The organism is Pseudomonas sp. NPDC077186, assembly GCF_044543505.1.
Classification (GTDB): Bacteria; Pseudomonadota; Gammaproteobacteria; order Pseudomonadales; family Pseudomonadaceae; genus Aquipseudomonas.
Genome location: NZ_JBITWE010000001.1, coordinates 1,402,601 through 1,622,757, shown reverse-complemented (window position 1 = coordinate 1,622,757; position 220,157 = coordinate 1,402,601). Strand labels below are relative to the sequence as shown.

Annotated in this window: 204 protein-coding genes, 3 tRNA genes, 1 other RNA gene and 1 pseudogene (1 of these 209 cut by a window edge); 97 read left to right on the top strand and 112 right to left on the bottom strand. The window is 66.9% G+C overall.

Going from position 1 to position 220,157, the window contains the following annotated elements:
- Window positions 1-79: 79 nt before the first annotated feature.
- The 5 genes from ACIGKL_RS07645 to ACIGKL_RS07625 form a co-directional block, all read right to left on the bottom strand.
- The gene (locus tag ACIGKL_RS07645) at window positions 80-1,651 is read right to left on the bottom strand and encodes a sulfite reductase subunit alpha (protein ID WP_397486065.1); all 1,572 of its coding nucleotides are present in this window, start codon (window positions 1,649-1,651) and stop codon (window positions 80-82) included.
- An 89-nt stretch (window positions 1,652-1,740) separates the two neighbouring features.
- Entirely contained in the window at window positions 1,741-2,613 is an 873-nt protein-coding gene (locus ACIGKL_RS07640) for a DUF4198 domain-containing protein (protein ID WP_397486064.1), read from the bottom strand.
- Between the two features lie 10 nt (window positions 2,614-2,623).
- Window positions 2,624-3,136: a DUF2271 domain-containing protein gene (locus tag ACIGKL_RS07635; protein ID WP_397486063.1), complete on the bottom strand. Its 513-nt coding sequence runs from the start codon at window positions 3,134-3,136 to the stop codon at window positions 2,624-2,626.
- 10 nt (window positions 3,137-3,146) lie between these two features.
- Window positions 3,147-3,746, bottom strand: a complete 600-nt coding sequence (locus tag ACIGKL_RS07630) for a PepSY-associated TM helix domain-containing protein (RefSeq protein WP_397486062.1) — start codon at window positions 3,744-3,746, stop codon at window positions 3,147-3,149.
- A gap of 127 nt (window positions 3,747-3,873) precedes the next feature.
- Entirely contained in the window at window positions 3,874-6,102 is a 2,229-nt protein-coding gene (locus ACIGKL_RS07625; protein WP_397486061.1) for a TonB-dependent receptor domain-containing protein, read from the bottom strand.
- A 228-nt stretch (window positions 6,103-6,330) separates the two neighbouring features.
- Here ACIGKL_RS07625 and ACIGKL_RS07620 point away from each other — a divergent pair, with 228 nt between their 5' ends.
- A complete protein-coding gene (locus ACIGKL_RS07620) occupies window positions 6,331-7,074 on the top strand; it encodes a 5-oxoprolinase subunit PxpA (RefSeq protein WP_397486060.1) in 744 nt (247 codons plus the stop codon).
- Window positions 7,075-7,096: 22 nt separating this feature from the next.
- On the opposite strand, the gene ACIGKL_RS07615 is transcribed toward ACIGKL_RS07620, so the two are convergent.
- Window positions 7,097-7,387 carry a DUF2218 domain-containing protein gene (locus tag ACIGKL_RS07615; protein ID WP_397486059.1) on the bottom strand — a complete coding sequence of 97 codons (291 nt, stop codon included), beginning with the start codon at window positions 7,385-7,387 and terminating at the stop codon, window positions 7,097-7,099.
- A gap of 52 nt (window positions 7,388-7,439) precedes the next feature.
- Window positions 7,440-8,081 carry an NAD(P)-dependent oxidoreductase gene (locus tag ACIGKL_RS07610; RefSeq protein WP_397486058.1) on the bottom strand — a complete coding sequence of 214 codons (642 nt, stop codon included), beginning with the start codon at window positions 8,079-8,081 and terminating at the stop codon, window positions 7,440-7,442.
- Window positions 8,082-8,180: 99 nt separating this feature from the next.
- Between ACIGKL_RS07610 and ACIGKL_RS07605 the strand changes: the two genes are divergently transcribed.
- Together ACIGKL_RS07605 and ACIGKL_RS07600 are read left to right on the top strand one after the other, a co-directional pair.
- Entirely contained in the window at window positions 8,181-9,068 is an 888-nt protein-coding gene (locus ACIGKL_RS07605) for a LysR family transcriptional regulator (RefSeq protein WP_397486057.1), read from the top strand.
- Window positions 9,069-9,157: 89 nt separating this feature from the next.
- Window positions 9,158-10,045 (top strand): PA4780 family RIO1-like protein kinase, encoded by an 888-nt coding sequence (locus tag ACIGKL_RS07600; protein WP_397486056.1) that lies wholly within the window; start codon window positions 9,158-9,160, stop codon window positions 10,043-10,045.
- 138 nt (window positions 10,046-10,183) lie between these two features.
- Here ACIGKL_RS07600 and cueR read toward each other — a convergent pair whose 3' ends face one another.
- From cueR to ACIGKL_RS07565, 7 genes are all read right to left on the bottom strand, one after another.
- Window positions 10,184-10,615: a Cu(I)-responsive transcriptional regulator gene (gene cueR / locus ACIGKL_RS07595; RefSeq protein ID WP_397486055.1), complete on the bottom strand. Its 432-nt coding sequence runs from the start codon at window positions 10,613-10,615 to the stop codon at window positions 10,184-10,186.
- Between the two features lie 61 nt (window positions 10,616-10,676).
- Entirely contained in the window at window positions 10,677-11,597 is a 921-nt protein-coding gene (locus tag ACIGKL_RS07590) for a DUF6708 domain-containing protein (protein ID WP_397486054.1), read from the bottom strand.
- Window positions 11,594-14,857 carry a toxin VasX gene (locus ACIGKL_RS07585; RefSeq protein ID WP_397486053.1) on the bottom strand — a complete coding sequence of 1,088 codons (3,264 nt, stop codon included), beginning with the start codon at window positions 14,855-14,857 and terminating at the stop codon, window positions 11,594-11,596. Before ACIGKL_RS07585 ends, ACIGKL_RS07590 begins: the two co-directional genes overlap by 4 nt.
- A complete protein-coding gene (locus ACIGKL_RS07580) occupies window positions 14,854-15,714 on the bottom strand; it encodes a DUF4123 domain-containing protein (RefSeq protein WP_397486052.1) in 861 nt (286 codons plus the stop codon). The genes ACIGKL_RS07585 and ACIGKL_RS07580 overlap by 4 nt, the downstream gene beginning before the upstream one ends.
- On the bottom strand, window positions 15,711-17,747 hold the full coding sequence (locus ACIGKL_RS07575; protein WP_397486051.1) for a type VI secretion system tip protein VgrG: 2,037 nt from the start codon (window positions 17,745-17,747) through the stop codon (window positions 15,711-15,713). The genes ACIGKL_RS07580 and ACIGKL_RS07575 overlap by 4 nt, the downstream gene beginning before the upstream one ends.
- Window positions 17,748-17,895: 148 nt before the next feature.
- Window positions 17,896-20,280: a heavy metal translocating P-type ATPase gene (locus ACIGKL_RS07570; RefSeq protein WP_397486050.1), complete on the bottom strand. Its 2,385-nt coding sequence runs from the start codon at window positions 20,278-20,280 to the stop codon at window positions 17,896-17,898.
- 63 nt (window positions 20,281-20,343) lie between these two features.
- Window positions 20,344-20,736, bottom strand: a complete 393-nt coding sequence (locus tag ACIGKL_RS07565) for a hypothetical protein (protein ID WP_397486049.1) — start codon at window positions 20,734-20,736, stop codon at window positions 20,344-20,346.
- Window positions 20,737-20,875: 139 nt separating this feature from the next.
- Between ACIGKL_RS07565 and ACIGKL_RS07560 the strand changes: the two genes are divergently transcribed.
- The gene (locus ACIGKL_RS07560; RefSeq protein WP_397486048.1) at window positions 20,876-21,073 is read left to right on the top strand and encodes a heavy-metal-associated domain-containing protein; all 198 of its coding nucleotides are present in this window, start codon (window positions 20,876-20,878) and stop codon (window positions 21,071-21,073) included.
- 75 nt (window positions 21,074-21,148) lie between these two features.
- Here the strand turns inward: ACIGKL_RS07560 and ACIGKL_RS07555 are convergent, their stop codons facing one another.
- The gene (locus ACIGKL_RS07555; protein WP_397486047.1) at window positions 21,149-21,769 is read right to left on the bottom strand and encodes a TetR family transcriptional regulator; all 621 of its coding nucleotides are present in this window, start codon (window positions 21,767-21,769) and stop codon (window positions 21,149-21,151) included.
- Between the two features lie 134 nt (window positions 21,770-21,903).
- Between ACIGKL_RS07555 and ACIGKL_RS07550 the strand changes: the two genes are divergently transcribed.
- The 3 genes from ACIGKL_RS07550 to ACIGKL_RS07540 all read left to right on the top strand — a co-directional run bounded on the left by ACIGKL_RS07550 (window position 21,904) and on the right by ACIGKL_RS07540 (window position 27,456).
- Window positions 21,904-23,055 carry an efflux RND transporter periplasmic adaptor subunit gene (locus tag ACIGKL_RS07550; RefSeq protein ID WP_397486046.1) on the top strand — a complete coding sequence of 384 codons (1,152 nt, stop codon included), beginning with the start codon at window positions 21,904-21,906 and terminating at the stop codon, window positions 23,053-23,055.
- A gap of 4 nt (window positions 23,056-23,059) precedes the next feature.
- A complete protein-coding gene (locus ACIGKL_RS07545) occupies window positions 23,060-26,203 on the top strand; it encodes an efflux RND transporter permease subunit (protein ID WP_397486045.1) in 3,144 nt (1,047 codons plus the stop codon).
- A gap of 80 nt (window positions 26,204-26,283) precedes the next feature.
- Window positions 26,284-27,456 (top strand): multidrug effflux MFS transporter, encoded by a 1,173-nt coding sequence (locus ACIGKL_RS07540; RefSeq protein ID WP_397486044.1) that lies wholly within the window; start codon window positions 26,284-26,286, stop codon window positions 27,454-27,456.
- A gap of 215 nt (window positions 27,457-27,671) precedes the next feature.
- Here the strand turns inward: ACIGKL_RS07540 and adeC are convergent, their stop codons facing one another.
- Genes adeC through ACIGKL_RS07525 form a run of 3 tightly spaced genes read right to left on the bottom strand, consistent with a single transcriptional unit; the run spans window position 27,672 to window position 33,408 of the window.
- Complete coding sequence (gene adeC / locus ACIGKL_RS07535) at window positions 27,672-29,105, bottom strand: AdeC/AdeK/OprM family multidrug efflux complex outer membrane factor (RefSeq protein ID WP_397486043.1); 1,434 nt, start codon at window positions 29,103-29,105, stop codon at window positions 27,672-27,674.
- Window positions 29,102-32,245 (bottom strand): efflux RND transporter permease subunit, encoded by a 3,144-nt coding sequence (locus ACIGKL_RS07530; protein WP_397486042.1) that lies wholly within the window; start codon window positions 32,243-32,245, stop codon window positions 29,102-29,104. Before ACIGKL_RS07530 ends, adeC begins: the two co-directional genes overlap by 4 nt.
- Before the next feature lie 14 nt (window positions 32,246-32,259).
- The gene (locus tag ACIGKL_RS07525; RefSeq protein ID WP_397486041.1) at window positions 32,260-33,408 is read right to left on the bottom strand and encodes an efflux RND transporter periplasmic adaptor subunit; all 1,149 of its coding nucleotides are present in this window, start codon (window positions 33,406-33,408) and stop codon (window positions 32,260-32,262) included.
- Window positions 33,409-33,588: 180 nt separating this feature from the next.
- Between ACIGKL_RS07525 and ACIGKL_RS07520 the strand changes: the two genes are divergently transcribed.
- Complete coding sequence (locus ACIGKL_RS07520; protein ID WP_397486040.1) at window positions 33,589-34,224, top strand: TetR family transcriptional regulator; 636 nt, start codon at window positions 33,589-33,591, stop codon at window positions 34,222-34,224.
- Here the strand turns inward: ACIGKL_RS07520 and ACIGKL_RS07515 are convergent.
- The 3 genes from ACIGKL_RS07515 to ACIGKL_RS07505 form a co-directional block, all read right to left on the bottom strand.
- Window positions 34,221-34,400, bottom strand: a complete 180-nt coding sequence (locus ACIGKL_RS07515; RefSeq protein WP_397486039.1) for a hypothetical protein — start codon at window positions 34,398-34,400, stop codon at window positions 34,221-34,223. The two genes, ACIGKL_RS07520 and ACIGKL_RS07515, sit on opposite strands and share 4 nt — an antisense overlap.
- Window positions 34,401-34,431: 31 nt before the next feature.
- On the bottom strand, window positions 34,432-35,799 hold the full coding sequence (locus tag ACIGKL_RS07510) for a PAS domain S-box protein (RefSeq protein WP_397486038.1): 1,368 nt from the start codon (window positions 35,797-35,799) through the stop codon (window positions 34,432-34,434).
- A gap of 77 nt (window positions 35,800-35,876) precedes the next feature.
- Window positions 35,877-36,893 (bottom strand): zinc-binding alcohol dehydrogenase family protein, encoded by a 1,017-nt coding sequence (locus ACIGKL_RS07505; RefSeq protein WP_397486037.1) that lies wholly within the window; start codon window positions 36,891-36,893, stop codon window positions 35,877-35,879.
- A 102-nt stretch (window positions 36,894-36,995) separates the two neighbouring features.
- Here ACIGKL_RS07505 and ACIGKL_RS07500 point away from each other — a divergent pair, with 102 nt between their 5' ends.
- From ACIGKL_RS07500 to ACIGKL_RS07485, 4 genes are all read left to right on the top strand, one after another.
- The gene (locus ACIGKL_RS07500) at window positions 36,996-37,913 is read left to right on the top strand and encodes a LysR family transcriptional regulator (RefSeq protein WP_397486036.1); all 918 of its coding nucleotides are present in this window, start codon (window positions 36,996-36,998) and stop codon (window positions 37,911-37,913) included.
- A gap of 72 nt (window positions 37,914-37,985) precedes the next feature.
- On the top strand, window positions 37,986-38,372 hold the full coding sequence (locus ACIGKL_RS07495) for a DUF2946 domain-containing protein (RefSeq protein ID WP_397486035.1): 387 nt from the start codon (window positions 37,986-37,988) through the stop codon (window positions 38,370-38,372).
- A gap of 79 nt (window positions 38,373-38,451) precedes the next feature.
- Window positions 38,452-39,855 carry a PepSY-associated TM helix domain-containing protein gene (locus ACIGKL_RS07490; protein ID WP_397486034.1) on the top strand — a complete coding sequence of 468 codons (1,404 nt, stop codon included), beginning with the start codon at window positions 38,452-38,454 and terminating at the stop codon, window positions 39,853-39,855.
- 89 nt (window positions 39,856-39,944) lie between these two features.
- On the top strand, window positions 39,945-40,430 hold the full coding sequence (locus ACIGKL_RS07485) for a copper chaperone PCu(A)C (RefSeq protein WP_397486033.1): 486 nt from the start codon (window positions 39,945-39,947) through the stop codon (window positions 40,428-40,430).
- A 9-nt stretch (window positions 40,431-40,439) separates the two neighbouring features.
- On the opposite strand, the gene ACIGKL_RS07480 is transcribed toward ACIGKL_RS07485, so the two are convergent.
- Window positions 40,440-41,483, bottom strand: a complete 1,044-nt coding sequence (locus tag ACIGKL_RS07480) for a methyl-accepting chemotaxis protein (protein WP_397486265.1) — start codon at window positions 41,481-41,483, stop codon at window positions 40,440-40,442.
- 1,026 nt (window positions 41,484-42,509) lie between these two features.
- Window positions 42,510-44,123 carry a diguanylate cyclase gene (locus ACIGKL_RS07475; protein WP_397486032.1) on the bottom strand — a complete coding sequence of 538 codons (1,614 nt, stop codon included), beginning with the start codon at window positions 44,121-44,123 and terminating at the stop codon, window positions 42,510-42,512.
- A 342-nt stretch (window positions 44,124-44,465) separates the two neighbouring features.
- Between ACIGKL_RS07475 and ACIGKL_RS07470 the strand changes: the two genes are divergently transcribed.
- From ACIGKL_RS07470 to speA, 4 genes are all read left to right on the top strand, one after another.
- Window positions 44,466-45,518, top strand: coding sequence for a DUF2333 family protein (locus ACIGKL_RS07470; protein ID WP_397486031.1), 1,053 nt, complete (start codon window positions 44,466-44,468; stop codon window positions 45,516-45,518).
- The gene (locus ACIGKL_RS07465) at window positions 45,518-46,057 is read left to right on the top strand and encodes an NUDIX hydrolase (protein WP_397486030.1); all 540 of its coding nucleotides are present in this window, start codon (window positions 45,518-45,520) and stop codon (window positions 46,055-46,057) included. Before ACIGKL_RS07470 ends, ACIGKL_RS07465 begins: the two co-directional genes overlap by 1 nt.
- A gap of 332 nt (window positions 46,058-46,389) precedes the next feature.
- Window positions 46,390-46,761 (top strand): translation initiation factor Sui1, encoded by a 372-nt coding sequence (locus ACIGKL_RS07460; protein ID WP_397486029.1) that lies wholly within the window; start codon window positions 46,390-46,392, stop codon window positions 46,759-46,761.
- Between the two features lie 122 nt (window positions 46,762-46,883).
- Window positions 46,884-48,794, top strand: a complete 1,911-nt coding sequence (gene speA, locus ACIGKL_RS07455) for an arginine decarboxylase (protein ID WP_397486028.1) — start codon at window positions 46,884-46,886, stop codon at window positions 48,792-48,794.
- A gap of 48 nt (window positions 48,795-48,842) precedes the next feature.
- On the opposite strand, the gene ACIGKL_RS07450 is transcribed toward speA, so the two are convergent.
- From ACIGKL_RS07450 to algW, 3 genes are all read right to left on the bottom strand, one after another.
- Complete coding sequence (locus ACIGKL_RS07450) at window positions 48,843-49,562, bottom strand: DUF4198 domain-containing protein (protein ID WP_397486027.1); 720 nt, start codon at window positions 49,560-49,562, stop codon at window positions 48,843-48,845.
- Between the two features lie 13 nt (window positions 49,563-49,575).
- A complete protein-coding gene (locus ACIGKL_RS07445) occupies window positions 49,576-51,570 on the bottom strand; it encodes a TonB-dependent siderophore receptor (RefSeq protein ID WP_397486264.1) in 1,995 nt (664 codons plus the stop codon).
- Window positions 51,571-51,739: 169 nt separating this feature from the next.
- The gene (gene algW / locus ACIGKL_RS07440; RefSeq protein WP_397486026.1) at window positions 51,740-52,882 is read right to left on the bottom strand and encodes a Do family serine endopeptidase AlgW; all 1,143 of its coding nucleotides are present in this window, start codon (window positions 52,880-52,882) and stop codon (window positions 51,740-51,742) included.
- Window positions 52,883-52,993: 111 nt separating this feature from the next.
- Between algW and ACIGKL_RS07435 the strand changes: the two genes are divergently transcribed.
- The 3 genes from ACIGKL_RS07435 (at window position 52,994) to cysN (ending at window position 56,711) form a co-directional block, all read left to right on the top strand.
- Window positions 52,994-53,752 carry a Nif3-like dinuclear metal center hexameric protein gene (locus ACIGKL_RS07435; RefSeq protein ID WP_397486025.1) on the top strand — a complete coding sequence of 253 codons (759 nt, stop codon included), beginning with the start codon at window positions 52,994-52,996 and terminating at the stop codon, window positions 53,750-53,752.
- A 133-nt stretch (window positions 53,753-53,885) separates the two neighbouring features.
- Entirely contained in the window at window positions 53,886-54,803 is a 918-nt protein-coding gene (cysD, locus tag ACIGKL_RS07430) for a sulfate adenylyltransferase subunit CysD (protein WP_397486024.1), read from the top strand.
- Window positions 54,804-54,815: 12 nt separating this feature from the next.
- Window positions 54,816-56,711, top strand: coding sequence for a sulfate adenylyltransferase subunit CysN (gene cysN / locus ACIGKL_RS07425; RefSeq protein WP_397486023.1), 1,896 nt, complete (start codon window positions 54,816-54,818; stop codon window positions 56,709-56,711).
- 274 nt (window positions 56,712-56,985) lie between these two features.
- Here cysN and ACIGKL_RS07420 read toward each other — a convergent pair whose 3' ends face one another.
- Window positions 56,986-57,420: a YhcB family protein gene (locus ACIGKL_RS07420; protein WP_397486022.1), complete on the bottom strand. Its 435-nt coding sequence runs from the start codon at window positions 57,418-57,420 to the stop codon at window positions 56,986-56,988.
- Window positions 57,421-57,548: 128 nt separating this feature from the next.
- On the opposite strand from ACIGKL_RS07420, the gene ACIGKL_RS07415 reads away from it, so the two are divergent.
- The 3 genes from ACIGKL_RS07415 to zapE all read left to right on the top strand — a co-directional run bounded on the left by ACIGKL_RS07415 (window position 57,549) and on the right by zapE (window position 60,866).
- Window positions 57,549-58,184, top strand: coding sequence for an alpha/beta hydrolase (locus ACIGKL_RS07415; RefSeq protein ID WP_397486021.1), 636 nt, complete (start codon window positions 57,549-57,551; stop codon window positions 58,182-58,184).
- A 14-nt stretch (window positions 58,185-58,198) separates the two neighbouring features.
- Window positions 58,199-59,545 (top strand): tryptophan--tRNA ligase, encoded by a 1,347-nt coding sequence (locus tag ACIGKL_RS07410; protein WP_397486020.1) that lies wholly within the window; start codon window positions 58,199-58,201, stop codon window positions 59,543-59,545.
- 226 nt (window positions 59,546-59,771) lie between these two features.
- Entirely contained in the window at window positions 59,772-60,866 is a 1,095-nt protein-coding gene (gene zapE, locus ACIGKL_RS07405; RefSeq protein WP_397486019.1) for a cell division protein ZapE, read from the top strand.
- Between the two features lie 191 nt (window positions 60,867-61,057).
- Here zapE and ACIGKL_RS07400 read toward each other — a convergent pair whose 3' ends face one another.
- Window positions 61,058-62,020 carry a hypothetical protein gene (locus ACIGKL_RS07400; protein ID WP_397486018.1) on the bottom strand — a complete coding sequence of 321 codons (963 nt, stop codon included), beginning with the start codon at window positions 62,018-62,020 and terminating at the stop codon, window positions 61,058-61,060.
- Window positions 62,021-62,104: 84 nt separating this feature from the next.
- On the bottom strand, window positions 62,105-63,007 hold the full coding sequence (locus ACIGKL_RS07395; protein ID WP_397486263.1) for a GlxA family transcriptional regulator: 903 nt from the start codon (window positions 63,005-63,007) through the stop codon (window positions 62,105-62,107).
- 239 nt (window positions 63,008-63,246) lie between these two features.
- Between ACIGKL_RS07395 and ACIGKL_RS07390 the strand changes: the two genes are divergently transcribed.
- Window positions 63,247-64,386, top strand: coding sequence for an acyl-CoA dehydrogenase family protein (locus tag ACIGKL_RS07390; protein WP_397486017.1), 1,140 nt, complete (start codon window positions 63,247-63,249; stop codon window positions 64,384-64,386).
- 72 nt (window positions 64,387-64,458) lie between these two features.
- On the opposite strand, the gene ACIGKL_RS07385 is transcribed toward ACIGKL_RS07390, so the two are convergent.
- Complete coding sequence (locus ACIGKL_RS07385; RefSeq protein WP_397486016.1) at window positions 64,459-65,496, bottom strand: NADP(H)-dependent aldo-keto reductase; 1,038 nt, start codon at window positions 65,494-65,496, stop codon at window positions 64,459-64,461.
- 280 nt (window positions 65,497-65,776) lie between these two features.
- On the opposite strand from ACIGKL_RS07385, the gene rplM reads away from it, so the two are divergent.
- The 7 genes from rplM (at window position 65,777) to ACIGKL_RS07350 (ending at window position 70,665) form a co-directional block, all read left to right on the top strand.
- Window positions 65,777-66,205 carry a 50S ribosomal protein L13 gene (gene rplM, locus ACIGKL_RS07380; protein ID WP_021442294.1) on the top strand — a complete coding sequence of 143 codons (429 nt, stop codon included), beginning with the start codon at window positions 65,777-65,779 and terminating at the stop codon, window positions 66,203-66,205.
- A 14-nt stretch (window positions 66,206-66,219) separates the two neighbouring features.
- Window positions 66,220-66,612, top strand: coding sequence for a 30S ribosomal protein S9 (gene rpsI, locus ACIGKL_RS07375; protein WP_003242948.1), 393 nt, complete (start codon window positions 66,220-66,222; stop codon window positions 66,610-66,612).
- Between the two features lie 254 nt (window positions 66,613-66,866).
- Window positions 66,867-67,460 carry a ubiquinol-cytochrome c reductase iron-sulfur subunit gene (petA, locus tag ACIGKL_RS07370; RefSeq protein ID WP_397486015.1) on the top strand — a complete coding sequence of 198 codons (594 nt, stop codon included), beginning with the start codon at window positions 66,867-66,869 and terminating at the stop codon, window positions 67,458-67,460.
- A complete protein-coding gene (locus ACIGKL_RS07365; protein WP_021442292.1) occupies window positions 67,460-68,671 on the top strand; it encodes a cytochrome bc complex cytochrome b subunit in 1,212 nt (403 codons plus the stop codon). The genes petA and ACIGKL_RS07365 overlap by 1 nt, the downstream gene beginning before the upstream one ends.
- Window positions 68,671-69,450, top strand: coding sequence for a cytochrome c1 (locus tag ACIGKL_RS07360; RefSeq protein ID WP_397486014.1), 780 nt, complete (start codon window positions 68,671-68,673; stop codon window positions 69,448-69,450). Before ACIGKL_RS07365 ends, ACIGKL_RS07360 begins: the two co-directional genes overlap by 1 nt.
- Window positions 69,451-69,620: 170 nt before the next feature.
- Complete coding sequence (locus tag ACIGKL_RS07355; RefSeq protein WP_021442290.1) at window positions 69,621-70,238, top strand: glutathione S-transferase N-terminal domain-containing protein; 618 nt, start codon at window positions 69,621-69,623, stop codon at window positions 70,236-70,238.
- 13 nt (window positions 70,239-70,251) lie between these two features.
- Window positions 70,252-70,665: a ClpXP protease specificity-enhancing factor gene (locus tag ACIGKL_RS07350; RefSeq protein ID WP_397486013.1), complete on the top strand. Its 414-nt coding sequence runs from the start codon at window positions 70,252-70,254 to the stop codon at window positions 70,663-70,665.
- Between the two features lie 129 nt (window positions 70,666-70,794).
- On the opposite strand, the gene ACIGKL_RS07345 is transcribed toward ACIGKL_RS07350, so the two are convergent.
- The 4 genes from ACIGKL_RS07345 to ACIGKL_RS07330 are packed head-to-tail and all read right to left on the bottom strand — an operon-like array spanning window position 70,795 to window position 74,099.
- A complete protein-coding gene (locus ACIGKL_RS07345; protein ID WP_397486012.1) occupies window positions 70,795-71,328 on the bottom strand; it encodes a BON domain-containing protein in 534 nt (177 codons plus the stop codon).
- Window positions 71,325-71,918 (bottom strand): phosphoheptose isomerase, encoded by a 594-nt coding sequence (locus ACIGKL_RS07340; RefSeq protein ID WP_021442287.1) that lies wholly within the window; start codon window positions 71,916-71,918, stop codon window positions 71,325-71,327. The genes ACIGKL_RS07345 and ACIGKL_RS07340 overlap by 4 nt, the downstream gene beginning before the upstream one ends.
- A gap of 25 nt (window positions 71,919-71,943) precedes the next feature.
- Complete coding sequence (locus ACIGKL_RS07335) at window positions 71,944-72,294, bottom strand: YraN family protein (RefSeq protein WP_021442286.1); 351 nt, start codon at window positions 72,292-72,294, stop codon at window positions 71,944-71,946.
- Window positions 72,291-74,099 carry a penicillin-binding protein activator gene (locus ACIGKL_RS07330; protein ID WP_397486011.1) on the bottom strand — a complete coding sequence of 603 codons (1,809 nt, stop codon included), beginning with the start codon at window positions 74,097-74,099 and terminating at the stop codon, window positions 72,291-72,293. The genes ACIGKL_RS07335 and ACIGKL_RS07330 overlap by 4 nt, the downstream gene beginning before the upstream one ends.
- An 89-nt stretch (window positions 74,100-74,188) precedes the next feature.
- On the opposite strand from ACIGKL_RS07330, the gene rsmI reads away from it, so the two are divergent.
- The 18 genes from rsmI (at window position 74,189) to lpxC (ending at window position 93,551) form a co-directional block, all read left to right on the top strand.
- Entirely contained in the window at window positions 74,189-75,088 is a 900-nt protein-coding gene (gene rsmI / locus ACIGKL_RS07325; protein WP_397486010.1) for a 16S rRNA (cytidine(1402)-2'-O)-methyltransferase, read from the top strand.
- Window positions 75,089-75,168: 80 nt separating this feature from the next.
- Window positions 75,169-75,516: RNase P RNA component class A (rnpB, locus tag ACIGKL_RS07320), an RNA gene on the top strand.
- Window positions 75,517-75,828: 312 nt separating this feature from the next.
- Window positions 75,829-76,284, top strand: a complete 456-nt coding sequence (gene mraZ / locus ACIGKL_RS07315) for a division/cell wall cluster transcriptional repressor MraZ (protein WP_031303041.1) — start codon at window positions 75,829-75,831, stop codon at window positions 76,282-76,284.
- 2 nt (window positions 76,285-76,286) lie between these two features.
- Entirely contained in the window at window positions 76,287-77,231 is a 945-nt protein-coding gene (gene rsmH / locus ACIGKL_RS07310; protein ID WP_397486009.1) for a 16S rRNA (cytosine(1402)-N(4))-methyltransferase RsmH, read from the top strand.
- Between the two features lie 20 nt (window positions 77,232-77,251).
- The gene (gene ftsL, locus ACIGKL_RS07305; RefSeq protein WP_031303043.1) at window positions 77,252-77,521 is read left to right on the top strand and encodes a cell division protein FtsL; all 270 of its coding nucleotides are present in this window, start codon (window positions 77,252-77,254) and stop codon (window positions 77,519-77,521) included.
- Window positions 77,518-79,245 carry a peptidoglycan D,D-transpeptidase FtsI family protein gene (locus ACIGKL_RS07300; protein WP_397486008.1) on the top strand — a complete coding sequence of 576 codons (1,728 nt, stop codon included), beginning with the start codon at window positions 77,518-77,520 and terminating at the stop codon, window positions 79,243-79,245. Before ftsL ends, ACIGKL_RS07300 begins: the two co-directional genes overlap by 4 nt.
- On the top strand, window positions 79,245-80,708 hold the full coding sequence (locus tag ACIGKL_RS07295; protein ID WP_397486007.1) for a UDP-N-acetylmuramoyl-L-alanyl-D-glutamate--2,6-diaminopimelate ligase: 1,464 nt from the start codon (window positions 79,245-79,247) through the stop codon (window positions 80,706-80,708). Before ACIGKL_RS07300 ends, ACIGKL_RS07295 begins: the two co-directional genes overlap by 1 nt.
- On the top strand, window positions 80,701-82,071 hold the full coding sequence (gene murF / locus ACIGKL_RS07290; RefSeq protein ID WP_397486006.1) for a UDP-N-acetylmuramoyl-tripeptide--D-alanyl-D-alanine ligase: 1,371 nt from the start codon (window positions 80,701-80,703) through the stop codon (window positions 82,069-82,071). Before ACIGKL_RS07295 ends, murF begins: the two co-directional genes overlap by 8 nt.
- A complete protein-coding gene (gene mraY / locus ACIGKL_RS07285; RefSeq protein WP_397486005.1) occupies window positions 82,072-83,154 on the top strand; it encodes a phospho-N-acetylmuramoyl-pentapeptide-transferase in 1,083 nt (360 codons plus the stop codon).
- A 5-nt stretch (window positions 83,155-83,159) separates the two neighbouring features.
- Window positions 83,160-84,506 carry a UDP-N-acetylmuramoyl-L-alanine--D-glutamate ligase gene (gene murD / locus ACIGKL_RS07280; protein WP_397486004.1) on the top strand — a complete coding sequence of 449 codons (1,347 nt, stop codon included), beginning with the start codon at window positions 83,160-83,162 and terminating at the stop codon, window positions 84,504-84,506.
- Window positions 84,506-85,726 carry a putative lipid II flippase FtsW gene (ftsW, locus tag ACIGKL_RS07275; RefSeq protein WP_397486003.1) on the top strand — a complete coding sequence of 407 codons (1,221 nt, stop codon included), beginning with the start codon at window positions 84,506-84,508 and terminating at the stop codon, window positions 85,724-85,726. The genes murD and ftsW overlap by 1 nt, the downstream gene beginning before the upstream one ends.
- Entirely contained in the window at window positions 85,716-86,786 is a 1,071-nt protein-coding gene (gene murG / locus ACIGKL_RS07270; RefSeq protein ID WP_397486002.1) for an undecaprenyldiphospho-muramoylpentapeptide beta-N-acetylglucosaminyltransferase, read from the top strand. The genes ftsW and murG overlap by 11 nt, the downstream gene beginning before the upstream one ends.
- The gene (murC, locus tag ACIGKL_RS07265) at window positions 86,779-88,221 is read left to right on the top strand and encodes a UDP-N-acetylmuramate--L-alanine ligase (protein ID WP_397486001.1); all 1,443 of its coding nucleotides are present in this window, start codon (window positions 86,779-86,781) and stop codon (window positions 88,219-88,221) included. Before murG ends, murC begins: the two co-directional genes overlap by 8 nt.
- Window positions 88,218-89,159: a D-alanine--D-alanine ligase gene (locus ACIGKL_RS07260; RefSeq protein WP_397486000.1), complete on the top strand. Its 942-nt coding sequence runs from the start codon at window positions 88,218-88,220 to the stop codon at window positions 89,157-89,159. The genes murC and ACIGKL_RS07260 overlap by 4 nt, the downstream gene beginning before the upstream one ends.
- A 3-nt stretch (window positions 89,160-89,162) precedes the next feature.
- Complete coding sequence (locus ACIGKL_RS07255; RefSeq protein WP_397485999.1) at window positions 89,163-90,029, top strand: cell division protein FtsQ/DivIB; 867 nt, start codon at window positions 89,163-89,165, stop codon at window positions 90,027-90,029.
- Between the two features lie 14 nt (window positions 90,030-90,043).
- Entirely contained in the window at window positions 90,044-91,291 is a 1,248-nt protein-coding gene (gene ftsA / locus ACIGKL_RS07250; protein WP_021442019.1) for a cell division protein FtsA, read from the top strand.
- A 42-nt stretch (window positions 91,292-91,333) separates the two neighbouring features.
- Window positions 91,334-92,527, top strand: coding sequence for a cell division protein FtsZ (gene ftsZ / locus ACIGKL_RS07245; RefSeq protein WP_397485998.1), 1,194 nt, complete (start codon window positions 91,334-91,336; stop codon window positions 92,525-92,527).
- Window positions 92,528-92,639: 112 nt separating this feature from the next.
- Window positions 92,640-93,551, top strand: coding sequence for a UDP-3-O-acyl-N-acetylglucosamine deacetylase (gene lpxC / locus ACIGKL_RS07240; RefSeq protein WP_021442017.1), 912 nt, complete (start codon window positions 92,640-92,642; stop codon window positions 93,549-93,551).
- Between the two features lie 89 nt (window positions 93,552-93,640).
- Here lpxC and ACIGKL_RS07235 read toward each other — a convergent pair whose 3' ends face one another.
- Window positions 93,641-94,096 carry a DUF721 domain-containing protein gene (locus ACIGKL_RS07235; RefSeq protein WP_397485997.1) on the bottom strand — a complete coding sequence of 152 codons (456 nt, stop codon included), beginning with the start codon at window positions 94,094-94,096 and terminating at the stop codon, window positions 93,641-93,643.
- A 79-nt stretch (window positions 94,097-94,175) separates the two neighbouring features.
- Between ACIGKL_RS07235 and ACIGKL_RS07230 the strand changes: the two genes are divergently transcribed.
- The 5 genes from ACIGKL_RS07230 to ACIGKL_RS07210 all read left to right on the top strand — a co-directional run bounded on the left by ACIGKL_RS07230 (window position 94,176) and on the right by ACIGKL_RS07210 (window position 101,253).
- A complete protein-coding gene (locus ACIGKL_RS07230) occupies window positions 94,176-95,096 on the top strand; it encodes a M23 family metallopeptidase (protein WP_397485996.1) in 921 nt (306 codons plus the stop codon).
- 254 nt (window positions 95,097-95,350) lie between these two features.
- Complete coding sequence (secA, locus tag ACIGKL_RS07225) at window positions 95,351-98,086, top strand: preprotein translocase subunit SecA (protein WP_397485995.1); 2,736 nt, start codon at window positions 95,351-95,353, stop codon at window positions 98,084-98,086.
- 152 nt (window positions 98,087-98,238) lie between these two features.
- Window positions 98,239-99,456: a bifunctional glutamate N-acetyltransferase/amino-acid acetyltransferase ArgJ gene (argJ, locus tag ACIGKL_RS07220; protein ID WP_397485994.1), complete on the top strand. Its 1,218-nt coding sequence runs from the start codon at window positions 98,239-98,241 to the stop codon at window positions 99,454-99,456.
- A 226-nt stretch (window positions 99,457-99,682) separates the two neighbouring features.
- Window positions 99,683-100,315, top strand: coding sequence for a glutathione S-transferase family protein (locus tag ACIGKL_RS07215; RefSeq protein ID WP_397485993.1), 633 nt, complete (start codon window positions 99,683-99,685; stop codon window positions 100,313-100,315).
- Window positions 100,312-101,253, top strand: coding sequence for a Nudix family hydrolase (locus tag ACIGKL_RS07210; RefSeq protein WP_397485992.1), 942 nt, complete (start codon window positions 100,312-100,314; stop codon window positions 101,251-101,253). The genes ACIGKL_RS07215 and ACIGKL_RS07210 overlap by 4 nt, the downstream gene beginning before the upstream one ends.
- Window positions 101,254-101,389: 136 nt before the next feature.
- Here ACIGKL_RS07210 and ACIGKL_RS07205 read toward each other — a convergent pair whose 3' ends face one another.
- From ACIGKL_RS07205 to ACIGKL_RS07190, 4 genes and pseudogenes are all read right to left on the bottom strand, one after another.
- Entirely contained in the window at window positions 101,390-101,965 is a 576-nt protein-coding gene (locus tag ACIGKL_RS07205; RefSeq protein WP_397485991.1) for a cob(I)yrinic acid a,c-diamide adenosyltransferase, read from the bottom strand.
- 2 nt (window positions 101,966-101,967) lie between these two features.
- Window positions 101,968-103,986, bottom strand: coding sequence for an ATP-binding protein (locus tag ACIGKL_RS07200; RefSeq protein ID WP_397485990.1), 2,019 nt, complete (start codon window positions 103,984-103,986; stop codon window positions 101,968-101,970).
- Between the two features lie 173 nt (window positions 103,987-104,159).
- Window positions 104,160-105,071, bottom strand: coding sequence for a putative 2-dehydropantoate 2-reductase (locus ACIGKL_RS07195; protein WP_397485989.1), 912 nt, complete (start codon window positions 105,069-105,071; stop codon window positions 104,160-104,162).
- Window positions 105,068-106,069, bottom strand: a pseudogene (locus ACIGKL_RS07190) (response regulator); the annotation flags it as partial. The gene ACIGKL_RS07195 and the pseudogene ACIGKL_RS07190, both read right to left, overlap by 4 nt.
- A gap of 97 nt (window positions 106,070-106,166) precedes the next feature.
- Between ACIGKL_RS07190 and ACIGKL_RS07185 the strand changes: the two are divergent.
- Window positions 106,167-106,646 carry a YajQ family cyclic di-GMP-binding protein gene (locus ACIGKL_RS07185; RefSeq protein WP_021444165.1) on the top strand — a complete coding sequence of 160 codons (480 nt, stop codon included), beginning with the start codon at window positions 106,167-106,169 and terminating at the stop codon, window positions 106,644-106,646.
- 103 nt (window positions 106,647-106,749) lie between these two features.
- Window positions 106,750-107,577, top strand: a complete 828-nt coding sequence (locus tag ACIGKL_RS07180) for a mechanosensitive ion channel family protein (protein WP_397486262.1) — start codon at window positions 106,750-106,752, stop codon at window positions 107,575-107,577.
- 55 nt (window positions 107,578-107,632) lie between these two features.
- Here ACIGKL_RS07180 and ACIGKL_RS07175 read toward each other — a convergent pair whose 3' ends face one another.
- Both ACIGKL_RS07175 and ACIGKL_RS07170 read right to left on the bottom strand, forming a co-directional pair.
- On the bottom strand, window positions 107,633-109,177 hold the full coding sequence (locus ACIGKL_RS07175; protein ID WP_397485988.1) for an AmpG family muropeptide MFS transporter: 1,545 nt from the start codon (window positions 109,175-109,177) through the stop codon (window positions 107,633-107,635).
- A 37-nt stretch (window positions 109,178-109,214) separates the two neighbouring features.
- On the bottom strand, window positions 109,215-109,571 hold the full coding sequence (locus tag ACIGKL_RS07170) for an MGMT family protein (RefSeq protein WP_397485987.1): 357 nt from the start codon (window positions 109,569-109,571) through the stop codon (window positions 109,215-109,217).
- A 34-nt stretch (window positions 109,572-109,605) separates the two neighbouring features.
- Between ACIGKL_RS07170 and ACIGKL_RS07165 the strand changes: the two genes are divergently transcribed.
- Window positions 109,606-110,604: a DUF481 domain-containing protein gene (locus ACIGKL_RS07165; protein ID WP_397485986.1), complete on the top strand. Its 999-nt coding sequence runs from the start codon at window positions 109,606-109,608 to the stop codon at window positions 110,602-110,604.
- Between the two features lie 133 nt (window positions 110,605-110,737).
- Window positions 110,738-111,751 carry a DUF481 domain-containing protein gene (locus ACIGKL_RS07160; RefSeq protein WP_397485985.1) on the top strand — a complete coding sequence of 338 codons (1,014 nt, stop codon included), beginning with the start codon at window positions 110,738-110,740 and terminating at the stop codon, window positions 111,749-111,751.
- A 66-nt stretch (window positions 111,752-111,817) separates the two neighbouring features.
- Here ACIGKL_RS07160 and ACIGKL_RS07155 read toward each other — a convergent pair whose 3' ends face one another.
- Entirely contained in the window at window positions 111,818-113,083 is a 1,266-nt protein-coding gene (locus ACIGKL_RS07155; RefSeq protein WP_397485984.1) for a uracil-xanthine permease family protein, read from the bottom strand.
- Between the two features lie 2 nt (window positions 113,084-113,085).
- Window positions 113,086-113,724: a uracil phosphoribosyltransferase gene (upp, locus tag ACIGKL_RS07150; protein WP_397485983.1), complete on the bottom strand. Its 639-nt coding sequence runs from the start codon at window positions 113,722-113,724 to the stop codon at window positions 113,086-113,088.
- Window positions 113,725-113,965: 241 nt separating this feature from the next.
- On the opposite strand from upp, the gene ACIGKL_RS07145 reads away from it, so the two are divergent.
- Window positions 113,966-114,523, top strand: a complete 558-nt coding sequence (locus ACIGKL_RS07145; RefSeq protein ID WP_397485982.1) for a hypoxanthine-guanine phosphoribosyltransferase — start codon at window positions 113,966-113,968, stop codon at window positions 114,521-114,523.
- Between the two features lie 144 nt (window positions 114,524-114,667).
- Here the strand turns inward: ACIGKL_RS07145 and dauA are convergent, their stop codons facing one another.
- Entirely contained in the window at window positions 114,668-116,389 is a 1,722-nt protein-coding gene (dauA, locus tag ACIGKL_RS07140) for a C4-dicarboxylic acid transporter DauA (RefSeq protein ID WP_397485981.1), read from the bottom strand.
- A 172-nt stretch (window positions 116,390-116,561) separates the two neighbouring features.
- On the opposite strand from dauA, the gene ACIGKL_RS07135 reads away from it, so the two are divergent.
- Window positions 116,562-116,852 (top strand): PA4642 family protein, encoded by a 291-nt coding sequence (locus ACIGKL_RS07135; protein ID WP_397485980.1) that lies wholly within the window; start codon window positions 116,562-116,564, stop codon window positions 116,850-116,852.
- 144 nt (window positions 116,853-116,996) lie between these two features.
- On the opposite strand, the gene rpsT is transcribed toward ACIGKL_RS07135, so the two are convergent.
- Window positions 116,997-117,275, bottom strand: a complete 279-nt coding sequence (gene rpsT, locus ACIGKL_RS07130; protein WP_021441753.1) for a 30S ribosomal protein S20 — start codon at window positions 117,273-117,275, stop codon at window positions 116,997-116,999.
- Window positions 117,276-117,467: 192 nt separating this feature from the next.
- On the opposite strand from rpsT, the gene murJ reads away from it, so the two are divergent.
- The 8 genes from murJ (at window position 117,468) to ispH (ending at window position 125,372) form a co-directional block, all read left to right on the top strand.
- A complete protein-coding gene (murJ, locus tag ACIGKL_RS07125; RefSeq protein WP_397485979.1) occupies window positions 117,468-119,003 on the top strand; it encodes a murein biosynthesis integral membrane protein MurJ in 1,536 nt (511 codons plus the stop codon).
- Window positions 119,004-119,147: 144 nt separating this feature from the next.
- Window positions 119,148-120,098 carry a bifunctional riboflavin kinase/FAD synthetase gene (gene ribF, locus ACIGKL_RS07120; RefSeq protein ID WP_397485978.1) on the top strand — a complete coding sequence of 317 codons (951 nt, stop codon included), beginning with the start codon at window positions 119,148-119,150 and terminating at the stop codon, window positions 120,096-120,098.
- The gene (ileS, locus tag ACIGKL_RS07115) at window positions 120,095-122,926 is read left to right on the top strand and encodes an isoleucine--tRNA ligase (RefSeq protein WP_397485977.1); all 2,832 of its coding nucleotides are present in this window, start codon (window positions 120,095-120,097) and stop codon (window positions 122,924-122,926) included. Before ribF ends, ileS begins: the two co-directional genes overlap by 4 nt.
- The gene (lspA, locus tag ACIGKL_RS07110) at window positions 122,919-123,428 is read left to right on the top strand and encodes a signal peptidase II (RefSeq protein ID WP_397485976.1); all 510 of its coding nucleotides are present in this window, start codon (window positions 122,919-122,921) and stop codon (window positions 123,426-123,428) included. The genes ileS and lspA overlap by 8 nt, the downstream gene beginning before the upstream one ends.
- Window positions 123,421-123,867, top strand: coding sequence for a peptidylprolyl isomerase (locus tag ACIGKL_RS07105; protein ID WP_397485975.1), 447 nt, complete (start codon window positions 123,421-123,423; stop codon window positions 123,865-123,867). Before lspA ends, ACIGKL_RS07105 begins: the two co-directional genes overlap by 8 nt.
- A gap of 30 nt (window positions 123,868-123,897) precedes the next feature.
- The gene (locus ACIGKL_RS07100; RefSeq protein ID WP_397485974.1) at window positions 123,898-124,092 is read left to right on the top strand and encodes a stability determinant; all 195 of its coding nucleotides are present in this window, start codon (window positions 123,898-123,900) and stop codon (window positions 124,090-124,092) included.
- On the top strand, window positions 124,092-124,367 hold the full coding sequence (locus ACIGKL_RS07095; RefSeq protein ID WP_397485973.1) for a type II toxin-antitoxin system RelE/ParE family toxin: 276 nt from the start codon (window positions 124,092-124,094) through the stop codon (window positions 124,365-124,367). Before ACIGKL_RS07100 ends, ACIGKL_RS07095 begins: the two co-directional genes overlap by 1 nt.
- A 60-nt stretch (window positions 124,368-124,427) precedes the next feature.
- Complete coding sequence (gene ispH, locus ACIGKL_RS07090) at window positions 124,428-125,372, top strand: 4-hydroxy-3-methylbut-2-enyl diphosphate reductase (RefSeq protein ID WP_397485972.1); 945 nt, start codon at window positions 124,428-124,430, stop codon at window positions 125,370-125,372.
- A 49-nt stretch (window positions 125,373-125,421) separates the two neighbouring features.
- On the opposite strand, the gene ACIGKL_RS07085 is transcribed toward ispH, so the two are convergent.
- From ACIGKL_RS07085 to ACIGKL_RS07050, 8 genes are all read right to left on the bottom strand, one after another.
- The gene (locus ACIGKL_RS07085) at window positions 125,422-125,862 is read right to left on the bottom strand and encodes a type IV pilin protein (protein WP_397485971.1); all 441 of its coding nucleotides are present in this window, start codon (window positions 125,860-125,862) and stop codon (window positions 125,422-125,424) included.
- Complete coding sequence (locus tag ACIGKL_RS07080) at window positions 125,862-130,280, bottom strand: PilC/PilY family type IV pilus protein (RefSeq protein ID WP_397485970.1); 4,419 nt, start codon at window positions 130,278-130,280, stop codon at window positions 125,862-125,864. The genes ACIGKL_RS07085 and ACIGKL_RS07080 overlap by 1 nt, the downstream gene beginning before the upstream one ends.
- 15 nt (window positions 130,281-130,295) lie before the next feature.
- Window positions 130,296-130,619, bottom strand: coding sequence for a hypothetical protein (locus ACIGKL_RS07075; RefSeq protein ID WP_397485969.1), 324 nt, complete (start codon window positions 130,617-130,619; stop codon window positions 130,296-130,298).
- A 9-nt stretch (window positions 130,620-130,628) separates the two neighbouring features.
- Entirely contained in the window at window positions 130,629-131,180 is a 552-nt protein-coding gene (locus ACIGKL_RS07070) for a PilX N-terminal domain-containing pilus assembly protein (RefSeq protein WP_397485968.1), read from the bottom strand.
- Window positions 131,181-131,191: 11 nt separating this feature from the next.
- Window positions 131,192-132,052, bottom strand: coding sequence for a PilW family protein (locus tag ACIGKL_RS07065; protein WP_397485967.1), 861 nt, complete (start codon window positions 132,050-132,052; stop codon window positions 131,192-131,194).
- Window positions 132,049-132,609, bottom strand: coding sequence for a type IV pilus modification protein PilV (gene pilV / locus ACIGKL_RS07060; RefSeq protein ID WP_397485966.1), 561 nt, complete (start codon window positions 132,607-132,609; stop codon window positions 132,049-132,051). The genes ACIGKL_RS07065 and pilV overlap by 4 nt, the downstream gene beginning before the upstream one ends.
- A gap of 16 nt (window positions 132,610-132,625) precedes the next feature.
- On the bottom strand, window positions 132,626-133,138 hold the full coding sequence (locus ACIGKL_RS07055) for a GspH/FimT family pseudopilin (RefSeq protein ID WP_397485965.1): 513 nt from the start codon (window positions 133,136-133,138) through the stop codon (window positions 132,626-132,628).
- A 111-nt stretch (window positions 133,139-133,249) separates the two neighbouring features.
- Window positions 133,250-133,822 carry a GspH/FimT family pseudopilin gene (locus ACIGKL_RS07050; RefSeq protein WP_397485964.1) on the bottom strand — a complete coding sequence of 191 codons (573 nt, stop codon included), beginning with the start codon at window positions 133,820-133,822 and terminating at the stop codon, window positions 133,250-133,252.
- A gap of 37 nt (window positions 133,823-133,859) precedes the next feature.
- Here ACIGKL_RS07050 and thiO point away from each other — a divergent pair, with 37 nt between their 5' ends.
- Complete coding sequence (gene thiO, locus ACIGKL_RS07045; RefSeq protein WP_397485963.1) at window positions 133,860-134,957, top strand: glycine oxidase ThiO; 1,098 nt, start codon at window positions 133,860-133,862, stop codon at window positions 134,955-134,957.
- A 137-nt stretch (window positions 134,958-135,094) separates the two neighbouring features.
- Here the strand turns inward: thiO and ACIGKL_RS07040 are convergent, their stop codons facing one another.
- The 4 genes from ACIGKL_RS07040 to ACIGKL_RS07025 all read right to left on the bottom strand — a co-directional run bounded on the left by ACIGKL_RS07040 (window position 135,095) and on the right by ACIGKL_RS07025 (window position 139,388).
- Window positions 135,095-136,435, bottom strand: a complete 1,341-nt coding sequence (locus ACIGKL_RS07040; RefSeq protein WP_397485962.1) for a sigma-54-dependent transcriptional regulator — start codon at window positions 136,433-136,435, stop codon at window positions 135,095-135,097.
- Between the two features lie 2 nt (window positions 136,436-136,437).
- Window positions 136,438-138,030: a sensor histidine kinase gene (locus tag ACIGKL_RS07035; protein ID WP_397485961.1), complete on the bottom strand. Its 1,593-nt coding sequence runs from the start codon at window positions 138,028-138,030 to the stop codon at window positions 136,438-136,440.
- Window positions 138,020-138,256: a PP0621 family protein gene (locus tag ACIGKL_RS07030; protein ID WP_021441730.1), complete on the bottom strand. Its 237-nt coding sequence runs from the start codon at window positions 138,254-138,256 to the stop codon at window positions 138,020-138,022. The genes ACIGKL_RS07035 and ACIGKL_RS07030 overlap by 11 nt, the downstream gene beginning before the upstream one ends.
- Before the next feature lie 139 nt (window positions 138,257-138,395).
- Window positions 138,396-139,388, bottom strand: coding sequence for an outer membrane protein assembly factor BamD (locus ACIGKL_RS07025; RefSeq protein WP_021441729.1), 993 nt, complete (start codon window positions 139,386-139,388; stop codon window positions 138,396-138,398).
- A 139-nt stretch (window positions 139,389-139,527) separates the two neighbouring features.
- Between ACIGKL_RS07025 and rluD the strand changes: the two genes are divergently transcribed.
- From rluD to ACIGKL_RS07005, 4 genes are all read left to right on the top strand, one after another.
- Complete coding sequence (rluD, locus tag ACIGKL_RS07020; protein ID WP_397485960.1) at window positions 139,528-140,502, top strand: 23S rRNA pseudouridine(1911/1915/1917) synthase RluD; 975 nt, start codon at window positions 139,528-139,530, stop codon at window positions 140,500-140,502.
- The gene (pgeF, locus tag ACIGKL_RS07015; RefSeq protein ID WP_397485959.1) at window positions 140,499-141,236 is read left to right on the top strand and encodes a peptidoglycan editing factor PgeF; all 738 of its coding nucleotides are present in this window, start codon (window positions 140,499-140,501) and stop codon (window positions 141,234-141,236) included. The genes rluD and pgeF overlap by 4 nt, the downstream gene beginning before the upstream one ends.
- A gap of 185 nt (window positions 141,237-141,421) precedes the next feature.
- Window positions 141,422-142,012, top strand: a complete 591-nt coding sequence (locus ACIGKL_RS07010) for a TetR/AcrR family transcriptional regulator (protein ID WP_397485958.1) — start codon at window positions 141,422-141,424, stop codon at window positions 142,010-142,012.
- 57 nt (window positions 142,013-142,069) lie between these two features.
- Window positions 142,070-143,179: an NADH:flavin oxidoreductase gene (locus ACIGKL_RS07005; protein ID WP_397485957.1), complete on the top strand. Its 1,110-nt coding sequence runs from the start codon at window positions 142,070-142,072 to the stop codon at window positions 143,177-143,179.
- Between the two features lie 236 nt (window positions 143,180-143,415).
- Here ACIGKL_RS07005 and ACIGKL_RS07000 read toward each other — a convergent pair whose 3' ends face one another.
- Window positions 143,416-144,642, bottom strand: a complete 1,227-nt coding sequence (locus ACIGKL_RS07000; RefSeq protein WP_397485956.1) for a glycosyltransferase family 4 protein — start codon at window positions 144,640-144,642, stop codon at window positions 143,416-143,418.
- 15 nt (window positions 144,643-144,657) lie between these two features.
- Window positions 144,658-145,416 (bottom strand): sulfate transporter CysZ, encoded by a 759-nt coding sequence (gene cysZ, locus ACIGKL_RS06995; RefSeq protein WP_397485955.1) that lies wholly within the window; start codon window positions 145,414-145,416, stop codon window positions 144,658-144,660.
- A 266-nt stretch (window positions 145,417-145,682) separates the two neighbouring features.
- On the opposite strand from cysZ, the gene trxB reads away from it, so the two are divergent.
- Window positions 145,683-146,630 carry a thioredoxin-disulfide reductase gene (gene trxB / locus ACIGKL_RS06990; protein ID WP_397485954.1) on the top strand — a complete coding sequence of 316 codons (948 nt, stop codon included), beginning with the start codon at window positions 145,683-145,685 and terminating at the stop codon, window positions 146,628-146,630.
- Between the two features lie 92 nt (window positions 146,631-146,722).
- Here the strand turns inward: trxB and ACIGKL_RS06985 are convergent, their stop codons facing one another.
- From ACIGKL_RS06985 to yaaA, 17 genes are all read right to left on the bottom strand, one after another.
- Window positions 146,723-147,883 carry an AAA family ATPase gene (locus ACIGKL_RS06985; protein ID WP_397485953.1) on the bottom strand — a complete coding sequence of 387 codons (1,161 nt, stop codon included), beginning with the start codon at window positions 147,881-147,883 and terminating at the stop codon, window positions 146,723-146,725.
- 23 nt (window positions 147,884-147,906) lie between these two features.
- The gene (locus ACIGKL_RS06980) at window positions 147,907-148,275 is read right to left on the bottom strand and encodes a hypothetical protein (RefSeq protein WP_397485952.1); all 369 of its coding nucleotides are present in this window, start codon (window positions 148,273-148,275) and stop codon (window positions 147,907-147,909) included.
- A complete protein-coding gene (locus tag ACIGKL_RS06975; protein ID WP_397485951.1) occupies window positions 148,272-149,102 on the bottom strand; it encodes an SDR family oxidoreductase in 831 nt (276 codons plus the stop codon). The genes ACIGKL_RS06980 and ACIGKL_RS06975 overlap by 4 nt, the downstream gene beginning before the upstream one ends.
- A 119-nt stretch (window positions 149,103-149,221) precedes the next feature.
- Window positions 149,222-149,686, bottom strand: coding sequence for a hypothetical protein (locus tag ACIGKL_RS06970; protein ID WP_059390552.1), 465 nt, complete (start codon window positions 149,684-149,686; stop codon window positions 149,222-149,224).
- A gap of 273 nt (window positions 149,687-149,959) precedes the next feature.
- Entirely contained in the window at window positions 149,960-151,396 is a 1,437-nt protein-coding gene (locus tag ACIGKL_RS06965) for a mannose-1-phosphate guanylyltransferase/mannose-6-phosphate isomerase (protein ID WP_397485950.1), read from the bottom strand.
- 97 nt (window positions 151,397-151,493) lie between these two features.
- On the bottom strand, window positions 151,494-152,150 hold the full coding sequence (locus ACIGKL_RS06960) for an alginate O-acetyltransferase AlgF (protein ID WP_397485949.1): 657 nt from the start codon (window positions 152,148-152,150) through the stop codon (window positions 151,494-151,496).
- Window positions 152,151-152,175: 25 nt separating this feature from the next.
- Window positions 152,176-153,309, bottom strand: a complete 1,134-nt coding sequence (locus ACIGKL_RS06955; protein WP_397485948.1) for an alginate O-acetyltransferase — start codon at window positions 153,307-153,309, stop codon at window positions 152,176-152,178.
- 13 nt (window positions 153,310-153,322) lie between these two features.
- Complete coding sequence (locus ACIGKL_RS06950; protein WP_397485947.1) at window positions 153,323-154,774, bottom strand: MBOAT family O-acyltransferase; 1,452 nt, start codon at window positions 154,772-154,774, stop codon at window positions 153,323-153,325.
- A 272-nt stretch (window positions 154,775-155,046) separates the two neighbouring features.
- The gene (locus ACIGKL_RS06945) at window positions 155,047-156,123 is read right to left on the bottom strand and encodes a mannuronate-specific alginate lyase (protein ID WP_397485946.1); all 1,077 of its coding nucleotides are present in this window, start codon (window positions 156,121-156,123) and stop codon (window positions 155,047-155,049) included.
- Window positions 156,124-156,133: 10 nt separating this feature from the next.
- A complete protein-coding gene (locus ACIGKL_RS06940; RefSeq protein WP_397485945.1) occupies window positions 156,134-157,564 on the bottom strand; it encodes an alginate O-acetyltransferase in 1,431 nt (476 codons plus the stop codon).
- Window positions 157,565-157,576: 12 nt separating this feature from the next.
- The gene (gene algG, locus ACIGKL_RS06935) at window positions 157,577-159,112 is read right to left on the bottom strand and encodes a mannuronan 5-epimerase AlgG (RefSeq protein ID WP_397485944.1); all 1,536 of its coding nucleotides are present in this window, start codon (window positions 159,110-159,112) and stop codon (window positions 157,577-157,579) included.
- A gap of 11 nt (window positions 159,113-159,123) precedes the next feature.
- Complete coding sequence (locus tag ACIGKL_RS06930; RefSeq protein ID WP_397485943.1) at window positions 159,124-160,560, bottom strand: alginate export family protein; 1,437 nt, start codon at window positions 160,558-160,560, stop codon at window positions 159,124-159,126.
- A gap of 140 nt (window positions 160,561-160,700) precedes the next feature.
- Window positions 160,701-162,071 carry an alginate biosynthesis TPR repeat lipoprotein AlgK gene (gene algK, locus ACIGKL_RS06925; RefSeq protein ID WP_397485942.1) on the bottom strand — a complete coding sequence of 457 codons (1,371 nt, stop codon included), beginning with the start codon at window positions 162,069-162,071 and terminating at the stop codon, window positions 160,701-160,703.
- 12 nt (window positions 162,072-162,083) lie between these two features.
- Entirely contained in the window at window positions 162,084-163,247 is a 1,164-nt protein-coding gene (locus ACIGKL_RS06920; protein WP_397485941.1) for a PilZ domain-containing protein, read from the bottom strand.
- Between the two features lie 26 nt (window positions 163,248-163,273).
- Window positions 163,274-164,755 carry a mannuronan synthase gene (alg8, locus tag ACIGKL_RS06915; RefSeq protein ID WP_397485940.1) on the bottom strand — a complete coding sequence of 494 codons (1,482 nt, stop codon included), beginning with the start codon at window positions 164,753-164,755 and terminating at the stop codon, window positions 163,274-163,276.
- 51 nt (window positions 164,756-164,806) lie between these two features.
- The gene (gene algD / locus ACIGKL_RS06910) at window positions 164,807-166,117 is read right to left on the bottom strand and encodes a GDP-mannose 6-dehydrogenase (RefSeq protein WP_273258919.1); all 1,311 of its coding nucleotides are present in this window, start codon (window positions 166,115-166,117) and stop codon (window positions 164,807-164,809) included.
- 701 nt (window positions 166,118-166,818) lie between these two features.
- The gene (gene yaaA, locus ACIGKL_RS06905; protein WP_397485939.1) at window positions 166,819-167,598 is read right to left on the bottom strand and encodes a peroxide stress protein YaaA; all 780 of its coding nucleotides are present in this window, start codon (window positions 167,596-167,598) and stop codon (window positions 166,819-166,821) included.
- 201 nt (window positions 167,599-167,799) lie between these two features.
- Between yaaA and dmeF the strand changes: the two genes are divergently transcribed.
- The 5 genes from dmeF to moaE all read left to right on the top strand — a co-directional run bounded on the left by dmeF (window position 167,800) and on the right by moaE (window position 171,936).
- A complete protein-coding gene (gene dmeF, locus ACIGKL_RS06900; RefSeq protein WP_397485938.1) occupies window positions 167,800-168,771 on the top strand; it encodes a CDF family Co(II)/Ni(II) efflux transporter DmeF in 972 nt (323 codons plus the stop codon).
- Between the two features lie 293 nt (window positions 168,772-169,064).
- Window positions 169,065-170,456, top strand: coding sequence for a PhoH family protein (locus ACIGKL_RS06895; protein WP_397485937.1), 1,392 nt, complete (start codon window positions 169,065-169,067; stop codon window positions 170,454-170,456).
- Between the two features lie 211 nt (window positions 170,457-170,667).
- Complete coding sequence (moaC, locus tag ACIGKL_RS06890) at window positions 170,668-171,144, top strand: cyclic pyranopterin monophosphate synthase MoaC (RefSeq protein WP_122108283.1); 477 nt, start codon at window positions 170,668-170,670, stop codon at window positions 171,142-171,144.
- Window positions 171,141-171,383: a MoaD/ThiS family protein gene (locus ACIGKL_RS06885; protein ID WP_122108284.1), complete on the top strand. Its 243-nt coding sequence runs from the start codon at window positions 171,141-171,143 to the stop codon at window positions 171,381-171,383. Before moaC ends, ACIGKL_RS06885 begins: the two co-directional genes overlap by 4 nt.
- Before the next feature lie 100 nt (window positions 171,384-171,483).
- Entirely contained in the window at window positions 171,484-171,936 is a 453-nt protein-coding gene (gene moaE / locus ACIGKL_RS06880) for a molybdopterin synthase catalytic subunit MoaE (protein ID WP_397485936.1), read from the top strand.
- 226 nt (window positions 171,937-172,162) lie between these two features.
- On the opposite strand, the gene ACIGKL_RS06875 is transcribed toward moaE, so the two are convergent.
- Window positions 172,163-172,327: a hypothetical protein gene (locus ACIGKL_RS06875; protein ID WP_397485935.1), complete on the bottom strand. Its 165-nt coding sequence runs from the start codon at window positions 172,325-172,327 to the stop codon at window positions 172,163-172,165.
- A 174-nt stretch (window positions 172,328-172,501) separates the two neighbouring features.
- Here ACIGKL_RS06875 and ACIGKL_RS06870 point away from each other — a divergent pair, with 174 nt between their 5' ends.
- From ACIGKL_RS06870 to ACIGKL_RS06855, 4 genes are all read left to right on the top strand, one after another.
- Window positions 172,502-174,436 (top strand): bifunctional metallophosphatase/5'-nucleotidase, encoded by a 1,935-nt coding sequence (locus ACIGKL_RS06870; RefSeq protein WP_397485934.1) that lies wholly within the window; start codon window positions 172,502-172,504, stop codon window positions 174,434-174,436.
- A gap of 277 nt (window positions 174,437-174,713) precedes the next feature.
- Window positions 174,714-175,625, top strand: a complete 912-nt coding sequence (locus tag ACIGKL_RS06865) for a DMT family transporter (RefSeq protein WP_397485933.1) — start codon at window positions 174,714-174,716, stop codon at window positions 175,623-175,625.
- A 133-nt stretch (window positions 175,626-175,758) separates the two neighbouring features.
- The gene (locus ACIGKL_RS06860; protein WP_397485932.1) at window positions 175,759-175,917 is read left to right on the top strand and encodes a hypothetical protein; all 159 of its coding nucleotides are present in this window, start codon (window positions 175,759-175,761) and stop codon (window positions 175,915-175,917) included.
- Window positions 175,918-176,093: 176 nt separating this feature from the next.
- Window positions 176,094-176,170, top strand: a tRNA-Met gene (locus ACIGKL_RS06855).
- Window positions 176,171-176,250: 80 nt separating this feature from the next.
- Here the strand turns inward: ACIGKL_RS06855 and ACIGKL_RS06850 are convergent.
- From ACIGKL_RS06850 to ACIGKL_RS06805, 10 genes are all read right to left on the bottom strand, one after another.
- Window positions 176,251-176,895, bottom strand: a complete 645-nt coding sequence (locus ACIGKL_RS06850) for an MBL fold metallo-hydrolase (RefSeq protein ID WP_397485931.1) — start codon at window positions 176,893-176,895, stop codon at window positions 176,251-176,253.
- Between the two features lie 416 nt (window positions 176,896-177,311).
- Complete coding sequence (gene ychF / locus ACIGKL_RS06845) at window positions 177,312-178,412, bottom strand: redox-regulated ATPase YchF (RefSeq protein WP_397485930.1); 1,101 nt, start codon at window positions 178,410-178,412, stop codon at window positions 177,312-177,314.
- A 25-nt stretch (window positions 178,413-178,437) separates the two neighbouring features.
- The gene (gene pth / locus ACIGKL_RS06840) at window positions 178,438-179,028 is read right to left on the bottom strand and encodes an aminoacyl-tRNA hydrolase (RefSeq protein WP_397485929.1); all 591 of its coding nucleotides are present in this window, start codon (window positions 179,026-179,028) and stop codon (window positions 178,438-178,440) included.
- Between the two features lie 63 nt (window positions 179,029-179,091).
- Window positions 179,092-179,691, bottom strand: a complete 600-nt coding sequence (locus tag ACIGKL_RS06835; protein ID WP_397485928.1) for a 50S ribosomal protein L25/general stress protein Ctc — start codon at window positions 179,689-179,691, stop codon at window positions 179,092-179,094.
- Between the two features lie 108 nt (window positions 179,692-179,799).
- Window positions 179,800-180,741: a ribose-phosphate pyrophosphokinase gene (locus ACIGKL_RS06830; protein WP_397485927.1), complete on the bottom strand. Its 942-nt coding sequence runs from the start codon at window positions 180,739-180,741 to the stop codon at window positions 179,800-179,802.
- A 46-nt stretch (window positions 180,742-180,787) separates the two neighbouring features.
- Window positions 180,788-180,862: transfer RNA gene (locus ACIGKL_RS06825), tRNA-Gln, on the bottom strand.
- A 55-nt stretch (window positions 180,863-180,917) separates the two neighbouring features.
- A tRNA-Gln gene (locus ACIGKL_RS06820) sits at window positions 180,918-180,992 on the bottom strand.
- Between the two features lie 26 nt (window positions 180,993-181,018).
- A complete protein-coding gene (ispE, locus tag ACIGKL_RS06815) occupies window positions 181,019-181,894 on the bottom strand; it encodes a 4-(cytidine 5'-diphospho)-2-C-methyl-D-erythritol kinase (protein WP_397485926.1) in 876 nt (291 codons plus the stop codon).
- A 169-nt stretch (window positions 181,895-182,063) separates the two neighbouring features.
- Entirely contained in the window at window positions 182,064-182,681 is a 618-nt protein-coding gene (lolB, locus tag ACIGKL_RS06810; RefSeq protein ID WP_021446123.1) for a lipoprotein insertase outer membrane protein LolB, read from the bottom strand.
- A complete protein-coding gene (locus tag ACIGKL_RS06805) occupies window positions 182,681-184,408 on the bottom strand; it encodes a tetratricopeptide repeat protein (RefSeq protein ID WP_031304061.1) in 1,728 nt (575 codons plus the stop codon). The genes lolB and ACIGKL_RS06805 overlap by 1 nt, the downstream gene beginning before the upstream one ends.
- 198 nt (window positions 184,409-184,606) lie before the next feature.
- Here ACIGKL_RS06805 and hemA point away from each other — a divergent pair, with 198 nt between their 5' ends.
- The 6 genes from hemA (at window position 184,607) to ACIGKL_RS06775 (ending at window position 190,173) form a co-directional block, all read left to right on the top strand.
- A complete protein-coding gene (hemA, locus tag ACIGKL_RS06800) occupies window positions 184,607-185,887 on the top strand; it encodes a glutamyl-tRNA reductase (RefSeq protein WP_021446121.1) in 1,281 nt (426 codons plus the stop codon).
- Window positions 185,884-186,966 (top strand): peptide chain release factor 1, encoded by a 1,083-nt coding sequence (prfA, locus tag ACIGKL_RS06795; RefSeq protein WP_397485925.1) that lies wholly within the window; start codon window positions 185,884-185,886, stop codon window positions 186,964-186,966. Before hemA ends, prfA begins: the two co-directional genes overlap by 4 nt.
- Before the next feature lie 111 nt (window positions 186,967-187,077).
- A complete protein-coding gene (gene prmC, locus ACIGKL_RS06790) occupies window positions 187,078-187,908 on the top strand; it encodes a peptide chain release factor N(5)-glutamine methyltransferase (protein WP_397485924.1) in 831 nt (276 codons plus the stop codon).
- A gap of 11 nt (window positions 187,909-187,919) precedes the next feature.
- Complete coding sequence (locus tag ACIGKL_RS06785; protein ID WP_397486261.1) at window positions 187,920-188,669, top strand: molybdopterin-synthase adenylyltransferase MoeB; 750 nt, start codon at window positions 187,920-187,922, stop codon at window positions 188,667-188,669.
- 96 nt (window positions 188,670-188,765) lie between these two features.
- Window positions 188,766-189,557 (top strand): glutamate racemase, encoded by a 792-nt coding sequence (murI, locus tag ACIGKL_RS06780; protein ID WP_397485923.1) that lies wholly within the window; start codon window positions 188,766-188,768, stop codon window positions 189,555-189,557.
- A gap of 100 nt (window positions 189,558-189,657) precedes the next feature.
- On the top strand, window positions 189,658-190,173 hold the full coding sequence (locus ACIGKL_RS06775) for an acyloxyacyl hydrolase (RefSeq protein WP_397485922.1): 516 nt from the start codon (window positions 189,658-189,660) through the stop codon (window positions 190,171-190,173).
- A gap of 77 nt (window positions 190,174-190,250) precedes the next feature.
- Here the strand turns inward: ACIGKL_RS06775 and ACIGKL_RS06770 are convergent, their stop codons facing one another.
- From ACIGKL_RS06770 to ACIGKL_RS06715, 12 genes are all read right to left on the bottom strand, one after another.
- Window positions 190,251-190,562 (bottom strand): YkgJ family cysteine cluster protein, encoded by a 312-nt coding sequence (locus tag ACIGKL_RS06770; protein ID WP_397485921.1) that lies wholly within the window; start codon window positions 190,560-190,562, stop codon window positions 190,251-190,253.
- 136 nt (window positions 190,563-190,698) lie between these two features.
- Window positions 190,699-191,226 (bottom strand): DUF2878 domain-containing protein, encoded by a 528-nt coding sequence (locus ACIGKL_RS06765; RefSeq protein ID WP_397485920.1) that lies wholly within the window; start codon window positions 191,224-191,226, stop codon window positions 190,699-190,701.
- Entirely contained in the window at window positions 191,219-192,493 is a 1,275-nt protein-coding gene (locus ACIGKL_RS06760) for a class I SAM-dependent methyltransferase (protein WP_397485919.1), read from the bottom strand. The genes ACIGKL_RS06765 and ACIGKL_RS06760 overlap by 8 nt, the downstream gene beginning before the upstream one ends.
- The gene (locus ACIGKL_RS06755; RefSeq protein ID WP_397485918.1) at window positions 192,480-193,280 is read right to left on the bottom strand and encodes a DUF1365 domain-containing protein; all 801 of its coding nucleotides are present in this window, start codon (window positions 193,278-193,280) and stop codon (window positions 192,480-192,482) included. The genes ACIGKL_RS06760 and ACIGKL_RS06755 overlap by 14 nt, the downstream gene beginning before the upstream one ends.
- Window positions 193,280-194,527 carry an NAD(P)/FAD-dependent oxidoreductase gene (locus tag ACIGKL_RS06750; RefSeq protein ID WP_397485917.1) on the bottom strand — a complete coding sequence of 416 codons (1,248 nt, stop codon included), beginning with the start codon at window positions 194,525-194,527 and terminating at the stop codon, window positions 193,280-193,282. The genes ACIGKL_RS06755 and ACIGKL_RS06750 overlap by 1 nt, the downstream gene beginning before the upstream one ends.
- Window positions 194,524-195,291 carry an SDR family NAD(P)-dependent oxidoreductase gene (locus tag ACIGKL_RS06745; RefSeq protein ID WP_397485916.1) on the bottom strand — a complete coding sequence of 256 codons (768 nt, stop codon included), beginning with the start codon at window positions 195,289-195,291 and terminating at the stop codon, window positions 194,524-194,526. Before ACIGKL_RS06745 ends, ACIGKL_RS06750 begins: the two co-directional genes overlap by 4 nt.
- Window positions 195,288-195,710, bottom strand: a complete 423-nt coding sequence (locus ACIGKL_RS06740; protein ID WP_397485915.1) for a nuclear transport factor 2 family protein — start codon at window positions 195,708-195,710, stop codon at window positions 195,288-195,290. The genes ACIGKL_RS06745 and ACIGKL_RS06740 overlap by 4 nt, the downstream gene beginning before the upstream one ends.
- The gene (phrB, locus tag ACIGKL_RS06735) at window positions 195,707-197,143 is read right to left on the bottom strand and encodes a deoxyribodipyrimidine photo-lyase (RefSeq protein ID WP_397485914.1); all 1,437 of its coding nucleotides are present in this window, start codon (window positions 197,141-197,143) and stop codon (window positions 195,707-195,709) included. The genes ACIGKL_RS06740 and phrB overlap by 4 nt, the downstream gene beginning before the upstream one ends.
- Window positions 197,131-198,096, bottom strand: a complete 966-nt coding sequence (locus ACIGKL_RS06730) for a MerR family transcriptional regulator (RefSeq protein ID WP_397485913.1) — start codon at window positions 198,094-198,096, stop codon at window positions 197,131-197,133. The genes phrB and ACIGKL_RS06730 overlap by 13 nt, the downstream gene beginning before the upstream one ends.
- Complete coding sequence (locus tag ACIGKL_RS06725) at window positions 198,086-199,036, bottom strand: YbgA family protein (RefSeq protein WP_397485912.1); 951 nt, start codon at window positions 199,034-199,036, stop codon at window positions 198,086-198,088. Before ACIGKL_RS06725 ends, ACIGKL_RS06730 begins: the two co-directional genes overlap by 11 nt.
- Before the next feature lie 174 nt (window positions 199,037-199,210).
- Window positions 199,211-199,435 (bottom strand): TIGR02450 family Trp-rich protein, encoded by a 225-nt coding sequence (locus tag ACIGKL_RS06720; RefSeq protein WP_397485911.1) that lies wholly within the window; start codon window positions 199,433-199,435, stop codon window positions 199,211-199,213.
- The gene (locus tag ACIGKL_RS06715) at window positions 199,432-200,418 is read right to left on the bottom strand and encodes an NAD(P)/FAD-dependent oxidoreductase (protein ID WP_397485910.1); all 987 of its coding nucleotides are present in this window, start codon (window positions 200,416-200,418) and stop codon (window positions 199,432-199,434) included. Before ACIGKL_RS06715 ends, ACIGKL_RS06720 begins: the two co-directional genes overlap by 4 nt.
- 203 nt (window positions 200,419-200,621) lie before the next feature.
- Between ACIGKL_RS06715 and ACIGKL_RS06710 the strand changes: the two genes are divergently transcribed.
- The 3 genes from ACIGKL_RS06710 to ACIGKL_RS06700 all read left to right on the top strand — a co-directional run bounded on the left by ACIGKL_RS06710 (window position 200,622) and on the right by ACIGKL_RS06700 (window position 204,058).
- Window positions 200,622-201,524 (top strand): TIGR01777 family oxidoreductase, encoded by a 903-nt coding sequence (locus ACIGKL_RS06710; protein ID WP_397485909.1) that lies wholly within the window; start codon window positions 200,622-200,624, stop codon window positions 201,522-201,524.
- 12 nt (window positions 201,525-201,536) lie between these two features.
- Window positions 201,537-202,559: a ferrochelatase gene (hemH, locus tag ACIGKL_RS06705; RefSeq protein WP_397485908.1), complete on the top strand. Its 1,023-nt coding sequence runs from the start codon at window positions 201,537-201,539 to the stop codon at window positions 202,557-202,559.
- A 167-nt stretch (window positions 202,560-202,726) separates the two neighbouring features.
- A complete protein-coding gene (locus tag ACIGKL_RS06700) occupies window positions 202,727-204,058 on the top strand; it encodes a spinster family MFS transporter (RefSeq protein ID WP_397485907.1) in 1,332 nt (443 codons plus the stop codon).
- A gap of 97 nt (window positions 204,059-204,155) precedes the next feature.
- Here ACIGKL_RS06700 and ACIGKL_RS06695 read toward each other — a convergent pair whose 3' ends face one another.
- From ACIGKL_RS06695 to ACIGKL_RS06680, 4 genes are all read right to left on the bottom strand, one after another.
- Window positions 204,156-204,512, bottom strand: coding sequence for a hypothetical protein (locus tag ACIGKL_RS06695; RefSeq protein WP_397485906.1), 357 nt, complete (start codon window positions 204,510-204,512; stop codon window positions 204,156-204,158).
- Window positions 204,513-204,629: 117 nt separating this feature from the next.
- Window positions 204,630-205,370, bottom strand: a complete 741-nt coding sequence (locus ACIGKL_RS06690; protein ID WP_397485905.1) for a hypothetical protein — start codon at window positions 205,368-205,370, stop codon at window positions 204,630-204,632.
- Between the two features lie 167 nt (window positions 205,371-205,537).
- Window positions 205,538-206,260 (bottom strand): substrate-binding periplasmic protein, encoded by a 723-nt coding sequence (locus ACIGKL_RS06685; protein ID WP_397485904.1) that lies wholly within the window; start codon window positions 206,258-206,260, stop codon window positions 205,538-205,540.
- A 64-nt stretch (window positions 206,261-206,324) separates the two neighbouring features.
- Entirely contained in the window at window positions 206,325-206,666 is a 342-nt protein-coding gene (locus ACIGKL_RS06680; protein ID WP_397485903.1) for a zinc ribbon domain-containing protein YjdM, read from the bottom strand.
- Window positions 206,667-207,122: 456 nt separating this feature from the next.
- On the opposite strand from ACIGKL_RS06680, the gene ACIGKL_RS06675 reads away from it, so the two are divergent.
- Together ACIGKL_RS06675 and ACIGKL_RS06670 are read left to right on the top strand one after the other, a co-directional pair.
- A complete protein-coding gene (locus tag ACIGKL_RS06675) occupies window positions 207,123-207,902 on the top strand; it encodes a gamma-glutamyl-gamma-aminobutyrate hydrolase family protein (protein ID WP_397485902.1) in 780 nt (259 codons plus the stop codon).
- A gap of 127 nt (window positions 207,903-208,029) precedes the next feature.
- Window positions 208,030-208,446, top strand: coding sequence for a CBS domain-containing protein (locus ACIGKL_RS06670; RefSeq protein WP_397485901.1), 417 nt, complete (start codon window positions 208,030-208,032; stop codon window positions 208,444-208,446).
- A 108-nt stretch (window positions 208,447-208,554) separates the two neighbouring features.
- On the opposite strand, the gene ACIGKL_RS06665 is transcribed toward ACIGKL_RS06670, so the two are convergent.
- Complete coding sequence (locus tag ACIGKL_RS06665) at window positions 208,555-208,986, bottom strand: carboxymuconolactone decarboxylase family protein (RefSeq protein WP_397485900.1); 432 nt, start codon at window positions 208,984-208,986, stop codon at window positions 208,555-208,557.
- 142 nt (window positions 208,987-209,128) lie between these two features.
- On the opposite strand from ACIGKL_RS06665, the gene ACIGKL_RS06660 reads away from it, so the two are divergent.
- Window positions 209,129-210,553, top strand: a complete 1,425-nt coding sequence (locus ACIGKL_RS06660) for a PLP-dependent aminotransferase family protein (protein WP_397485899.1) — start codon at window positions 209,129-209,131, stop codon at window positions 210,551-210,553.
- On the opposite strand, the gene ACIGKL_RS06655 is transcribed toward ACIGKL_RS06660, so the two are convergent.
- The 4 genes from ACIGKL_RS06655 to ACIGKL_RS06640 form a co-directional block, all read right to left on the bottom strand.
- Window positions 210,547-211,020: an LEA type 2 family protein gene (locus ACIGKL_RS06655; RefSeq protein ID WP_397485898.1), complete on the bottom strand. Its 474-nt coding sequence runs from the start codon at window positions 211,018-211,020 to the stop codon at window positions 210,547-210,549. The genes ACIGKL_RS06660 and ACIGKL_RS06655 overlap by 7 nt on opposite strands.
- A gap of 54 nt (window positions 211,021-211,074) precedes the next feature.
- Complete coding sequence (locus ACIGKL_RS06650) at window positions 211,075-211,923, bottom strand: EamA family transporter (RefSeq protein WP_397485897.1); 849 nt, start codon at window positions 211,921-211,923, stop codon at window positions 211,075-211,077.
- Window positions 211,924-212,152: 229 nt separating this feature from the next.
- Window positions 212,153-212,917, bottom strand: a complete 765-nt coding sequence (locus ACIGKL_RS06645) for a phytanoyl-CoA dioxygenase family protein (RefSeq protein WP_397485896.1) — start codon at window positions 212,915-212,917, stop codon at window positions 212,153-212,155.
- A gap of 70 nt (window positions 212,918-212,987) precedes the next feature.
- The gene (locus ACIGKL_RS06640) at window positions 212,988-213,794 is read right to left on the bottom strand and encodes an outer membrane protein OmpK (protein WP_397485895.1); all 807 of its coding nucleotides are present in this window, start codon (window positions 213,792-213,794) and stop codon (window positions 212,988-212,990) included.
- A gap of 340 nt (window positions 213,795-214,134) precedes the next feature.
- On the opposite strand from ACIGKL_RS06640, the gene ACIGKL_RS06635 reads away from it, so the two are divergent.
- Window positions 214,135-214,929, top strand: a complete 795-nt coding sequence (locus ACIGKL_RS06635) for an SDR family NAD(P)-dependent oxidoreductase (RefSeq protein WP_397485894.1) — start codon at window positions 214,135-214,137, stop codon at window positions 214,927-214,929.
- Window positions 214,930-215,078: 149 nt separating this feature from the next.
- Here the strand turns inward: ACIGKL_RS06635 and ACIGKL_RS06630 are convergent, their stop codons facing one another.
- Window positions 215,079-215,645, bottom strand: coding sequence for a TetR/AcrR family transcriptional regulator (locus tag ACIGKL_RS06630; RefSeq protein ID WP_397485893.1), 567 nt, complete (start codon window positions 215,643-215,645; stop codon window positions 215,079-215,081).
- A 76-nt stretch (window positions 215,646-215,721) separates the two neighbouring features.
- A complete protein-coding gene (locus ACIGKL_RS06625) occupies window positions 215,722-216,270 on the bottom strand; it encodes a PaaI family thioesterase (protein ID WP_397485892.1) in 549 nt (182 codons plus the stop codon).
- A gap of 85 nt (window positions 216,271-216,355) precedes the next feature.
- Between ACIGKL_RS06625 and ACIGKL_RS06620 the strand changes: the two genes are divergently transcribed.
- On the top strand, window positions 216,356-217,561 hold the full coding sequence (locus tag ACIGKL_RS06620; RefSeq protein WP_397485891.1) for an MFS transporter: 1,206 nt from the start codon (window positions 216,356-216,358) through the stop codon (window positions 217,559-217,561).
- Window positions 217,558-218,958, top strand: a complete 1,401-nt coding sequence (gene lpdA / locus ACIGKL_RS06615) for a dihydrolipoyl dehydrogenase (RefSeq protein ID WP_397485890.1) — start codon at window positions 217,558-217,560, stop codon at window positions 218,956-218,958. The genes ACIGKL_RS06620 and lpdA overlap by 4 nt, the downstream gene beginning before the upstream one ends.
- A gap of 153 nt (window positions 218,959-219,111) precedes the next feature.
- Here the strand turns inward: lpdA and ACIGKL_RS06610 are convergent, their stop codons facing one another.
- Window positions 219,112-219,477 carry a DUF5064 family protein gene (locus ACIGKL_RS06610; RefSeq protein ID WP_397485889.1) on the bottom strand — a complete coding sequence of 122 codons (366 nt, stop codon included), beginning with the start codon at window positions 219,475-219,477 and terminating at the stop codon, window positions 219,112-219,114.
- 50 nt (window positions 219,478-219,527) lie between these two features.
- Window positions 219,528-220,157, bottom strand: the 3' portion of a protein-coding gene (arcC, locus tag ACIGKL_RS06605; RefSeq protein WP_397485888.1) for a carbamate kinase. The gene runs 297 nt beyond the window's last position; the window shows 630 of its 927 coding nt (coding positions 298-927); the start codon falls outside the window, past its right edge; it ends in the stop codon at window positions 219,528-219,530.

The window sequence follows — 220,157 nt, the reverse complement described above, 5'->3', positions numbered from 1 at the left end:
GTCGCGGAAAAATGGCGGGAAATGCCGTGAACCCGGGGTTTGCACCAAGGCTGTGCGTGATTTGCCCGGATCGGGCCTCTCAATACAGATCGCGCCGATAGCGCCCTGCCTCGCGCAGGGCCTGCACCTGCTGCGCACCGAGCAGGCCGTGCAGCAGGGCGTCGATCTCCTCGCCCATGCCCTCGAGGCTGCCGCAGACCAGCAGGCTGGCGCCACGCTCGATCCAGGCGCGCAGCTGGTCGCCGGCGTCGCGCAGCAGGTGCTGGACGTAGACCGGCTGCGCCTGGTCGCGGGAGAAGGCCAGGTCGAGGCGGGCCAGATGGCCGCTGCGCTGCCAGGCGCGCAGTTCGTCGGCGAAGAACAGGTCGCAGGCCGCGTTGCGCTCGCCGAACAGCAGCCAGTGGCCGTGCTGGCCCAGTTGCTGGCGTTCGCGCAGGTGGGCGCGCAGGCCGGCCAGGCCGGTGCCGTTGCCAATCAGGATCAGCGGGCCGCTGTCGATCGGCAGGCGGAACGCCGGGTTGCTACGGATACGCAGCTCGACGCTGGCGCCCAGCGGCGCATGCCGGCACAGCCAGCCAGAGCCCAGGCCGAGGTTGCCGGCGGCGTCCTGTTGCTGGCGCACCAGCAGCTCCAGGGTGCCGTCGCTCGGCAGCGAGGCGATCGAGTAGTCGCGCCGCGGCAGACGCGGCAGCTTTTGCAGCAGGGCTTCGGCGTCCAGCCCGCGCAGCGCGCTGCAAGCCTCCGGCAATTGCCGGCGCGCCAGCTGCCAGGCCAGCGTCTGGCCGTCCTGCACTGTCTGTTGGCCGTCCAGTTCGATCCTCTGCAGCAGCGCCTCGATCCGTTCGGCCGGCTGGCAGGGGCCAATTTCGGCGATATCGCCGGCCTGCCAGACGGGGGCATCGCCAGGAGGCAACAGGCGCAGGCGGAAGGCCGGACGACCCCGGCTGCCGGGGTTGAGGCAGTGCCGTGCGAGCAGCGGCCAGGCCTGGTAGGCCGGCGCCTGCCAGTCGGCGAAGTCGTGCTTGCCGGCCAGCAGGCCGAGCTGCTGCTGCCACTGGCGCAGCACCGCCGGGTCGCCGCGGTCGGCCTCCAGGCGATCGAACAACGGGCGGCCGCCGAGCTGCTGCAGGCGGCTGTCCAGGCGGCGGGCGAAGCCGCAGAAGTGGCGGTAGTCGCTGTCGCCCAGGGCCAGCAGGGCGTAGTCCAGCCGGCTCAGGTCGAGGGCGGTGCGCGCCAGCTGGCGCTGGAAACGGGCGGCGTTGTCCGGCGCCTCGCCTTCGCCGTAGCTGCTGGCCACCAGCAACAGGCGCTCGAGCCCGGCCAACCCCTGTGGCGTCAGCGCATCGAGCGCCGCGGCCCGGGCCGGCAGGCCGGCCTCGCGCAACTGCGCGGCGCTACGCTCGGCAAGCGCCTGCGCCTGGCCGCTCTGGCTGGCGTAGGCGACCAGCCATTGCGCGCCGTTGCCATCAATAGGAGGCACGCTGGGGGAGAGGGCTCGCCAGTTCAGCGCACAGATGCCCAGCCAGGCGAGCAGGGCCAGGCCGGCGCTGATCTGCCGTGGCGGCTGCAGCCACAGCAGCAGGGCGGCCAGGCCCAGGCAGGCGAGGGCGGGCCAGTAGCGCTGGTAGAGGAGGGCGGATGGCGGCGTCATGGTCTTGGCAAATCACCCCTGGCCCAGATGCAATCCGGGCCGGTCGTGGCGTTCATGCCCGGATGGCATCCGGGCTACAGGTGCAGCGCTCAGGGCGCCAGCACTTCCAGGGTGGCGCTGTAGCTGGCGCGGCGGCGGCTGGCCGGGGCCTCGGCCCGGTCGCTTTCCAGCTCGGCCTCCAGCCAGTACATGCCGGCCTCGGGCCAGGTGATGCGGACGCGGCCCTGGGCGTCGCTCTTCAGCTGAATCTCGCCGAGCTGGTCGCGGTAGCGGTTGCCACCGGGGATCAGGCTGACCGCCACATCGGCTGCCGGCTGGCCGTCGAGCAGCAGGACGAACTCGGCCGCTTCGCCGGCGAACAGGTCGTTGGGGTGGGTCACCGGCTGCAGTTCCAGGCCCTGGCCGGTGGTGGCGAGCACGGTCTGGCTGGGCTGGCCGGAGGTGATAAAGACCTCCATACGGCTGGAGCTCTGGGTGATCTTCAGTTCTTCGGCGTTTGCCGGCACTTCCTTGGCCAGGGCCTCGGCGCTGCCCATCCAGCGGCGCGGCTGGCCGTTCTCCTTATAGGAGGCGAACAGGCCCTGGCTGGCGATGCTCAGCTTGTAGGTGCCCTTCTGCGCCAGCGGCAGGTCGAAGCTGCTGCGGTAGCGGCCGATATGACCGTTGTGCGGTTGCAGCAGGCTGCCGTCCGGCGCCTGGATCTGCAGCTGCGCCGGCGGCCGCGGACGCATGCCAGGCGGGCCGCCGGCGGGGGCCTGCTCCAGCGCGCCGACCCCGGCGATGCGCAGCGGGAAGTGCTCGAAATAGAACAGGTCGTTGGACACCGCGGCGTCCACGGTGATCCAGGGCGCCTCGCCGGACAGCACGGTGGCCGAGGGCAGCATCCAGGCGCGGTGGGCCTGGGCACAGAAGGGCAGGCACAGGGCCAGGGCCAGCGCGGCCCACTTGCAGGTGGTGTTCATGGCGATTTCCTTAGGGCGTGAGTTCGAGATTGACGGCGCCCAGCTCGTGCTGGCCCTGGACGCTGGCGGTGCTGCCCTGCTGCGGCGGCCAGCTGAAGGGCAGGCGCAGCAGTTCGCGGCCGCCCACCTCGCGGGCCGCTTCCACCACCAGTTGGTAGTCGCCGGCGGCCAGGTGCTGCAGCTGCGTGCTGTCGCCGGCGAAGCTCAGGCGATGCTTGCCCACGGCGCGGGTGGCGCCGCTGATGCCGTCCACCGGCAGGTCCAGGTTGCGCCCGCTGCGTCGCCACCACTGGCGCAGGTCCTTGAGCCACTTTTCGCCTTCGGCGTCCGCCAGCTTGAGGTCGTACCACACCGCCAGGTCGGCGACGTGGCGGTTGCCGGCGCCTTCCAGCCAGAGGGCGACGTAGGGCCGGTGGTACTCGGCGACCTGCAGGCGCGGAATCTCCAGCTCGACGGTCATTTCTGCCGCCAGCAGCGGCGCGCTGCACAGGCCGGCGAGGGCGAACAACAAGGGTTTGGACATGGCCACCTCGTCAATGGATGAAAAGAAGGGCGAGCAATAGCGGCAGCAGCAGGCCCAGGCCGGTCAGCGGCCAGGTCGATGGCCGGCTACCGGCGTGGCGCTGCAGCAGGAGCAGGCCGCTGAGGCTGAACGCCACGCAGGCCACCGCGAACAGGTCGATGAACCAGCTCCAGGCCGTGCCGGTGTGGCGGCCCTTGTGCAGGTCGTTGAAGTAGGCGATCCAGCCGCGCTCGCTGGACTCGTATTCCAGCGCGCCGGTACTCAGATCGAGGCTCAGCCAAGCGTCGCCGCCGGGGCGCGGCAGGCCGAGGTACAGCTCGTCGTCCGCCCATTCGGCGGCGCGGCCGTCCAGGCGCAGCTGCAGCTCGCCCTCCAGCCAGCGGCGCAGCGATGGCGGCAGGCCCTGGCTGGGCCGCTGCTGGTGCAACTCGGCCAGCAGCGTCGGCGGCAGTTGCAAGTGGCGAGTGCTGACCTGGGCGCGGCTCTCGATCTGCCCGGCATGATTGAGGGTGATGCCGGTGACGGCGAACAGCAGCAGGCCGGCCAGGCACAGGGCCGAACTGATCCAGTGCCATTGGCGCAGGGTGCCGAGCCAGGGGAGTCGGGGCATACGTGGCGTGCTCGGAAGGATTCGCGGCGGGATTCTAGGGGAGGTTTTTTTACTTTCGCGTCGCATTTACCAACGCTATGCATTTTCGATAACCCCGGCCGTGCGGCCGGGGTTTTTACGTGCCGGGTCAGAACTCGACCACCGCCGACAGCCACAGGCGACGGCCTTCTTCGACGGTGCCAGTGGTGGATTGGGCGATCTGCGTGTAGTAGGAGGCCCAGCCGCTGGCACCGGTGTTGGTGGTGTAGCTCTCGCCGTCGAGGAAGTCCTTGTCGAACAGGTTGTAGAGGGTGGCGTTGAGGGTGAGGTTCTGCGAGGCCTTGAACGAGCCGCCGAGGTGGAATACCTCGTAGGCCTTGAGGTCGCCGACCTGGTCCTGCAGCGCCTGGTTGGCGGCCGTCAGGTTGGCGTAGCGCTGGTTGAAGCGCGCCCGCTCGCCGCGGTACTCGCCCTTGAACCACAGGCTCAGGCGTTCGCTGGCGTTCCAGTTGAGGCTGGCGTTGAGCATGTGTTGCGGCGTGTTGGTCAGCGGCGCGCCCTTGTCGGCGCCGCTGCTCTGCTCGCTGTCGGTGTAGGTGTAGTTGCCGGCCAGGGTCCAGCCCGGGGCGAACTGCCAGCGGCTGGCCAGCTCCACGCCCTGGGTCTTGGCTTCGCCGATATTGACGCTCTGCGCGAAGCTTTCCTGCAGGAAACTGCTGCCCAGGCTGATGCAGCCCGGCTGGTTCGGTGCGCCGGGGAAGTTGCAGTTGGCGATCGGTGCGCCGTCGTCGATCTTGTCCTTGAACTTGGTATGGAACAGCGTGGCATTGGCGCTGAAGCCGGCCAGGTTGTCGTAGTAGGCGCCGAACTCGGTGTTGGTGGTGGTTTCCGGGTCGAGGTCCGGGCTGCCGATGGTGATGGTGCGGCCTTGGGCGGTGACGCCGTTGATGCCGTCGTGCAGCTGGTTGAGGCTCGGCGTCTTGTAGCCCTGGCTCACGCCGCCCTTGAGGGTCCAGTTGTCGTTGGTGTTCCACACCAGGTAGGCGCGCGGGCTGAAGTGGCCGCCGAAGGCCTCGTGATCCTCGTAGCGACCGCCCAGGGTCAGGGCCAGGTCGTGGCGCAGGCGCCACTCGTCCTCGACGAACAGCGCCCAGGAGGTCTGTTGGAAGTCTTCGTCGGCGATGCCGTCCTCGACCTTGGCGTCCCAGTACTGGCCGCCGAGGGTGAAGATATGCGACTCGCCCACTGGCGCCACCAGCTTGCTGTCGAACACCAGGTCGGTGGACTTCAACAGGCGGTCGTCGCCGCCGACTATGGACGGGTAGCCGCTGTAGGGCACGCCGACGCTGCCGGGAATGGTACGCCCCAGGGTCTCGGTGGTGTTGTGGGTCAGGCTGCTGTCGAGGGTGCCGATAGCGAGGCGAGCGGTGTGCGACAGGGCGAACTGGTCGCGCTGGAAACGCAGCTCGTCCCGGTAGCCGTTGGCGACGGTCGGCGCGTCGACTGCGCAGCCGCCGATGGCGTTGCCGCCGCTCTTGCCGTCCAGGGTGCCGAGCTGGCAATCGTCATTGTCGTAGGCCTGGCGGCCACGCTCGAAGTCCAGGGCGAAATCGTGGTTGTCCTGCGGGGTGAAGGTCAGGCGCCCGCCGAGGTTGTAGTTGCGGCCTTCCACCGGCGCGGCGCCACGCTTGCTGACGGTGCTGTCGTCGTCGAACTCGAGGTCGGATTCGCCGCGGTCGTAGAGGCTGCCGCGCAGCTGCAGGCCGAGCAGGTTTTCCAGCAGCGGGCCGCTGGCATAGAAGCTGGTGTTGCTGGTGTCGCCGAAGTCGCGGTTCTCCTGGAAGGTGTGATCCAGGGTCAGGCTGCCGCCCCACTCCTTGCCCACCTTGCGGGTGATGATGTTGATCACCCCGCCCATGGCGTCGGAGCCGTACAGGGTCGACATCGGCCCGCGGATCACCTCGATGCGCTCGATGGCCGACAGCGGCGGCATAAAGCTGGTGGCGGTCTCGTTGAAGCCGTTGGGGGTGACGTTGCCGGCGGCGTTCTGCCGGCGGCCGTCGATGAGGATCAGGGTGTAGTCGCTGGGCAGGCCGCGGATGCTGATGTTCAGCCCGCCGGTCTTGCCGGTGCCCTGGCCGATATCGACGCCTTCGACGTCCTCCAGGGCCTCGGCCAGGTTGCTGTAGCGCTTCTGCTGCAGCTGCTCGCGGCCGATCACGCTGATGCTGGCCGGCGCGTCGGTGATCTTCTGCTCGAAGCCGGCGGCGGTGACCACCACGTCGCCGAGGGCGACCGGCTCGCTGGCCTGGGCGCCGAGGCTGGTGACGAGGGCAATGGCGCTGGCCAAGGCGCTGCGGGAACTGAGGGCGGACATCGATCTACTCCTGGCACTAGGCGGATAAGGTCGGAACGGGAGAAAACGGCCGGGATGATAGTGATTTGCATATGAGGTTCAATTGTGAATGCTGCCCGCTGTCAGGCTGGCCGGCTGGAAGTGCCGTAGCGACTGGGCTGCAGCCAGGTGTAAATTTTGTAAATGCGACTGTTTCTCGATTGAGCCGCCGCCCTTTGCGAATCGCCCGGCGCGCCTTAAGCTGCCGGCATGAACCGCATCCTTCTCAATTGCGACATGGGCGGGGGCTTCGGCGCCTGGCGCATGGGCGACGACGCGCTGGCCATGCCGCTGATCGACCAGGCTAACCTGGCCTGCGGCTTCCACGCCGGCGACCCGTTGATCATGGCGCGCAGCGTGGCCCTGGCGGTCGAGCACGGCGTGCGCATCGGCGCCCATCCGTCCTACCCCGACCTGCAGGGCTTCGGCCGGCGGCATATCCACTGCTCGCCGGAGGAGGTCCGCGCCCTGGTGCTGTACCAGGTCGGCGCGCTGGACGCCTTCTGCCGTGCCGCCGGCGGCCAGCTGGCCTACGTCAAGCCGCACGGCGCGCTGTACAACGACCTGGTGCGCGACGATGCCCTGCTCGAAGCGGTGCTCGACGCCTGCCACTGCTACCGCAAGGGCCTGCCGCTGATGGTGCTGGCCCTGGCCGACAACCAGCGCGAGCTGTGCCTGGCCGACGAGGCCGACGTGCCGCTGATGTTCGAGGCCTTCGCCGACCGCGCCTACCTGGCCGACGGCCAGCTGGCGCCGCGCCGGCTCAGCGGCGCGGTGCACCGAGACCCCGAACGCATCCTCGCCCAGGCCCTGGCCATCGCCCGCGGCCAGGCCTTCCCCGATATCGACGGCAAGCCGCTGCAACTGCGCGCCGACAGCCTCTGCGTGCACGGCGACAACCCCGAGTCGCTGGCCGTGCTGCGCCGCTTGCGGGCGCAGCTGGACGCGCTGTGATCCACCCTGGCCGATAGCCGCGTCAGTTCGGCTGCCAGTCCAGGGTCAGCTCTTCCTTCCAGGCGAAGCGCTCGAAATGGCTGGCCACCACCTCCTGCAGACGCTGCAGGTCTTCGCCGTTGGCGGCTTCCACCTGCAGGCGCAGGCCCTGCGCCTCGGCCTGCAGCAGGGCCAGGCCGAAGGCAAATTCGATGCGCCCCTGCTGCTCGTCGAAACTGACCGGGATCTTGTGCGCGAAGTGCTTGCACAACCGGGCGATATAGCGGGCCGGGCTGTCGGTGGCGACGAAGGCGTTGCTGCTCGATGTACTCATGGATGCTCCTTGTAGGGCGCCGCTCTGCGACAGAGCGGCGCGAGTCGGCGATTCAATAGGCCAGGGTGAAACGCTGGCGCACATGCTGCGGCTGCTCCACTTCGTCGAGCAGCGCCACGGCCAGGTCGGCCACCGAGATGCGGCCCGGCTGATCGCCCTCCATCAGCAGCTGGTCGCCGCCCAGGCGGAACTTGCCGGTGCGCGGGCCCGGCTCGAGATGCGCGGCGGGGGAGAGGAAGGTCCACTCCAGCTGTTGCTCGTCGCGCAGCAGGTCCAGCGCCTGGCGCGCGCCCTCGGCGCCTTCCTTGTACTCGGCGGGGAACTCCGGCGTGTCGATCAGTTGCAGGCCGGGCGCGACGTACAGGCTGCCGGCACCGCCGACCAGCAGCAGGCGCCTGACCCCGGCCAGCTTGCTTGCCGCGACTATGGCGCGACTGCCGGCGATGAACTGCTCGCGGATATCCGCCGCGCCCCAGCCGGGGTTGAAGGCGCTGAGCACCGCATCGTGGCCGCGCAGCTGTTCGGCCAGCGCCGCGCTGTCGTGCACGTCGGCGCGCACGGCGGTCAGGTTGGCATGGGTGGGCAGTTTTTCCGGATGGCGCAGCAGGGCGGTGACCTGGTGGCCGCGATTCAGGGCTTCTTCCAGCAGGGGCGCGCCGACGTAACCGCTGGCGCCGATCAGGGCGAGTTTCATGGGGAGTGCCTCGGTGTGTGAAGGTGAACACATCATCCCTATGGATAAAGCCGGGAAAAACTGGCCTGATGCACTTGGATAATTAAGCAGGGCTTCACAATGGAGCAGCTCAAACGCATGGCGCTGTTCGCCACCGTGGTGCAGAAGGGCTCGATGGTCGCCGCCGGCGAGGCGCTGGGCATGAGCGCCTCGGCGGTCAGCCAGCAGATCCGCCGGCTGGAAGAGGCCACCGGCGTCAGCCTGCTGCACCGCACCACGCGCAAGCTGACCCTGAGCGAGGCGGGCGCGCAGTTCTACGCCAGCTGCCGGCAGATCGTCGAACTGGCCGAGCAGGCCGAGCAGCGCCTGGCCGAGTTGCGCGATGCACCGGTGGGCGAGCTGCGCATCGCCGCACCCGTGGGCTTCTCCGGCCCGCTGCTGTGCGAGGCGTTGGCGCCGCTGCTCGGCGCTCATCCGGCGCTGAGCCTGCGCCTGTTCTTCCAGGATGAGCAGATCGATCTGATCGAGCAGCGCATCGACCTGGCCATTCGCGTCGGCCGCCAGGAGGACTCCAGCCTGGTGGCGCGGCACGTCGCCGACTGGCGCATGCTGCTGTGCGCCGCGCCGGCCTATCTAGCGCGGCGCGGCTGGCCGGCGCAGCCGCAGCAGCTGTTCGAACTGGACTGGATCGGCCTCAATGCCGAGCGCAGCCAGCATCTGCTGTTGCACGGAGCGGGTGGCGTTACCCAGCGTCTGCGCCTGGAAAGCCGTATCGCCTGCAACAACATCCTCGCGGCGCGCCAGTTCACCCTGGCCGGCATGGGTGTGTCGCTGCAGCCGGAGCCGGAAATCCGCGAACTGCTGGCGCGCGGCGAGCTACTGGCGTTGCTGCCGGACTGGCAGCTGGAATCGATCGGCCTGCATATCGTCACCCCGCGCCGCGACGCGCAACCGGCCAAGGTGCGCTACGCCATCGAGGCGCTCAGGCGGCATCTGGTCAGTGCTTGAGTGGCGGGAGTCGGCATCTGCCGCAGGCTGTGAGAGGATGGGCCCCGCAAGCCCCGCTCCAGGCCAAAAAGGACCCGTGATCCACACCGATGAAGACGCCCAAACGTATTGAACCCCTGGTCGAAGACGGCCTGGTGGACGAGGTGCTGCGCCCGCTGATGAGCGGCAAGGAAGCAGCGGTCTATGTGGTGCGCTGTGGCGACGAGCTGCGCTGCGCCAAGGTCTACAAGGAAGCCAACAAGCGCAGCTTCCGCCAGGCTTCCGAGTATCAGGAAGGCCGCAAAGTACGCGGCAGCCGTCAGGCGCGGGCCATGGCCAAGGGCAGCAAGTACGGGCGCAAGGAGCAGGAGCAGGCCTGGCAGAATGCCGAAGTGGCGGCGCTGTTCCGCCTGGCTAGCGCCGGCGTACGGGTGCCCAAGCCCTACGACTTCCTCGACGGCGTGCTGCTCATGGAGCTGGTCACCGACGGCGAGGGCGACGTGGCGCCGCGGCTCAACGACGTCGACCTGCACCCGGACGATGCCCGCGAGTTCCACGCGTTCATGATCCAGGAGATCGTCAAGATGCTCTGCGCCGGCCTGGTGCATGGCGACCTGTCGGAGTTCAACGTGCTGCTCGGCCCCGACGGCCCGGTGATCATCGATCTGCCGCAGGCGGTGGACGCTGCCGCCAACAACCATGCCTTCAGCATGCTCGAGCGCGACGTGCGCAACATGGCCGAATACTTCGGCCAGTTCGCCCCCGAGCTGAAATACACCAAATACGCCAAGGAAATGTGGGCGCTCTACGAGGCCGGCAAGTTGCAGCCGCACAGCCAGCTGACCGGCGAGTTCGCCGAAGCGCAGGACGCCGCCGATATCGACGCGGTGATGCGCGAGATTAAGGCCGCTCTGGCCGAAGAGGCGCGGCGCCAGGCCCTGCTCAACGCCGAAGACGCGCCCAAGGACGCCGAACCGACGCCGCCCTGGATGCGCTGAGTCGTAGCGGCTTTGTAGGGTGGATGTCGCTTTTTACATCCACCCACACGGTGGGTCGCTGTGACCCCTGTAGCCCGGATGCAATCCGGGAGCGGCTGGCGGAGAGGCCCCGGATTACATCCGGGCTACGCCTCGTCGTTAGCGCTGACGGTGCGACGAACATCCTGGCGCGGCGCAACCCACGCCTTCTTCCAGCCCCCGCAGAATCGGGCAGTCCGGCCGATCGTTGCCTTGGCAACTGGCCGCCAGCTCCACCAGGGTGTCGCGCAGCGCGCTCATCTCGGCGATCTTGCGTTCCAACTCGGCGATATGCCCCTCGGCCAGCGCCTTCACATCGGCGCTGGCGCGGCTCTTGTCCTGCCACAGCGCCAGCAGCCGGCCCACTTCCTCCAGGGAAAACCCCAGATCCCGCGCCCGCCTGATAAAGGCCAGGCGGTGCAGATCGTTGGCGCTGTACTGGCGATAGCCACTCTCCGACCGCCCGGCAGGCGGCAGCAGGTCGATGGACTCGTAGTAGCGGATCATCTTGGCGCTGAGGCCGGTGTGCTTGGCGGCTTGGCCTATGTTCATGGGCTCGTACCCTGAGGGGATGACAGCGGCATCATAAGAGATCGAGAGAGCATGCCGCCGTTCAATTGGCTTGGAGCCGCGAGAGTTCCGCTTCGCGCTCGGCAATCGCACGTTCCAGTTCCGGGGAGCGTTTGGCCCATTGTTCGGGCGGCAGGGGCTTTGACCATTCGACGATGGCGGGATCGGTCAGGTCGGGTGGAGGCGCCAGTTTCAGGTTCTGGAGTTTCTCGGCGAAGTAGGTGCCAAGGAGTATCACGAAGAACAGACCATGCAGAACGTCCTTGATATCGCCCTTGCGCAGGCTGGTTACGATGGAGCCTATCTGGGTTTCTCCATATAGCCGCTTGCCCAGGCGTGTATCGGGTACGGCCTCTGGGCCGATCTCCATATAGCTGCGCATGCATTCCCATAGGCACATGGCCGTGGTGCCGCCACCACAACTGAAGCCCAGGGAGAAATGCCTGTCCGCCTCCCTGGCGTTCGGATCAGGGTTGGTGAAACCGACCACCAGCATGCCCTGGGTGGTCTTGCCATGCTGGCCAACCGAGGAGACGGCAGTGGAGGCGGCGGTCACTTGCTCCCAGGGCACGATCCAGTAGCCGCCATCCTTCTGCGGCACGCAGACCTCACGCCGCTGGCGGTTGAAGCGTACGGGGGGGGGCACGGGTTGGGTCAGGCTATGAAGCAAAATCAGGATGGGAATACCCACCATGAAGAAAGCCAGCAAGAGCATCCACCAGAAATACTCACCTGCATTCCTCTCGTTGTAGATGGCAAAAACAAAAATCAAGAGGACTGGCCATATCACCATCATGGCCGAGCCAATGCTGTAGTCGCCAATATCGAGAAATACCTCGTTCTTGCGCCAGATGGTATTGAGCACATCCTTGGGCGGCTGGCCGGTGGGGATATGCGGTGGGGCCAGGTAGTCGTCGCGGGAGAAGAGGCCGTTGCGGCTGGTGCCGGCTTCGGGTTGGCTCATGCGGAGTCCTTGGGTTGCAGGTATTCGGTGCCGTCCAGGCGGTGGGGCGTGGCGCGATCCAGTTCCGGGGTCGGGTCGTCGGTACGTAGCTCGATCACTTCGCCGTCGGTCAGCAGCCCGCTGGGGCCAAGGGTGTAGGCGAGCCCGCGTGGGCCGCCGATCACGTTCTCCAGGCCGGCCAGCAAGGCGACCGGGCTGTGGTAGCTCAGGCGCAACGAGGCGCGGGTCAACGGGCGGGCAAAGGAACCGCTCAGGCGCAGGCCCTGACCTTCTCCCGCCGGTATCCAGGTGCAGCGGCTGTCGCCGAGCCAGGTGGCGCCCAGGTCGGTTGGCGTACCCCGGGTACCTTCGCCGAATATCCTGACACTGGTCGGGGTCGGGTTGCCGCTCAGGGCCAGCTCCAGTTGCACGCTGTCGGGATCGGCTCCAGGCAGGTCGAGGGTCAGGGCGGCGATGCCGTCCTGGGTGACGGTATCGCCCAGCGTGCCGGCGATCCGCACGCTCTCCGTCCGCAGGCCCAGCCGCGGTTTATATAGCAGGGCGAGTAACTGTTCGAATTCGGCTACCTGCTGTTGCGCAGCCAGGCTCTCGCCTTTGTAGGCGCGGCCACGCGACCAGCAGCAGCCGGCCAGGTAGTTCTGCAAGGGTGTGGCCTGACGCGACCAGGCGTAGAGATAGAGCCCGCCCAGCCCCAGCAACAGCAAATTGAGCGGCCCCATACCCAGTCGAAAGCGACGGATGGCGGTGGGGGTGTCGATCCTGTTGGCTAGGCGCATGGTCGTCAGACTCAGGCCGAGAAGCCCTTGAGCTCCGTATACAGCCACCTGACCAGTAACAGCTAGTCGTCTAGTTTCCAACCAAGGATCGATACGGTTTTGCGCGTTCTCGATTTGGAGTTTTAAGGATTTGAGTTCTTGAAACGCCGCAATTGCTGATATGCCTCCCACTACACCTCCAAACAGCGTCAGAGTTGGAGCTACAGTCGCGTTACGCCCAATCTCCTCAATCCCCTTCCCAATAATTATCCAGTTCTGCACCACCGCCGTCAGGGCAGCGGCGGCGAACAGGGTGGCGGACAGGTGTTCGGCACGGCGCTGGGCACCTTCCCCTTCGAGCAATTCGGCCTGGCTGGCGTAGTTGCTGGCGTTCAGGGCGTTTAGCAGCAGCGCGGCCAGCGGCAGTAGTCCGCCGCTGTTCTGTACCGCCGGGGATTGCAGCACGCCGGCGGCGTTGCCGCTGCGGATGGCTTGCGCGGTGTTGCGTGTCCACTGCTGCAGGGCGTCGGCCTTTTCGCCCAGCAGGCGCCAGACTTCCACGCCGTTCTCCAGGCCGCGTACCAGGCGCGAGTCCTGGCCGAATCGTGCCACCAGCAGCAGGCCCATCCACTGGCCGGCGAGGCCGGCCTGGGTCTTGCCGGCGAGTAGCGCCGCGCCGAGGCGCGAGATGGCGCCAGCCCAGTAGCCCTCGACGTCGTCGGCGAGCCGCTCCAGGGCACGCAGGGCGGCTTCGTCCAGGGTCTTGCCCAGTGCCGTGCGGGTATCGGCCAGGTTGTCGAGGCTGAGCGCAGCGGCCAGTTCGTTCAGGCGGTTGGTGCTGTTGACCGCCGCCTCCAGCGACGGGCTCCAGGCATGGAAGACCAGGCGCAGGCTGCCGGGGTCGTCGGAGCGCACATAGCCGGCGAACTGTTCGGCGCCCTGCTGGCGGCTGCATTGGGCGCTGAGGCAGGCGTCGGCCAGCTCGTCGAGCCAGCGCTGGTGCGCGGGATCGTCGTAGTCGACGAACCAGGTGCCCGAGGCATGGCGGGGCAGGAACCGGTCCCGGTCGGCATAGAGCGCCTGATGGCGTTGTTCCACCTGGCCATAGTGTGCCGGAGCCTCCTGGTCGAGCCAAGCGTCCATACGCTCCAGGTCGATATGCTCGGCGACCTGCGCATTGGCGCGGCCACCGGCCAGGTTGGCGACCTTTTCCTTGCGGTATTCGCGCACGACGTACTCAACTTCTCCATGCAACTCAATTGGTATGAAGCCGCGCACCGGCGCCGTGGTGGCGGCTACTTCGGCATGTACCCTGCCCAGTTCTGCATCGGCTTGGGCGTGGCTGTAGCGGCGGCCGCGTTCCTGGTTAATGCGGCTTTCTTCCTTGAACAGTTCTTCCAGCCGACGCTGGCTAGCCAGAATGGTTTCGCCTTGATCAGGGGTGAGCTGGATATCACGGTCGCGGTAGCGGTAGTTGAGCAGGTTGGCCACTTCACCGCCGTCCTCGCGGATCAGGCTGCGGATGAAGCCGCCTACACTCTGGCGTAGGTTGTTGTCGGCTATCCAGTTCTCATGGCCAGCCTCCAGCCGCTCTTGCTCATGGTTGAGGTCGCGCAGCACGCCCAGGTCATCATCGAGGGCGACGAATACTGCATGTAGCTCGGCGCCCTCTCTGCGGGCACGGTTGAGCCAGGCTTCGGTGGCGGGTATATCCCAGGCGACCGCACTCCATTCTCCCGGCCCGTGCTGCGCCGCTTCGGGGTGGCGTGCTGAGGCCCGCTCGCGCTCGGTCAGCCAGATCCGGGCATTCACATAGGCTTGCACGTTCTCGGCGCAGGGGTTCTCCATCATCCGTTGGCCGAGGGCGTCCACACCTTCTCGGTGGGCTGCACCGTTGCGCGTCTGGTCGTGGGCTAGGGCTTTTTCGCGCACTTCGGGCAACAGTTCCGCCAGCACCTGGTCGGCGTTGTCGAAGGGGGGGCAGTGGGTCGCCTTCAGGCTTTGGGCCACTTGCGTTAGGGCGATGCGGCGCATGCGTGTGCGGCGCTCGTCGGGGACTTCCGTCAGGCGTTTGCGGGCCTCGGCAGGTAGGGGGATTTCGCTGTAAAGCAGCCAGGCATCGTGTTGTTTGTTCATGGCAATGCCGGCTGCCTGGCCCAGCATGGGCTGGGAGTTTTCGTCGTCCAGGGCTTGTTCCGTCAGCAGGCCGTCGGCCGCCACGGCGTAGCGACGTAGGGGACCTTCGTGGTGCCAGAGGTAAAGATAGCCTGTGCGCAGGCGGCGCAGCGCCATTGGGTGGCTCTGCGGCGTAGTGCCTGGCTGTAGGCAGGTATGTTCCGCGGGCTGTTCGGCGAGAGCATAGCGGGTCGGCACGACAAAAATCTCCGCCTGTCTGGCTGGGCAGGCCCCTACCGAGCAGTCCAGGTCTTCAGCGGGGAAATTCTGCTGAGCGGCCTGGTTGGCCGCTGCCAGGTTGAGTGCCTGATTCTGGTTCGAGGTGGTCATGCGGTGACTTCCTTGTCGGTCAGCAGTTGCCGTTGCAGTTCGAGGGCCAGGCGTTCCAGACGCTGCTCGGGGCGCAACTGCGGGGTATCGAGTATCTGGCGATAGGGTTGATGGGCCGGGGCCTGTGGGAAGTCCGTTCCCAACACGGCGCAGAGGTTGGCCCATTGCACCACTTGGTCGCCTGCGCTGAAGCCATGGGCATTGGCACTTTGTCGACAGCTCACCGCCCAAGCCTGACGCGCGGAAACATTCTGGTCAGCCAGGCAGTCGGGGAAATAGTGATCGATATGAGCGAGCACCTGCTCGTCGAAGGTTTCCAGTTGAGCGCGGTTGAGGCGTGCGACCTGTTCGTCGCTCAGGTGCAGCCAGGGTGTATCGTCATAGCGGGCAGCGGGGGACGCTGCCTGGCGCCCAAGCTCGATCGGCTCGCTCTCTCCGCCACGAGCGGCAATACGCAAGCGCTTGACTGGTCCCATCAGATAGTCGCGCTCTTCGTCTGGCAACTCGGCCAGCCAGTGCCGCATGACCCTGGGGTCGTAGTAGCGCAGTAGCACTGTCATACCTTGTACGTTGGCGTGCACCAGACTGCGTAGATGTTCAGTCAGGTCTTGCTCACTGGCATCGGTTTCCAGCCACACGCCGGCTGTTGCCTGCCAATGCTCGGCGAAATGCTCCTCCAGCCTGTTTGCGCAGGAGAGCTGAACCAGTACCGGGCCGGTATCGGCCAGGTCTTGGTAGAGGGTGCCCTGGTAGAGTCGGTGAAGATGCGGCGCGTCGTCCAGTTGGTAGAGCTGAGCCAACAGGTGGTCGATCTGCGCACCGTCTAGCAGCAGGTATTGCCGGGATTGTTCGCTCATCGTTTCGGCTCCATCTGCTGGCAAATGGCGCAGAAGGGTTGAGCCTGGCTGGCGGCACGTTGCAGTGCCTGCTTTTGTGCCTGAATCAATAGATTGCCGGCCTTATCGGCATCGGCCGGCTTGACCTGCCCCGGCAGAATCGGTTTGGCGCCTGCGCCAGCGCCAGGCCCACCCCCCGAATTCATCTTGATCGTCGCCCCGCTCAGGGTCACGCCGCTCGGGTCGAGCTTGAGGAAGCTGCCGCCGCCTGCGGCGGTGAGTTCCATGCCGGCGTCGATCACCACCTTGCTGCCGGCGTTGTAGTGAATCTCGTTGCCGGCTTCGATGAACTGGCCGGTGCCGATCTTGTTGTGCTGCGTGACGGCGACGGTGAGGTGGTCGTTGGCGCGTACCTCCACCTTGCGGTCGAGATCGGTGGTGCGGTGTTCTTCGGCCTTGAACTCGGTGTAGGCGTTGGCCTCGACGGTGTCGTGGCGTTCATTGCCGACGCGGATCTTCTGGTCGTGCTCGATGTTCTCGTCCCAGTCGCGCTGGGCGTGGATGTAGATCTGCTCGGCGCCCTTGCGGTCTTCGATGCGGAACTCGTTGTAGCCGCCACCGCCCGGGCTGCTGAGGGTCTTGAACGTGCTGCGGGTCTTGTTTGCCGGCAGGTCGTAGGGCACCACGTGCTCGGCGTGGTACAGGCAGCCGGTGATCAGCGGCTGGTCGGGGTCGCCTTCGAGGAAGGTGACCAGCACTTCCATACCCACTCGTGGAATAGCCACACCGCCATAGGCGTCGCCGGCCCAGTTGGAGGCCACGCGCAGCCAGCAGCTGGTGGTGTCGTTACCCAGGCCTTCGCGGTCCCAGTGGAACTGTACCTTCACCCGGCCGTACTGGTCGCAATGGATTTCCTCGCCGGCGGGACCGGTGACTTTGGCGGTCTGGCTGCCGAGTACCTTGGGTTTGCGATGTTCGAGCGCGGGGCGGTAGGGGATGTCCCAGGGCGTGGCGCTGAAGCGGTTGCGGTAGCCCTGCTGGAAGCCATCGCCCGGTTGGGTGTTGCTGGTGACCGACTCTTCCAGCACCTGCGGTTGCTTGCCCTCGTGGATTACTTCATTGAGTAGCCAGAGGTCGTTCCACTGTGCACGCGGATGATCCGCCAGGGCGAGGAAGTGGCCGCTGATCAGGTAGGCGTCGCTCTGGCCTTCAGCCAGTTCGTAGTCGCTGCGCAGACGCTCCAGGCTACGTTTGGCCAGGTGCTTGCCGCGTGTGCGGTCGGTGAAGCGACCAGGGTAGTCGTAGACCTCCAGTGCCGGGCTGAACTCGCTGCGGTAGTCCGCCTCCATCTGCAGCTTGGGTTGCTCGAAGTCGTAGTCGCGCCAACTGGCCTGGGTGCTGCGGGTTTCCAGGCGCACGCCGAAGGCGCGCACCACCTCGTGGTCGGCGGCCAGGCCGGTGCCTTGCTGGTAACTCAGCGGCTCGAGCTTGGGGAAGACGCTGGCGTCGTCGCCGAATACCAGGCGGTGGCCGGTTTCGCCGTGTTGGAAGTGGAAGCCGATGCCTTCCTCCTCGCACAGGCGCTGGATGAAGTGCAGGTCGGATTCGTCGTACTGCACGCAGTAGTCGCGTTCGGGGTAGAGGTAGCCGAGCTGGAACTGATAGGCATCGCTGTGGATGCCGTGTTCTTCGAGGAGCTGGCCGATGATCTGCGGCACCGTGAGGTGCTGGAAGATGCGCTGGTTGTGACGGTGCGCCAGGTAGGCCAGTTGCGGGCGCAGGCCGATGCGGTAGCGGGTCAGGCGTTTGCCCGAGTCGCCCTGTTCGATGCTGTAGATCACCCCGTGCACGCCCTTGCCGGAGGGGCCGAAGGCCAGGTAGGCGGTCTGGTTGATCAGCGCATCGAGGTCGAGGTCGGCGCGTTGGCTGACCAGCTCGATGTCGAAACGGTAGGGCTTGTTGAGCGCCTCGCGACCCTCGAAGCTCAGCACCTGCAGGTCGTTGTCGACCGCGGGAATGGCGAGGGTGATATGCGCCTGGTTGGCATCCAGCATGCCGTGGCCTCCATCCTTGAGTTGGGCGAGGGCTGAAGGGTGCCGGACGCCGGGCAGCGGTTCAATGATGGCATTCCCATACTATGCGCCGGGTCATGAAAAAAACCGCCGCGGCGCCTGGGCTGGCGCCGCGCGGGTAAGCCTTCTCCTACAAGTCTTGCGGCTTCCAGCGGGTCAGCAGCAGCGCATTGCCGACCACGCTGACGCTGGACAGGGCCATGGCGGCGCCGGCGAACATCGGGTTGAGCAGGCCGGCGGCGGCCAGCGGAATGCCGATCAGGTTGTAGATGAAGGCCCAGAACAGGTTCTGGCGGATCTTCGCGTAGGTGCGTCGGCTGATCTCCAGCGCCGCAGGCACCAAGCGCGGGTCGCCGCGCATCAGGGTGATGCCGGCGGCGTGCATGGCCGCATCGGTGCCGCCGCCCATGGCGATCCCGACGTCGGCGGCGGCCAGCGCCGGGGCGTCGTTGATGCCGTCGCCGACCATGGCCACCGTTCCCTGCTGGCGCAGCTCGCCGATCAGCCGCGCCTTGTCCGCCGGCAGCACCTCGGCGTGGGCCTGGTCGATGCCCAGCACGCCGGCCACGGCGGCGACGCTGCCGCGGTTGTCGCCGCTGATCAGGTGGCTGGCGATGCCCTGGCCGCGCAACTGCTCGACCGCCTCGGCCGCGCCCGGCTTGAGCGCGTCGCCGAAGGCCAGCAGGCCGAGCAGGCGCGGCGATTCGCCGGTCTCGAGCAGCCAGGACAGGGTGCGGCCCTCGGCTTCCCAGGCGCGGGCGGATTCACCCAGCGCGCCTGCGTCCAGCTGCTGCTCGTCCAGCAAACGATGGCTGCCCAGTTGCAGCGCCCGGCCCTCGACCGTGCCGGCGATGCCGCGGCCGGCCAGCGCGCGGCTGTCGCTCAGTGCGGGCAAGGCCAGGCCTTGCTCGACGCAGCGTTGCAGCACGGCCTTGGCCAAGGGGTGCTCGCTGCCCTGTTGTAGGGCGCCGGCCAGGCGCAGCAGTTCGCTTTCGTCGGCCGCGGCGAGGCCGAGGTGGACGATACGCGGGCGCCCCTCGGTGAGGGTGCCGGTCTTGTCGAAGGCGAGGGTGTCGACCGCATGGGCCACCTCCAGCGCCTGGGCGTCCTTGATCAGGATGCCGTGGCGTGCGGCCACGCCGGTGCCGGCCATGATCGCGGTCGGCGTGGCCAGGCCGAGGGCGCAGGGGCAGGCGATCACCAGCACCGCCACGGCGTTGAGCAGGGCGCTCTGCAGCGGCGCGCCGAACGCCAGCCAGCCGAGCAGGGTGGCCAGGGCGACCAGCAGCACGGCCGGCACGAACACCTGGCTGACCTTATCCACCAGCTTCTGGATCGGCGCCTTGGCCGCCTGGGCGTCCTCCACCAGACGGATGATCCGCGCCAGCACGGTCTCCGCGCCGAGCGCGGTGGTTTCCACCAGCAGGCGGCCTTCGCCGTTGATCGCCCCGGCGGTGACCTTGTCGCCCGGCTGCTTGGCCACCGGCAGGCTCTCGCCGCTGATCAGCGCCTCGTCGGCATGGCTGTGGCCTTCGACGACCCGGCCGTCCACCGGGAAGCGCTCGCCCGGCTTGACCACGACCCGGTCACCGAGCGCCAGGGCGTCGATGGCCACGCTCTGCTCGCGGCCGTCGACCAGGCGCACGGCGCGATCGGGGCGCAGCGCCTGCAGGGCACGGATGGCGCCGGCGGTCTGGCGCTTGGCGCGGCTTTCCAGGTACTTGCCGAGCAGGATCAGGCTGATGATCACCGCCGAGGCCTCGAAATACAGGTGCGGCATGCCGCCGGCCGGGGTCACCGCCCACTGGTACAGGCTCAGACCGTAGCCGGCGCTGGTGCCGATGGCCACCAGCTGATCCATATTGCCGGCGCGGGACCTGAGCGCTTGCCAGGCGGCGCGGTAGAAGCGCGCGCCGAACACGAACTGCACCGGCGTGGCCAGCAGGAACTGCACCCAGGCCGGCAGCATCCAGTGCAGGCCGAAGGGCTCGACCAGCATCGGCAGCACCAGCGGCAGGGTCAGGGCGATGGCGGTAAGCAGCAGCAGGCGTTCGCGGCGCAGGCGCTTTTGCGCCATGTGTGTCTCGGACGGGCCTTGCTCGAGCAGGCGGCCATGGTAGCCGGCGGCGGCGACGGCGCGTAGGGCGAGCTGCACGTCGAAGCCGGCGAGCACCTGCAGATGGGCTTTCTCGTCGGCCAGGTTGACCGCGACGCGGGTCACCCCGGGCAACTGGTGCAGGGCGCGCTCGATACGGCCGACGCAACTGGCGCAGGTCATGCCGTCGATGGCCAGCTCCAGCGGCTGGCTCGGCACCCGGTAGCCGGCGCGCTCGACCGCGGCGATCAGGCCGTCCAGGCTGTCGCCCGGCGCCTCGATGCGCGCCTGTTCGCTGGCCAGGTTGACGCTGGCGCTGGTCACGTCGGGCAGCTGGCGCAAGGCGCGTTCGACGCGGCCGGCGCAACTGGCGCAGGTCATGCCTTGGATCGGCAGGTCGTAGGTGGTGAGGTTGGACATGCTGGGTCTCCCTGTAGCGAGGGCTACAGGATCAACCTTGACGCTATGGTAAGGTCAAGCGCTTCAGTGCATCGGCGGTGCGGCATGCAGGCGCAGGCCTGATCCGTCCATGGCGACGCGGTAGCGGCGCACCTCGCCGGCCTGCAGTTGCAGCGCCTGGCCGCTGAGCTGGGCGATACCCAGGCCGCAGGCGCCCGGGCCCTGCAGGCCGAGACGCAGCGAAACGCTGCCCGGCGGCAGGTTGAAGGCCACCGATTGGCCCTGGTATAGGCGCGCCGCCAGCTGATCCTGCAGGTACAGCGCCACCTCGCAGGGGCTGGCCACCTCCAGGCGCTCGCGCGAGACGATCAGCACCGCATAGCCCTCGCCCTGGGCGGTGTCGGGCAACGGCGCCAGCGGCTGGGCGGCGAGTGGCGGGTTCAGCAGGGCGGCGAGCAGCAGCGGGATGAGGCGCATGGCGGCGATCCTTTCGAAGACCTATTGAGCTTGGCCCATCGAGCCGGATCGGCAAGCGCGCTGCGCCCGGGGGCTTGACCTTGCCACAGTGGCAAGCTCGAGACTGAACGCCGTCAAGCAAACCAACGAGGAGTGACAGATGCAGATTTTCAAGGTGAGCGGCATGTCCTGCGGTCATTGCGTGCGGGCCGTCGGCGAGGCGATCCGGGCGCTGGACGCTGCGGCCGAGGTGCAGGTCGACCTGGCTGGCGGCGAAGTGCGGGTGGCCAGCCGGCTGAGCCAGGAGCAGTTGCTGGCGGCGATTCGTCAGGAGGGCTACCAGGCGCAGCCGGCTTGATCGCCCGCCGACCCTAGGGGCGCGCGGGGGCGCGTAGGGTGCGCCGCGCGCACCATCGATTCGCGATGAGACGAGTTACCGCCAACTGCGCAGCAGGCCGCGGAAGCAGGCGTCGACCATGGCCGGGGTGTCGCGTTGCGGGTCGAACAGTTGTGGGTCGCGCAGCCAGTCGCTGAACAGGCCGACGATCAGCGCGTGCAGGGTGCGCGCCGCCAGGCGCGGGCTCATCCCCGGCTGCAGCAGCGGCTGCACCGCCGCCTGGGCGAACTGCTGTTCGCACAGGGCGATGAACTGGTTGATAAAGGCCTCGTGGCGCTCCTCGGCTTCGCGCAGCTCCTCGGTGAATTCGCAGCGGCGCAGCAGGATGGTGAAGATGCGCCGGCGCTGCGCGTCCTGCGCCAGGTGGGCCATGGCCTCGACGCACAGGTCGCGCAGCATCTGCAGCGAGGTCAGGCCGTCGGCGGCCGCCAGCTGTTCGGCCAGCGGCTCCAGGGGCAGGCGCACCTGGTTGAGCATTTCGTGGAACAGATGGGCCTTGTTCTGGAAGTGCCAGTAGATCGCCCCGCGCGTCACCCCGGCACGGCGCGCCACCTGCTCCAGGCTGGTATGGGCCACGCCCTGTTCGAGAAACAGCAGCTCGGCGGCGGCGAGGATGGCGCAGCGGGTTTTCTCCGCGTCTTCTTTGGTTCGGCGCATGGCGATCCGGTCAATTCTGGCTAGGCTCTGGTGGTGCCGAGTTTACCGATTTTGCCGTGCCAGCAGGTGGCGCCGCGTGACTGGCGAGTCCGCGCGCCCTGCGCCATGCGCGTCGCCAAGGAAAGGAGTGCCCCATGTCGTTCGTTCGCCTGTTCCGTCCGCTGTTGCCCCTGAGTCTAGCCGTGCTGCCGCTGGCCACCCTGGGTGCCGACGCGCCACCCCCGGCGGTGACCGTGGAACGGGTCAAGGCCGGCGCCTTGCCGGTGGTGCTGGAGTACCCGGCGCGCACCGCCGGCTATCGCGAGGTACAGGTGCGGGCCCAGGTCAGCGGCATCCTCCAGGAGCGCACCTACCAGGAAGGCAGCGGCGTGCAGAAGGATCAGCTGCTGTTTCGCATCGACCCGCGTCCCTACCAGGCCGCGCTGGCCCGCGCCAAGGGCGCGCTGGCCCAGGAACAGGCGCGTTACCGGCAGACCGAGCGCGACCTCAAGCGCATTCGCGAGCTGCAGAAGAAGGGCTTCGCCAGCGAGAGCGAGCTGGACAATGCGGTGTCCAACTTCGAGCAGAGCAAGGCCAATATCGAGGCCGCCCAGGCCGAGGTGCAGTCGCGCCAGATCGACCTCGACTACACCACGGTGAAGGCGCCGATCACCGGCATCACCAGCAAGGAAAGCGTCTCCGAGGGCAGCCTGATCGTCGCCGGCGATCCCAGCGCCAGCCTGCTCACCCAGATCACTCAGCTCGACCCGATCTTCGTCAACTTCGCCTACCCGGACGCCGAGGCCGAACGCCTGCGTCGCGAGTTGTCCGAAGGCAGCCTGGTGCCGCCGGCCAGCGGCAAGCTCAACGTCGAGGTGCAGTTCGGCGACGGCTCGGCCTATCCGGTGGAGGGCGAGGTGGATTTCACCGACAGCCTGATCGACCGCGGCACCGGCACCGTCAGCGCCCGCGGCGTGGTGCCCAACCCCGAGCAGAAGCTGCTGCCGGGACAGTTCGTGCGGGTGCTGGTCAAGGGCCTGACCCGGCCCGACGCCATCACCGTGCCGGAGCGGGCGGTGGCCCAGGGGCCGCGCGGCACCTTCGTCTACGTGGTGGACGAGCAGGGCATCGCGCGCATGCGCCAGGTCGGCACCGGCGATACGGCCGGCGGCCGCTGGCTGATCAGCTCCGGCGTCAGCGAGGGCGACCGGGTGGTGGTCGACGGCCTGGCCAAGGTGCGCCCGGACAGTCCGGTGCAGGTCGAGGAGGCCAAGGCAGCCCCGGCGCAAGCCACGGCGCAGGAGTGACGCCATGATCTCGCGCTTCTTCATCGACCGCCCGGTGTTCGCCACCGTCATTTCCATCGTCATAGTGCTGGCCGGCCTGGCCGCCATGCGCGCCCTGCCGATTGCCCAGTACCCGGAGATCCTGCCGCCGCAGGTATCGGTCAGTGCCAGCTACCCCGGTGCCAGCGCCCAGGTCATCGCCGAGACCGTGGCGGCGCCGCTGGAGCAGGAGATCAACGGCGTCGAGGGCATGATCTACCAGCTGTCCAACTCCTCCAGCAGCGGCGCCATGAGCCTGACCGTGTACTTCGAGGTGGGCACCGACCCCGACCAGGCCACCATCGACGTCAACAACCGGGTGCAGGCCGCCCAGGCCAAGCTGCCCGAGGAGGTGCGCCGGCAGGGGGTCAACGTGGAGAAGAAGTCCTCCGACATCCTCCAGGTGATCACCCTCTATTCGCCGGACGACTCGCGCGACCCGATCTTCATCAGCAACTACGCGCTGATCAACGTGATCGACGAGCTCAAGCGCCTGCCCGGGGTGGGCGACGCCAGCCAGTTCGGCTCCAAGGACTACTCCATGCGCATCTGGCTGCGCCCGGACAAGCTGGCGCAGTACGACCTGACGCCCACCGACGTGGTCAATGCCATCCGCGAGCAGAACTCGCAGTTCGCCGCCGGCAGCTTCGGCCAGCAGCCGCTCAAGGAGGCGCAGGACTTCACCTACACCGTGACCACCCAGGGTCGCTTCACCGATCCCAGGGAGTTCGAGAGCGTGATCCTGCGCAGCGACGCCACCGGCGCCAGCCTGCTGCTCAAGGACGTGGCGCGGGTCGAGCTGGGCGCCCAGGACTATTCGCTGGTGACTACCCTCAACGGCCAGCAGAACGCCGCCTTCGGCATCTACCTGCAGCCCGGCGCCAACGCCCTGGACACCGCCGAGGCGGTGGAACGCACCATGCAGCGCCTGGCGCAGCGCTTTCCCGAGGGCATCGCCTACAAGATCCCCTACGACACCACCCAGTTCGTTCGGGTGTCCATCGAGGAGGTGATCCACACCTTCTTCGAAGCCCTGGTGCTGGTGGTGCTGGTGGTCTTCGTGTTCCTGCAGAACTGGCGCGCCACGCTGATCCCGGTGCTGGCCATCCCGGTGTCGCTGGTGGGCACCTTCGCCGGTATGTACCTGTTGGGCTTTTCCATCAACCTGCTGACCCTGTTCGGCATGGTGTTGGCCATCGGCATCGTGGTGGACGACGCCATCGTGGTGATCGAGAACGTCGAGCGGGTGATGCGCACCAAGCACCTGGGGGCGCGCGAGGCGGCCATCGAGGCGATGGAGGAGGTCACCGGGCCGATCATCGCCATCGTCCTGGTGCTCTGCGCGGTGTTCATTCCGGTGGGCTTCCTCGGCGGCCTGGCCGGGCAGATGTACAAACAGTTCGCCATCACCATCGCGGTGTCGGTGGTGATCTCCGGCATAGTCGCGCTGACTCTCTCGCCAGCGCTCTGCGCGTTGCTGCTCAAGCCCGGCCATCACGAGCCGGCGGCGCCGTTTCGCGCCTTCAACCGCTTCTTCGACAAGGCCACCGAGGGCTACGGCGCCGGCGTGCGCTTCTTCCTCAAGCGTTCGGCCATGGGCCTGCTGCTGTTCGGCGGGATGATCGGCCTGATCGTGCTGCTGTTCTCCCGCGTTCCCGGCTCGCTGGTGCCGGACGAGGACCAGGGCTACGTGATCAATGCCTACTACCTGCCGCCGGCGGCCTCGCTCAACCGCACCGACGCGCTCAGCGGCGCGGTAACCCAGCAGCTGATGGAGCACCCGGCGGTGCAGGACGTGGTCACCTTCGCCGGCTTCGACGTGCTCACCTTCGGCGTGCGCAGCAACGCCGGGGTGTCCTTCGTGCCGCTCAAGGACTGGAGCGAGCGCACCACGGCCGAGCTCGACGCGCGCAACCTGACCCGCGAGTTCATGGGCATGGGCGCGGCGCAGAAGGACGGCATCGTGCTGTCGTTCAACCCGCCGCCGATCACCGGCATGAGCACCACCGGCGGCTTCGAGGCCTATATCCAGGACCGCTCCGGCGGCAGCGTCGAGGCGCTCGGCGCCAAGGTCCAGGCCTTCGTCCAGGCCGCCGGCCAGCGCCCGGAACTGGCCGGGGTGCAGAGCACCTTCAGCGCCAACGTGCCGCAGTACTACATCGACCTCGACCGCACCAAGACCCGCGCCTTGGGGGTGAGCGTCAGCGACGTGTTCACCGCCATGCAGGCCACCTTCGGCAGCTACTACGTCAACGACTTCACCCTCTACGGGCGTACCTGGCAGGTCAGCCTGCAGTCGGAGGCGGAGTTTCGCCGCAAGCCCGAGGACCTCGGCCAGGTCTACGTGCGCTCCAGCGCCGGCGAGCTGATTCCGCTGTCCAGCCTGCTGCGCGTGCGGCGCATCCTCGGCCCGGACTCCTACGACCGCTTCAACGTCTACCCCTCGGCCAAGGTGCTCGGCGGCCCTGCGCCCGGCTACAGCTCCGGGCAGGCGCTGGCGGCGATGCAGGAGGTGGCCGACCAGGTGCTCGGCGAGGACTACAGCCTGGGCTGGATCGGCTCGGCCTTCCAGGAGTTGGCGACCCAGGGCTCGGGCACCCAGGCCTTCGTCTTCGGCCTGATCCTGGTGTTCCTCATCCTCGCCGCCCAGTACGAACGCTGGACCCTGCCGCTGGCGGTGGTCACCGCGGTGCCCTTCGCGGTGTTCGGCGCGATCCTTGCGGTGTGGCTGCGCGGCATCCAGAACGACGTGTACTTCCAGGTCGGCCTGGTCACCCTGATCGGCCTGGCGGCGAAGAACGCCATCCTCATCGTCGAGTTCGCCGTGCTGCTGCGCGCCGAGGGCAAGGGCATCTTCGACTCGGCGCTGGAGGCGGCCAAGCTGCGTTTTCGCCCCATCGTCATGACCTCGCTGGCCTTTATCCTCGGCTGCGTGCCGCTGGCCATCAGCAGCGGCGCCGGCTCGGCCAGCCGCCACTCGATCGGCACCGGGGTGATCGGCGGCATGCTCGCCGCCACCTTGCTGGCGACCTTCCTGATCCCCATGTTCTACCTGCTGGTGGAGTCGGCGGCGGCGCGCCTCGGCGGGCGCAAGCGCGTCGAGGGGGCCGAGGGCGAGACCTCCGAGTGAGGCAAGACGGCCCGCCCGGGCTTTGCCGGGCGGGCGGGTCGGTGAGATGATTAGCCGGCTAATAAATACCCGGACTGTTCATGAACCTGCGTCTCTTGCTGATCCTCGGCGCGCTGAGCGCCTTCGGCCCGCTGGCCATCGATTTCTACCTGCCGAGCTTTCCGACCCTGGCCCAGCAGTTCGCCACCGACGTCGAGCACGTGCAGCTGTCGCTGGCCGCCTACTTCGTCGGCATCGCCCTCGGTCAGCTGTTCTACGGCCCGCTGGCCGACCGCTACGGTCGGCGTGGCCCGCTGCTGCTGGGGGTGACGCTGTTCACCGCGGCGTCGCTGGCCTGCGCCCTGGCGCCGAGCCTGGAGTGGCTGATCGGCGCGCGCTTCGTCCAGGCCCTGGGCGGCTGCGCCGGCATGGTGGTGACCCGCGCGGTGGTGCGCGACCTGTGCGACCCGCTGACCTCGGCCAAGGTGTTCTCGCAACTGATGCTGGTGATGGGCCTGGCGCCTATCCTCGCGCCGCTGGGCGGCGGCCTGTTGCTCGGCACCCTGGGCTGGCCGTGGATCTTCCATAGCCTGGCGCTGTTCGCCGGCCTGTGCCTGCTGGCGGTGCTGCTGTGGCTGCCGGAGACGCGGCCGCAGGGTTTCAAGCCGGCGCCGCTGCGCGGGGCGCTGGGGCAGTACCGGGCGCTGCTGGGCAATGGCGCCTTCGTCACCTATTCCCTGCTCGGTGGCGTGGCGATCGCCGGGATGTTCGCCTATATCGCCGGCTCGCCCTTCGTCTTCATCGAGCTGTATGGCGTGCCGGCCGAGCACTACGGCTGGCTGTTCGGCAGCAACGCCGCCGGTTTCGTGCTGATGGCGCAGGTCAACGCGCGCCTGGTGCGCCGTGGCGGGCCGGGCCGCTGGCTGCGGCGCATGGTGCTGCTGTACCTGGCCAGCGGCCTGGCATTGTTGGGGCTGGCGGCCTGGCAGCCGGCCAGCCTGTGGCCGTTGCTGGTGCCGCTGTTCGTCTGTGTCGCCAGCCTCGGCAGCATCCTGCCCAACGCCACCGCCTGCGCCATGGCCGGCCAGGGCGAGCACGCCGGCAGTGCCTCGGCGCTGCTCGGCAGCCTGCAGTTCAGCGTGGCGGCCAGCGCCTCGGCCCTGGTCGGCGCGCTGCACGACGGCACGGCGGCGCCCATGGCGTTGGTGATCGCGCTGTGCGGCGCCGGGACTTGCGCGCTGGCCTGGAAAAGTCGGGATTACGCCAGCGTGTAGGGTGTCGTGGGGCCGCCTCGCACCAATAGCGTTTATCCATGCCCACTCGTGCCGGTCAAGATCGCTGGTGCGCATGGCGCACCCTACGAAAAGCCTGGCAAAGCCCTTGCCCGGATAGCGTAGGGTGCGCTGTGCGCACCATGGCGTTCGCGAAACTCACCCAGGCCACCCGTGCCGGCCAAAGATCACTGGTGCGCGCGGCGCACCCTACGGGCCTAGCCTTGCGGGACCTCGCCGATCTCGGCGCTCCAGCCGCCACCCAGGGCCTTGTACAGTTCCACTTCGCTGGCGAGCTGGGCCAGGCGGTCGCCGATCAGCTGCTGGCGCACGCTGAACAGCTGGCGCTGGGCATCGAGCAGGGTCAGGTAGCTGTCGACCCCGGTGCGGTAGCGGCGCTCGGCCAGTTGGTAGTAGGTCTCGGTGGTGTCCAGCAGGGCGCGCTGCGCCGCCAGCTGCTCGCGGTAGGTGGTGCGGGCGGCGAGGCGGTCGGCGACTTCCTGGAAGGCCACCTGGATGGCCTTCTCGTACTGCGCCACCTGGATGTCGTTCTGCAGCTCGGCGTAGTCGAGGTTGGCGCGCAGGCGCCCGGCGTTGAAGATCGGCAGGCTGATGCTGGGCTGGAACAGCCAGGTGCCGGAGCCGCCGTCGAACAGCCCGGACAGTTGGCTGCTGGCGGTGCCGGCATTGGCGGTGAGGCTGACGCTGGGGAAGAAGGCCGCGCGCGCCGCGCCGATATTGGCGTTGGCCGCCTTGAGCTGGTGCTCGGCCTGCAGCAGGTCGGGACGTCGTTGCAGCAGGTCCGACGGCAGCCCGGCCGGCACGCTCTCGAGCAGCTCGGCGTCGAGCGCCAGGCCCTGCGGCAGGTCGTCCGGCAGGCCGCTGCCGAGCAGCTGGGTCAGGGCATTGCGGTCCTGCGCCACCAGGCGCCGGTACTGCGCCAGGCTTACCCGCGCGCTGTCCACCGCGCTGCGCGCCTGGCTCAGGGCCAGGGCATCGGCGACGCCGACGTCGAAGCTGCGCTGGGTCAGGCGGTAGCTGTCCTCGTAGGTTTGCAGGGTGTCTTCGGTCAGCTGCAGCAGGGCCAGATCGGCCTGCCACTGCAGGTAGGCAGTGGCGACGCTGGCCACCAGGCTGATCTGGGTGCTGCGCGCCGCCTGTTCGGTGGCCAGGTACTGCTGCAGCGCCTGTTCGTTGAGGCTGCGCAGGCGGCCGAAGAAATCCAGCTCCCAGGCGTTGACGCCCAGGGTGGCGCTGTACTGGCCGCCGGTGCTGGCCGCGCCGTTCTGGCTGAGGTCGGCCGGCAGGCGCTGGCGGGTACCGCTGCCGTCGGCGGATAGCGACGGCAGCAGCTCGCTGCGCTGGATGCGGTACAGCGCGCGGTAGGCCTCGACGTTGAGTGCGGCCACGCGCAGGTCGCGGTTGTTTTCCAGCGCCAGCTGCACCAGCTGCTGCAGCGCCGGGTCGCGGAAGAACTCGCGCCACTGCAGTTCGGCGGCGGTGCGGCTGCCTTCGTTGGCGGCGCTGCCATAGGCCGCGCCCTGCGGCCAGTCGGCGGCCAGCGGGGCGTGCGGGCGCTGGTAATCGGGAATCAGGCTGCAGCCGCCGAGCAGGGCGGCGGTCACGGCCAGGGTCAACAGGGACTGCCTCACTGCAGCGCCTCCTTTTCGGTTTCGCCGGCCGGCTCGCTTTTCTTCTTCTCGAACAGCGAGCAGACCAGCACGTAGAACAGCGGAATCCAGAAGATCGCCAGCACCAGGGCGCTGAGCATGCCGCCGATCACCCCGGTGCCGATGGCGTGCTTGCTGCCGGCGCCGGCGCCGCTGGCGATGGCCAGCGGCAGCACGCCGAGGATGAACGCCAGCGAGGTCATGACGATCGGGCGCAGACGCATGCGGCAGGCTTCGATGGCCGCATCCACCAGGCTCATGCCTTGTTCGTACTGGGCCTTGGCGAACTCGACGATCAGGATCGCGTTGCGCGCCGACAGGCCGATGGTGGTGAGCAGGCCGACCTGGAAGAACACGTCGTTGGACAGCCCGCGGCCGTAGGTGGCCAGCAGCGCGCCGATGATCCCCAGCGGCACCACCAGCATCACCGAGAACGGAATCGACCAGCTCTCGTACAGCGCCGCCAGGCAGAGGAACACCACCAGCAGCGACAGCGCGTACAGCGCCGGGGCCTGCGAGCCGGACAGGCGCTCCTCGTAGGACAGCCCGGTCCAGGCGTAGCCGACGCCTTCGGGCAGCTGCTTGGCGATTTCCTCCACCGCGGCCATGGCGTCGCCCGAGCTGAAGCCGGGCGCCGGCGCGCCGAGGATTTCCACCGCCGACACGCCGTTGTAGCGGCTCAGCTTGGGCGGCCCATAGGTCCACTCGCCGCTGGCGAAGGCGCTGAACGGCACCATCTGCCCGGCGGCGTTGCGCACGTACCACTTGTTCAGGTCTTCCGGGCTCATGCGCGCCGATGACTGGCCCTGCAGGTAGACCTTCTTCACCCGGCCGCGGTCGATGAAGTCGTTGACGTAGCTGGCGCCCCAGGCGATCGACAGGGTGCTGTTGATATCCGCCAGCGACAGGCCGAGGGCGCTGGCCTTCTCGTCGTCGATCAGCAGCTGGTACTGCGGCTCGTCGCGCAGGCCGTTGGCGCGCACGCTGTCGAGCAGCGGGTGCTGGTTGGCCAGCTGGAGGAACTGGTCGCGCGCCTGGTTGAGCACCTCGTGGCCGACGCCGGCCTGATCCTGGAGGAACAGGTTGAAGCCGGTGGCGTTGCCCAGCTCCATCACCGCCGGCGGGGCGAAGGCGAACACCATGGCGTCGCGGAAGCTGAAGAAGTGCTGCTGCGCGCGCTGCGCCAGGGCGGCCACGCCGTTCTCCGCGCCGGGCCGTTCGCCCCAGGGCTTGAGCATGATGAAGGCCATGCCCGAGCTCTGCCCGCGGCCGGCGAAGTTGAAGCCGGTGACGGTGAACACCGATTTCACCGTGCTGCTTTCCTCGTCCAGCAGGTACTGGCGCATCTCGTCGACCACCGCCTGGGTGCGCTCGGCGCTGGAGCCGGCCGGGGTCTGCACCTGGGCGAACAGCACGCCCTGGTCTTCCTCGGGGAGGAAGGCGGTGGGAATGCGGGTAAACATAAAGGCCATCACAGCGACGATAGCGAGGTACAGCACGAGGTACGGCGCCTTGCGCTTGAGCATCGCGCCTACGCCGCGCTGGTAGGCGTCGGTGCTGCGTTCGAAGGTGCGGTTGAACCAGCCGAAGAAGCCGCGTGCTTCATGGTGCTCGCCCTTGGCGATGGGCTTGAGCAGGGTGGCGCACAGCGCCGGGGTGAAGATCAGTGCCACCAGCACCGACAGGGCCATGGCCGAGACGATGGTGATGGAGAACTGCCGGTAGATCACCCCGGTGGAGCCGCCGAAGAAGGCCATCGGCAGGAACACCGCCGACAGCACCAGGGCGATGCCGACCAGCGCGCCCTGGATCTGGCCCATGGATTTGCGTGTGGCCTCCAGCGGCGACAGGCCCTCCTCGCGCATCACCCGCTCGACGTTCTCCACCACCACGATGGCGTCGTCCACCAGCAGGCCGATGGCCAGGACCATGGCGAACATGGTCAGGGTGTTGATGGAGAAGCCGAACGCCGCCAGCACGCCGAAGGTGCCGAGCAGCACCACCGGCACCGCCAGGGTGGGGATGATGGTGGCGCGCAGGTTCTGCAGGAACAGGAACATCACCAGGAACACCAGGGCGATGGCCTCGAACAGGGTGTGCACCACCCCCTCGATGGAGGCCGAGATCACCGGCGTGGTGTCGTAGGGGAAGACCACCTCCATGCCCGCCGGGAAGAACGGCTCCAGCGTGGCGATGGTCTCGCGCACCGCCTTGGCGGTGTCCAGGGCGTTGGCGCCGGTGGCCAGCTTGATCGCCAGGCCGGACGCCGGCATGCCGTTGAACTGCGCGCTGATGGCGTAGTTCTCGCCGCCCAGCTCGACCTTGGCGACGTCGCCCAGGCGCACCTGGGAACCGTCGGCCTCGACCTTGAGGAGGATGTTGCGGAACTCCTCGGGGGTCTGCAGGCGGGTCTTGCCGATGATGGTGGCGTTGAGCTGGTTGCCCGGCGAGGCGGGCAGGCCGCCGAACTGGCCGGAGGAAATCTGCACGTTCTGCGCCTGGATGGCGCTGCGCACGTCCACCGGGGTCAGCTGGAAGCTATTGAGCCTGGCCGGGTCGAGCCAGATGCGCATGGCGTACTGCGCGCCGAACACCTGGAAGTCGCCGACGCCCTTGGTGCGCGAGATCGGGTCCTGCAGGTTGGAGACGATGTAGTTGGCCAGGTCGTCCTTGCTCATGCTGCCGTCTTTCGACACCACGCCGATCACCAGCAGGAAGTTCTTCACCGCCTTGGTCACGCGGATGCCCTGCTGCTGCACTTCCTGCGGCAGCAGCGGGGTGGCCAGCTGCAGCTTGTTCTGCACCTGCACCTGGGCGATGTCCGGGTTGACCCCCTGCTCGAAGGTCACGGTGATTTCCATGCTGCCGTCGGAGTTGCTCGACGAGTTGATGTAGCGCAGGCCGTCGATGCCGTTGAGCTGCTGCTCGATCACCTGCACCACGGTGTCCTGCACCGTCTGCGCCGAGGCGCCGGGGTAGCTGACGCTGATACCTACCGCGGGCGCGGCGATGCTCGGGTACTGGTTGATCGGCAGCTTGAGGATGGACAGGCCGCCGGCCAGCATGATCACCAGGGCGATGACCCAGGCGAAGATCGGCCGGTCGATAAAGAATCTGGACATTCAGTGGCGCTCCGTTAGCCCTTGCCGTTGCTCGGGGCGGCGTCCTGCGCCACCTCGTCGGCCTTGATATTGCGTGCCGGCACGGCCTTGACCGCGATGCCGGGCTGGATGAACTGCAGGCCCTCGGTGATCAGGCGGTCACCCTCGGCCAGGCCTTCCTCGACCAGCCAGGCGTTGCCGGCGGTGCGCTCGGCCTTGAGCAGGCGCTGCTCGACCTTGCCGTCGGCGCCTACCACCAGCGCCACCGGCTCGCCCTTGAGGTTGCGCGTCACGCCCTGCTGCGGGGCGAGGATGGCGTCCTGCCTGACCCCGGAGAGCAGCTCGGCATGCACGAACATGCCCGGCAGCAGCAGGTGGTCGGGGTTGGGGAACACCGCGCGCAGGGTCACCGAGCCGGTGCCTTCGTCCACCGCCACTTCGGAGAACTCCAGGCTGCCCTCGTGGCCATAGCGGCTGCCGTCCTCCAGCTTCAGCGCGACCTTGGCACCGCCGTCGCCGGCCTGCTGCAACTGGCCGCTGGCCAGGTCGCGGCGCAGGCGCAGCAGCTCCTTGCTCGACTGGGTGACGTCGACGTAGATCGGATCGAGCTGCTGGATGGTGGCCAGGGCGCCGGCCTGGCCATTGCTCACCAGAGCGCCTTCGCTGGCCGCGGATCGGCCGATGCGGCCGCCGATCGGTGCCAGCACCTTGGTGTAGCGCAGGTCGATGCGCGCCTGCTCCAGCGCCGCCTCGGCCTGCAGGCTGGCGGCGCGCGCCTCGTCGTAGGCCTGCTGGCTGACGGCCCGGTCGGCCACCAGCAGCTTGTAGCGCTCGGCCAGGGCGCTGGCCGACAGCTGGTTGGCCTGGGCGCTCTTGAAGCTGGCCTGATAGCTGGCCGCATCGATCTGGTACAGCTGCTGACCGGCCTTGACCTCGCTGCCCTCGGTGAACAGGCGCTGCTGGATGATGCCCGCCACCTGCGGGCGCACCTCGGCGATACGGTAGGCGCTGGTGCGGCCCGGCAGCTCGCTGGTCAGGGCGTAGGGTTGCGCGTGCAGCGTCACCACCCCGACTTCGGGGGCCTGTTGGGCCTGCGGGGCGCTGGCTTCCTGGCAGCCGGAAAGGCTGAGTATGGCCGCGGCGATGGCGGAAACCATGACGGCGAAGGCGGGCTTCGTGTGCATCTGAGGTGACCTCGTTTGTCGAATCTGGTGCCCGAAGGGCAGAGGAGGGCGGTAACTGAGAACCAATGACGCGGAATATACTTACATGCGTGAATGTTTGTAAATGCCTAAAACTGCCTGCATACTCCAGCCCGGCCGCTCTAGCGAGCGGCACTTGGGCGATACAGGTAAGCGCGGAAAATGGTCAGACGAACCAAAGAAGAAGCCGAAGCGACGCGGGTGCAGATACTCGACGCCGCCGAGCGGGTGTTCCACGCCCAGGGCGTTTCGCGCGCCTCCCTGGCGGAAGTGGCCAAGGCCGCCGGGGTCAGCCGCGGCGCCATCTACTGGCATTTCGACAACAAGCTGGACTTGTTCCAGGCCATGCTCGAACGCCTGCGTTTGCCGCTGGAAGAACTGGCCCGGGCCAGCGAGAGCGAGGATGAGCCGGACCCGCTGGGGCGCATGCGCGAGCTGCTGGTCAAGGCGTTGACGCGCCTGGCGCAGGACGCGCAGAGCCGGCGCATCCACGACATCCTGCGTTACAAATGCGAGTACACCGGCGAGCTGGTCGGCCTGCGCGAACGCCTGCAGGCGCTCAGCGCCGAGTGCGACCGGCGCATTGCCAAGGCCCTGGGCAACGCGGTGAGCCGCGGCCAGCTGCCGGCGCAGCTGGACTGCCGGCGCGCGGCGGTGTGCCTGCACGCCTATATGGAAGGGGTGGAAGCCAACTGGCTGCTGGTGCCCGACTTCGACCTGGCCGCGCAGGCGCCGATGCTGGTGGACGCGCTGCTGGACATGCTGCGCAGCAGCCCGGCGCTGCGCGGCCCGGCCTAGCTCGCCTGGCTGTGCTGCCGCCAGGGCAGGGCATGCGGCGCGCGCAGGCGCGCCTCGAGGGTGGCGACGAACTGGCGGGCCTCGCCTTCGCTGCGAAAGCTCACGCTGTGTTGATCCAGGCGAACCTGCCAGAGGGTCTGGTCGGCCCGATTCAGCGGCTGAATGAGGATGTTCATGCTGCGCCACCTCTTGGGGGGAGCAGCAATCTTAGTCCGCCGGCGTGGCAGTTTCCTGACCTGGATCAAACAGCCGACCATCGGCGCGCAGGCTGCCGTGCAGGCCGTGGCGCGGCTCGCTGCCGGTGGCCAGGCGCAGGCTCACCGGTAGCGGCCCGGCGCCGGCGCGCAGCAGCAGGGCCGAGCCCTGCCACTGGCCGCCGTGGCCTGCGAGCAGGGCGGCGATGGTCGCCTGCAGCGGCTCGCCCGCGGGATCCTGCAGGTAGTCGCCCAGTGGCAGGCCCAGGCAGCTGTGGCCGGGGTGGCCGCTCAAGCGATCCCAGGCCGGGTTGAGGAACGTCAGGCGGCCCTGGCTGTCGGTCAGGCACACGGCATCGTCGATCTCCTGCACCAGCTCGCGGTAGCGCAGCTCGGACACCTGCAGTTCGTCGCGGGCGCGGCGCTGCTCGGTGAGGTCGATATCGATGCAATACATCTCCGCCTGGCCGCGGCTGTTGCGCAGCATCACGTGGCTGGAGAACACCCAGACCAGGCTGCCGTCCTGGCGCTGCAGCTGGATCTCGGCGGCGGGAATCACCGGCCCGCCCAGGTGCCAGGCCTGGATCGCCGCCGCCACCTGGCGGCGCTCGGCCTCCGGCACTATCAGTTCCTCCAGGCGCCGGCCGAGGGCGTCCTGCAGGCGGTAGCCGTACAGCTGCTCGCTGGCCGGGTTCCAGAAGATCACTCGGCGTTCGCGGTCGTAGCCCTGCACGGCGATGCGCGGGGTCTGCTCGAACAGCTGGCGAAAGCGCTGCTCGCTCTCGCGCAGGGCCTGCTCGTCGCGCTTCTGCGCGCTGATGTTCTGCAGGGTGCCGAGGGCATGGCCGGGGCGATCCGCCTCGCCGTGCAACAGCAGCCAGTATTCGCCGTTGTCGCGCGACTGGCGCAGGCGCAGGCTCAGGTGCAGCGCCTGGCCTTCCTGCAGCAGCGCCAGCAGGGCGCGGCGCGCCGCCGGGCGGTCGCCGGGATGGATCAGGGCGAGCAACTGGTCGAGATGGCGCGGCGCATCGGCTTCGCTCTGGCCGAGCAGCTCCAGGGCCTCCTCGCCCCAGCTGAACTGGCCGTCGTAGTCCCAGCTGCCAAGGGCGGCGTTGCGCTGCGCCTGCTGCAGCATGCGCGTGCGCAGTTGCAGGGCATCGTAAAGCCGCGCTTGCCGGGCCAGGGCGTAGCGGGTCAGGGCGTACACCAGCAGGCTGCTGAGCGTCACGAACAGCAGGCCCTTGGCGGTCTGCCAGGCGGTCTGCAGGCCGGGATCGGCGACCAGGGCCTGCAGGGCGCCGTCGCTGAAGACGATCCACAGCACGCCGAAGGCGAAGTAGATGGCGGTCAGATACAGGGGGTGAGCCAGTTTGCGACGCATAAGGAAACTCGCACTGAGGCGCCAACGGGCGCCCCGGCAAGTCTAGTCGGCCTATCGCGAGCGGTGGCCAGAGGCTATCAAAAGCCTTCGAGGACGATCTTGCCCCGCGCCTGGCCGCTTTCCAGCAGGGCGTGGGCGCGGCGCAGGTTGGCCGCGTCGATGCGGCCGAAGTGCTCGCCCAGGGTGGTCTTCAGCACGCCGCTGTCCACCAGCGCGGAGACCCGCTGCAGCAGGCGGTGCTGCTCGATCATGTCTTCGGTGTGGAACAGCGAGCGGGTGAACATCAGCTCCCAGTGCAGCGACAGGCTCTTGCGCTTGAGCTGCATCACGTCCAGCGGCTGAGCCGGGTCGTCGATCAGCGCCAGGCGGCCCTGCGGCGCCAGGGCCTCGACCAGCTGGGCGTAGTGCTGGTCGGTCTGGGTCAGGCTGGCGACGTGGCTGACCTGGCCGAGACCGAGGCGCGCCAGTTCCGCGGCCAGCGGCTGGCTGTGGTCGAGCACCTGATGGGCGCCCAGTTCGCGCACCCAGGCCTGGGTCTGCGGGCGCGAGGCGGTGGCGATCACCTGCAGTTCGGTGAGCTGGCGCGCCAGCTGCACCAGGATCGAACCGACCCCGCCGGCGGCGCCGACGATCAGTAGGCTCTGGCCCTGGCTGGCCCGGCCTTCGCCGACCTGCAGGCGCTCGAACAGCAGTTCCCAGGCGGTGATCGCGGTCAGCGGCAGGGCGGCCGCCTCGGCGAACGACAGGCTGGCGGGCATGCGGCCGACGATGCGTTCGTCGACCAGGTGCAGCTCGCTGTTGGCCCCGGCGCGGTCGATGGCACCGGCGTAGAACACCCGGTCGCCGGGCCGGAACAGGCTCACCTCGCTGCCCACCGCCTGCACCACGCCGGCGGCGTCCCAGCCCAGTACCTTGGCCGCGCCCTGTTCCGGGGCGACGTTGCGGCGGATCTTGGTGTCCACCGGGTTGACCGAGATGGCCTGCACTGCCACCAGCAGGTCGCGCGGGCCGGGGGTGGGCGCGGGCAGTTCGACATCCTGCAGGGCGTCGGGATGCTCGGCGGGCAGGGACTGGTAATAGGCGACGGCTTTCATCGGGGCTGGCTCCGTAAGAGAAGGTGGCGTCATGCTCGGCTATTTCACAAAGGCGAAAAAGCGGGTAGGAATAGAGTCTCTTTCATTGTTTTTTTGAAAATCATGCTGCGTTTCGACGACCTGCAACTCTTCGTCCGCACTGCCGAGACCGGCAGCCTGTCCGCCGCGGCGCGCCTGCTGGAGGTGTCGCCGGCGGTGGCCAGCGCCGCGCTCAAGCGCCTGGAACAGCAGCTGCAGGTGCGTCTGCTGGCCCGCTCCACCCGCAGCCTGCGCCTGACCCCGGAGGGCGAGCTGTTTCTCGGCCATGCGCGCCTGGCCCTGCACAGCCTGGAGGACGGCCGCCGGCAACTGGCCGGCAGCAAGGCCGGGATCGGCGGCGTGCTGCAGCTGTCGGCGCCCTCGGATTTCGGCCGCAACACCCTGCTGCCCTGGCTCGACGAGTTCCAGCGTGAGCATCCGCAGCTGCACCTGCGCCTGCTGCTGGGCGACCGCGTCGCCGATCTATTCCGCGAGCCGGTGGACATTGCCCTGCGCTACGGTGCGCCGGAAGATTCCAGCCTGGTGGCGCTGCCGCTGGCAGCGGACAACCGCCGCGTGCTGTGCGCCGCGCCGGCCTACCTGGCGCGGCATGGCGCGCCGCAGACGCCGGAGGCGCTGGCCGAGCACAACTGCCTGCTCTATATGCTCGGCGGGCGGGTGCACGAGCGCTGGCGCTTGCACAGCGGCAAGCGCGAAATCGCCCTGACGGTCGCCGGCGACCGGGTCAGCGACGATGCCGACGTGGTGCGCCGCTGGGCGGTGGCGGGGCAGGGGCTGGTGTACAAGTCCTGGCTGGATGTGGCCGGCGACGTGCGCGCCGGGCGGCTGCAGGTGCTGTTGCCGCAGTGGCGCGGCGAGCCGACCCCGCTCAACCTGGTCTGCGCCCACCGCGCGCATCTGAGCCGGCCGGTGCACCTGCTGCGCGAGTTCGTCCAGGCGCGCTGTGCCGAGCTGCTGGCGCAGGCCCCCTGGCGCGACTAGGCTTGCGCTAAGCGCGTATGCGGCAATCCGCCACAGTGTCGCGCCGCCATCGCCTGTTTAGAGTCGCGCCCCATGAACCTGGCCCGCAAACACCGCTCGCTGACCGCCTGGCTGCTGTACTTCAGCATCCTGTTCAGTGCGTTCGTCTGCGCCATCAGCCACGGCCAGATGGCCGGCCTGCAGCTCAGCGGGCTGGATGGCCAGTACTGCTCCTTCGAGGGCAATTTCGGCGCCGGCGCCGATCTCGACGGCGCAGGCATCGTCGCGCCCAGTCCGGCCACCGGCTCCGGTTGCGCCCTGAGCAGCAGCTTCAGCGCCATCATTCTCGCCGCCTTCTTCGGCCTGCTCGGCCTGTTGCTGGCCAGCCGTACGCTACCCAGCGTCACCTTCGACGTCCATCGCCCCGTCCGCTACCTCTGGCCATCGGCCAATCCCCGCGCTTCTCCGTTGTTCGCCTGATCGGCCTGCCCCTGGCGGGGCATTCCCCACCATGCGAATAGTGCGTCGCGCGGCATGTGCGCGACGCTGGAGAACTCCCATGTCGTCACTCCCCGATGCCGTTGCAGGGGCTCGCATGCGCGTGCAGCCCGCTTTCTACAACCTGGCCTGGCGCTGGCATTTCTGTGCCGGGCTGTTCGTCATTCCTTTCATGGTCATGCTGTCGATCACCGGCATGATCTACCTGTTCAAGCCGCAGCTGGACCAGTGGCTGTACGCCGATCTGCTGCAGGTGCCAGCGGGCGAACGGCAGCTGGATGCCGACCGCCAGCTGGCCCTGGTGCGCCAGGCCTATCCGCAGGCAACGGTGAGCAAGTACCTGCCGCCGCTGGCGGAGGATCGCAGCGCGCAGTTCGTGATCGGCCAGGACGGGCAGGAACTCAATCTGTTCCTCGACCCCTACCGCGGCACTCTGCTCGGCGTGCAGGACGCCACCTGGAACCTGCAGGCGGTGGTGCGCAAGGTGCACGGCGATCTGCTGCTCGGCACAGTCGGCGACCGTTTGATCGAGCTGGCCGCCGGCTGGGGCGTGGTGCTGGTGGTCTCCGGGCTGTACCTCTGGTGGCCGCGCGGCAGTGGCGGCGCCGGCGTGCTGTGGCCGCGCCTGGGCGCCCGCGGGCGCCTGCTGTGGCGCGACTTGCATGCGGTCACCGGCTTCTGGGGCAGCCTGTTGCTGCTGTTGATGCTGCTCACCGGGATGACCTGGACCGGTTTCTGGGGCGCACAGTTCGCCGGCGCCTGGAACCACTTTCCCGCGGCGATGTGGGACAAGGTGCCGACGTCCGGGCAACTGACCGGCAGTCTCAACGACAGTCGCCAGCAGACCGTGGCCTGGGCGGTGGAAGTGACGCCGCTGCCGGCCTCCGACCCGCATGCCGGGCACCATGGCCAGCGCCACGCCGGCGCGGCCGCGGCGGCGCAAATCGGCCTGCAGCAGGTGGTCGACACCGCCGCGGCGCAGGGCGTGCAACCGGGCTACAGCATCAGCTTCCCGCGCGGCGCCGAAGGGGTCTACACCGTCGCCCTGTTCGCCGACGACCCGCGCAACGACGCCACCCTGCACCTGGATCAGTACAGCGGCGCGCTGCTCGCCGACCTGCGCTGGCGCGACTACGGCCTGGTGGCCAGAACGGTGGAGAGCGGGGTGAAGCTGCACGAGGGCAAGATGTTCGGCCTGGCCAACCAGTTGCTGATGGCGCTGGTCTGTTTGCTGATCCTGTTCGGCGCGGTCAGCGGCCTGGTGCTCTGGTGGCAGCGCCGCCCGGCCGGCCGCCTCGGCGTGCCGCCGCTGCGTCACGACCTGCCGCGCTGGAAGGTCGGGGTGGCGATCATGCTGACGCTCGGCCTGGTCTTCCCGCTGGTCGGCGCCTCGCTGTTGCTGATCTGGCTGCTGGATCGCCTGCTGGCGCGGCTGCCGGCCTGGCGCCGGCTGGCCAGCGACTGACGCGCAACCTTTATCGCGGCGACGCGGCCCTGGCCGGCGTCGCCGGATTCATTCAGGCTACGGCCGACTATCGCAACTGGAGGATCACCATGCTGCCGAACAAATTCCTGCTGCTGGGCGCGCTGCTCGGCGCCAGCCTGCTGGCCCAGGCCCACGACTACCAGGCCGGCGACCTGCATATCGACCACCCCTGGTCACGCGCCATGCCGCCGGTGGCGCCGACCGCCGCGGCCTACTTCGTGGTGCACAACCGGGGCAGCGAGGCCGACCGCCTGCTCGCCGTGAGCACCCCGGTGGCCGGCAAGGCCGAGCTGCACGAGCATGTGCACCAAGGCGAGGTGATGAAGATGCAGCAGGTGCAGGACGTGACCATCCCCGCCGGCGGCGAGGTGCAGTTCGCGCCCATGGGCTACCACGTGATGCTGTTCGAGCTGAAGCAGCAGGCCAAGGACGGCGAACGCTTCCCGCTGACCCTGACCTTCGAGAAGGCCGGCCAGGTCGAGGTCGAGGTGGCGGTGCAGCAAGAGGCGCCGACCGCCGAGGCCAATCACGAGCACCAGCATCACCAGCACTGAGGCGCGCGGCTAGACGCGAAACACCTGCACCGCGCTATGCAGCTGCCCGCCCAGGTGCAGCAGCTGCTCGCCCTGGTCGCGGCTGCGGCCGATGCGCTGCAGGTTGTCGCCGCCGAGCTGGTGGATGCGTTCGCCGTGCTCGCGGATCTCGCCGACCGCCTCGCTCTGCTGCGCGGTGGCGTCGGCAATGCGCTCGGCCATGCTGGCGATGGTGCGGATCGCCGCGACGATTTCGTCGAGCGCGCCGTCGGCCGCCTCGGCCTTGCCGGCGGTGGCCTCGGCGTGTTCGACCTGGGCGCGCATGGCGCTGACCGACTGGCGCGCGGCCTGCTGCAGGCGGCCGATCAGCTCCTGGATCTCGGCGGTGGCGCTGCCGGTGCGCTGCGACAGCGAGCGCACCTCGTCGGCGACCACGGCGAAGCCGCGCCCGGCCTCGCCGGCGCGTGCGGCCTCGATGGCGGCGTTGAGCGCGAGCAGGTTGGTCTGCTCGGCGATGCCGCGGATCACCGTCAGCACGCTGCCGATGGTGGCGGTCTCCTCGGCCAGGCGCTCGATCGCTTGGGCGTTGTCCTGCACCTCGCCGACCAGCGCGTGCAGCCCTTCCAGGCTCTGGCCGATGACCCGCTGACCCTGTTCCAGGGCGCGGTCGGCGTCGCGGCTGGCGTCGGCGGTCTGACTGGCGTCCTGCGCCACCTGGCCGATGGTGGCCTCCAGTTCGCTTAGCGCGTCGCGGATCAGCGCGGTGTCGCCGGCCTGGCGCTCGGCGCCGGCGTGCAGGCCGCCGCTGAGTTCGGCCAGGGTACGGCTGGAGCCGGCGACCTGCTCGGCGTGGCCGCGGATGCTGGCGACCAGCTCGACCAGGTAGCGGCGCAGGTGATTGAGCGAGTCCTCGATATCGCGCAGCTCGCGGGTGCGCGCGCCGATGGCGATGGGCGTGGCGAAGTCGCCGCGGGCCCAGGCCGACAGCGCCGGCACCAGCTGGCCGAGCACCCGGGTCAGGCGCCGCTGGATGCGGTCGATGGTCAGCGCGATCAGCAGGATCAGGCCGATCATCAGGCCCTGGATCAGCCGCACGTCGCCCTGGATGCGCGCGTACTCGGCCTTGACCTGCGGCTCCAGGGCGGCCAGCGCCTGCTGCAGCTGGTCGATGCGCGCGCGGGTGGCGGCGGCCAGTTGCTGACGCTGCTCGACCAGCTCGCGGGTGCGCTGCAGCTCGGCCGGGTAGCGGCGGACCAGGGCGGCGAAGTCGCGCTTGAGGGCGACGCCGCGATCCTCCGCCTGGCTGGCGCTGCTGTCGTCGGCCAGGCCGAGCAGGGCGGCGAAGCCGGCGCTGGCCGAGTTCGAGGCCGCCGCCACGCCGAGCAGCGGCAGGCCGTCGAAGCGCCCGGCCTGCGCGCCGAGGGCCTTGAGTTCGCGCTCGATATCGGCCAGCAGCTCGCTGCGGCCCTGGGCGACGAAGCGCCCGCGGGCATGGCCCAGGCGCGCCAGGTGCTGGCTGGCGTCGAACAGCGGGCGGCGGTAATCCTGCGCTGACGCCCCCGCGGCCGAGTCGGCGTACTGCGCCAGCTGCTCCAGCGCGCCGCCCATCTCCCGTTCGGCCTGCAGCAGCAGGCCCTGCGGGTCGCCGGCCAGCTTGCCGGCGGCGAGCAGCTCGCCCGCGCTGAAGGTGCGCAATTGCTCCAGGCTCGGCCGCAGCTCCTCGGCCAGCGGCGCCGGCAGCTCGTCGAGCGCCAGCGCCAGGCCGTCGATGGCCTGGCCCGCGGCGCTGTGGCGCAGGGCGTCGCCGCTGGCCAGGTAGGCCTGGATATTGCCGGCGACGTCCTGCTGGAACTGTTGGGACAGCGCCAGGTAGCGCTCCATCAGCTGGAAGGGCTGTTGCAGCGCCCGCTGCGACCACCACAGGGTCGCCGCCAGGGCGACGCAGACGGTGACCAGCAGCAGGGTGTTGAGGTTGGTGAGCAGCTTGAGGCGCATGGCGGGCTCGATCGACGGCTGAACGATGCCCGCGAGGTTATTGCGGTTTGGTTACAGGCTGATGACGTTGTGCGTTGCGTCACGCTTCGTGTGGCCGGCGAGCCTTCACTCGCCGCGGTACAGCTCCACCCGGTTGCGTCCGCCGTGCTTGGCCCGGTACAGCGCCTCGTCGGCCTGCTTGGACAGGGCGTTGCCGTCGAGGCCCGGCTGCAGCATGGCGATGCCGCAGCTGAAGGTGCAGGAGAGGTCCTGTGGCTGCGCCGGGTAGTGGATCTCGGCGAAGCGCTGGCGGATTTCCTCGAGCACCCTGAGCGCCGATTGCTCGTCGGTGTCCGGCAGCACCACGGCGAATTCCTCGCCGCCGTAGCGGCCGATATGGTCGGTCTTGCGCAGGCGCTGCTTGAGAAACAGCGCCAGGCTCTTGATCACCCGGTCGCCCATGGGGTGGCCGTAGCTGTCGTTGACCTTCTTGAAGTGGTCGATGTCGAGCATGGCGAAGGCCAGCGGCTGCTCGTCGCGGCGCGCGCGGAAGCAGGCGTCTTCCAGCAGTTGCAGGGTGTGGGTGTGGTTGTACAGGCCGGTGAGGCTGTCGCGCACCATGCGCGCCTTGAGGCTGCGCGCGCGGGCGGCGCGGTTGCGCACGGTGGCGATCAGATGGCGCGGCTTGATCGGCTTGGTGAGGAAGTCGTCGCCGCCTTCGCTCATGGCGTCGAGCTGCTTGTCCAGGTCGTCCTCGGCCGACAGGTAGATGATCGGCACGCTGACGTAGCGGTCGTTGTGGCGGATCACCTTGGCCAGTTCGGCGCCGTTGCACTCGGGCATGTACATGTCGAGGATGATCAGGTCGGGCTGGAACTCGGCCAGCGCGTCCATCGCCTGGATCGGCTCGGTCAGGGTGTGGGTGAGGATGCCGGCGCTGTTGAGCACGCGCTCGGTGTGGGTGGCCTGGGCCTTGGAGTCGTCGACGATCAGCACCTTGTAGGGATCGTACTGGGCGACGTGGGTCAGCACCTCGATGCGTTCGAGCAGGCTGGAGGCGTCCAGCGAGCCGGTGAAGAACTCCTGGCCGCCGGCGCGCACCGCGGCCAGGCGGGTCGGTGTGTCGGTGTCGCAGTGGCTGAAGAACAACAGCGGAATCTTCTGCTCCAGGCCCTGCTGCAGCGAGTCGGCCAGCTCCAGGCCGGCGCCTGCGAAGTCGACGTCCATGACGATGGCGGCCGGGTGGCGCTCGGCGATGGCGGCGCGGAACGCCGCGGCGTCGGCCAGCGCCTGCGCGGCCAGGCCGAAGAACTCCAGCTGCTGGGCCAGGCGCTCGGCGCGGGCGATGTCCTGCAGGGCCAGGTAGACCGGCTTGCGCAGCGGCGGCAGGAAGGTCTGCTCGAACGCGTCGCCGTGGCGCAGGCCGGTGCGCGACAGGCGCTGCATGGCCAGGTTGAGCTGGCCGATCAGGCTGCTGTTGAGGCGTCCGCGGTTGTCCGCCACCGCCGCCAGGCTGGCGGCGATGGCCTGCGCCAGCTGGGCGTGCTCGGCCTGCTCGAAACGCTCGGCGTAGCGCAGCAGGCGCAGGTTGGCCTCGCCCAGTTCGGCCATGCCGGCGTCGTTCCATTCGCTGCGCTGCAGACGCTGCCAGACCTCCAGCACCTGGCGCGCCTGGTGGATCACGCGCTGGGCGAAGTGATGCTTGAGGCGATCTCGACTGGGATCCGGGTGTTCGGTCATGGGCCGACTTCTTTAAATGACTGGGTCAGTGGTGGCTCGATGCTATCACCTGCTGGCGACGCTGACAGTGCCGCCGATCAATTGGCGTCGTGTTTTCTGTCGAATAGGCGACAAAAAATTGCATGGAGCTATTTTTAATCGCTTGCGACGGCCCATCAGGGTGACCGCCAGGGATGGCAGGCCACCTAAACCTAGCTTTTTCCCACTGACTTGCCACCGGCGGTAAGTTTGCCCGTGCGCCCTGCGCTTTGCGGCGTGCTTGCCTTATAGTGCGGGACAGGCCGCAACCCGTTGCCCGGGGCGCGGTCGAACATTCGAATTTGCTGAAGGAAGGACACTGTCATGCTGGATTGGAAGAATCGCGCGGCGAGCTCGCCCGACGCCGCCGCCACGCACGCAGGCGAGCGCAGCGGCGCCAGCCTGATCGGCCGCGCGGTCGGCGGACTGCTCGGCGTCTACCTGCTGCTGGCCCTGGTGGTCGGCTGGTACTGGAGCCAGGAGCCGTCGGCCTTCCCGGTGCAGCAGCGGGCCCAGGCCGCGGCGGAGCAGGCCAAGCGCCAGCTGGTCGGCGGCTACACCACGGTGGAGACCCTCAAACAGGTGGCCGGCACCCTGCTGGACAAGCCCGGCGGCTACCTGTCCAACGACCTGGCGCCGCCCGGCCTGTGGCTGGACAACATGCCCAGCTGGGAATACGGCGTGCTGGTGCAGGTGCGCGACTTCTCCCGCGCCCTGCGCAAGGACTTCGCCCGCTCGCAGTCGCAATCCACCGAGGACCCGGACCTGGCCCAGGCCGAGCCGCGCTTCCACTTCGACAACAAGAGCTGGGCGCTGCCGGCCTCGGAGTCCGAGTACCGCGAAGGGATCAAGGCGCTGGATCGCTACCTGGCCCGCCTGGCCGATCCGAGCAAGCAGAACGCGCAGTTCTATACCCGCGCCGACAACCTCAACAACTGGTTGGGCGACGCCGGCACCCGTCTCGGTTCGCTGTCGCAGCGGTTGTCGGCCAGCGTCGGCCAGGTGCGCCTGAACACCGAGGTGCTGCCGAGCGAGCCGGACGCCACGGCGGTGGGCGAGGGCGGCATCTACGAGACGCCCTGGCTGCAGATCGACAACGTGTTCTACGAGGCGCGCGGCCAGGCCTGGGCCTTGGCCCACCTGCTGCGCGCGGTGGAGGTGGATTTCGCCGACGTGCTGGCGAAGAAGAACGCCACGGTCAGCGTGCGGCAGATCATCCGCGAGCTAGAGGCGGCGCAGGAAACCCTGTGGAGCCCGATGATCCTCAACGGCAGCGGCTACGGCCTGCTGGCCAACCACTCGCTGGTGATGGCCAACTACATCTCGCGGGCCAACGCGGCGATCATCGACCTGCGCCAGCTGCTGAGCCAGGGCTGATGGCGGCGATCTCCGAGGCGGAAGCGGCGCATCGCGCCGCCTCCGACGCCGAGCGGGTGGCCTGGGTCGACGAACAGGACCGGCCGCTTGGCGGGGTGACGCGCGCCGAATTGCGCGAGCGCCGGCTGATCGGCCGCGGCACCTATATCCTGCTGTTCAACTCGGCCGGCCTGCTCTGCGTGCACCGGCGCACCCTGAGCAAGGCGCTGTATCCCGGCTACTGGGACGTGGCCGCCGGCGGCATGGTGCTGGAGGGCGAGGCCTACGCCGAGTCGGCCGCGCGCGAGCTGGCCGAGGAGTTGGGCATAGTCGATGCCGAGCTGGTCGAGCATGCGCATTTTCTCTACGACGCCGCGGAAAGCCGGCTGTGGTGCATGGCTTACTCGGCGGTGTCCGACGCGCCGCTGGTGCTGCAGCCGGAAGAAGTGCTGGAGGCGCGCTTTATCAGCGTCGAGCAGGCGCTGGAGGAGACCCGCCGGCTGCCCTATTGCCCGGATTCGCTGGCGGCGCTCGAGCGCTACTTGAAGCGGCCTGCGTAGCAGGCCCTCTGATGACCCTCTCCCATTTATGGGAGAGGGTGCCCGAAGGGCGGGAGAGGGTGTTTGTATTGGCACCGTTGTTCGCGCTATTGCTGCGCACAGCGCACCCTACGGCGTAAGGCATTCCGAGCACGCCGTGCGCGATGGCGAACGGCGTCGCCTAAGTGCCGCACAATGACGCAAATCTGGTCTTAGCAAGCGCCGCCTTTGCCGTTACACTGCGCGACCTTTTCGGCGGACGTCTGTCCGCTTGCGCTGCCCCTGCCAGAGTGGGGCTTCGCGGTCGACGCCCGTCGACCAGTCGCTATCCTGACCCCTACGAGGACAAGCCGGTGGTCAAGAAAGCTTCGTCATTTTCCGCCCTGAGCGGTCTCGTCTATTCCACCGACAGTGGTCGGCATTGCCCCGACTGCGGCCAGCCGGTGGACGCCTGCATCTGCAAACAGACGCGCATTCCCGAAGGCGACGGCATCGCCCGCGTACGCCGCGAAACCAAGGGGCGTGGCGGCAAGACGGTGACCACGGTGAGCGGCGTGCCGCTGGCCGATGAGCCGCTCAAGGAGCTGGCCAGCGCGCTGAAGAAGCGCTGCGGCACCGGCGGCGCACTGAAGGACGGGGTGATCGAGATCCAGGGCGATCATGTCGAGTTGCTCCTCGCGGAACTGAGCAAACGCGGTTTCACCGCGAAGAAGTCCGGCGGCTGATAAGTCCTTTTCTAAACTTCGATGACGCTCATGCGGTCAACCGCCGAGCAAACGTCATCTTGCACCCTTAATTTCCAGGCTGGCCGCCTAGAAGGCCAGACTCATTCTCATGGGAGAACCCAATGTCCGCACGACGCACCCGCAAAGACGACGGCAGCCAGTGGACCGTAGCCGACAGCCGCAGTGTCTACGGCATTCGCCATTGGGGCGCCGGCTATTTTTCGATCAATGACGCCGGCCGCATCGAGGTGCGTCCCAACGGCCCGGACAGCGCGCCCATCGACCTCTACGACCAGGTCGACGAACTGCGCCAGAGCGGCCTGTCGCTGCCCTTGCTGGTGCGCTTTCCGGACATCCTGCAGGACCGCGTGCGGCGCCTGACCGGCGCCTTCGACGCCAGCATCGCGCGCCTCGACTACCAGAGCCGCTACACCGCGCTGTACCCGATCAAGGTCAACCAGCAGGAGGCGGTGATCGAGAACATCATCGCCACGCAGAACGTCTCCATCGGCCTCGAAGCCGGCTCCAAGCCCGAACTGCTGGCGGTGCTGGCGCTGGCGCCGAAGGGCGGCACCATCGTCTGCAACGGCTACAAGGACCGCGAGTTCATCCGCCTGGCGCTGATGGGGCAGAAGCTCGGCCACAACGTGTTCATCGTCATCGAGAAGGAATCCGAGGTGCGCCTGGTGATCGAGGAGGCGGCCGAGCTCAAGGTCGCGCCGCAGATCGGCCTGCGCGTGCGCCTGTCCTCGCTGGCATCGTCCAAGTGGGCCGACACCGGCGGCGAGAAGTCCAAGTTCGGCCTGTCCGCCGCGCAGATCCTGCAGGTGGTCGAGCGCTTCAAGGCCGCCGGGCTGGATCAGGGCATCCGCCTGCTGCATTTCCACATGGGCTCGCAGATCGCCAATATCGCCGACTACCGCAAGGGCTTCCGCGAGGCCATCCGCTACTACGGCGAGCTGCGCGCCATGGGCCTGCCGGTCGACCACATCGACGTCGGCGGCGGCCTGGGCGTGGACTACGACGGCACCCACTCGCGCAACGCCAGCTCGATCAACTACGACATGCAGGACTACGCCGACGCGGTGGTCGACATGCTCAAGGAATTCTGCGACCGCCAGGAAATCCCCCATCCGCACATCTTCTCCGAGAGCGGCCGGGCCATGACCGCGCACCATGCCGTGCTGCTGGTGCAGGTCACCGACGTCGAGCGGCACAACGACAAGGTGCCGGAGATCGATGCCAGCGTCGAGCAGCCGGAAGTGCTGCAGGTGCTGATCGAGCTGCTCGACGACAGCGACCCGGAGATGGTCGCCGAGACCTACTGGCGCGCCACCCATTACATCGAGGAAGTGGCCGCGCAATACTCGGCCGGCAAGCTGAGTCTGGCGCAGAAGGCCCTGGCCGAGCAGTGCTACTTCGCCATCTGCCGGCGCCTGCACAACCAGCTCAAGGCGCGCCAGCGCTCGCACCGTGCGGTGCTCGACGAACTCAACGACAAGCTCGCCGACAAGTACATCTGCAACTTCTCGGTGTTCCAGAGCCTGCCGGACACCTGGGCCATCGGCCAGATCCTGCCGATCCTGCCGCTGTCGCGGCTCGACGAGGAGCCGCTGCGCCGCGCCGTGCTGCAGGACCTGACCTGCGACTCCGACGGCAAGATCCGCCAGTACGTCGACGAGCAGTCGATCGAGACCAGCCTGCCGGTGCACGAGATTCGCGAGGGCGAGGATTACGTGCTGGGCATCTTCCTGGTCGGCGCCTATCAGGAGATCCTCGGTGACATGCACAACCTGTTCGGCGATACCGATTCGGTGAACATCTACCAGGCGGCCGACGGCAGCGTGGTGCACGCCGGCATCGAGACCCACGACACCATCGAGGACATGCTGCGCTACGTGCACCTGTCGCCCGAGGAGCTGATGACCCACTACCGCGACAAGGTGGCCAGCGCCAAGATCAGCGCCCGCGAACGCACCCAGTTTCTCGACGCCCTGCGCCTGGGCCTGACCCGCTCGTCCTACCTGGCCTGAGCCTGCTGACCGCGCGCCCTGGTGGGCGCGCGGTCGGGCCGGCGACGCTTATTCGTGGTGCGCCTGGCCGAGGAAGGTCAACGAGGCGAACAGGCCGCGGGTCTCGATATCCGCGTCGTTCGCCACCGGCAGGCTGACCTCGGCGCTGATGATGTTCAGCCCCTGGTTGCGCACCGGCACCTGGGCGCGACCCTCGGCATCGGTCACCGCGCTGACCTGGTGCGGCGCGCCGCGGTAGTCGCCGACCAGCTCGACGCCCGCCAGCGGCTTGCCGTCCACCAGCACCCGCACCGGCAGCGACTTGCCCGGGCCAACCTTGAGCGGGTCGGTTTCCGGCAGGATCACCAGCTTCAGCTGTTCCAGCGCAGGCAACTTGGCGCCTTCGGCATAGATCGCCAGGCTGTACTTGTAGGTGTGCAGCGACTGGGTCGAGTTCGCCACCTGGCTGCGACCCTGGTTGATCCACTGGCCGTCCGGGGTCTTCGACCAGGCGCCATTGTCCAGCGCCACGCCGAGCACGGCGGGGGTCTTCAAGGGTTGCAGGCGGGCGTGGTCGCTCAGGCGCTCGACGGTCACCGGGATCATCTTGCCGGCGGCGTCATAGGCCCAGGCGCCGCTGATCTTCTCGGCCTTGAAGGCATTGTCCTCGGCGCCGTGGCCGTAGACGGTCTCGATGTTGCCGCGACGCTGTTCGGTCCACAGACCGTGGGCAAGAACGTCGCCGCTGGCGAACAGGCCGGCGAGCAGCAGGTAGGCAGGGATACGCATGTGAAACTCCGATTCAGAGGTTGAGGGTCAGGTTGAGGCTGAGGTTGCGGGGCTCGCCGGGCAGTACCCAGACACTGTTGAACGAGCGTTCGTAGTACTTGCGGTCGAACAGGTTGTTGAGGTTCAGGCCCAGGCTGAGGTCGCGGGTGGCCTGCCAGCGGGCGAGCAGGTCGACCGTGGTGTAGGCCGGCAGCTGGAAATCGCTGCCGGTCTGCCCGGAGCGGTCGCCGACATGGGTGATCGCGGCGCCGAGCTCCGAGCCCTGCAGGGCACCGCCCTGAAACTGGTAGACGCTCATCAGGCTGGCGCTGTTGCGGGCGATGCCGAGCAGGTCGCTGCCCTCGGGAATGCTGTTGTCCTCGGTCACTTCGGCGTCGATATAGGCGTAGGCGCCGATAACCCGCACGGCCTCGCTGAGCTGGCCAGTGATCTGCAGGTCGAGGCCCTGGCTGCGCGCCTTGCCGGCGGCGATGCTGTCGCCTGGGCTGTTCGGGTCGGCGGTCAGCACGTTTTCCTTGTCGATATGAAACAGCGCCACGGTGGCGCCCAGGCGGCTGTCGAGCAGGTCGAGCTTGAGGCCGGTCTCGTAGCCCAGGCCCTTTTCCGGTTTGAACACCTGACCCTGAGCGCCGATGGCATTGGGCTTGAACGACATCGAGGCGTTGGCGAACACGCCGACCTCCGGGGTCAGCTGGTAGAGCACGCCCGCGCGCGGGGTGGCGACCTCCTTGCTCTGCTCGTTGCTGACCCGCGTGCTGCGGTTCAGCGCGGTCTGCTCGAAACGCTCCAGGCGCACGCCGAGCAGGCCGCTCCAGCGCTCGTTGAAGCTGATCTGATCCTGCAGGTTGAGGGCGTAGCTTTCCGTGTGCTCGTGGAAGTCGTTGGGATTGACCAGCGGCGGCTTGGGCTGGCCATAGATCGGGTTGTAGATGTGCTGGCCGTAGCCCAAACCGGTGACGCTCTGCGGGTACTTCTGGCTGTTGCGGTAGTTCTCGTACTCCAGGCCCAGCAGCGTCTGGTGCTGCCAGCCGGCCAGCTCGAACTGGCCGTGCAGCTCGGCCTGGGTGATGCTGTCGTTCCACTCGAAGCTGCGCTCGCGGTAGAAGCGCGTGACCTGGTCGCCGATCAGCCGCGACGGCTCGGAGCTGTTGCCGTCCAGCGCGCCCTGACTGTAGTGGCTGGCCAGGCGCAGCTTCCAGGCATCGCTGAGATAATGCTCGAGGCTGACCTGCAGCAGCTGGTTGTCATTGCGGATCTTGCCGTCGTTGGGTTCGCCGAGGAAGGTCGAGCGCTTGACCGCGCCCAGCTTGCCGTCGACCGCCGGAATGCCGCGGTCGAACACCGAGTCGGTGCGCGAGAACTCGCTGTCGATCATCAGCAGGGTATCGGGCGACAGTTGCCAGCTGAAGGTCGGGTTGATGATCTGTCGCCGGTTGCCGACGTGATCGCGGAAGCTGCCGTTGTCCTCCACCGCCAGGTTGACCCGCGACAGCAGGCTGCCGTCCTCGTTTAGCGGGGTATTGACGTCGAGACTGCTGCGGTAGCGATCCCAGCGTCCGGCGCTGGCCTTGAACTGGCTGAAGGGCTCCAGTTGCGGGCGTTTGCTGACGATATTGACCAGCCCGCCCGGGTCGCCGCGGCCGTAGAGGGCCGCGGCCGGGCCCTTGAGCACTTCCAGGCGCTCGATGGCCGAGGCGTCCGGCGCGCTGTAGCTGCCGCGGTTGATGGCGAAGCCGTTGCGATACAGCTCGCCGGTGGTGAAGCCGCGCACGCTGTAGTTGAGGAAGGTCAGGCCGCCGAAGTTGTTCTGCCGCGACACACCGCCGGCGAAGTCCAGGGCGCGGTCGATGCGCGTGCTGCCCAGGTCGTCGAGCACCTGGGCGGGCACCACGGCGATGCTCTGGGGAATCTCCTCGATGCGCGTGTCGGTACGGGTGGCGCTGGCCGAGCGCGTGGCGCGGTAGCCCTGCACCGGACCGTCGGCCAGCTCGGCGTCGGCGCTGACGATGGCGTCCTCGAGCTGGGCGGGAGACGGCGTGGCGAGGGCGCTGGGAGCCAGCAGGCTGGCAAGCAGAGCAAGGGTGGTGCGCAAGGGAGGGCTCCTGTCGATTGGATTTAATGTAATAACATAACATTAAATCCAATCGAGAAGAGTTCCCAGGTGAAAATTCAGCCGGTCAGTTGCCGTTGACGGGAGGACGCAGGCCGATTTCCGCGGTCAGTTCCAGCGGCTTGCCGTTGCGCAGCACCTCGATGCGGATCTGGTCGCCCGGCTTGGTGCGCGCCACCTGGTTCATCGAGCGGCGGCCGTCGCCGGCCGGTTCGCCGTCGATGCTGAGGATCAGGTCGCCCGGTTGCAGGCCGGCCTTCTGCGCCGGGCCGTCGCGATAGAGGCCGGCGACGACGATGCCGGGGCGGCCTTCGAGGCCGAAGGACTCGGCCAGCTCCGGGGTCAGCGGCTGCACCTCGATGCCCAGCCAGCCACGAATCACCTGGCCGTGCTCGATGATCGCCTGCATCACCTCCAGCGCCAGCTTGACCGGGATGGCGAAGCCGATGCCCTGCGAGCCGCCGGATTTGGAGAAGATCGCGGTGTTGATGCCCACCAGGTTGCCGTGGGCGTCGACCAGCGCGCCGCCGGAGTTGCCCGGGTTGATCGCCGCGTCGGTCTGGATGAAGTCCTCGTAGGTATTGAGGCCCAGCTGGTTGCGCCCGGTGGCGCTGATGATGCCCATGGTCACGGTCTGGCCGACGCCGAAGGGGTTGCCGATGGCCAGGGTGACGTCGCCGATCTTGATGGTGTCGGAGCGGCCCAGGGTGATGGCCGGCAGGTCGGGCAGGTCGATCTTGAGCACCGCTAGGTCGGTTTCCGGGTCGGTGCCGATCACCCGCGCCAGGGTGTCGCGACCATCCTTGAGCGCCACGACGATCTGGTCGGCGCCGCTGACCACGTGGTTGTTGGTCAGCAGGTAGCCCTCGCGGCTCATCAGCACCGCCGAGCCCAGGCTCGACTCCATGCGCTGCTGGCGCGGCAGGTTGTCGCCGAAGAAGCGGCGGAAGGTGGGATCCTCGAACAGCGGGTGCGCCGGCTTGCTCACCAGCTTGGTGGTGTAGAGGTTGGCCACCGCCGGCGAGGCGGTGTCCACCGCCTCGGCATAGGACACCGGGCCTTCCTGCAGGCGGCTGTAGAGCGGTGCCTGCACCAGCTGCACTTCCTGGCGAGGCAGGCCGACCCACTCCGGGTAGCGCTGGATAATCAACAGCGCGAGCAGCACGCCGACCAGCAAGGGCCAGCCGAGGAAACGCAGGGCCTGGGGCATCGAGACGATCTCTGAGAGTTGCGAGGGGCCAAGGTGCCCCTTAAGGTGGCGCATTATAGAGAGGTGCCGGCCAATAAGGCAGCGGCCCGCAACACCTTGTGAGGAAACCCCATGGCCATTGCCCTGTCCACCCTGGTCGGCGAAGCCGACGCCTATCTGGGCGCCGCGCGCATCGGCGATTACTGCCCCAATGGCCTGCAGGTCGAGGGCCGGCCGCAGGTGCGCCGCATCGTCAGCGGCGTCACCGCCAGCCAGGCGCTGATCGAAGCGGCCATCGAGGCCGAGGCCGACGTGCTGCTGGTGCACCACGGCTACTTCTGGAAGGGCGAGAACCCCTGCGTCACCGGCATGAAGCAGCGCCGCCTGAAGGCGCTGCTGGCCGCCGACATCAGCCTGCTGGCCTATCACCTGCCGCTGGATCTGCACCCCGAGGTGGGCAACAACGTGCAGTTGGCGCGCCAGCTCGGCATCGTCGTCGAGGGCCCGCTGGAGCCGGACAACCCGCGCACGGTAGGCCTGGTGGGCTCGCTGGAAGAACCGATGAGCGCCGCCGATTTCGCTCGTCAGGTGCAGCAGGCGCTCGGGCGCGAGCCGCTGCTGGTGGAGGGCGAGGGACTGATCCGCCGGGTCGGCTGGTGCACCGGCGGCGGCCAGGGCTATATCGATCAGGCCATCGCCGCCGGCGTCGACCTGTACCTGACCGGCGAGGCCTCCGAGCAGACCTTCCACAGCGCGCGGGAGAACGGCATCGCCTTCATCGCCGCCGGCCACCACGCCACCGAACGCTACGGCGTGCAGGCGCTGGGCGACTACCTGGCGCGACGCTTCGCCCTCGAGCACCTGTTCATCGACTGCCCCAATCCGATCTGAGGGCGATTGCCCGCGGGTATAAAACTAGGCCTTTTCGATCTAAGCAGCGTCCTGATTAGAAGCGGGCGCTGTGCTAGAGTGCGCCCTCGTCCACGGCCCGCCGGCCCAATTACACAGCAAACCGTGAGTAGCCATGCTCGATAAACTGACCCACCTGAAGCAGCTGGAGGCGGAGAGTATCCACATCATTCGTGAAGTGGCCGCCGAATTCGACAACCCGGTAATGCTCTATTCCATCGGTAAAGACTCTGCCGTGATGCTGCACCTGGCGCGCAAGGCGTTCTTTCCCGGCAAGCTGCCGTTTCCGGTGCTGCACGTCGACACCCGCTGGAAGTTCCAGGAGATGTACCGCTTCCGCGAGAAGATGGTCAGCGAATACGGCCTGGATCTGCTCACCCACATAAACCCCGATGGTGTGGCGCAGGACATGAACCCCTTCACCTACGGCAGTGCCAAGCACACCGACGTGATGAAGACCGAGGGGCTCAAGCAGGCGCTGGACAAGTACGGCTTCGATGCCGCCTTCGGCGGCGCGCGCCGCGACGAGGAGAAGTCCCGCGCCAAGGAGCGCGTCTACTCCTTCCGCGACAGCAAGCACCGCTGGGATCCGAAGAACCAGCGCCCCGAGCTGTGGAACGTGTACAACGGCAAGGTCAAGAAGGGCGAGTCGATCCGCGTGTTCCCGCTGTCGAACTGGACCGAGCTGGACATCTGGCAGTACATCTACCTGGAGCAGATTCCGATCGTGCCGCTGTACTTCGCCGCCGAGCGCGAAGTGATCGAGAAGAACGGCACGCTGATCATGATCGACGACGAGCGCATCCTCGAGCACCTGTCGGACGAGGAGAAGGCGCGCATCACCAAGAAGATGGTGCGTTTCCGTACCCTGGGCTGCTATCCGCTGACCGGTGCGGTGGAGTCCACCGCGGCGACCCTGCCGGACATCATCCAGGAAATGCTCCTGACCAAGACCAGCGAACGCCAGGGCCGTGTGATCGACCACGACCAGGCCGGTTCGATGGAAGAAAAGAAACGCCAGGGCTACTTCTAAGGATTCCTCATCATGAGTCACCAGTCTGATCTGATCAGCGAGGATATCCTCGCCTACCTGGCCCAGCACGAACGCAAGGAGCTGCTGCGCTTTCTCACCTGCGGCAACGTCGACGACGGCAAGAGCACCCTGATCGGGCGCCTGCTGCACGACTCCAAGATGATCTACGAGGATCACCTGGAAGCCATCACCAAGGATTCCAAGAAGGTCGGTACCACCGGCGAGGAAGTCGACCTGGCGCTGCTGGTCGACGGCCTGCAGGCCGAGCGCGAGCAGGGCATCACCATCGATGTGGCCTACCGCTACTTCAGCACCGCCAAGCGCAAGTTCATCATCGCCGACACCCCCGGCCACGAGCAGTACACCCGCAACATGGCCACCGGCGCCTCGACCTGCGACCTGGCGATCATCCTGATCGACGCGCGCTACGGCGTGCAGACCCAGACCAAGCGGCACAGCTTCATCGCCAGCCTGCTGGGCATCAAGCACATCGTCGTCGCGGTCAACAAGATGGACCTCAAGGACTTCGACCAGGGCGTGTTCGAATCGATCAAGGCCGACTACCTGGCCTTCGCCGACAAGATCGGCCTCAAGCCGACCACCCTGCACTTCGTGCCGATGTCGGCGCTCAAGGGCGACAACGTGGTCAACAAGTCCGAGCGCTCGCCCTGGTACGACGGCCAGTCGCTGATGGAGATCCTCGAAACCGTCGAGGTGGCGGGTGATCGCAACTTCGACGACCTGCGCTTCCCGGTGCAGTACGTCAACCGTCCCAACCTGAACTTCCGCGGCTTCGCCGGCACCCTGGCCAGCGGCATCGTGCGCAAGGGCGACGAAGTGATGGCGCTGCCCTCGGGCAAGACCAGCAAGGTCAAATCCATCGTCACCTTCGAGGGCGAGTTGGAACACGCAGGCCCCGGCCAGGCCATCACCCTGACCCTCGAGGACGAGATCGACGTGTCGCGCGGCGACATGCTGGTGCATGCCGACAATCGTCCGCAGGTCACCGACGGCTTCGAGGCCATGCTGGTGTGGATGGGCGAAGAGCCGATGCTGCCGGGCAAGAAGTACGACATCAAGCGCGCCACCAGCTACGTGCCGGGCTCGATCCCGAGCATCGTCCATCGCGTGGATGTGAACACTCTGGAGCAGGGCGCAGCCAGCGAACTCAAGCTCAACGAGATCGGCCGGGTCAAGGTGGCCCTGGACGCGCCCATCGCCCTGGACGGCTACGAGCACAACCGCACCACCGGCGCCTTTATCGTCATCGACCGCCTGACCAACGGCACCGTCGGCGCCGGCATGATCATCGCCGCACCGGTCGGCCAGGGCGGTGGCCAGCACGGCCGTCTGGCCCATGTGTCGACCGAGGAACGCGCCGCACGCTTCGGCCAGCAGCCGGCCACCGTGCTGTTCAGCGGCCTGTCCGGCGCCGGCAAGAGCACCCTGGCCTACGCCGTGGAGCGCAAGCTGTTCGACATGGGCCGCGCGGTGTACGTGCTCGACGGCCAGAACCTGCGCCACGACCTGAACAAGGGCCTGCCACAGGATCGCGCCGGGCGCACCGAGAACTGGCGCCGCGCCGCCCAGGTGGCGCGCCAGTTCAACGAGGCCGGCCTGCTGACCCTGGCTGCCTTCGTCGCCCCGGATGCCGAGGGGCGTGAGCAGGCCAAGGCGCTGATCGGTGCCGAGCGCGTGCTCACCGTCTACGTGCAGGCCTCGCCGCAGGTCTGCCGCGAACGCGACCCGCAGGGCCTGTACGCCGCCGGCGGCGACAACATCCCCGGCGAATCCTTCGCCTACGATGTGCCGCTGGACGCCGATCTGGTGATCGACACCCAGACCGTCTCGGTGGAAGAGGGCGTCAAGCAGGTGCTGCAGCTGCTGCGTAACCGCGGCGCCATCTAACGGCCTGCGCGTAAACATAAAGCCCCGCTAGCCAGCGGGGCTTTTTGTTGGCTGCGGTTGCGTAGGGCGTAACGGGCGAGATCCAGCTGGCCTGTCGATGCGCCGATCCGGCCTTTGTAGGGGCGAATCCATTCGCGATTGCGAGGCGAATATCGGGGAGGAGCCTGCGGCTTGGCTGCCATCCGCGGTGCCCGCGTCGAGCCTTCCCGGATTGCATCCGGGCTACAGCCAACAAAAAAGCCCCGCAATTGCGGGGCTTCGGTCTGTGTGCGGCCTAGGGCTTCTTCAGGCCGTAGCTCTCGTCGAGCATGCCGGGGCCGTCGCTTTTCGGCGCGTAGTCCTTGGGCATTTCGTAGTTCTTCGGCGGGGTCAGGCGCTCGCGCTTCTCGCCGCCTTCGCTGTTGCTGAGGGCGGCCAGCAGACGCTGGCGGGTCAGTTCGTCCAGGGCCAGGCGGTTGGCGCCGTCGGACAGGTGTTCCTGCACGTCCTGGTAGCTCTGGGTGAGTTTCTTCACCAGGCTGGCAGTGGTGTTGAAGTGGGTCACCACCTCGTTCTGGTAGGCCTCGAAGCGCGCCTGCATCTCTTCCATCTGCCGCTGCGTGCGGCTCGGTGCGGCGCTAGGCGCTAGGCGAGCGAGCAGAAAACCGACGGCAATGCCGACCACCAGGGTCAGGGCGGGTATCAACCAGGCTGTAAGGGTCTGTTCCACGAGTCCTTCCTCTCAAAACGGCTTTGCTTTACGTTAGCGGCTCGAACCTGCGCTGTATACGGCCATGCCGTGCCGCGCAGACAGTTTGCTAGACGAGTCGACCCGATCCGGGGTCACGGAGTTCTCTGTTGCTCATCCGCGAAACCGCCGTTTTTATCCCTGGCCCCGTCGGCCAGCTGGAAGCCCTCCTGCTCGAGGTGCCCGACGCCCGTGGCGTGGCGCTGATCTGCCATCCCAACCCGGTACAGGGCGGCACCATGCTCAACAAGGTGGTTTCCACCCTGCAGCGCAGTGCCCGCGACTGCGGCTATCACACGTTGCGTTTCAACTATCGCGGCGTCGGCGCCAGTGCCGGTAGCCATGACATGGGCAGCGGCGAGGTGGACGACGCCGAAGCCGTCGCCGCCTGGCTGCGCGACAGGTATCCACAGCCGCCACTGACCCTGCTCGGCTTTTCCTTCGGCGGCTTCGTCGCCGCCGCACTGGGCGCGCGCCTGGAGGGGCAGGGCGTCGCCCTTGGCAAGCTGTTTATGGTGGCGCCGGCGGTGCATCGACTCACCGCCGATAATCCCCCTGCGGCCCATTGCCCGCTGGTGTTGATCCAGCCGGAGACCGACGAAGTGATCGAAGCGCAGGCGGTCTACGAATGGTCGGCGAGGCTCGGGCGTGCCCACGAGCTGCTGAAAGTGGCAGAATGCGGCCACTTTTTTCACGGCAAGCTGACCGATCTCAAAGATCTGCTGCTTCCGCGTCTTTCGAACTGATCTAAGCGAACGCCATGACCACCCGTATCCTCACCGGCATCACCACCACCGGCACCCCGCACCTGGGCAACTATGCCGGCGCCATTCGTCCGGCCATCCTCGCCAGCCGCGCCGCGGATGCCGACTCCTTCTACTTCCTCGCCGATTACCATGCGCTGATCAAGTGCGACGACCCGGCGCGCATTCAGCGCTCGCGTCTGGAGATCGCCGCCACCTGGCTGGCCCTGGGCCTGGATACCGACAAGGCGACCTTCTATCGCCAGTCCGACATCCCCGAGATTCCCGAGCTGTGCTGGCTGCTGACCTGCGTCGCCGGCAAGGGCTTGCTCAATCGCGCCCATGCCTACAAGGCCTCGGTGGACAAGAACGTCGAGGCCGGCGAAGACCCGGATGCCGGCGTGACCATGGGCCTGTTCAGCTACCCGGTGCTGATGGCGGCGGACATCCTGATGTTCAACGCGCAGAAGGTGCCGGTGGGCCGCGACCAGATCCAGCACGTGGAGATGGCCCGCGACATCGGCCAGCGCTTCAACCACCTGTTCGGCAAGGGCAAGGATCTGTTCACCCTGCCCGAGGCGGTGATCGAGGAAGACGTGGCCACGCTGCCCGGCCTCGACGGGCGCAAGATGAGCAAGAGCTACGACAACACCATCCCGCTGTTCGGCAGCGCCAAGCAGCTCAAGGACGCCGTGGCGCGCATCGTCACCGATTCCAGGCTGCCGGGCGAGCCCAAGGACGCCGACGGCTCGCACCTGTTCACCCTGTACCAGGCCTTCGCCACCCCGGCGCAGCAGGCCGAGTTCCGCGCCGAGCTGGAAGGCGGCCTGGCCTGGGGCGAGGCGAAGAATCGCCTGTACCAGCTGTTGGAAAACGAGCTGGGCGAGGCGCGCGAGCGCTACAACGCGCTGATCGCCAAGCCCGCCGACCTGGAGGACATCCTCCTGGCCGGCGCCGCCAAGGCGCGCCGCATCGCCACGCCCTTCCTCGGCGAACTGCGCGAGGCGGTCGGCCTGCGCTCGTTCCGCGAGCAGGTGCAGGTCGCGGCCGGGGAGAAGAAGAAGGCGGCCAAGAGCGCGCGCTTCGTCAGCTTCCGCGACGACGACGGCAGCTTCCGCTTCCGCCTGCTGGACGCCGCCGGCGAACAGCTGTTGCTGTCGAAAGCCTTCGCCGACGGCAAGTCGGCCGGCATGGTCAATAAGCGCCTGCAGTCCGGCGAACCACTGGATGCGCGCGCCGAAGGCCTGGCCTTCGGCGTCTGGCTGGATGACGAATGCGTGGCGACCAGCCCTGCATTCGCCGATGCTGCGGCGCTGGACGCCGCCATTAGCCGTCTGCGCGAGGCCCTGGCGCCGCAGGAGTAAGGCTGCCGGCCAAGGCATGATTGCCAATCCCCGGGGGCGTCGCTAAAGTGACGCCCCCGTTTTTACTTGCCCGGCTGAGAGCCTGTTTAAAGGCTCGCGAGCTAGGGGCATGCAAGGCAGAGACAGGCGAGGAAGCGGAGTGTACTGGTGTACATGAGCATTCCGAGTCTGTTTCTAACGCGGCAGGCCCGACGCGCAGCAGACTTTGAACAGGCTCTAACGAATCATGACTCCTCTCGAGCGTTATCAGGCCGACCTCAAACGGCCCGACTTCTTCCATGATGCGGCCCAGGAAAACGCCGTGCGCCACCTGCAGCGGCTGTACGACGAGCTGGTCGCCGCCGACCAGGGCAAGGGTGGTCTGCTCGGCAAGCTGTTCGGCAAGAAGCCGCAGGGGCCGGTCAAGGGCATCTATTTCTGGGGTGGGGTCGGGCGCGGCAAGACCTACCTGGTCGATACCTTCTTCGACGCGCTGCCGTTCGAGCAGAAGATGCGCACCCACTTCCACCGCTTCATGAAGCGCGTGCACGAGGAAATGCGCACCCTCAAGGGCGAGAAGAACCCGCTGACCGTCATCGGCCGGCGCTTCGCCGACGAGGCGCGGGTGATCTGCTTCGACGAATTCTTCGTCAGCGACATCACCGACGCGATGATTCTCGCCACCCTGCTCGAGGAGCTGTTCAAGAACGGCGTGTCGCTGGTGGCCACCTCCAACATAGTGCCGGACGGCCTGTACAAGGACGGCCTGCAGCGCGCGCGCTTCCTGCCGGCCATCGCCCTGCTCAAGCAGCACACCGAGATCGTCAACGTCGACAGCGGCGTCGACTACCGCCTGCGCGCGCTGGAGCAGGCCGAGCTGTTCCACTTCCCGCTGGACGCCGAGGCCGAGGTCAGCCTGGACAAGAGCTTCAGGAGCCTGCTGCCGGAGCACTGCACGGTGCAGGAGCACGAGGCGCTGATGATCGAGAACCGCCCCATAATCGCGCGCAAGGTCGGCGACGACGTGGCCTGGTTCGAGTTCCGCGAGCTGTGCGACGGCCCACGCAGCCAGAACGACTACATCGAACTGGGCAAGATCTTCCACGCGGTGATCCTGGCCAACGTCGAGCAGATGAGCACGCCCAAGGACGACATGGCGCGGCGCTTCATCAACCTGGTGGACGAGTTCTACGACCGCAACGTCAAGCTGATCATCTCCGCCGAGGTGGAGCTCAAGGATCTGTACACCGGCGGCCGCCTGACCTTCGAGTTCCAGCGCACCCTCAGCCGCCTGCTGGAGATGCAGTCGCACGAGTTCCTGTCGCGGCCGCACAAGCCCTGATGGCTAGCGCAGCATGAAAAAAGGCGACCGCAAGGTCGCCTTTTTCGTATTGGCGCGGTGATTCGCGTAGGGTGCGCCACGCGCACCAAAAGCCTGTGTCCCCGTTATCAAGGCTCTACGCCGGCACTTCCTGAGGCTTTACTGTTTGTCGGTGCGCACAGCGCACCCTACGCTAGTCGCATGTTTTCAGTTCAATTCTTCGCCAGCTTCTGCTGGTACTGGGCGAGCATCTTCTGCGCATGGGCTACTTCCAGGGCCTCCATGGCGTTGATCGGCTTGATCGCCACGGCGCGCTCGAGGTGCTCGACGACCTTGTCGTGCTGGTCGTCGCCGTACACGTAGGTCAGTGCATTGGCGTATTCGTAATGGCCGATCGGCAGGTCGTCGCGGGCCTGGAAGCTGCGGCTGAAGTATTTCTCCATATTGTCCGCGCTGACCCCGTAGGTCATCTTGCCCACCAGCTTGCCCACCTTGCGGATCACCCCGGCCTCGTAGCCGCCGTACAGCGCCAGGGCGAAGGGTTGCTGCGGCTGCTTGGCCAGCAGCGCCTCGAGCTCATCGGGGATCTGCGAGGTGTAGCCGCGCTTGAGCACCACCGGCACCGACAGCTCCTCGCCCAGACGCGCCTTGGCGTAGACCCGGCCGAACTGGGCGACGGTGTCGGCCTGCACCAGCGCGCCGGCCTCGTCGGTATAGGCGATCACTTCCTCCAGCAGGCGATGCTTCTCGGCCTGCTCCGGCACCAGGAACATGGCGTAGATCACCTGGGCGAACAGCGCCGGGACCTGCCCGCCGACGCCGAGTGCCAGGCCCTGCTCCTTGGCCTGGGCGAAGTCGCCGCGGAACATCAGGCGCCAGACCTCCTGCAGGTTCTGCGCGTAGACCTCGGCCTCTTCCGGCTTGCCGGTGAAGCCGGTATCGGCGCCGACGGTCTTCTCCAGCGCCTGCGGATGGCGGCTGGCCATGCTCAGCACCCAGTCGGCGTCGGGGAAGGGGTAGTCGCCGAAGCCGCGGGTCAGCTGCGGCCAGGCCTGGCGCAGTTTGTCGCCGCCGTAGTCGTAGGCGCTCTGGTCGAGGGGGAAGGGCTTCCAGTTGTCGTCCGCTGCGGCGGTGAGGCTGCAGGCGGCAAGCAGGGCGATAAGGATGCGGCGCATGGCGATGGACCTGTTGTTGTTATTCGTGCCCCGATCATAGGTCGGCGCCACCTGCGGCCAACCTAACCAAGGGTGGGTGGCTGTTCAGTGGCTGTCCTTGTGCTGGAACTGGCGGCGGTACTGATTCGGCGACAGCTCGGTGTGCTGGCGGAACAGTCGGGCGAAGAAGCTGGCGTCGTCGTAGCCGACCTCGTAGCTGATGGTCTTGATGCTCTTGCGGGTCGAGGACAGCAGGCTCTTGGCGGTCTCGATGCGCAGGCGCTGCAGGTAATGCAGCGGTTTGTCGCCCGTTGCGCTCTGGAACCGACGCATGAAGTTGCGGATGCTCATGCCGTGCTCGCGGGCCACGTCCTCGAAGCGGAACTTGTCGGCGTAGTGTTCCTCCAGCCAGTGCTGGATCTGCAGCACGGTGACGTCCTGGTGCAGCTTCTGTCCGCCGAAACCGATGCGCCCCGGGGTGTAGCTGCGCTGCACCTCGTAGAGGATGTCGCGGGCCACGCCCTGGGCCACGCCGGCGCCGCAGTAGCGCTCGATCAAGTAGATATAGAGGTCGCAGGCCGAGGTGACGCCGCCGGCGCAGTACAGGTTGTCGGCATCGGACAGGTGCTTGTCCTGGTTCAGCAGCACCCTGGGGAAGCGCTCGGCGAACTCGCGGAAGAAGCGCCAGTAGGTGGTCGCCTCCTTGCCGTCGAGCAGACCGGCTTCGGCCATCCAGAATACCCCGCTGGCTTCGCCGCAGATCGCCGTGCCGGCCGCGTGCTGGCGTCTTAGCCAGTCCAGCACCTGCGGATAGCGGGCGCTGAGGGCGTCGAAGTCGTCCCAGAAGGCCGGCAGGATGATCACGTCGCAGGCCTCCAGGCCGCCGTCCACCGGCACCTGCACCTTGCTGAAACTGTTTACCGGCAGGCCGTCCGGGCTGACCAGGTGGATCTCGAACGGCGGCTCATGGCCCAGGCCCTGCTGCTTGGCATAACGGATGCCGGCCATATGGAAGAAGTCCTTGGCCTGCAGCAAGGTGGAGGCGAATACGCCGTCGGTGGCGAGGATGCTGACGCGGCGCAGCGAGGCATTGGATTGGGTAGGCATAGATGTTGTTCTTTTTAGGGCTAAGCGGTCATGCGACGGCTGGATCGTCTTATTTTTTGGCGCTTGTGTCCAGTGTGACCAAGCGTTTGCTTGGCTAAAGTCGAGGCCACTTTCCCGAGGTCTCAGACACAGGTGGCGCCATGATCCCCAGAACGCTTTTCAGCTCCGACCATGAACTGTTCCGCGACAGCGTGCGCAAGTTCCTCGAGCAGGAAGCGGTGCCTTATCACCATCAGTGGGAGAAGGACGGCCATATCGACCGCGCGCTGTGGAACAAGGCCGGCGAGGCGGGAATGTTGTGTTCGCATATCCCCGAAGAGTACGGCGGCATGGCGGCCGACTTTCTCTACAGCGCCGTGGTGATCGAGGAGATCGGCCGGCTGGGCCTGACCGGCATCGGCTTCTCGCTGCATTCGGACATCGTCGCGCCCTACATCCTGCATTACGGCAGCGAGGCGCAGAAGCAGCACTACCTGCCCAAGCTGGTCAGCGGTGAAATGGTCACGGCCATCGCCATGACCGAACCGGGCGCCGGCTCCGACCTGCAGGGCGTGAAGACCACCGCCGTGCTCGATGGCGACGAGTACGTGATCAACGGCTCGAAGACCTTTATCACCAATGGCTGGCTGGCCGATCTGGTGATCGTGGTGGCCAAGACCGACCCCAAGGCCGGGGCCAAGGGCACCAGCCTGTTCCTGGTAGAAGCCAGCACGCCGGGCTTCTCCAAGGGCAAGCGCCTGGAGAAAGTGGGCATGAAGGCGCAGGACACCTCCGAGCTGTTCTTCCAGGACGTGCGCGTGCCCAAGGAGAATCTGCTGGGGCAGCCGGGCATGGGCTTCGCCTACCTCATGCAGGAGCTGCCGCAGGAGCGCCTGACCGTCGGCATCGGTGCCCTGGCTTCGGCCGAGGCGGCGCTGCAGTGGACGCTGGATTACACCCGTGAGCGCAAGGCATTCGGCAAGGCCGTGGCGGACTTCCAGAACACCCGCTTCAAGCTGGCCGAGATGGCCACCGAGATCCAGGTCGGCCGGGTGTTCGTCGACCGCTGCCTGGAGCTGCATCTGGCCGGCAAACTGGATGTGCCCACTGCGGCCATGCTCAAGTACTGGACCACCGATTTGCAGTGCAAGGTGCTCGACGAGTGCGTGCAGCTGCACGGCGGCTACGGCTACATGTGGGAATACCCGGTGGCGCGCGCCTGGGCCGACGCGCGGGTGCAGCGCATCTACGCCGGCACCAACGAGATCATGAAGGAAATCATCGCCCGCTCGCTGGTGTAGAACTGTAGGGTGCGCCGTGCGCACCTGATGGCGCCGGCTTGCCGGTGCGCGCGGCGCACCCTACGCGAGGTATCACGGCGCCGGGTTGGGCTGCGCCTTGTGGATCGCCTCGATGCCGGTCAGCACGTCCTCGGAGAGTCGCAGCTCGGCGCTGGCCAGGTTGCTGTCCAGTTGCGCCAGGCTGGTGGCGCCGATGATGTTGCTGGTGACGAAGGGCTGTGCGGTTACGAAGGCCAGGGCCATCTGCGCCGGATCCAGGCCGTGCTCGCGGGCCAGGGCGACGTAGCGCGAGCAGGCCGCCTCCGATTGCGGGTTGGTGTAGCGGGTGAAGCGGCTGAACAGGCTGATGCGCGCGCCGGCCGGCCGCGCGCCGCCCTCGTACTTGCCGCTGAGCATGCCGAAGGCCAGTGGCGAGTAGGCCAGCAGGCCGCACTGCTCGCGCAGCGCCACCTCCGCCAGGCCCACCTCGAAGCTGCGGTTGAGCAGGTTGTAGGGGTTCTGGATCGACACCGCACGCGGCCAGCCGCGGCTGTCGGCCAGTTGCAGGAACTTCATGGTGCCCCAGGGCGTTTCGTTGGACAGGCCGATATGGCGGATCTTGCCGGCCTTGACCTGCTCGTCGAGCACTTGCAGGGTTTCTTCCAGCGGGGTGAAGTCCGCGTCCTGATGCTTGTAGCCGAGCTGGCCGAAGAAGTTGGTCGGACGCTCCGGCCAGTGCAGTTGATAGAGGTCGATCCAGTCGGTCTGCAGGCGTTTCAGGCTTGCGTCCAGCGCCGCGACTATGTGGGCGCGGTTGAACTTCAGCTGGCCGTCGCGGATATGGCCGATGCCGTTGCCGGGGCCGGCGATCTTGCTCGCCAGGATCCAGTCGGCGCGGTCGCCGCGCTGCCTGAAGTAGCTGCCGATGATCTGTTCGGTACGGCTGTAGGTCTCGGCGCGCGGCGGCACCGGGTACATCTCGGCGGTATCCATGAAGTTGACGCCGCAGGCCTTGGCGCGCTCGATCTGGGCATGGCCCTCGGCCTCGCTGTTCTGTTCGCCCCAGGTCATGGTGCCCAGGCAGAGGGCGCTGACTCTGAGGTCGGTGCGGCCCAGCTGACGGTATTCCATTGTTGACTCCTAGTTTTCGACTGCAGGTGAGAGGGTGCATCAAAGCAGGTTGCTATTTTCGCTGCAATCGGCATAATTCCGCGGCTCTCGACGCGGGAACGCCTAGCTCGCCGATAGAGAAGGTGGGGATGCCTAGCCCGCCGAACACCCCGCCGTAGCGGACGCGCTGACCCGAGCCCCCGATAGCGTCTGTTTCCGGCCGTCTTTGACTTGTCAAAGCAAGCACTATTCAGTAAGATCCGCCGTCTTATTTTCAGGGCGGCCCCTGAGGCTATAGCGAATGAAGACTTTTACTGCAAAACCGGAAACTGTTAAGCGCGACTGGTACGTCGTCGACGCTGCAGGTCAGACCCTGGGTCGTCTGGCCACCGAAATCGCCAGCCGTCTGCGCGGCAAGCACAAGCCCGAGTACACCCCGCACGTCGACACCGGCGATTACATCGTCGTGATCAACGCCGAGCAGGTGCGTGTCACCGGTGCCAAGACCAGCGACAAGATGTACTACTCCCACTCCGGTTTCCCGGGCGGCATCAAGTCGATCAACTTCGAGAAGCTGATCGCTCGTGCTCCTGAGCGCGTGATCGAGACCGCGGTCAAAGGCATGCTGCCGAAGAACCCGCTGGGTCGCGACATGTACCGTAAGCTGAAGGTGTACAAGGGTGCCGTTCACCCGCACACCGCTCAGCAGCCCCAAGAACTGAAGATTTAACGGAATAGTTCATTATGTCGGCGACTCAAAACTACGGCACTGGCCGTCGCAAGACCGCAACCGCGCGCGTATTCCTGCGTCCGGGCACCGGTAACATCTCCATCAACAACCGCAGCCTGGATACCTTCTTCGGCCGCGAGACCGCTCGCATGGTCGTGCGTCAGCCGCTGGAGCTGACCGAGACCACCGAGAAGTTCGACATCTACGTTACCGTTATCGGTGGCGGTGTCAGCGGTCAGGCCGGTGCCATCCGTCACGGCATCACCCGCGCCCTGATCGAGTACGACGAGACCCTGCGCAGCCCGCTGCGTAAGGCCGGCTACGTCACTCGCGACGCCCGTGAAGTCGAGCGTAAGAAAGTCGGTCTGCGCAAGGCGCGTAAGCGTCCGCAGTACTCCAAGCGTTAATTCGCTGGCGCTTTCGAAGACGCCCAGTTTCCTTTCGGAACTGGGCGTTTTTTATGGGCGCGACAAAGCGCTGCGACAACGTGCCGCAGCCTTGCAAGCCGCGTGCGACAAGGCTTTCGCCGGCCTCTTCGGGGGTAATTACCTTGTCAGAAAAGGGGCTTTTCTTTACCATTTGGCGAATTTTTTTGCGCGGCCCGATTTTTACTTAGTAGAGGCCTGAACAACAGGCCACAAAGCTGATGGGAGACGACTGAATGAGCAATGACGGCGTGAATGCAGGCCGACGTCGCTTCCTGGTGGCAGCCACTTCCGTGGTGGGCGCTGCCGGAGCGGTAGGTGCTGCGACTCCGTTCGTGGGGTCATGGTTCCCCAGTGCCAAGGCCAAGGCGGCCGGGGCACCGGTGAAGGTGAACGTCAGCAAGATCGAGGCGGGTCAGCAGATGGTTGCTGAGTGGCGCGGTCAGCCGGTGTTCATCGTGCGCCGTACCGAGGAGATCCTGGCCAACCTGAGCAAGATCGAAGGCGGCATGGCCGACCCCGAATCCGCTGCCTCGGTGCAGCCGGAGTACGTCGACAAGAAGACCCGTTCGATCAAGCCTGAGCTGCTGGTGCTGGTCGGTCTGTGCACCCACCTGGGCTGCGCACCGTCCTTCCGCCCGGAAGTGGCCCCGGCCGATCTCGGTCCGGATTGGGTCGGCGGTTATTTCTGCCCCTGCCACGGTTCGCGCTACGACCTCGCCGGCCGCGTCTACAAGGCTCAGCCCGCGCCGTTGAACCTGCCAGTGCCGCCGCACACCTACGAGACGGATGATGTGATCATCATCGGTGTGGACCAGGAGAACGCCTGATGAGCAAATTCATGGAATGGGTGGATGCGCGCTTCCCCGCCACCAAGATGTGGGAAGACCATCTGTCCAAGTACTACGCACCGAAGAACTTCAACTTCTTCTACTTCTTCGGCTCCCTGGCGCTGCTGGTGCTGGTCAACCAGATCGTCACCGGCATCTGGCTGACCATGAGCTTCGAGCCTTCGGCAGAGGGCGCCTTCGCCTCCGTCGAATACATCATGCGCGACGTCGAGTACGGCTGGATCCTGCGCTACCTGCACTCCACCGGCGCTTCGGCGTTCTTCGTGGTGGTCTACCTGCACATGTTCCGCGGTCTGCTCTACGGCTCCTACCAGAAGCCGCGCGAGCTGGTATGGATCTTCGGCATGCTGATCTACCTGATGCTGATGGCCGAGGCCTTCATGGGCTACCTGCTGCCCTGGGGCCAGATGTCCTACTGGGGCGCCCAGGTGATCATCTCGCTGTTCGGCGCCATCCCGGTGATCGGCGACGACCTGACCCAGTGGATTCGCGGTGACTACCTGATTTCCGGGATCACCCTCAACCGCTTCTTCGCCCTGCACGTGATCGCCCTGCCGATCGTGATTCTCGGCCTGGTGGTGCTGCACATCCTGGCGCTGCACGAAGTCGGCTCGAACAACCCGGACGGCGTCGACATCAAGAAGAACAAGGACGAGAACGGTGTGCCGCTGGACGGCATCGCCTTCCACCCTTACTACACCGTGAAAGATATCGTCGGCGTGGTGGTGTTCCTCTTCGTGTTCTGCTTCGTGGTGTTCTTCTTCCCGGAAATGGGCGGTTACTTCCTCGAGAAGCCCAACTTCGAAGCGGCCAACCCGTTCAAGACCCCTGAGCACATCGCCCCGGTGTGGTACTTCACCCCTTACTACGCGATCCTCCGCGCGGTGCCGGACAAGCTGCTCGGCGTCATCGCCATGGGCGCGGCCATCGCGGTGCTGTTCGTCCTGCCCTGGCTCGACCGTAGCCCGGTCAAGTCCATGCGCTACAAGGGTTGGCTGAGCAAGATCTGGCTGGTGATCTTCTGCATTTCCTTCGTCATCCTCGGCGTACTGGGCGTGCTGTCGCCGACTCCGGGTCGTACCCTGCTGTCGCAGGTGTGCACCTTCCTGTACTTCGCGTACTTCATCCTGATGCCGTTCTACACCAGGATGGAGAAGACCAAACCGGTTCCGGAAAGGGTGACTGGCTGATGAAAAAGCTCTTCGCTGCATTTGTGATCGCTGCGCTGCCGGCCCTGGCCCTGGGCGCAGCCAGCAACTATCCGCTGGACAAAGTGGATATCGACCTGCGCGACAAGGCCGCCATGCAGGACGGCGCGCGCACCTTCGCCAACTACTGCATGGGCTGTCACTCGGCCCAGTACCAGCGTTACGAGCGCGTCGCCGACGACCTCGGCATCCCGCACGAGATCATGCTGGAGAACCTGGTGTTCACCGATGCCAAGATCGGCGACCACATGAAGATCGGCATGAAGCCGGACGACGCCAAGGCCTGGTTCGGTGCGGCGCCGCCCGACCTGACGCTGGTCGCCCGGGTACGCGGCAACGACTGGCTGTACACCTACCTGCGCACCTTCTACGCCGACCCGGCGCGTCCGCTGGGCGCTAACAACAAGGTATTCCCCAACGTCGGCATGCCCAACGTGCTGGTTGGGCTGCAGGGCAACCAGGTGATCGGCTGCAAGCAGGTGCAGGTGGTGGAGAACGGCAAGAAGCAGTTCGACCCGCTGACCGGCACCCCGATCACTCACGAAGCCTGCGACCAGCTGGCCGTCGAGCCGAACAGCGGCAGCCTGAGCGAGGCCGAGTTCGACGAGAAGATCAAGAACCTGGTGACCTTCCTGGCCTACTCGGCCAACCCGGTCAAGCTGGAGTCTCAGCGCATCGGCACCTACGTGCTGCTGTACCTGGCCTTCTTCTTCGTCTTCGCCTACCTGCTCAAGCGCGAATACTGGAAGGACGTTCACTAAGTCGTTCCAGCTTTGCGTACGAACCTGCGCGCCCTGATGGGCGCGCAGGTGTTTGTACCCTGCCATATTCGGCGGCTACCCCCGCAGGGCGTCGCCAGCGACATCGAAAATTGCTCCCGGCAATTTTTTCCTGCATCTGAGAAAGTCAAGAAAACGCGAGGAGGATCGCCATGGCGGTGACCAATAGGTTGACCTGCTACTCCGACCCCGCCGACCACTATTCCCATCGCGTGCGTCTGGTGCTCGCCGAGAAAGGTGTCAGCGTCGAGATCGTCGATGTCGAGCTGGGCCGTTGCCCGCCCAAGCTGGCTGAACTCAATCCCTACGGCAGCGTGCCGACCCTGGTCGACCGCGACCTGGCGCTGTACGAATCGTCCGTGGTGATGGAATATCTGGATGAGCGTTACCCGCATCCGCCGCTGTTGCCGGTGTATCCGGTGGCGCGCGCCAACAGCCGCCTGCTGATGCACCGTATCCAGCGCGACTGGTGTGCCCTGGTCGACCGCATTCTCGACAAGCGCAGCAAGGAGGCCGAGCGCCAGCTGGCGCGCAAGGAGTTGCGCGAGAGCCTGACCGGCGTGTCGCCGCTGTTCGCCGACAAGCCGTTCTTTCTCAGCGACGAGTTGAGCCTGGTGGATTGCTGCCTGCTGCCGATTCTCTGGCGTTTGCCGCGGCTGGGGATCGAGTTGCCGCGACCGGCCAAGCCGCTGCTCGACTACATGGAACGGCAGTTCGCCCGCGAGGCCTTCCAGGCCAGTCTGTCCGCCGCCGAGCGCGAAATGCGCTGAGAAGGAGAAAACCATGAATTCCAGCCGTCCCTACCTGGTGCGCGCCCTGTACGAGTGGATAGTCGACAACGACTGCACCCCGCATCTGCTGGTCAATGCCGAATACCCCGGGGTGCAGGTGCCGCCGGGTTTCGCCAGCGACGGGCAGATCGTGCTCAACGCTTCGCCCAACGCGGTGCGTCATCTGCATATGGACAACCAGGCGGTGAGCTTCGAGGGTCGCTTCGGCGGCGTGGCCCATAGCCTGTACATCCCGGCCGCGGCGATCCTGGCGATCTATGCGCGGGAGAACGGCCAGGGCATGGTCTTCGATATGGAGCCGCCGCAGGCGGACGACGAAGACGAGCAGGGCCCGGACGATGACGGCCCGTCCGGCGGCGAGCCGCCGCGGCCCAGCGGTCGGCCGAGCCTCAAGGTGGTCAAATAAGCAGCTGCAAGCCGGTAGCTTCAAGCTGCAAGTAAAAACGGGCGCCATCGGCGCCCGTTCTTCTTGTTGCTCCCGCCGCCTTGGCTCTTGCTTGCGGCTTGAGGCTTGAAGCTTGAAGCTTGAAGCTGCCTAGTTGGTGTACTCGAACAGGCGCACCACCTTCTGCACCCCGGCCACGCCCTGCACCACGCGGGTGGCGGCGTTGGCTTCCTCGCGGGTCACCAGGCCGAGCAGGTAGACGATGCCGTTTTCGGTGACCACCTTGATCCGCGTGCTCGGCACCGTGGCGTCGGCGAGCATCTGGGTCTTGATCTTGGTGGTCAGCAGCGAGTCGTTGCTGCGAGCCAGCAGCGAGGCCGGTTGCTGCACTTGCAGCTCGTTATAGACCTTCTTCACCCCCTGCACGCGGCGCGCGGCCTGGGCGGCGGCGTCCTTCAGCTCGCTGCGCGGGGTCTGCCCGGCGAGCAGGATCACGCCGTTGTAGCTGGTGACGATGATCCGCGAGGTGGGGCTGGCCAGGTCGGCGTGGGCCTTGCTGACCTGGGTGGCGACATCCGGGGCGAGGAACTGGTCGTCGATCTTGTTGCCGATGCTGCGGCTGCCGCAGCCGGCCAGGCTCAGGGTCACGGCCAGGGCGGCCAGGATCAGCGCGGAACGCTTCATTCTTCACTCCCGAAAAGTTGACTGTCGATCAGGTCGCACAGGCAGTGGATGGCCAGCAGGTGGACTTCCTGGATGCGTGCGGTGACTTTGGCCGGCACGCGGATCTCCACGTCCTCGGGCAGCAGCAGCGAGGCCATGCCGCCGCCGTCGCGGCCGGTGAGGGCGACCACGGTCATCTCGCGGTCGTGGGCGGCCTGGATGGCCTGGATCACGTTGGCCGAGTTGCCGCTGGTGGAAATGGCCAGCAGCACGTCGCCGGGCTGGCCGAGTGCGCGGATCTGCTTGGAGAACACCTCGTTGTAGCTGTAGTCGTTGGCGATCGAGGTGATGGTCGAGCTGTCGGTGGTCAGGGCGATGGCCGGCAGGCTGGGGCGCTCGCGCTCGAAGCGGTTGAGCAGCTCGGAGGAGAAGTGCTGGGCGTCGCCGGCCGAGCCGCCGTTGCCGCAGGAGAGAATCTTGCCCTCGTTGAGCAGGGCCTGAACCATCACCAGGCTGGCGTGCTCGATGTAGGGAACCAGGACTTCCATGGCCTGTTGCTTGGTGTCGATGCTGGCTTGGAACAGCTGGCGGATTCGGGATTGCATGTCCATCGGTTAAACCTTGAGTGTGCGGCCGTCAGGCGTCGAAGGCGTTCTTGATCCAGTCGAGGCCGGGGCCGCCGATGGCGACCACGTCGAAGCGGCAGGGGTGGCGGGCCCAGCGAGACTGCTGCTGGAGGAAGAGCTCGGCGGCCATGATCAACTTGCCGCGCTTGCGCGCATCGATACTCTCCAGGGCGCCGCCCCAGGCGCTGTGACGGCGGGCGCGGACTTCGACGAATACTACTGTATCGCCGTCGAGCATGACCAGATCGAGCTCGCCGCGGCGACAGCTCCAGTTCCGTTCGATCAGGCGCAGGCCGTTACGTTCCAGATGCTCGCGGGCGGCCTGTTCGGCGGCCCGGCCGAGCTCGTTGTGGGCACTCAATTGAGCGCGTCGGGAAGGCGCTGGACCTGGCCGCCGCGGAACTCGGCCCAGGGCAACTGGCGTTCGATGCGCTGCGCCGGGTTGAGGCTGAGGCTGCCGGACAGGCCGTCGATGCGCGACTCCGGCAGGGCCTTGAGCTGGCCCAGGCGCGGCGCCAGGCGGTAGGCGTCGACGCCCATGGCGTACAGCCGGCCGAGGCTGCCGGCGGCCTGCGGCCACTGACCGCTGACCTGCTGGCGCAGCGGGTCCTGCGCGTCCAGCAGCCAGGGCGTCTCGCAGAAGCGGATGCCTTCCAGGTCCTGGTACTGCGCCTGGCTGTGGGCGCCGGTGAACAGGTGCGAGGTGGCGTACACCGGCACGTCGCCGGCGTACTGGAAGGCCAGGGTCGGCTTGATCTGCTGCGCCTGTTGCGGGGTGGCGGCGAGGAAGATGAAGTCGATGTCCTGGCGCCGCGCCGGCTGGGCGTCGAGGTTGGTGCCCAGGGTGTTCTGCAGACGGCGGGCGCGGGCCTCGCTTTCGCGCAGCTGGAACAGGTCGGCGATCTGCCGGGCCAGTTCCACCGGCTGGTCGACGTGTTCGGCGGCGATCAGGCTGCCGCCCTGGGCCTGCCAGCTCTGGCGGAAGGCTTCCAGCACGCGGTCGCCCCAGTCGCCGCGCGGCACCAGGGCCACGGCGCGGCGCATGCCGTCGTCCCAGGCGCGACGGGCCACTTCGCGGGCCTCGTCCTCGGCGGCCAGGCCGAACTGGAACAGCTGGGCCGGTCCTTCCTGCCCGGCGTCGCTGTAGTTCAGCGCCAGGGTGGTGATCGGCAGCTGCTCGCGCTCGCTGAGCTGCTTGACCAGCGGCTTCTCCAGCGGGCCGACCACCAGTTGCACGCCGTCGGCCTGGGCCTGCTGGTAGAAGGCGTCCAGCGAGCCGATGCGGGCGCTGTCGTAGAGTTGGATCTGCGGCGGGTTCTGGCCGGCCTGCTGGGCTTCGTAGTGGGCGGCGAGGAAGCCGTCGCGCAGGGCGCGGGCGACGCTGGCCAGTTGGCCTTCCTGGGGCAGCAGCAGGGCGATGCGGGTCAGCGGCTGGCTGGCCAGCTCGCGCAGCTTGCCCAGCGCCTCGGGCAGCTGTTCGGCGGCCGGGTGTTGCGGGTTCTGCGCGACCCATTGATCGATGGCGGCTTGCTGCTGCTCCAGGGTGGCGCCGGCCTTGGTCACGCGCGCCAGTTCCAGCCAGCCGGCCAGGTCGCTGTCGGCGCCGGCCGAGGTCTGCGGCGGCAGGGCGGAAACCAGGGCCCAGATGCTTTCATGGTTGTCGTGGGCGGCCTGGCCGCTCAGCAGCGGGGCGATGAACACCCGCTCGCGGGCGGCGGCCAGGGCCTGGCCGTCGGCTTCCAGGGCGCGGGCGCGGACCAGTTGGGTACGGATCTGCTGCTCCACCGGCAGCTCGGCCAGGCGCTCCAGGCTGGGGTGTTGCAGGGCCTGCAGGGCGCTCTTGGGCTGCTGGCGGGCCAGCGCCAGTTCGGCGTCCAGGGTGCTGGCGAAGATCTGCTGGGCTGGCGCCAGGGCGGCCAGGTCGATCTGTTCGCGGATGCGCGCGGCGCGGGCGATGTCCTTCTGCTGATAGGCCTGGTCGGCGGCGGACAGGCGCAGCAGGGCGGCCTGCTCCGGCTTGCTTTCGGCGGCCTGCTGGAGCATCTGCTCGATGCTGGCCTGTGGGGTGCGCGGCAGCTGACCCAGGGTGTTGGAGGGCGAGCTGGCGCAGGCGGCGAGCAGGCCGGCCAGGCACAGGGCGGAAAGGGGGCGCAGGCTAGCGATCATCGGGGCATCCTGGTGCTTGAGCGAATCAGGCGGCGATTGTACCCAAGCCCTGCAGTCGGTGCGATGTTGCCGGGGTGGAAGCGGCTAGAATGAGCGCTCTTTCAATTAACGAGGTGTTTCCAGTGAGTCATTCCGCCGTTGCCAGTGCTCAGCCCGGCACCCTCTACGTGGTCGCCACGCCGATCGGCAACCTGGACGACATCAGTGCCCGCGCCCTGCGGATTCTGCGCGACGTGGCCTTGATCGCCGCCGAAGACACCCGTCACTCGATGCGCCTGCTGCAGCATTTCGGCATCGAAACGCCGCTGGCGGCCTGCCACGAGCACAACGAGCGCGACCAGGGCGGGCGTTTTCTCGCCAAGCTGGAGGCCGGCGAGGATGTGGCGCTGATCTCCGATGCGGGCACGCCGCTGATCTCCGATCCCGGCTACCACCTGGTGCGCCAGGCGCGCGCCGCCGGCTTCGCCGTGGTGCCGGTGCCGGGCGCCTGTGCGCTGATCGCCGCGCTATCGGCTGCCGGCCTGCCGTCGGATCGCTTCATCTTCGAGGGGTTCCTGCCGGCCAAGGCTGTGGGGCGGCGCGCGCGCCTGGAGCAGGTGCGCGAGGAGCCGCGTACGCTGATCTTCTACGAGGCGCCGCACCGTATCCTCGAGTGCCTGGAGGACATGCGCGCGGTATTCGGCGACGAGCGTCCGGCGCTGCTGGCCCGCGAGCTGACCAAGACCTTCGAGACCCTCAAGGGCCTGCCGCTGGCCGAGCTGTGCGCCTGGGTGGCCGGCGACAGCAATCAGCAGCGCGGCGAGTGCGTGGTGCTGGTGGCCGGCTGGCAGGCGCCGGAAGGCGAGGAGGCGGTCAGCGCCGAGGCGCTGCGGGTGCTCGACCTGCTGCTGGCGGAAATGCCGCTCAAGCGCGCGGCGGCGTTGGCCGCCGAGATCACCGGGGTGCGCAAGAACCTGCTCTACCAGGTGGCGCTGACGCGCCAGGGATGAGCTCGCTCCTGCAGGGGGCAGGCTGCTTTTTCTTGCAGCTTGTAGCTTGCCGCTTGCCGCTTTGTTACCCTTGCCGGCGGAGAGTCGATCGGACAGTCGCTGCCTTCGCAAGAAGGGGGAGGAAAGTCCGGGCTCCATAGGGCGGAGTGCCAGGTAACCCCTGGGAGGCGCGAGCCTACGGAAAGTGCCACAGAAAATAACCGCCTAAGCGCTTCGGCGCCGGTAAGGGTGAAAAGGTGCGGTAAGAGCGCACCGCACGGCTGGCAACAGTCCGTGGCTAGGTAAACCCCACTCGGAGCAAGACCAAATAGGGTTCCATTGGCGTGGCCCGCGCTGGAACCGGGTAGGTTGCTAAAGGCGTGCAGTGATGTACGTCGTAGAGGAATGACTGTCCTCGACAGAACCCGGCTTACAGATCGACTCTCCACCTCCCTTCTCCCCTCGATTTGCGCTTTTACTTCCCGCTTTTCTAATGCCGAAAAAATCTTACTCTTAACAAATTACTTTAAGTTCGAATTTCAGCTCTCTGGAATAGCTGGTTTTTGCCTCTCGAATAGCCCTTCCGGCATCGCTTTTTTCCTCGCATTCGTTCGCTAAATCTCCGTTCTGTAAGGATTTTTCCCTTCTGGCGCGCCTTGACGGTGGGGCGTACGCATTCCTATAGTGTGCGCAAGTGGTGAGAAGTGGCATGAAGTGGGTTTTTTTGGGCATGGAAAGCTAATTACAGGGGAAGCGCAGCCGTGTTTCGCGGAGCTAACGCCATCAGTCTCGACGCCAAAGGGCGCCTCGCGATGCCGAGTCGGTATCGCGACGAGCTCGTTTCGCGTTGTGCCGGCCAGCTCATCGTCACCATCGATGCCGTCGACCCCTGCCTCTGTGTCTACCCGCTGGCCGAGTGGGAACTGATCGAGAACAAGCTGCGCGAGCTGGCCTCCTTCCGTGAAGAGAACCGCCGCCTGCAGCGCCTGCTGATCGGCAACGCCGTCGACCTCGAACTGGATGCCAGCGGGCGTTTCCTGGTGCCGCCGCGCCTGCGCGAGTACGCCAAGCTGGACAAGCGGGCGATGCTCGTCGGCCAGCTGAACAAATTCCAACTCTGGGACGAAGATACCTGGAATGCCGTAGCCGAAGCCGACCTCGCCGCCATCAAGCAGCCCGGCGCCCTTTCCGACGACTTGCGTGACCTGATCCTGTGACCATGACCGACAACAGCTTCCGCCATATCACCGTGCTGCTCGACGAGGCCGTCGAGGGGCTCGCCGTGCGCGCCGGCGGCTGCTACTTGGACGGCACCTTCGGTCGCGGCGGGCACAGTCGGCTGATCTTGCAGAGGCTCGGCCCAGACGGGCGGCTCCTGGGGTTCGACAAGGACCCCCTGGCGATAGCCACCGGGGAAGCATTGGCGGCCGAAGACGGCCGCTTTGTCGTTGTGCAGCGCAGTTTTGCGGAACTCGGCGAGGAAATCGCTGTCCGCGGCCTAGTCGGCAAGGTCGCCGGCATCCTGCTGGACCTCGGCGTGTCGTCGCCGCAGTTGGACGATCCCGAGCGCGGCTTCAGCTTCCTCAACGACGGCCCGCTGGATATGCGCATGAACCCGGATGTCGGGGTGAGCGCGGCGCAGTGGATCGCCAGCGCCGCCGAGGACGAGATCGCCCGCGTGCTCAAGGACTACGGCGAAGAGCGTTTCGCCAAGCGCATGGCGCGTGCCGTGGTGCAGCGCCGCGAGCAGCAGCCCTTTACCCGCACCGCCGACCTGGCCAAGGTGCTGACCGAGGCCAACCCGGCCTGGGAGAAGGGCAAGAACCCGGCGACGCGTGCCTTCCAGGGCATTCGCATTCACGTCAACAACGAATTGGGCGACCTCGAGCGCGGCCTCGACGCGGCGCTGGAAGCGCTGGAAGTCGGCGGTCGCCTGGTGGTGATCAGCTTCCACTCGCTGGAAGACCGCATCGTCAAGCAGTTCATGAAGCGCCAGGCCAAGGGCGAGGCGGACAAGCTGCCGCGCGACCTGCCGATCATCCCCAAGGCCTTCGAGCCGCGCCTGAAGCTGATCGGCAAGCCGGTCTTCGCCGGCGAGGCGGAGCTCAAGGCCAACCCGCGCTCGCGCAGTGCGGTGCTGCGCATCGCGGAGAAACTGCGGTGAGCCTGCGTCTCGGCAAGAGCATGCCCAGCGGCAGCCTGCTGATGCTGGTGCTGTTTATCGCGGTGCTGCTGTCCGCCCTGGCGGTGTCCTACAGCGCGCACTGGAACCGTCAGCTGCTCAACGAGCTGTACGGCGAGCTCAGCGTGCGCGACAAGGCGCAGGCCGAGTGGGGCCGACTGATTCTCGAACAGAGCACCTGGACCGCGCACAACCGCATCGAGGCGCTGGCCAGCGAGCGGCTGCAGATGCGCATTCCCGATCCCGCCGAAGTGCGCATGGTGCAGCCATGATCGGCCTCGAAGGCGCGCTCTACCCCTGGCGCTTCCGCCTGGTGCTGGCCCTGCTGGCGCTGATGGTCGGCGCCATCGCCTGGCGCATGCTCGACCTGCAGGTGCTCGACCACGATTTCCTCAAGGCCCATGGCGATGCGCGCAGCGTGCGGCATATCCCGATTCCGGCGCACCGCGGCCTGATCACCGACCGCAACGGCGAGCCGCTGGCGGTGAGCACGCCGGTCACCACCCTGTGGGCCAACGGCAAGGAGCTGCAGCACGGTCGCGAGCGCTGGCCGGCGCTGGCCGCCGCCCTGGGCCAGGAGCCCAAGGCCTTCGCCGAGCGCCTGCAGCAGAACAAGGAACGCGAGTTCATGTACCTGGTGCGCGGCCTGACCCCGGAGAAGGGCCAGAGCGTGCTCGACCTCAAGGTGCCGGGCGTCTACGCCATCGAGGAATTCCGCCGCTTTTATCCGGCCGGCGAAGTGGCGGCCCATGTGGTCGGCTTCACCGATATCGACGATCGCGGCCGCGAAGGCATGGAACTGGCCTACGAAGAGTGGCTGGCCGGCGTGCCGGGCAAGCGCCAGGTGCTCAAGGATCGCCGCGGCAAGCTGATCAAGGACGTCCAGGTCGCGCAGAACGCCAAGGCCGGCAAGGCCTTGGCGTTGTCCATCGACCTGCGCCTGCAGTACCTGGCCCATCGCGAGCTACGCAACGCGCTGCTGGAACACGACGCCAAGGCCGGCAGCCTGGTGATGGTCGACGTCAAGACCGGCGAAGTGCTGGCCATGGTCAACCACCCCACCTACAACCCCAACAACCGGCGCAACCTGACCCCGGCGGCGATGCGCAATCGGGCGATGATCGACGTGTTCGAGCCCGGTTCGACCATCAAGCCGCTGTCGATGGCTGCCGCGCTGGAAACCGGGCGCTGGAAGCCCAGCGATATCGTCCAGGTGGGCAACGGCACGCTGCAGATCGGTCGTTACAACATCCGCGACGTATCCCGCACCCAGGGCCCGGCGCTGGATCTGCCCGGCATCCTGATCAACTCCAGCAACGTCGGCATGAGCAAGATCGCCTTCGACGTCGGCGGCGAGCAGCTCTACCAAGTGTTCAGCAAGCTGGGCTTCGGCCGTGATACCGGCCTGGGTTTCCCCGGCGAGCGCGTCGGCAATCTGCCCAACCACCGCCAGTGGCGCCAGGCGGAGACCGCCACGCTGTCTTACGGCTACGGTCTGTCGGTGACCGCGGTGCAGCTGGCCCACGCCTACGCCGCACTGGGCAACGGCGGCGGCATGGTGCCGCTGTCGATGATCCGCGTGGACGACACGCCTGGCTCGATGCAGGTGGTGCCGCCCGAAGTGGCCAAGACCCTGCAGGGCATGTTGCAACAGGTCATCGAGTCCCCGCGCGGGGCCGTGCGTGCGCAGGTGCCGGGCTACCACGTGGCCGGCAAGAGCGGCACGGCGCGCAAGACCAGTGTCGGCACCAAGGGCTACCAGGCCAATTCCTACCGTTCGCTGTTCGCCGGCTTCGCCCCGGCACAGAACCCGCGCATCGCCATGGTGGTGGTGGTCGACGAGCCCAGCAAGGGCGCCTATTACGGTGGCCTGATCTCCGCACCGGTATTCAGCCGGGTGATGGCCGGTTCGCTGCGCCTGATGAACATCGCGCCGGACAACCTGCCGCCGCCGGAGCAGAAGGTGGCCGCCATGACCCAGGGAGAGCGCAACTGATGCCCATGCCGCTCAATCAATTGCTGCCGGCCGCCGAGAGCGCCGTGCTGATCCGCGAACTGACCCTGGACAGCCGCAAGGTGCGCCCGGGCGACCTGTTCCTCGCCGTGCCCGGCACCCAGCAGGATGGCCGTGTGCATATCGCCGACGCCGTCGCCCGCGGCGCCGCCGCGGTTGCCTTCGAGGCTGAAGGGGCTGCCGCGATGCACGCCGACAGTGCCGTGCTGGTGCCGGTCAAGGGCTTGGCCGACCAGCTCTCGGCCATCGCCGGACGCTTCTATGGCGAGCCGAGCCGCGCCCTGCACCTGATCGGCGTCACCGGCACCAACGGCAAGACCAGCGTCAGCCAGTTGCTGGCCCAGGCGCTGGATCTGCTCGGCCAGCGTTGCGGCATAGTCGGCACCCTGGGCAACGGTTTTCATGGCGCGCTGGAGCAGGGCAAGCACACCACGCCCGACCCGGTCGGGGTGCAGGCGACCCTGGCTTCGCTCAAGCAGACCGGTGCCCGTGCGGTGGCCATGGAGGTGTCGTCCCACGGCCTGGATCAGGGCCGGGTGGCGGCGCTGGAGTTCGACGTGGCCGTGTTCACCAACCTGTCGCGCGACCACCTCGATTACCACGGCGACATGCGGGCCTACGGTGCGGCCAAGGCCAAGCTGTTCGCCTGGCCGGAGCTGCAGTGCCGGGTGATCAACCTGGACGACGCTTTCGGCCGCGAGCTGGCCGGCGAGCCCCACCCATCGCGCCTGATCGGCTACAGCCTGAGCGACGCCGGCGCCTACCTGCATTGCCGCGAGACCCTGTTCGGCGATCACGGCGTGCGCGCCCACCTGGTCACTCCGCGTGGCGAAGGCATGCTGCGCAGCAGCCTGCTCGGCCGTTTCAACCTGAGCAACCTGTTGGCGGTGGTCGGTGCGCTGCTGGGCATGGACTACGGCCTCGACGAGATTCTCAGGGTGCTGCCGCAACTGCAGGGCCCGGCCGGGCGCATGCAGCGCCTCGGTGGCGGCGACCAGCCGCTGGTGGTCGTCGACTACGCGCACACCCCCGATGCCCTGGAAAAGGTCCTCGAGGCCATGCGTCCGCACGTTCAGGGTCGGCTGATCTGCCTGTTCGGCTGCGGCGGCGACCGCGACCGCGGCAAGCGCCCGTTGATGGCCGCAGCGGCCGAGCGCCTGGCCGATGCGGTGTGGGTCACCGACGACAACCCGCGCAGCGAGGACCCGGCGCAGATTCTCGAAGATATCCGCGCCGGCTTTGCCGCGCCGGAGGCGGTGCAGTTCGTTCCGGGGCGCGGCGAGGCCATCGCCCGCCTGGTGGCGCAGGCCGAGGCCGCCGACGTGCTGGTGCTGGCCGGCAAGGGGCATGAGGACTACCAGGAGATCATGGGCGTGCGTCAACCCTTCTCCGATCTGATCGAGGCGAGCAAGGCCCTGGCGGCCTGGGAGGCGGCGCATGCTTAAACCCTGGCTGCTCGGCGAAGTCGCCGGCCCTCTCAACGCCCGCCTGATCGGCGCCGATGCCGCCTTCTCCGCCGTCGGCAGCGACAGCCGCAGCATCGCTCCCGGCCAGCTGTTCGTGGCGCTGACCGGGCCGCGTTTCGATGGCCATGACTACCTGGCGGAGGTCGCCGCCAAGGGCGCGGTTGCCGCGCTGGTCGAGCGTGAAGTGGTGAACGCGCCGCTGCCGCAGTTGCTGGTAGCCAATACCCGCGTGGCCCTTGGCCGGCTCGGCGCGCTCAATCGTCAGGCCTTCACTGGCCCGCTGGCGGCTGTGACCGGTTCCAGCGGCAAGACCAGCGTCAAGGAAATGCTCGCGGCCATCCTGCGCGCCGGCCTGGGCGGTGCGGTGCTGGCCACCCGCGGCAACCTCAACAACGACCTCGGCGCGCCGCTGACCCTGCTCGAACTGGCGCCGGAGCACCGCGCCGGGGTGATCGAGTTGGGCGCCAACCATGTCGGCGAGATCGCCTACACCGTCGGCCTGACCCGGCCGCAGGTGGCGATCATCACCAACGCCGGCAACGCCCACGTCGGTGAGTTCGGCGGCCCGGAGAAGATAGTCGAGGCCAAGGGCGAGATTCTCGAAGGCCTGGCCAGCGACGGCGTGGCCGTGCTCAACCTGGACGACAAGGCCTTCGCCATCTGGCAGCAACGGGCTGCCGGGCGCCGCGTGCTGAGCTTCTCGCTGGTCGATCAGGCCGCCGATTTCCATGCCGCCGAGCTGAGCCGCGACGAGCGCGGCTGCCAGGGCTTCACTCTGCAGGGGGTGGCTGGCAGCGCGCGCATCCAGCTCAACCTGCTCGGCGTGCACAACGTCGCCAACGCCCTGGCCGCCTGCGCCGCCGCCCACGCCCTGGGCCTGCCGTTGGTCGCCATGATTCAGGGCCTGGAAAGCCTGCAACCGGTCAAGGGCCGCGCCGTAGCGCAGTTGACGGCCAATGGCGTGCGGGTGATCGACGACAGCTACAACGCCAACCCGGTGTCGATGTGCGCGGCGGTGGATATACTCGCCGCCTTCTCCGGCCGCACCGTCCTGGTGCTCGGGGATATGGGCGAGTTGGGCGAGTGGGCCGAGCAGGGCCACCGCGATGTCGGCCGCCATGCCGCCGGCAAGGTCGATGCGCTCTATGCCGTGGGGCCGCTGATGCGCTTTGCGGTCGAGGAGTTCGGCTCACAAGGCCGTCATTTCGCCGATCAAGCCAGCCTGATCGCAGCGCTTCGCGCCGAGCAGGCCGGCAGCACACTACTAATCAAGGGTTCACGCAGCGCTGCCATGGACAAGGTCGTGGCGGCGCTCTGTGGCGTATCTGGGGAGAATCACTAAATGCTGCTGCTGCTGGCGGAGTACCTGCAACAGTTCCACAAGGGCTTCGCGGTCTTTCAGTACCTGACCCTGCGCGGCATCCTCGGCGTGCTCACCGCCCTGGCCCTGTCGCTGTGGCTCGGCCCGTGGATGATCCGCACCCTGCAGGTGCGCCAGATCGGTCAGGCCGTGCGCCACGACGGTCCGCAGTCGCACCTGTCGAAGAAGGGCACGCCGACCATGGGCGGTGCGCTGATCCTCACCGCCATCGCCGTCAGCACGCTGCTCTGGGCCGACCTGGCCAACCGCTATGTGTGGGTGGTGCTGGCCGTGACCCTGCTGTTCGGCGCCATCGGCTGGGTCGATGACTACCGCAAGGTGATCGAGAAGAACTCGCGCGGCCTGCCGAGCCGCTGGAAGTACTTCTGGCAGTCGGTGTTCGGCCTGGCCGCGGCGATCTTCCTTTATATGACCGCGCAGAGCCCGGTGGAGACCACCCTGATCCTGCCGCTGCTCAAGGACGTCGCCATTCCCCTGGGCGTCGGCTTCGTGGTGCTGACCTACTTCGTCATCGTCGGCACCAGCAACGCGGTCAACCTGACCGACGGCCTCGACGGCCTGGCCATCCTGCCCACCGTGATGGTGGCCGGCGCGCTGGCGATCTTCTGCTACCTGTCGGGCAACGTGAACTTCGCCGAGTACCTGCTGATCCCCTATGTGCCGGGCGCGGGCGAGCTGATCGTGTTCTGCGCCGCGCTGGTCGGCGCCGGCCTGGGCTTTCTCTGGTTCAACACCTACCCGGCGCAGGTCTTTATGGGCGACGTCGGCGCGCTGGCGCTGGGTGCCGCGCTGGGCACCATCGCCGTGATCGTGCGCCAGGAAGTGGTGCTGTTCATCATGGGCGGGGTGTTCGTCATGGAAACCCTGTCGGTGATCATCCAGGTCGCCAGCTTCAAGCTGACCGGCAAGCGCGTGTTCCGCATGGCGCCGATCCACCACCATTTCGAACTCAAGGGCTGGCCCGAGCCGCGCGTGATCGTCCGCTTCTGGATCATCACCGTGATTCTCGTGCTGGTCGGCCTGGCCACCCTGAAACTGAGGTAACAAGAGTGTCGTTGATCGCTTCCGACCAGTTCCGCATCGTTGTCGGCCTCGGCAAGAGCGGCATGTCCCTGGTGCGCTTCCTGGCGCGCCGGGGTGTGCGCTTTGCCGTGGCCGACACGCGCGCGAACCCGCCGGAGCTGGAGACGCTCAAGCGCGACTACCCGCAGGTTGAAGTGCGTTGCGGCGAGCTGGACGTGGAGTTCCTCTGCCGCGCCTCGGAGCTGTACGTCAGCCCGGGCCTGGCCATCGCCACGCCGGCGCTGGCCGCAGCGGCGGCGCGCGGGGTGAAGCTGTCCGGCGACATCGATCTGTTCGCTCGTCATGCCAAGGCGCCGATCGTTGCCATCACCGGCTCCAACGCCAAGAGCACCGTCACCACCCTGGTCGGCGAGATGGCGGCGGCGGCCGGCAAGCGCGTCGCGGTGGGCGGCAATATCGGCACGCCGGCGCTGGATCTGCTGGCCGACGACGTCGAGTTGTACGTGCTGGAGCTGTCCAGCTTCCAGCTGGAGACTACCGAGCGTCTGGGCGCCGAAGTGGCCACCTGCCTGAACCTCAGCGAAGACCATATGGATCGCTACGACGGTATGGCCCAGTACCACCTGGCCAAGCACCGCATCTTCCGCGGCGCCCGCCAGGTGGTGGTGAACCGTGACGACGCCCTGTCGCGGCCGCTGATCGCCGACCAGGTGCCGTGCTGGAGCTTCGGCCTGGGCAAGCCGGACTTCAAACGCTTCGGCCTGGTCGAGGAGGGTGGGCAGAAACATCTAGCCTTCCAGTTCGAGACCCTGATGGCCACCGCCGAGCTGAAGATTCGTGGCGCGCACAATCAGTCCAACGCCCTGGCCGCCCTGGCCTTGGGCCATGCGGTGGGCCTGCCGTTCGCCGCCATGCTCGATACCCTGCGCCACTTCGCCGGGCTGCCGCATCGCTGCCAGTGGGTGCGCGAGCATCAAGGAGTGAGCTACTACGACGACTCCAAGGCCACCAACGTCGGCGCCGCGTTGGCCGCTATCGAAGGCCTGGGTGCGGATATCGCCGGCAAGCTGGTGCTGATCGCCGGCGGCGACGGCAAGGGCGCCGACTTCTCCGCGCTCAAGGCGCCGGTGGCGCGTTTCTGCCGCGCCGTGGTGCTGCTCGGCCGCGATGCCGAGCGGATCGCCGAGGCCCTGGGCGACGCCGCGCCGCTGGTTCGGGTGAAAACCCTGGACGAAGCCGTGCTGCGCTGCCGCGAGCTGGCCGAGGCCGGCGATGCCGTGCTGCTGTCGCCGGCCTGCGCCAGCCTGGACATGTTCAAGAACTTCGAAGAACGCGGGCGGCTGTTCGCCCAGGCCGTGGAGGGGCTCGTCTGATGCTGGCCTTCCTGCGTCCCTACCCGTCGCCGCTGCTCGGTCGTCGCGGCCTCGACCTGGACTTCCCGCTGCTGGCCGGCTGCCTGGGTCTGCTCGGCCTGGGCCTGGTGATGATCACCTCGGCCTCCTCGGAAGTGGCGGCGGCGCTGTCCGGCAACCCGCTGTACCACATGATTCGCCACCTGATTTACCTGATCATCGGCCTCGGCGCCGCCGGCGTAGTGCTGCTGATCCCCATGAGCTTCTGGCAACGCTATGGCTGGATGCTGCTGCTGGCCGCCTTCGCCCTGCTGGTGCTGGTGCTGGTGCCGGGCATCGGCCGCGAGGTCAACGGCGCGCGGCGCTGGATCGGCTTCGGCGCGTTCAACGTGCAGCCCTCGGAAATCGCCAAGGTGTTCGTGGTGGTCTACCTGGCCGGCTACCTGGTGCGCCGCCAGGAAGAAGTGCGCGAGAGCTGGGCCGGTTTCTTCAAGCCCTTCGTCGTGCTGCTGCCGATGGCCGGCCTGCTGCTGCTGGAGCCGGACTTCGGCGCCACCGTGGTGATGATGGGCGCGGCCATGGCCATGCTGTTCTTGGGCGGCGTCGGCCTGCTGCGCTTCGGTCTGATGGTGGCCCTGGCGGTCGGTGCGGTGTTCGTCCTGGTGCAGACCCAGGAATACCGCCTGCAGCGCCTGATCACCTTCACCGACCCCTGGGCCGACCAGTACGGCGCCGGCTACCAGCTGACCCAGGCGCTGATCGCCTTCGGCCGCGGCGAATGGTTCGGCGTCGGCCTGGGCAACAGCATCCAGAAGCAGTTCTACCTGCCGGAAGCCCATACCGACTTCGTCTTCTCGGTGCTGGCCGAGGAGCTCGGCCTGGTTGGCGCCCTGGCTACCCTGGCGCTGTTCGTCTTCGTCTGCGTGCGCGGCCTGTACATCGGCCTGTGGGCGGAGAAGGCCAAGCAGTTCTTCGCCGCCTACGTGGCCTATGGCCTGTCGTTCCTGTGGATCGGCCAGTTCCTGATCAATATCGGGGTGAACACCGGGCTGCTGCCGACCAAGGGCCTGACCCTGCCGTTCCTCAGCTATGGCGGCAGCTCGCTGGTGATCTGCTGCGTCAGCCTGGCGCTGCTGCTGCGTATCGAGTGGGAGCGGCGCACCGTGCTGGGCAGCGAGGACGTCGAGTTCGACGAGGCGGATTTCGCCGAGCCGAACCAGGAGGTCGTCCATGCGCGGTAACGTGCTGATCATGGCCGGCGGCACCGGCGGCCACGTGTTCCCGGCGCTGGCCTGCGCCCGCGAGTTCCAGGCACGCGGCTATGCCGTGCACTGGCTGGGCACGCCGCGCGGCATCGAGAACGAGCTGGTGCCGCAGGCCGGCCTGCCGCTGCACCTGATCGACGTCAGCGGCCTGCGCGGCAAGGGCAAGCTGTCCCTGCTCAAGGCGCCGTTCCAGCTGCTGCGCTCGCTGTGGCAGGCGCGCCGTATCCTGCGCCAGCTGCAGCCGGTGTGCGTGCTCGGCATGGGCGGCTACGTCACCGGCCCCGGCGGCCTGGCCGCGCGCCTGGCCGGCGTGCCGCTGGTGATCCACGAGCAGAACGCCGTGGCCGGCACCGCCAACCGCCTGCTGTCGCGCATCGCCAACCGCATCTGCGAGGCCTTCCCGAATACCTTCGCCGCGTCCGACAAGCGCCGTACCACCGGCAACCCGGTGCGCGAGGAACTGTTCCTCGAGACCCCGCGCGAACCGCTGGCCGGGCGCAAGCCGCACCTGCTGGTGCTGGGCGGCAGCCTGGGCGCCGAACCGCTGAACAAATTGCTGCCTGCCGCGCTGGAGAAAATCCCTGCCGACGTCCGTCCGCAGGTATTCCACCAGGCCGGCAAGCAACACGCCGAGGTCACCGCGGAGCGTTATCGCAATGCCGCGGTCGAAGCCGAGGTCGCGCCCTTTATCAAGGATATGGCCCGTGCCTACGGCTGGGCCGATCTGGTGATCTGCCGCGCCGGTGCGCTGACCGTCAGCGAACTGGCCGCCGCCGGTCTGCCGTCGTTTCTCGTGCCCTTGCCGCACGCCATCGACGACCACCAGAGCCGCAACGCCGAATACCTGGCGAAGGAGGGCGCGGCCGTCCTTCTTCCGCAACACGCCACTGACGCGGCCACGCTCGCCGCGCAGCTCACCGAGGTTCTGATGCAGCTGGAAAAACTCACCGCCATGGGCGCCACCGCGCGTCGCCTGGCCAAGCCCGATGCCACCCGCGCGGTGGTCGATATCTGCCAGGAGGTGGCCCATGGCTAAGTCGCCCGCAGCCGTGAAGGCCGAAGTGCGGCGCATGCGCCGTATCCGCCGCATCCATTTCGTCGGTATCGGCGGCGCCGGCATGTGCGGCATCGCCGAGGTGCTGCTCAACCTGGGCTACGAAGTGTCCGGCTCCGACCTCAAGGCCTCGGCGGTGACCGAGCGCCTGGAAAATTTCGGCGCCAAGATCTTTATCGGTCATGCCGCGGAGAACGCCGAGCAGGCCGACGTGCTGGTGGTGTCCAGCGCCGTCAACACCCGTAACCCGGAAGTCGCCACCGCCCTGGAGCGGCGCATTCCGGTGGTGCCGCGCGCCGAGATGCTCGCCGAGCTGATGCGCTACCGCCACGGCATCGCGGTGGCCGGCACCCACGGCAAGACCACCACCACCAGCCTGCTGGCCTCGGTATTCGCCGCCGGCGGCCTGGACCCGACCTTTGTCATCGGCGGCCGCCTCAACGCCGCCGGCACCAACGCCCAGCTCGGCTCCAGCCGTTTCCTGATCGCCGAGGCCGACGAGAGCGACGCCAGCTTCCTGCACCTGCAGCCGATGGTCTCGGTGGTCACCAATATCGACGCCGACCATATGAGCACCTATGGCGGCGACTTCAATGTGCTGAAGAAGACCTTCATCGAGTTCCTCCACAACCTGCCGTTCTACGGCCTGGCCGTGCTCTGCGTGGACGATCCGGTGGTGCGCGAGCTGCTGCCGCAGGTCGGCCGGCCGACCGTGACCTACGGTTTCGCCGAGGACGCCGATGTGCGCGCGATCAACGTGCGTCAGCAAGGCATGCGCACCCACTTCACCGTGCTGCGCCCGGACTGCGCGCCGCTCGACGTGTCGGTCAACATGCCCGGCAATCACAACGTGCTCAATGCCCTGGCGACCATCGCCATCGCCACCGACGAGGGCATCGACGATGCCGCCATAGTCGCCGGCCTGTCGGGTTTCCAGGGCGTCGGTCGACGCTTCCAGGTCTACGGCGAGCTGCCGGTGGACGGCGGCAGCGTAATGCTGGTCGACGACTACGGCCACCACCCGCGCGAAGTGGCCGCGGTGATCAAGGCCGTGCGCGGCGGCTGGCCGGAGCGGCGCCTGGTGATGGTCTATCAGCCGCACCGCTACAGCCGTACCCGCGACCTGTACGACGACTTCGTCCAGGTGCTCGGCGAGGCCAACGTGTTGCTGCTGGTGGAGGTCTACCCGGCCGGCGAGGAGCCGATCCCCGGCGCCGACAGCCGCCAGCTGTGCCACAGCATCCGCCAGCGCGGCCAGCTCGACCCGATCTACGTCGAGCGCGGCACCGACCTGGCGCCGCTGCTCAAACCGCTGTTGCGTGCCGGCGACATCCTGCTGTGCCAGGGCGCCGGCGATATCGGCGCGGTGGCGCCGCAACTGATCAAGCACCCGCTGTTCGTGGGGGAGGCGCAATGAGTTTGCACACTAGCCTCGATCCCAAGGCTTTCGGCCGCGTCGCCGTGCTGTTCGGCGGCAAGAGCGCCGAGCGCGAGGTGTCGCTGAAATCCGGCAACGCCGTGCTCGGTGCCCTGCAGGCTGGCGGGGTGGACGCCTTCGGCATCGACGTGGGCGACGACTTCCTGGCTCGCCTGAGTGCCGAGAAGATCGACCGCGCCTTTATCGTGCTGCACGGTCGCGGCGGCGAGGACGGCTCCATGCAGGGCCTGCTCGAGTGCGCCGGCATCCCCTACACCGGCAGCGGCATCCTTGCCTCCGCCCTGGCGATGGACAAGCTGCGCACCAAGCAGGTCTGGCACAGCCTCGGCCTGCCGACGCCGCGCCATGCCGTGCTGAGCTCGCAGGCCGACTGCGAGGCGGCCGCCGCCGAGCTGGGCTTCCCGTTGATCGTCAAGCCGGCCCATGAAGGGTCCAGTATCGGCATGGCCAAGGTCGACAGCGTCGAGGCGCTGATCGCGGCCTGGCAGGACGCCGCCCGTTACGACAGCCAGGTGCTGGTCGAGCAGTGGATCGCCGGTCCGGAATTCACCATCGCCGTGCTGCGCGGCCAGGTGCTGCCGCCGATCGGCCTGGGCACCCCGCACAGCTTCTACGACTACGACGCCAAGTACCTGGCCGATGACACCCAGTACCGCATTCCCTGCGGCCTCTCGGCCGAGAAAGAGGCGGAACTGAAAGAGCTGACCGCGCGTGCCTGCGAGGCCGTGGGCACCCAGGGCTGGGCGCGCGCCGACGTGATGCAGGATGCCAGCGGCCAGTTCTGGCTGCTGGAAGTGAACACCGTACCGGGCATGACCGATCACAGCCTGGTGCCGATGGCCGCGCGCGCCGCCGGCCTGGATTTCCAGCAGTTGGTGCTGGCGATCCTGGCCGACAGCGTCGAGGCGAGGGGCTAAGCCATGGTCACGGCCGTGCGTCACCAGGACTCGCTGAGGGCGCCGCTGCGCGGCAAGCCCGCGCCGCGTGGCGCCAGCCGTCTGGTGGCCAAGGAGCCGGTGCGCCTGCGCCTGCCCAAGGCGGATTTTTCCTGGGTGGGGCGCCTGGCCTGGCCGCTGCTGCTGGTGGGCCTGGGCTTCGGCGCCTACGAGGGCGCGTTGCGTCTGCTGCCCTATGCCGACCGGCCCATCGCCAAGGTCAGCGTGCAGGGCGATCTGGCTTATGTCAGCCAGCAGGCGGTGCAGCGGCGCATCGCGCCCTATATCGAGGCCAGCTTCTTCAGCGTCGATTTGCGCGGCATGCGCGAAGAGCTGGAGCAGATGCCCTGGATCGCCCACGCCGAGGTGCGCCGGGTGTGGCCGGACCAGGTCGACGTGCGCCTGGAGGAACAACTGCCGATCGCCCGCTGGGGCGACGAGGCGCTGCTCAACAACCAGGGCCAGGCGTTCGCCCCGCAGGAGCTGAACCACTATCAGCACCTGCCGCAGCTGTCCGGCCCCAAGCGCGCGCAGCCCAGGGTGATGCAGCAGTACCAGATGCTCAGCCAGCTGCTACGGCCGCTGGGTTTTACCGTGGTCGGCCTGCAATTGCGCGAGCGCGGCAGCTGGTTCCTCTCGGCCACCGAGAACGCCAGCGGCCAGCGCATCGAGCTGCTGCTGGGGCGCGATCACGTGGTGGAAAAAATGCGTCGGTTCGCCGCCATCTATCAGCGGGAACTGATCGATCAGAGCGCGAACATCGCGCGCATCGACTTGCGTTACGCCAACGGCCTGGCCGTGGCCTGGCGCGAGCCGGTGGAGCCGGCCGCGGCCGAGCAGAAAGTGAATTGAGGAGAGGCAGCACAATGAATAGCGCGCAGAGCGGCAAGATGATCGTCGGCCTGGACATCGGCACCTCCAAGGTGGTGGCGCTGGTGGGCGAGGTGACGGCCGACGGCCAGCTGGAAATCGTCGGCATCGGCACGCATCCGTCGCGCGGCCTGAAGAAAGGCGTGGTGGTCAATATCGAGTCCACCGTGGCCTCGATCCAGCGCGCGGTGGAAGAGGCGCAGCTGATGGCCGGCTGCCGCATCCACTCGGCCTTCGTCGGCGTGGCCGGCAACCATATCCGCAGCCTGAACAGCCACGGCATCGTCGCCATCCGCGACCGCGAAGTGAGCCCGGCCGATATCGAGCGGGTGCTCGACGCCGCCCAGGCGGTGGCCATTCCGGCGGACCAGCGGGTGCTGCACACCCTGGCGCAGGATTACGTGATCGACAACCAGGAAGGCGTGCGCGAGCCGTTGGGCATGTCCGGCGTGCGCCTGGAGGCCAAGGTGCACGTGGTCACCTGTGCGGTCAACGCCTCGCAGAATATCGAGAAATGCGTGCGCCGCTGCGGCCTGGAAGTCGACGACATCATCCTCGAACAGCTGGCCTCGGCTTATTCGGTACTGACCGAGGACGAGAAGGAGCTGGGCGTGTGCCTGGTCGACATCGGCGGCGGCACCACCGATATCGCCATCTTCACCGAGGGGGCGATTCGCCACACCGCGGTGATCCCGATTGCCGGCGACCAGGTCACCAACGACATCGCCATGGCCCTGCGCACCCCGACCCAGTACGCCGAGGAAATCAAGATCCGCTACGCCTGCGCTCTGGCCAAGCTGGCCGGCGCCGGCGAGACCATCAAGGTGCCCAGCGTCGGCGACCGGCCGCCGCGCGACCTGTCGCGCCAGTCCCTGGCCGAGGTGGTCGAGCCGCGCTACGACGAGCTGTTCACCCTGATCCAGGCCGAGCTGCGCCGCAGCGGCTACGAAGACCTGATTCCCGCCGGCATCGTCATGACCGGCGGCACGGCGAAGATGGAAGGCGCGGTCGAGTTGGCCGAGGAAATCTTCCACATGCCCGTGCGTCTCGGTGTGCCGCACAGCGTCAAGGGCATGGCCGACGTGGTGCGCAACCCGATTTATTCCACCGGCGTGGGGCTGCTGATGTACGGGCTGCAGAAGCAGAACGACGGCGTTTCCATGTCGGTGGGCAGTCCTTATCAGGACGAAAACAAGACCCCGGTACTCGAGCGCCTCAAGCGCTGGGTGCAAGGCAATTTCTGAATTTGCAGTAGGCGTTACAACTAGAAAGGAAGGAGAGGGATCATGTTCGAACTAGTAGATAACATTCCGCAAAGCGCGGTCATCAAGGTCATCGGCGTCGGTGGCGGCGGCGGCAACGCGGTCAATCACATGGCCGTGAGCAACATCGAGGGCGTCGAGTTCATCTGCGCCAACACCGATGCGCAGGCGCTGAAGAACATCGGTGCGCGCACCGTGCTGCAGCTCGGCCCGGGCGTGACCAAGGGGCTGGGCGCCGGCGCCAATCCGGAAGTCGGTCGTCAGGCCGCGCTGGAAGATCGCGAGCGCATCGCCGAAGTGCTGCAAGGCACTGACATGGTGTTCATCACCACCGGCATGGGCGGTGGCACCGGTACCGGCGCCGCGCCGGTGATCGCCGAGGTGGCCAAGGAGCTGGGCATCCTCACCGTCGCCGTGGTCACCCGTCCGTTCCCCTTCGAGGGCAAGAAGCGCATGCTGATCGCCGACGAAGGCATCCGTGCGCTGGCCGAGAGCGTCGACTCGCTGATCACCATCCCCAACGAGAAGCTGCTGACCATCCTCGGCAAGGACGCCAGCCTCTTGTCCGCCTTCGCCAAGGCCGACGACGTGCTGGCCGGCGCCGTGCGCGGCATCTCCGACATCATCAAGCGTCCGGGCATGATCAACGTCGACTTCGCCGACGTGAAGACGGTGATGAGCGAAATGGGCATGGCGATGATGGGCACCGGCTGCGCCAGCGGTCCGAACCGCGCCCGCGAGGCCACCGAGGCGGCGATCCGCAACCCGCTGCTGGAAGACGTCAACCTGCAGGGCGCGCGCGGCATCCTGGTAAACATCACCGCCGGCCCGGACCTGTCGCTGGGCGAGTACTCCGACGTGGGTAACATCATCGAGCAGTTCGCTTCCGACCAGGCCACCGTCAAGGTCGGCACCGTGATCGACGCCGACATGCGCGACGAGCTGCACGTCACCGTGGTCGCCACCGGCCTCGGCGCGCGCATGGAAAAGCCGGTCAAGGTGGTCGACAACACAGTGCAGGTCGCCGTCAGCCAGCCGGTTGCCCAGCAGCCCGCCGCGCAGCCGCGCAGCGAGCAGTCGGTCAACTACAAGGACTACGAGCGTCCCACCGTGCAGCGCCAGAGCCACGGCGGCGCGGCCACCGCGGCCAAGCTCAATACCCAGGACGATCTCGATTACCTGGATATTCCGGCGTTCCTGCGTCGTCAGGCTGATTGATGGAATGTATCAGGAGTATAAGGGTGATTGGTGTTCAGCAAAGGCCGGTTCTGCTATCATCCCCGGCCATTGTTGAAAACAGTTCGCAACTAGCGATATAGCGGCCAAAGCCATGATCAGACAACGCACCCTGAAGAACATCATCCGTGCTACCGGCGTCGGCCTGCACTCGGGGGAAAAGGTTTACCTGACCCTGAAGCCGGCTCCGGTGGACAGCGGCATCGTGTTCCGTCGTACCGACCTCGACCCCGTGGTGGAAATCCGCGCGCTGGCCGGGAACGTCGGTGAAACCACCATGTCGACCACGCTGGTCAATGGTGATGTCAAGGTGGATACGGTAGAGCACCTGCTTTCGGCCATGGCAGGCCTGGGCATCGATAACGCCTACGTCGAGCTCTCCGCGTCCGAAGTGCCGATCATGGATGGCAGCGCCGGTCCCTTTGTATTCCTGATTCAATCCGCCGGCCTGCAGGAGCAGGACGCGCCGAAGAAGTTCATCCGCATCCTGCGCGAAGTCACGGTGGAGGAGGGCGACAAGCGCGCCACCTTCGTGCCCTTCGACGGTTTCAAGGTGAGCTTCGAGATCGATTTCGATCACCCCGTGTTCCGCAATCGCACGCAGAGCGCCAGTGTGGATTTCTCCAGCACCTCCTTCGTCAAGGAAGTCAGCCGGGCCCGCACCTTCGGTTTCATGCGTGACATCGAGTTCCTCCGTTCGCAGAACCTGGCACTCGGCGGCAGCGTGGAGAACGCCATCGTGGTCGACGAGTACCGCGTGCTCAACGAAGACGGCCTGCGTTACGAGGACGAGTTCGTCAAGCACAAGATTCTCGACGCCATCGGCGACCTGTACCTGCTGGGCAACAGCCTGATCGGCGAGTTCAGGGGCTTCAAGTCGGGGCACGCGCTGAACAATCGCCTGCTGCGCACCCTGATCGAGCAGACCGATGCCTGGGAAATGGTGACCTTCGAGGACGCCAAGCTCGCGCCGATCTCCTACATGCGCCCGGTTGCAGCGGTGTAGTTCGACCTCTCTTTCTCGCGTCAAAATTAGTGGCCACCCCAGGGTGGCCTCTTTTTTGCCTGGCTCTTTCGACGAGCGGTCTTGGGCGCTTATTCGGCGTCCTTGGTATGGCTGGCCAGGCGCTCGAGAGCCGCGCGCAGCCTGGGATCGCGGATACCTTCGGCGCCGGCCTGGATGCTCTGTGCGGCGCTGGCGGAGAGGTGAATTGTGCGACCGGACGCACGACTCGCGCCGCTTTGCGGTTGCACCTTGAACAGGATTTTCGTTAAGGTCGCGAACTCTTCCAACGCTTGCAGCTGCCTGTGCAGCCTGCGCTGCTGATAGCGCAAGCGTGTTGCCCAGTGGCCATCGGTCACGATCAACAACAAACAGCCGTCGCGCCAGGAGGCCACATGACAGTGCTCCCGGGCGGCTGGTTGCAGCTGGCTTTCGACCAGACGCTGCAGATGGGCCAGGCGTTGCGCCTGGCCGAACAGCGCTTTCAGGGGCTTGGCTTCGCGTAACAGCGCAGCGGGTGCCTGGGCCGGCAAGGGACGGAACGTCATGGCAGGAGGCCTTAGTATTGCAGAGCCGTCATGGTAGCAGAGCCTGCTGCCAGCCTGGGTTCTGCCAGAAGGGGATGCCATGCATATTATCCTGCTCAATGGCCGGCACGGTTCGGCGCGAACGATCAATCTCGACCTGCGCTGGCTGCTGCTGGCCTTGTTCCTCCTGCTCAGCCTGAGCCTCGGCGCCGGCGCCGCCCTCGGCGCCAAGTGGCTGATCGCCGAACCCATCGCCGACAGCCAGCTGGCCGAAGCCCTCGACCAGCAGCGCGAGCAGGTCGGCGCGGTACGCCTGGACGCCCAGCGCCAGCTGGATGCCTTCGCCGCTCACGTCGCCGAACTGCAGGCGCGCCTGACCCGTCTCGATGCCCTCGGCGAGCGCCTGACCGAACTGGCCGAGCTGGACGCCAGCGAATTCGATTTCTCCCTCGACGTCGGCCAGGGCGGTGCCGAGGATGCCTTCGGCGCCTCGGCCTATGCGCCGCCGCCGTTCATGACCGCGCTGGACGAGCTGGCGCTGCGCGTCGACAGCCGCGAGCAGCAGCTGGAAGTGCTCGAGCAACTGCTCGGCGAGCGCCGTCTCAGCGAGGCCGAGTTCCTCTCCGGGCGGCCGGTGCTGCAGGGCTATATGTCCTCGCCGTTCGGCCGTCGGGTGCACCCGCTGACCGGGCGTTCGAGCATGCACAAGGGCGTCGACTTCGCTGCCAAGCCCGGCAGCGACGTGGTGGCGGTGGCCGCCGGGGTGGTGACCTTCTCCGGCAAGAAGAGCGGCTACGGCAATGTGGTGGAAATCAGCCACGCCGATGGCTACGTCACCCTCTATGCGCACAACCAGAGCAACAGCGTGCAGATCGGCGACCTGGTGCAGCGTGGCCAGACCATCGCCAAGGTCGGCCGCACCGGCCGCTCCACCGGCTACCACGTGCATTTTGAAGTCAGTAAGGATGGCCGCCAGGTCAATCCCGCGCTGTATATCGCCCGCGCCAGCGGCGTCGAGTGAGTTGCGTCTGAAAGGGGCGGCAACCGCCGTCGCTTGAATTCCTCGCATTCGCCCCAACCTATTGGCCCATGCCGCGCCGCCGCGCTTGTCCGGGGCGTGCGCGGCCTGCGCCATCACGCGGTAGCAATGGGCAGACAACGTCACTTTCCTCCCCGGCTTTTCCGGGTAGAATGCCCCCTTCGCCCGCAGCCACACTGGCTGCCAGGTCGCGATTTGCGCCGACCTCCATCCATTCGCCGGAAGATCCTGTCGATATGTTTGCGCCTCTGTTGAAAAAACTTTTCGGAAGCAAGAATGAGCGTGAAGTCAAACGCATGCTCAAGGCGGTGCAATCCGTCAACGCCCTCGAAGAGCAGATGATCGCCCTCTCGGACGAGCAGCTGCGCGGCAAGACCGAAGAGTTCAAGGCCCGCCTGGGTCAGGGCGAAACCCTCGATCAGTTGCTTCCCGAAGCCTTCGCCGTGGCCCGCGAGGCCGGCAAGCGGGTGATGGGCATGCGTCACTTCGATGTGCAGCTGATCGGCGGCATGACCCTGCACGAAGGCAAGATCGCCGAGATGCGCACCGGCGAGGGCAAGACCCTGGTGGGCACCCTGGCGGTGTACCTCAACGCGCTGTCCGGCAAGGGCACCCACGTGGTCACGGTCAACGAATACCTGGCCCGCCGCGACGCCAACTGGATGCGGCCGCTGTACGAGTTCCTCGGCCTGTCGGTGGGCATCGTCACCCCCTTCCAGCCGCCGGAAGAGAAGCGCGCCGCCTACGCCGCCGACATCACCTACGGCACCAACAACGAATTCGGTTTCGACTACCTGCGCGACAACATGGCCTTCAGCCTGGAGGACAAGTTCCAGCGCGAGCTGAACTTCGCCGTGATCGACGAAGTCGACTCCATCCTCATCGACGAGGCGCGTACCCCGCTGATCATCTCCGGTCAGGCCGAGGACAGCTCCAAGCTGTACATCGAGATCAACAAGCTGATCCCGCGCCTCAAGCAGCACATCGAGGAAGAGGAAGGCGTGGTCACCCAGGAAGGCCACTACAAGGTCGACGAGAAGTCGCGCCAGGTCGAACTCAACGAGCAGGGCCACCAGTACGTCGAGGAAATGCTCACCGACGCCGGCCTGCTGGCCGAGGGCGAGAGCCTCTATTCGGCGCACAACCTGGGCCTGTTGACCCACGTCTACGCCGGCCTGCGTGCACATACCCTGTTCCACCGCAACATCGAATACATAGTGCAGAACGGCCAGGTGATCCTGATCGACGAGCACACCGGCCGCACCATGCCCGGCCGCCGCCTGTCCGAAGGTCTGCACCAGGCCATCGAGGCCAAGGAGGGGGTGAACATCCAGGCCGAGAGCCAGACCCTGGCCTCGACCACCTTCCAGAACTACTTCCGCCTGTACAACAAGCTGTCCGGCATGACCGGTACCGCCGACACCGAGGCCTTCGAGTTCCGTCAGATCTACGGTCTCGACGTGGTGGTGATCCCCACCAACAAGGCCGTCGCCCGTAAGGACTTCAACGACCTGGTCTACCTGACCCAGGAGGAGAAGTACCAGGCGATCATCGCCGACATCAAGGAATGCCAGGCCCTGGGCCGGCCGATCCTGGTCGGCACCGCGTCGATCGAGGCGTCCGAGTACGTCAGCCAGCTGCTGAACAAGGAAAAGATCGAGCACAAGGTGCTCAACGCCAAGTACCACGACAAGGAAGCCGAGATCATCGCCCAGGCCGGGCGTCCCGGTGCGGTGACCATCGCCACCAACATGGCCGGTCGCGGTACCGACATCCTCCTCGGCGGTAACTGGGAGGTAGAAGTCGCCGCCCTGGAGAGCCCCTCCGACGAACAGATCGCGCAGATCAAGGCCGAGTGGCAGAAGCGCCACCAGCAGGTGATCGAGGCCGGCGGCCTGCATGTGATCGCCTCCGAGCGTCACGAGTCGCGGCGTATCGACAACCAGCTGCGCGGCCGTGCCGGTCGCCAGGGCGACCCGGGTTCCAGCCGCTTCTACCTGTCGCTGGAAGACAACCTGATGCGCATCTTCGCCTCGGACCGGGTGAAGAACTTCATGAAGGCCCTCGGCATGCAGTCCGGCGAGGCCATCGAGCACCGCATGGTCACCAACGCCATCGAGAAGGCCCAGCGCAAAGTGGAAGGGCGCAACTTCGACATGCGCAAGCAGCTGCTCGAGTTCGACGACGTGGCCAACGAGCAGCGCAAGGTGATCTACCACATGCGCAACAGCCTGCTGGCCGCGGAAAGCGTCGGCGAGACCATCGCCGAGTTCCGCGAGGAAGTGCTGAGCGCCGCGATCAACGGCCACATCCCGCCGCAGTCGATGCCCGAGCAGTGGGATGTCGCCGGCCTGGAGGCCACCCTGCAGAGCGACTTCGGCCTCAAGCTGCCGATTCAGCAGTGGCTCGACGAGGACGACAAGCTGTACGAGGAGACCCTGCGCGAGCGCATCCTCGCCGAGCTGCTGGCCGCCTACAACGAGAAGGAAACCCAGGCCAGCGCCGAGGCCCTGCGCACTTTCGAGAAGCAGATCCTGCTGCGCGTGCTGGACGACCTGTGGAAGGACCACCTGTCGACCATGGATCACCTGCGCCACGGCATCCACCTGCGCGGCTACGCGCAGAAGAACCCCAAGCAGGAATACAAGCGCGAGTCGTTCGCCCTGTTCCAGGACCTGCTGGAGTCGATCAAGCGCGACACCATCCGCGTGCTCTGCCATGTGCAGGTGCGCCGCGAAGACCCGGCCGAGGAAGAGGCGCGCCTGCGTCGCGAGGCCGAGGCCCTGGCCGAGCGCATGCAGTTCCAGCACGCCGAAGCCTCCGCCCTGGCCCAGCCGGAGGCGCTCGGCGAGGACGGCGACGTCGCCGTGGCCGCCGCGCCGGTGCGCGCCGAGCCCAAGGTCGGCCGCAACGAGCCCTGCCCCTGCGGCTCGGGCAAGAAGTACAAGCACTGCCACGGTCAGATCGGCTGACCGCTGGCCCGCAAGGGCCGCTTGCAGTAGAGGGCGCTTCGGCTATGCTGTCGCCGCCCTGACAACGCCGCGAACGGCCCAGCCGCTCGCGGCGTTTTACCATCTTCCCGACCGCCTACGCGGTCACCGAACACCTCAAAGGAGCGCACTCTATGGCTGTTGGTCTTGGCCCGCTGTCCACCCTGCACCCGGTTCCCGGCTTCGAGCTGGGCATCGCCTCGGCCGGCATCAAGCGCCCGGGGCGCAAGGATGTGGTGGTGATGCGCTGCGCCGAAGGTTCGCGCATCGCCGGGGTGACCACCACCAACGCCTTCTGCGCGGCGCCGGTGCTGGTGACCCGCGAGCGCCTGGGCGGCGAGGTGCGCTACTTGCTGACCAACACCGGCAACGCCAACGCCGGCACCGGCGCCGATGGCCTGGCGCGCGCCCGCCGTGCCTGCGCCCGGCTGGCCGAACTGACCGGGGTGGCCGAGGCGGCGGTGCTGCCGTTTTCCACCGGGGTGATCGGCGAGCCGCTGCCGGTGGAGAAGATCGAGTCCGCCTTGCAGGCGGCGCTGGACGATCTCAAGGAAGACAACTGGGTCAATGCCGCCACCGGCATCATGACCACCGACACCCTGCCCAAGGGCGCCAGCCGCCAGTTCCAACACGACGGCGTCACCGTCACCGTGACCGGCATATCCAAGGGCGCCGGGATGATCCGGCCGAACATGGCGACCATGCTCGGCTATATCGCCACCGACGCCAAAGTGGCCCGCGGCGTGCTGCAGGATCTGGTGCGCGACGCGGCGAACAAGTCGTTCAACCGCATCACCATCGACGGCGACACCTCGACCAACGACTGCTGCATGCTGATCGCCACCGGCCAGGCCGCCCTGCCGGAGATCGCCGAGGCCGCCGGCGAGCTGTTCGCCAAGCTCAAGCAGGCGGTGTTCGAGGTGTTCATGGAAGTGGCCCAGGCCATCGTCCGCGACGGCGAAGGGGCGACCAAGTTCGTCACCGTGCAGGTCAACGGCGGCGGCACCCACCAGGAATGCCTCGACGTAGCCTACGCCGTGGCCCACTCGCCACTGATCAAGACCGCGCTGTTCGCCTCCGACCCGAACTGGGGGCGCATCCTCGCCGCCGTCGGTTACGCCGGCGTGGCGCAACTGGACGTGAGCAAGATCGATGTGTTCCTTGGCGAGGTGTGCATCGCCAGCAAGGGCTGCCGCGCCGCCAGCTACACCGAGGAGCAGGGCGCGGCGGTGATGGCCCGCGAGGAGATCGGCATCCGCATCGAGCTGGGTCGCGGCAGCTGCAGCGAGACCATCTGGACCACCGACCTGTCCCACGAATACGTCAAGATCAACGCCGAATACCGCACCTAAGCAGCGGCAAGCTGCAAGCCATAAGCTGCAAGATAAGAGCCTGTGTACTTGACGCCGAGTCGGAGTCGATCCTCGCTTTAGCTTGTAGCTTGTAGCTTGTAGCTTGTAGCTGCTCCTCAGCCATTCCCGCGCCTCATGCCCCCATGACGCGCGGGAATTTGCCTTTCGGGGAGCGAACTTTTACCGTCTCTCGATCCCTTCCTCAAGCAATCCAAGGAGCATCGGCATGGCCCTGCAACTGGTGATCGGCGACAAGAACTATTCCTCCTGGTCGCTGCGCGCGGCCCTGGCCCTGGAACTGGCCGGCGAGCCCTACGACGAGGTGCAGGTGCGGCTCTACCAGCCGGACAGCCGCGCGCGCCTGCTCGAGCATTCGCCGACCGGCAAGGTGCCGGTGCTGCTGACCGAGGAAGGCCCGGTGTGGGACTCGCTGGCCATCGCCGAGTACCTCGCCGAGCGCTTTCCCGAGGCCCATCTGTGGCCGCGCGGCGAGTACGCCCGCGCGCTGGCGCGCAGCATCTGCGCGGAAATGCACAGCGGCTTCGCCGCGTTGCGCAGCCACCTGCCGATGGACCTGGCGCGCGACCAGGCGTTGACCGAGTTGCCCGACGCGGCCCAGGCCGACATCGACCGCATCTGCGCGATCTGGGCCGATTGCCGCGAGGGCTTCGGCCAGGACGGTCATTACCTGTTCGGCCACGCCAGCATCGCCGATGCCTTCTACGCGCCGGTGGCGGCGCGCCTGCGCAGCTACCGGGTGGTGCTGCCGACGACCGCGGCGGCCTATGTCGAGACGCTCTACCAGTGGCCGGCGTTCCAGCGCTGGTACCGGGCCGCCCTGCAGGAGCTGCAGGGGTGAAGCGCATCCATGTCGCGGCGGCGGTGATTCGCGGCGCGGACGGCCGCATCCTGATCGCCAAACGCCCGCCGGACAAGCACCAGGGCGGCCTGTGGGAGTTTCCCGGCGGCAAGGTGGAAGACGGCGAGGCGGTCGAGCGTGCCCTGGCCCGCGAGTTGGAGGAGGAGTTGGGCATCCGCCCGACGGCGCTGCGGCCGCTGATCCAGGTGCGCCACGACTACCCGGACAAGCAGGTGCTGCTGGATGTCTGGGAGGTCTCGGCATTCGCCGGCGAGCCCCATGGCGCCGAGGGCCAGCCGCTGGCCTGGGTCGGCGAGCGGCAATTGCTGGAGTACGAGTTTCCTGCCGCCAACGCGCCGATAGTCGCCGCGGCGCGCCTGCCCGAGCAGTACCTGATCACCCCCGACGGGCTGACGCCCGAGCAACTGCTCGCCGGCGTGCAGCGCGCCATCGCCGGCGGCACGCGGCTGCTGCAGCTGCGTGCGCCGAATCTGTTCGACGCCCAGTACCGCGACCTGGCGTTGGATATCCAGGGCCTGTGCGCCGGCAAGGCGCAGCTGATGCTCAAGGGCCCGGCGGAGTGGCTGGGAGATTTCCCCGCGGCTGGCTGGCACCTGAGCGCGGCGCAGCTGCGCAAGCATGCCGCCGGCGGCCGCCCTTTCCCTGATGGTCGCTGGCTGGCGGCCTCCTGCCACAGCGCCGAGGAACTGGCCCTGGCAACGCAGATGGGGGTGGATTTTGTCACCCTGTCGCCAGTGCAGGTGACAGCGACTCATCCCGAGGCACAGCCGCTGGGCTGGGAAGCCGCGAGCGAGATGCTCTCGGGCTTCAACCTGCCGGCTTATCTGCTGGGCGGTGTCGGCCCGACCGACATCGAACGCGCCTGGCAGGTGGGGGCTCAGGGCGTTGCCGGTATCCGCGCATTCTGGCCGCAGTAGGGTGTCGCGGGGCCGCCCAGGCCGTGCGCACCAAGCAGCTATCGCGGTATTCCTGGTGCGCGCGGCGCACCCTACAAGCTTCTGACCGCCTGCGACGTGGGGGCCTGGAGGTGACACCAGGCCGCACGCTGACACCCTACGGCTTGTCTGCCGCCTTCCACAGCACCTCGGCGACGCCCTGGCGCTTGCCGATTAGGCGTGCGGCGACGAACAGCAGGTCGGAGAGGCGGTTGACGTAGGCCAGACCCTCGGCGCGCAGCGGCTCCACCGCGTTGAGGTGCTGGCAGCGGCGTTCGGCGCCGCGGGCAATGCTGCGGCACAGATGGGCCTGGGCCACCAGGCGCGAGCCGCCGGGCAGGATGAAGTTCTCCAGCGGGCCGACCTCCTCGTTCCAGCGGTCGATGGCCGCCTCCAGGCGCTGCACTTCGCCGGCCTGCAGGGCCTGGTAGTCGGGCATCGCCAGTTCGCCGCCGAGGTCGAACAGGCGGTGCTGACAGGGCGCCAGCGTCTCGACCACCTCCATCAGGCCCGGCCATGTCGTGCTGGCTTCGGCCAACTCGGCCAGCAGCAGGCCGAGCTGGCTGTTGAGCGTGTCCAGCTCGCCCATGGCTTCGATGCGCGGGTGGTCCTTGGTCACCCGGCGGCCGTCGGCCAGGCCGGTCTCGCCCTTGTCGCCGGTGCGGGTGTAGATCTTGGAAAGGCGGTAGCCCATGTTCAGAGTCCTGTGCTGTCGGGGGCGGGGGCCAGCGGCAGGCGCAGGGTGAAGCAGGTGCCCTGGCCGGGCTTGGATTGCACTTCCATCTGCCCTTTGTGGTTGTTGGTGACGATGAAATAGGACACCGCCAGGCCCAGGCCGGTGCCCTGGCCGACTTCCTTGGTGGTGAAGAAGGGTTCGAAGATGCGCTTGCGCACCGCCTCGCTCATGCCGGTGCCGTTGTCCTCGACCTGCAGTTCGGCCCAGCTGCCGACCAGGCGCGTGCGCAGGACGATGCGCCCGGGTTCGCCGGGCGCGCTGCGCTGGTGGATGGCCTGGGCGGCGTTCTTCAGCAGGTTGAGCAGCACCTGCTCCAGCTCGTTGGCGGTGCCGGCCACCGCGCCCAGCTGCGGGTCGAAGTCGCGGACGATGTGCAGCGCCTTGAAGTCGAAGCTGTCGGTCAGATCGAAGTCGTTGCCGGCGATCTCCAGCGCCTGGTCGATCAGCGCCGGCAGCTGGCAGGGCGCCAGCTGGCGGTCGCTGCGCCGGCTGAAGCTGAGCATATGGCTGACGATCTTCGCCGCGCGCTGGCCGGCCTGCTGGATGCCGTCGAGCAGGCGCGGCACCTCGCGGGCCTCGAGGTAGCGGTCGATGCTTTCCAGGCACAGGCCGACCTGTTCGGCCTGTTCGCGGTTCTTTTCCAGTTCCGGCGACAGGCGCCGGCGGATGTTCTGCACGTTGTGCAGGATGGCGCCGAGCGGGTTGTTGATCTCGTGCGCCATGCCGGCGGCCAGGCCACCGACCGAGAGCATCTTCTCCGACTGCACCATCATTTCCTCCAGCGCCAGGCGCTGGGTGATGTCGTCGATACGAATCACCGCGCCGCGCCCGGCGCCGCCCATCAGCGGGTAGAAGGTCAGGGCGTAATGACGCGGCTCCTCGTCCTTGTGCCAGGTGACCCGCTCGATCTTCTCCACCCGGTGCTGCTCGGCGGTGCGCTTGAGCTGCGCCAGGAACGGCTTGAGCGGCGGGAAGGCGAGGAACACCGGCTGGTTCAACGCCTCGTCCAGGCGCGTACCGGAGAGCGCGCTGGCCTCCTGGTTCCACTGGGTGACGTAGAGCTGCTCGTCGAGGGCGATCAGCGCCGAAGGCATGGAGTCGATGATGCTGTTGAGGTAGTTCTGGAAACCGGTGAGCTTCTTCTCGATCTTGCTGCGCACCTGCACCTCCAGCTCCAGCTTGCGGTTGGAATGGCGGGTTTCCTCGGCCAGGCTCTGCGCCTGGTCGAAGGCGGCCTGGGCGTCGTCGCGGGCGCGGCTGAGCTGCTGCTCGCGCGCCTCCATGCGCATCAGCATGGTGTTGAAGGCGTCGGCCAGGCTGCCGATCTCGTCCTGGTTGCCGCGGGCGGCGCGCAGGGCGTAGTTCTCCTCGCGGGTGACCTGGCGCGACAGCTCCTCCAGCTTGCGGATCGGCCTGGTCACCAGGCGCCGGATCTGCCGCGCCACCAACAGCCAGAGCAGCACGCTGAGCGCCAGGATCGCCAGGCTGGCGGTCAGGGTGCCGGTGTAGAAGGCGCCGGGCAGTTCGCTGGAGGCCACCAGCAGCAGGGCGCCGGGGCGGCCGCTGGGGTGCGGCAGCTCGACCAGGTGGTTGGCGCGAAAGGCGGTCTCGCGCCAGTGCGGCAGCTGGCTGAGTTGCAACGGCACGTGCAGTTTCTCGCCGCGCTGCAGCTGCGCCAGGCTGACCCCGTTGCTGTCGTAGATCACCGCCGCGCGCAGCGGCGCGTAGTCGTCCAGGCGCTTGAGCAGGGCTTCGGCGGAGGCCGGCGAGTGCAGCGCCTGCTTGCTCAGCGCCGGGCTGGCGATCAGCCGGCCGAGGGTGTGCAGGGCCTGCGGCGCCATGCTCTCCTGGGTGATCCAGTAGGCGGCGCTGATAAAGGCCAGGTTGGCGATCAGCAGCACCGCGGCGAGCAGCACCAGCAGCGCGGCGAGCAGCTTGCGGCCGACCGGCAGGTTGTCGAGGTGCTGACGCAGTCGCATGGGGCTATCGCTGTGACGGGCGGGAAGGGCAGGTTAGCGCGGCCGGGCGGCCATTGCCACGCCGGGATCGGGCGCTTGCGCAAGGCCGTAGGGTGGACATGCCGCAGCGCGGCTTGTCCACAGGGACGGGCGATGGTGGACAAGGCTTCGCCATGTCCACCCTACGTGAGTCGTCAGTCCAGGGGCAGGCCGCGCGCGCCGAGGTGCGCCAGCAGGCGCTGCTGCAGGTGCTGCAGGTGCGGCAGCTGCAGGTCGTGGCGGCGGGCGGCGGCGCAGGCATGGCCGAGCAGGTAGGCGATCTCGGTGCGGCGGCCCTGGGCCACGTCCTGGTGCATGGAGGAGTAGTTGGCCGCGGTGGCCTCGATCACCCGCTGCACTTCCCCGTGCAGCTGCTCGGCCGCCGCCGGCTGGCCGCAGCGCTGCAGCAGCTCGCTCAGCTCGGCGCAGAGCGTGGCGACCTCGGCCGGGTGGTCGCGCAGGCCGCCGTTGCGGCAGTCATGCAGCACGCTCAGCGGGTTGATCGCGCAGTTCAGCGCCAGCTTGCGCCACAGCCGGGCGAGGATGTCCGGGCTCCACTGATGGGGAATGCCGGCGCGTTCGAGTTCGTCGAGCCAGGGCGGCGGCAGCGGGTCGGCCGGATCGCCCAGCCAGGTGTGGCCGTTGCCGGCGAACACCACCTGGAAGTCGGCCTGGCGAAACGCGCCCTCGGTGCTGGAGGCGAACAGGCAGCGCTGCTGCGGCAGGCGCTGGGCCACCGCGTCCTGGCTGCCCAGGCCGTTCTGCAGCAGCAGCAACTCGCCATCGGCGGCCAGGCGCGGCGCCAGTTCGGCGGCCGCGGCCTCGGCATCGTAGGCCTTGCAGGCCAGCAGCAGGCGGTGGATCGGCGCATCGGCCTGCGGCAGTTCGGCGGGAATGGCGTAGCGGCGGGCCTCGCCGCGCTCGACCAGGGTCAGGCCGCCGGCCTGCTGGTAGGCCGCCAGGCGTTCGCGATTACGCAGGATCAGCCGTACCGGCAGGCCGGCGCGGGCCAGGCGGGCGGCCCACAGGCTGCCCAGGCTGCCGGCGCCGAGAACGTGCCAGGTCACGGCAGCGGCAGGCGCATGGCGGCGACCCGGCCGCTGGCGTAGGACTCGGCCAGCAGGCTTTCGGCGTGGCGGATCAGCTGTTCCGGATCGGTGGGCAGGGCCTTGGCGTCCAGGCCCACCAGGCTGATGCCGGCCTTGAGCGTGACAAAGCCTTCGCTGGTCTTGAACGCCTTGAGGTTGAGGCCCTCGTGCAGGCGCTTGAAGCTGCTCGGCGAGCATTCGTGGAGGTCTTCGAGCAGGGTGATCAGGCCGAAGTGGTTGTCGTCCAGGCGGGTCAGCACGTCCAGCGGCCGCACCAGTTGCTGCAGGCGCCGGGCCACGCCGTGCAGCAGCTCGTTGTAGAAGCGGTCGCCGAACTTGCGGTGCAGCTGGCCGGCCTCCGGCAGGCCGATCAGCAGGTAGCACACCGCGCCGCCGCGCGACTCCACCTGGCGCAGGCTGTCGGCCAGCTTCTGCCGCAGGTAGCGCGGGTTGCCCAGGCCGGTGAGCGGGTCGACCAGGTTGCGCCGCTCCAGGCTGGCGATGTTCTGCGTCAGCAGGCGGTTTTCCTGCAGCAGGCGCTGCAGGGTGTTGCACAGGCGGTCGGCGGCGTAGACCCGCGGCACCAGTTGCTCGTTCATCGCCGCCTTGCTGATGAAGTCGTCGACGCCGCGATCGAAGGCCTCGCCCAGCACGTTCTCGCCCTCCTTGCCGGTGAGCAGGATGACGTAGGTGTAGTGATCGGCCGTCTCGTCCAGCTGGCGCACCCGCGCGGTCAGCTCCAGGCCGTCTATCTCGGGCATCAGCCAGTCGGCCAGGAGGACGCTGGCGGGACGCTGTTCGAGCAGCTGCAGGGCCTCGGCGGCGCTGCTGGCGAAGCGCACGTCCTGGTAGCCGGCCTGGCTCAGGGCGCGGCCGATCATGGCGCTGGAGAACTTGGCGTCGTCCACCACCAGGATGCTGAGATGGGGGTTGGGCATGGGCAGGCTCGCGACAGGGAGGAAGGACGCCAAACGGCGTGGATCAGTCCGGTTATAATGGGCCCGCCATAGTTATCGTCAAGTCAGGCGCGTTCACTCCGTGAAGGGGATCGCGCCGTCCATCAGGAGCAAGCCCATGCCTTCGTTCGACGTGGTGTCGGAACTGGACAAACACGAACTGACCAACGCGGTCGACAATGCCGTCAAGGAACTCGATCGCCGTTTCGATCTGCGCGGCAAGTGCAGCATCGAAAGCAAGGACAAGACCCTCACCCTGACCGCCGAGGCCGAGTTCATGCTCGAGCAGGTGCTCGACATCGTGCGCAGCAGCCTGATCAAGCGCAAGATCGACTGTCAGTGCATGGAAGCCAAGGAGGCCTACGCCTCCGGCAAGGTGATGAAACAGGAGGTGACCTTCCGCGAGGGCATCGACAAGGAGCTGGCGAAGAAGATCGTCGCCCATATCAAGGACGCCAAGCTCAAGGTGCAGGCCGCCATCCAGGGCGAGCAGGTGCGCATCACCGGCAAGAAGCGCGATGACCTGCAGGAGGCCATCGCCCTGCTGCGTGGTCACGATTTCGGCATGCCGCTGCAGTACAACAACTTCCGCGATTGAACCTTTGCCGCCTAGCGGCGTCGCAACGCAGGATTGATAGCATTCTGACCGCCATGGCATGCCATGGCGGTGTCGTTTCATGCACAGGAAACAGGAGTACCCCATGGAGATGAACGTCGACGAACTGGTGAAGATGTCGGAGGCCTGGCTGCCGGTGGTGCTGGAGTACAGCGGCAAGCTGACCCTGGCGCTGATCACCCTGCTGATCGGCTGGTGGCTGATCGGCCGACTGACCGCCAGCATCGGGCGTCTGCTCGAGGCGCGGCGCGTGGATCGGGCGCTGAGCAGCTTTATCGGCAGCCTGGTCAGCATCGTGCTGCGCATTCTGCTGTTGATCAGCGTGGCCTCGATGATCGGCGTGGAGACCACCTCCTTTATCGCCATGATCGGTGCCGCCGGCCTGGCCATCGGCCTGGCCCTGCAGGGCAGCCTGGCCAACTTCGCCGGCGGCGTGCTGATCATGCTGTTCCGCCCGTTCCGCGCCGGCGACTGGATCGAGGCGCAGGGCGTGTCCGGCAGCGTCGACAGCATCCAGATCTTCCACACCACGCTGAAGACCGCCGACAACAAGGTGGTGATCGTGCCCAACGGCAGCCTGTCCAACGGCCACATCACCAACTATTCGCGCGAGCCGCGCCGGCGTGCCGACATCAACATCGGCATCGACTACTCCAGCGACATCAAGCGCGCCCGCGAAGTGCTGCTGGAGATCGCCAAGGACCCGCGCGTGCACCTCGATCCGGCGCCGGTGGTGTTCGTCACCGGTCTGGGCGACAGCGCGGTCAACCTGTCGCTGCGGGTGTGGGTGGCCACCGCCGATTTCTGGCCGGTGACCTTCGAGTTCACCGAGCTGGCCAAGGAGCGCCTGACCGCCGCCGGCATCGGCATCCCCTTCCCGCAGCGGGTGGTGCACCTGGCCAAGGCCGACTGAGGCGTAGCGGATGGAAAAAGCCCCGGCAGGTCCGGGGCTTTTTTCTGTCTGGCGATCAGGCTTTTTCCGCCGGCGCTACCGGCGTGTCGCCGTTGGGCTGGCGGCGGTCGCGGCCCCACTGCAGGGCGATCAGGATCAGCGTGGGGATGCCGAGCAGCGCCGTGGCGAGGAAGAAGTGGGCGTAGCCGAGCTTCTCCACCATCACTCCGGAGTAGCCGCCGATCAGACGCGGCAGCAGCAGCATGATGGAGCTGAGCAGGGCGTATTGGGTGGCGGAGAACTTCAGGTTGGTCAGGCTCGACAGGTAGGCGACGAAGGCCGCGGTGGCCAGGCCGGCGCTGAAGTTGTCGCAGCTGATGGTGACGATCAGCATGTTCAGGTGCGGGCCCATGCCCACCAGCAGCATGAACAGCAGGTTGGTCGCCGCCGAGGCGAAGGCGCCGATCAGCAGGATCGGCATGATGCCGAAGCGCACGATCAGCAGGCCGCCCATGCCGGCGCCGAGCAGGGTCATGACCAGGCCGAACAGCTTGCTGACGCTAGCGATCTGATCCTTGGAAAAGCCCTGGTCGATATAGAAGACGTTGGCCATCACCCCCATCACCGTGTCGGACAGCCGGTAGGTGGCGATCAGGCCGAGCAGCAGCAGGGCCTGCCAGCGGTAACGCAGGATGAAGTCGTTGACCGGGGTTAGCACCGGCGCCAGGCTGCGCCGGCCCATGGCCGACAGGCACAGCGCGGTGAGGATGGTGTAGAGCAGGGCGCGCAGGAAGGCGCGGTCTTCCAGCAGCAGGTCGAGCAGGCTGGCCTCGCCGCGCAGCACGCTGGCGAAGTCGGTGTGGAAGAACTGGGTGAACATCGCCGGCACCGACACCAGCAGCACGATCAGCACCAGCACCGAGAGAATCTGCCGCACGAAGCCGTACTTGGCTGCTGCCAGCTGGGTCTTCAGCGGCACCGGCGGCTCGCGCATCCACAGGCTGGTGAGCAGGCCGGGCAGCATCAGCAGGGCGAACACCAGGTAGGTGCCGGCCCAGGCGCTGTGCTTGTACAGCTGCGCGGTGGAACCGAAGCCCTCGGCGAAATACAGCGCGCCGGCGGTGGCGAGCAGCGCGGCGACCCGGTAACCGGCCATGTAGGCGGCGGCCAGGGCGGCCTGACGGGTGTCGTCGACGATCTCCAGGCGGTAGGCGTCCACCGCGATGTCCTGGGTGGCCGAGGCGAAGGCCACCAGCACCGCCAGGGCGATCAGCCAGCTGAGCTGGGTCTGTGGGTCGAAGCTGGCCATGCCGACCAGGCCGACGGCGATCAGGCTCTGCGCCAGCACCAGCCAGGAGCGGCGCCGGCCCAGCTTGCCCAGCAGCGGCAGGCGCCACTGGTCGAGCATCGGCGCCCACACCCATTTGAAGGCGTAGGCCAGGCCGATCAGGCTGGCGAAGCCGATGGTCTCGCGGGCCACGCCGGCTTCGCGCAGCCACACCGACAGGGTGGAGAACACCAGCATGTAAGGCAGGCCGGCGGCGAAGCCGAGCAGGAGCAGTGCCAGGGTGGCGGGGCTGGCATAGGTGGCGAGGGCTTCTCGCCAGGATTTGCGTGGCATCGGGCTCGAATCTGGGGAACGGGTGATAGCGCGCACTCTAACCGCTGTGCTCCATCGGGCGCCAGCCGTGCCGACGGATATCCACCCGTTCGTTCAGGATGGCGACGCCCTCGGCGCGCAGGCGCGCGCGCTGCTCGTTGCCGGCCGGCGTGCCGACGGCCAGGCTCAGGCGTCCGCCGGCGCCGAGCACCCGGTGCCAGGGCAGCGCGGTGCCCTCCGGCAACTGGCCGAGGGTGCGCCCGACCCAGCGCGCGGCGCGGCCCAGGCCGGCCAGTCGGGCCAGCTCGCCGTAGCTGACCACCTTGCCCGCCGGCACCTGCGCCAGCACCAGGTACAGCGCTTCGCGCCGGGCCTCGGCGCTTGCCGCTGGTGGGGCCGGCCATGCAGACTCCATTGCGTCCACTTCATCCATATCGGTTGTGCTCATCATGCTGCCGCGTCTGTTGCTCGCCTTCGTCCTTTATACCCTGGCCGCGCCGCTGTGGGCCGACACCGTGTGGCTCGACAACGGCGACCGCCTCAGCGGCGAGATCGTCCTGCTCGACGGCGGCAAGCTGGCGCTGAAGACCAAGTACGCCGGCCAGGTGCTGATCGACTGGAAGGATATCGACACCCTGAGCTCGGACAAACCCCTGCTGCTGCGCCGCCAGGGCTTCGACAGCGAGCTGAGCAAGACCCTGGCGGCCGCCGGCGCCGGCATGGTGCGGGTGGAGGGCGAGCGCAGCCAGGTGCTGCCGCTGGCCGAGATCACCCGCCTGGTGCCGCCGCGGCCGCTGCTGGTGGATCGCGTCTGGGAGGGCAACCTCGACGCCAAGCTGGATATGGAGCGCAACGACAGCAAGGTCGACGAGTGGAAGCTCAAGGGCAACACGCGCGTCGAGCATGGGCGCTGGCGCCACGTGCTGAGCGGCGAGCTGGAGCACGAGACCAAGAACGGCGAGAAGGTCGACGACAACTGGGAGCTGGAGTACGACCTCGACCGCTTCTTCAGCGAGCACTGGTTCTGGCGGGTGGGGGTGGAGCAGAGCGAGGACGAGTTCGAGTCCATCGAGCGCCAGCGCATCCTCGGCACCGGCCCGGGCTACCGCTTCTGGGACGACGAGCTGGGCCGCTTCGACCTGATCGCCCAGTTCAACCGGGTGCGGCTGGAGTCGGACATCGTCGATCTGGCCTTCGACACCACCTCGCTGGAGCTGGACTACAAGCGCCTGCTGTGGGGCACGCGGCTGGAGTTCTATGCCAACGCCGAGCTGCAGATGCCGCATATCGACGCCATCGACTACGTGCTCGACAGCGAATTCGGCCTGCGCTACCGCCTCAACCAGTGGGCGCGGCTGTCGCTGCTGTACGAACTCGACCAGTTGCGCGGCCAGGGCCAGACCATCTCGGATCGCCATTACCTGATCGGCGTCGGCGTGGGCTGGTGATGCCGCCCGGCGCAGCGCCGCCCGGCGGAAAAAGCTGAACTCTGCCGGCCGATGCCGGTCAGCTCTTGCTCTGGCGTCGGGCTTGCGCATAATGCCCGGCTTTTCGCCCCATCAGAGCTCAGTTGTCCTCGTTATGTCGCGTTCGCTACCGCTTTCCCTGCTCAGCCTGAGCCTCGCGTTGCTCAGTTCCACCGCCGCCGCCGACACCGTCTGGCTGAAGAACGGCGACCGCCTGACCGGCACCATCAAGTTCTACGACGGCAACAAGTTGCTGCTCGAGACCGACTATGGCGGCGCCATCGCCCTGGACTGGAAGAAGATCGCCACCCTGGAGAGCGAGCAGGCGCTGCTGATCAAGCAGGACGACTTCAATGGCGAGCGCGCCAAGTCGCTGCAGGCCGCCGAGCCGGGCAAGGTGACCCTGGCCAATGGCGACGTGCCGAAGACCGTGGAGTTGAGCGAGATCGCCCAGATCATCAAGCCCAAGCCGCTGGTGGAGGATTTCACCTGGAAGGGCAACGTCGACCTGGCGCTGGATTACAAGCGCGCCGAGAGCGACACCGACGACTACGACGTCGACGTCAAGACCCAGGCCCGTCACGGCTGGTGGCGGCACAACGCGCAGGCCGAGTACAACCGCGAGCTGAAGGACGATGTGGTCAGCACCGACAACTGGAGCGCCGAGTACGCCCTCGACCGCTTCCTCACCGAGCAGTGGTTCTGGCAGGGGCGCTTCGAGTACAAGCGCGACCGCATCGAGGAGCTGGAGCGTCAGCGCACCCTGGGTACCGGTCCCGGTTACCAGTTCTGGGACAACGAACTGGGCGCCTTCTCCGTCGCCACCCTGGCCAACCGCAGCGACTACGTCTACAGCAATGGCGAGCAGGACCGCTTCTACGCGCTCAGCGTCAAGTGGGACTACAACCGCTACCTGATCGGCAAGGCGGTGGAACTGTTCAGCGTCGGCGAAGTGGGCAAGCCGCTGGAAGGCGTCGCCGACTACACCCTGGATGCCGAGGTCGGCCTGCGCTACAAGGTCACCGACTGGGCTTCGCTGAACATGAAGGCGGAAAAGGACATCGTCAGCGGCGCCGAGGGCGAGCTGGACGAGACCCGCTACAGCCTGGGCTTCGGCGTCGGCTGGTAAGCGCCCGGCGCAGTGGCCGAGCACGAAAAAGCCCGCGATAGTCGCGGGCTTTTTCGTGGTGGCGACTCAGTCGGTCTCTTCGAGGCTTTTGTTGTTCCAGCCGGCGCCGCCGGGGAGCAGCAGGTTGAGCAGCAGGGCGCTGACGGCGCACAGGGAAATCCCCGACAGGGCGAATTCCTTGCCGCCGATCACCATGCCGCCGATGCCGAAGACCAGGGTGACCGAGACGATGATCAGATTGCGCGCCTCGGACAGGTCGACCTGGTGGCGGATCAGGGTGTTGAGGCCGACCACCGCGATGGAACCGAACAGCAGGCAGAGGATGCCGCCCATCACCGGCACCGGAATGCTCTGCAGGGCGACGCCGAACTTGCCGACGAAGGCCAGGGCGATGGCGAACAGCGCGGCCCAGGTCATGATCTTCGGGTTGTAGCTCTTGGTCAGCATCACCGCGCCGGTCACTTCGGCGTAGGTGGTGTTGGGCGGGCCGCCGAACAGGCCGGCGGCCGAGGTGGCCAGGCCGTCGCCGAGCAGGGTGCGGTGCAGGCCCGGCTTCTTGACGAAGTTCTTGCCGGTGACGCTGCCGATCGCCACCACCCCGCCGATATGCTCGATGGCAGGCGCCAGCGCTACCGGCACCATGTACAGGATGGCGCCCCAGTGCAGCTCGGGCGCGACGAAGCTGGGCAGCGCCAGCCAGGGCGCGCTCGCCACCGCGCTGCTGTCGATCACCCCGAGCACGGCGGCGATCAGGCAGCCGACGGCGATGCCGGCGAGGATCGGCACCAGGCGGAAGATGCCGCGGCCGAGCACGGCGACCAGCAGGGTGGTGAGCAGCGCCGGCATCGAGATCAGCATGGCGGTGGCATAGGGCACCAGCTCGACGCTGCCGTCGCCGGCCTTGCCCATGGCCATGTTCACCGCCACCGGCGACAGGGCCAGGCCGATGGAGATGATCACCGGGGCGATCACCACCGGCGGCAGCAGGCGGTCGATGAAGCTGGGGCCGCGCAGTTTGACCAGCACCGAGAGCAGGATGTAGACCAGGCCGGCCGCCATCACCCCGCCGAGCACCGCGGGCAGGCCGAACTCGCCCTTGGCCGCCAGAATCGGCGCGATGAAGGCGAAGCTGGAGGCCAGAAACACCGGCACCTGGCGCTTGGTCACCAGTTGGAACAGCAGGGTGCCGAGGCCGGCGGTGAACAGCGCGACGTTGGGGTCCATGCCGGTGATCAGCGGCATCAGCACCAGGGCGCCGAAGGCCACGAAGAGCATCTGCGCGCCGGAGAGGCCCTGGCGCCAGAGCGGATCGTTGAATTCCGTTTGCGACATGTTCAGGCGTCCTTCTGCTTGGTGCCGAAGATCTTGTCGCCGGCATCGCCCAGGCCGGGGATGATGTAGCCGTGCTCGTTCAGGCGCTCGTCGATCGAGGCGGTGAAGATGGTCACCTCGGGGTGGGCCTTCTCGACCGCTTGGATGCCTTCGGGCGCGGCGACCAGCACCATGGCGCGGATATCCTTGCAGCCGGCCTTCTTCAGCAGGTCGATGGTGGCGACCAGCGAGCCGCCGGTGGCCAGCATCGGGTCGATGATCAGCGCCAGGCGCTCGTCGATCTCCGGTGCCAGTTTCTCCAGGTAGGTGTGCGCCTCCAGGGTTTCCTCGTTGCGCGCCACGCCCACGGCGCTGACCTTGGCCCCGGGAATCAGGCTGAGCACGCCGTCGAGCATGCCGATGCCGGCGCGCAGGATGGGCACCACGGTGATCTTCTTGCCGGCGATCTTCTCCACCTGCACCGCGCCGGCCCAGCCCTGGATCTCGTAGCTTTCCAGCGGCAGGTCGTTGGTCGCCTCGTAGGTCAGCAGCGCGCCCACTTCCTGGGCCAGTTCGCGGAAGTTCTTGGTGCTGATGTCGGCGCGGCGCATCAGGCCGATTTTGTGACGGATCAGCGGGTGGCGGATCTCGCGAGTGGGCATGGGCTGGGATCTCCAACGGGGCTCTGGGAAAAATCGCGTTAGATTAAAGCATTGCTTATGCCGAGTGGTGGGTGACTGACGGGTCAGTGCGCCGCGCGAGCGGCCTCGGCTACGCTGGTCAGGCGAGGCTTGGCAAGTGCGCCGCAGCTCTGTACCTTTGCCCGCTTTTATTTGACTGATCGCTCAGCTTTTGCCGCCGATCGCCGCTCATTCCATCAGCCCGACCAAGAGAGAACGCCCCATGTCCGCCGATCTCGCGCACATTCGCCAAGTCATGGCGGAAGCCGACTGCCTGTTCACCGAAGCCGAGGTGGAAGCGGCCATCGACCGCGTCGCCGCCCAAATCAACGCCGAACTGGCCGAACGCAACCCGGTGGTGTTCTGCGTGATGAACGGCGGCCTGATCTTCTCCGGCAAGCTGCTGCCCAAGCTGGCCTTCCCGCTGGAGGCGTCCTACCTGCACGCCACCCGCTACCGCAACGAGACCAGCGGCGGCGAGCTGTTCTGGAAGGCCAAGCCGGAAGTCTCCTTTATCGACCGCGACGTGCTGATCATCGACGACATCCTCGACGAAGGGCACACCCTCGGCGCGATCATCGATTTCTGCCGCCACGCCGGCGCCCGTGCGGTGCATACCGCGGTGCTGATCGACAAGGAACACCAGCGCAAGGCGCGCCCGGACCTCAAGGCCGACTACGTCGGCCTGCAGTGCATCGACCGCTATATCTTCGGCTACGGCATGGACTACAAGGGCTACTGGCGCAACGCCGCCGGCATCTACGCGGTCAAGGGGCTGTAAGCGCACCGCTCGGCGCGGCTCGTAAGTATCGGCGCGCCGTCGTAGGGTGCGCCGCGCGCACCGCCGCTACCGATTGTCCTCGAACAGCCATCGTTCTGCGGATATCCGCTTGAGGTTCGCCACGGCTGGTGCGCATAGCTCACCCTACGGGCTTGTCCCCAGCCAGCGCAGCGCCTTCTGCCGCGCCTGCGCCAGGTCGCGCACATAAGCCAGTTCGCCGGCGCGCCGGTGCACCCCGGCGCGGCGCAGCTGCAGGCGCACCTGCGCGGTCGGGCCGCTGAGGATCAGCGCCACGCCCTGCTGGCGGTAGTCGCGCAGCACGTTGTCCAGCGCGGCGATGGCGGTCATGTCCAGCAGCGGCACCGCGCTGATATCGACTATCACCACGCGCACCCCCGGGGCGAAGCGGCGCAGCACGCTCAGCGCCTTCTCCGCCGCGCCGAAGAACAGCGGCCCGCGAATGGCATAGGCCAGCACGTGCTCGGGCAGGTCCTGCAGGGCCTGGCGTTGCTGCCGGCTCAGCGCGGCGGTGTCGGTCAGCTCGCTCATGCGCTTGATGAACAGCCCGGCGGCCAGCAGCAGGCCGACGCCGACCGCCAGCACCATGTCGAACAGCACCGTCAGCAGCAGGCAGGTGAGCAGCACCAGCACGTCGCCGCGCGGGGCGATGCGCAGGGTGTGGGCCACATGCTGTGGCTCGCTCATGTTCCACGCCACCACCAGCAGCAGGGCCGCCAGCGCCGCCATCGGCAGGTAGCTGAACAGCGGCGCCAGCAGCAGGATGGCGGCCAGCACCACGCCGGCGTGAATCAGCGCCGCCAGCGGCGAGAAGGCGCCGGCGCGCACGTTGGCGGCGGTGCGGGCGATGGCCGCGGTGGCGGTGATGCCGCCGAAGAAGGGCGCGGCCAGGTTGCCCAGGCCCTGGCCGATCAGCTCGGCATTGGGGTCGTGCTTGCTGCCGCTCATGCCGTCGGCGACCACGGCGCAGAGCAAGGATTCGATGGCGCCGAGCATGGCGATGGCGAAGGCCGGCGCCAGCAGCTGGCGGATCAGCTCGAAGGACAGCGGCAGCGGCTGGCCGTCTGCGCCGGGCAACTGCCAGGGCAGGCCCGGGCTGGGCAGCAAGGGCGGGATGCCGGGGTGCTCGACGCCGTCGAGGGTATAGCTGAAGCGTTCGCCCAGTGTCGCCACCGGCAGGCCGAGGCGTTCCAGGGCGAGGGCGAGCAGGGCGCCGACGGCCAGGGCGACCAGGTGCGCGGGAATCTTCGGCGCCAGGCGCGGCCACAGCAGCAGGGTGGCCAGGCAGATGGCACCGACCAGGCTGTCGCCCGGCTGCAGGCTGGGCAGCGCGCTGGCCAGCAGGGCGAGCTGCTGCAGCAGGTGCTGCGGGGTTTCGGCCAGTTCCAGGCCGAGCAGGTCCTTGAGCTGCAGGATGGCGATGACGATGCCGATGCCGGCGGTGAAGCCCAGGGTCACCGGATAGGGCACGAACTCGATCAGGCGTCCGGCGCGCAGCAGGCCCAGGGTGATCAGGATGACGCCGGCCAGCAGGGTGCACAGCAGCAACCCGCCCAGACCATATTGCTGGGTGATCGGCAGCAGGATCACCACGAAGGCCGCGGTCGGCCCGGAGATATTGAAGCGCGAGCCGCCGCACAGGGCGATCAGCGGCGCGGCGACCAGTACGGTGTACAGGCCGTGTTGCGGCGCCACGCCGACCGCGATGGCCAGCGCCATGGCCAAGGGGATGGCGATGATGCCGACCGTCAGTCCGGCGCTCAGGTCGCCGCGCAGGGCCTTCCAGGAGTAGCCGGCGCGCAGGGTCTGGCGCCAGGCGGCGAACAGCGGCAGGGAGTGGCGTGGCATGGTGGCTCCGGAATGGCTCGGCGCATTATAGGAGCGGCGCGCCGTGCGGCGGCATGACCTAGGTCGGCTGTTGCGTCGAATGTTCGCGTGCTAGCCTGCGCGGCTGCGCGTTGAGCCGCGCGCGGCGCGGCGGTAAACTGCCGGCCCTCTGTAATGCTGGCGGGAGCGGGCGATGCGTAAAGACAAGAAGCAGGTGATTGGCGAAGAAATCAGCGACGACTCGATCAAGCTGTTCCTGGCGGTGGAGCCGGCCGACGCTACGCCACCCTCGCTGCACAAGCTGATCAAGGCTTATCGCGGTCTGCGCATCGACGACTTCGAGCGCTTCGTCGGCTTCTTCGTCACCGCCGGCTACGACCTGGCGGCCACCGACGCGCAGGGCCACGACTTCGTCGCCCTGATCCAGGATCAGCGCAACGCCGAACCCTATATCGAGGTGATCAAGGCCGCGCGCGCCAGCTGATCCTGCAGTCGGGCGGGCATGCCGAAGGCTTGTCCGCCGTCCTTGGTGGACAAGGCTGCGCCATGTCCTACCTACGCTTTCTCCCGGGCTTCCGGGCAATAAAAAACCGGCCACGAGGGCCGGTTTTTCAAGAACCTGTCGCGATTAGGCGGCAGCAGCTTCGCCCAGCGCCTTGATGTGCGCGTTCAGGCGGCTCTTGTGACGAGCGGCTTTGTTCTTGTGGATGATGCCCTTGTCGGCCATGCGGTCGATGACCGGAACGGCCAGGGTGTAGGACGACTTGGCAAGCTCGAGGTCTTTGGCGTCGATAGCCTTGACCACGTTCTTGATGTAGGTACGGACCATGGAGCGCAGGCTGGCGTTATGGCTACGGCGCTTCTCAGCCTGTTTGGCGCGTTTTTTGGCAGAAGGTGAGTTGGCCACCGTCAAGCTCCTCGAAAACTGGGGGGTTACGACAAATAAGGCCGCGAATCATGCCGACCCCCTGGGCATCTGTCAAGCCCGCTGGCGCTTTCCCGTGCTGGCCTGACCAATGGCGGCTCGCTACACTCGACGCCTTCGCGCGCCGGCGGATTGTCCAGCGGCGCGCCCGTTTGCGGGAAATCGAGTCACTTCATGAATCTGCTCAAATCCCTGGCCGCGGTCAGTTCCCTGACCATGGTCTCGCGCGTGCTGGGTTTCGTGCGCGACACCATCATCGCTCGCACCTTCGGCGCCGGGGTGGCGTCGGACGCCTTCGTGGTGGCCTTCAAGCTGCCCAACCTGCTGCGCCGCATCTTCGCCGAGGGGGCGTTCTCCCAGGCCTTCGTGCCGATCCTGGCCGAGTACAAGATGCAGCAGGGCGAGGAGGCCACGCGCACCTTCGTCGCCTACGTCTCGGGCTTGCTGACCCTGGTGCTGGCGCTGGTCACCGCCATCGGCGTGCTGGCCGCACCCTGGATCGTCTGGGCCACCGCGCCGGGGTTCGCCGATGAGGCCGAGCGCTTCGAGCTGACCGTCGACCTGCTGCGGGTGACCTTCCCCTATATCCTGCTGATCTCGCTGTCGTCGCTGGCCGGCGCCATCCTCAACACCTGGAACCGCTTCTCGGTGCCGGCCTTCGTGCCGACCCTGCTGAACGTCAGCATGATCGGCTTTTCCGTCTTCCTGACGCCCTATTTCGACCCGCCGATCATGGCCCTGGGCTGGGCGGTGCTGGTCGGCGGCCTGCTGCAGCTGCTCTGGCAACTGCCGCATCTGAAGAAAATCGGCATGCTGGTGCTGCCGCGCCTGAGTGTTGGCGACCTCGGCGTGTGGCGCGTGCTCAAGCAGATGGGGCCGGCGATCTTCGGCGTGTCGGTGAGCCAGATCTCGCTGATCATCAATACCATCTTCGCTTCCTTCCTGGTCGCCGGCTCGGTGTCCTGGATGTACTACGCCGACCGCCTGATGGAACTGCCCTCGGGCGTGCTCGGCGTGGCCCTGGGCACCATCCTGCTGCCGGCGCTGTCGAAGACCTACGCCAGCCGCGACCGCGAGGAGTACCGCCGTCTGCTCGACTGGGGCCTGCGCCTGTGCTTCCTGCTGGTGCTGCCCAGCGCCCTGGCCCTGGCGGTGCTGGCCGAGCCGCTGACCGTGTCGCTGTTCCAGTACGGCAAGTTCACCGCCAGCGACGCGCTGATGACCCAGCAGGCGCTGATCGCCTATTCCATCGGCCTGCTCGGCATCATCCTGGTGAAGATCCTGGCGCCCGGCTTCTATGCCCAGCAGAACATCAAGACGCCGGTGAAGATCGCCGTGGTGACCCTGGTCTTCACCCAGTTGATGAACCTGGTGCTGGTCGGCCCACTGGCGCACGCCGGCCTGGCCCTGGCGATCAGCCTGGCGGCCTGCCTGAACGCCGGGTTGCTGTACTGGCAGCTACGCCGCGCCGATATCTTCCGGCCGCTGCCGGGCTGGGGCCTGTTCCTGCTCAAGCTGGTGCTGGCGGTGACGGCGATGGTGGCGGTGCTGCTGGGCCTGCTGCAGATCATGCCGGCCTGGGCCGAGGGCGACATGCCGCTGCGCCTGCTGCGTCTCGGCGCGCTGGTGGTCGCCGGGCTGTTGGTCTACTTCGGCATGCTGCTGCTTCTCGGTTTCCGCCTGCGCGACTTTGCCCGGCGGACGTCGTAGTTGTTGTAGGGGGCGCCGTGCGCAGCATCAGGCCGGTGCAGGCGCGATGCGCACGGCGCACCCTAGGATTCCAGGCGTCGCGATGCCTGTTGTGCATGGCGTGCTGTGCGTATAATCGGCCACTTTGTGAACAAGAAGCGTGCTATGCAGCTGGTTCGAGGTCTTCATAACCTGCAGCCCCAGGCGCGGGGCTGCGTGGTCACCATCGGTAATTTCGACGGCGTTCATCGTGGGCACCAGGCCATCCTGGCGCGCCTGCGCGAGCGTGCCGCGGAATTGGCCGTGCCCAGCTGCGTGGTGATCTTCGAGCCGCAGCCGCGCGAGTTCTTCGGTCCCGACACCGCCCCGGCGCGGCTGACCCGGCTGCGCGACAAGCTCGCCCTGCTGGCCGCCGAAGGCGTCGATCTGGTGCTGTGCCTGGCCTTCAACCGCCGCCTGCGCGAGCTGTCGGCGGCCGAATTCGTCCAGCGCGTGCTGGTCGACGGGCTCAAGGTGAAGGATCTGGAGATCGGCGACGATTTCCGCTTCGGCTGCGACCGCGCCGGCGATTTCGAGTTTCTCCAGGCCGCTGGCCAGCGCCATGGCTTTAGCGTCGAGGCCTCGACCACAGTCGAAGTGCTCGGCGGTCGGGTCAGCAGCACCCGTGTGCGCCAGGCCCTGGCCGATGGCGATTTCGAATTGGCCGAAGCCTTGCTCGGCCGGCCGTTCCGCATCGCCGGGCGGGTGCTGCACGGGCAGAAACTCGGCCGCCAGCTGGCCGCCCCCACCGCCAATATCCAGCTCAAGCGGCGCAAGGTGCCGCTGTCCGGGGTCTACCTGGTGAGTTGCGTGGTGGACGGCCAAATTCAACCGGGCGTGGCCAATATCGGCGTGCGCCCCAGCGTTGCCGGCGACGGCAGCGCCCATCTGGAAGTGCACCTTCTGGATTTTGCCGGCGACCTGTATGGCCGGCGCCTCTCGGTGGCCTTCCACCACAAGCTGCGTGACGAGCAGCGTTTCGCCTCGCTGGAGGCCCTGAAGACGGCGATTGCCGCCGATATTGCCGCTGCCCGTGATTATTGGCAGAGCCACCCGCTGATGAAGAGTCCGACATGACCGATTACAAAGCCACGCTGAACCTGCCCGATACCCCGTTCCCGATGAAGGCCGGCCTGCCGCAACGCGAGCCGCAGACCCTGCAGCGCTGGAACGAGATTGGCCTGTATAGCAAGCTGCGGCAGATCGGCGAGGATCGGCCCAAGTTCGTCCTGCACGACGGCCCGCCCTACGCCAACGGCAGCATCCATATCGGTCATGCGGTGAACAAGATCCTCAAGGACATCATCACCCGCTCCAAGACCCTGGCCGGCTATGACGCGCCCTATGTGCCGGGCTGGGACTGCCATGGCCTGCCGATCGAGCACAAGGTCGAGACCACCTTCGGCAAGAACCAGCCGGCCGACCTGACCCGCGAGCGCTGCCGCAGCTACGCCGGCGAGCAGATCGAAGGGCAGAAGGCCGACTTTATCCGCCTCGGCGTGTTGGGCGACTGGGGCAACCCCTACAAGACCATGGACTTCGCCAACGAGGCCGGCGAGATCCGCGCCCTGGCCGAGATGGTCAAGCAGGGCTTCGTGTTCAAGGGCCTAAAACCGGTCAACTGGTGCTTCGACTGCGGCTCGGCGCTGGCCGAGGCCGAGGTGGAGTACCAGGACAAGAAATCCGACGCCATCGACGTCGCTTTCCCCATCGAAGATGCCGACAAACTGGCCGCCGCCTTTGGCCTCAGCGAGCTGAGCAAGCCGGCCGCCATCGTCATCTGGACCACCACGCCCTGGACCATCCCGGCCAACCAGGCGCTCAACGTTCACCCGGAATTCAGCTATGCGCTGGTCGATACCGGCGCGCGCCTGCTGCTGCTGGCTGAGGAACTGGTCGAGTCCTGCCTGGCGCGCTACGGCCTCGACGGCCAGGTGCTCGCCACCGCGCCGGGCGCGGCGCTGGAGCTGATCCGTTTCCGCCACCCCTTCTACGAGCGCTTCTCGCCGGTGTACCTGGCCGACTACGTCGCCCTCGACGCCGGTACTGGCATCGTCCACTCGTCGCCGGCCTACGGCGAGGACGACTTCCGCACCTGCAAAGCCTACGGCATGAGCAACGACGATATCCTCAGCCCGGTGCAGAGCAACGGCGTCTACAGCGCGGATCTGCCGTTCTTCGGCGGCCAGTTTATCTGGAAGGCCAACCCGGCTATCGTCGAGAAGCTGGCCGAAGTCGGCGCGCTGCTCAAGCATCAGCCGATCCAGCACAGCTACATGCACTGCTGGCGGCACAAGACCCCGCTGATCTACCGCGCCACCGCGCAGTGGTTCGTCGGCATGGACAAGGTGGTGGCTGACGGCAGCAGCCTGCGCGCCCGTGCCCTGGACGCCGTTGAGCAGACCCAGTTCGTCCCGGCCTGGGGCCAGGCGCGCCTGCACGGCATGATCGCCGGCCGCCCCGACTGGTGCATCTCGCGCCAGCGCAACTGGGGCGTGCCGATCCCGTTCTTCCTGCACAAGGCCAGCGGCGAGCTGCACCCGCGTACCGTCGAGTTGATGGAGGAAGTCGCCCAGCGCGTCGAGCAGGAAGGCATCGAAGCCTGGTTCAAGCTGGATGCCGCCGAATTGCTCGGCAGTGATGCCGCCGACTACGACAAGATCAACGACACCCTCGACGTCTGGTTCGACTCCGGCACCACTCACTGGCACGTGCTGCGTGGCTCGCACGACCTCGGTCACAGCAGCGGCCCGCGCGCCGATCTGTATCTGGAAGGCTCCGACCAGCACCGCGGCTGGTTCCACTCGTCCCTGCTGACTGGCAGCGCCATCGACGGCCACGCGCCCTACAAGGCGCTGCTGACCCATGGCTTCGTGGTCGACGAGAACGGCCGCAAGATGTCCAAGTCGCTCGGCAACGTGGTCGCGCCGCAGGAGGTCAACGACAGCCTGGGCGCCGACATCATGCGCCTGTGGGTCGCCTCCACCGACTATTCCGGCGAGATGGCGGTGTCCAAGGTGATCCTGCAGCGCAGCGCCGACGCCTACCGGCGTATCCGCAACACCGCGCGCTTCATGCTGGCCAACCTCAACGGTTTCGATCCGGCCAAGGACCTGCTGCAACCCGAGCAGATGCTCGACCTCGACCGCTGGGCCGTCGACGCGGCCCTGCGCCTGCAGGACGAGATCGTCGAGGCCTACGCCGACTACCGCTTCTGGAACGTCTACTCCAAGGTGCACAACTTCTGCGTGCAGGAACTGGGCGGCTTCTACCTGGACATCATCAAGGACCGCCAGTACACCACTGCCGCCGACAGCGTGGCGCGTCGCTCCTGCCAGAGCGCGCTGTACCACATCAGCGAGGCGCTGGTGCGCTGGGTCGCGCCGATCCTGGCCTTCACCGCCGAGGAGATCTGGCAGTTCCTGCCGGGCCAGCGCAACGAGTCGGTGATGCTCAATACCTGGTATGACGGCCTCAGCCGCCTGCCGGAAGGCTTCGAGCTGGACCGCGCCTATTGGGACCGCGTCATGCAGGTCAAGGCTGCGGTCAACAAGGAGCTGGAGAACCTGCGCACGGCCAAGGCCATCGGCGGCAGCCTGCAGGCCGAAGTCACCCTGTTCGGAGGCGAGGCGCTGCAGGCCGACCTGGCCAAGCTCGGCGACGAGCTGCGTTTCGCCCTGATCACCTCGGCGGCGCAGACCGCGCCGCTGGCCGAGGCGCCGGTCGATGCGGTGGTCACCGAGGTGGAGGGGTTGAAGCTGAAGATCCTCAAGTCTGCCCACGCCAAGTGCGGCCGCTGCTGGCACTTCCGCGCCGACGTCGGCAGCCATGCCGCGCATCCGGAACTGTGCGGCCGCTGCGTGAGCAATATCGAAGGTGCAGGCGAGGTGCGCAAGCATGCCTGAGGTCTCGCGTTTCGGCCGACTGGCCTGGCTCTGGCTGACCCTGGCGGTGTTCGTCGTCGATCAGCTGAGCAAGCACTATTTCGAGGGCAGCCTCAGCCTGTACCAGCAGATCGTGGTGATTCCCGACTACTTCAGCTGGACCCTGGCCTACAACACCGGCGCGGCCTTCAGCTTCCTGGCCGATGCCGCCGGCTGGCAGCGCTGGTTCTTCGCCGCCATCGCGGTGGTGGTCAGCGGCGTACTGGTGGTTTGGCTCAAGCGCCTGAAACCCGAGGAAACCTGGCTGGCCATCGCCCTGGCACTGGTGCTCGGTGGCGCGCTGGGCAACCTCTACGACCGCGTGGTGCTCGGCCACGTGGTCGACTTCATCCTGGTGCACTGGCAGAACCGCTGGTATTTCCCGGCCTTCAACCTGGCCGACAGCGCCATCACCGTCGGCGCCATCCTCCTGGCGCTGGATATGTTCAAGAGCAACAAGTCCGGAGAACCTGCCAATGACTGACGTACGCATCGGCCCGGACAGGGAAGTCACCCTGCACTTCGCCCTCAAGCTGGAGAACGGCGACGTGGTCGACAGCACGTTCGACAAGCAGCCGGCCACCTTCAAGGTCGGCGACGGCAACCTGCTGCCCGGCTTCGAGCAGGCGCTGTACGGCTTCAAGGCCGGCGACAAGCGCAGCGTGCAGGTGCAGCCGGAGCAGGGCTTCGGCCAGCCCAACCCGCAGAACGTGCAGGTCATGCCGCGCAGCCAGTTCGAGGGCATGGAACTGTCCGAGGGGCTGCTGGTGATCTTCAACGACGCCGCCAATGCCGAGCTGCCCGGGGTGGTCAAGGCCTTCGACGACAAGCAGGTGACCATCGACTTCAACCACCCGCTGGCCGGTAAGGTGCTGGACTTCGAGGTGGAGATCGTCGCGGTGAAAGCACTCGATAGGGTGTAGACTGATCGCCTAAAACGGAGGCAGCCCGGTATGAGCGCGCAACTTTCCCCCATCGTGTCCGAGTTCGAAACTCGGGAGCAGGCGGACAGCCATGATCGTTGGTTCCGTCGCAAAGTGCAGGAATCGCTGGACGATTCGCGCCCTGGCGTTGCGCATGATCAGGTGATGGCCGAAATTGAGAACATCATCACCCAGGCCGAGGCCCGGCGCCGGGATCACCGCTGATGCTGCCGATCGTCTGGCGCGCTAGCGCCAGAGCCGACCTGGCGGAAATCATCCGCTACATCGCCGACCAAGATCCCCAGGCCGCTAGGCGGCTCTTGGATCAACTGGAGTCGGCTGTCCTGCCGTTGGCCGAGCACCCATACCTGTATCGTTCCGGACGGGTTCCCGGCACTCGTGAGCTGGTCGTCCATCCCAACTATGTCCTGGTCTACCGAGTGGCAGTCGACTGCGTCGAAGTGGTGAGCGTGCTGCACTCCCGCCAGGAATATCCCTGATCACTTGAGCTTCATTCCGTGCAGGTCACACCCATCACGGCGCATACCGAGACAACCACCATGCATATCAAACTCGCCAACCCCCGCGGCTTCTGTGCCGGCGTCGACCGCGCCATCGAGATCGTCAACCGCGCCCTGGAAGTCTTCGGCCCGCCGATCTATGTGCGCCACGAAGTGGTGCACAACAAGTTCGTGGTCGAGGATCTGCGTGCCCGCGGCGCGCTGTTCGTCGAGGAACTGGACCAGGTGCCGGACGACGTCATCGTCATCTTCAGCGCCCATGGCGTGTCCCAGGCGGTACGCGCCGAGGCCGAGCGCCGCGGTCTGAAGGTGTTCGACGCCACCTGCCCGCTGGTGACCAAGGTGCATATGGAGGTGGTGCGCTACAGCCGCGAGGGCCGCGAGTGCATCCTTATCGGCCATGAGGGTCATCCGGAAGTGGAAGGCACCATGGGCCAGTACGACGCCAGCAACGGCGGCGCCATCTACCTGGTGGAAGACGAGACCGACGTCGCCGAGCTGCAGGTGCGCAATCCCGAGGCGCTGGCCTTCGTCACCCAAACCACGCTGTCGATGGACGACACCAGCAAGGTGATCGACGCCCTGCGCGCCAGGTTTCCGGCCATCGGTGGGCCGCGCAAGGACGATATCTGCTATGCCACGCAGAACCGCCAGGACGCGGTCAAGCAGCTCGCCGCCGAGTGCGACGTGCTGCTGGTGGTGGGCAGCCCCAACAGCTCCAACTCCAACCGCCTGCGCGAGCTGGCCGAGCGCATGGGCACCCCGGCCTACCTGATCGACGGCGCCGAGGATCTCAAGCTCGAATGGTTCGACGGGGTGAGCGGCATCGGCATCACCGCCGGCGCCTCGGCCCCCGAGGTGTTGGTGCGCGGGGTGGTCGAGCAACTGCGCGCCTGGGGCGCGCAAGGGGAGACCGAACTGGACGGACGGCCGGAGAACGTGACGTTTTCCATGCCGAAGGAGTTGCGGGTTAGGCAGGTGTGAGTGTTACGCGCAAATAAAAAGCCGGCGTTACGCCGGCTTTTTTTGCTTTTTACCAACAGCTTTCCACCGTACCGCTGCCGGTCTCGGTCTTGATGCCCTGGCTGTTCAGTCCCAGGTTGCCGCACTGCGCGTCCGCGGCCTGCGCGCCAACGGCGGTAGCCACCAGCCGCACGCAGCGGGTCAGCGGGGTGCCGGCGGCGCATGCCTGGGCCGCGATGCTGTAGCGCCCTTCGTCGCTGATTACCGGGGCGTTGGCGGCAACGCCGGGAAAGGCCAGGCCGCCGGCGCCGAGGTTGGCGGTGTAGCTCTGGTTCTGCGAGTAGAAGCGTTCCTGCGCCTGCATGAGCTGGGTCAGCTTCGCATGGCCATCGGAGCGCCCCGTCTTGAGCAGGTACTCTTGATAGTTGGGGTAGGCGATGGCGGCCAGTACGCCGATTATCGCCACCGCAATCATGAGTTCGATCAGCGTGAAACCGCGTTGCTGTCGCATCAGTTTTCTCTCCAGTAAGTTTTGCTGACGGGCTGTTGATCTTTGTCGCAGTAGCCAACATCCCCTATGCATTTTTTATCGTCACCTTCGCCGCCACCGCCCTTTTTATCGTTCAATACTTCGGTGCCAATAACGACTTTGGGGGTACCATCTTCATTGAAAACAATTGCAGGAGAGGGAGGAATGCCCGAACGAACCAGTGCATAGCTGCGTATAGGGGCGTCGTTCTGAGAAAAGATGGCGCTTGCGTCTTTCAGGCTAAGCGCATATGCACGACCGCGACCTACATCGGGGCCGCAGGTAGTGACGCTCTCTCCGCGCGGGCTGAACGTATTGAAGAAAACAGCTCCTCTGAAAATAAGGGGAGATGAGAGCACCTTCTCACCCTTGGGCAGGCGCAGGAACCAGCCCTTGCTGTTGGCCAGCAATGTCTGGTTCGGCACGTAGTTGTTGCCGGGGGTCAACTGGGCGTAGAGGGTGTTGATCTGCTCGCGCAGCGCCGGCAGGCCGTCGGTCTCGTCGAGCGTAGCCAGTTGCGCCTGGTCGACCAGGAACTGATAGGCCTCGAATACCGTCAGGTCGTCGCCGTAAAGTGCCTTGGCCGCAGCCAGCTGTTCTGGCGTGAGCAGCCCGGAGCCCTCGTCATAGGCAGCGCTGGAGAGCAGATTGGCCTGCACCTGCGATGCATCGGCCTGGGCGCGCAGGTCGTTGCGCGTGCTTTCCAGTTGCGCCACCAGCGCCACGTTGCTGGCCAGGTTGGCCGCGTTATTGGCGAGTTCGGTGTTCTTGCTCGTCTCGTCGCGGGCCAGCAGGTCGGCTTCGCTCGGGGCCGGGGATGCCGAGCCGGTCAGCGCTTGCAGTTCGGCCAGGGCCTCGCCGATTGCTGTGCTATCCCCTGCGCTGATCGCGCTATTGAGTTGTGTCAGGGCGTCCTGCAGGGCGGTGCTGGTCTGGCCGTCATTGAGCCCGTTGCGCTGATCCGCTTCGGGGCTGCCGGCATAGCTCTGGTTCAGCCCGTCCAGCTCGGCTTGCAGGTTGGCGATGGTATCGTCGTTCGCCGAGGCCGCCTTGGCGTCGATAAGCGCCTGTTCCTGGTCGACAATGGCCTGGTAGAGCGTGCCCAGCCCGGTTTGCAGGCTGATCAGGGCGCCATAGCTTTCGGCCAGCGACTGGCTATGGGTGGACAGCGTTTGCTGTTTCGCTTCTGACTGATCGCGGGCAGTGGTGGCGGCGCCGTAGGCTGCTTGAGCGTCGCTCAGCGCCTGCGTGTTTTCCGGCGAGTCATCTGCGTCGTAGGCGGCTTGAGCGGCATCTCGATTAGCCAGCGCCGTATCGTAGGCGGCCTGTTTGCTGGCCAGATCGGCTTCGGCGTCGGTACGCGCCTGCTGCATGGCTTTCAGGGTTTGCTGGCTTTCCAGCAGCCCTTGCTGCAGCTTGCTCTGTTCGTCGCTTTCGGCCGCGTGCGGCAGCAGATAGGGGTCGGCGGCCATGATGGCGTCGATCTGGGTTTGGGCGTCATTGGCGCTGCTGTTGGCCTGCAGCATGGCGTTGTAGGCCGCAGTGAAGCCGGACGAGTCCTTGTAGGCGTTGAACGCATCGCGGGCAGAGCCGACGGAGGCATTCAGGGCGTTGATCTCGGCCTCCAGCTCCGCAATGTCCTCGAGAATCTGCGCCGCCTGGGCATCCGTCAGATCGACGCTGGAAACGTCCACCAGGTCGCTCTCGGTCATGGTGGTGTAGGTGCTCGGCTTGGTGAAGACATTGGCATCGCGCAGCACGTAGAAGCGGTCGATGGTGTCCTCGTTGAGCGGGTGGGCGCGGTAGCCCGAACCGAGGGAAATGGTGAAGTAGGTCTTGCCGCCACGTTCGCGGACCAAGGCCACGTCCGGCATGTTGAAGAAGCGACGATTGTTCAGGGCGTTGTCGCCGCCGAGGCGGGCGATACGGCCACCGGTTGCCAGGGTGGCGGCACCGGTGTTGGCATTGTTGATATCGAAGCGGAAGACCTGCGCCCGGCTATCGGCGGCATACAGAATGTCGGCCAGGCCATCGCCGTTGATATCGATGATCACCGGGTCCGCCGGCATGCTGTGGGTCATGCTGGCCAGTTGCAGGTTGGCACCGGTTTCCGTGGTGTGGCCGGCGCGCCAGATCAGCTGGCCGGTTTCGGCGTTGACGATATACAGGCTGTTGCCGTAGCTGTCGTTGGCCAGCGGCGTATTGGGGCTGTCGTTGTCCTGCAGGGGATCGTAGCCGCCGCTGAAGATAAGCACCTTGGTCTTGGTGCCGTTGACGTTGATGTCGGCCAGTTTGGGGGTGGACCAGGTCTGCCCCAGCTTTTCGAAGCCGGGCGTGGTGCCGCCCTTGATCACCCACTTCAGGGCAGGAGCGGTGATGGTGCCGACGTCCAGCGCATAGTAATTGCGGCCGCCGCGGCGCATGCCGGCGTAAAGAATGCTTTTAGTGATATTGCGAGTATCGTCTGCATTAAGAGCGCCATACTCGACCCAGAAATTGAACTGACCGTCCATACCGTAACGCTTGGAGTCGGAACCCTTGGGATCGCGGTAGTAGGCATCGAGGTTGGGCAGCAACTCCTTCGGAATAAAGGCGAACTGTTCTACGCCGGTCTTGGGGTCGACGGCATGAATGAAGCCCTCGTTGGTGCCGAAGAACATATAGAGCTGTTCGGGGGAGGTCGCGGTACCGTTCTTGGCAGCCTCGACGCGTACCAGATCCTCGTCGGTCTTGTAGGCGACGAGGCGGGGTTCGTTGTGCAGCACGTCGGCCAACTGCTGGCGGGCTTGGTCGCCGTTGTCGGGGTCCAGGCCACGCCCCCATTTGATGGCGTTCTCCCTCGCGGTAGTGCTGGTGACGCCCATCAGTGCGTTGGTAACAGCGCTGTTGCCCGTGGTCAGGGCATGCGTGCTGGTGCTTAGCAGCACGCTGCCGGTAACCCCTGCGCTGGCTGTCGGGGAGCGGTCGGCAGCTGTCCAGGTGTAGACGTTGCGGCTGCTAGGGCTGCCCAGCATGCCGGCGATACCGCCCTTGGCCACGTCGCTGCCGTCCATGTTCGACCAGTAACTGGAGGCGTTTTCCCTGAAGAAGCCGGTGGCCTCGTCGACGGCCGGATGGCCGTTCTTGTCGACGATCTGTGCGGCAACGGTATTGCCTTGCGCATCGGTGCTCTCGGGCTTGAGTGTGTAGCGTTTGACGTTGCCCACCCAGCGCGCGCCCTCAGCCGGACGGAACAGCGCGTAATAGAGATCGTTGCGGAAACCCAGGTTGTTATAGGCACTCACCGCGACGCTGGGGGTGGCGAAGGTGGTGTTCTCGGCGAGGATTTCCACCAGGATCGACTTCAGTGCCGATACCAGTCCGGAAGTGTTGTCGGTGGTGAAATAGCGGCCGTTACCGGCAGTAGCGGTGTTTTGCAGCAATGTCTGGTTGGTGGCGAAACCGATGGTGTAGGTGCTGACGGTCTGCTTGCCTGGTTGGCCACTGCTGACGTCCTGATTGGCCAGATGCTCGGCCAGGTGTGGCATGCACTCGCCGCTTCGACTGGTGCTGCTGGTACCGGGGTCGCGGCAGGTGGCGGCCAGATACTGGGTGTTTGCAGCGCCAGAGGTGCTGATCAGCGCGCGGATGTCGTTGTTGGCCGAGTTGTCGTAGGTGGGTTCGCCGTCGGTGAGCAGAATGATATTGCTCTTCTGGCAAGAGTACTGGATGGGGCTGTTGTAACTGCTACCGGATTTGGAGGCGGCGACGCTTGGCTTGGTTGGGTTGGTCCAGCTATTGCCATCTTCATAAGCAGCGTTGGTACCGTTGCCGAACTTTGGTGTCGCGCCTTTCATATAAAGCGCAGCTTCATAGAAACTTTCCGAAATGGGCGTATTGGACGCGCCATAGAGGCGGTTAAGTTCCGTGATGAAGCTATCGGCTGTCGTACTGGCGCGGCCCACGGGGATGGCGACCATCCCGCCTTCCTCGTTGCTGGTGTTGGGGGCGGCGTCGAAGTGCATCAGGCCGATATTGACGTCATCGCTTAAGCGCAACTCTTCGACAAGGGTATTGGTTACGTCTTTGACGACCTGCAGGCGGGTCTTTCGGTATTCATAGGTGTTTTCATAATTCTCGCATCTGCCCCGCCGGTCATAGCTTGTACATATTCGGCTTACCAGTACGGCTTCGCAGCGGTTGCGGATATTTCTTTCCGCCACGGTGCAGGTCGTGCCAGGAACGCTGGTTTGCATCGAGCCCGAGTTGTCGATGACAAACATCAGGTTGGGGCGTACTTGCTGGTCTTCCGGCAGCTTACGGCTCACGTAGATTTCGGTGTCGTCTGCAAGTGCGGTCTGGAAGGTCAGGCCAACATAGAGAAAACTGCCGAGGACGAGGGAGAACGCGCGGGTATTCATATTCTGGCCGTCCTGTTACTTGGCAATTATTTCGTTGATTGAGTCAATTGGCTTGTTGCGCAGGAAGACCGTGCCCTCCAGGGACTGGCCGTCCTGCAGGCGATCGGCTGTGATTCTTTGACCATTGATATACACCAAGGCCCCTGGAGCGAAAGGTAGTAGGCGCATAGGGCATTCCTCACACATCCGCAACTCCCCGTAGGGGTGGTCGCCGCTCATGCGGATGGTGACTTCAACGAATTCTAGTGGGGAAGCAATGATTGTGCCTTCTTCACTATGGCCTGGCTCTGAGAGTAATAATGTCAGAAGAAAAAGTAGATGGGCGTGTAGTCTTTTCATGATTCAGTCCTAACCTTTGATGTTTTCAAAGACAATACCCTGGGATTGTTCGGAATAGGCGCCATTTCCAAGTTCTGCGCGTGTTTGAATTTCAAATTTTGTACATTCAATAATTTGGCCGGATGCATTTCGTTCGCTATGGCTGCAAAGCATGGGGTCATGTGTTTTCCGAATGACCGTAAAGCCTGGAGCCAGGGGAGACGGGGTGTTAATTGCTTTGCCGCTGGTAGTTGGTGGTAGTCCGAGATTTTTAAGTTGTTCAGGGCTTGTGTACCATGGATAGCCGTCACTAGGATCGCCGTCGTTGAAACGTCCTGAGCTCAGCGCTTGTAAGAGTGGTATGCGCCCGGTGAGTCCGAGGTTTAAGTCGCGCAATTCACTGTTGATTTCATTTTGAGCTTGTTGGAAAGTTTGATTGCGAAATTGCGAATTGCTGGCCATGCGCTCTTCCAGGGTGGAGAACTGCATGGCGGTAATGCCGGCAATGGTAAGTACGACCAGAAATACCAGAGCTACGATAAGAGTGGCGCCGGTTTGTCGAGGGGGGGGGGTAATGTTCATGGCGCCTGACCTCAGAAGGTATTGCGTAGTTTGAAGGTGGTTGTAAATACTTGGCGAGCTTTGCCGTCATCAAAGGAAATTGGCTCGGCATCCAATAGTACATACTGACGTGCGGGGGCTGGAGGGTCGACGGGGTCTATAGAGTTGGCGAGTACTGCGATGCGAATGGCTAGCACCTCATTCCACTTTCCAAGTTGAGTGACTCTAGTTGCGGAAACATATTGGTTAACACTGCTTTTGTCGTTCGTAGTGCTAATGCCGTACTGCACTTCTAATGCGTCGATCCCATCAATCAATCTTTGTGGTGCGGCTCCCGTTACCCAGCTTCCTCTGAGGTTTCTTGAGTGACAGCCAAGTGATGGGTGCAGCTCTCCATTGTTAGGGTTGGCGTCTATTATTACGAACCGGTTGATGATTATGTCGGTGTCATTTATGGCGCTGGCACCTGAGCCGCTGGCGCCAATACAATCGCGTCTTGCCCCATTTTGGATGCGGGGCTGTAGAGCGAAGCTAATACCATCGGAGCGGGCGGCTAGGGTTTGTGCATTACTATCACCATCGCTGCTGCAGGTGTTTGAGTCTATGCAGATTGCATTGCCAGGGGCGGCAATCGGGCTAGGTGTATCTGCCATTGAGTTGGCGGCTTCCACATAGCCGGCATGACGTGCGCTCTGGGCAATAAATTCCAGAGCGAAGCGTCCGTTTTCTTGCAGGCGCGAGGCCGCTTCGTTGCTGGCGTAGGTCTGCTTCGATGAGAAAAACACCTGAACGACGCCGGTCAGCAGCAGCATGCTGATAACCAGGGCAACCAGCAGTTCGACAATGGACAGGCCGCGCTGCTTCGAGAGCTGAATGGACTCGCGATAGTTCATCGTTCAATCCTCAACTCGGTTGTGGCGCCAACAGTTTCTAATGCTTCGTTCTTGGAGCTTCGGTTGAGCCAGTTCAGGCTAAGGTCTAGGGCGTTACCGACTGGGGCCGCATCAATCAAAGGGGTTGCGGCGGGAGGCGTGATGAAATCTCGGCTATTGAAGCGGGCGTCGATGGTGTTGAAGTTGGCAATCGCGGCATAGCTGCACTGCGCTTCCCAGGCATCGAAGGCCGCCATCTGGGTGGCATTGCACTCGCTGGCATTGACCTTGGCTGCCGTGCTGGGGTTGTAGTAGTCGGCGCACATGCGTGCCGGCAGCGCGGCGCAATTCTGCGCGGCGGCATATTGGGCCGCAGTACCGTCCGGGTTGGCGCGCATGCGCTCGATAAAGTCCTGCATCAGCCAGACCGACTGCGAGCGTTGTCCGCTGTCGGCGGTGCTCTGCAGTGAGCTGAGTTGCATGGCAGCCAGCCCCAGCAGGCCGACGGTGAAGATCAATAGAGCGACCAGTACCTCGATCAGCGAGGCGCCGCTCTGCGTGCATGAAGATGAGTTCATATCCATTCCTTGCTTGTCAGCAGCCGTCGTCGCGCGCGACTTTCTCAACTTCCGCCCGCCCCTGAAGGTTCAAGGTGATGCAGCGGGCACTCTCGCCTGTGGCCTTGAGATTGGGGGAGGTCACGGCCAGGGCTGCGTTGCCCTGAGTAGCGGTGCCGTCACGGCGAAACACCAGAACCGGCGGGTTGGCGATACCCGAGCTGGTGATGCTCACGCCGTTGGTTCCTGTGAAGACCCGAACAACGTCAGCATGATTACAGTTGTTGCCAATGCTGGTCGGACCTACGCACCAGCCATCGCTCCAGCCGCTGGCGGTGCCTGTGCGTGGAATGACCCGGACATCCTGATTGAGCTTGAGCGCCTCGCTTCTGGCGAACGCCAGCGAAAGCATCATTTCATTCGCCTGGGAGCTGACACGCTGCTTGATGGCGAAGTCGGTGACGGCGGGCATCGCCAAACCCAGGATGATCCCGAGCAGCGCCAGGGTGATCAACAACTCGATAAGGGTAAATCCGTATTGCTGCTTCATCGGGCGGAGTCCTTGCAATGTGCTTTGCATCATTGCCAGTTGCTTCGCGCGCTTCAAGATTGACCGGGACGTCCGGTGGCTTTGCGGTGCCGAGTGGTCGAGCCTGTCCCATCATTGCGGGCAGCGTGCGTCTTCGCTGGAGGTTTTTACCCGCCCCTGCCGGCTGATCACGACCGCGCCCGTTCGGGCGCCGGGGTTGTCTGGGCAAAGACTCATGGTGCCGTTGCTGACGAAGGTGACCCCTTGGCTGCTGAAGTGGATCGAGTTGTTCGGCAGCATGCCGCGCCAGTGCAGGCTGATGCTGCTGGGCAGATAGAGGGTGCCGAGGATTTCTTCTCCCGGATCGAGGCGACGATTGCCGTTGCCATCGATAAAGCTGCTGATGCTCCCGCTCCAGCTCCGCTGGCAGAGGCCCTGCTCCGATAGCGGGCAGAGGGTGACCCGGCTTTGGCTGGTCATCGCCAGGTAGCGGGCCTTGCTGGTCATATGAAATAGTCCGGTTTTCAGGCTGTGCAGTTGCTGGCGTTCATGCCAGACCGAAACCGCTGGAGTTGCGATGCCCATCAGCAGGCCGACAATTGCCAGTGCAATGAGCAGGTCGAACAGGCTATAGCCTGCAATCTGATTGGCTCTCATCCTGAGTTCCCAATGTCGTTGTCCGTAACAACCTTCAGGGTAGAGCAATACCTGAATTTTCCCAGTCGATGTGGAGCACTTGGTTTTGTTGGATGCAATAGTTGTAGGTGGTGGGGCGCTAGGTTTGCTGACGGCCAGCAATCTTGCCGCACAAGGGATTCAGGTGACCCTGATCGAGCGGGGCAGCGTCGGCACTGAATCCTCCTGGGCCGGCGGCGGCATCGTTTCGCCGCTCTATCCCTGGCGCTACGGCGCGGCGGTGACGGCGTTGGCGCATTGGTCGCAGGATTTCTATCCGCGTCTCGGCGAGCAGTTGCTGGCGGCGACCGGAATCGATCCCGAGGTGCATGTCACCGGCCTGTACTGGCTGGACCTGGACGACGAGGCCGCGGCGCTGGCCTGGGCGGTGCGCGAGGGGCGGGTGTTGCAGACGGTGGATATCGCCGAGGTGCAGGCACGGGTGCCGGCGCTGGGAGCGGGTTTTGCGCGCGCCATCCATATGCCGGGAGTGGCCAATGTGCGTAACCCGCGGCTGGTCAAGGCGCTACGCGCGGCGCTGCTGGCGATGCCCAACGTGCAGCTGCGCGAGCAGTGTGCGGTCAGCGGCTTCATTCAGGAGGGGGGGCGGATCCGTGGCGTCACCACGGCCGACGGCGAGATTCGCGCGGAGCGTGTGGTGCTGGCCGCCGGGGCCTGGAGCGGCGAGTTGCTCAAGAGCCTGGGGATCGACCTGCCGGTGCAGCCGGTCAAGGGTCAGATGATCCTCTACAAGTGCGCCGCGGACTTTCTGCCGAGCATGGTGCTGGCCGGCGGGCGCTACGCGATCCCGCGGCGCGACGGGCATATCCTGGTGGGCAGCACCCTGGAGCATGCCGGCTTCGACAAGACGCCGACCGAGGTGGCCCTGGCCAGTCTGAAGGATTCGGCGGAAGAGCTGTTGCCGGCCTTGAAGGACGCCGAGGTGGTCGGCCACTGGGCCGGTCTGCGGCCGGGTTCGCCGGAGGGCATCCCCTTTATCGGCGAGCTGCCTTCGCATCCCGGGCTGTGGCTCAATTGCGGGCATTACCGCAACGGCCTGGTGCTGGCGCCGGCGTCCTGCCGCCTGCTGGCCGATCTGCTGCAGGGGCGCGAGCCGATCATCGATCCGGCGCCTTATGCGCCGGCGGGGCGGCTGGGTCTTTAGCGCAGAGCTTCGCCCAGGCACCCACGGGGCGCGAGGGCTGCTTGTGTAGGAGCCGCGCCCCGCGGCGAATCGCCGGGGCGGTGGTAACGCGACGTCAGAAGCTTCGCCCCGGGGCGGGGCTCCCACGGGGGAACGTCTCAGTCGATCCCCAGTTTCTTCAGACGGTAGCGCATCGAGCGGAAGGTCAGGCCCAGGCGTTGGGCGGCGGCGGTGCGGTTCCAGCGGGTTTCTTCCAGCGCCTGCATGATCAGCTTGCGCTCGATGCCTTCGAGGTAGTCCTCCAGGTTGTCGATCTGCGCTAGGCTGGTTTCGCCGGCCTCGCCGCTCGGGCCGCCGGCGTCGGCCAGGCGCAGGTCGGCGGCGCTGATCTGGTCGTCCTCGCACAGGGTGTAGGCGCGTTCGAGCATGTTCTCCAGTTCGCGCACGTTGCCCGGGAAACGGTAGTTCTTCAGCTTCTCCAGCGCCTCGGGTTGCAGCTTGGCGGCGGCCAGGCCGCTGCCGTCGGCCAGGCGCGCGAGCATCACCGCGGCCAGCTGGGCGATGTCTTCGCGACGCTCGCGCAGCGGCGGCACGCGCAGTTCGATGACATTGAGGCGGTAGTAGAGGTCCTGGCGGAAGCGCCCGGCGGCGACTTCGGCGGCCAGGTCCTTGTGCGTGGCGCAGAGGATGCGCACGTCGACCACCACTTCCTGCTGGCCGCCGACGGCGCGCACGGCCTTCTCCTGGATCGCGCGCAGCAGCTTGACCTGCATCGGCAGTGGCAGGTCGGCCACTTCGTCGAGGAACAGGGTGCCGCCGTTGGCGGCCTGGAACAGGCCCTGCTTGTCCTCGATGGCGCCGGTGAAGCTGCCCTTCTTGTGGCCGAAGAACTCGCTCTCCATCAGCTCCGAGGGGATGGCGCCGCAGTTGACCGGGACGAACGGCTGCTCGGCGCGCGGGCCCTGTTCGTGGATCAGCCGCGCCACCAGTTCCTTGCCGCTACCGGATTCGCCGCTGATATAGACCGGCGCCTGACTGCGGGCGAGTTTCTGGATCTGCTTGCGCAGCGCCTTCATCGGCGGCGAGTCGCCGAGCAGGCGGTTGTCGACCGGCGCGTCCTCGCCTTCGGGGGAGCGGATACGCAGGGCGGTGGCCACCAGCTCGCGCAGGCGGCCGAGGTCCACCGGCTTGGTGACGAAGTCGAAGGCGCCGGCCTTGAGCGCGTTGATCGCGGTGTCCAGGCTGCCGTAGGCGGTGATCATCGCCACCGGCACCTGCGGGTGGCGCTGCTGGATGTGCTGCACCAGCTCCAGGCCGGTGCCGTCGGGCAGGCGCATGTCGGTCAGGCACAGGTCGAAGGGTTCGCGCGCCAGCCATTCGCGCGCTTCCTTGACGTTGCGCGCGCTGCGCGTGTCCAGCTTCATCCGGCCGAGGGTGATTTCCAGCAGTTCGCGGATGTCCGGTTCGTCGTCGACGATCAAGGCTCTCTGGCGGGTCATGGTCAGCTCAGTTTGCGCGGGTGGGCGAAGGTGATGCGAAAGCAACTGCCGCCGCCTTCGCGGGTTTTGTAGTCGAGGCGCGCCTGGTTGCCCTGGCACAGCTCGCGGGAAATATACAGGCCCAGGCCGGTGCCCTTGTTCTCGGTGGTGTAGAAGGGCTCGAAGATGTGCTGCTCCTGCTCGGGCGGCACGCCGGGGCCGTCGTCGAGGATTTCCAGCACCGGCAGGTCGCTGGCCTCGTCGCGGAACAGGCGCAGCCAGACCTGGCCGATCTTGTGCTGCTTGGCGCTGTAGCGCAGGCCGTTCTGCACCAGGTTGGTCAGCACCTGGGTCAGCTGGTGCGGGTCCATGCGCGTCTGCAGGCTGCCACCCTGGGTCTCCAGGTGGATCTGCCGGTCCGCCGGCGCCGAGCTGCGGAACTCGCTGGCGAAGCGGTGCAACCAGTATTTCAGGTCGAGCAGTTGCGGCTCGGCCTGGCGCCGGCGCGACAGCTGCAGGACGTTCTCGATCACCAGGTTCATGCGCTTGGAGTGATCCTGGATGATCTGCGCCAGGCGCTGGTCCGGGCCCTGCAGCTCTTCGGACTCCTGCAGCAGCTGGGCGGCGTGGCTGATGGCGCCGAGCGGGTTGCGGATCTCGTGGGCGATGCCGGCGGTCAGCCGGCCGAGCGAGGCCAGCTTGAGCTGCTGCGCCTGCTGGGCGATCTGCGAGATGTCGTCGAGAAACACCAGGGTGTGCTGCTGCTCGCCGCGCTGCAGGGAAATGAAGCTGGGTTGCAGCACTGGGCCGTCGACCTGCGCCTGCAGGCTGTCGGGGCGCAGGGTGGGGTTGTGCAGCCACTGCTGCAGGCGCTTGAGCAGCTCGGGGCAGTGCGGGTCGATGATCTTGCCGGTCAGTTCGCCGCGCCCCAGCAGCTGGGTGGCGCCCTGGTTGGCCAGCAGCACGCGGTGCTGGGTGTCGAGCACCAGGATGCCGGTGCGCATGCGCTGGAGGATCTGCGCGTTGAGTTCTTCCAGGTTGGCCACGTCGGCGGCGCGCTGTTCGGCCAGGCTCTCGCTGACCTGCAGGCGGCGGGTGATGCCCTGGATGAACAGCGCGCCGGCGAAGCACAGCGCGCCGAGGGCGCCGGCCTGCACGTACTGCGCGGCGGCGGCCGGGCGGCTGAGGCTGAGATAGAAGGTCAGGTAGATCAGCGCCATGGCGGCGACGGCGGCGATCAGCAGGCCGATGCGTCCGCGCAGCAGGATATTGGCGATGGCCACCGCCACCACCAGCAGGTTGCCGATGCCGCTGGGCGTGCCGCCGGCGGCATAGAACAGGCCGGAGAGGAAGATCACGTCGACCAGCGCCAGGCTGAACAGTTGCATCAGGTGCCTAGGCTTCTGCACCAGCACGGCGATGAAGATATTCATCACCAGGTAGATCCAGCTGCCGGTGCGAAACAGCTCGATATGCACCACGTCGAGCAGTTGCTCGTCGAGGTTGCTGGAGATCAGCAGGATCAGCGCCAGGCCGATGCTCAGGCGATAGAAGTGGTAGAGCCTGAGGATGCGCCGCCCCTGCGTGCTGTCGAGGACGCTGGCGTCAGCGATCACCGGCGTGCGGGCCTTGTTCGAGGTGGGCCTGGCTGCAGTACCAGCGCTGATCCTGGCTCAGTGCCTGGCTTTGCGGCACGTGCACGCCGCAGTGGGCGCAGCGCACCATGGGCGCGGCGGCGTCCTCGCGCGGACGCGGGCGTTTCGGTTTGCTGACGAAGCGGCGCCAGATCCAGATCGCGGCGAAGATCACGGCGATCCAGAACAGCAGGCGGAACAGGCCCATGGTGTGCTCTTTAGTCGGTTAAAGCCGGCAGTTTAGCCAAGCCGCGGCCATCGGCACAGGGGCCGGGTGGCAGGCTGTGCGCTGATTCCGGGCAATAAAAAAGGGAGGCCGTGGCCTCCCTTCTATGCGGACGTAGCGATCAGTCGAACAGGCCGAAGGTCAGGTAGCTCCAGATCGAACGCTTCTTCTCGGTTTCGCCGGTCTCGGCGTCCTGCTGCAGCTCGGCCGGAATCTGCTGTTCGGCATCTTCGTACTGACGGATCACGTCCTGGCTGGCGCGGGTTTCGCCCGGCGGCAGCGGGGTGTCGGTCTCGATCAGGCCGAGCGTGGCCTTGGCCAGCCAGGAGCGGTTGTCCGCCTCTTCCTCGCGTGGCACGAACTGGCCGTCGACCAGGCTGGGGTGGTCGGGGTAGTTGAGCTTGAGGGTTTCCAGGCTGGTGGCGGCCAGGTCGTCGAGGGACAGGCGCTGGTAGGCCTCGGTCATGATCGCCAGGCCGTCGCCGACCGCCGGGGTTTCCTGGAAGTTTTCCACCACGTAGCGGCCGCGGTTGGCGGCAGCGACATAGGCCTGGCGCTTGAGGTAGTAGTGGGCGACGTGCACTTCGTAGGCGGCCAGCAGGTTGCGCAGGTAGATCATGCGCTGCTTGGCGTCCGGCGCGTAGCGGCTGGTGGGGTAGCGGCTGGTGAGCTGGGCGAACTCGTTGTAGGAGTCGCGCGCCGCGCCGGGGTCGCGCTTGGTCATGTCCAGCGGCAGGAAGCGCGCCAGCAGGCCGCGGTCCTGGTCGAAGGAGGCCAGGCCCTTGAGGTAATAGGCGTAGTCGACGTTGGCGTGCTGCGGGTGCAGGCGGATGAAACGCTCGGCGGCGGACTTGGCGGCCTCCGGCTCGACGTTCTTGTAGTAGGCGTAGATCAGCTCCAGCTGCGCCTGCTCGGCGTAGCGGCCGAACGGGTAGCGCGATTCCAGGGCCTTGAGCTTGCTGATCGCGCTGGTGTAGCTGCGGTTGTCCAGGTCGGCCTGGGCCTGCTGGTACAGCTCCACCTCGCTCAGGTTTTCGTCGACCTCCGGCTGCTTCGAGGAGCAGGCGGCGGTGAGGGCGAGGATGGCGATCAGCAGCAGGTGTCTCACTTGCATGGCGGCTTGCGTCCCTGTGACGGCCGCGCGGCCGTCCTGTTATGATGAGCGCCCCCTGGGTTCCCCTGGGGCAAAGACGCCGTATTTAACCACAAGCCCGTCGCCGAAACCAAAGGCCGGGCTCCCGCCGTTGCCGAAGATGACTTCTATCAATAAACAGCTGATCCAACTCCAGGCCACCGTGCCCTTCGAACAGGGCGGGCAGCGCCTCGACCAGGTGGCGGCGCAGCTGTTCGGCGAGTTCTCCCGCTCGCGCCTGTCCGCCTGGATCAAGGACGGCCGGCTGACCGTCGACGGCGCCGTGGCGCGCCCGCGCGACATCGTCCATGCCGGCGCGCAGCTGGTGCTGGACGCCGAGCAGGAGGCCCAGGGCGAGTGGCTGGCGCAGGACATCGAACTGAACATCGTCTACGAGGACGAGCACCTGCTGGTGATCGACAAGCCGGCCGGCCTGGTGGTCCATCCCGCGGCCGGACACGCCGACGGCACCCTGCTCAACGCCCTGCTGCACCACGTGCCGGACATCGTCAACGTGCCGCGCGCCGGCATCGTCCACCGCCTGGACAAGGACACCACCGGCCTGATGGTGGTGGCCAAGACCCTGCAGGCGCAGACCATCCTGGTCGAGCAGCTGCAGAAGCGCACGGTCAGCCGTATCTACGAATGCATCTGCATCGGCGTGATCACCGCCGGCGGCACCATCGACGCGCCCATCGGCCGCAGCTCGGCGCAGCGCCAGCGTATGGCGGTGACCGACGGCGGCAAGCCGGCGGTCAGCCACTACCGGGTGCTGGAGCGCTACCGCTCGCACACCCACGTGCGGGTCAAGCTGGAAACCGGGCGCACCCACCAGATTCGCGTGCACATGAGCCACGTCGGCTACCCGCTGGTGGGCGACCCGGTGTATGCCGGGCGCTTCCGCATTCCGCCGGCGGCCAGCCCGAGCCTGGTGCAGAGCCTCAAGGAATTCCCGCGCCAGGCGCTGCACGCGCGCTTCCTCGAGCTGGACCACCCGGCCACCGGCCAGCGCATGAAGTGGGAGTCGCCGCTGCCGGACGACCTGGTCTGGCTGCTCACCCTGCTGCGCCAGGACCGCGAGGCCTTCGTCGGGTGAACGCCTGGGCACATGACTGGTTGACCCCGGACTGGCCCGCGCCGGCCAGGGTGCGCGCCTGCGTCACCACGCGCAGCGGCGGGGTCAGCGCGGCGCCGTTCGACAGCCTCAACCTCGGCGAGCACGTCGACGACGACCCCGCCGCCGTGGCCAAGAACCGTCAGCGCCTGCTCAGCCAGCTGGGTTGCCAGCCGGCCTGGCTGCGCCAGGTGCATGGCATCGAGGTGGTCGCCGCCGACCCGGCGCGGGTCGCCGAGGCCGATGCCAGCTGGAGCTCCACCCCCGGCATCGCCTGCAGCGCGATGACCGCCGACTGCCTGCCGGCGCTGTTCTGCGACCGCGCCGGCACTCGGGTGGCCGCCGCCCATGCCGGCTGGCGCGGGCTGGCCGGCGGCGTGCTGGAGGCCACCGTGCAGGCGCTCGGCGTGGCGCCCGAGGAGCTGCTGGTCTGGCTCGGTCCGGCCATCGGTCCGGCGGCCTTCGAGGTCGGTGCCGAGGTGCGCGAGGTTTTCCTGCGCCAGCATGGCGAGGCGGACGCCGCCTTCGTGCCTGGCGCCAATGCCGGCAAGTACCTGGCCGATATCTACCAGCTGGCGCGCATCCGCCTGGCCGCCATCGGCGTGACCGCGGTCAGCGGCGGCGGCCTGTGCACCTACAGCGACCCGCGCTTCTATTCCTACCGGCGCAGCCCACGCACCGGGCGTTTCGCCTCGCTGATCTGGCTGCAACCCTGAGTCGGGGTACCCTGGCCGCGTAGGGTGGATCGCGCTTTATCGATCCACCGCGCTGGTGGATATGAAAAGCGATATCCACCCTACGGCCATCCCGCCATCTCCGCTAATCGGCGCTTTTGTAGCTCTTAATCACCATCATCAATAGTGCTGTGCCGAGCGAGACGACCGGTCATATGCTCGGCGCCATGAACAGCATTCGACTCGACAAGCGCGACCTGATCCTGAGCAAGGGCTCGGCGGTGATGACCCGTCGCGGCTACCACGGCACCGGGGTACAGGAGATCGTCCAGGCCGCCGGGATTCCCAAGGGCAGCTTCTATCACTACTTCGCCAGCAAGGAAGACTTCGCCCTGCAGGCGCTGGCCTTTATCTACCGTCCGCGGCTGGAGCGTTATGCCCAGGCGCTGGGCAACCCGGCGCTGAGCCCGCGGGCGCGCATCCTCGGCTACTACCGCGACCTGCTGGCGCACTTCGCCCGCCAGGACTCGCCGCAGTACCACTGTTTCATCGGCAGCCTGAGTTTCGAGATGAGCGAGATGCTGCCGGCCATCGGCGCCGAGGTGGAGGCCATCCAGCAGGCCTCGGTGGAAATCCTCCGCCAGTGCCTGGAGCAGGCGCGCGCCGGCGGCGAGCTGAGCGCCGACGAGGACTGCGGCAACCTCGCGATCTTTATCGCCAACGCCTGGCAGGGCGTGCTGGCGCGGCTCAAGGTGGGCCGCAGCCTGCAGCCGCTGGAAGCTTTCGTGTTACGCCTGGAGCGTCTGCTGCAGGCCTGATTTTTCTTGACCCTTGAAACGAGACGACCGGTCGGTTGATCGGCCCCAGGAGACCCCATGAGCGCCCCCGTACAAGCCCTGTTCGCCCCCTTCCGCCTCGGCAACCTGGAGCTGCCGACCCGCGTGGTGATGGCGCCGATGACCCGTTCCTTCTCCCCCGGCGGCGTGCCCAACGCCCAGGTGGTGGAGTACTACCGCCGCCGCGCCGCCGCCGGCGTCGGCCTGATCGTCACCGAGGGCACCACGGTCGGCCACCAGGCCGCCAACGGCTACCCCAATGTGCCGCGTTTCCATGGCGAAGACGCCCTGGCCGGCTGGAAGCAGGTGGTCGAGGCGGTGCATGCCGAGGGCGGCAAGATAGTTCCGCAGCTGTGGCACGTGGGCAATGTGCGTCGCCTGGGCACCGAGCCGGACGCCGGCGTGCCGGGCTACGGGCCGATGGAGAAGCTCAAGGACGGCAATGTCGTGGTACACGGCATGAGCCAACAGGATATCGACGAGGTGATCGCCGCCTTCGCCCAGGCCGCGCGCGACGCCAAGGCCATCGGCATGGACGGCGTGGAGATCCACGGCGCCCACGGCTACCTGATCGACCAGTTCTTCTGGGCAGGCAGCAACCAGCGCACCGACCAGTACGGTGGCGACCTGGCTGGTCGCTCGCGCTTCGCCATCGAGCTGATCCAGGCGGTGCGCGCCGCGGTCGGCGCGGACTTTCCGATCATCCTGCGCTTCTCGCAGTGGAAGCAGCAGGACTACAGCGCCCGCCTGGTGCAGAGCCCGGAGGAGCTGGAGGCCTTCCTCAAGCCGCTGTCCGAGGCCGGCGTGGATATCTTCCACTGCTCGACCCGGCGCTTCTGGGAGCCGGAGTTCGAAGGCAGCGACCTCAACCTGGCCGGCTGGACCCGTCAGCTCACCGGCAAGCCGACCATCACCGTCGGCAGCGTCGGCCTGGACGGCGAGTTCCTGCAGTTTATGGTCAAGACCGACAAGGTGGCGGCGCCTGCCAGCATCGACAATCTGCTCGAGCGTTTGCACAAGCAGGAGTTCGACCTGGTGGCGGTGGGCCGCGCGCTGCTGGTCGACCCGGACTGGGCGCTGAAGGTGCGTGAAGGCCGCGAGGGCGACATCCTGCCGTTCAGCCGCGATGCGCTGATGCAGCTGGTCTGAGCCGCGGTCGACCCGGGCGCCGCCGATGGCGCCCGTTTGTAGGGTGCGCCGTGCGCACCAAGGGCCGCTACGAACCCTTGGTGCGCGCGGCGTAGCCTACGGCGGTGGCGGGTTTCACCCGCCCTACGCACTGGACCTTTTAAGCCCGCTCGTAGGGTGTGTCGTGCGCACCAATGTCGCCAAATCCCTTGGTGCGCGCAGCGCACCCTACGGCCGCTGCAACCCGCCAATCCCCTTCAACGGCGGGTTTCTCCTGCTCCACGACCCAACTCCGCACCGTCGCCGATTGCCGCTTGCGTCTGCAGGGCGCCGCGCAGGTGCTGCTCGAACAGCTGGACGATGCCGTCCCAGCCCTGTCGGCCGGCGTGCTGGCGGGCATTGAGGCGAACCCGGCGCAGGGTCTCGGCGTCCTCCAGCAGCCAGCAGGCCGCCTCGCAGAAGCCGTGCTCGTCGCCGGGGCGGGCGAGGGCGCCGTTGTGCCCGTGGTGGATATGCTGGGCGGCGGCGGCCTGGTCGTAGGCCACCACGCCGAGGCCCGAGGCCAGCGCCTCCAGCACCACGTTGCCGAAGGTCTCCGACAGGCTGGGGAACAGGAACAGATCGCCCGAGGCATAGTGCGCCGCCAGCGCCTCGCCGCGTTGCAGGCCGCAGAACAGCGCGTCCGGCAGCTGCGCCTGGAGGCTGGCGCGCTGCGGGCCGTCGCCCACCAGGATCAGGCGCATGCGCCGGCGCGGCTGGCTCGCCTGCAGGGCGGTGAAGGCCTTGCCCAGCAGGCCGAGGTTCTTCTCCGCGGCCAGGCGGCCGACATGCAGCACGGCCAGCTCGTCCGGGCCCAGGCCCCAGCTGGCGCGCAGCGCCTCGCTGCGTCGGCTGGGGTGGAACAGCTGGCTGTCGACGCCGCGGGCGAGCAGGGCCAGGCGCTCGAAGTCGCGCCGCTGCAGCTCGATCTGCTGCCCGGCGCTGGGTACCAGGGTCAGTTGCGAGCGGTTGTGGAACCAGCGCAGGTAGTTGGTCAGCAGGCGGGTCAGCAGGCCGATGCCGTAGTGCCCGGTGTACTGCTGGAAGTTGGTATGAAAGCCGCTGACCACTGGGATGCCCAGGCGCCGGGCGGCGCGCAGGGCGGACAGGCCGAGCGGGCCTTCGGTGGCGATATAGAGCACGTCCGGGCGTTGCCGTTGCCAGCGCCGCAGCAGCTTGTGCAGCGCCGACTGGCCCCACTGCAGGCCGGGGTAGCCGGGCAGCGGCCAGCCGCGGGTCAGCAGCAGGTCGGCGTCCAGCGGCTGCGCCGGGTCCGCCGCCTGGCGCGGGCGCACCAGCTGCACCCGGTGGCCGCGGCCGCGCAGGCCCTCGACCAGGCGGCCGAGGGTGTTGGCCACGCCGTTGATTTCCGGCGGGTAGGTTTCGCTGATCAGGGTGATTTGCAGGGCGGTCGGGTTCATGACGGCAGTGTGGGCCGCCGCCATGTAGCCCATGTGACGTCAGGGTTGCGGTTTTGTGACGGGCTCTGCGCCGCGTTCGCGCACCCAGAACAGCGTGGCGCCGGCCACTGCCGCCGGCATCACGAGGATATTGACGAAGGGAATCAGCAGCGCGGCGTAGGTGATGCCGCCGAAGCTCAGGCTCTGCCAGCGCTTCTCGCGCAGCCAGGCGAGCATGTCCTGCCAGCTCAGTTTGTTGTTGTCCGCCGGGTAGTCGATGTACTGCACCGCCATCATCCACACGCCGAACAGCAGCCACAGCGGCGCGGCCACCAGGTTGAGCACCGGGATGAAGCTGAGGATCAGCAGGGCGATGGCGCGCGGCAGGAAATACGCCAGCTTGCGCGCCTCGCGGCCGAGGGTGCGCGGCACCATGGCCGCCAGTTCGGCCCAGCTGAAGGGCGGGAAATGATCCTCGCCGCGCACCACCACCTCGACCTTCTCGGCGAGAAAACCGTTGAACGGCGCGGCGATGATATTGGCCAGCAGGGTGAAGCTGAAGAACACCATCAGCAGCACCAGCACCACGAACAGCGGCCACAGCAGGTACTCGAGAAAGCTCAGCCAGCTCGGCAGGCTGGGCATGAAGGCATCGACCCAGCCGCCGAACTGCTGCACGGCGACGCCGATCAGGGCGACGAAGAGGATCAGGTTGACCGTCAGCGGCAGCAGCACGAACAGGCGCAGGCCGGGGCTGAGCACCAGCTTCAGGCCTTCGCGCAGGTATTGCGGGCCGGACAGAACGGGGGCAGCGGGCATGATGGGCTCCAGGGTGGTTGAGTCGCGCGACCATACCGACTTTGCCGGGGCGGCGAAAGTTCAGCCACGCCCTGGCTCGGCGTCGCGGGCAATAGGCGGATTCTATCCGGCAAATTGGCAATGGATATTTCCGCTTCGCAAGTGGCGTCGATAGCCTTGCGCACAGTTGCTTTTGCGGGGCTCTCAACGTTCCAAGCCTTCCCCTAGCGCTGCGAGAGTCCCTTTTTATCTGGCCTGCAGGCCATGAGGCTTGCGAGGAGTTTGCGATGTCCGCCGTTCGTCACGCCCGCGTCATCATCCTGGGTTCCGGTCCCGCGGGTTACAGCGCTGCCGTCTACGCTGCGCGCGCCAACCTCAAACCGCTGCTGATTACCGGTATCCAGGCAGGCGGTCAACTGACCACCACCACCGAGGTGGACAACTGGCCGGGCGACCCGCACGGGCTCACCGGGCCGGCGCTGATGCAGCGGATGCAGGAACATGCCGAGCGTTTCGACACCGAGATCGTCTTCGACCATATCAATGCCGTGGACCTGGCCGGTAAACCGTTCACCCTGGTCGGCGATAGCGCCACCTATAGCTGCGATGCACTGATCATCGCCACCGGCGCCAGTGCCCGTTATCTGGGCCTGCCCAGTGAAGAGGCGTTCATGGGCCGTGGCGTATCAGCCTGTGCGACCTGCGATGGTTTCTTCTATCGCGGCCGCGAGGTGGCCGTGGTTGGCGGCGGCAATACCGCTGTGGAAGAGGCGCTGTACCTGGCGAACATCGCCAGCAAGGTCACGCTGATCCATCGTCGCAACGCTTTTCGCGCCGAGAAGATCCTGCAGAACAAACTGCAGGAGCGGGTCGCCGAGGGCAAGATCGAGCTGCAGCTCGATGCCGAGGTGGACGAGGTGTTGGGCGATGCCAGCGGCGTTACCGGGGTGCGCCTGAAGCAGTACGGCGGCGCTTACCGCGAGCTGAAGGTCGATGGCCTGTTCGTCGCCATCGGCCATACGCCCAACACCAGCCTCTTCGAAGGTCAACTGGCGCTGAAGGACGGTTACCTGGTGGTCAATGGCGGGCGCGATGGCAACGCCACCGCCACCAGCATCCCTGGCGTGTTCGCCGCTGGCGACGTGGCCGACTCGATCTATCGCCAGGCGATCACCTCGGCCGGCGCCGGCTGCATGGCAGCGCTGGATGTCGAGCGCTATCTGGACGGTATCTAAGGGTTGGGGTGTGCTGTGCGCACCGGGATTTGTTCGGCTGGTGCGAGTGATGAAAAGCCGGTGCGCGCGGCGCACCCTACGGGTATGGCGCCTCAATCCGGCCAATGCCAGGGCGGCTCGTCGAGCATGCCCTGGCCGCGAATGCAGGTCTGGCCGAGCTGTTTGTCCAGTTCCAGGGTGTTGCATTCGGGGCTTTCCTTGAGCGTGGCGATCAGCCGGCTGGCGTGGGACACCACCCACACCTGGGTCTGTTTCGAGGCGGCGATGATCAGGCGTCCGAGTGCCGGCAGCAGATCCGGGTGCAGGCTGGTTTCCGGTTCGTTGAGCACCATCAGTGACGGTGGCCGCGGCGTGAGCAGGGCGGCTACCAGCAGCAGGTAACGCAGGGTGCCGTCGGACAGCTCGGCAGCGCTCAAAAGGCGCAGCAGACCTTCCTGACGCAGTTCAACGGCGAAGCGCCCGCCGGCCTGGAAGTCGATATGCAGGCGGCTGCCGGGAAATGCGTCGTCGATGGCAGCGTCCAGAGCGGCGCGGTCGCCGATCTCGCGGATGGTCTGCAGCGCTGCGGCCAGGTCGCGGCCATCGTGATGCAGTACCGGTGTGCGCGTGCCCAGTTGCGGCTGGCGCGCCGGCGCCTCGGCATCACTGCGAAAGTGATCGTAGAAGCGCCAGCGGCGAATGGTTTCGCGTAGCTGGAAAACTTCCGGGCAATTCGGGTCGTTGCCGATCTGGTCGAACAGGCTGTCGTAGTTCGGCACGTGCTGGGCCAGTACCTGCCAGCTGCGACCTTCACGCATGCGCACCATGGGCCCGGCGCGATCCACCAGCAGCGAGGCAGGGCGGTAGCTGGCGCCAGCCCAGATGCATTCGCGCTTGATCTCGGGGTCGAGAGCGAAGGCCGAGCTGCTTGGCTCGGGCAGGCCAAGGGCGATGGAGTAGCCGAAATCCTCGCTGGCAAAGCCCAGGCGCAGGCGCATCACGTTCTGTCGTGGCCCACCCTGCACCGGCACCTCACCGCTGCGCATACGCCGGGAAATCCTCTCCGGCCCGGCCCAGAAACTCGACTCCAGCCCGCCTTCGCGCGCCAACGCGTTGACCACGCCACCTTGCGCGGTTTCCGCCAGCAGGCGCAGCGCGCGGTACAGGTTGGACTTGCCGCTGCCGTTGGCGCCTGTGATCAGGTTGAGCCGGCCCAGCGGTAGGATCAGGCTGTTGATCGAGCGGTAGTTGGCGACGGCGAGGGTATGCAGCATGGCGAAGTCATCCTGACGAAAAATCAGCGGCCATGGCGTGGCGAAAACGCCAGCCAGGCCAGTACTGGGTAGCACAGGTAATGCAGGCTGAAGAGAAACAGGCCCATGGGGCTGGGCGTGTCCTGCAGGACCATCATGCCCAGCAGGCCGAGATAGAGCAGCCCGAGCACGCCGCCATAGAGCAGGGTGAAACGCCAGCGCTCAGCGCTGCTGGGCGCGCGACCCTGGCGCCAGTGAAACACCAGCGCCAAACCGGCCGCAATGACGGCGGCGATCAGCAATGTAGTGAACACGCCGCCCAGGCGCACGAAGGTGCGCAGCAGCAGGTTCAGCAGCACCGCCGCGAGCACCCCGCCGAGGGCGTAGTAGCGCAGTTGCACGGTGCCGTTCACAGGCTGCGGGCCAGGCCGAAGCGCTTGCTCAGCACCCGGTCCAGCAGGGCGCCGGGCAGCAGCGCGGCGAGCAGTGGCAGGGCGCGGCTGCCATTACCCAGGCGTAGCAGGCGCGGGCGTTTGTCGCGCTGTACGGCGGCCAGCAGTTGCGCGGCGAAGTCGCTGGCCGGGGTCGGATTGTCCTGCGAGGCGTTGGCGCGGGCGCGGATGCCCTCGCGCAGCGGCCACCAGGGCGAGTCCAGGCGGATCAGCGCCTCGGCCTGCTGGCTGGCGCTGGTGCCGAAGCTGGAGGCGATGGCGCCGGGCTGCACTTCCATCACCTCGATGGCGAAGGGCGCCAGCTCCATGCGCAGGGCATCGCTCAGGGCGTGCACTGCGGCCTTGGACGCGCAATAGGCGCCGGCGAAAGGCGTCACCAACACCGAGGAAACGCTGCCGATATTCACCACCAGGCCACGGCTACGACGCAGCAGCGGGAAGAACGCGCGGGTCACGCCAACGATGGAGAAGACATTGGTTTCGAACTGCCGCTGCATGGCTTCCACGCCACCGTCGAGCAGCGGGCCCATGGCGCCGTAGCCTGCATTGTTGATCAGCACATCGAGGCCGCCGATCTCCTCGCTCAGGCGAGCGCTCAGCTGTTGCAGCGCTTGGCCATCGTTGACGTCGAGCTGCACCGCGTTGAACCCGGCTTGCTCGAGCGCTGTGAGGTCGTTCTCCTTGCGCGCCGTGGCCCAGACGGCGTAGCCACCCGCCTTGAAGGCGTCGGCCAGGGCGCGGCCAATGCCGCTGGAGCAACCAGTGATGAGAACGCTGGGTTGAGGCATGGCGGGGGTCCCTGGCGATGGATGTTGAGTATCGTAGGAGCGAGCTCTGCTCGCGAACGCAGGCGACTTCACAAGCTTCGCGAGCAGAGCTCGCTCCTACAGTCGGCGTGCAACAGTTATCAGCGTATGAACTTGCCTTGCAGGCGCTCGGCGCGAAACTCCAGCGTAGCCGGGCGATAGCCGCTGCGCAGGTCGGGCAGGGGCATGCAGTCGCTCCAGCTGGCACCCGGCAGCAGTTCACCGGGGCCGCTGTAGCGTGGCGATTCGTAAAGGCGCTGGGCCAGGTTGGTGGCATTGCCGGGACGGTAGGCAGCGACTTCCCAGCGCAGTTCCAGCAGGGCGGCGTCGCTGCCGTTCTTCAGGTCGATGGCCAGCGGGCGATCAGCGGGGCAGCGCTGCGGGTCGTAGCTCAGGCGCAGTTCGAGATGGGCGAGGTAGCGCTCGTCGCGGCTTTCCTGCCAGATCACCCAGGTGGCCACCAGGCCGAGACCGACCAGCGCGGCCATGGACACCGGTAGCGCCTTGGTCGGATAGCGGATCAGCAGGATCAGCCAAGTGATGACGAGTACGATGCCGAACAGCATGAGCGCAGTCCTTTGGGGAGTCTGCACTCATCCTACACAAGCTCTCAGGTCAGGGTAACCGCGTGGGCTGTCGCAGGGTGTGACAGCTTCCTTCACCTGGCGGGAAGGGAGCGGGGAAGGCAGAGCCTTCAATGGCGTGGGCGTATTCTGCCCCCAACCACTCTCCCATGAATGAGAGGGGAGCTCACTGCGTATGCCTCGGATGAACAAGGACGTAGTCCGGATGCAATCCGGGGCCGATATCGACCCGGACTGCATCCGGCTACGAACAGCTCAGTGTGCGGCGCCGACAGCTACTGCATCGCTACGGCCGTACACGTCTTCCAGACGCTCGATATCGTCTTCGCCGAGGTAGGTGCCGGACTGCACCTCGATGATCTCCAGTGGGATCTTGCCCGGGTTGGAGAGGCGGTGTACCGAGGTCATCGGGATGTAGGTGGACTGGTTCTCGGTGAGCAGGAACTCACGGTCGTCGCAGGTCACCTTGGCTGTGCCGGACACCACGATCCAGTGCTCGGCACGGTGGTGGTGCATCTGCAAGGAGAGCTGCGCGCCCGGCTTGACGGTGATGTGCTTGACCTGGAAGCGGCCACCCATGTCCACCGAGTCGTACGAGCCCCACGGGCGGTACACCTCGCAGTGGTTCTGGGTCTCGCAGCGACCCTGCTCGTCGAGCTTGCCAACCAGTTTCTTGACGTCCTGCACGCGGTCCTTGTGCGCAACCATCATGGCGTCCTTGGTTTCCACCACGACGATGTCGTCCAGGCCGAGCACCGAGACCAGCTTGCCATTGCCGTGGATCAGGCAGTTGCGGCTGTCCTCGATCACCACGTCGCCCTTGGTCACGTTACCGGCGTCGTCCTTGTCGTGCACTTCCCAGATCGACGACCAACTGCCGACATCGTTCCAGCCGGCGGCCAGCGGCACCACGCAGGCGCGGCTGGTCTTCTCCATCACGGCGTAGTCGATGGAGTTGTCCGGGCAGCAGGCGAAGGTAGCCGGGTCGATGGCGATCTGCGTGCCGTCGCGCTGGCTGCGTTCCAGCGCCAGCAGGCAGGTGTCGTAGATGTCCACGTCGTGGTGCTTGAGCTCTTCGAGGAAGCGGCTGGCGCGGAACAGGAACATGCCGCTGTTCCAGTAGTAATCGCCGCTCTTCACGTACTCGGTGGCGCGCTGGGCGTCGGGTTTCTCGACGAAGCTGGCGACACGCGCCACGCCGTCGGGCAGGGTGCCGTCGGCCTGGCCGCGGATGTAGCCGTAGCCGGTTTCCGGACGGTCGGCCGGCACGCCGAACAGCACCATCTCGCCTTTCTCGGCGGCCACGGTGGCCAGCGCCAGGGCCTGGCGGAAGGCTTGCTGATCGTCCAGCACATGGTCGGCCGGCAGCACCAGCATCAGCTCGTCACGGCCTTCGGCGATCAGTTGCAGAGCCGCCATGGCCACGGCCGGCGCGGTATTGCGGCCGAAGGGTTCGAGCAGGAGCATTTGCGCCTGCAGGTCGATCTGCTCCAGCTGCTCAAGCACGATGAAACGGTGCTCCTGATTGGCCACCAGCACGGGTGGCTGCATGCCCTCGATGGAAAGGCGCTGCAGGGTCTGCTGGAACAGCGTCTGCTCACCGGTCAGGGCGAGGAACTGCTTGGGATACAGCTTGCGCGAAAGAGGCCAGAGTCGCGAGCCGCTGCCACCGGAAAGGATGATGGGGGTCATGGTTGTGTCTCTCCTGAGCGATTGATCAAGTGGTTTGCCCGTGTCGTGTCGGTGCGACGTGTACCCGCCGTTTTCCTTGTTCTAGAAACGCACTGCCTTAACCATCGATGGGGCGCTTGACCCATACCGGCGACAACTTGCCCTGACCACCAGTGACGAACAGGCTGACCACTTCGCCGCGCCCGAGGGTGACCGGTTTCAGGTCGGCGACCTTGCGCTCGCCGTCGAACAGCGCCAGGCCAACCTTCACCGGGTTGATCTCGCGGTCGCCGCGGCCGTCGGGTTTGACGTCGGCGACCACGGCGGTCTTGCCGTCGGCAGTCTTCAGACTGAGGGTGCTGTCAGTCAGGTTCTGTACGCGCAACAGGGCTTTCTGCAGGCTGGTGAAGGGCGGCTCTTCCACCAGGCGCGGCTCGGCGCCGGTCTGACTGACCAGGGTGTAGTAACGCTCGGCCTCCAGATCCACCGCCATCTGTGCGTTGCCGACCTGGGCCTGATAGCTGCCGGCCGGGAGGAACTTGAAGTCACTCGAGCCCAGCGGCGAGATCTGCTTGAGCTGGGTCTGGCCGACGCTGACGTCGAGCTCGGCGCTGCTGGCGTTGTAGGCGCGGACGAAGGCCGAGCCCTTGGGCGCCTTGGGTCCGTAGAGGGCGCCGTCATCGGCCTGTGCCTGGAGCATGCCGAGGCCCAGGCCCAGGGCCAGGGCGCAGGCGCCCAGCGTGAAGCGGCGTAGGGTGGTTTGCGTGTTGTTCATCGGATAGTCCTCCTTGGGGGATGAATCAGTGACTGGCAGCGGCCAGCCCCTGGCGCTCGCCGTCGTCTTTGAGTGCGGCGAGCCATTGCGGGTCGAAATCGGTGAAATCGCTGGTCATCGGCAGGTAGCGCTCGGGGAACTCCCAGATCACCAGTTGCGGTGGGTTGTTCTCGAAGTCCTCGCTCTGCAGGTACTTGAGCATCGGCACCAGCGGTCCGCCGCCTTCCTCGGCGTGGTTGGCCAGGTCACGCTGCAGGTGTTCACGCAGGGCCCCGGCGAAGTTCCAGGCGGGGTTGGCGCTGTAGCTGGTGCCGACCAGCGTCACCGGCAGGTCGCTGTCGCCGAACAGGTCGTCGCCGCCACCTTCGGCGGTATGGGTTTCACGCTGCTGCAGGCGGTCGGCCTGGGGCATCAGGCTTTCGAACAGGGGAGCCAGCGGCAGGAAACGGGTCAGGTCACCCTGATGCGTGCGGGTTTTCACGGTCTCGGTGACGAACTGCTGTGGCTCGCCACGTAGCTCGATGGCGCTGCGCACCACTTCGCTCAGCGCCTTGGCAGTGACGTCGGCGCCCTCCGGGGTCCAGTGGGTGTCAGTACGCAGGAACATCGGCGCCTGGTTCTTGGCCGCTTGCAGCGGTGCGAGCAGGTCCGGCGCGGCGATCCCGGCATTGCGCACCGCGCGGTGAAAGCGCGGATAGAGGCTGCGCTGCAGGGCACTGGGACGATGGTTGCCGATGTGCTCCGGGTACAGGCGGGTCTTGGCCGGGACGATGGCCAGCAGCAGCTGGATATCGCGCTCTTCCAGTTGGCGCTGCACGCCGCGGATCAGTGCCAGGTTGTCGCGCATCTGGCGCTGGCCGTCAGCTACCGGGTCGAACTCCTCGTCTGAATACAGCCAGCCGTCCTCGCCGATCACCAGGCCATTGCGGCCTTCTCCGAAGAGCAGGTATTCCACGGCCGCCCAGAGGTTGATGCCCGCCTGCTTGAGCGGGAAGTTCTCGTCGTAGTGACGTTCGATGCTTTTTGCCAGGCCGCCGTCGAGCACGCTTGGCTGCGCCGGCATGTGGTAGTCGGCGAGCCTGGTCAGGGCGAGCAGGCTGGCCGGCAACAGCAGCAGGGCGAACAGCACGACGTAGAGGGTCTTGAAGGAGCGATTCATTCTCGGCCTCCGCTCAGAACTGGAAGTAGAGGAAGGGGGAGTAGCTCTGCGCCGAGAGCTTGAGCAGCGAGGCGCAGAACAACAGCAGCAGGGCGCCGCGCAGGGCCACCAGACGCAGGTCGACGGCCTGCAGGGCGACCCCGGCGCTGGCCAGGGTCAGCCCCGGCTCGTGATGGCGGCTGGCAAGGAACTGGCGGGCGCCGTTGACGGCGATCACCACCCAGGCCAGCGCCAGGGTCGCCATCTGCAAACCAGTGATGTGCGCCAGGGTCAGCTCGCTCAGGTGCCAGTCAGCAAAGCTGAACAGGGCGGCGTACATGCGCCCGGCCACCTCCAGGTTCTCGGCGCGGAAGATCACCCAGCCGAGCATCACCAGCAGCAGGGTGAAGGCCCATTTCAGCGGGTTGAACACAATCGGTGCGGCTTTCACGCCGAGCGCCCGCTCAATGGCCAGCCAGGTGCCGTGCCAGGCGCCCCAGATCAGGAAGGTCCAGTTGGCGCCATGCCAGAAGCCGCCCAGCAGCATGGTCAGGAACAGGTTGCGGTAGGTGTTGAAGGTGCCATGGCGATTGCCGCCCAGCGGCACGTACAGGTAGTCACGCAGCCAGGTGGACAGGCTGATGTGCCAGCGCCGCCAGAACTCGGTGATCGATTGACTGATATAGGGCTGGTTGAAGTTCTCCATGAAGCGAAAACCCATCATCAGGCCCAGGCCGATGGCCATGTCGCTGTAGCCGGAGAAGTCGAAATAGAGCTGCGCGGTGTAGGCGATCATGCCCAGCCAGGCATCGCCGGTGCTGGGGTTTTCCAGGGCGAAGCAGTGGTCCACCAGCGGCGCCAGGCTGTCGGCGATGAACACCTTCTTGACGAAGCCCTGCATGAAGCGCGTGGCGCCTTCGCTGAACTTGTCGAGGCTGTGGGTGCGGTCGGTGAACTGGTCGGCCAGGTCCTTGTAGCGCAGCACGGGGCCGGCGATCAGCTGCGGGAACAGGGCGATGAAGGCGGCGAAGTTGATCAGGTTGTGCGTCGGTTCGGTGTCGCGGCGGTACACGTCGATCAGGTAGCTGATCGACTGGAAGATGTAGAAGGAGATACCGATCGGCAGGATCACCGCCGTAAGGACGAAGGGCTCCATCCCCATCGATTCGAGCACGGCGTTGATATTGGCCACACCGAAGTTGGCGTACTTGAAGTAGCCCAGCGTGGCCAGGTTGCCGACCACCCCGGCCACCACCCAGCGGCGCGCCGCCTGGGTGCCGGCGTGGGCCTGGATGCGCAGGCCGAAGACGTAGTTCCACAGCGTCACGGCAGCGAACAGCAGAAGGAAATCCACCCGCCACCAGGCGTAGAAGGTGTAGCTGCCGATCAGGATCAGCAGATTGCGCCAGCGATTCGGGCACAGATAGTACAGGCCGAGAAAAATCGGCAGGAACAGGAACAAAAAGACGTTGGATGAAAAGACCATCCGTGCTTCTCCGTGAACAGCCGGGGCAGCGCCCCCCTTTCCCCCCGCGAGCGGAGGGTTTGTGTTTGCCCTGCTTGCTGGGCGTAGGGAGTGGTTCTTGCCCTCTCCCCAACCCTCTCCCATGAATGGGAGAGGGAGCTTGAACGGTGTGTAGCTTTCTCCCCTCGCCCGCTTGTGGGGCGTAAGCGGAATAGCGAAGCACTGCTTCGCCCGCTGAAGCGCCCTGAGCTCTGCGAAGGGCTGGGGCGCAGGGCGGGGGCCGGGGGAGAGGGTTAGCCGCCCCCGCCGAACACCTGGGTCACCTCGCCACCGAGGCGGAAACTGTTGAACGGCCCCATCTCCTGGTTCAGTTCGCGGGTCTCTTCACTGCAGGCGTAGAGGCTGCAGTAGGGCGCCAGCCAGGCGTACTTGAAGTCCTTGCGCAGCTCGCTCATGTCTTGCTTGGCGCCGGTGCGCTGGGCGAACGCAGCCGGGTCGCGCGCGCCTTCCAGCACACGTTCGGCCAGGCGCTGCAGGGCGCCATGGTTTTCACCGCGCAGATCGACTTCGTTGGCCTCGGCGAACGCGGCGATCATCGCCAGCGGCGGCAGGGCATAGTTGTGGTAGGCCAGGGCGCGTTGGCTGCGGCGCATTTCGTTGGCCAGGTAGCCTTCGTCATCGACCTGGTTGGCAGCGATGCGGAACTGGCCCACGGACCAGTCGAACAGGTCGCGGCGATCACTGATCACCGCGACCGCCATCACCGACCAGGCCGCCCAGTAGCTGTGGTTGTTGATCTTGCGCAGCGGCAGGTCGCTCCACTCGCGCACCGTGTGTTCGGCCAGGCGGGTGAACCAGGCTTCGATGCGTGCGCTCTGCTGCGGGTGGGCCGCCAGCGGCTGCGACTCGGAGAACTTCAGGCGCAGCCAGGCGCCGGCCAGGCTGCCCAGCGCCCATTTACGCATCGACTTGCCGGTGTGGTTGAATTGCTCGGACTCCAGCGCATCGGCGCTGGCCCATTTATCCAGCCATTCGATGGCGCATTCCAGGCGCTCCGGCTGACCGGTGCGCATGTAACCGGTGATCATCCGCCCGGCTTCCTTCTCCAGGCGGGTGATGTGCGAGGTCTGCTCGCGGAAGTTCTTCTCGGCCTTGCGGTTGAGCGTGGCGCGGGCACTGTCGGAGCCTTCGTACTTGCTGGTGAACTGCAGCTCACCGGTGTACGGCTGCGGAACCGCAGGGCAGACGGGCGCCTTGCCCTCGCGCTGGCCCACGGCGGCGTAATAACCCGCTGGCGGCTGCAGAGCGGCGAAGGCTGGGCCGCTGAGCAGCAGCGCCATGAGCGTGAGTGGAGCGAGTCGTTTGGGCATGATGGCCTCCTCAGTCGTTCGCGCTGTGCTGCGCGACCTGCTGGTTGGGCCCGCTAGGGCGCTGGCACAGGCTGGCCTGGACTTTCAGGTCGTCGGCGCTGTCCTCGGGCTTCTGGATTTCCAGGGCGAAGAAGTTCTGATCACCCCAGCCCGGCTCATCGCGCAGTTCCACGGCGAAGCGCCCGTCGGTATCGACGGTGTTGGGCTTCTCCAGCTTGAGCTGTTCGCGACGACCGTTGAGGTACCAGATGGTGGCGTCGACGCGCTTGACCGACGGATCGCTGAAACGCAGGTCGAGCTGGTGGCGGTTGCCGCGCAGGGTCAGCAGCTTGTTCTCGCCATTGACCAGTATCTCGTTGCTGCCCGGATGCAGGCGTTTCTCGCTGGCGAGCAGCTCGGTCTGGCCGCTGCAGCCGTTGTTCAGGCTGGCCATCAACTGGCGGTGGATCTTGTCCGAGGCCAGGTCGTAGAGCGGTGAGAATTCCCAGATCAGCACCTTCGGTGGGTCGTTCTGGAAGGCATCGCTGGCCAGGTACTCGATCATCGCCCCTTCCAGGCCACCGCCGGGGAAGGCCGCGTTGAGCACGTCGGTGCCCAGGTATTCTTCGAGGAAACCGCCGAAGTTGTAGTTCTTGCCGCTGTGGCTGGTGCCGACCAAGGTGATCTTCGGGCTGCTGTCGTCGCCGAACAGCGCGTCGCCATCGCTGGCGTCCTTCGGCTCGGTGACGAACTGATCGACGTACTGCACTGCATAGCCGGTGCCGCACAGCTGGCTGGCGACGTTCTGCATGGTGCCGGTCTTGCCCATCAGGCCGACGCGCTCGGTGACGAATTCCTTCTGCGCAATGTCCTCGAAGCCGGGGATGCGCTTGACCGTCTCGGCGACCAGGCGCGCGGTGCGCTCGGCGCCGTAGGGCGTCCAGTGCTGGTCGCGGCGGAAGTAGAACTCCTTGTCGCTGTCTTCGTCGGTCAGCGGGGTCAGGTCCGGTACCCAGATGCCCAGCTGTTCGAAGCGGTTCAGCGCCTGGCGGTAGTTTTGCAGCGCCTTGTCGTAGTCGAAACGCTGATAGTCGGCCGGGCGCAGCTTGCTGCGATTGACCAGGCCGCGGGTCGGTTGATAGACCACCACCAGCTCCACGCCGCGCTGCTTGAGGCCGTCGCGCAGCTCCTTGAGGCGCTGGTAGCCGACCTCGCTGGTGCCGAACTCGGTGCGCAGGTCCTCGACGCTACGGAACAGCCAGCCCTCGTCGGCATCCATCAGGGTGACGAAATTCTTCATGTAGTTGGTGGTGTAGCGGCTGGCATCGTGCGCAGCCGGGCACAGCGAGCAGCAGTCTTCCACCTGGTACTGCGGCGCCTGGCGCTCTTCGGCCTGCAGGCTGCCGGCGAAGGCGGCGCAGGTCACTGCCAGGGCCAGGGTGTTGAGTTTGGATACGCGCATTCTGGGGCCTCGTCAGTTGGTCATCTGCTCGGGATCGATCGGGTCGATCAGCACGGGCTGGCGCTGGCGCACCATGAGGTCGAGGATTTCGTCCTGTTTCTCGCCGAGGATGCCGGCGAGCTGGATGCCGCTGCTCTTGCGCGGCGCGAGCATCTTCACGCGGTACAGCTCGACCGACAGCGGCGAGTCGATGTTGATCGGGCTGGAGCCATTGCCGGCCAGGGTGCCGCCGACGATGATCATCGAGATCTTGGTATCGAACGGGTCGAGGTCCAGGTCGCGATCGGTGTCGGACAGATCCTTGATATGGCCGTACACGCCGGTCAGCTGGTTCATCGCCGAGAGGTTTTCGTAGAGGCGGATGTTCTCGCTGTTGCGAATGCGGATGCCATGGCGCTGGTTGCGCATGACCTGATTGCCCCACAGCAGGTTGTCGCCGCTCTCGTACAGGGTGATGCCGTCGGCATGGTTGCCATGCACGCGGTTGTAGGCGATCAAATTGTTCTCGCTGCTGCGGTCGATCACCACCCCGGAGAGCTTATTGTCGTAGCTCTCGTTATTGATGATCCAGCTGTCGTTGACCTCGCGCGAAATGATGATGCCGTGCTTCTTCTTGGTACCGAACACGGTGTTCTCGGCGATGATCAGGCCGTGCGAGCGGTCATGCGGGTCGATGCCGTAGACGATGTTGTCGCGGTAGGTGTTGCCCTTGATCACCACGTTCTGCGCCTCATAGCAGTAGAAGCCGTACCAGTGGTCGACGAACTCGGAATCGATCAGCCAGCCGGTCGGCTCCTCGCGCTTGAGACGCGCGTGCATGTTCGGCGTGTACTGGGTGATCGATACGCCATAGGACTTGGAGTTGTCGTAGCCCAGGCTGGTGATCACGCTGCCCGCGATGTACAGCTCGCTGCCGCCCCAGGAGACCAGGAACGGGCGGAATTCCTTGCCGTTGTCACGCATGGTCGCCGGGCCGTTGTCGGCCTCGCGCCAGGCGGTGACGCGGGTATCGGTGATGAACATCAGGCCGTCGTTGACCAGGAACGAACCGCGCTCCTGCGACAGGCGCAGTTCGCGGGTTTCCTTGCCGACGTGTAGCGCGGCGCCTTCTGCCACGACGATGGGCAGGCGAGCGAGGTACACGCCAGGTTCCTGTTCGGCGAACTGGCTGTCGGGCAGCGCCTTGGCGATGTCCTGGGCGGTGACCAGGCCACCTTCGATGAAGATCGCCTGGGGCATGCCTTGCTGGCGTTTGATCCATTCGCGCAGGCGTTCGTTGCCGCCGGTGAAGTCCTTCAGCGCGTCCTGGCGCAGCATGCGCCGCACCACCACCTTGCCGCGTTTGTCACGCGGAATCTTGGCCAGCACGGCCTCCTTGGTGTAGCCGGACAGGTCCGGCAGCGTGGGTGCTTCCATATGCAGTTCGTCCGCCGGTGCGCTACGCACGCGGTAGTCGAACTGGTGCTGCGTCGGGTTGGCCTGGGCCAGGGGCACTGTGAGACACAGCGCACCGAGCAGCAGGGGTAGGGCTAAGCCGTTGGGTTGCATGATCCGATCCCTCAGAAGCGCCAGATGAAGTCGACGAAGGCGCGGTGCATCACCGAGTCGGTGCCGCTGCCGTAGGCGTCGCCCGGCAGGAACACACCAGCGCGCAGGCGTACCAGGGCCGAACGGTCTTCCAGTTGTTCGGCGACGGTGGCCGGCAGCAGGCCCTGCTTGAAGTAGCGGGTCAGCACCAGGTCGACTTCCTGGCCGATATCTTTCTCGCCGGCCACCAGCGGTGCGGTGATGCCGCTGTCGCCAACGTCCTGGTCGCCATCGACGCGCCAGAAGCGGTGATAGACGACGCTGGCGTCGTAGTCCTGGCCCAGCTGCCAGGAGCTGAAGGCACTGGCCACCTGCAGGTTGGAGAGCTCGCCGCGGAAGGCTTCGCCGTAGCGGTGCAGGCGTGATTCGACGCCGGTGAAGTTGGCGCGGTTGCTGTGCAGGCCGGTCTGCATGAACTGGCGCGACTTGCCTTCGTCGCCACCGCCGCTGCCACGGGCATAGGCGGCGCCGATCTTCCAGTTGTCATCGAGGCTGTAGCGTAGGCCCAGGTCCATGGCCCAGGCGTCGACGTCCTGGCTGCGCGAACCGGTGGCGATGCGGTCGCTGCCGACCACTTGCTGCTGCAACTGATCGGTATCACCCTGCAGCCAGGTCAGCTGAGCCCAGTAATTGAGACGGTTGCGCGAATTGCGCTCGAAGAAGCCGCCGTCGGCGTGCAGGCCGAACCAGGTCAGGTCACCGGTGTAGCGCTTGCTCAGTTCGTCGACGCGTTCGCCGGGATTGGCCAGGCGGCCGTCATCGCGGCTGTGGTGCAACTTGGCACCGATACGGTGGCCGGGCGTCCATTGGTAGTCGAGGCCGGCGAAGTAGTGGCGGCGATCCTCGTCTTCGGGGGCCAGGTCATCGAGGTCGGTGCGGTAGTCGGAGAAACGCTCGGCGACACCGGCCTTGGCGCGCAACAGGGTAGTGTCGAATTCCCATTGCACGGCTTCGATGTTGGTGTCCATCCAGGCCCCGTCATCACTGCGCAGGCGCTGGCGGCCAACGCGCAGGTGCTCGCCGGGATAGGCGGTGAGGCCGGCGTAGTCGACCCAGAACTCGCGCATGGCCAGGTAGCTCTTGTCCGGCTGACGGGCGTCGCTGCGCTGTGTGCTGTCTTCGCCGTCGTCCTGCAGCGGGTCGGTTTCGATGGTGTCGGTGGCAGTGACCGCCTGGCCCATGGCGAAGGCGCTCCAGTCGCCGCGCTCGCCGTAGGCCCAGGGGCGCAGGTCGAGACCGATACCGTTGACGTCGCCACCCGAGCGGGTGCCGAGGTCGCGGTCGTCTTCCGATTGCGCGGTGATCTTCACATCCAGGCCGAAGTTCGGCCGTTCGGCGGCGGCGCAGAGGATGCTGGCCGACAGCAGCGACAGGCCAAGGCCGGCGCTCATCCAGTTTTTTCTGTGCATGGTGGGGGTCGCTCTGCGTAGTGGGAGCCTGTCGCCGGCGTAGGTTGGCGCCGAGCCTGCGAGGCCCAACGCGGCGTTCGCGGTTGCGTTGGGCTTCGCTGCGCTCAGCACCAACCTACGGGGGGCATCCGTGTGCGTGTTCATAGGCTGCTCAATCCGCTGTCGTGAGGTCGGGCATGGCCACGCGCCTCGCGCTCCTCTTGCAACAGGCGCTGGGCCTCGGCCAGTTGTGCCGGGGTCAGGCTCTGGGCCACGGCATGGGCCAGCTCATGGGCCTGCGGCGTGTTGCGCGGCAGGGCCAGTTGGCTGAATACATAGGCGTTGACCGGGTTGGGCTTGACCCCGCGACCCTGGCTGAACATCTGCGCCAGGGCGAAGTCGGCGCTGAGCTGGCCGGCGCGCGCAGCGCTGAGCAGGTGGTCGAGCGCCTGCTGGGCATAGACCTCGCCGAGGTAGCCACGCAGGTAAATCTGCCCCAGGTAGTAATTGGCGCTGGGTTCGCTGGGCGCGGCCTTGCGCAGGTGTTCTTCGGCCTTCTTCGGCTGCTGCGGCAGCAGCTTGCCTTCGTAGTACAGGCGTCCGAGCAGCAGCTCGGCACGTGGCAGGGCAGCTTCGCGACCCTTCTCCAGGTAGCCGAGCAGGGTGTCGATATCGCCTTGCCCCGGATAGTCATAGAGCAGACGCGCGAGGCTGACCCAGGCGGCCGGATAATTCGGCGCGATGGCCTCGAGCAGGTCCTGTGCCTGCTGCGGCTGCGGCTGGCCGACCTCAGGGTCGCTGAGGACTTGAGCCACGGACTCGACCTGGTTGGGTGAAACATTGCCGGCGCGGTAGCCCGCCAGTAGCTGATCGATCAGCGCCTGACGGTCGTCTTCGCGGTTCTGCTTCTGGTACACGGTGGCCAGGTCGGCGTAGCAGGCGTCGTTGCTGGCCAGGCGTGCCTGGCAGATGCGCTCGATCTCGCCCAGGTGCTGGTCGTAGGTGCCATCGGTGCGATACAGGAGAATCTGCGCCAGTTCTGCCTGCGGCAGGCCCTGCTGGCGCCAGTCTTGAATACGTTGCGCGAGGTTCATGGCGGGAAAGTCCTGTGGGTAGAACAGGTAGAGTTCGGTCAGTGGCAGCAGCGCACTGGGCTCGCGGGCCTGGGCTGCGCTTTCCAGCAGTTCGGCGGCCTCGCGGCGCTCGGCCAGGGTGCTGCCGGGCTTGCGCGCCAGCAGCTTGCCGAGGCGCGCGTTGGCGCGTGGCGAACCATCCTGAGCCTGGCGGTAGATGCGCTCGGCCTCATCCAGATCCTGGGTCTGGCCGCCGGCTGCGTAGATGTCGGCCAGGCCGATCTGCGCGTCGCTGTAGCCCATCTCGGCGAGCTGGCGGAAATGCCATTCGGCAGTCTGCTGGTCGCCGCTCTGCAGGGCTTCGCGGGCCAGACGCTCATCCGGCAGGCCGGCGCAGCCGGCCAGCGTGGCGCTGACGGCGAGGCCGAGCAGGGCGGGGCGAAGAAGGGGCATGCTCACGGCGTGACCTCCTTAGCGACCTGCCGCGACGGCGCGGTCGACCAGCCAGCCCAGCGACGGACCACGGTCGATGACCACGTCCACCGGCTGGCCGGCGAGGCTGGCCGGCAGGGTGTCCTGCGGCTTGATCACCACGCGGATGTCCGAGCTCAGGCCGCTGTCATGCAGGGCGCTGCTGACGATCTCGCCGTGACGCGCCTGGTCTTCGCCGGCCACCTTGAAGGTTACTGGCGTGCCGGGGCGCGCCTGTTCCAGATGGCGGTAGGGGAAGCTGGCGCTGACGGTGGCGATGCCGTCCTGCGGTACCAGTTCGAAGATCACGTCGCCCTTGCTGGCGAACTGACCGTCGGCCACCAATTGGCGAGAGATCTTGCAGTTGCACGGACTGGTCAGGGTACCCTGCATCTCGCGGGCGAATAGCGCTTCGATCTGGCTCGGTTCGAGCTGGTCCTCACCCAGGTGACCCTTGAGCATTTCCAGCATGCTGGTGGTGAAGGTGGCGATTGGCGCGCCTTTCTCGACGATGCCATCTTGCTGCGCCAGGCTCTGCACGCTGCCTTCACGCGGCATGGTCACCTGCAGCGCCGGCAGGCTGATCTGCGCCGACTGTGCGTGGGTGACGAAGTACAGGCCGTATATCGACTTGCCGATGTAGCCGAAGGCGGCCAGACCGACGAGGAAGATCGCGCCGCTGAAGGTCACGGCGCGCAGGCGGCCGAACATACCCATGCCACCGCCTGCGCCGTTCTTGCGCGCCTTGGTGAAGTTGTCGCGCTGGAGGATGTGCAGCACTTCGCCGACATTGACCAGTTCACCAGCCAGATGCGCGCTGATCAGGTGGCGCAGGGCCGCGGCTTCCCGAGCACCAAGGCCGTGGAACTGGCAGCCGACGCGGTTGTGCTCCGGCTGTACCGAGTTGACCTGAAACTCCACGTCCAGGCCCAGCACCAGGCTGTCGAGCTGGAACTGCAACTGGCCGCGATGGAAATCGCCGACCTTGTGCGTGGTCTTTTCGTTGGTGAAGCTGAAACCGCCGGCAGAGACATCCTGCAGGCGTGCGTCGATGCGTTCGCCCTTGGCATTGGTGAAGCGCAAGCGCCCTGGCAGCTTGACGCGGGCATGCTGGCGCTGGGCCTCGGACTCATGGACGACGTTGTGATTGGCGACGGAGTTCATGGTGGCTAATTCCTATTCGAGTACGGTCACACCAGCGCCAGCAGCGCGGCGATGAAGACAGAGGCGGCAGAGAAGGTCATGGCACGCGACGACCAACTGTTGAACCAGTTGGCGAAGCTGGACAGGCCGCGGTTGAGCTTGGTGTTCTGGCGCGTCCAGGATTGCTGGTCGAGACGGAAGAACACGTAGATCTTCACCATCGCGCCAACGATCTGGTTGTAATAGAGCAGCGCCGGGTAGGCCGGACCGATGCGGTGGCCGGAGAGCATCAGCAGCAGCGTGAGGATCAGCCGCGTGCTACCGATCCACAGCAGATAGATCAGCAGGTACATCAGGCTGTACTTGATGCTGGCGATGATCGCCACGCACAGGCCCAGCAGGCAGGTCCACATCGACACGCGCTGGTCGAACAGCACCAGGCTGGTGAAGGCGCCGAGGCGACCCATGCCCAGGCGCAGGGCGCGCGAGTTTTGCCGCAGGTTGTTGCCGTACCAGCGGAACATCAGCTTGCGGCTGGCCTTGATGAAACTCTTCTCCGGCGGGTGCTCGACCGTGTTGATCGCCGCATCCGGCACGTAGAAGGTGTCGTAGCCCAGGCGCATCAGGCTGTACCAGCTGGACTTGTCGTCACCGGTGAGGAACTGGAAGCGCCCCAGGCGCCAGTGTTCCAGGTGATCGCTCTCCACGTCGCGGATGAACTCGGGGTCGGTCACCACGCTGGCGCGGAACACCGACATGCGCCCGGTCATGGTCAGCACGCGTTTGGAGAGCGCCATCGAGCACATGTTGAGGTGGCGCTGAGCGAAGCGCAGCTTGTGCCACTCGCTCATCAGGTAGCTGCCGCGTACCTCGCAGAACTCGTTGGTGGTCAGCCCGCCGACGTTGGGGAAGAGCTTGAACCAGGGCACGGTCTTGATCACCACGCCCGGCTCGAGCACGGTATCGCCGTCGATCACCGCCACCACCGCATCGCGGTCCGGCATCTGCCGGGAAATGGCGCGAAAACCATAAGCCAGACCATCACGCTTGCCGGTGCCGGGGATGCGTACGATGTCCAGGGTGACATGCGCTGGCGGCTCGGCCTGAGCCCAGAGGTTCTTGATCAGCAACTCGTCGGAGAGCTCGACGATCGAGCACACCAGGGTGGTCGGGTAGCCACAGTCGATGGCTTCGCGGATCACCGAGCGGTAGACCATCGCAGTGGTCAGCGCCTCGATGCGAAAGCTGGTGACCATCAGAAAGACATGAGAGGGGTCGGCGTCCTTGCCGAGTTTTGTAACCTTGCGGCGATACCAGGGGTACACCAGGTAAAGGAACAGGCAGCCGCGCACGAAGTGCATGGCGCCCATGGAATAGCGCCAGATGCCGACGATGCCGATGAGCAGGATGAAATCCCGCGCTTCGGGGTCGAACACCGTGCGTGGCAGGGCCAGTGCCAGCAGCATCAGCAGGCTGAGATAGAGCATCCAGCCGCTGGCTTGGTTGAGGCCGTTCTTGAGCTTGTCCATATGCGTCTCCGAGTACCTGCGCGCGCTGGGCGCGCAGGTACGCTCGGGCTCTTACCAGCAGATGCCTTCGGCCACGCCATTGCTGGCGTGGGGCATGAAGCCGACCAGGTCGATCACCCGCTTGCCGCTCGGCGCCTGCTCAGCCAGCTTGGCGAAACGCTCGTCGCTGTTGCCCAGGACGATGATGTCGGCCTTGGCCACGACGTCTTCGAGGTCGCTGTTGAGCAGCGAGGAAACGTGCGGGATCTTCGACTCGATGTATTCCTTGTTGGCCCCGTGGACACGGGCGTATTCGACGTTGCGGTCGTAGATGCTCAGGTCGAAACCCTTGCCGATGAGCATTTCCGCCAGTTCCACCTGCGGGCTTTCACGCAGGTCATCGGTGCCGGCCTTGAAGCTCAGGCCGAGCAGGGCGACCTTGCGCGAATCCTGGCTGGCGATGATGTCGAAGGCCTTCTGCACCTGGGCGGCGTTGCTGCGCATCAGCGAGCCGATCAGCGGGGTTTCCACATCCAGGCTGCCGGCGCGGTAGTTCAGCGCGCGTACGTCCTTGGGCAGGCAGGAGCCGCCGAAGGCGAAGCCGGGTTTCATGTAGTACTTGGAGAGGTTCAGCTTGTGGTCCTGGCAGACCACGTCCATCACCTCGCGGCCATCGACGCCGACGGCCTTGGCGATATTGCCGATCTCGTTGGCGAAGGTGACCTTGGCGGCGTGCCAGACGTTGCAGGTGTACTTGATCATCTCGGCGACTTCGATGTCCTTGCGGATGATCGGCGCGTCGAGCTCGCTGTAGATGCTTTCCAGCAGGTCGCCGGAGGCTTTGTCCAGCTCACCGATGACGGTCATCGGTGGGAAATCGTAGTCCTTGATCGCGGTGCTCTCGCGCAGGAACTCGGGGTTCACCGCCAGGCCGAAGTCGACGCCAGCCTTCTTGCCCGAGCAGTCTTCGAGAATCGGCAGTACCACGTTCTTGGCGGTGCCCGGCAGTACGGTGCTGCGAACCACTACGGTGTGGCGCTCTTTCTTGTCGCGCATGGCGAAACCGATCTCGCGGCACACGCCTTCGATGTAGTTCAGTTCCAGGTCGCCGTTCTTCTTGCTCGGCGTACCGACGCAGATGAACGATACATCGCTTTCCAGAACGGCAGCGGCAACGTCGGTGGTGCCACGCAGGCGACCCTGACGCAGACCTTGTTGCAGCAGTTCTTCCAGGCCCGGTTCAACGATGGGCGATTTGCCGTTATTGATCAGGTCGATCTTGTTCGCGGAGATATCCACGCCAATCACGTCGTGACCTCGTGCCGACAAACAGCCGGCACAAACGGCACCTACATAACCCAAACCAAAGATACTGATTCGCATGGTATTCACCTCGTCCGTTCGATGTAGTTTCAAATACTGGCCAACTGGCCAAAACTGTTCTGCGAACTTGCTGTTTGTGTGTCGGCAAGTTCTTTCAGGCATAAGTAGGGTGGGCGCCGGAAGTGGCGCCGGATGCGGGCCTTTATATAAAGTGGTGGCCCTTCGATATTGTCTGTGCTGGCCGGATGGAGGCCTCTATTTCGGTGCTGTTGCGGGGTGGTCGATCTCCCTTTGGTGGCCCCTCGACTTTCTTCAGGGCGAAACCGTACGGCGAAGTTTTATTCGCATGATGGCAGTTTCAAATGGCAAGAAAGTTATGTGTTGAAATGTGTTACGGGCTGTATGAGTGCAGGGCTTTTGCGATAGTTCCTACCGTTCGTCCTGTTCCTGAACGCAAGCTGAACGATTAATTGATCGCAAATTAATGGCAACTTGCAAATTGCACGATGGCACTTTGCAGTTTAATTGGCGTGCACTTGCCGGATAACTAAGGGCGGGCAATGGTGTGCGCTAAAACAGGCCGTCGTCGAAATTGCGATGGCGTGCGGGTTTTGTTGGCGGGAGCCAAGGTTCGTAGGGTGCGCCGTGCGCACCACGGCCTCTATGCTCAGCTTTGTGCCCTGTCTGGACGGCCGCGCAGGCCAGCGCTGCGGAGGGAGAGGGGGGGCGGCCCGGCAGGGCGCCGGGCCGCGACGCGAGGATCAGTCCTGCGGCTGGTCGCGCAGGAACACCAGGTTGTCGGCCTTGGAATGCTCGGCCGAATAACGGTAGCCCTGGTAGTCGAAGTCCTTCAGGCCCTCGGGGTTGGTCAGACGCTCCTTGATCACGTAGCGCGCCATCAGGCCACGGGCCTTCTTGGCGTAGAAGCTGATGATCTTGTACTGGCCGTTCTTCAGGTCCTTGAACTCGGTATCGATGATCCGCGCGTTCAGCGCCTTGCGCTTGACCGCGCCGAAGTACTCGTTGGAGGCCAGGTTGAGCAGCACCTCGTCGCCCTGGGCGGCCAGCGCTTCGTTCAGCCAGCCGCTGATGCGCTCGCCCCAGAAGGCATAGAGATCCTTGCCGCGGCCGTTGGCCAACTTGGTGCCCATTTCCAGGCGATAGGCCTGCATCAGGTCCAGCGGGCGCAGCACGCCGTAGAGGCCGGAGAGCATGCGCAGGTGGGCCTGGGCGAAGTCGAAATCCTCCTCGGAGAAATCCTCGGCGTTCAGCCCGGTATACACGTCGCCCTTGAATGCCAGCAGCGCCTGCTTGGCGTTGGACGGGTTGAACGGCCGCTGCCAGCTGCCGAAACGCGCGGCATTGAGGCCGGCAAGCTTGTCCGACAGGCCCATCAGCTCGGCGATCTGCGCCGGGCTGAAGTCGCGCAGTTGGGCGATCAGCTCCTGGGCGTGGTCGAGGTGTTCGGGTTGGGTGAAGCGCGGCGTGGCCGGCCGGGTCTCGTAGTCGAGGGTCTTGGCCGGTGAAATCACCATCAGCATGGACATCTGCTCCTGAAAGTCTGGCGGCGATTCTAGAAGCTGGGGCCCGGCAAGACCACCTATAGGGGCGATTGAGCGCCGCGCACGTAGCCCGGTTGCAATCCGGAACCCGGTTTACCGGAACGGGCGCCAGGCGCCGGCTTGACCCCGGGGCCGCCCCGGGGTTGTAGTGTGGCGGCGAACCTCGCACAGGGAGTCGTCATGACGAGCTGCAACCATTCGCGCTGGGAGCCTTCCCACGACTATCGCCCGCTGGAGTCCACGGCCGAACGCCAGGCCTGGCGGGTCACTGCGCTGACCGGCGCGACCATGCTGGTGGAGATCGCCGCCGGCTACGCCTTCAACTCCATGGCCCTGCTCGCCGACGGCTGGCACATGGCCTCGCATATGCTCGCCATCGGCCTCACCGCGCTGGCCTATCTGCTGGCGCGGCGTTATGCCAACGACCGGCGCTTCGCCTTCGGCACCTGGAAGGTGGAGGTGCTGGCCGGCTTCGCCAGCGCCGTGCTGCTGCTGGTGGTGATCGCCCTGCTCGCCGTCGAGTCGTTGTGGCGCCTATGGCGGCCGCAGCAGATCGCCTTCGACATGGCCCTGGCGGTGGCGGTGCTCGGCCTGCTGGTCAACCTGGCGTCGGCCTGGATGCTGCGCGACCAGCACGAGCATGGCCATGGTCACAGCCATGCTGGGCACGATCACGATCACGATCACGATCACGATCACGCGCCGGCCGGCGGGCGCGACCTCAACCGCCACGCCGCCTTCCTCCACGTGCTGGCCGATGCCCTGACCTCGGTGGCGGCGATCCTCGCCCTGCTCGGCGGCTGGTGGCTGGGCTGGAACTGGCTCGACCCGCTGATGGGCGTGCTCGGCGCGCTGATCATCGCGCTGTGGGCCAAGGGCCTGCTGCTGGAGACCGCCAAGGTGCTGCTCGACCGCGAGATGGACAGCCCCCTGGTGGAGCGCGTGCGCACCGCGTTGGAGCAGGAGCCCGACACCGAACTGGCCGACCTGCACCTGTGGCGCGTCGGTCGCGCCCAGTACGCCTGCATCGTCAGCGTGGTGACCCACGGCGAAACCACGGCCGATCGCTACAAGGCCCGCCTGGCGGCCTTTGCCGAGCTGGTGCACGTCACGGTGGAGGTCAATCGCTGCGCCGCGGTCGGCCACGGCTGAGGGCGAAAAACGACGGGTGGGACTTCGGACTGTAACGGCGTCGCCGGAACCCGCCAAGCGCTATTTGTCGCGGCGACAAATAAACCTGCAAAACCACAAAAAAACGTTTTTCTGTCATCTGAATTGGAGTAATTAAACAGCAAGACCGCCGAAACCTGCAGACAGGTGGCGGCCACTGGCCCTCACCTTGCTTGCACCTTCTCAGCCCCGGCACTGAGGAGTCGGCGGCCTTTCCGCGGCGCAGCACCGCCCTGGTATTGCGTCGCTTGGCTACTACAAGAAGGTGACCGAGTATGGATGACCACGGACGCTCCAAGCCCACCGCTCCAACCCTCTACGCCCTCGACACCAACGTCCTGATCCACGATCCGAATGCCTTGCTGAACTTCGAAGAGCACCACGTCGCCATCCCGATGACGGTGCTGGAGGAGCTCGACAAGCTGAAATCCGGCAAGCACGGCGTCGCCGCCGAATGCCGCCAGGCCATCCGCCTCATCGATCAGATCCTCGGTGTCGCCAGCCCGGACGAAGTGGAAGGCGGCGTACCCATCCAGCGCGGCAAGAGCGGCCCCTGCGGGCGTCTGTCGATTCTCATGAGCAAGCGCGCGGCGCCGATCACCTGGCTGCCGGAAGACCTCAACGACAACAAGATCATCAACCAGCTGGTGGAGCTGAAATCGCGTAATCCGGGGTTGTCCGTGGTGCTGGTGACCAAGGACATCAACATGCGCCTGAAGGCGCGCGCCTGTGGTATCGATGCCGAGGACTACCACACCGACCAGCTGGTAGACGACGTCTCGCTGCTGTCCAAGGGCTACCACGACATGACCGGCTCGTTCTGGGACCGCGTCAGCAAGGTGGAAACCCGCCAGGACCACGGCCGCACCTGGCACCGGGTGCAGCTCACCGACAACCTGCCGGCGGTGCATATCAACGAGTTCATCCTCGACGAGCAGGGCTTCGTCGGCTGGATCAAGGCGATCAAGGGCGACGAGCTGGTGATCCTCGACATGCACCAGGAGCCGCTGCTGCACCAGGAAGCCTGGGGCCTCAAGCCGCGCGACGTGTACCAGTCGCTGGCGCTGTTCGCCCTGCTCGATCCGGACATCCACCTGGTCAACCTGTCCGGCGCCGCCGGCTCGGGCAAGACCATCCTGGCGCTGGCCGCGGCCATCGAGCAGACCATGGTCAGCAAGCGCTACCGGCGCATCATCGCCACCCGCAGCGTGCAGGGGCTGGATCAGGAGATCGGCTTTTTGCCCGGCACCGAGGCGGAGAAGATGGAGCCCTGGCTCGGCGCCATCACCGACAACCTCGAGGCGCTGCACATGGACGACGAGAGCACCCACGGCAGCGTCGACTACATCCTGCAGAAGGTGCCGCTGCAATTTAAGTCGCTCAACTACATCCGCGGGCGCAGCTTCCAGCAGAGCCTGATCCTCATCGACGAATGCCAGAACCTCACCCCGCACCAGATGAAGACCATCATCACCCGCGCCGGCAACGGCTCCAAGGTGGTGTGCCTGGGCAACCTGGCGCAGATCGACACCCCCTACCTGTCGGCGCCCAGCTCGGGCCTGACCTACCTCACCGAACGCTTCAAGGACTTCCCCCACGGCGTGCACATCACCCTGCAAGGGGTGCCGCGCTCGATCCTCGCCGAATACGCGGAAACCCATATGTAGCGGCAAGCTGCAAGTAACAGCGAAGCCCCGGAGCCTATGCAGGATCCGGGGCTTCGTATTCAACCCGTAGCCCGGATGAAATCCGGGGATTTTTGCCGGCCTGGCCCCGGATTGCATCCGGGCTACGAGACTCTGGCCCCGGATCTCATCCGGGCTACGAAATCCTGACCTGCAGGTTTACAATCGGCCGATTCCCGCCAGGAGTTCTCCCGTGCTGACCCACCTCGATTCCCAAGGCCGCGCGCATATGGTCGACGTCACCGACAAGGCGACCACCTTTCGCGAGGCCACCGCCGAAGCGCGCGTGCGCATGCTGCCCGCCACCCTGCAGATGATCGTCGCCGGCGAGCACCCCAAGGGCGACGTGTTCGCCGTGGCGCGTATCGCCGGCATCCAGGCGGCGAAGAAAACCTCCGACCTGATCCCGCTGTGCCACCCGCTAATGCTCACCGGGGTCAAGGTCGAGCTGAGCGCAGAGGGCGAGGATGCCGTGCGCATCACCGCGCGCTGCAAGCTGTCCGGCCAGACCGGCGTGGAGATGGAGGCGCTGACCGCCGCCAGCGTCGCCGCGCTGACCATCTACGACATGTGCAAGGCGGTGGACCGCGGCATGGTCATCGAAAACGTGCGTCTGCTGGAAAAGCTCGGCGGCAAGAGCGGCCACTACAAGGCGGAGGAGCCGGCATGATCCGCGTGCAGTATTTCGCCCGTTACCGTGAAGCCCTCGGCCGCGACGAGGAGCAACTGAGCGGCGATTTCGCCAGCCTCGACGAACTGCGCCTGCACCTGCTGGCCCGCGGCGGCGAGTGGGAGGTGCTCGGCGAGCAGAACCTGATGTGCGCGCGTAACCAGGAGCTGTGCGGCCTCGACGAACCGCTGGAGGAGGGCGACGAAGTGGCCTTCTTCCCCACCGTTACCGGCGGTTGACTACTGTCGTAGCGTGGGCCGGGCGGCGTTCCGCGTAGGGTGGGCTTTAGCCCACCGCCCCATCCCAGCCTAAAGCCCTAATCAAACGAGACACGCCCGCATGACCATTCGCGTCCAAAGCCAACCCTTCGACCCCGGCAGCGAGCTCAACGCCCTGCACGCCGCCAACCTCGGCATCGGCGCGGTGGTGAGCTTCGTCGGCTACGTGCGCGACTTCAACGAAGGGCGCGACGTCGGCGGCATGTTCCTCGAGCACTTCCCCGGCATGACCGAAAAGGCCCTGGCCAAGATCGCCGACGAGGCGCGCGAACGCTGGCCACTGCTGGGCATCGAGATCATCCACCGCATCGGTCGCCTGGAGCCGGGCGAGCCCATCGTCTTCGTCGGCACCAGCAGCGCCCACCGCCAGGCCGCGTTCGACGCCTGCAACTTCGTCATGGACTACCTCAAGACCCGCGCGCCGTTCTGGAAGAAGGAAGACACCAGCGCAGGCCCGCGCTGGGTCGAAGGCCGCTGCAGCGACCAGAGCGCCGCCGAGCGCTGGAAACAGTAGGGTGCGCCGTGCGCACCGCGGCCCCCACGATATCTCCCGGTGCGCAGGGTTACGCCGCCTGTAGGGTGCGCTGCGCGCACCGCATAACTCTCGATAGCGCCCGGTGCGCACGGCACACCCTACGGTCATAACGCCGCACGCACCGCACAACCCTCGATAGGTGCGGCACAAGTAGCCCGGATGCAATCCGGGAAATCCCGACGCCAGAGCCTGGCTCAGATCCGCGCTACGCCAGCGCCAGATGCACCCGCAAGGCAATCGGCGCCAACATCAGCAACACCCCCAGGCCGAGCACGCGCACGCCCCATTCGTGTTCGCGGAAGTTGAAACCGACCCCCAGCAGCACGAAGCCGCCGATCAGCAGCACCAGCATCAGGTGATAGTGATCCATCGCTCTTCTCCGCTTCGCTGTCCTGCTTTCAGCCTAGTCGCTGTGCCGGTCTGCGGCGCTGACCTGTGGCAATGAATGCCTGACCCGATTGGCGACAAGCCGCGGCCCGATCGGTCGCTGCTGCTGCGGGCGGCTTGCTGCATACTTCGCCGCAGTCATCGTCAAGGATCGTCCATGCGCCTGTTTCCCACCCTGTTGCTCGCCGGCCTGCTCAGCGCCGCGCCGCTGGCGGCCGCCGAACGCAGCTTCACCATCCTGCACAGCAACGACTGGCAATCGCGCCTGCTCGGCTTCGGCCCCGACAACGAATACAGCCCGGCCACGCTGAACGACGACGACACGGTCGGCGGCGTCGCGCGCCTGGCCACCCTATTGCGCGAGCGCCGCGCGGCGGCCGAGGGCGAGGCGGTGCTGCTGCTCGATGGCGGCGACTTCACCATGGGCACGCTGTTTCACACCGTCGCCCGCGAGATGGGCAGCGAGCTGCGCCTGATGAGCGAGCTGGGCTACGACGCCGCGGTGCTCGGCAACCACGAATTCGACTTCCGCCCCGCCGGCCTCGCCGCGATGATCGGCGCCGCGCACAGGGCCAAGGGCGAGGCGCTGCCGGCGCTGCTGTCGAGCAATATCCGCTTCGACCCCGCGAGCAAGGCCGACGACAGCCTGCAGGCGCACGTCGAGGCCGGGCGCATCCTGCCGTACCGGCTGATCGAGCGCGGCGGCATCCGCTTCGGCCTGTTCGGCCTGCTTGGCAACAACGCCGTGGCGGTCAGCCCGATGATCAAGCCGGTGACCTTCGCCGACCCGGTAGCCACCGCCAAGGAGATGGTCGCCAAGCTGCGCGAGGAGGGCGCCGAGGTGGTCATCCTGCTCTCGCACATGGGCGTCACCCAGCAGGCCGACGGCAGCTGGCGCGGCGAGGAAGTGGAGCTGGTCGAGCAGGTGCCAGGCATCGACATAGTGGTCGGCGGCCATTCGCACGTGGCGCTGCCGCAGCCGGTGCTGGTCAACGGCCATACCCCGGTGGTGCAGGCCGGTTCGGAAATCCAATACCTCGGCGAACTGCGCATGAGCCTCGGCGCCGACGGCGTGCCGCGTGTGCGTGACTACCGCCTGCACCCGCTCGACGACCGCATCGCCGGCGATGCGGCGATCACCGCCCAGGTCCAGGACTTCAAGCAGGTGGTCAGCGAGCGCATGCTGGCGCCCAGGGGCTATCGCTTCGACCAGCCGCTGGCCAGGGTCGACCAGCGCCTCGGCCGCGATTTCACCGATACCACCCTGGCCAACCTGGTCACCGACGCCCTGCGCCACGCCGCCGGCGCCGACCTGGCCTTCACCGGCAACGGCACCATCCGCGACGACCTGATCAAGGGCCGCCACGGCGTGCAGAGCGTCTCCGACCTGTTCCGCATCGCCCCGCTGGGCATCGGCCAGTTCGACGACGAACCCGGCTACCCGCTGATCAAGGTCCACGTCAGCGCCCGCGAGATCAAGACCATGCTGGAGGTGCTGCTGCTCGCCTACCAGCTGCGCGACAGCCGCAGCTACTACCCGCGGGTGTCCGGCGTGCGCTTCAGCTACAACCCCTGGCGCGTGCCGTTCGACCGCGTCAGCCGGATCGAGATCGGCGACCCGGTCAATGGCTACCGCGAGCTGGATCTGGACGACCCGCGCCTCTACAGCATCGGCGCCACCAGCTACGTCGGCAGCTTCACCTGGCTGGTACCGGACCTGACCAAGGGCCTGCTCGATGTGGTGCCCAAGGACGCCGAAGGCCGCCCGCTGCCGCGCATCGAAGACGCCATCATCGACCAGGACCCGGACAGCCCCGGCGTGCAGGAACTCAAGGAATGGCAGGCGCTGCTCGACCATATCCGCAACCTGCCGGACCTGGACGGCGACGGCCTGGCCGACATCCCCACCAGCGGTGCGGCGGCCGAGCAGCGCATGTTGCGCCAGCCCAGCCTGCATCCGGCCGAACTGCTTCGCCTGGCCGGCCCGCTGCAATGGGGCGCCAGCGCGGTGATCCTCGCCTGTGTGCTGCTGATCCTCTGGCTGCTGAGCCGTCCGCTGCGCCGCCGCGGCGCCCGGAATGGACTCGCGTAGGGTGCGCCGCGCGCACCGAGGCTCGACGCGCATTCGCGACATGCGCGCATGCACCGCCTCGATACGCTAGCGGCCGCGCCGCCCCTTCCGAACCGACATAAGGCCAAGGGGCCGGTGCGCGCGGCATACGGCCCGCAACCTTGCCAAGCCCCGACTGCCTCCGTATGGTGCAAGGCCGCCCGATCCGGAAGCGACGCCATGCTGGCTCAGCACAGCCCTTCGCTGGCCGTGCATCGCGGGCCGTAAATTTCGCCGACTACCTGCTGCGCCAAGCCCAATGAATTCGCTCAACCCTTCCCGTCCGCTGGCCCTGTTCGGCCTGCTGCTGGCCGTGCTCTGCTGGTCCGGCAACGCCCTGGTGGCGCGCGCCTTCGCCGGCGAGATCCCGCCCTTCGCCCTGTCGTTCTGGCGCTGGAGCCTGGCCCTGGCGCTGCTGCTGCCCTTCGTCGCGCTGCCGCTGTGGCGCCACCGCCAGCAACTCAAGGCCGCCGGCTGGCGCCTGCTGCTGGTCGCCGGCCTCGGCATCGCCGGCTACAACTCGCTGCTCTACAGCGCGGCGCAGACCACCGCGGCGATCAACATCACCCTGGTCAACACCTGCCTGCCGCTGATGACCTTTATCGGCGCCGGCCTGCTGCTCGGCGAATGGCCGGCGCGGCGCGCCTGGTGGGGCATGGCCCTGGCCGCCATCGGCCTGCTGGTGCTAATCGCCCAGGGCCAGTGGAGCCGCCTGGCCAGCCTGTCGTTCAACCGCGGCGACCTGATCATGCTGCTCGCCGTGGCCGACTGGGCGCTGTACTCCCTGCTGCTGCGGCGCTGGTCCGGCTACCTGCACGCCATCCCGCCGCTGGCGCTGCTCGGCGTGCTGATCCTGCTCGGCGTGCCGCTGATCCTGCCGTTCTACCTGTACGAGCTGAGCCAGGGCGCGCACTTCGCCAGCACCCCGAGCAACCTCGCCGCCATCGCCTACACCGCGGTGTTCGCCTCGCTGCTGGCCTACCTGGCCTGGAACCATGGGGTCAAGGTCATCGGCGCGGCCAAGGCGGCGCTGTCCAACTACCTGATGCCGGTCTTCACCGCGCTGCTCGGCTGGCTGCTGCTGGGCGAAGGCCTGCAGCCCTACCACTGGGCCGGCGCCACGCTGATCTTCGCCGGCCTGCTGCTGGCCACCCGCCCGGGCAGGGCCTGAGCAAACCGCTGCGCGGCCTAGGAGCCGGCTTGCCGGCGCGCGCCACTCGTCTCCCCGCCGCAGCGCACGCACGATATTTACCCGGCTCATTTGTCTAACCGCCTTGGGGGATAACCGCAGAGGAGACCCCGCCATGTTCAGACCGATGCTCCCCCTGTTCGCCCTCGCCGTGCTGATCGCCCTCAGCGGCTCGTCCTGTCACGACCACCACCCACGCGACGGTGGCGGCGACATGTCGCAACAGAAGCAGGAAAAACCGCGCAGCCCCACGGGCGGTGGCGGGGGCTATTGAGCACTTGCGAGAGGGATTGCGCCTACGCCCGGTTCGCCCGCCGGGCGCCCGCTGGCTGGCGCAAGCGTGCTCCCGGCCGCCGTATGCAGCCTGGCTAACCGCTTGATAAAGCGTAAATTTATCTAGGGTTCAGGGTTGACAGTCGCCACCGAGACGCGGAAAATGCGCGCCACGTTGGCTACATAGCTCAGTCGGTTAGAGCGCAGCATTCATAATGCTGATGTCCCAGGTTCAAGTCCCGGTGTAGCCACCACAAATTCAAGGGGTTAGCTCAAGCTAACCCCTTTTTGTTTGTGCGCGAAAAATTGCGTCATATGACGCTGAGTTACGCCTTTAGCGCATTAGCCGTTCCAGCGCGTCATCCACATGCGCCTGCCATTCCCCCTGGCCCATTTTCTGGTAACCGTTGCTGCCGGCGAAGGCGCTGCCGATGACCAGGTCGGGTTCCAGTTCGCGCAGGCCGGTGATGCTGCTGGCCATGGTCTGGCGGTCTTCGGGGCTGTTGTGGCCGGGGATGAAGCCGGCCTTCCAGCTGCCGTCCGCGCTGCGGTACAGGGTGTCGCCGGTGAACAGGTAGAGCCGCCCGGTCGGGCTATGCACCAGAAAGCAGGTGCTGCCGGGGCTGTGCCCGGGGGTGGGAATCACGTCGATATTGCCGAGCAGCGTTTCGCGGTCGTCGAACAGGATGTCTGGTGTGACGAAGCCGGCGAATTCCGCCTGCTCCCGGCGGTGGCCGCCAAGCCGGGAGCCGAAGCGCTGGCGGATCTGCAGCAGCGAGTCGCCCAGTTCGTCGCGGTGGCTGAGGAACTGGTAGGCGACGCCGCCCAGTTCGCCCATTTGCTCGATCTCCTGATGCAGGCTGGTGTTGTAGAACAGCAGGTTGCCGGCCTCGCGGGTCAGCAGGTAGGCATGGGTGGTCAGGCCCGGCATAGGCGTCTCGGTGGCGGTTTCCCAGAGGTCGTCTCGAATCTGTTGCATGGCTGGCTCCTTGGTCTTGTGAGGGATGGTGGCCAGCCTAGGACCTCAAGTTAGGTTTAGGTCAAGGGGAAGGGTAGGGCGATGGTGACAGAGGCGCGCTCGCTTTCTGAGCATTTGGCGTCATCGGAACAGGCGTTTTCCGCGGGGTGGGTGGGGCTGTCTGGCAGGGGGGCACATGTCTCCAAGATAGCCAGTAAATGGGGTACTAGCGGCCTAAATTACCCTTTTCAATTATTGGATTGCCCTGTTTATAGCCACTCCAGTCCAGCGCAAAGGCAAGCCGCATCCGTTACCGGGTCTGGGCAATGGTGCGTAGGAGGGGGCGGTTCGGATGGCGCATGCAGGTGGGGTGGTGGGCGAATCGCAGGCAAAGAAAACCCCGCCGAAGCGGGGTTTTCTTTATGCGCTGACAGGGCTCAAACGTTGAAGCGGAAGTGCATCACGTCGCCGTCCTTGACGATATAGTCCTTGCCTTCCAGGCGCCATTTGCCGGCTTCCTTGGCGCCGGCTTCGCCCTTGTAGGCGATGAAGTCGTCGTAGGCGACCACTTCTGCGCGGATAAAGCCTTTCTCGAAGTCGGTGTGGATCACGGCGGCGGCCTGCGGGGCGGTGGCGCCGACGCGGACGGTCCAGGCGCGCACTTCCTTCACGCCAGCGGTGAAGTAGGTCTGCAGGTTGAGCAGCGAGTAACCGGCGCGGATCACGCGGTTCAGGCCCGGCTCGTCCATGCCCATGGTTTCGAGGAACATCTGCATCTCTTCCAGATCGTCCAGTTCGGCGATCTCGGCCTCGATCTTGTTGCACACCGGCACGACGATGGCGCCTTCTTCCTTGGCGATGGCGTTGACCACGTCGAGGTGCGGGTTGTTCTCGAAGCCGTCTTCGGCGACGTTGGCGATGTACATCACCGGTTTGGTGGTGAGCAGGTGGAAGGTCTTGGCCAGGCGCTTCTCGTCGTCGCCCAGGTCCTTGAGCAGGCTGCGCGCGGGCTTGCCTTCGGTGAAGTGGGGGATGAGTTTTTCCAGCAGGGCCTTCTGCGCCACGGCTTCCTTGTCGCCGCCCTTGGCGGTGCGGGCGACGCGCTGCAGCTGCTTCTCGCAGCTGTCGAGGTCGGCCATGATCAGTTCCAGGTCGATGATCTCGATGTCGCGCTTGGGGTCGACGCTGTTGGCGACGTGGATGACGTTCTCGTCTTCGAAGCAGCGCACCACGTGGGCGATGGCGTCGGTCTCGCGGATATTGGCGAGGAACTTGTTGCCCAGGCCTTCACCTTTCGACGCGCCCGCTACCAGGCCGGCGATGTCGACGAATTCCATGGTGGTGGGGATGACTTTCTCGGGCCCCACGATCTCGGCCAGGGCGTCCAGGCGCGCGTCGGGCATCGGTACGATGCCGCTGTTCGGCTCGATGGTGCAGAAGGGGAAGTTTTCCGCGGCGATGCCGGATTTGGTGAGGGCGTTGAACAGGGTGGACTTGCCGACGTTGGGCAGGCCGACGATGCCGCAGTTGAATCCCATGGGGGTGTCCCTCGGTAAAAGGTGGTTACTTGGTGGCCTTCTGGCTATGCAGCTTGCGCATGGCCACGGTCCAGTCACCGGCCAGGATCTCTGGTAGTACATCCAGAGCGAAGTCGATGCTGGTTTCGAGCAATTCCTGTTCGCCGCGTGGGGCGCGTCCGAGCACGTAGCCGGAAACCAGGCTGGCGTGCCCCGGGTGGCCGATGCCGAGCCGCAGGCGATGGAAGTTATTCTGGTTGCCGAGCTGGGCGATGATGTCGCGCAGGCCGTTGTGTCCGCCGTGGCCGCCGCCCTGTTTGAGCTTGGCGATGCCGGGCGGCATGTCGAGTTCGTCGTGGGCCACCAGGATCTCTTCGGGCTTGATCTTGAAGAAATTGGCCAGGGCCGCCACGGACTGGCCGCTGCGGTTCATGTAGGTGGTGGGGATAAGCAGACGAACTTCGCGCCCCTGGTGGTTGAACTTGCCCACCAGGCCGAAATACTTGCGATCGACGCTGAGGTTGACGCGCTGGCTGTCCGCCACGCGCTCAACGAAAAGGGCCCCTGCATTGTGCCGGGTCTGGTCGTATTCGGGGCCGGGGTTACCCAGGCCAACGATCAGTTGTACGGCAGTCATACAGGAGCCCTTTCGAGGAAATCGCCCGGCGTGATCGCCTACCGGGCGGGTTCCGCGCTGCGATTACTCGGCAGCGCCTTCTTCTTTCACGCGGCTGGCGTGGATGTTGGCCACGGCCAGGTCGTTACCGTGAGCCAGTGCGACCAGCTCGACGCCTTTCGGCAGCTTGAGGTCGGACAGGTGAACGGTCTGACCGACTTCTACGGCAGCCAGGTCGACTTCGATGAATTCCGGCAGGTCTTGCGGCTGGCAGGAAACTTCGACTTCGTTGATGGTGTGGGAGACTTCGCCGCCCTGCTGCTTCACGCCAACGGCGGTAGCTTCGTTGAGGAAGTGCAGCGGTACGTGGGCGCTCAGCTTCTGGCCGGCGACGACGCGCTGGAAGTCGGCGTGCAGGACGAAGCCTTTGGCCGGGTGGCGCTGCAGGGCCTTGATCACCACGTTTTCGGTGGTGCCGGCAACGTTCAGGGCCAGTACGTGGCTGAACGCGGCTTCGTTTTCCAGCAGCTTGGCCAGCTGGTTGGTCAGCAGGCTGATGGATTGCGGGGCCTTGTCGCCACCGTAGATCACGGCAGGAACCAGGTTGGCGTTACGACGCAGGCGGCGGCTCGCACCTTTCCCCAGGTCGGAACGCACTTCGGCATTCAGGGTAAAGTCAGTCATTGCATTTCTCCAAAATAACCAAACCGCCTGCACGCTTGCGACCAGCGTTGGGCGGTAGGGCAAAAAGCCCCGCACGAGGCGGGGCAGTGTTGATCTGGCCTGTTCCGCTTAGCGGAACATGGCGCTGATCGATTCTTCGTTGCTGATGCGGCGTACCGCTTCGGCGACGACCGGGGCGATGTCGAGCTGGCGAATGCGCGAGCAGGACTGTGCCGCAGCGGACAGCGGGATGGTGTTGGTGACCACCAGCTCGTCCAGGACGGAATTCTCGATGTTCTCGATGGCGCGGCCGGACAGCACCGGGTGGGTGCAGTAGGCGTAGACCTTGGCGGCGCCGCGCTCTTTCAGCGCCTTGGCGGCGTGGCAGAGGGTGCCGGCGGTGTCGACCATGTCGTCGACCAGGATGCAGGTGCGGCCTTCGACGTCGCCGATGATGTGCATCACTTCGGACTGGTTGGCCTTCTCGCGACGCTTGTCGATGATCGCCAGGTCGACGCCCAGGCTCTTGGCCACGGCGCGGGCGCGGACGACGCCGCCGATGTCGGGGGAGACGATCATCAGGTTGTCGAAGCGCTGGTCTTCGATGTCGTCGACCAGGACCGGGGAGCCGTAGATGTTGTCCACCGGAATGTCGAAGAAGCCCTGGATCTGGTCGGCGTGCAGGTCGACGGTCAGCACGCGGTCGATGCCGACCACGGTGAGCATGTCGGCCACGACCTTGGCGCTGATCGCCACGCGCGCGGAACGCGGACGGCGATCCTGGCGGGCGTAACCGAAGTAGGGGATGACCGCGGTGATGCGGGTAGCCGAGGAACGGCGGAAGGCGTCGGCCATCACTACCAGTTCCATCAGGTTGTCGTTGGTGGGCGCACAGGTCGGCTGAATCAGGAACACGTCCTTGCCGCGGACGTTCTCGTTGATTTCGATCATGATTTCGCCGTCGGAGAACTTACCGACCGACGCATCGCCGAGGGGGATGTGCAGCTGACGAACGATCCGTCGCGCCAGATCGGGGTTTGCGTTCCCCGTGAAGACCATCATCTTGGACACGCGCAGTACCTGCCGGCTGGGGGTATACCTGGATGGGTATGGAAAATGGCAGGGGCGGCTGGATTCGAACCAACGCATGCCAGGATCAAAACCTGGTGCCTTACCGCTTGGCGACGCCCCTATATTCTGTGTCGAACGCTGTTGACTCGGTTGGCGATGCCTCCCGTGGGAGGTTATGGCAGGGGCGGCTGGATTCGAACCAACGCATGGCAGGATCAAAACCTGCTGCCTTACCGCTTGGCGACGCCCCTGTATCGTATAACCGAATGCTCAGCATTCACTTCTTGGCCAATGCTTGGAGCCTGCGGTGCAGCATCGAGATGTTGCGACCTTGAGCGACAAAGCTCGGCAGAGTGCCTGGAAGTTGGCGGGCGACTTTATCAGCATCGTCCCGCTTTGGGAAGCTCCCAAATACGCAAGCTCCAGTGCCGGTCAATCTAGCTGAAACAAATTTGTTCAACAAGATCAAAGCGTTACGAACCTCTGGGTAACGCTTCTCGACCACCGGCTGGCAGTCGTTTCGACCACCCCCCGCAAGAAGGCTGCGAACTTTAATGGGCGGCGTATCCCGTGTCAACTCGGGCGCGCCGAAAACTTCTGCTGTGCTGACAAAGACTTGCGGCACGGCGACGAGGAACCAGGGCTCGTCCAGTTCGACCGGCGTGAGGCGCTCGCCGACGCCCTCGGCGAAGGCCGCGCGGCCGCGCACGAACACCGGTACGTCGGCGCCCAGGGCCAGCCCCAGCTCGGCCAGGCGCTCCTCGCCGAGCTGGGTGTGCCACAGGTGATCGAGGCCGAGCAGGGTGGTGGCGGCGTCCGAACTGCCGCCGCCGATGCCGCCGCCCATGGGCAGGCGCTTGTCCAGCCAGATATCGGCGCCGAGCGCGGTGCCGGAGGCCTGCTGCAGGCGCCTGGCGGCGCGCACGATCAGGTTGCTGTCGTGCGGCACGCCGTCGATGGGCGTGTGCAGGCGGATCTCGCCGTCCTGGCGGACGCTGAAGCCGAGCTCGTCGCCGTGGTCGAGAAACTGGAACAGGGTCTGCAGCTCGTGATAGCCGTCGGCGCGGCGGCCGAGGATATGCAGCATCAGGTTGAGCTTGGCCGGGGCGGGCAGGATGAGTTCGGCGTGGGCGGGGATGGGCGTGGCTGTCATAGGTGCAAGTTGGCGAATTGTGGGGGCGGGAGAGGGCGGCCTGCGGCTTTTAGCTTCTAGGGTGGATGACGCTTTTCCAGCCACCGGCTGCGGTGGAAAACGCTTCGCGGTTTTCCACTCTAGGTGCGATTACGTCGTCATTCCCCGGATTTCATCCGGGCTACGGAAACTACTGCCCCAGCAGACGCGGTTGCCAGTCCTTGATCACCAGGGTCACTTCCAGGTCCTGGCCGTACAGCTTGAGGCGCTCGGGCAGGGCGTAGCCGTTCTGCTGGGCGTAGCGCTGGTATTCCACCTGCCAGCCGTCTTGCTCCAGGCGCGCCAGGTGGCTGTCGCCGTCGAGGGTCAGGCGGCTGCGGCTGTCCGGTGCGGGCAGGCCGCGAATCCACCACAAGAGGTTGGACACCGGCAGGTCGAGGCGCAGCTGTTCGCGTAGCAGGGCTTCCGGCGAGGCGGCCTGGTAGCGGCCGCGGTTGGCCACTTCCAGCAGGATGTCGCCGGGGCGGCCGGTCAGGCGCGCGGCGCCGCCGCCGAGCGGGCCGGACAGGCGGATGTCGTAGTAGTCCTGGCGCTGCAGCCAGAACAGCGTGGCGCTGCCGGAATCGCGCGGGGCGCGGATGCCGATCTTGCCGCTGATCTGCCAGCCGTCGAGCTGGGTGATCTGCCGTTTGTGGGCTTGCCACTGGGCGGGGTCGCCCTGGCCTTCCAGCGCTTCGCGCGAGGTAAGGCCGGCGCAACCGGCGAGCAGGGCGATCAGGCTGAAAACGAGGAGGTGGCGCAGGAACATCAGAGCGTCTCGGAACCGGTCAGGCGCAGCAGGGTGCCGCGCAGGATGGAGCTGTCGGGGGTTTCGGCCAGTGCGTCGCGCCAGACGCGCCGGGCTTCGCGCTGTTTGCCCTGGGCCCAGAGCACTTCGCCGAGGTGGGCGGCGACTTCGTGGTCGGGGAATTTCTCCAGGGCCAGGCGCAGCAGGCGTTCGGCCTCGTCGAGCCTGCCCTGGCGGTAGTTGACCCAGCCCAGGCTGTCGAGGATGGCCGGGTCGTCCGGGCTGAGCTGGTGGGCCTTCTCGATCAGCTCGCGTGCTTCTTCATAGCGCGTGGTGCGGTCGGCCAGGGTGTAGCCGAGGGCGTTGAGGGCCATGGCGTGATCCGGCTCGCGTTCGAGGATGAAGCGCAGGTCGCTTTCCAACTGGCCGAGGTCGTCACGCTTCTCCGCCAGCATGGCGCGGGTATAGAGCAGGTTCAGATCGTTGGGGAACTGCTCCAGGCCTTGCTGGATCACGGCCCAGGCCGGTTCGACCTGGCTGCGGTTGCTCAGCGCCTCGGCCTCGATCAGGTACAGCTGGATGGCGTAGTCGGGCTGCGCCTCGCGGGCCTGGGCCAGGCGGGCGCTGGCTTCCGCGCCGCGCTGCTGGGCGAACAGCAGTTCCGCCTGGCGCTGCTGGGCCGGCAGGTAGTCGTTGCTCGGGCCGACCAGGCCGTATTCCTGCAGGGCGCTGTCGGCGTCCTCCAGGGCCTCGTAGGCGCGGCCGAGGTTGTAGTGGGCGGCGTCGACATGGCTGCGCCGCTCCACCAGTTCTTCCAGGTAGACGATGGCCTCTTCCCAGGCCTCGGCCTCCAGGCACACCAGGGCCAGGGAGAAGCGCAGGTCGTCGTCGTTGGGATTTTCCTGGACCAGGGTGGAGAACTCGCCCTTGGCCTCGTCGAGGCGATCCTGTTCCACCAGCAGGCGCGCGTAGGTCAGGCGCAGGCGCTTGTCGTCCGGGTGCTGGCGAATGCCCTTCTCCAGCAGCGGTAGGGCCTCGTCGCCGCGTTTCAGGCTCTGCAGCAGGCGTGCGCGCAGCAGCAGCGGGGAGACTTCGGTCTGGCTGCTCGGCTGGCTTTCCAGTAGGGCCAGGGCTTCCTCGGCGCGGCCGTCCTGTTGCAGCAGGATGGCCTTGCCGAACAGTAGCTGGCTGTTGTCCGGGTACTTGCTCTGCAGGCGGTCGAAGCCCTGCAGCAGGCCGGCGCGGGTGTCCGGGTCGGTTTCCGCGGCGGACAGGGCGAGGAAGTCGAAATGGGTGTCGCCCTGGCGCTGCAGCACCCCTTCCATAAAGGTCATGGACTCGTCGTAGCGGCCGGCGCGCGCCAGTTGCACGGCGGCGGCGCGCTGCGCGTCGATATTGCCGGGGGCGTTCTCGGCCCAGATCAGCGCGCTGTCCAGCGCCGCCTGTTCGGCGCCGAGGTATTCGGCGATGCGGAAGGCGCGCTCGGCGACGCCGGCGTCGCCGGTGGCATTGGCCTGCTGCACGTAGTTGCCGAGGGCGATGTCGAAGCGGTTGCGCTGCCCGGCCAGCTCGGCGGTGAGCAGGGCGAACAGGGTTTCCTGGCTGAACGAGCCGTATTCGCTCGGCTCCAGCTGGGTCTTCTGGTCGGCTTCCTGCACCGGCGGTGTGCCGTCCGGCTCGCTGGGGGCGAAGGTTTGGCAACCGCCGAGCAAGGCGAGTGCGGTGAGCAACGCGAGGGGTCTGTTCATAGGGCCTTGTCGTGCGTTATTTCCGGGCGGCTGGCGCCCTGCGACGTTCGCGGCATCATGACACAAGCCATGGGGCAAGCCCACTGGCAGCGGACGCCGCGGCGAACTGTCTATTGGGACAATAGGTCGCGGTAGTTGTTCTCGCCGGGTCGAAGTAGGACAATCGCCGCCTTCCGTACTGCCCCTCAGCGACCCTGCATGGCCTTTATCGCCCTCGGTATCAACCACAAGACCGCCTCGGTAGAGGTGCGCGAGCGCGTTGCCTTCACCCCGGAGCAACTGGTCGAGGCCTTGCAGCAGCTGTGCCGACTGACCCCCAGTCGCGAGGCGGCGATCCTCTCCACCTGCAACCGCAGCGAGCTGTACCTGGAGCAGGATCAGCTGAGCATCGACGAGGTGCTGCAGTGGCTGGCCGACTATCACCGCCTGAGCCTCGACGAGCTGCGCGCCTGCGCCTACGTGCACAGCGACAACGACGCGGTGCGCCATATGATGCGCGTGGCCTGCGGGCTGGACTCGATGGTGCTCGGCGAGCCGCAGATTCTCGGCCAGCTCAAGTCCGCCTATGCCGTGGCGCGCGAGGCCGGCACCGTCGGCCCACTGCTCGGCCGGCTGTTCCAGGCCACCTTCAGCACCGCCAAGACCGTGCGCACCGACACCGCCATCGGCGAGAACCCGGTGTCGGTGGCCTTCGCCGCGGTGAGCTTGGCCAAGCAGATCTTCGCCGACCTGCACCGCAGCCAGGCGCTGCTGATCGGCGCCGGCGAGACCATCAGCCTGGTGGCGCGCCACCTGCACGATCAGGGCATCAAGCGTATCGTCGTCGCCAACCGCACCCTGGAGCGCGCCAGCCAGCTGGCCGAGCAGTTCGGCGCGCACGCCGTGCTGCTGTCGGACATCCCCGAGGTGCTGGCGCACAGCGATATCGTCATCAGCTCCACCGCCAGCCAGCTGCCGATTCTCGGCAAGGGCGCGGTGGAAAGCGCGCTGAAAAAACGCAAGCACAAGCCGATCTTCATGGTCGACATCGCCGTGCCGCGCGATATCGAGTCGCAGGTCGGCGAGCTGGACGACGTCTACCTCTATACCGTCGACGACCTGCACGAGGTCATCGAGGAAAACCTCAAGAGCCGCCAGGGTGCGGCGCAGGCCGCCGAGGAGCTGATCGCCGCCGGCACCGAGGAGTTCATGCAGCGCCTGCGCGAGCTGGCCGCGGTGGACGTGCTCAAGGCCTACCGCCAGCAGGCCGAGCGTCTGCGCGACGAGGAGCTGGCCAAGGCCCAGCGCCTGCTGGCCAATGGCGCCAGCGCCGAAGAGGTGATGGCGCAACTGGCCCGCGGCCTGACCAACAAGCTGCTGCACGCGCCCAGCGTGCGCATGAAGAAACTCACCGCCGAAGGGCGCCTCGATGCGCTCGGTCTGGCCCAGGAACTCTTCGCCCTCGACGAGGGCGCGCCGTCCGATAAAGGTCTGCAATGAAAGCTTCACTGTTGAACAAGCTGGACAACCTCAGCGACCGCTTCGAGGAGCTGACGGCGCTGCTCGGCGACGCCGAGGTGATCGCCAAGCAGAGCCAGTTCCGCGCCTATTCCAAGGAATACGCCGAGATCGAGCCGGTGATCGCCACCTTCCGCGAGTTGCGCAAGGTGCAGGGCGACCTCGAAAGCGCCCAGGCGCTGCTCAAGGACAGCGACCCGGACCTGCGCGAGATGGCCGAAGAGGAAGTGGAGCAGGCCAAGGCAGCCCTGACCACCCTGGAAGACAAGCTGCAGCGCATGCTGCTGCCGAAGGACCCCAACGACGGCCGCAACGTCTACCTGGAAGTGCGCGCCGGCACCGGCGGCGACGAGGCGGCGATCTTCTCCGGCGACCTGTTCCGCATGTACTCGCGCTACGCCGAGAAGCAGGGCTGGCGGGTCGAGGTGCTGTCGGCCAACGAGGGCGAGCACGGCGGCTTCAAGGAAGTGATCGCCCGCGTCGAGGGCGACAACGTCTACGCCAAGCTCAAGTTCGAGTCCGGCGCCCACCGTGTGCAGCGCGTGCCGGAAACCGAGTCCCAGGGCCGTATCCACACCTCCGCCTGCACCGTGGCGGTGCTGCCGGAGCCGGACGAGCAGGCGGCCATCGAGATCAACCCGGCCGACCTGCGCGTCGACACCTACCGCAGCTCCGGCGCCGGCGGCCAGCACGTCAACACCACCGACTCGGCGATCCGCATCACCCACATTCCCACCGGCACCGTGGTGGAATGCCAGGAAGAGCGTTCGCAGCACAAGAACCGCGCCAAGGCCATGGCCTGGCTGGCGGCCAAGCTGCAGGACCAGCAGGAAGCCGCGGCGCACAAGGAAATCTCCGAGACGCGCAAGCTGCTGGTGGGTTCGGGCGACCGCTCCGAGCGCATCCGCACCTACAACTTCCCGCAGGGCCGGGTCACCGATCACCGTATCAACCTGACCCTGTATTCGCTGAACGAAGTGATCGCCGGCGGCGTCGAGGCAATCATCGAGCCGCTGCTGGCCGAGTACCAGGCCGACCAGTTGGCGGCGCTGGGCGATTGAGTGCAGCCGCACGGTGCGCGCCGCGTAGGGTGCGCCGTGCGCACCATTACCGTAGCCCGGATGCAATCCGGGGACCGACTTCCCGGGTTGCATCCGGGCTACGAGAGAACCATGGCCACCATCGAATCCCTGCTCAATACCGCCGATCTGCCCGACTCGCCCACCCCGCGGCTGGACGCCGAGCTGCTGCTCGCCGCCGCGCTGAACAAGCCGCGCAGCTACCTGCGCACCTGGCCGGAGCGCGAGCCGGATGACGAGCAGCAGGCGCTGTTCGACGCCTATCTGCAGCGCCGCCGCGCCGGCGAGCCGGTGGCCTATATCCTCGGCCATCAGGGTTTCTGGAGCCTGGATCTGGAGGTGGCGAGCCATACCCTGATTCCGCGCCCGGACACCGAACTGCTGGTGGAAAGCGCCCTCGAGCTACTGCCGGCCACGCCGCTGGCGGCGCTGGACCTGGGCACCGGCAGCGGCGCCATCGCCCTCGCCCTGGCCAGCGAGCGGCCGGCCTGGCGCGTCACCGGGGTGGACCGGGTGGCGGAGGCGGTGGCCCTGGCCGAGCGCAATCGCCAGCGCCTCAAGCTGGACAATGCCGAGTTCCTGCATAGTCACTGGTTCTCCGCCCTGGCCGGCCGGTGTTACGACCTGATCCTCAGCAATCCGCCCTATATCCGCGCCGACGATCATCACCTCGATCAGGGCGATGTGCGTTTCGAGCCGAGCAGCGCGCTGGTCTCCGGTGCCGACGGCCTCGACGATATCCGTGCCATCATCCAGGCCGCGCCGGCCCATCTGCAGCCCGGCGGCTGGCTGCTGCTGGAGCACGGCTTCGATCAGGCCGAGGCGGTGCGCGCACTGCTCGCCGGGGCCGGCTTCGCCGAGGTGGACAGCCGGCGTGACCTGGCCGGCCACCAGCGCATCAGTCTGGGACGTTTCCTTACATGAGTGACCCCATCATGCTCAGCGACGACGAGCTGCTGCGCTACAGCCGGCAGATTCTCCTCAAACAGATCGACGTCGACGGCCAGCTGCGCCTCAAGCAGGGCCGTGTGCTGATCGTCGGCCTCGGCGGGCTGGGCTCGCCGGTGGCGCTGTACCTGGCCGCCGCCGGCGTCGGCGAGCTGCACCTGGCCGACTTCGACAGCGTCGACCTGACCAACCTGCAACGGCAGATCGCCCACGACACCGCCAGCATCGGCCAGGCCAAGGTGGATTCGGCCATGGCGCGGCTGGCCGCGATCAATCCGCAGATCACCCTGGTGCCGCATCGCCAGGCGCTGGATGCCGACTCGCTGGCCGCCGCCGTGGCGGCGGTGGATCTGGTGCTGGACTGCTCGGACAACTTCGCCACCCGCGAGGCGGTCAACGCCGCCTGCGTGGCCGCCGGCAAGCCGCTGGTCTCCGGCGCGGCGATCCGCCTGGAAGGCCAGCTCGCGGTATTCGATCCGCGCAACGCCGCCAGTCCCTGCTACCACTGCCTGTACGGCCACGGCAGCGAGGCCGAGCTGACCTGCAGCGAGGCCGGCGTGGTCGGCCCGCTGGTGGGCCTGGTCGGCAGCCTGCAGGCGCTGGAGGCGCTCAAGCTGCTGGCCGGCTTCGGCGAGCCGCTGGTCGGCCGTCTGCTGTTGATCGATGCCCTCGGCACGCGTTTTCGCGAACTGCGGGTCAAGCGCGATCCGGCCTGCAGCGTCTGTGGCAATGCGTAGGGTGGACATGGCGCCAGCCTTGTCCGCCGTTACTGTCGCTGTGGTGGACAAGCCTTCGGCATGTCCACCCTACATCTGAGTGCAGTGGATAAATATATGAGTCAGCAAGAAGCGCCGATTGGCGTGTTCGACTCCGGCGTCGGCGGCCTGTCGGTGCTGCGCGAGATTCGCCAGTTGCTGCCGCACGAGTCGCTGCTCTACGTCGCCGACAGCGGCCACGTGCCCTACGGCGAGAAGAGCCCCGAGTTTATCCGCGAGCGCAGCCGCGCCATCGCCGAGTTCCTCCTCGCCCAGGGCGCCAAGGCGCTGGTGCTGGCCTGCAACACCGCCACCGTGGCGGCGGTGGCCGAGCTGCGCGAGCGTTACCCGGCGCTGCCCATCGTCGGCATGGAGCCGGCGGTCAAGCCGGCCGCGGCGGCCACCCGCAGCGGCGTGGTCGGCGTGCTGGCCACCACCGGCACGCTAAAGAGCGCCAAGTTCGCCGCCTTGCTCGACCGCTTCGCCAGCGACGTGCGGGTGATCACCCAGCCCTGCCCGGGGTTGGTGGAATGCATCGAGGCCGGCGCGCTGCAGGCGCCGGCCACCCGCGAGCTGCTGCAGGGCTATGTCGCGCCGCTGCTGGCCGAGGGTTGCGACACGCTGATCCTCGGCTGCACCCATTACCCCTTCCTCAAGCCGTTGCTGCGCAGCCTGGTGCCGGACTCGGTGAGCCTGATCGACACCGGCGCGGCGGTGGCGCGCCAGCTGCAGCGCCTGCTCGAACAGGGCCAGTTGCTGGCCGCCGGGCCGGCGCAGGCGACCCGTTACTGGAGCAGCGGGTCGCCTGCGCAAATGCAGCGGGTGTTGCCGGTGCTGCTGGGCGAGACGGCCGAAGTACGGGCATTCTGAGCGGGGTTTTGTACCTTTGTAGCCTTTCGCTCATAACGAAGGCTTCTATACTGAGGTGCAGGTCATTCGTTCTAGCTGACTTCTCGAGAAGGAATAATTCATGAAGAAGCTGTGTGTTTTGGCTGCCTGTGCAGCCTTGTCCGTGGCACAGATGGGGGCGGTACAGGCGGCGGACGTGACCGCTGCCATCGGCCAGAGCGGCGATTCCACCATGGTCTATCGCCTGGGGGCGCAATGGGACTGGAGCAGCAGCTGGCTGCAGAGCGACGTCGGTCGCCTGACCGGCTACTGGGATCTGGGCTACACCTACTGGGACGGCGACGAGACGTCGAGCAACCACAGCCTGTCGTTCGCCCCGGTGTTCGTCTACGAGTTCGCCGGCCAGCACGTGCGCCCCTATATCGAGGCGGGCATCGGCGTGGCGGCCTTCTCCAGCACCGAGTTGGAAGACAACGACCTGGGCTCGTCCTTCCAGTTCGAGGATCGCATCGGCGTCGGCCTGCGCTTCTCCGGCCAGGAGGTCGGCCTGCGCGCGGTGCACTACTCCAACGCCGGCCTGAAGAACCCCAACGACGGCGCCGAAGCCTACACCCTGCATTATCGGACGAGCTTCTAAACGATCCTGTAGGGTGCGCCGTGCGCACCGCAACCTAGGCGCTACCCTCAGCGGTGCGCACGGCGCACCCTACGGATTCAGCCGTAAGCCCCGGCAATACCGCGGCGCTGCTCCAGGCACTCGGCCGCGCCCAGCTCGAATTCGCGGCAGATCAGCGGGCGCACCGCGTAGATGGTGCAGCGCATGCTGTCGCGGTCCAGCGCCGCGCACCAGCCGTCGTCCAGGCGGCGCATCACCTCGCCGCCCCACGGGTCGGTATCGATATAGCGCGGCGGCACGCCGTCGTCGCCGAACAGCATCACTTCCAGCTGGCAGCAGCAGGCCGCGCAGGTGCTGCAGCTGACCTCGGGCTCGCTCGGCAATTGGCTGTGGGGAATGGTCTGGCTCATGGCGCGGCAGTGTACGCCAAGGCTCGCCGCTGTGCTGTGCGGACGGCTGAGCGGTGCGCGGCGTAGGTTGGCGCTGAGCGCAGCGAAGCCCAACAGGGAGCGCGCAGCGCTCCGCCCGTCGCTCTCAAGGCCGAATCTACACCGCTCGCCGGCTACGCAGACTCTGTTCGTACTGGGCGCGATACAGCCGGGCGAAGCCGTGCAGCACCGGCATCGCCACTGCCCAGACCGCGGCGAGGATGGCCAGGGTCGGCCAGGTGCCCAACGGCAGGCCGACGCCGGCGATCTGCGCGCCGCCGTAGTAGGACAGCGGCGCGGCCACTGCGCCGAGCAGGCTGCCACGCCACCAGGGCTGCGCGGTCCAGGCCAAGCAATGGTTGAGGGTGCTGGCCAGCAGCAGCCAGAGCAGCGCCAGCCACAGCGGGATCAGTTGGCGCGACTCGCCGAAGTCGAACAGGCCGAGGTTGAGCAGGAAGCTGTCCAGCGCGCTGCCGGCGAGAAACACGCTGAGCAGCAGCTTGCCCTCGGCCGCCCAACTGCTGAGCCACAGCAGGTGCACCGCCATGATCGCCGCCACCAGCAGCAGCCAGGGGCTGTCGCCGGCGAAGACGCAGACCAGCCAGCCGAGCTGGAAGAGAAGGGCATTGGCGATCAGTTTAGGCATCGAAGTTTCCTAGCAGAGGGGCGGGCCGCGCGGCCGGCTTGGCCAGCAGCAGTTGCGCGGTGCCAATGGTGCGTTCGAGGAAGCCGCCTTCGCAATAGCACAGGTAGAACTCCCAGAGCCGGTAGAAGTGGTCGTCGTAGCCCAGCTGCGCCAGGCGCTGGCGGGCCTGGCGCAGGTTGTCGTGCCACAAACGCAGGGTGCGCGCGTAGTGCAGGCCGAAATCCTCCATATGGTGCAGGTTGAGGTCGGTATGGCGGCCGACCACCTCGAGCATCTTCTGCACCGAGGGCAGCGCGCCGCCGGGGAAGATGTAGCGCTGGATGAAATCCACCGACCTGCAGGCCTGTTCGAAGCGCTGCTCGCGGATGGTGATGGCCTGCAGCAGCATCAAGCCGTCGGGCTTGAGCAGGCGCGCGCACTGCTGGAAATAGGTGGGCAGGAAACGGTGGCCGACCGCCTCGATCATCTCGATGGAGACCAGCTTGTCGTACTGGCCATCGAGGTCGCGGTAGTCCTCCAGCAGCAGGGTGACGCGATCCTCCAGGCCCAGTTCGCGGATGCGCCGCGCAGTGTGGGCGTGCTGCTCGCGCGACAAGGTGGTGGTGGTCACCCGGCAGCCGTAGCGGCTGGCCGCATGGATGGCCATGCTGCCCCAGCCGGTGCCGATCTCCAGCAGGTGGTCGGATGGCCGGAGCGCCAGCTTCTGGCAGATGCGCTCCAGCTTGTTGAGCTGCGCCTGTTCCAGGCTGTCGTCCGGCGTTTTGAACATGGCCGCCGAATACATCATGGTCGGGTCGAGGAACTGCTCGAACAGCTCGTTGCCCAGGTCGTAGTGCGCGGCGATATTGCGCCGCGAGCCCTGGCGGGTGTTGCGGTTGAGCCAGTGCAGGCCCTGCATCAGCGGCCGGCCGAGTTGCGCCAGGCCGCGCTCCATGGCGTCGAGCACCTCCAGGTTGGCGACGAAGATGCGGATCACCGCGGTCAGGTCCGGGGTGCTCCAGTACCCGTGGATATAGGCCTCGCCCGAGCCGATCGAGCCGTTGCCGGCCACCAGGCCCCAGACCGCGCCGTCGAGCACGCGTATTTCGCCGCGCAGGCTGGCCTGCGGGTCGCCGAAGTGCAGGGTCTCGGCGCCCTCGTGGATGGTCAGCCGGCCATGGCGCAGGCGGCCCAACTGGCGCAGTACGGCGCGGCGCAACAGGCCGGCACCGAGGCCGCTGCCGGCACGCACGCTGTCTTTGGCGGAGGTCAGGCTAGAGCTTTTCATAGGGCAGGTCCTTCGGTTGCGGGCGGGCGACGCGGAAGTCGCCTTCCGCGGCCTGGTGAGCGAACAGGGGCAGGCGCTTGAGCAGCAGGCGCAGGGCCTGCCAGTAGATGGCGGCGAGGGTCTTGGCGGTCATCCAGGGGAAATTCAGCAAGTAGCGGTGCAGGCTGGCGCGGTCGAGTACCTGGCGTTGCAGGCTGAGGCTGGCGTCGAAGAGCTTTTCCGCGCCGTTCCAGTCGGCCATATGAATGCCCAAGCGCTCGCCCACCGGGCTGAAGCTCATGCGGTACTCGAGCTCGCGCGGCAGAAAGGGCGAGACGTGGAAGGCCTTGGCCACGCGAAAGCGCTGCCGCCCAGTGCCGGCGGCCGGCAGCACGTAGTGATAGCGCTCGCGCCAGGGCGTGTTGCTCACTTCGCAGAGGATCGCCAGCAGCCGCTCGTCGGCATCGAAGCAGTAGAAGAAGCTCGCCGGGTTGAACGCCAGGCCCCAGCTGCGCGGCTGGGTCAGCAGGCAGATGCGCCCCGGCGGGCGCCGGCCGGTGGCCTGCTCGACGCGCTGGCGCACCGCCTCGGCCAGGGGCATGCCGCCGCGGGTGAATTGCGGCAGGTAGTCGGACTCGCGAAAGGCCAAGGGCATCCAGCGCCCGCGTCCGGCCAGCTTCGAGAGGGCGAACAGGGCGTCCTGCTCGTCCAGGTCGAGGTAGAGCAGGCCCATGCGGTAGCGGAAGGCATGGGCGCGCGGGGCGAAGCGCCGATGCTGCACCCAGCCGCTGTACAGGGCGCTGTGCATCACAGCGCCTCGCCGAAGGCGCGGGCCACGCGCAGCGCGCTGAGCACGCCGTCCTCGTGGAAACCGTTGGCCCAGTAGGCGCCGCAGTAGTAGCTGTGCTGGGCGCCTTGCAGCTCTTCCCAGCGCGCCTGGGCGCTCACGCCGGCCAGGCTGTACTGCGGGTGGGCGTAGCGAAAGCGTGCGAGCACCTTGGCCGGGTCGATGGCCGCGCCCTGGTTGAGGCTGACGCAGAAGGTGGTATCGCTGTCGATGCCCTGCAGGATATTCATGTTGTAGGTGACTGCTGCCGGTCGATCGCTCGGCCCGCCGAGGCGATAGTTCCAGGCTGCCCAGGCCAGCTGGCGCCGGGGTAGCAGGCGCGTATCGGTATGCAGCACCACCTCGTTGTCGGCGTAGGGCAGGGCGCCGAGGATGGCCTGCTCGGCGGCGCTGGGCTTGGCCAGCAGGGCCAGGGTCTGGTCGCTGTGGCAGGCGAATACCACCTTGTCGAAGCGCTCGGCGCCGGCGGCGCTGTGCAGGGTGACGCCGCCGGCGTCGCGCTCGACCCGCTGCACCGGGCAGTTGAGCCGGATGCGCTCGGCGAAGCCGGCGCTCAGCGGCGCCACGTAGCTGCGCGAACCGCCGGCGATCACCTGCCACTGCGGGCGGTCGCTGATCGACAGCAGGCCGTGGTTCTTGCAGAAGCGCACGAAGAACTGCAGCGGAAAGCCGAGCATGCCGGCCAGCGACATCGACCAGATCGCCGCGCCCATGGGCACTATGTAGTGGTCGATAAAGCGCTGGCCGTAGCCGTTGCGTGCGAGGTAGTCGCCGAGGGTGGTTTCGGCGGCGATGCGGCCGCGGGCCAGGTCGTCCTGGCTCTGGCGGTTGAAGCGCAGGATGTCGCGCAGCATGCCCCAGAATCCCGGCGAGACCAGGTTGCGGCGCTGGGCGAACAGGCTGTTGAGGTCGTGACCGTTGTACTCCAGGCCGCTGGCCGGATCGCTGACCGAGAAGCTCATCTCGGTGGGCTGGTAGCTCACCCCGACCTGCTCAAGCAGGCGGATAAAGTTGGGGTAGGTCCAGTCGTTGAAGACGATAAAGCCGGTGTCGATGGCGTACGCGCGGCCGTCCACCTCGACGTCCACCGTATGGGTGTGGCCGCCGACCCAGTCGCTGGCCTCGAACACCTGGATCTCGTGCTGGCGATTGAGCAGGTAGGCGCTGGTCAGGCCGGCGATGCCGCTGCCGATGATGGCGATTTTCATGGGGCGTCCTTGCTGGCGGATTCGCTGCGCGCCAGGCGGCGGCCGATGGCCAGGCGCAGGCGTTTGGGCAGCAGGCCGAGCAGTTTCAGGGTGAGGATAAAGGGCGCGGGAAAGGCGATTTCCAGCGGGTGCTGGTCCAGCCGTGCGGCGATGTGCCGGGCGGCCCTTGCCGCCGGCCAGCGCATGGGCATGGGGAAGTCGTTCTGCTGCGTCAGCGGGGTGTCGACGAAGCCGGGGCTGACCAGGGTGACGTCGATGCCTTCGCCGGCCAGGTCGATGCGCAGCGCCTCCAGCAGGTAGCGCATGGCCGCCTTGGAGGCGCCATAGGCCTCGGCGCGCGGCAGGGCGAGGAAGGTTACCGAGCTGCCGACGCCGACCAGGTGCGGGCGCTCGCCCCGGCGCAGCAGGGGCAGGGCCGCCTCGATGCAGTGGCTGGCCGACAGCAGGTTGGCGCGCATCACCCGCTCGATCAGTGCGGACTCGTACGCCTGGGCGTCGAGGTACTCGCAGGTGCCGGCGTTGAGGATGGCGCAATCCAGCGCGCCCCAGGCCTGCTCGATGCGCTGGGCGATGGCGCGCACCTGCTCGGGCTCGCAGAGATCGCCCGGCACCACCAGCACCTGCTCGGGAAAGCGCATCGCCAGTTCCTGCAGCGGGCCGCTACGGCGCGCGCTGAGGGCCAGGCGATGGCCGCCGCGCAGCAGTTCCTCGGCCAGGGCGATGCCGATGCCGCTGCTGGCGCCGGTCAGCCAGATGCGCTTCATGCCAGCCTCCGCTTCAACCAGCCGATCAGGCTGCCGAACACCGGCAGATGCTCGTAGAGCAGGGCGCCGGCGTCGAAGTAGTCGCGGTGCAGATAGACCTTGTCGCGCCACTGCAGGTGCGTGCAGCCGTCGACCTGGATCGGTGCGCCGCGGGCCAGGCGCGGGTGGCGGTAGCTCATGGTCCAGCGCAGGTAGCCTTCACCCTCGCCGACCTGGTCGCAGCCGTGGAACTCGAAGCGCAGCGCGTCGACGTTGGCGTACAGCTCGGCGAAGTAGCGGCGCAGTGCGTTGAGGCCATGCACCTCGTGCAGCGGGTCGCGAAACAGCACGTCGTCGCTGTACAGCTCGCCGAGGCGCCCGAGGTTGTCCTTGTTCAGCGCGGCGAAGCGTTCGCCGAAGGTGGACAGGAAATCGCTCATGCGGGCACCTCCCGGTTGCCGAGTTGCTTGAACGCGGCCAGGGCACGTTCGCGCGAGCGCGCCAGATCGACGATCGGCCGCGGGTAGCCGGCCGGGGCGAGCAGCCCGCCGAGCGCGGCCGGATCATGGATGTCGCGCTTGTTCAGCCCGGCCAGCTCCGGCAGCCAATGGCGGATGAAGTGGCCGTCGGGGTCGAACTTCTGCGACTGGCTGATGGGGTTGAAGATGCGGAAATAGGGCGCCGCGTCGGTGCCGGTGGAGGCGCTCCACTGCCAGCCGCCGTTGTTCGCCGCCAGGTCGCCGTCGATCAGCTGGCGCATGAAGAAGCGCTCGCCCTGGCGCCAGTCGATCAGCAGGTTCTTGGTCAGGAACATGGCGACGATCATGCGCAGGCGGTTGTGCATCCAGCCGGTCTCGCGCAGCTGGCGCATGGCGGCATCGACTATGGGCAGGCCGGTGCGGCCCTGCTGCCAGGCGGCCAGTTCTTCCGGCGCGTCACGCCAGGGCAGCGCCTCGGTTTCCTGGCGGAAGGCGCGGTGCATCGAGACCCGCGGGTAGCCCACCAGGATGTGCTTGTAGAACTCGCGCCAGAGCAGTTCGTTGATCCAGGTGACGGCGCCGGGGTTGCCGCTGTCGAACTCGCCGCGGTTGGCGCGCAGCGCCGCGTGCAGGCACTGGCGCGGCGACAGCACGCCGGCGGCCAGATAGGGCGACAGCTGGCTGGTGCCGGGCGTGGCGGGAAAGTCGCGCGCCTCCTGGTAGAACTCGATGCGCTCCTCGGCGAAGCGCGCCAGGCGGCTGTGCGCCTGCTCTTCGCCGGCCGGCCAGAGCGCGCGCAGCGCCTCGCTCGGTGTGGCGAATCCGGCGACCGCGGCGGGCAGCGGGTCGCCGGCGACGGCCAGCGGCGCCTGCGCCTGCGGAGGTGTGCGCAGCGCCGGCAGGGCGCTGTGCAGGCGCTGGTAGCAGAGCTTGCGGAACTGGCTGTAGACCTGGAAGTAGCCGCCGGACTGGGTCAGCACGCTGCCGGGTTTGAACAGCAGCTGGTCCAGATGGTTGTGCCAGGCGACGTCCTGCTGCGCCAGGCGCGCCTGCACCGCCAGATCGCGGCGGCTCTCGTGGACGCCGTATTCCTCGTTGACCTGCACCGCGGCGATGGCCTGCTCGCGGCAGACCTCGGCGAGCACGGCGGGAGCCTGGCTCCAGTGGTCGCAGTGGCGGATCAGCAGCGGCACGTTGAGCCGCTGCAAGGCGCGCTGCAACTCGACCAGATTGCGCAGCCAGAAGTCCACCTTGCACGGCGCGTCGTCGTGGGCCAGCCACTGCCCAGGGCTGAGCAGGTACAGCGCCAGGGTCGGGCCGGCGGCCATGGCGCTGGCCAGGGCGCTGTTGTCGTGCACGCGCAGGTCGCTGCGGTACCAGATCAATTGACGCATGGTGACTCCTCGAGGGGGCCGAGCAGGCCCTGGCGCTGCAGCCAGGCATGGGCGGCCAGCGGGTCGGCGGCCAGCGCCAGCTCGGCCAGCACGTCGCGGTGGATATGGGCGGCGGGGCCGGCCAGCAGCAGCGGGATCCGGCACTGCCGGTGCAGGCGCGGCAGCTGGCGGCGCAGCAGGGCGCCGTCGAGCGCCTGGTCGGCGTACAGCAGCAGCGCGCGCGGGGCGATCTGCTCCAGGGCCAGGGCCAGTTCGGCGGGCGGCAGCGGCCAGTCGAACACCTCCACCGGGCAGTCGCTGTCGCTGACCAGCCAGGCGCACAGCCACAGGCCGGGCTCCATCGGCGCGTCGCCGAGGTTGACCAGCAGCAGCGGCGCACCGCCGGCCTGGCGGTTGTTGTGGTAGATGCGGGTGGCGAACTTGCTGCGCAGCCAGGAGAAGAAGAACACCTGCTCCAGGCGTGCGCCGAACTGGCCCTGCCAACGCTGCTGCAGTTCGCCGAGCAGCGGCCAGAGCAGGCGTTCGACCAGGGTGCGCAGCGGGTAGAGCGCCAGGGCGGCGTTGAAGCTTTCGTCCAGGCGCCGTTCGGCGAGCTGGGCGATATGCCCGAGCAGCTCGCCGCGCAGTTGTCGCCAGGCGCCGTCGGCCGGCGCCTGCAGCGGTTGGCGGCTGTCCAGCAGTTCCTTGACCTGGCTCACCGCGACGCCGCGGCCGAGCCAGCCGAGGATGGCCTGGATGCGCGCCACGTGGTCCGCCGAGTAGAGGCGATGACCCTTGGCCGTGCGCTGCGGCACGATCAGCCCGTAGCGGCGCTCCCAGGCGCGCAGGGTCACGGCGTTGACCCCGGTGCTGCGCGCCACGTCGCGAATCGGCAGATAGCCCTGGGCGAGGGCGCTGCGCAGCTGCTCGGCGGCCTCGCTGCGCTGCAGCCGGTCGTTCGGCTCAGAGGGCATTGCGCAGGCTCAGGCGTTCCGGATGCGGCTGCAGGTAGACCTGCTCGGCGATGTAGCGATCCGGGTGGCGGCGAAAATGATGTTTGAGCAGGGTCAGCGGCACCACCAGCGGCACCACGCCGTCGCGGTACTGGCCGATCAGCTGCTGCATCTCCTGTTTATCTTCTGGGCTGAGGGCACGCTTGAGGTAGCCGGCCAGGTGCTGCAGCACGTTGCTGTGGGTGCCGCGGGTGGCGCAGCGCTTCAGCGCCGCCATCAGCTGGCTGAAATAGTGCGGCGCCAGGCTGGCCAGGTCGTGCCGGGCGAGGTCGCCGAGCAGGCGGCCGAGGGCCTTGTACTGCAGCGGGTCGGTGGCCAGCAGCAGGTACTTGTAGCGCGAGTGAAAGGCGATCAGCGCGCGGCGCGTCAGGCCCTGTTGCAGCAGGCGTTGCCACTCGGCGTAGGCGAACACGCGGGTGAGGAAGTTCTCGCGCAGCACCGGGTCGTTGAGGCGGCCGTCTTCCTCCACCGGCAGGTCGGGGTGCCGGGCGCAGAAGGCCGCGGCGAAGATGCCACGGCCCGGCTCGCTGGGGCGGCCGCCGTCCTGGTAGACCTTGACCCGCTCCAGGCCGCAGGACGGCGACTGCTGCATGAAGATGAAGCCGCAGATGCCCTGCAGCTCGCCGGCCATGCGCTCGGCGTAGGCGGCCAGGGCGTCGGTGACGTCGTGCGAGCGCTCGACCGTACCGACCGCGCGCGGCGTCTGCGGGTCGCCCACCAGGCGAATCGGCTGGCGCGGTACCGGCATGCCGATGCCGACCTCCGGGCACACCGGGACGAACTCGAAATGCTCGGCGAGGCTGCGGCTGCACAGGCGCGACAGCTTGTGGCCGCCGTTGTAGCGCACCTCGGCGCCCAGCAGGCAGGCGCTGATGCCCAGTTTGGCTTTGCTCGGTTGCATGGCTCGACCTCCGGCTATGTTGTACATGGACTTAGCCATGTACAACTTTTGTCCATCATAGGTCTGCGATTGTACAAGTCAAATGCTTTGTACAGCTTGTGTATGGCTTTTTGTGTATGACGACAGGCGCCGCGCGAGCGCGGCGTTATGGGGAAGGGGAGGAGCGGCGGTGCTTCAGCGCCAGCCTTGCAGCCAGCGCTGGGTGTCCTGCAGCTGGCGCCAGTCGAGCTGCTGGCTGCGCCGGGTGAGCACGGCCTGCAGCTGCACGGCGAGAATGCTGTCGGCCTCGTCGCGGATCAGTTCGGTGACCAGGAAGTGGCGTTCGCGGTTCTGCGGCTGCGCCGCGGTCCATTTCGACAGCAGCAGCTTGCGCGGGTTGAGCCGCCGCTTGGGCGTCATGCCAGGTGTTCGAGCAGGCGGCGGGCGGCGTCCTGGCCGCTGAGCCAGGCGCCCTCGACGCGGCCGGACAGGCACCAGTCGCCGCAGGCGTACAGGCCCAGGTCGGCGTCGGCCAGTGCGCCCCACTGGTGGGCCTGCGCCGGGCGGGCGTAAAGCCAGCGGTGGGCCAGGGTGAAGCTGGGCGGCGGCACGGCGCAGCCGATCAGCTCGGCGAAGGCGCCGTGCAGCTGCTCGATCACGGTTTCCTTGGGCAGGTCCAGGTGCTGCTTGCTCCAGGCGCTGCTGGCGTGCAGCACCCAGGTGTCCAGGCGATTGTCGCGGCCGGGCTTGCTGCGGTTGCGCGCCAGCCAGTCGAGCGGGCTGTCCTGCACGAAGCAGCCCTCGACCTTGGTCTCCAGCGGCGTGTCGAAGCCCAGCGCCACCGCCCAGGTCGGTTCCATGATCACGCTGGCGGCGGCGCCGGCCAGCTTGGGTGCGGCCGCCAGCAGGGCGCTGGCCTGCGGCGCCGGGGTGGCGATGACCACGTGGCTGAACGGGCCGTGGCTGCAGCCCTCGGCATCCTGCAGGCTCCAGTGGCTGCCGCCGCGGAACACCTCGGTGATGCGGCAGGCGAAGTGCACCGGCAGGGCGCCGAGCAGGGCGCGGGTGATGGCGCTCATGCGCGGCGTGCCGACCCAGCGCACCTGTTCGTCCGGCGAGGCGCTGAGCTGGCCGTCCTGGGCGTGGTACAGGCCCGGCGTCCATTCGGCGACCCAGCCGCGGGCTTGCCACTGCTGCACCACCTCGACGAAGCGGCGGTCGCGCGCGGTGAAGTACTGGGTGCCCAGGTCGAGGCTGCCGACATCGCTGCGCTTGCTGGCCATGCGCCCGCCGCTGCCGCGACTCTTGTCGAACAGCTGGACCTCCTGGCCGGCGGCGTGCAGGGCCTGGGCGGCGGACAATCCCGCGATGCCGGTGCCGATGATGGCGATGGGTGCGTTCATGGTGACCTCGTCAGCTCTGAATGCTTTACAGGCTACGCTTTGGACAAAAGCTATACAAGAATGCTTTCATGTACAGCTGTTGCCGTGGGTATCGCTCCCTACTCTAGGTTTAGGACAAACGCGGCCATCAATAAAGGCACGTGTGCGCGTCATAAACCAGACTAGGGGGGAAAGCTCATCAATTTCCATGCGAGGACGATGCCATGCATATCCTGCTGACCGGCGGTACCGGCCTGATCGGCCGCGGGCTTTGCGCCTACTGGGCCGAGCAGGGCCACCGCCTGACCGTCTGGAGCCGCGAGCCGGGCAAGGTGACGCGCCTGTGCGGCGCGACCGTGCGCGGCATCGGCCGGCTCGAGGAGCTGGCCGAGGAGCCGCTCGACGCCGTGGTCAACCTGGCCGGCGCGCCCATCGCCGACCGGCCCTGGAGCAGCAAGCGCAAGGCGCTGCTGTGGGCCAGCCGCATCGGCCTGACCGAGCAGCTGCTGGCCTGGCTGCAGGGCCGCAGCCAGCGCCCGCAACTGCTCATTTCCGGCTCGGCGGTGGGCTGGTACGGCGACGGCGGCGAGCGCGAGTTGCACGAGGACACGCCGCAGGTCACCGACGATTTCGCCGCGCAGCTGTGCGGCGCCTGGGAGGAGACCGCCCTGCGCGCCGAGGAACTGGGCCTGCGCGTGGTGCTGGTGCGTACCGGCCTGGTGCTGAGCGCCGATGGCGGCATGCTCAAGCGCCTGCTGCTGCCGTTCAGGCTGGGCCTGGGCGGACGCCTCGGCGACGGCCGGCAGTGGATGCCCTGGGTGCATATCGCCGATCAAATCGCCCTGATGGATTTTCTCCTGCAGCACGGCGCTGCCCGGGGTCCCTATAATGCGTGCGCGCCGCAGCCGGTGCGCAACGCCGAGTTCGCCAGGGCGCTGGGCCAGGCCCTGCACCGCCCGGCGATCCTGCCGGCGCCGGCCTTCGCCCTGCGCGCCGGCCTCGGCGAGCTGTCCGAGCTGCTGCTCGGCGGCCAGCGCGCGGTGCCGACGCGCCTGCTGGAGGCGGGTTTCAGTTTTCGCTTCACCCATCTGGACGTGGCCCTGGCCGATCTGCTGGGCCAACACTGACTAGGATTTCGCATGACCGATCACGCATTGTTGCTGGTTAACCTGGGTTCGCCCGCGTCCACCGAAGTAGCCGATGTCCGCCGTTACCTCAATCAGTTCCTGATGGACCCCTATGTCATCGACCTGCCCTGGCCGCTGCGCCGCCTGCTGGTGTCGCTGATCCTGATCAAGCGCCCGGCGGCCTCGGCGCATGCCTATGCCTCGATCTGGTGGGACGAGGGCTCGCCGCTGATCGTGCTCAGCCGCCGTCTGCAGCAGGCGATGCAGGCGCATTGGACGCGCGGCCCGGTGGAGCTGGCGATGCGCTATGGCGAGCCGTCCATCGAAACCACCCTGCAGCGCCTGGTCGACCAGGGCGTTCGCGAGGTGACCCTGGCGCCGCTCTACCCGCAGTTCGCCGACAGCACCACCACCACGGTGATCGAGGAGACCAAGCGGGTGCTGCGCGAGCGCGGGCTGAAGCTGCGCCTGTCGATCCTGCCGCCGTTCTTCGAGCAAGCCGAATACCTCGACGCCCTGGCCGCCAGCGCCAAGCCCTACCTGGAGCAGCCGTTCGATCACCTGCTGCTGAGCTTCCACGGCCTGCCCGAGCGCCATCTGCACAAGCTCGATCCCAGCGGCCATTGCCTGAAGGGCGCCGACTGCTGCCGCACGGCCTCGGCCGAGGTGCTCGCCGGCTGCTATCGCGCGCAGTGCCTGCGCAGCGCCGAGCTGTTCGCCGCGCGCATGGGCCTGCAGCCGCAGCAGTGGTCGGTGAGCTTCCAGTCGCGCCTGGGCCGGGCCAAGTGGATCGAGCCCTATACCGAGACGCGCCTCGACGAACTGGCCGCGCAGGGGGTGAAGAAGCTGCTGGTGATGTGCCCGGCCTTCGTCGCCGACTGCATCGAGACCCTGGAGGAAATCGGCGACCGCGGCCGCGAGCAGTTCGTCGCGGCCGGCGGCGAGAGTCTGCAGCTGGTGCCCTGCCTTAACGACCACCCGGACTGGGCGGCGGCGCTGAAGACCCTGTGCGAGCGCGCGCCGCTGGCCATCTGAAGCGGCCGGGTGCGGCCGCCGCGCCGCGCCATTCGCCCTGGCGGGTATGAAGCATTCGCCCGCCTGATAACACCTTCGAGCGATACTCAGCGCCGTTTATATCGTCCTAAGCTGACGCCACTTTCAACCGCCGCGCACCGCGTTCAGCGGTGCCGAGGAGAGCGTCCGTGCATAACAACAATAACGGCTATCCCTCCAGTGCCCGTGCCTGGGTCACTGTCGCCATCCTGATGGTGGCCTACGTCCTGTCCTTCGTCGACCGGCAGATTCTCAACCTGCTGGTCGAACCGATCCGCCGCGACCTGCTGATCAACGACACGCAGATGAGCCTGCTGATGGGCCTGTCCTTCGCCCTGTTCTACACCGTCTGCGGCATCCCCCTCGGGCGCGTCGCCGACACCCGCAGCCGGCGTGGGCTGATCGCCGTCGGCGTGCTGTTCTGGAGCGCGGCCACCGCCGCCTGCGGCATGGCCAAGCTGTACTGGCAGTTCCTGATCTGCCGCATCGGCGTCGGCGTGGGCGAGGCGGCGTTGTCGCCGGCGGCCTATTCGCTGATCGCCGACAGCTTTCCCGCCGAGCGCCGTGCCACCGCCATCAGCGTCTATTCCATGGGCGTCTACCTGGGCTCGGGGCTGGCCTTCCTGGTCGGCGGCCTGGTGATCCAGTTCGCCTCGGCGCAGGGCGACGTGCTGCTGCCGGTGTTGGGCGAGGTGCGTCCCTGGCAGCTGATCTTCCTGATTCTCGGCGGCGCCGGGGTGCTCTTCACCCTGCTCATGCTGGCGGTCCGGGAGCCCGCGCGTCGCGGCGCCGGTGCCGGGGTGGCGGTACCGCTGGCGGACGTCGGTCGTTATATCCGCGCCAATCGCCGCACCGTGCTGCTGCACAACTTCGGCTTCGCCGGCCTGGCCTTCGCCGGCTACGGCAGCGCGGCCTGGGTGCCGACCTTCTATATCCGCACCTACGGCTGGGACGCCGGTCAGGTGGGCATCGTCTACGGCTGCATAGTCGCGGTGTTCGGCTGCCTCGGCATCGTCTTCGGCGGGCGCCTGGCCGACTGGATGGCCAAGCGCGGGCGCAGCGACGCCAACATGCGTGTCGGCCTGTACGCCGCGCTCGGCGCGCTGCCGCTGGTGCTGCTGTTCCCGCTGATGGGCACCGCCTTCTGGGCCAGCCTGCTGCTGGCGCCGACGGTGTTCTGCCTGAGCATGCCGTTCGGCGTGGCGCCGGCGGCGATCCAGGAGATCATGCCCAACTCGATGCGCGGCCAGGCTTCGGCCATCTACCTGTTCGTCATCACCCTGATCGGCCTGGGCATCGGCCCGACCGCTGTGGCGCTGGTGACCGACTTCGTCTTCGCCGACGACAACGCGCTGCGCTACTCGCTGCTGATCGTCACCACCCTGGCGGTGCTGATGTCCATCGTGCTGCTGGGCAAGAGCCTCAAGCCCTACCGCGATAGCGTGGTGCGCCTGGAACAGTGGGCGGCCAGCCCGGCCTGACATATGTAGGGTGCGCCGCGCGCACCGACTACGACATAGCCCAAGAAAAAGCCGCGATATTCGCGGCTTTTTCTATCGGGCGAGTAGGGTGGCGCGCTTAGCGGCGATAGCGATGGTGGTGCTTGTGGCCACGCCAGTGCTTGTGCGGGTGGTGGTAGCGGTGCGCTTTGTAGTGGTGCGGCCGGTAGGGGTAGTAGCGCGGGCCGATCACCACGCTGTGCGGTCGGTAGTAGATCGGCGGCTCGTAGTACCCCGGGTGCGGCGGGTAGTACCGCACCTGCGGCGGCGGGGCGTAGTAGAGCCGGCTGTTGGCGCCGATCACGCCGCCGATCACACCACCGACCACCGCCCCGGCGATGGCGGCGTCGCGGCGATCCGAGGCCTGAACCGGTTCCGCGCCGGCCAGCGCCAGGCTGGCGAGCAGGCCGGTGACGAGGGAAATACGCGTATGCATGAGCGTGCCTCCTGTAGGGCCGGAGCGATCCGGTTACTGGTTTCGACTCATGCCCGGGCGGCGCATTGCACGGCGCTGTGTAAAAGCTGTGTAAACCAGGAGGGGGCTGCCGGTCGGCTAGGGGCTGCGCTTGGCTCTTCGGCCGCTCAGTCGTCGGCTCGAGCGCACGCCGCCTGCTTCCAGGTGGAGGCCGTCGAACAGCCGATGGATCAAGCGCTCGTGGCGTTCGATGGTGTCGGCATGGCGCTCGATGACCTGGGGTAGTTGGCGCAGGCTGTCCGAGGGGGTGTCGAGGAGGAAGGGCAGTTGCGGGTTGCCGAGACTGTGCTCGATCTCGCCCAGGTGCAGGAGGATGTCTTTCTCCATCTCGTTGAGCTGTACCAGCATGTCCAGCAGTTCGCCCTGCACCGGCAGGCGTGCGGCGTCGCACTGGCGGATCAGCAGCAGGCCGGCCTCGCGCAGCAAACCGATCAGCTGCGTGCTCTTGATGCCGTAGTGGACGATGGCCAGGCTGTCGCTGGCGCGCCGCTGGTAGTTGAGCCCGGCATGGGGCAGGCGATGGCCGGCGAGGTCGCGCGGCTGCTGGCCACGCTTGAGACCGAGCCACTTGGCCTTCAACTGCACGAACTCGGCTTCGAGGTTGTCCTTCTGCTCGAACAGGCGGTGCAGCTGCTGGTGGGGCAGCTGCGGCTCGGGTGTCCTGGCCAGACTGCGTTGCGCGTCGCGGACGCTTTTCCACAGACGCCACAGCATCAGCGCGATGCAGAGCGTGGCGAGTCCCGACAGGGCCAGCAACAGGGCGGGCTCGGCCTGGGTCAGGGCATCCAGTCGCGGGGTGAAGGGGGGCGGTTGTTCCATTCCCTGAGCTCCAGTGCGGATCCATCTGACTGGGTGATTCGAATCCAACGCACTACAGGTTCGCCCACGGTCGGCCGATGAATGATGAACTGACTTAGCGTAGTTGTCCGCCGCCGATTTGAAATGGCCAAAGGCTAGTATTTTTCCGTAGGCCAATGGCCTGGGCGTCACTCTGCCCAGCGCTGCTGGATGCGCTCCAGCGTGCCGGCCTTGCGCAGCCGCACCAGGGCTTCGGAGAACTGCCGGGCGCGCTGGATGTCGCCCTTGGCGAAGGCGACGAAACGCGGCATCTGCACCAGCGGGCGGGGCAGGATGCGCACCTGCTGCTGGGCGCGCTGCTCGCGGACGAAGTACAGCAGCTGCGCGCGGTCGCCGACGATGATGTCGATGCGTCCGGCCAGCAGCATCGACACCAGCTGGCGCGGGTTCTGCGCGCTGCTGTCGCGGGCCAGGTCGGCGCGGTCGAAGTGCTCCTCGTAGGCGTAGCCGCGCACCTGGCCGATCACATAGGGGGCGAAGTCGTCCAGGCTGCGCCAGTCGGCGATCGCGGTCTTGGCGGTGGTCATGAACACCGTGGCGCCGCTGCGCAGCGGGCCGACCAGCTCGTACTGCTCCTGGCGCTGTGGCGTGCCGGCGAACTGGAAGGCCATCTGCGCCTCGCCGCGGTCGAGCATGCGCTTGACCCGCTCCCAGGGGTAGAGGCGGATCTGGTACGCGACCCTGGCCTCGCGCAGCACCGCGTCGACCAGCTCGACGTCGAGCCCGCGCGGCGTGTCGTCCTCGGCGGTGACGAAGCTGTAGGGGGCGAACTGCTCGTCGCCGACCACCCGCCAGGGCTCCGCGGCCAGGGGGGTGGCCAGTGCCAGCAGAACCAGCAGCAAAAGGCGCATGGCGGGTCTCCTCGGGGCTAGCCTGTGTTCAGGCTAGCCAATTTCCCCGCACACGCTCGCCGGATCAGACCTTGCGCACGAACTCCGACTTGAGCTTCATCGCGCCGATGCCGTCGATCTTGCAGTCGATGTCGTGGTCGGCGTCGACCAGGCGGATGTTCTTCACCTTGGTGCCGACCTTGACCACCAGCGACGAGCCCTTGACCTTGAGGTCCTTGATCACGGTGACGCTGTCGCCGTCCTGCAGCAGGTTGCCCACCGAATCCTTGATCGCCCGCGTCGCCTCGTCGCCCCCGGCGGCGTCGCCGGGTCGCCATTCATGGGCGCATTCGGGGCAGATCAGCTGCTCGCCGTCTGCGTAGGTGTATGCGGAGTTGCATTGGGGGCACGGTGGCAGGCTGCTCAAGGGGCGTCCTCGATGGTTGGGTAAGAAACCATGGATTGTATAGGGTTTTGCCTGCGGGCGTCGCTCTGGGGCGCCGGCCGGCTCGCCGCCGATGTCAAAAATATTGGACTTGTCGGAGGGGCGTGGTTCACGGCTTTTCTCTTTATTCATGCTGGCTTAAGCCATTTCTGCGGAATCTGCGAGTGCATTTTGTTCGACAGTGTCGCGCTTATTTGTTTGACATATTTTACGGCTCGGGCAGACTGGCGATAGATTCCGCTGCCGAACCGGGTGGCGGGCGCCCCTGTGGCGCCCCTTTGCGCAGAGTCGCCAAGGCCCGGTTTCGCGCCGCCGTCGGAAGGCGGCACCCCGGCTCAGGACGAGCCCGGGTGCACGGAGTTAGCCAAACAGGCCGCAGTCGGCGACAGCCACCGGCCTGCACAGCAACGACAGGCCCGGCCTGTCCCAAGGTGACGTATGTCCGACAATAAAATCCGCAGTACCCCGCGCAAACCCGTCGTGTTGATGTCCATGGGCGCTCAGGAGCGCAAGGGCCACGACTATCAAGTGATGACCCACAAATACATCCAGCCGCTGGTCGAGCTCTCCGGCTGCGTGCCGCTGCTGGCGCCGACCTGCTGTGGCGTGGACGATCTCGAGCAGTACCTGGACATGGCCGACGGCGTGTACCTGACCGGCGCCGGCAGCAATATCGACCCGGCGCTCTACGGCCAGGAAAACGAGACGCCGAACAAGGCCCAGGACCGCGACCGCGATCTGTTCGACCTGCCGCTGATCCGCGCCGCCCTCGCCCGCGGCCTGCCGATCTTCGGCATCTGCCGCGGCATGCAGGAGATCAACGTGGCCCTGGGCGGCGACATCTTCCAGAAGGTCTATGCCGAGCCCGGCTATCACGACCACCGGGAGAACCCCGACGACCCGGTGGAGGTGCAGTACGCGCCGCGCCACGCGGTGTACCCGGTGCCCGGCAGCTGGTTCGCCGAGCTGCTGGGGCAGCCGGAGATTCGCGTCAACTCCCTGCATGGCCAGGCCATCCGCAACCTGGGCCAGGGCCTGGAGGTGCTGGCCAGCGCCGAGGACGGCCTGATCGAGGCCATTCACGCACCGAGCCTGTCGCCCTTCCTGCTGGCGGTGCAGTGGCACCCGGAATGGCGTGCGGCGAGCAACCCCGACTCGGTGAAGATCTTCCAGGCCTTCGGCGAGGCCTGCCGACGCCGCGTCGCCGAACGGAGCTGAGCCCTCTACGAGGCCTTTTCCGGCGCGTCCTGCGCCGATCTGAGCGGAAAAGGCGTGGAACTTGCTAGCGCTTGAGCGTCCGGGCCACGACCCGGGCGCTCCTTCCCACCGCACAAGGACCTCCTCGATGATCACTGCCTCCATCGCCGACTGCATGAGCCGCGATTTCGCCCGCATCCATCCCGATATGCCCGTGGTCAAGGCGGTCGCCAAACTGATGCGCCACGAGCTGCTCGGCGGTCCGGTGACCGACGCCGACGGCCGCCTGCTCGGCTGGCTGTCCGAGCAGGAATGCCTGAAGGTGGCGATCCAGGTGGCCTACTACAACCAGCGGGTGGCCACGGTCGGCGACATCATGCGCCGCGACGTGCTCAGCGTGCGCGCCGACATGGACCCCATGGCACTGGTGCAGCAGATGCTCGGCGACAAGCCGAAGAACTACCCGGTGGTCGACGCCGGCGGCCGGGTGCTCGGGGTGATCAGCCGTCGCCATCTGCTGCAGCAGCTGGACAAGTTGCTGCAGGGCCGGGTTCAGGCAGCCTGAGGCGCAGGTGAGCCGTCTTGGTGCGGCGGCGCAGGTCGGGCGCACCAAAAGGGTTGGCTTGCGCGGCGTTGCTCGGCCTTGTTCCCTGGCTAGCCTGAGCCTGCCGGCTTATTCGGCCTTGAGCGCAAAACCGACGCCGAAGCGGTTCCAGGCGTTGATGGTGGCCACCGCCAGGGTCAGGTTGGCGATCTCGGCGTCGGCGAAGTGCTCGCGTAGCTCGGCGTATTCGGCCTCGCTCGGGTGCTCGCTGCTGAGCAGGGTGAGGCTCTCGGTCCAAGCCAGCGCCGCACGTTCGCGCGGGCTGAAATGCGCGCTCTCGCGCCACACGCAAACCGTCTGCAGGCGCGCCTCGCTGGCGCCGCCGCGGCGGGCGTCGTTGGCGTGCATCTGCACGCAGTAGGCGCAGCCGTTGAGCTGCGAGGCGCGCAGACGTACCAGCTCCAGCAGCGGCAGCTCCAGGCTGCAGGTTTCCAGTACCGCTTCCAGGCCGAGCATGGCCTGGTAGGCCTCGGGGGAGGCCTTGCTCCAGTTCAGTCGCATCTCGCGTCTCCTCAGGTACGGCTCGCTCCAGGCGAGTCCAGCAGCAGGCTAGCCGGGGATAAGGACTGCAGAAATAGCCAATTCGGTTGAATTTCAGTAGGCCAATCTGTTGTCCTGGCCGGGCCCTGTCGAGGAGTGCTCCATGGACCTGCATCTGGATATCGATCCCGCCCAGCCCCTGTCCGCGCAGATCTACCGCCTGCTGCGCGAGGCCATTCTCAGTGGCCGTCTGGCCGCCGGCGAGCGCCTGCCGCCTTCGCGTTACCTGGCCGAGCGCCTGCGGGTCTCGCGCAAGACCGTCAGCGACGCCTACGAGCAACTGCTGGCCGAGGGCTTCACCCGCAGCCGGGTGGGCAGCGGCACCTTCGTCAGTAGCGCGGCGCAGGCTCCCGCGCCGCCGCGGGCGGATGCCGGGCTGCTGCGGCCGGCCCAGCGCTGGCGGCGCTTGGCCGCGGCGGCGGGGGATGGCCCAGTGCGCGACTGGCGCTACAACTTCGCCGGCGGCACGGTGAGCATGCGCCGTTTTCCCCTCGATGCCTGGCGCACCAGCCTGCAGCATGCCCTGCGCCAGCAGGGGCAGGGCAGCGGCTTCTACGCCGATGCCGAGGGCCTGCCGGCGCTGCGTCAGGGCATCGCCCGCTATCTGGCGGCCAGCCGCGCGGTGCGCTGCGACTGGCGCGAGCTGCTGGTGACCCAGGGCGCGCAGCAGGGCCTGAGCCTGCTCGCCCAGGTGATGCTCGAGCCCGGCGCCCGGGTGGCCATGGAGGAGCCCGGCTACACCCCGGCGCGCCGTTGCTTCCTGGCCGCCGGCGCCGAGGTGATCGGCGTGCCGGTGGATGGCGAGGGCCTGCGCGTCGATCTGCTGCCGGCGGACGTGCGCCTGGTCTACGTCACGCCCTCGCACCAGTTCCCGCTGGGCATGCCTATGAGTCTGGCGCGGCGCCTGGCCCTGCTGCGGTGGGCGCGGCGCCAGCGCGCGCTGATAGTCGAGGACGACTACGACGGCGAGTTCCGTTTCCAGGGGCGGCCGCTGGAGGCGCTGCAGAGCCTGGATCGCCACGGCCTGGTGGCCTACCTCGGGACCTTCTCCAAGACCCTCTACCCACAGCTGCGCATCGGCTACCTGGCGATGCCGCCGGGCCTGCGCGAGGCGCTGGTGCAGGCCAAGCTGCTCGGCGACCGCCACAGCGACAGCCTGCAGCAGCTGGCGCTGGCGCATTTCATGGAGCATGGCGAGTTCGCCCGGCATATCCGGCGCATGCAGCGTCTCTACGCCGAGCGCCGCGAGCGCCTGCTGCAGCGCCTGCAGGGCGACCTGGCGCCCTGGTTGCAGCCGATAGTGGCGATGGCCGGTATCCATCTGGCGGCGCTGCTGCGCGCGGACGTCGACCCCGAGCGCCTGGCCGGGGAGATGGCCGAGCGCGGCATCGCTCTGGGCTTTATCGCGCCCTTCTATCAACAGGCGCCGCAGGCCGGCCTGCTGTTCGGCTTCGGCGGCATCGAGCTGGACGAGCTGGAGGCCGGGCTGGACGAGCTGCGCCGGGCGCTGCAGGCGGCCTGTCAGTAGACGCGCGCTGGCTCCGGCCAGTCCAGGGTGCCGCTGTCGCTGAAGCGGCGGGTGCCGAACAGGCCGCCGGCCAGCTTGCCGCGCAGCACGTAGGGCAGGCCCTGGCCCGGGCGATAGTCGGCGGCGCCCCAGGCCTGGCGTATGGCGGAGAAGGCGGAAATGCTCACCGGCACGCTGATCAGGGTCTCGCCGAAGCGCGGCACGCTGCCGCGCTGGTCGCTCACGCCGCTGGCCAGCGGCTGGCCGTTGACCTCCAGCTCCAGCGCCACACCGTCGAAGTCCACCGCGCTGTCGTTGGGATTCTGCACCCGCAGCTTGACCGCGAAGCGCATCTCCAGGCCCTGGCCGGGCAAGGGTTCCAGCCCGGCCAGGTCGATACGCAGCGGGTCGCGCTGGCCCAGGCTGGCGCAGGCGCCCAGGCCCAGGGCGAGCAGCAGGATAAAACAGAGGCGAAACAGACGGGGCATGGCGAGCTTCCGGATAAGCATTGGCTACAGCATAGAAGACAGTCGCCAGCCGCTTTAGCTCCTGGCCTTGCGTTGCCGACTGCCGAGCACCAGGGCGATACCGCCGAGCACCGCGCTGGCGCTGAGCAGCAGACGCAGGCTCAGCGCCTCGCCGAGCAGCAGGGCGCCACCGAGGGCGGCGAGGATCGGCACGCTGAGCTGCACGGTGGCGGCCTGGCTGGCGCGCAGGCCGGGCAGGGCGCTGTACCAGATGGCGTAGCCGACGCCCGAGGTGACGGCGCCGGACAGCACCGCATAGAGCAGGCCCGGCGCATCCCAGCTCAACCGCGGCAGCAGCGCCAGGGCCAGCAGCAGGGCCAGCGGTGCGGCGCGCAGGAAGTTGCCGGCGGTCACCGCCAGCGGGTCGCCCTGGCCGCGGCCGAGCAGCGAGTAGCCGCCCCAGGCGATACCGGCCAGCAGCATCAGCAGGGCGGCCGTCAGCGGCGGCGCGCTGGCGCCGGGCAGCAGCAGCGCGAGCAGGCCGCCGGCCGCCAGGGCGGTGCCGAGGCTGGCCGCCAGGCCCAGGCGTTCGCCGCGCCACAGGCCCCAGAGCAGCATGCTCAGCTGCACCGCGCCGAACAGCAGCAGGGCGCCGACGCCGGTGTCCAGTCGCAGGTAGGCAAAGGAGAAGGCCGCGGCGTAGGCGAACAGCGCCAGCGCCCCCGGCCAGCTGCCGGCCATGGGCTGGCGCGGCGCGCGCAGGCGCAGCAGCAGCCAGAGCGTCAGGGCGCCGGAGACGAGGCGAATGGCGGTGAAGCTGGCGGCGTCGATGGCCGTCTCGCGCAGGGCCAGGCGGCACAACAGCGAGTTGCCGGCGAAGGCCAGCATGGCCAGGGCGGTGAGCAGCAGGATACGCGGGGGCATCGGCCATCCTTGTGAGAGCCTGTTCAGAGCCTGCTGCGCGTCGGCACTGCTGCGTTAAAAACAGGCTCGGAATGCTCATTTACAACTCGTAAACTCCGCTTCCTCGCCTGTTTTTGCCTTGCATTGCTCTAGCTCGCGAGACTTTGAACAGGCTCTAAGGGCGTGACCGCCAGCTAAGCACAGCGCAGCCCTGGATGGGATTGGCCGAAGGTCGCAACTGCGTCGGCGCTCAGTCGTACTCGGCCTCGGCGTGATCGCCGAGCAGGCGCCGCTGGCGCGGGGTGCAGGCGGCCAGTACCGCCGGGTCGAAGCGAAAGTGCAGGTAGGGCGAGAACTTCTGCGCCACCATGCGCCGGCCGTAATGGATCTGCAGCAGATAGCGGCTGCGCGTGCGGCTCAGGTTGGAGCTGCCGGCATGCCACAGCTCGCTGCGAAAGAACAGCAGGTCGCCGGCGCGGCAGAAGATCGGCTCGGGCTCGTGGCCGCGCCAGTCACGCTCGCCGGCCGCGGGCGGGCGGCCGGCGCGGTGGCTGCCGGGGATGACCCGGGTCGGCGCCAGCTCGGCGTCGATGTCGTCGAGATAGAGCTGGGCGGTGCAGATCTGCATCGGCAGCTCGAACGCGGGATCGTCCAGCAGGCTCGGCGGCAGCGCCATCGGCAGATGGTCCAGGTGCAGCTCGCTGCCGACGAAGCCGGGGTGGCAGCGCCAGGCGGTCTGGCCGATCACGTGGCAATCCGCGCCCAGCGCCGCTTCGGCCAGCTCGATCACCTGCGGCAGGTCGAGGTAGGGCAGCCAGAACGGGTCGCGGTTGAACAGGCACTTGTAGTGGTCGAGGCTGCCCTGGTAGTCCCAGTGGATGGGACGCAGGGCATCGATGGCGGTGCGCAGCGCGGCGATGCGCGGCGCCTCCAGCACCCCGGGCAGCAGGACGAAGCCCTGCTGGTGCAGGGCCTGCAGGCGTTCGGCGGTGTGGCTGGCGATGAGCTCGGGCATGGCGCCGCTCCCGACGGTGACCAGAGCATGCTGGCACTCGCAAGCGGCGTTGCCCAGTCCTCGGCGGTGCTTAGAAGTGCGCCTTGACCAGCAGGCTGGCGGTGTTCTGGTCGGTCGGGCCGACGAAGTTGGCGCTGACGAAGCCGCCGTCCTCGATGCCGTACTTGTTCTTCCAGTAGTCGTACTCGATGCCGACGTACAGCTGCTTCTCGCCCCACTTCAGCGCCTTGCCCAGGTCGTACTTGATCTGCGGGTTGAAGTGCAGGTTGGCGTGGTAGTCGCCGCGGCTGTTCTCGTCGTTGTCCACCACCCAGTCCATGAAGCCGTCGATGAGGATGTCGGACTCGCCGACCGGGATGGTGTAGCTCCACACCGGGGTGATCTGCCAGACGTTGTCGCCGGGACGGCTGCCATCGGTGGTGCGCAGGTAGGTGTTGAGCTGGAAGTAGTCGAAGCCGGGGATGGCCAGGTCGAAGCCCGGGCCGATCAGGTAGGACTCGACGTCGTCCTCGCCGAACTCGTAGGTGGTGGCGATCAGCACGTCCTTGAGCGGGCCGAACGACAGGTCGGCGCCGCTGAGCTTGCCCAGGGAGAAGCGCGGGCTGAGCTCGCCGTAGAAGGTATGGCCGTCGCCGGCGCCGTTGCTGGCGTCGGTGTTGTACTTGATCGCGTCGACGAAGAAGAACAGGTCGCCGAAGCTCCAGCCGCTGGCGTGCTCGAAGGTGAGGGTCTGCTGGATCTCCGGGTCGATTTTGAAGTCGTGGCCGTAGAGGTAGGTCAGGCTGTTGTTCTGCCAGTGCAGCAGGTCGCCGGCGACGGCTTGGCCGCCCGCCAGCAGGCCGCCGGCGAGGATCAGCGAAGAAAGGGTGCGGTTCATGAAGGCTCCTGGTGTGTCGCGTGTCGTTATGGTTTTAAACCTGTCTACTTGGTCAGGCTGGTGCAGCTATAGCAAAAACGGCGCCAATTCTCGTGATTGGCGATAGTCCTTGCAAATCAATTGGATGGCTTGAATTTCGGTGCATGATGGCGGCGGTTCTTGCACCTTTTGCTGACCGCCTGGACAGAATCGGCCATAAGTTGGTGCGCATGGCCGTGGCGGTCATTGGTCGGCTGGAGTGGAAAAGCCATTGTCGGGCAGTATGACGAGGTTCATATAAGCGATTAAGATTATGACCGTAATCTAATTGGCTCGCTCAGAACCCTTAGTGGAGAACGCTATGAACGCTGCAAGCAAACCCGTCACCGCCCTGATCACCGGCGCCTCTTCCGGCATCGGCGCCACCTACGCCGAGCGCCTGGCTCGGCGTGGCCACGACCTGCTGCTGGTGGCGCGCGACGCCCAGCGCTTGCAGGCCCTGGCCGAGCGCCTGGGCGGCGAGTACGGCGTCGCCGTTGAGGTGCTGCCGGCCGACCTGACCGTGCCGGCCGAGGTGCGCAAGGTGGCGCAGCGCCTGCGCGAGGACGCGCGCATCGGCCTGCTGGTGAACAACGCCGGGGTGGCGATGAACGGGCCGCTGGCCGGCGCCGACCTGGAGCAGGTGGACGCGATGATCCAGCTCAACGTGGTGGCCCTGACCCATCTGGCCGCCGCCGCGGCCGCCAGCTTCGGCCAGGCCGGGCGTGGCGCCATCGTCAATATCGGCTCGGTGGTGGCGCTGGCGCCGGAGCTGTTCAACGCCGTGTACAGCGCCACCAAGGCCTATGTGTTGAGCCTGACCCAGACCCTGGCCGGCGAACTGCGTGGCTCGGGCGTGCAACTGCAGGCGGTGTTGCCGGGGGTGACCCGCACCGAGATCTGGGAGCGCAGCGGCACCGATGCCTCGGCGCTGCCGCCGTCGATGATCATGGAGGTGGGCGAGATGGTAGACGCGGCGCTGGCCGGCTTCGATCGGGGCGAGCTGGTGACCATCCCCTCGCTGCCGGATGCCGCCGACTGGGACGCCTTCGTCGCCGCCCGCGCGGCACTGGGGCCGAACCTGTCGCACAGCCAGGCGGCGGCGCGCTACAAGTGACGTCGAGGGGTAGGGTGCGCCGTGCGCACCGGGGCTGACGCTGGTCTTCGAATTGCCATGAAACCCGCCTGCGCCCGTGCGGAAAGCTGGTGCGCATGGCGCACCCTACATGAGGTTTCGGTGCGCCGCGTGCAACGCCTGCCTGGCCGTTAACTGCCCTGCGCCTGCTCGATCAGCAGGCGGCGGGTGGTCTTCAGCAGGCGGTCGGACAATTCGGGATCCTTGACGCTGCGCGACAGCAGCAGGGCGCCGACCATGGCCGAGAGCAGCAGCACGCTCTGTTCGGCGGCGTCGTCGCCCTTGAGATTGTCTTCGATCAGCGCCAGGCGATTGCGGATCAGCGCGTCGGTGATCTCGCTGGCCTCGCCGCGCTGGCCCAGCTCGGCCGACATGGTCGGCAGCGGGCAGCCGGCACCGGGGTTGGCACGGTGCGCGCTGGACAGGTAGCTGGCGATAAAGCGCGGCAGCGGCGCTGCGGCATTCTCGGCCTGCTGCTCGGTGCTGCCGGCCAGGTCCTGCACGGCGTGGCGCAGGGCGGTCTCCACCAGCTCGTCCTTGGACTTGAAATGGGCGTAGAAGCCGCCGTGGGTCAGGCCCAGGGCCTTCATCAGCGGCTGCAGGCCGGTGGCGCCGATGCCGTCGCGGCGAAAACGCAGCGCGGCCTCGTCGATGATGCGTTGGTGGGTCTTGGCCTTGTGGTCTTCCGAGTAGCGCATGGGGGCTCCGGATGATTCAGATGTTGGCTGTCATCTTACACCCGCGGCCGCGCCTTGGCGCGACCGCGTTGTGCACTCAGGGCGCCGGCGGCGCCATATCGAGAATCAGGCAGGTGGTGGAGGCCACGGCGTAGAGGCGCTCGTCGACGTCGTACAGGCGTCCCTCGGCCAGCGCGGTGGAGCGCCCGAGGTGGATGATGCGGCCCTCGGCGCGCACCGGGCCGGCGCCGCTGCGCAGGGCGCGGATGTAGCTGACGCGCAGGTCGCTGGTGGTGTAGCCCTGGCCCGGCTTGAGCAGGGTGTGCACCGCACAGCCCATGCAGGAGTCGAGCAGGGTGGCGATATAGCCGCCGTGCACGCTGCCCAGCGGGTTGTAGTGACGCGCATCGGGCGTGCCCTGGAAGACGAAACGGCCGCTGGCCCACTGCAGCGGCACGAAATCCAACAGCTGGCCGAAGGGCGGGCTGGGCAGCTCGCCGCGGCCGATGCGGTCGAAGAACTCCATGGGCGCCATGCTGGCCACCTCGGCCAGGGCCAGGGTGCCGGGGGCGGCGAGATTGGCGCGCAGCGCCTGTTCTTCGGCGTGCCAGGCGGCCAGGCGGGTATCGCGGTCTTGCGGGTTCATGCGGGGTCTCCCAATTTTATGATGGACGACATTTAATCTTTCATATTATGGTTGAAATATAAATACCCCGAGCCGGAGATTCGTCATGCGTCCGTCCCCCTCCCGTCTGTTGCTGCTGCTCCTGATGCTGCTCACCGCCCTGGGGGAAATATCCACCCAGTTGCTGATTCCCGCGCTCGGCGCCCTGGAGCGCGGCCTGCACGCCGCGCCGGGCAGCAGCCTGCTGGCGCTGTCGCTGTTCGTCGCCGCCTTCGGCCTCGGCCAGTTGCTGCTGGGACCGCTGTCCGACCGCCTCGGCCGCCGTCCGGTGCTGCTGGCCGGGCTGTCGCTGTACCTGCTGGCGAGCCTGGGCATGTTGCTGGCGCCGAACATCGACGTGCTGATCGGTATGCGCGTGCTGCAGGGCTTCGGCGCCTGCGCCGCGCTGGTGCTGGCGCGCGCCATAGTGCGCGACGTGTGGCAGGCCGAGGCGGGTCCGGCCCTGGCGCTGACGGTGCTGGGCATGTTCGCCGCCATCGTCCTGTCGCCGCTGCTCGGCGGCCTGCTGACCCAGTACGGCGGCTGGCGCGCGCCGCTGGTGGCCAGCCTGGCGGTGGGCGGCGTGGCGCTCTTGGCGGTGCTCGGCGGCTACCGCGAGAGCCATGTGCAGCGCGACCCGCAGGCCGGGCGCTTGAGCCGCCTGGCGGGCGACTATCGGGATCTGCTGGGCAGCTGCCGCGCGCTGGCGCTGACCATCGCCGCCACCTACGGCGCGATGTTCGTCGTGGTGGCCGGCTCCTCGGCGGTCTATATCGGCCTGCTCGGCCTGAGCGCGGCGCAGTACGGCATGACCTTCGCGGCCATCGTCTCGGGCCTGCTCGGTGGCGCCCTGTTCACCCTGCGCAACGTGCAGCGCCTGGGGCCGCAGCGAGTGGTGGCCATCGGCGTGGCGCTGGTGTTGGCCGGCGCCGCCCTGACCCTGACGATCTACCTGCTGTTTGGCCTGTCGCTGCTCGGCCTGTCCCTGCCGCAGGTGCTGGTGACCCTGGGCGGCGGCATGCTGCTGCCGGCGGCGGTGGCCGGCGCGGTGCTTCCCAACCCGCAGCGCGCCGGGCTGGCGGCCGGGCTGATGGGCTTCGCGCAGATGAGCGGGGCGACTGTGAGCGGCCTGTTGCTGGCCTGGCTGCAGGATGGTTCGGCCTGGCCTATGGTTGCCTTGCACGCCCTGTTCGCCGCGCTGGCGTTCGCCGGCTTCCATCTGTTGCGCGCCCGCCCGATCCCAATCCCCGATGCAAGGAGAGTTTCGCCATGAGCAGCTACGACGTGGTCATCATCGGCGCCGGCCCCGGCGGCTACAACGCCGCCATTCGGGCCGGTCAACTGGGCCTGAAGGTGGCCTGCGTGGAGGGCCGCGAGACCCTTGGCGGCACCTGCCTGAACGTCGGCTGCATGCCGTCCAAGGCCCTGCTGCATGCCTCCGAGTTGTACGAGGCGGCGGCCGGCGGCGAGCTCAGCGCCCTGGGCGTGGAGGTGCAGCCGACGTTGAACCTGGCGCAGATGATGAAGCAGAAGGCCGCCAGCGTCGAAGCGCTGACCAAGGGTGTGGAGTTCCTGTTTCGCAAGAACAAGGTGGAGTGGGTCAAGGGCTGGGCGCGCATCGACGGGCCGGGGCGGGTGCAGGTCAAGCTGCCCGAGGGCGGCGAGCGCCTGCTGGAGACGCAGCACATCGTCATCGCCAGCGGCTCCGAACCGACGCCGCTGCCGGGGGTGGCGATCGACAACCAGCGCATCCTCGACTCCACCGGCGCGCTGTCGCTGCCCGAGGTGCCGGGGCACCTGGTGGTGATCGGCGCCGGGGTGATCGGCCTGGAGCTGGGCTCGGTATGGCGCCGCCTGGGCAGTAAGGTCACCGTGGTGGAATACCTCGAGCGCATCTGCCCCGGTCTGGACGGCGAGACCGCCAAGACCCTGCAGCGCACCCTGGGCAAGCAGGGCATGAGTTTCAAGCTCGGCACCAAGGTGACCGCTGCCAAGACCGGCAAAACGGGGGTGACCCTGAGCCTGGAGCCGGCCGCCGGCGGGGCGAGCGAGACGCTGGAGGCCGACTATGTGCTGGTGGCCATCGGCCGCCGGCCCTATACCCAGGGCCTCGGCCTGGAGAGCGTCGGCCTGAGCACCGACCGGCGCGGCATGCTCGCTAACGACAAACACCAGAGCGGCGTGCTCGGCGTGTGGGTAATTGGCGACGTCACCGCCGGGCCGATGCTGGCGCACAAGGCCGAGGACGAGGCGGTGGCCTGTATCGAGCGCATCGCCGGGCATGCCGCCGAGGTCAACTACGGGGTGATTCCCGGGGTGATCTACACCCGCCCGGAGGTGGCCAGCGTCGGCAAGGGCGAGGAGGAGCTGAAGGCCGAGGGGCGCGCCTACAAGGTGGGCAAGTTTCCCTTCAGCGCCAACAGCCGGGCGAAGATCAACTACGAGACCGAGGGTTTCGTGAAGATTCTCGCCGATGCCCACACCGACCAGATTCTCGGCGTACATATGATCGGCCCGAGCGTCGGCGAGCTGATCGGCGAATACTGCGTGGCCATGGAGTTCTCCGCCTCGGCCGAGGACATCGCCCTGACCTGCCACCCGCACCCGACCCGCTCGGAGGCCGGGCGCCAGGCGGCCATGGGCGTGCACGGCTGGACCATGCAGGCCTAGGGGGGCGTGCGCACCAGCATCGCCAAGTGCCCGGCAGGCGGTGCGCGTAGTGCACCCTGCGAGCGTTGTGCGTCGCTCAGGTAGCCCGGATGCAATCCGGGAAATACCTCAAACGGCCCCGGATTTCATCCGGGCTACGGCGCTGCAGCGAATTCAGAGCACATGATCGAGATTCACCGCCTCCCCCGGCTTGGCATGCAGCTTGGCGCGGATATCGGCGAACACCTTGTCGTACTCGTCGTGGCCGCGCATCACCGGGCTGGCGTTGATCGGCAGGCCGTGACGGGCGGCGACGCGGGTGGCGGCGCTGGCGAAGTTGAAGGCGACGTCGCGGTGCAGTTCGAACTCCTCGTCGAAATGCCGGCCCTGCACCTCGCCGACCAGGCGCATATGCAGCATCGGGCCCTGCGCCGGGTCCTGGCGCACCTGGTAGTAGAAGTCGACGGAGAAGGGCGGCGCCAGACGCAGGCTTTCCGGGCGGTCGAGGTTGTCGCGGTGCAGATGGCCTGGGGTGAACATGCTGAACGTCCCTGCAACGTGGCGAGCGGGGGCATGGCCCCGCGCCGGGGTCAGTGGTAGCGGATGCCTGCGCAGTCGAGGCTGATGCGGGTGCCCGAGGTGCCCTGGACGATGGCCTCGATGTTTTCCAGCGAGCCGATCACCGCGGTGCTGCCGGTGTTGCGGGCGAACTCGCAGGCGGCCTGCACCTTGGGCCCCATGGAGCCGGCGGCGAAGCCGAGCTTGTCGATCTCGTCGGGGTGGGCGGCGGCGATGGATTTCTGCGTCGGCTTGCCCCAGTCGACATAGGCGGCGTCGACGTCGGTGGCGATCACCAGCAGCTCGCAGGCCAGTTGCTCGGCCAGCAGCGCCGAGCACAGGTCCTTGTCGATCACCGCCTCGACGCCGCGCAGCTTGTTGCCGTCGTACATGGTCGGGATGCCGCCGCCGCCGGCGCAGATCACCACGCTGCCTTTCTCCAGCAGCCACTTGATCGGACGGATCTCGAAGATGCGTTGCGGCCGGGGGCTGGCCACCACGCGGCGGAACTTGTCGCCGTCCGGGGCGATGCTCCAGCCTTTCTCGGCGGCCAGACGCTCGGCCTCGGCCTTGTCGTAGACCGGGCCGATGGGCTTGGTCGGCTTCTGGAAGGCCGGGTCGGCGCTGTCCACCTCGACCTGGGTGAGGATGGTGGCGAAGGG

What these genes read in the sequence shown, in the direction of transcription:
- murC (WP_397486001.1), top strand. Translation starts at nt 86,779, where the DNA reads ATGGCTAAGTCGCCCGCAGCCGTGAAGGCCGAAGTGCGGCGCATGCGC.
- mraY (WP_397486005.1), top strand. Translation starts at nt 82,072, where the DNA reads ATGCTGCTGCTGCTGGCGGAGTACCTGCAACAGTTCCACAAGGGCTTC.
- ACIGKL_RS07095 (WP_397485973.1), top strand. Translation starts at nt 124,092, where the DNA reads ATGCTGCCGATCGTCTGGCGCGCTAGCGCCAGAGCCGACCTGGCGGAA.
- ACIGKL_RS06760 (WP_397485919.1), bottom strand. Translation starts at nt 192,493, where the DNA reads ATGAAAAGCTCTAGCCTGACCTCCGCCAAAGACAGCGTGCGTGCCGGC.
- ACIGKL_RS06730 (WP_397485913.1), bottom strand. Translation starts at nt 198,096, where the DNA reads ATGCCCTCTGAGCCGAACGACCGGCTGCAGCGCAGCGAGGCCGCCGAG.
- ACIGKL_RS07330 (WP_397486011.1), bottom strand. Translation starts at nt 74,099, where the DNA reads ATGATCGCTAGCCTGCGCCCCCTTTCCGCCCTGTGCCTGGCCGGCCTG.
- ACIGKL_RS07055 (WP_397485965.1), bottom strand. Translation starts at nt 133,138, where the DNA reads ATGAAGCAGCAATACGGATTTACCCTTATCGAGTTGTTGATCACCCTG.
- ACIGKL_RS06625 (WP_397485892.1), bottom strand. Translation starts at nt 216,270, where the DNA reads ATGAACCCGCAAGACCGCGATACCCGCCTGGCCGCCTGGCACGCCGAA.
- ACIGKL_RS07635 (WP_397486063.1), bottom strand. Translation starts at nt 3,136, where the DNA reads ATGTCCAAACCCTTGTTGTTCGCCCTCGCCGGCCTGTGCAGCGCGCCG.
- argJ (WP_397485994.1), top strand. Translation starts at nt 98,239, where the DNA reads ATGGCTGTTGGTCTTGGCCCGCTGTCCACCCTGCACCCGGTTCCCGGC.
- ACIGKL_RS07205 (WP_397485991.1), bottom strand. Translation starts at nt 101,965, where the DNA reads ATGGGCTACCGCCTTTCCAAGATCTACACCCGCACCGGCGACAAGGGC.
- ACIGKL_RS07165 (WP_397485986.1), top strand. Translation starts at nt 109,606, where the DNA reads ATGCTGCCGCGTCTGTTGCTCGCCTTCGTCCTTTATACCCTGGCCGCG.
- pth (WP_397485929.1), bottom strand. Translation starts at nt 179,028, where the DNA reads ATGACTGCCGTACAACTGATCGTTGGCCTGGGTAACCCCGGCCCCGAA.
- ACIGKL_RS07365 (WP_021442292.1), top strand. Translation starts at nt 67,460, where the DNA reads ATGAGCAAATTCATGGAATGGGTGGATGCGCGCTTCCCCGCCACCAAG.
- ACIGKL_RS07345 (WP_397486012.1), bottom strand. Translation starts at nt 71,328, where the DNA reads ATGAAGCGTTCCGCGCTGATCCTGGCCGCCCTGGCCGTGACCCTGAGC.
- speA (WP_397486028.1), top strand. Translation starts at nt 46,884, where the DNA reads ATGTCCGCACGACGCACCCGCAAAGACGACGGCAGCCAGTGGACCGTA.
- ACIGKL_RS07065 (WP_397485967.1), bottom strand. Translation starts at nt 132,052, where the DNA reads ATGAACTATCGCGAGTCCATTCAGCTCTCGAAGCAGCGCGGCCTGTCC.
- ACIGKL_RS07260 (WP_397486000.1), top strand. Translation starts at nt 88,218, where the DNA reads ATGAGTTTGCACACTAGCCTCGATCCCAAGGCTTTCGGCCGCGTCGCC.
- ACIGKL_RS06960 (WP_397485949.1), bottom strand. Translation starts at nt 152,150, where the DNA reads ATGAACAACACGCAAACCACCCTACGCCGCTTCACGCTGGGCGCCTGC.
- cueR (WP_397486055.1), bottom strand. Translation starts at nt 10,615, where the DNA reads ATGAACATAGGCCAAGCCGCCAAGCACACCGGCCTCAGCGCCAAGATG.
- ACIGKL_RS07185 (WP_021444165.1), top strand. Translation starts at nt 106,167, where the DNA reads ATGCCTTCGTTCGACGTGGTGTCGGAACTGGACAAACACGAACTGACC.
- ACIGKL_RS07625 (WP_397486061.1), bottom strand. Translation starts at nt 6,102, where the DNA reads ATGTCCGCCCTCAGTTCCCGCAGCGCCTTGGCCAGCGCCATTGCCCTC.
- ACIGKL_RS07545 (WP_397486045.1), top strand. Translation starts at nt 23,060, where the DNA reads ATGATCTCGCGCTTCTTCATCGACCGCCCGGTGTTCGCCACCGTCATT.
- ACIGKL_RS07515 (WP_397486039.1), bottom strand. Translation starts at nt 34,400, where the DNA reads ATGAACATCCTCATTCAGCCGCTGAATCGGGCCGACCAGACCCTCTGG.
- ACIGKL_RS07100 (WP_397485974.1), top strand. Translation starts at nt 123,898, where the DNA reads ATGAGCGCGCAACTTTCCCCCATCGTGTCCGAGTTCGAAACTCGGGAG.
- ACIGKL_RS06685 (WP_397485904.1), bottom strand. Translation starts at nt 206,260, where the DNA reads ATGCGCCTTTTGCTGCTGGTTCTGCTGGCACTGGCCACCCCCCTGGCC.
- ACIGKL_RS07230 (WP_397485996.1), top strand. Translation starts at nt 94,176, where the DNA reads ATGCATATTATCCTGCTCAATGGCCGGCACGGTTCGGCGCGAACGATC.
- ACIGKL_RS06655 (WP_397485898.1), bottom strand. Translation starts at nt 211,020, where the DNA reads ATGCCCCGTCTGTTTCGCCTCTGTTTTATCCTGCTGCTCGCCCTGGGC.
- ACIGKL_RS07530 (WP_397486042.1), bottom strand. Translation starts at nt 32,245, where the DNA reads ATGTCCAGATTCTTTATCGACCGGCCGATCTTCGCCTGGGTCATCGCC.
- algG (WP_397485944.1), bottom strand. Translation starts at nt 159,112, where the DNA reads ATGCAACCCAACGGCTTAGCCCTACCCCTGCTGCTCGGTGCGCTGTGT.
- alg8 (WP_397485940.1), bottom strand. Translation starts at nt 164,755, where the DNA reads ATGGACAAGCTCAAGAACGGCCTCAACCAAGCCAGCGGCTGGATGCTC.
- ACIGKL_RS06695 (WP_397485906.1), bottom strand. Translation starts at nt 204,512, where the DNA reads ATGCATACGCGTATTTCCCTCGTCACCGGCCTGCTCGCCAGCCTGGCG.
- ACIGKL_RS06725 (WP_397485912.1), bottom strand. Translation starts at nt 199,036, where the DNA reads ATGCAACCGAGCAAAGCCAAACTGGGCATCAGCGCCTGCCTGCTGGGC.
- ACIGKL_RS06970 (WP_059390552.1), bottom strand. Translation starts at nt 149,686, where the DNA reads ATGCTGTTCGGCATCGTACTCGTCATCACTTGGCTGATCCTGCTGATC.
- ACIGKL_RS07215 (WP_397485993.1), top strand. Translation starts at nt 99,683, where the DNA reads ATGGCCCTGCAACTGGTGATCGGCGACAAGAACTATTCCTCCTGGTCG.
- ACIGKL_RS06630 (WP_397485893.1), bottom strand. Translation starts at nt 215,645, where the DNA reads ATGCGCTACTCGGAAGACCACAAGGCCAAGACCCACCAACGCATCATC.
- ACIGKL_RS07470 (WP_397486031.1), top strand. Translation starts at nt 44,466, where the DNA reads ATGCTGGATTGGAAGAATCGCGCGGCGAGCTCGCCCGACGCCGCCGCC.
- murG (WP_397486002.1), top strand. Translation starts at nt 85,716, where the DNA reads ATGCGCGGTAACGTGCTGATCATGGCCGGCGGCACCGGCGGCCACGTG.
- ACIGKL_RS06740 (WP_397485915.1), bottom strand. Translation starts at nt 195,710, where the DNA reads ATGAGCGATTTCCTGTCCACCTTCGGCGAACGCTTCGCCGCGCTGAAC.
- murI (WP_397485923.1), top strand. Translation starts at nt 188,766, where the DNA reads ATGAGTCAGCAAGAAGCGCCGATTGGCGTGTTCGACTCCGGCGTCGGC.
- ACIGKL_RS07630 (WP_397486062.1), bottom strand. Translation starts at nt 3,746, where the DNA reads ATGCCCCGACTCCCCTGGCTCGGCACCCTGCGCCAATGGCACTGGATC.
- ACIGKL_RS07580 (WP_397486052.1), bottom strand. Translation starts at nt 15,714, where the DNA reads ATGAGCGAACAATCCCGGCAATACCTGCTGCTAGACGGTGCGCAGATC.
- ACIGKL_RS06930 (WP_397485943.1), bottom strand. Translation starts at nt 160,560, where the DNA reads ATGCACAGAAAAAACTGGATGAGCGCCGGCCTTGGCCTGTCGCTGCTG.
- rluD (WP_397485960.1), top strand. Translation starts at nt 139,528, where the DNA reads ATGACTTCTATCAATAAACAGCTGATCCAACTCCAGGCCACCGTGCCC.
- ACIGKL_RS07135 (WP_397485980.1), top strand. Translation starts at nt 116,562, where the DNA reads ATGCGTAAAGACAAGAAGCAGGTGATTGGCGAAGAAATCAGCGACGAC.
- ACIGKL_RS07400 (WP_397486018.1), bottom strand. Translation starts at nt 62,020, where the DNA reads ATGCGCCGCATCCTTATCGCCCTGCTTGCCGCCTGCAGCCTCACCGCC.
- murJ (WP_397485979.1), top strand. Translation starts at nt 117,468, where the DNA reads ATGAATCTGCTCAAATCCCTGGCCGCGGTCAGTTCCCTGACCATGGTC.
- ACIGKL_RS07295 (WP_397486007.1), top strand. Translation starts at nt 79,245, where the DNA reads ATGCCCATGCCGCTCAATCAATTGCTGCCGGCCGCCGAGAGCGCCGTG.
- ACIGKL_RS07490 (WP_397486034.1), top strand. Translation starts at nt 38,452, where the DNA reads ATGTCGTCACTCCCCGATGCCGTTGCAGGGGCTCGCATGCGCGTGCAG.
- ACIGKL_RS07180 (WP_397486262.1), top strand. Translation starts at nt 106,750, where the DNA reads ATGGAGATGAACGTCGACGAACTGGTGAAGATGTCGGAGGCCTGGCTG.
- ACIGKL_RS07570 (WP_397486050.1), bottom strand. Translation starts at nt 20,280, where the DNA reads ATGTCCAACCTCACCACCTACGACCTGCCGATCCAAGGCATGACCTGC.
- ACIGKL_RS07615 (WP_397486059.1), bottom strand. Translation starts at nt 7,387, where the DNA reads ATGAGTACATCGAGCAGCAACGCCTTCGTCGCCACCGACAGCCCGGCC.
- ACIGKL_RS07355 (WP_021442290.1), top strand. Translation starts at nt 69,621, where the DNA reads ATGGCGGTGACCAATAGGTTGACCTGCTACTCCGACCCCGCCGACCAC.
- ACIGKL_RS06650 (WP_397485897.1), bottom strand. Translation starts at nt 211,923, where the DNA reads ATGCCCCCGCGTATCCTGCTGCTCACCGCCCTGGCCATGCTGGCCTTC.
- algD (WP_273258919.1), bottom strand. Translation starts at nt 166,117, where the DNA reads ATGCGAATCAGTATCTTTGGTTTGGGTTATGTAGGTGCCGTTTGTGCC.
- ACIGKL_RS07200 (WP_397485990.1), bottom strand. Translation starts at nt 103,986, where the DNA reads ATGCGACTGCGTCAGCACCTCGACAACCTGCCGGTCGGCCGCAAGCTG.
- ACIGKL_RS07390 (WP_397486017.1), top strand. Translation starts at nt 63,247, where the DNA reads ATGATCCCCAGAACGCTTTTCAGCTCCGACCATGAACTGTTCCGCGAC.
- ACIGKL_RS06775 (WP_397485922.1), top strand. Translation starts at nt 189,658, where the DNA reads ATGAAGAAGCTGTGTGTTTTGGCTGCCTGTGCAGCCTTGTCCGTGGCA.
- ftsW (WP_397486003.1), top strand. Translation starts at nt 84,506, where the DNA reads ATGCTGGCCTTCCTGCGTCCCTACCCGTCGCCGCTGCTCGGTCGTCGC.
- ACIGKL_RS06620 (WP_397485891.1), top strand. Translation starts at nt 216,356, where the DNA reads ATGCGTCCGTCCCCCTCCCGTCTGTTGCTGCTGCTCCTGATGCTGCTC.
- ACIGKL_RS06875 (WP_397485935.1), bottom strand. Translation starts at nt 172,327, where the DNA reads ATGGATCACTATCACCTGATGCTGGTGCTGCTGATCGGCGGCTTCGTG.
- ACIGKL_RS06755 (WP_397485918.1), bottom strand. Translation starts at nt 193,280, where the DNA reads ATGCACAGCGCCCTGTACAGCGGCTGGGTGCAGCATCGGCGCTTCGCC.
- ACIGKL_RS07555 (WP_397486047.1), bottom strand. Translation starts at nt 21,769, where the DNA reads ATGCGCCGAACCAAAGAAGACGCGGAGAAAACCCGCTGCGCCATCCTC.
- ACIGKL_RS06860 (WP_397485932.1), top strand. Translation starts at nt 175,759, where the DNA reads ATGTTCAGACCGATGCTCCCCCTGTTCGCCCTCGCCGTGCTGATCGCC.
- ACIGKL_RS07550 (WP_397486046.1), top strand. Translation starts at nt 21,904, where the DNA reads ATGTCGTTCGTTCGCCTGTTCCGTCCGCTGTTGCCCCTGAGTCTAGCC.
- ACIGKL_RS07025 (WP_021441729.1), bottom strand. Translation starts at nt 139,388, where the DNA reads ATGCAAGTGAGACACCTGCTGCTGATCGCCATCCTCGCCCTCACCGCC.
- ACIGKL_RS06635 (WP_397485894.1), top strand. Translation starts at nt 214,135, where the DNA reads ATGAACGCTGCAAGCAAACCCGTCACCGCCCTGATCACCGGCGCCTCT.
- lpdA (WP_397485890.1), top strand. Translation starts at nt 217,558, where the DNA reads ATGAGCAGCTACGACGTGGTCATCATCGGCGCCGGCCCCGGCGGCTAC.
- ACIGKL_RS07170 (WP_397485987.1), bottom strand. Translation starts at nt 109,571, where the DNA reads ATGGAGTCTGCATGGCCGGCCCCACCAGCGGCAAGCGCCGAGGCCCGG.
- ftsL (WP_031303043.1), top strand. Translation starts at nt 77,252, where the DNA reads ATGCCCAGCGGCAGCCTGCTGATGCTGGTGCTGTTTATCGCGGTGCTG.
- secA (WP_397485995.1), top strand. Translation starts at nt 95,351, where the DNA reads ATGTTTGCGCCTCTGTTGAAAAAACTTTTCGGAAGCAAGAATGAGCGT.
- petA (WP_397486015.1), top strand. Translation starts at nt 66,867, where the DNA reads ATGAGCAATGACGGCGTGAATGCAGGCCGACGTCGCTTCCTGGTGGCA.
- ACIGKL_RS06745 (WP_397485916.1), bottom strand. Translation starts at nt 195,291, where the DNA reads ATGAAGCGCATCTGGCTGACCGGCGCCAGCAGCGGCATCGGCATCGCC.
- ACIGKL_RS07465 (WP_397486030.1), top strand. Translation starts at nt 45,518, where the DNA reads ATGGCGGCGATCTCCGAGGCGGAAGCGGCGCATCGCGCCGCCTCCGAC.
- ACIGKL_RS07175 (WP_397485988.1), bottom strand. Translation starts at nt 109,177, where the DNA reads ATGCCACGCAAATCCTGGCGAGAAGCCCTCGCCACCTATGCCAGCCCC.
- zapE (WP_397486019.1), top strand. Translation starts at nt 59,772, where the DNA reads ATGACTCCTCTCGAGCGTTATCAGGCCGACCTCAAACGGCCCGACTTC.
- ispE (WP_397485926.1), bottom strand. Translation starts at nt 181,894, where the DNA reads ATGACAGCCACGCCCATCCCCGCCCACGCCGAACTCATCCTGCCCGCC.
- dmeF (WP_397485938.1), top strand. Translation starts at nt 167,800, where the DNA reads ATGACGAGCTGCAACCATTCGCGCTGGGAGCCTTCCCACGACTATCGC.
- ACIGKL_RS06835 (WP_397485928.1), bottom strand. Translation starts at nt 179,691, where the DNA reads ATGACTGACTTTACCCTGAATGCCGAAGTGCGTTCCGACCTGGGGAAA.
- ACIGKL_RS07005 (WP_397485957.1), top strand. Translation starts at nt 142,070, where the DNA reads ATGAGCGCCCCCGTACAAGCCCTGTTCGCCCCCTTCCGCCTCGGCAAC.
- ACIGKL_RS07640 (WP_397486064.1), bottom strand. Translation starts at nt 2,613, where the DNA reads ATGAACACCACCTGCAAGTGGGCCGCGCTGGCCCTGGCCCTGTGCCTG.
- ACIGKL_RS07070 (WP_397485968.1), bottom strand. Translation starts at nt 131,180, where the DNA reads ATGAACATTACCCCCCCCCCTCGACAAACCGGCGCCACTCTTATCGTA.
- ACIGKL_RS06920 (WP_397485941.1), bottom strand. Translation starts at nt 163,247, where the DNA reads ATGAACTCCGTCGCCAATCACAACGTCGTCCATGAGTCCGAGGCCCAG.
- ACIGKL_RS07575 (WP_397486051.1), bottom strand. Translation starts at nt 17,747, where the DNA reads ATGCTGGATGCCAACCAGGCGCATATCACCCTCGCCATTCCCGCGGTC.
- ACIGKL_RS06945 (WP_397485946.1), bottom strand. Translation starts at nt 156,123, where the DNA reads ATGCCCAAACGACTCGCTCCACTCACGCTCATGGCGCTGCTGCTCAGC.
- ACIGKL_RS06805 (WP_031304061.1), bottom strand. Translation starts at nt 184,408, where the DNA reads ATGAACAGACCCCTCGCGTTGCTCACCGCACTCGCCTTGCTCGGCGGT.
- cysZ (WP_397485955.1), bottom strand. Translation starts at nt 145,416, where the DNA reads ATGCCCGCTGCCCCCGTTCTGTCCGGCCCGCAATACCTGCGCGAAGGC.
- ACIGKL_RS06750 (WP_397485917.1), bottom strand. Translation starts at nt 194,527, where the DNA reads ATGAAAATCGCCATCATCGGCAGCGGCATCGCCGGCCTGACCAGCGCC.
- ACIGKL_RS06770 (WP_397485921.1), bottom strand. Translation starts at nt 190,562, where the DNA reads ATGAGCCAGACCATTCCCCACAGCCAATTGCCGAGCGAGCCCGAGGTC.
- ACIGKL_RS07605 (WP_397486057.1), top strand. Translation starts at nt 8,181, where the DNA reads ATGGAGCAGCTCAAACGCATGGCGCTGTTCGCCACCGTGGTGCAGAAG.
- ACIGKL_RS07475 (WP_397486032.1), bottom strand. Translation starts at nt 44,123, where the DNA reads ATGACCGAACACCCGGATCCCAGTCGAGATCGCCTCAAGCATCACTTC.
- ACIGKL_RS07480 (WP_397486265.1), bottom strand. Translation starts at nt 41,483, where the DNA reads ATGATCGGCCTGATCCTGCTGATCGCGCTGACCATCGACCGCATCCAG.
- ACIGKL_RS06985 (WP_397485953.1), bottom strand. Translation starts at nt 147,883, where the DNA reads ATGCTGCATACCCTCGCCGTCGCCAACTACCGCTCGATCAACAGCCTG.
- ACIGKL_RS07600 (WP_397486056.1), top strand. Translation starts at nt 9,158, where the DNA reads ATGAAGACGCCCAAACGTATTGAACCCCTGGTCGAAGACGGCCTGGTG.
- ACIGKL_RS07080 (WP_397485970.1), bottom strand. Translation starts at nt 130,280, where the DNA reads ATGAATACCCGCGCGTTCTCCCTCGTCCTCGGCAGTTTTCTCTATGTT.
- cysD (WP_397486024.1), top strand. Translation starts at nt 53,886, where the DNA reads ATGCTCGATAAACTGACCCACCTGAAGCAGCTGGAGGCGGAGAGTATC.
- algW (WP_397486026.1), bottom strand. Translation starts at nt 52,882, where the DNA reads ATGCCCCAGGCCCTGCGTTTCCTCGGCTGGCCCTTGCTGGTCGGCGTG.
- yaaA (WP_397485939.1), bottom strand. Translation starts at nt 167,598, where the DNA reads ATGCTGATGGTGATTTCACCGGCCAAGACCCTCGACTACGAGACCCGG.
- hemA (WP_021446121.1), top strand. Translation starts at nt 184,607, where the DNA reads ATGGCCTTTATCGCCCTCGGTATCAACCACAAGACCGCCTCGGTAGAG.
- ACIGKL_RS06965 (WP_397485950.1), bottom strand. Translation starts at nt 151,396, where the DNA reads ATGACCCCCATCATCCTTTCCGGTGGCAGCGGCTCGCGACTCTGGCCT.
- ACIGKL_RS06870 (WP_397485934.1), top strand. Translation starts at nt 172,502, where the DNA reads ATGCGCCTGTTTCCCACCCTGTTGCTCGCCGGCCTGCTCAGCGCCGCG.
- ACIGKL_RS07350 (WP_397486013.1), top strand. Translation starts at nt 70,252, where the DNA reads ATGAATTCCAGCCGTCCCTACCTGGTGCGCGCCCTGTACGAGTGGATA.
- ACIGKL_RS07155 (WP_397485984.1), bottom strand. Translation starts at nt 113,083, where the DNA reads ATGTCGCAAACGGAATTCAACGATCCGCTCTGGCGCCAGGGCCTCTCC.
- rsmI (WP_397486010.1), top strand. Translation starts at nt 74,189, where the DNA reads ATGAGCGCTCTTTCAATTAACGAGGTGTTTCCAGTGAGTCATTCCGCC.
- prmC (WP_397485924.1), top strand. Translation starts at nt 187,078, where the DNA reads ATGGCCACCATCGAATCCCTGCTCAATACCGCCGATCTGCCCGACTCG.
- phrB (WP_397485914.1), bottom strand. Translation starts at nt 197,143, where the DNA reads ATGCGTCAATTGATCTGGTACCGCAGCGACCTGCGCGTGCACGACAAC.
- ACIGKL_RS07085 (WP_397485971.1), bottom strand. Translation starts at nt 125,862, where the DNA reads ATGCGACAGCAACGCGGTTTCACGCTGATCGAACTCATGATTGCGGTG.
- ileS (WP_397485977.1), top strand. Translation starts at nt 120,095, where the DNA reads ATGACCGATTACAAAGCCACGCTGAACCTGCCCGATACCCCGTTCCCG.
- lspA (WP_397485976.1), top strand. Translation starts at nt 122,919, where the DNA reads ATGCCTGAGGTCTCGCGTTTCGGCCGACTGGCCTGGCTCTGGCTGACC.
- ACIGKL_RS07000 (WP_397485956.1), bottom strand. Translation starts at nt 144,642, where the DNA reads ATGGCGGCGGCCCACACTGCCGTCATGAACCCGACCGCCCTGCAAATC.
- murF (WP_397486006.1), top strand. Translation starts at nt 80,701, where the DNA reads ATGCTTAAACCCTGGCTGCTCGGCGAAGTCGCCGGCCCTCTCAACGCC.
- ACIGKL_RS07030 (WP_021441730.1), bottom strand. Translation starts at nt 138,256, where the DNA reads ATGGGCCTGTTCCGCCTGCTGTTCTGGATCGCCGTGATCTTCGCCGCG.
- ACIGKL_RS07560 (WP_397486048.1), top strand. Translation starts at nt 20,876, where the DNA reads ATGCAGATTTTCAAGGTGAGCGGCATGTCCTGCGGTCATTGCGTGCGG.
- ACIGKL_RS07565 (WP_397486049.1), bottom strand. Translation starts at nt 20,736, where the DNA reads ATGCGCCTCATCCCGCTGCTGCTCGCCGCCCTGCTGAACCCGCCACTC.
- ACIGKL_RS06975 (WP_397485951.1), bottom strand. Translation starts at nt 149,102, where the DNA reads ATGCCTCAACCCAGCGTTCTCATCACTGGTTGCTCCAGCGGCATTGGC.
- upp (WP_397485983.1), bottom strand. Translation starts at nt 113,724, where the DNA reads ATGCCCACTCGCGAGATCCGCCACCCGCTGATCCGTCACAAAATCGGC.
- ACIGKL_RS06710 (WP_397485909.1), top strand. Translation starts at nt 200,622, where the DNA reads ATGCATATCCTGCTGACCGGCGGTACCGGCCTGATCGGCCGCGGGCTT.
- ACIGKL_RS06645 (WP_397485896.1), bottom strand. Translation starts at nt 212,917, where the DNA reads ATGCCCGAGCTCATCGCCAGCCACACCGCCGAACGCCTGCAGGCCCTG.
- rplM (WP_021442294.1), top strand. Translation starts at nt 65,777, where the DNA reads ATGAAGACTTTTACTGCAAAACCGGAAACTGTTAAGCGCGACTGGTAC.
- ftsA (WP_021442019.1), top strand. Translation starts at nt 90,044, where the DNA reads ATGAATAGCGCGCAGAGCGGCAAGATGATCGTCGGCCTGGACATCGGC.
- ACIGKL_RS06665 (WP_397485900.1), bottom strand. Translation starts at nt 208,986, where the DNA reads ATGCGACTGAACTGGAGCAAGGCCTCCCCCGAGGCCTACCAGGCCATG.
- ACIGKL_RS07340 (WP_021442287.1), bottom strand. Translation starts at nt 71,918, where the DNA reads ATGGACATGCAATCCCGAATCCGCCAGCTGTTCCAAGCCAGCATCGAC.
- dauA (WP_397485981.1), bottom strand. Translation starts at nt 116,389, where the DNA reads ATGCCACGCCACTCCCTGCCGCTGTTCGCCGCCTGGCGCCAGACCCTG.
- ACIGKL_RS06765 (WP_397485920.1), bottom strand. Translation starts at nt 191,226, where the DNA reads ATGCCTAAACTGATCGCCAATGCCCTTCTCTTCCAGCTCGGCTGGCTG.
- ACIGKL_RS07510 (WP_397486038.1), bottom strand. Translation starts at nt 35,799, where the DNA reads ATGCGTCGCAAACTGGCTCACCCCCTGTATCTGACCGCCATCTACTTC.
- ACIGKL_RS07235 (WP_397485997.1), bottom strand. Translation starts at nt 94,096, where the DNA reads ATGACGTTCCGTCCCTTGCCGGCCCAGGCACCCGCTGCGCTGTTACGC.
- ACIGKL_RS07450 (WP_397486027.1), bottom strand. Translation starts at nt 49,562, where the DNA reads ATGCGTATCCCTGCCTACCTGCTGCTCGCCGGCCTGTTCGCCAGCGGC.
- prfA (WP_397485925.1), top strand. Translation starts at nt 185,884, where the DNA reads ATGAAAGCTTCACTGTTGAACAAGCTGGACAACCTCAGCGACCGCTTC.
- ACIGKL_RS07160 (WP_397485985.1), top strand. Translation starts at nt 110,738, where the DNA reads ATGTCGCGTTCGCTACCGCTTTCCCTGCTCAGCCTGAGCCTCGCGTTG.
- ACIGKL_RS07500 (WP_397486036.1), top strand. Translation starts at nt 36,996, where the DNA reads ATGCTGCGTTTCGACGACCTGCAACTCTTCGTCCGCACTGCCGAGACC.
- ychF (WP_397485930.1), bottom strand. Translation starts at nt 178,412, where the DNA reads ATGGGATTCAACTGCGGCATCGTCGGCCTGCCCAACGTCGGCAAGTCC.
- cysN (WP_397486023.1), top strand. Translation starts at nt 54,816, where the DNA reads ATGAGTCACCAGTCTGATCTGATCAGCGAGGATATCCTCGCCTACCTG.
- ACIGKL_RS07395 (WP_397486263.1), bottom strand. Translation starts at nt 63,007, where the DNA reads ATGGCCGGCATCCGTTATGCCAAGCAGCAGGGCCTGGGCCATGAGCCG.
- ACIGKL_RS07520 (WP_397486040.1), top strand. Translation starts at nt 33,589, where the DNA reads ATGGTCAGACGAACCAAAGAAGAAGCCGAAGCGACGCGGGTGCAGATA.
- lolB (WP_021446123.1), bottom strand. Translation starts at nt 182,681, where the DNA reads ATGTTCCTGCGCCACCTCCTCGTTTTCAGCCTGATCGCCCTGCTCGCC.
- lpxC (WP_021442017.1), top strand. Translation starts at nt 92,640, where the DNA reads ATGATCAGACAACGCACCCTGAAGAACATCATCCGTGCTACCGGCGTC.
- ACIGKL_RS07075 (WP_397485969.1), bottom strand. Translation starts at nt 130,619, where the DNA reads ATGAAAAGACTACACGCCCATCTACTTTTTCTTCTGACATTATTACTC.
- ACIGKL_RS07585 (WP_397486053.1), bottom strand. Translation starts at nt 14,857, where the DNA reads ATGACCACCTCGAACCAGAATCAGGCACTCAACCTGGCAGCGGCCAAC.
- ACIGKL_RS07435 (WP_397486025.1), top strand. Translation starts at nt 52,994, where the DNA reads ATGGCCATTGCCCTGTCCACCCTGGTCGGCGAAGCCGACGCCTATCTG.
- ACIGKL_RS06670 (WP_397485901.1), top strand. Translation starts at nt 208,030, where the DNA reads ATGATCACTGCCTCCATCGCCGACTGCATGAGCCGCGATTTCGCCCGC.
- ACIGKL_RS07590 (WP_397486054.1), bottom strand. Translation starts at nt 11,597, where the DNA reads ATGAGCCAACCCGAAGCCGGCACCAGCCGCAACGGCCTCTTCTCCCGC.
- rpsI (WP_003242948.1), top strand. Translation starts at nt 66,220, where the DNA reads ATGTCGGCGACTCAAAACTACGGCACTGGCCGTCGCAAGACCGCAACC.
- ACIGKL_RS07385 (WP_397486016.1), bottom strand. Translation starts at nt 65,496, where the DNA reads ATGGAATACCGTCAGCTGGGCCGCACCGACCTCAGAGTCAGCGCCCTC.
- rsmH (WP_397486009.1), top strand. Translation starts at nt 76,287, where the DNA reads ATGACCGACAACAGCTTCCGCCATATCACCGTGCTGCTCGACGAGGCC.
- ACIGKL_RS06720 (WP_397485911.1), bottom strand. Translation starts at nt 199,435, where the DNA reads ATGACGCCCAAGCGGCGGCTCAACCCGCGCAAGCTGCTGCTGTCGAAA.
- ACIGKL_RS06610 (WP_397485889.1), bottom strand. Translation starts at nt 219,477, where the DNA reads ATGTTCACCCCAGGCCATCTGCACCGCGACAACCTCGACCGCCCGGAA.
- ispH (WP_397485972.1), top strand. Translation starts at nt 124,428, where the DNA reads ATGCATATCAAACTCGCCAACCCCCGCGGCTTCTGTGCCGGCGTCGAC.
- ACIGKL_RS07300 (WP_397486008.1), top strand. Translation starts at nt 77,518, where the DNA reads ATGATCGGCCTCGAAGGCGCGCTCTACCCCTGGCGCTTCCGCCTGGTG.
- ACIGKL_RS06955 (WP_397485948.1), bottom strand. Translation starts at nt 153,309, where the DNA reads ATGAATCGCTCCTTCAAGACCCTCTACGTCGTGCTGTTCGCCCTGCTG.
- ACIGKL_RS07505 (WP_397486037.1), bottom strand. Translation starts at nt 36,893, where the DNA reads ATGAAAGCCGTCGCCTATTACCAGTCCCTGCCCGCCGAGCATCCCGAC.
- pilV (WP_397485966.1), bottom strand. Translation starts at nt 132,609, where the DNA reads ATGAACTCATCTTCATGCACGCAGAGCGGCGCCTCGCTGATCGAGGTA.
- ACIGKL_RS06865 (WP_397485933.1), top strand. Translation starts at nt 174,714, where the DNA reads ATGAATTCGCTCAACCCTTCCCGTCCGCTGGCCCTGTTCGGCCTGCTG.
- ACIGKL_RS07410 (WP_397486020.1), top strand. Translation starts at nt 58,199, where the DNA reads ATGACCACCCGTATCCTCACCGGCATCACCACCACCGGCACCCCGCAC.
- ACIGKL_RS07620 (WP_397486060.1), top strand. Translation starts at nt 6,331, where the DNA reads ATGAACCGCATCCTTCTCAATTGCGACATGGGCGGGGGCTTCGGCGCC.
- ribF (WP_397485978.1), top strand. Translation starts at nt 119,148, where the DNA reads ATGCAGCTGGTTCGAGGTCTTCATAACCTGCAGCCCCAGGCGCGGGGC.
- ACIGKL_RS07525 (WP_397486041.1), bottom strand. Translation starts at nt 33,408, where the DNA reads ATGCACACGAAGCCCGCCTTCGCCGTCATGGTTTCCGCCATCGCCGCG.
- ACIGKL_RS06785 (WP_397486261.1), top strand. Translation starts at nt 187,920, where the DNA reads ATGCTCAGCGACGACGAGCTGCTGCGCTACAGCCGGCAGATTCTCCTC.
- ACIGKL_RS07645 (WP_397486065.1), bottom strand. Translation starts at nt 1,651, where the DNA reads ATGACGCCGCCATCCGCCCTCCTCTACCAGCGCTACTGGCCCGCCCTC.
- ACIGKL_RS06715 (WP_397485910.1), bottom strand. Translation starts at nt 200,418, where the DNA reads ATGAACGCACCCATCGCCATCATCGGCACCGGCATCGCGGGATTGTCC.
- hemH (WP_397485908.1), top strand. Translation starts at nt 201,537, where the DNA reads ATGACCGATCACGCATTGTTGCTGGTTAACCTGGGTTCGCCCGCGTCC.
- ACIGKL_RS06660 (WP_397485899.1), top strand. Translation starts at nt 209,129, where the DNA reads ATGGACCTGCATCTGGATATCGATCCCGCCCAGCCCCTGTCCGCGCAG.
- ACIGKL_RS06675 (WP_397485902.1), top strand. Translation starts at nt 207,123, where the DNA reads ATGTCCGACAATAAAATCCGCAGTACCCCGCGCAAACCCGTCGTGTTG.
- ftsZ (WP_397485998.1), top strand. Translation starts at nt 91,334, where the DNA reads ATGTTCGAACTAGTAGATAACATTCCGCAAAGCGCGGTCATCAAGGTC.
- ACIGKL_RS07540 (WP_397486044.1), top strand. Translation starts at nt 26,284, where the DNA reads ATGAACCTGCGTCTCTTGCTGATCCTCGGCGCGCTGAGCGCCTTCGGC.
- ACIGKL_RS07105 (WP_397485975.1), top strand. Translation starts at nt 123,421, where the DNA reads ATGACTGACGTACGCATCGGCCCGGACAGGGAAGTCACCCTGCACTTC.
- ACIGKL_RS07360 (WP_397486014.1), top strand. Translation starts at nt 68,671, where the DNA reads ATGAAAAAGCTCTTCGCTGCATTTGTGATCGCTGCGCTGCCGGCCCTG.
- ACIGKL_RS06850 (WP_397485931.1), bottom strand. Translation starts at nt 176,895, where the DNA reads ATGCAACAGATTCGAGACGACCTCTGGGAAACCGCCACCGAGACGCCT.
- ACIGKL_RS06950 (WP_397485947.1), bottom strand. Translation starts at nt 154,774, where the DNA reads ATGGTCTTTTCATCCAACGTCTTTTTGTTCCTGTTCCTGCCGATTTTT.
- moaE (WP_397485936.1), top strand. Translation starts at nt 171,484, where the DNA reads ATGACCATTCGCGTCCAAAGCCAACCCTTCGACCCCGGCAGCGAGCTC.
- ACIGKL_RS07485 (WP_397486033.1), top strand. Translation starts at nt 39,945, where the DNA reads ATGCTGCCGAACAAATTCCTGCTGCTGGGCGCGCTGCTCGGCGCCAGC.
- ACIGKL_RS07010 (WP_397485958.1), top strand. Translation starts at nt 141,422, where the DNA reads ATGAACAGCATTCGACTCGACAAGCGCGACCTGATCCTGAGCAAGGGC.
- ACIGKL_RS06690 (WP_397485905.1), bottom strand. Translation starts at nt 205,370, where the DNA reads ATGGAACAACCGCCCCCCTTCACCCCGCGACTGGATGCCCTGACCCAG.
- ACIGKL_RS07610 (WP_397486058.1), bottom strand. Translation starts at nt 8,081, where the DNA reads ATGAAACTCGCCCTGATCGGCGCCAGCGGTTACGTCGGCGCGCCCCTG.
- trxB (WP_397485954.1), top strand. Translation starts at nt 145,683, where the DNA reads ATGTCCGCCGTTCGTCACGCCCGCGTCATCATCCTGGGTTCCGGTCCC.
- ACIGKL_RS07495 (WP_397486035.1), top strand. Translation starts at nt 37,986, where the DNA reads ATGAACCTGGCCCGCAAACACCGCTCGCTGACCGCCTGGCTGCTGTAC.
- ACIGKL_RS07145 (WP_397485982.1), top strand. Translation starts at nt 113,966, where the DNA reads ATGTCCGCCGATCTCGCGCACATTCGCCAAGTCATGGCGGAAGCCGAC.
- ACIGKL_RS07040 (WP_397485962.1), bottom strand. Translation starts at nt 136,435, where the DNA reads ATGACCCGCCAGAGAGCCTTGATCGTCGACGACGAACCGGACATCCGC.
- ACIGKL_RS06640 (WP_397485895.1), bottom strand. Translation starts at nt 213,794, where the DNA reads ATGAACCGCACCCTTTCTTCGCTGATCCTCGCCGGCGGCCTGCTGGCG.
- ACIGKL_RS06895 (WP_397485937.1), top strand. Translation starts at nt 169,065, where the DNA reads ATGGATGACCACGGACGCTCCAAGCCCACCGCTCCAACCCTCTACGCC.
- ACIGKL_RS06940 (WP_397485945.1), bottom strand. Translation starts at nt 157,564, where the DNA reads ATGCGCGTATCCAAACTCAACACCCTGGCCCTGGCAGTGACCTGCGCC.
- ACIGKL_RS07255 (WP_397485999.1), top strand. Translation starts at nt 89,163, where the DNA reads ATGGTCACGGCCGTGCGTCACCAGGACTCGCTGAGGGCGCCGCTGCGC.
- ACIGKL_RS06885 (WP_122108284.1), top strand. Translation starts at nt 171,141, where the DNA reads ATGATCCGCGTGCAGTATTTCGCCCGTTACCGTGAAGCCCTCGGCCGC.